Here is a 217,895-nt window from a genome sequence, read left to right on the forward strand (position 1 = left end):
TCAATCCGCCCACCGCCGCCACCACCGTCACCCGCTGCCCACGGCGCACCAGCACCGGCGGCGCCAGGCTCGCCGGGCCGATCACCTGGCCCGCGCGCAGGCTGCGCCGGGCGCTCTGGCCGACCACCTCTGCCGGGGTCTGGTAGAAGCCCCGGCGCAGGCGCTCCAGCGGCATGACCTTTCGCTCCAGCTGGCGCGCCTCCAGCGTCGCGTTGCGCTCGATGGCGACGCGGCTGACCAGCACCGGCAGGCGCACGCTGGCCTGGCTCACCACCACCCGCTGCCAGCCTTCCGGGCATTTCACCCGGTAGCGCTGGCGTGCCAAGGGGTTCGGCAGCGCGGCCTCGGCCGTCACTGACAGGGGCCCGCTGCAGGGCTTCAGCGACGCGGTTTCTCCCAGCACCTGGCTTTCCAGTGTGTGCTCCAGGTCTTGCCAGCCCTTGCTGAGTGCGAGCGCGTCGAGGCGCGCGTCCTGCTGCTGGGCGACCGCTTCCAGCACCTGGCTGGCGACCTTGGTGTCGGCCTGGGTACAGGGCGCAACCACGCCCGCGAGCACGAGGAAGAGGGCGGAAGCGAGCCTTCCCGCGTGGGCACGGGTGGCGTTCGAAAGCGGAAGCCCGGGACGATTCTGGTTGGCTGATGAATTCATTCAACTGACTGAAAAACAAGAGGATTTTAGGGTGTGCCCGAACCCGGCACGCTTCCTGCGATAGGGCATCCGTCCCCATCCGTGAGGAGGCCGAGGGCCCATGAGTATACGAATCGAAGACAGCCTGAGGGTTCACGCCCAGGCGCTGGAATTGCGCATGCAGCGCAGCGAAATCCTCTCGTCGAACCTGGCGAACGAGTCCACCCCCGGCTTCCGGGCCCGGGATTTCGACTTCGCCGAGCAGATGCGCCAGGGCGCCGAGTACCGCCTGCCGGGCCTGGAGGACCAGGCGCCGAGGTTGAAGTACCGCGTGCCGTTCAACCCCTCCCTGGATGGCAACAGCGTGGAGCAGGGCGTGGAGCAGGCGGAATTTTCCCGCAACGCCATGGATTTCCAGACGAGCCTGACCTTTCTCACCATGAAGTTCCGAGGCCTGAAGCAGGCCATCGAGGGCCGTTGACCATGTCCTTCGACGCCATCTACCGCATCGCCGGCTCGGCCATGAACGCCCAGACCGTGCGCCTCAACACCATCGCCAGCAACCTGGCCAACGTCGAATCCGCCGCCGGCAGCCGCGAGGCCGTGTACCGGCCGCGCAAGCCGCTGTTCGCCGCCATCTACGAGAACGGCGAGCTGTCCCGCCCGGCGGGCCTGGGCGGCGCCCGGGTGCAGGTGCTGGACGTGATCGCCAGCCAGGCCGAGCCGCGCCGGCGCTACGAGCCGGGCAGCCCGCTGGCCGACCGCGACGGCTACGTGTTCTACCCGGACGTGAACCCCATCGAGGAGATGACCGACATGCTCTCCGCCTCGCGCGGCTTCGAGACCAACGTCGAGGTCCTCAACCGCGTCAAGAGCATGCAGCAAGGCCTGTTGCGCCTGGGAGAAGCCTGATGAACCGCATCGACAACGAAACCGCCAGCCGCACCCCGGGCGGTCGCGAGGTGCAGGCCAACCCGGCCTTCGACCTGCGCGACGTGGCCCAGATGGAGAACACCTTCATCACCCTCATGAGCGCGCAGATCCAGAACCAGGACCCGACCAACCCCGCCGACAGCAGCCAGTACATCAACCAGTACGCCAACCTCGCCCAGGTGCGCAGCATGGCCAACCTGACCCGGGTCGCCCAGGGCAGCCTGGTGCTGGTGGACAACCTGCAGACCCTCACCGCCGCCGGGCTGGTGGGCCAGCAGGTCAAGGTCGCCAGCGACAGCGTGACCCTCGCCGGCCGCGTGATCGAAGGCGAGATACGCCTCACATCCCCCTCGGGCAGCACCCAGCTGGAACTGGTCAGCGAGAGCGGCCGGCGCACCACGCTGCAGCTCGGCCCCCAGCAGCCCGGCCGCGTGCCCGTGCGCATCGACCCCGCCGCCCTCGGCCTGCCCGAGGGCCGCTACCGCCTGGAGGTGCGCACCGACAGCGGCGAGATGCCGCCGGTTGAGCTGGCCGGCCGCGTGGTGCAGGTCCGCACCAGCGCCACCGGCCCAGTGCTGGAGGTGGCCGGCCTTGGCCAAGTGCCCTTCTACAACGTCGTCGAATTCGGCGGCGCCTGATTGTCCCTGTGAGGTAGACCATGAGCTTCAACATCGCCCTGACCGGGCTGAATGCGGTGAACCAGCACCTGAACGCTGTCAGCCACAACATCGCCAACTCCGCCACCACCGGCTTCAAGTCCTCCCGCGCCGAGTTCGCCAGCCTGTATTCCTCCGGCCAGCCCATGGGCGTGGAGGTGCAGGCAGTGACCCAGAGCATCAGCCTGCGCGGCTCCATCAACGCCAGCGGTCGTGACCTGGACCTGGCCATCGGCGGGGGCGGCTTCTTCATCACCCGCAGCGCCGGTGGCGAGACCCGCTACACCCGCGCCGGCATGTTCGGTACCGACGAGCAGGGCTACCTGACGGCGGGCGGTGGCCGGCTGCAGGGCTACCCGGTGGATGCGGCCGGCGTGCTGCAGGCGGGTGTGCTCGGTGACCTGCAGCAGAAGACCGGCAACCTGCCGGCCCAGGCCAGCAACCGGGTGGACTTCGCCGCCAACCTCGACGCCAACGCCACACCGCCCAAGGTCACCCCCTTCGACCCGAGCAACCCGGATACCTACACCTGCACCCAGACCACGCCGGTGTATGACTCCCAGGGGAAAAAGCACAGCTTCACGCAGTACTTCATCAACACCGGCAGCAACCAGTGGGACGTGCGCTACTTCGTCGACGGTGCCGGTGTCGGTCCCTCCCAGCCCCTGAGCTTCAGCACCAGCGGCACCCTGGCCGCCCCCGTGGGGCCGGTGACCATCACCCACCCGCTGCCCGGCGTCGAGCCGCTGAACCTGGCTCTCAGCTACGCCGGTTCCACCCAGTACGGCTCGCCCTTCGTCATCGGCACCAACCGCGCCAACGGCTATGCCACCGGCGAGCGCACCGGCATGGCGGTGGAGAAGGACGGACGCCTCTACGCCACCTTCAGCAACGGCCAGCGCCTGCTGGAGGGCCAGCTGGTGCTGGCGGGCTTCACCAACCCCGGCGGGCTGGCCAACCAGAACGGCACCAGCTGGAGCGAGACCAGCGCCTCCGGCACGCCGCTGCTGGGCACGCCCAACAGTGGCCAGTTCGGCCCCATCAGCAGCAAGGCCCTGGAGGGCTCCAACGTCGACCTCACCCGCGAGCTGGTGGGGCTGATGGAAGGGCAGCGCAACTACCAGGCCAACACCAAGGTGGTGAGCACCAACAAGGACCTCATCCAGGCGCTGTTCGCCGCCGTCTGAGGAACACGCCATGGACCGACTGGGCTACACCGCCATGACCGCCGCGTACCGCACCCAGGCCGCCCTGGACGTACGCGCCAACAACCTCGCCAACGTCAGCACCCCGGGGTTCCGCGCCGACCTGGAGCGGGCCGAGGCCGTGGAGGTGCCGGGCACCGGCTACGCCAGCCGCCACCTCGCCCGGCTGCAGCCGAGCGGCCTCGACCTCAACCCCGGCCCGCTGATGGCCACCGGGCGCGAGCTGGACCTGGCCATCCGCGGCCCCGGCCTGATCGCCGTGCAACTGGAGGACGGCCGCGAGGCCTACACCCGCCAGGGCAGCCTGGCCGTGGACGCTGAAGGCCGCCTGAGCCTCGGCGGCCGGCCGGTGCTGGGGGACGGTGGCCCGCTGCAGCTGCCCCCCTACGACCGGCTGTCCATCGGCAGCGACGGCACCGTCTCGATCCAGCCGCGCGGCGACTACCTGATGGCCGAGGTCGGCCGCATCAAGCGCGTCGACATCCCCGCCGCCGGCCTGCGCAAGGACGCCACCGGCCTGCTGGTGACCGTCGACGGCACCCCGGCCGCCGACAGTGAGACGGTGCAACTGGCCGCCGGCTACCTGGAGGGCAGCAACGTCTCGGCCATCGAGCAGCTCACCGGCACCCTCGGCCTCAGCCGCCTGTTCGAGACCCAGGTGAAGCTGCTCAAGGCCGCCGACGACCTCGCCGCCAACGGCAACCGCATGATCCGCGGCGCCTGAGCGCGCCGCCCCCACACCAAGGAGAACCCCCATGAGTTCCGCCCTCTGGGTCAGCAAGACCGGGCTCGCCGCCCAGGACACCGCCCTGGCGGCGGTGGCCAACAACCTGGCCAACGTCAACACCGTCGGCTTCAAGAGCGACCGCGTCGTTTTCGAGGACCTGTTCTACGCCATCGAACTGCCCCCCGGCGCCCAGGCCGACCAGGTCAACACCGTGCCCTCGGGCATCCAGCTCGGCAGCGGGGTGCGCGTGGCCGGCACGCAGAAGGTGTTCACCGAAGGCAACATGCAGCCCACCGGCCAGCCGATGGACCTGGCCATCGTCGGGCCCGGCTTCTTCCAGGTGGAGTCGCCCAACGGCGAGACCTGGTACACCGAGAACGGCCAACTGCAGCTCAATGGCGAGGGCATGCTGGTGACCGCCCAGGGCCTGCCGCTGCTGCCGGCCATCCAGGTGCCCGCCGGGGCCACCCAGTTCACCGTCAGCCGCGACGGCCTGGTCACCGCTGTGCTCCCCGGGGCCGCCCAGCCCAGCGAGCTGGGGCAGATCATGCTCGCCAACTTCACCAACCCCGGCGGCCTGGAGGCCCTGGGCGGCAACCTCTACAAGCAGACGGTGGCCAGCGGCGAGGCGGTGGAGGGCGTGGCCGGCCAGGAAGGCCTCGGCGACATCAAGCAGAAGGTGCTCGAAGGCTCCAACGTGCAGGTGGTGGAGGCCATGGTCAGCATGATCGCCATCCAGCGTGCCTACGAGGCCAACGCCAAGGTGCTGGATGCCGCCTCCGGCATGCAGCAGTTCCTGAACCAGACCGTATGAGCACCGTGATGCGCGTCCTGCTGTTGCTGCTGCTGCTCATCGCGACGCTGGTCTCGGGTGGCTGCCAGAGCGCCCGCGAGCTGCTGCCCGACGAGGACTCCTCCGCCTTCCAGCCGCCGGAGCTGGACTACGCCCGGCAGCCGGCCACCTCCGGCGGGCTGTTCCGGTCCGGCTACGGCGGCTCGCTGCTGCGCGACAAGCGCGCCATCGGCGTCGGCGACATCGTCACCGTGGTGCTGGACGAGTCCACCCAGTCCAGCAAGAGCGCGGGCACCAGCTTCGACAAGAGTTCCTCGCTGAACATCCCCCTGCCGACCCTGCGCAACCGGCCCTACAACCGGCTGAACAACCAGGCCAGTGCCGAGCGCGACTTCTCCGGCTCGGCCAAGAGTTCCCAGCAGAACACCTTGCGCGGCGCCATCGCCGTGACCGTGCACCGGGTGCTGCCGGGCGGGGTGCTGCTGGTCAAGGGCGAGAAAGCCCTGCGGCTCAACCAGGGTGACGAGTACATCCGCCTCACCGGCCTGGTGCGCATCGACGACATCGACCGCGACAACCGCGTGTCCTCCCAGCAGGTGGCCAACGCGCGGATCTCCTACGCCGGGCGTGGCGTGCTCAACGACAGCAACAGCGCCGGCTGGCTGACCCGCTTCTTCACCTCCCCCCTGTTCCCCCTCTAACGGAGTGCCCCCATGCGCATCCCTGCCACCCTGTTGCTCGGCCTGCTCGGGCTCGCCTGGCAACCCGCCAGCCTCGGCGTCCCGCTGATGGACCTGGTGGATGTCGAAGGCGTCCGCGACAACCAGCTGCTCGGCTACGGCCTGGTAGTGGGGCTCGACGGCACCGGCGACAAGAACCAGGTGAAGTTCACCAACCAGTCGGTGGCCAACATGGTCAAGCAGTTCGGCATCAACCTGCCGCCGGGCACCGACCCCAAGCTGAAGAACGCCGCCGCGGTGATGGTCACCGCCAGCGTGCCGCCCGGCTACGGGCCGGGGCAGACCCTGGACGTGACCGTGTCGTCCCTCGGGGATGCCAAGAGCCTGCGCGGCGGGCTGTTGCTGATGACACCGCTGCAGGGCATCGACGGCGAGGTCTACGCCGTGGCCCAGGGCAACCTGCTGGTGGGGGGCGTCAAGGCCGAAGGCCAGAGCGGCTCCAGCGTTACCCTCAACAGCCCCACCTCCGGGCTGATCCCCAATGGCGCCAGCCTGGAGCGCAGCATCCCCAGCGACTTCGCCGAGCGCCCCGAGGTGCTGCTGAGCCTGCGCGAGCCCGGCTTCCAGAGCGTCAACCGGGTGGTGGAGTCGCTCAACCAGACGTTCGGCGACAACACCGCCAGTGCCCTGTCCTCAGCACGCGTGGCCGTGCGCGCGCCGGTATCCGCCAGCGCCCGGATGGCCTTCATGGCACAGCTCGAAGAACTGGAAGTGGACCCCGGTCGGACCCGGCCCAAGGTGGTCTTCAACAGCCGCACCGGCACCGTGGTGGTGGGGCAGGGGGTGCGGGTCAAGGCCGCCGCCGTGGCCCACGGCACCCTCAGCGTGACCATCAGCGAGAACCCCCAGGTCAGCCAGCCGGCGCCGCTCTCCGGCGGGCAGACCACGGTCACCCCCAACTCCGAGGTGGACGTGGAGCAGCAGACCAACCCGATGTTCAAGTGGCCCGAAGGCACCACCCTGGAAAGCATCATCGACACCGTCAACCGCCTGGGCGCCACCCCCGACGACATCATGACCATCCTCCAGGCGCTGCAGCGCGCGGGGGCCCTGAACGCCGAACTGGTGGTGATCTGAGGAGGCCCCATGGCATCGACCCTTCCCCCTTCGCTGACGCTGCGGGCCGGCCGGGACCTGAACCCGGCCCGTGCACCGCGCAGCCAGCTGCAGGCCGCCTCGGAGGACTTCGAGGCGCTGTTCCTCCAGCAACTGCTCAAGGAGATGCGCAAGGCCGGCGATGTGCTGTCCGAAGGCAACCCCCTGCGCAGCCGCCAGCTCGACACCCTGCGCGACCTGCATGACGAGGCCCTGGCCCGGCACCTGGCCGGCAGCGGCCAGGCCGGCATCGCCGGGCTGCTGGTCAGCCAGCTCGGCGGCGAGCCGCCCGAGCCCGGCGCAGTGCCTGCTGCACCGGCCGGCCACCTGCCGCCCCCCATGCCGACCCCGGCGCAACCTGCCCGCAGCCGGGCCATGGGCACCTGGCTGGCGGGGGCCGCCGGGCTCGCCGCCAGCGCTGCCACGCCGCTGTCGACCCTGGCCCGGGGCAGCGCAGGGCTCCGCGCACTGGTGGGCAGCGTGGTCCGTCACGAGTCCGCCGGCGACGCGCGAGCGGTCTCGGCCAAGGGCGCCCTGGGCCTGATGCAGCTGATGCCGGACACCGCCCGGGACATGGCCCAGGCCCTGGGGCTGCCGTTCGACCCGCAGCGCCTGCTGGACGACCCCGGCTACAACCTGCGCCTGGGGCGCGCCTACCTGGAACAGTTGCTGGCGCGCTACGACCAGCAGCCGGCCCTGGCCCTGGCCGCCTACAACGCCGGGCCCGGCCGGGTGGACGAGTGGCTGCAGCGCTTCGGCGACCCGCGCCTGGGCGAGGTGTCCACCGAGGCCTGGGTGGAGTCCATCCCCTTCGCCGAGACCCGCGCCTACACCCGCAGCATCCTCCGCGACCTTAACGGCCCGAGCCGGCCGGTCGCCCCTTCTCCCGCAAGAGGCAATCCGCCGGCCCATTCGGCGGCCTTCGCCCCCAGCATCCGAACCGGGCACGAGGAGAACGACGCGTGAGCCTGATCAGCCAGATCGCCCTGACCGGCCTGCAGGCGAGCCAGATCGCCCTGGCCGCCACGGCGCAGAACACCGCCAACCGCAACACCGCCGGCTACAGCCGCCTGGACCCGGTGCTGCAGTCGCGGGTCGGGCAGGGCACTTCGCCGGGCGCCGGCGTCGACGTGGCCGCCATCCGCCGCATCGCCGATGCCTTCCAGAACCGCCAGCTGTGGCGCGCCGGTGCCGAGCAGCAGCTGCAGGCGGGCGCACGGCCCTACTTTCAGGCCGTGGAAAGCCTCCTGGCGGGCGAGGGCTCCAACATCAGCAAGGGTCTCGACCAGTTCTTCGCCGCCGTCAGCGAGGCCAGCGCCACCCCGTCGTCCCAGGCCCTTCGCCAGCAGTTGCTGACCGAGGCGGGCAACCTGGCGCAACGCTTCAACAGCCTTTCCAACGGGCTCCAGGCCCAGCTCGACGGCCTGGCTGCCCAGCGCGAGGCGGTGGTGGTGGACATCAACGCGCTCACCGCCAACCTGGCCCTGATGAATCGCCGCATCACCGAGGCGAAGGCCGTGGGCGGCGACATCGCCACCCTGCAGGACCACCGCGACGAGATGGTCAAGGCGCTCGGCCAGCATGTGCGCCTGCAGGTCCGGGAGAGCGCCGAGGGTGCCTACGACATCGCCCTGGACAGCGGCCAGCCGCTGGTGATCGGCGGCACCCCCAGCCGGTTGGAGGTGGTGCGCGACGGTGATGGCCGCCAGCGCATCGAACTGCAGTTCGCCACCACCCGTGCCGGCCTCTCTCCCAATGGCCTGGGCGGCACACTGGGGGCGCTGCAGACCAGCGAAACGCAGTTGCTGCGGCCCAAGCAGGCGTTGCTGCGGGAAATGGCCGGAGCCTTCGCCAGCCGCGTCAACGACGTGCTCACCACCGGCTATGACCGCAACGGCGACCCGGGCCAGCCCCTGTTCCGTCACCAGCCGGGCAGCATCAGCCAGCTGCTGGTGCTGACCGGGATCACCCCTGACCAGTTGGCGTTCTCCGACACCCCCGGCGAGGCCGGCAACAACCGCACCCTGCTGGCGCTGTTCGAAGTGCGCCGCCAGCCGGTGCTGCTGGGTGGCTCGTCCACCACCTTCAACGAGGCCTACGCCGGCCTGCTCGGCCAGGTGGCCAGCGCCAGCCGGCAGAACCAGGGCGACCTCGCCGCCGCCACCCAGGTGACCCGCCAGGCCCAGGCACTGCGCGACGGCACCAGCGCCGTCAACGACGACGAAGAGGCCGCCAACCTGATCGCCTACCAGCAGGCCTACCAGGCCAACATGAAGGTGATCGCCACTGCCAACACCCTGTTCGACGCCATGCTGGCGAGCTTCTGAGGAGATCCCCATGCGTGTCACCAATGCCCAGACCCGCGCACTGATGGGCGAAGCGCTCAACCGCAACGGCCTGGAAGTGGGGCGGCTGATGCAGCAGGTCTCCAGCAACCGGCGCATCCTGCAGCCCTCCGACGACCCCATCGCCAGCGTCCGTCTGCTGCGCAACGCACGGGAGGAGGCAGGCCTGGCCCAGTACCGACTCAACATCGGCAGCGTCTCCTCCAGCCTCGGCGCCCAGGAGACCCAGTTGCGCTCGACCTCGAATGCCTTGCTCAGCATCCGCGACATGCTGCTGTGGGCTCGCAACGGCACCCACTCCGAGCAGGACCTGGGCGCCATCGCCGCGGAGATGAAGACACTGGAAGGCCTGCTGGCCGGCCTGCTCAACAGCCGCGACGAGTCCGGGCGCTACCTGTTCTCCGGCACCCGCATCGACCAGCCGGCCCTGCTGCAGGACCCGGCCACCGGGCGCTACAGCCCCGGCGGCAATGCCGGCGTACGCCAGGCCGTGGTGGACAGCGGCGTGCTGCTGGACGAGAACGTCACGCTGCTGGCCATGCTCGGCCCCGACCTGCCGGTGCTCAATGGCCTGCACGCGTTGCAGCAGGCCTTCCTCGCCCCCGGCATGCAGAGCGGCGACCCGGCCCTGGTGAAGCAGACCGGTGAGCTGCTGGATGTGCTCGACCGCAGCCTCGACGGCGTGCTCGCCGCCATCACCGAACTGGGAGGGCGGCAGGGCACCCTGAACCTGCTCACCCAGGCCAACGAGGACCGCTCGCTGGTCAACCAGCGGCTCGAGTACGACCTTTCCCACCTGGACTACCCCAGCGCCCAGCTCGACCTGGAGAACTACAAACTGTCGATCAAGGCCAGCCAGAAGACCTACCTGGCGATCCAGGACCTGTCCCTGTTCAACCTGCTCTGACCGAGGCCGAACCATGAAGGTCGACCCCACCGCACTCTCACCCACCACATTGCCGCCCCCCCGTGAGCGGCAGCAGACGCCGGCAGCCCAGCCCACCAGCGCCCCGTCGCGCACGGTGGCGCCCGACCGTCCGACGCCGCGCAGCCCGGCCCAGCGCTCGCCCGGCAAACCGTCCAGCTTCAACCTGCAGCTCAACCAGCAACTGAGCCAGATGCAGGCCACCGACCAGTACCTGGGCGAACTGGCCGGACGCCTCGACCACCTCAAGCTCAACCTCGGCCGCGAACTGGCCGCCTCGCGCCCCGCCGACCGCGAAACCCTGCGCCAGGCCACCCGCGAGGTGAATGCCCTGCTGCAGCAACGCGGTGCGCGCACCGCGCAGTCCCTGGACGCCGACCTGCGGCTGCGCCTTGGCGAGCCCGTGCGCAGCCGCTTCCGCCTGGAGGGGCTGGACTCCCTGGAGGCCATCCGCGCCGCGGGCCGCGAAACCCTGGTGTTCAGCTTCACCCGTCAGCCGGGCGAAGCCCTGGCCGTGGCCCTGGATGAAGGGCTGGCCCCGGAACAGGTGCTGCGCCGCTTCAATCAGGGCCTCGGCGCCGCCGGCCTGCGCGCCGAGCTGGACAGCGACGGCGCCCTGCGCTTCAGCGCCCCCGAAGCCCAGTGGCGCACCCTGCAGGACCAGTTGCAGGTGCAAGGGGAGGGCGGCCTGTTCCCCCGCGAGCGGCGTGGCCTGGCCAGCCGTGAAGAGGGCCTGCAGGCCCTGTCTGAACCCCTCGGGCAAAGCCCCCGGGAGCTGCGCAGCCTGCTCGACTCCGTGCTCGGCGTGCTGGAGCGCATCGACACCCTGCGCGACCAACTGGCCCAGCGGCAGGAGGACATCCGCGAATTCCTCGCCCAGGCCGACGCCCGGGACGAACGCCAATGGGCCCAGGCCTTCGCCCGCTCCCTGTACGACCTGATGGGCCAGGGCCCGAACGCCTACGGCGCACTCGCCCAGGCCGTGATCGCCCAGGCCCAGCTCTCGCGCTTCACCGTGGTCAGCCTGCTGGCCTGAGGTTGCTCCTTGCCCGCCCCGGTGTTTGAGCCGCGCCGGGTGCGGGCTTTTTTATGCCCCCGCCAGACTCGTCAGCCTGCCCGTTTCCCTCGCCCTCGTACCCTCTGCATCTGCTGCTTCTGATCGCGCCCATTTGCCAGGGGCGTCTCCGCACGTGCGTCTTTGCTGCCGACCTGCTCTCTGGGAGAACCCGTCAGCACGTCCGCCAGTGGTTGGCGGATAGACGCCGAAACAGGAAGCAAGCGGAAACCTGCATTCCTCAGGGGACGTGCGCCCGCCTTGCCGAGCTTCCTCCGCAAAAGGCTGGAAGCCCCGTGATCCGAGGCTTTCAGCAGTTGGCATCGGCCTTGCTCCGGCGCTGGTCACCATTGCCAGTTCCAAGGAGCCATCCCGATGAACATCGATACCGAATACGCCCGCCAGCAGGCCACCCAGTTGGCCACCTTCGAGGTGCAGGCAGCCCGGGCGCGGGCCAATCGCAGTCAGCAGGCCTACCGTGCCCAGGGCGATGCGCTGGCGAACCTCGACAAGGCGCTGCGCACCTTCAGCACGTCGATCCGCGAGTTCAAGAGCGAGACTCGGCCGATCCTGGCCAACGAGGCCGTGTTCAGTCAGGAGGGCCGGGCGACGGCCCAGGTCGGGGCGACTGCCAGCACGGGGCGCTACAGCTTCTTCGTCGAGCGCCTGGCCAGTGCCCACCAGGTGGCCCTGGAAGGGCTGACGGCGGACGGCATCGGCACCCAGGGGGTGCTGACCCTTCAGCAGGCCGGCAAGTCCTACAGCCTGGACCTGGCCAGCGTCGACCGCGACGGTGATGGCCGCAACAGCCCCGAGGAGCTGCAGCAGGCGCTGTCCACGACCCTGGCCGGCAGTGGCATCAGCACGACGCTGGTACGGGCGGACGGCAAGCTGTCCCTGGTGCTCAGTGCGCGGGAAAGCGGTGCTGCGCAGGCGATCAGCCTGTCCCTCCAGGGGGGCTCCGGCCCGCTGGCGGCCGCTGTTGCCAACCCGCGGACCCTGGCCGAGGCACGGGACGCCCAGGTCCGCCTGGGGGGCGAGGACGGTCTGTTGCTGACCCAGCCGACCAACCGATTCGACGGTGTGGTGGAGGGGGTTTCGCTGACCTTCACCCAGGCCCACCGCCCGGGGGAAAGCCCGCTGCAGGTCACCGTGCGCCGGGACGAGAAGGGTACCCGCGAGCGCGTGCAAGGCTTCATCGATGCCTTCAATACCTTGCTGGGCAGCTTCGACAGCCTCACCGCGAGCGGCGGAAGTGACGGCAGCGGTCGCGGGCCGCTGGCCGGTGACGCCACCGTGCGCAGCATCGAAAACCGGCTCAATGCCGTGCTGCGCAGCGGCTTCGGGGGTCGCAGCCTGGTGGAGTACGGCGTCAGCGCCGACCGCAACGGCAAGCTCACGCTGGACACCAAGCGCCTTGAGAAGGCCCTGGCCGAGCAACCCGGGGAGCTGGACAAGCTGTTCCGCGAACCCGGACGCCTGGTGGAAAGCCTGGAGCGCAGCCTCACGCCCTACATCGGCAGCACGGGTCAGCTGAAGAGCCGCCGCGATGCCATCGCCAGCAACATCCGTCGCATGGATGGCGTGTTCGAGAGCCTGCAGCGGCAGTACGACACCTCCTACCAGCGCTACCTGCGCCAGTACACGGCGATGACCCAGGCCCTGGCCTCGATGCAGCAGACCGGAGGGCTGTTCGCATGAACGGGTTCAACCTGGACGACAGCTACGGCGGCTACCGCGCCGTGGACCTGGAGGCCCGCACCGCCGCCGCGGCCCCCTACGAGTTGGTGCTGGTGCTGTTCGACGGCCTGCTGGACGAGCTGGCCCGCGCCCGTGGCCACATCGAGGCGCGCCAGTACCAGCAGAAGGGCCAGTCGCTGGAGAAGTGCCTGAACATCCTCAACGGCCTGTCCAGCGCCCTCGACTACGAGGCCGGCGGCGAGCTGGTGCAGGGCCTGGCGAGACTCTACGACTACTGCATCTATCGCCTGTCCGAGGTCAGCGTGTCCCTTTCCCTGGAGGGGCTGGACGAAGTGGTGCGCCTGCTGGGCGTGCTGCGCGAAGGCTGGGAGGGGGTCAATGCCACTCGCCGCTGAACACCGCCGCCTTGCGGCGCTGGCCGATCGCCTGGTGCAAGTGCTCACAGGCCACGAATGGGAGGCCCTAGCACCCCTGGATGCCCAGATCGCCACCTGCCTCCGTGCGCTGCGCCAGCAGGGGCACGTCGGCGTCGCCGACTGCCTGGTGTGCCGCCGCATGCGCCGCCTGCACCAGCAGGCTCAGCGGGATTGCCGCGCGGAGCTGCGCCGCCTGGAGCGCCAGCTCAGCCATGACCTGGACGCCGCCGAGGGCCGCCAGGCCTACCTGACCACGGATTGCCAAACCGGAGCCTGACCCATGGACATCAACACCCTGGCGCCGCCCCCCAGCGGGGCGGAGCAAGCCCCTGCCTTGCCGAGCGCCGCCCGTGCTGCCGACGAGCGCCCCGAGGCCGTGGAGGCCTGGGACCCGATCCTGGCGCTGCTCGCCCAGGAGGCGCCACCCCCGATGGCACCCGCCGTGGACGAGGCAGCGGGTAGCGCCCAACCCACCGAATTTATCGACCCGACCTCGCTGCTGGCCCTTGCCCAGGGCCAGCGTGACCTGCAGGTAACCCTGCGGGACCCGGTACGCCATGACATGCCGGAGGGGCTGAACGAGCGCCTGGCCTTGCCGCGACAGCGCCCGGCCTGGGCAGGGGAGGCCATGCCTGCCCAGACGCTGCTGCCCGAGGGTGAGCCCGTACCCGTCCAGATGGAACCGAGCACCCGCGAGCGGCAGGACTCGGCCCCCGGGCGCCTGCCCGTCGAGGCCAGCCTGCGCGAACCGCTGCTGGAGCTGCCACGGTTTGCCCCCTCGCCAGGGCGGCCGACCCAGGTGGCCGAGACCACGGCGGAACGACCGCTGGAGCGCACGGTGCACCTGCCTGGCCCCCAGGCGCGCTGGGGCGAGCAGATGCTGCAGGCCCTGCGTGACAGCGTGGAGCTGCAGCTGGGCCAGCGCAGCCAGAGTGCCCGGCTGCGCCTGGACCCGGCCGAGCTGGGCAGCCTGGAGATCGTCCTGCGCCAGGAAGGCGGCCAGCTCAGCGTGCAGATCGCCGCGTCCCAGGGCGACGTCGCACGCCTGCTGCAGCAGGGCAGCGAGCGCCTGCGCCAGGACCTGGCCGGGCAGCAGGGCCTGCCGGTCAGCGTCTCGGTTTCCACCGAGGGCGGCTCCGGGCAACCGGGCCGCGAGCGGCAGGGGCGCGATGACGGCCCCGCCGTGCTGGCGATCCACGCCAACCCCCTCGACACCCAACGCCAGAGCGCCCGCCACGATGGCCGGGACGACGTGCTGGCAACCGTCTGATTCACCGAGTGAGGTCCCATGTCCACCAACCGCCTGATCCTGCTGATCTTCGTGCTCAACGCCGTGGCCGTCGCCGCCGGCGTTGCGGTCAACCACCTGCTGGTGCAGTCGGCCCTGGCCGCGTTGCCCCTGGGTGGCGAGCCCCGCGAGGAGGCCGAGAAGAAGTCCGAGCCCTCCGTCGAATTCGTCTTCCTGCCGGTGGAGAAAATCATCCTCAGCCTGCCGGGGCGCGAGCGCGAGCACTACTTCGTGCTCGACGTGGTGCTCCAGGGCCCGGCCGGCACCGACAAGAAGAAGCTCGAGCAGGTGGTGCCGATGGTGCGCAGCTCGGTCGCCGCCAACCTCTCCACCCTCCAGGCCGACGAGTTGCGCGCCCTGGGCTTCGAGGCCCTGCGCCAGCGCCTCGAAGAGGGACTCAACGCCGACTTCGCCGCGCGCAATGCCGCCAAGCCCTTCGACAACCTGCTGGTCAGCAAGCTGATCGCCCAATGAGGTCGCCCCCATGCACGCCATTCTTCCGCTCGATACCGACCAACCCGATTTCACTGCCGGCCCGCGCCGGCACTCCGCCGAGGCGGAGCAGCGCTGGCTGCTGCAGTACCTGCCGCTGGTCAAACGCATCGTCCGTCAGCTCTCGCTCCAGGCCAGCCAGGTGATGGACCGCGAGGACATGGAGCAGATCGGCCTTATGGGCCTGCTGGAGGGGCTGCGCCGCTACGGCGAGCCGGATGCGCAGTTCCCGCGCTTCGCCTCCCTGCGCATCCGTGGCGCCATCCTCGACGAACTGCGCCGCCTGGACTGGCGGCCGCGCCAGCTGCGCCAGCAGACCCACCGGGTGCGCGATGCCATCCGCGCCCTGGCCCGGCAACTGGGGCGGGTGCCCCGCGAGGCGGAGATCCTCGCCGCCACCGGGCTGGATTGCGCGGCCTACCAGGAGCACCTGCGCGCCGAGTGCGGCGAGGCCATCGAGAGCCTCGACGTGCTGCTGCAGGAGCAGCACCTGCAGTTTGCCGGCGAGACCCCCGGCCCGGAGGCCCGCGTGTTGCAGGAGCGTCTGCTGAGCCAGGCCCTGGCCCAGCTCAGCGAGCGCGAGCGCCTGGTGCTGACGCTGTACTACCAGCAGGACCTGAGCCTGAAGGAGATCGCCCTGGTGCTCGAAGTCACCGATGCGCGGGTCTGCCAGCTGGTCAAGCAGGCGCTTGGCCGCGCCTGCCAGTTCCTCACCGAAGCCGCCTAGGTCCCGACCATGCAGAAGATCATTGGAAGCCTGATCATCGTGGCCTGCGTCCTCGGTGGCTACGCCATGGCCCACGGCGACATGCGGGTGCTCTGGCAGCCGTCGGAGATGGTGATCATCCTCGGCGCCGCGCTCGGTGCGCTGATCGTCGCCAACCCCAAGGACGTGCTGGTGGAGATGTTTGCCCAGCTGAAGACGGTGTTCACCCAGGGACCTCGCGGCGAGGAGTTCCAGCGCCAGTTGCTGATGCTGCTGTACGAGCTGCTGGAGATGGTCGACGCCGGTGGCCTGAAGGTGCTCGACGAGCACATCGAGGCCCCGGAGCAGAGCGAGCTGTTCGCCCGCTACCCGCTGATCCTGCGGGAGGAGCACCTGATGTTCTTCATCGCCGACAACTTCCGCCTGATGGCCATGGGCAAGATCAGCGCCCACGAGCTGGAGGGTTTTCTCGAACAGGAGCTGGAGGCGATGGAGCACGCGCTGTTGCAGCCCTCCAAGTCGCTGCACAAGGTCGGTGAGGCGATGCCGGGCTTCGGCATCCTCGCCGCGATCATGGGGATCATCATCACCATGGGCAGCATCGGCGGTTCGGTGGCCGACATCGGCAACCACGTCGCCGCTGCCCTGGTGGGCACCTTCCTCGGCATCTTCTTCTGCTACTGCCTGATGGACCCGCTCAGCAACGCCATGGGCCAGCGGGTGAAGACCGAGCTGTCGGCCCTGGAGTGCGTGCGCACCACCCTGGTCGCCCACGTCGCCGGCAAGCCCACGCTGCTGGCGGTGGACGCCGGGCGCAAGCTCATCGAGCAGGACGTCAAGCCGCCCTTCAAGCAGCTGGAAACCTGGGTCAACCAGTACGAAGAGGAGCGCAGCAAAGCATGAGCCGCAGCGGCGACAAGGCCCACGGCCATGAAGTGATCATCAAGCGCAAGGGCAAGAAGGGGCACCACGACGAGCATGGCGGGGCCTGGAAGGTGGCCTTCGCCGACTTCACTCTGGCGATGATGGCGCTGTTCATGGTGCTCTGGATCGTCCAGCCCCAGGCGCGCTCCCAGAGCCCGAGCGCCGGGGAGCTGATGCTCAACCCGATGGTGGATGGCGGTGCCGGCGTGTTCGACGGCACCAGCCGGCTGCCGCTGGACCTGGAAGGCCGTCCGGCTTCCCTTGCCCCACGCCGCGAGCCACCGAAGAAGCCCGAGGACTCCCCAACACCCCGGGCCGAGGCTGCTCCTGCCGAACGCAAGGTGGCCGAAAGCCGCCCTGAAACCACGGCGGCGAAGGACAAGGAGGCATCCAGGTCGCCCCAGCTGTTCCGCACGGTGGAGGACCTGGAGCGCCTGGCGCAGATGATCCGCGACATGGCCGGCGAGGTGGATGCCCTGGCCAACCTGGAGGTGGACGTGGTGCCCCAGGGCCTGCGCATCCTCATCCACGACGACCAGCGCCGGGCCATGTTCGCCCGTGGCAGCGCGCGGCTGGAGCCGCACTTCACCGGCCTGCTGCAGGCCCTGGCGAAGGTGTTGGCGGGGGTGGAAAACCGCCTGATCCTCAGCGGTCACACCGATGCGGTGCCCTATCGGCAGTCCGGCTACGACAACTGGAACCTCTCGGGGGACCGGGCCCTGCAGGCGCGCAATGCGCTGCTGAGCGGCGGGCTGCCAGCGCAGCGGCTGCTGCAGGTCGCTGCCCAGGCCGACGTCATGCCGGTGCGGCCCGAGGCACCGGAGGATGGCGCCAACCGCCGCATCGAGATCCTGCTGCTGACCGAACACGCGGAGCGGCTCTATCGGGAGCTGTTCGGCGACAGCTATGCCCAGGCGCGTGTCGGCGCCGGAGGCGTGCGCTATCAGGGGCCTGCCAGCCCCTCCACCGAAGTCATGGGGGGCGGGGTGGGCAAGTCCACCCGGTAGGGGCAGATGACCCGATGGGTCTCGATGCCATAGAAACAACCGGCCACGGGCAGCACATGGACACGTGCCCCGGGCTGGGTGTGACGCAGCAGCGTGTAGGCCAGCTGGCCGTCCACCCCGTGTGTATCCCCGGCCACGCCACCGTGCTCGACCTTCACTTCGATCGCCCCCAGCCAGTCCACCTCTACTCGCCCGGCCACCACCAGCACGCCGGTGCGGTCCTGCTTGATCGTCGAGTAGAAGCGCCCGTCGTGCAGCATCGAGGTGTGGGTGATCGGCATGACACGGCCATCGGCCAGCACCGCCTCGCCCTGGACCTTGAAGCAGCCGGTGGCGGGCAGGTTGGGCTGGCGCTGCCAGGCGACTAGCCCGGTGCCGACGAGCAGGGCCAGTGCCACCAGCGGCACGCCCCGTAACAGGGTGCGGTCGAGACGCCGGATCATTGCAGGCACCTCCGCCACTGCTGGTCGGAGACCCGTCCCACCTGATCCTGGTGGACCATCAGCCAGTTGGCGCGGCCGTCCGGCTGCAGGCAGATCACCTCATAGAAGTCGGCACTGCTGTACATCAGCAGGTCCGCCGGGCGGCGTGCCACGCGTGCGAGCTGGTCGCGAAAGATCAGGGCATTGCGCTTGAGCTCCGCCAACTGCTGGGCGTTGTCCTCCACCAGGAGGATGTCCAGCTGGCCCAGGCGCAGCGTCTCCGTGGCCATCGCCCGCAACTCCGGCGGCTGGTACACCTGCACAGCACCGATCAGTGACAACCCCAGTACACCGGCGCCCAGTGCCACGGGCAGGCGTTGCCGCCAAAGGCGGAGCGCCGAGCGTGCATGCGCGAAGCGGGGCGGGCGGGGTGGCAACGAGGGGGCCGGGTCTTCCCGTGTCGGCAGGGGGGCAGGGACGGACGCGAGGGGCGCGACCACAGCCACGGTCGGCTCCTCGGCGGGGGCAGGCACAGGTTCGGTTTCGTGGGTGATCTGCAGCAGGTAGCCGGGGTTGAACATGTAGCCCCGGCGCGGCAGCGTCTGGATGATCTCCCGCTGGCGCTCGTCGTGCAGGAGCTGGCGCAGTGTGTAGATCTGCTGGTTGAGGCTGCCCTGGCTCACCACGCGGTCGTGCCAGGCGTATTGCAGCAGCTCGTCCCGGGAGACCACCTCGCCAGGGGACTGCAGCAGGCGCTCCAGCACCTTGCTGCCGGAGAACCCCAGTTCGATCCGCTCCTCCTGGTCGGCCTGGATCAACGAAAGCTGAAAACGCAGCGGATGGAAGCGGACCTGGCAGTCCGTACGACCGGTTCGCAAGTAGATGCAAGACATGTGGCCTCCACTCATTTTCTTGTTCTTTCCATGGGTAAGCAAAATCCGACATCTCGGTCAGAATTTCGGGGAAGGGCCGGGATGCGGGTGCGATTATTGAGGGTGGAGTCAGGTTTTTGGGGGGTGGTGGCGAGTATTGTCTTTGGCGAAATTTCCTATTGTCAGGTCAGCCTTTAAGGCTGCTTCCTCGGAATGCGAGAAGTAGCGGGTATGTGCGGCGAAGTTCGCCAACTGGAAAGGTTTCGTGAAGGCTTCGTTGTGGCGGCTGGAGCGTCTTTGCAATGAGGTGCGTCAGGGCGTAATCGCTCTGAATAAGCCCTTTTGACGGGGGAGGGGCGCAGGGAGGAGGACGTTGCATTCAGGGCGGAGGGGGGGGAAGCCGGGTAAGACGTGGCTTCTACAGATTTTGCGATTTTTGTTGTCGGTGTTTTCGCTGTTTTTGCGGTTATGCCGGAACCATTCCGTGCCAAGGGTTTGCGTAACCGGGTTCGGCGCGGATGAGGGGATAACCCGTCCAGCAGGCTCATCCGCCGCCAAAGCAAAAAAGACGCCCCGGTTTCCCGAGGCGTAAAGCCAGGCTCTGCTGGACAGCGCAGGCTGGAGGGGGAGGAACCGGTCAGCCGAGCAGCGACATCACCAGGGAGGGCATCTGGCCGGCCTGCTTGAGCATGGAGATGCCGGACTGCATGAGCATGGTGTTCTTGGTCATGTTGGCGCTTTCGGTGGCGATGTCGGCATCGAGGATGCGGCCGCGCGCCAGGTCAGTGTTGTCCTTCATGTTGGCCAGGTTGTTGGCGGTGTGGTTCAGGCGGTTGATGTTGGCGCCGAAGGAGGCACGCATGCTGCCGATGGCGTCCAGGGTGCTGTCCAGGGCAGTGATGCTGGCGGTGGACTTGGCGTTGTCCTCGAGTGTCAGCTTCGACAGCTCTTCGGTCAGGGTTTTCTTCAGGGTGGCCATGTTGGCGCTGACGTCCAGGGTCAGGGTCTCGGCGGCGGTGGCGCCGATCTGGAAGTTGACCGCCTTGGAGAATTTGCCGGTGTCGGAGAACAGGTTGTCGCCGGCGTAGGTGGTGTTGCCGAAGATGTTTTCCACTTCCTTGGCCAGTTGGTCGAACTCGGCCTGGATGGAGGTGCGGTCCTTGGCACTGTTGGTGTCGTTGGCCGACTGGGTGGCCAGGTCCTTCATGCGCTGGACGATGCTGGTGATTTCGTTGAAGGCGCCCTCGGCGGTCTGCAGCAGGGAGATGGCATCGCCGGTGTTGCGGTTGGCGACGCCCATGCCGCGGGTCTGGGCATTGAGGCGGGTGGCGATCTGCAGGCCGGCGGCGTCGTCGGAGGCCGAGTTGATGCGCAGGCCAGTGCCCAGGCGTTGCTGGTTGAGGGCCAGGGTGCTGTTGGTGCGGTTCAGGCTGCTCTGGGTGACCAGCGCGGAATAGTTGGTGTGAATCGACAAAGCCATGGGTACTTCCTCTGCAAGTTGCCTGTGTGGCTGGCTGAACTGCCTGCCTGTGTCTGGAAAGCGACCGGCCCGGGAAGCGCCTTAAACATCGATTTCCAGACGCCTTGCTCAACCCAGGGTGCCCACCACCTTGAGCCCCACGCGCTCGGGAATCTCGTTCTGCGAGAGCACGTGCAGCCCGGGGCTGAACACCCGTGCGTAGCGCGCCAGCAGCGGGCGCAGCTGTGGCATCACGGTGAGGATCGGCGGGTGGCCCTCGCGGCGCAGGCGTTCCTTCACCGCTGGCATGGCGCCTTGCAGCTGGTTGAGCAGGGCCGGCTCCACGGGGATCGCGTCCAGGCTCACCGGCCCGGTCTGCTGCGCCAGGCTCAAGGCCCCGAGCAGGGTGTTCTCCAGGGCTGGGTCCAGCAGGAACACCCCCAGCTCGCCGCGCTCCCCGGCGATCTGCGCAACGATGGTGCGGCGCAGCGCGTAGCGCGCATCCGCCGCCAGCAGCAGCGGGTCCTTGGTGCTCTCGCTGCCCTCCAGCAGGGCGGTGGCCAGGGTCACCACGTCGCGCAGCGGCACCTCGTCCTGCAGCAGGTGGCGGCAGGCGCGGTGAATGGGGCCGAGGCCCAGCTGGGCGCGCAGGGCCTCGGCCAGCTTGGGCGCCTCCAGGGCCAGGCGTTGCAGTAGCAGTTCCACGTCGTCCAGGCGCAGCAGGTCCGGCAGGTTCTGGCGGATCACCTTGTTCAGGTGGGTGGCGATCACGCTGGCGCAGTCGATCACCTGGTAGCCCAGGTTCAGGGCGCGGGCCTTCTCGGTGGGCTCGATCCACACCACCTGCATGCGGTACGCCGGGTCGGTGGCGAGGATGCCGTCGATCTCGCCGTACAGCTCGGGGGAGGGGATGGCCATCAGCCGGTCGGCGTGGATCTCGGCGGACTCGATGGTCTGGCCGTTGATCTGGATGCTGTATTGCGAAGCCTTCAGCCGCAGGTTGTCGCGGATGCGCACCTCCGGCAGGAGGAAGCCCAGGTGTTCGGACAGCGACTGGCGCACCCCGCGCACCCGCTGCGGCAGCGGCGCGCCGCCGGCCTCGTTGACCAGCCCCACCAGCTTGTAGCCCAGGGATAGCCCCAGGCGCTCGACGCCGGGCAGGTCCTCCCAGCCCAGCGGTGCGTTGTGCGGGCTGTCCATGGCCTGGGCCAGGGCCTCGGTGCGCTCCAGGGTGTGTGCCTCTTTCGGGGGAGCGCTGCGTGCCACCCGCCAGGCGACGAAGCCCACCAGCGCGGCGAAGGCCAGGAAGGCCAGGTGCGGCATGCCCGGCACCAGCGCCAGCACCACCAGGATGCCGGCCACCGTGGCCAGCAGCGAAGGCGAGGCCAGCAGCTGGCGTTGCACCAGGGCAGTGATGTCGGCGGACTCGTTGACCCGGGTGACGATGATCGCCGCCGCCGTGGACAGCAGCAGCGCCGGGATCTGCGCCACCAGGCCGTCGCCGATGGTCAGCAGGGCGTACTGGCGGAAGGCGTCGCCGCCGCTCATGCCGTGCACCAGCATGCCGATGGCGGTGCCGCCGAAGAGGTTGATCAGCAGCACCAGGATGCCGGCGATGGCATCGCCCCGGACGAACTTCGAGGCCCCGTCCATGGCGCCGTAGAAGTCCGCCTCCTTGGCCACCTCGCGGCGCCGGTCGCGGGCCTGTTCCTGGTTCAGCAGCCCGGCGTTGAGGTCCGCGTCGATGGCCATCTGCTTGCCCGGCAGGGCGTCCAGGGTGAAGCGCGCGGTGACCTCGGAAATGCGCTCGCCCCCTTTGGTGATGACCATGAAGTTGATGATCATCAGGATCACGAACACCACCAGGCCGACGATGAAGTTGCCGCCGATCACCACCTCGCCGAAGGCCTCGATCACCTTGCCCGCCGCGCCGCTGCCGGTGTGGCCGTCCAGCAGCACCACGCGGGTGGAGGCCACGTTCAGTGACAGGCGCAGCAGCGTGGTGACCAGGATCACCGTCGGCAGCAGGGAGAAATCCAGCGGGCGCTGGGACGAGACGCTGACCATCAGCACCAGGATCGCCAGGCCGATGTTGAAGGTGAACAGCGCGTCCAGCAGCAGCGGCGGCAGCGGCAGGATGATCATCGCCAGCACGCTGAGGATCACCAGCGGGATGCCGATCCGCCCGCTGCGCAGGCTGGCTAGGAAGTGGGACAGGGTGGGCATGGGTCAGCCTCGTTTCAACAGGTCGTCGGGAATCGGGAAATGCTGCGGCGGCACCGGCCGCGCGCGGCGGCCCTGGCGCCAGGCGCGCAGTTGCAGGATGTAGTGCAGCACCTGGGCCACCGCCCCGTAGAGCGGTGCCGGGATCTGCTGGTTGACCTGGGTGGTGAAGTACAGCGCCCGCGCCAGCGGCGGCGCCTCCAGCACCTCCAGGCCCCGGGCGGTGGCCAGCTGGCGGATGTACAGCGCCGTCTCGTCCACGCCCCGGGCGATCACGTAGGGCGCTCGCGCCCGCTGCGGGTCGTAGCGCAGCGCCACGGCGTAGTGCTTGGGGTTGACGATGACCACGTCGGCCTGGTCGATCACCCGCGTGATCTGGCGCTGGGCCATCTGCCGCTGCAGCTGGCGGATGCGCCCCTTCACTTCGGGGCGGCCTTCCTGCTGCTTGTGCTCTTCCTTGCGCTCCTGGCGGGTCATGCGCTGCTTGCGCAGGAAGAAGAAGCGCTGCAGCGGCACGTCCAGCACGGCGAACACCACGAACACCGCCACCAGCGCCAGCGCCGTGTCGCCCATCAGCCGCAGCGCCCCGGTGATGGCCCCCAGGGTGTCGCCGTGCTGCAGCGCCAGCACCTCCGGCAGGCGCAGGGCGAAGGTGAACCAGGCCACTGCGGCCAGCACTGCCATCTTCGCCAGGGACTTGAGCAGCTCCGTCCAGTTCTGCCAGGCCACCAGCCGGCCCAGGCCCTTGATCGGGTTGAGCCGCGAGCCCTGGGGCTGCACGTTGCGCCAGGCGAACATCCAGCCCCCGGCCAGCAGCGAAAGCGGCACCACCAGCAGCGGCACCACCAGCAACGGCAGCAGCACCCCTACCAGGGTGGCGATGGCGCGGCCGGCCAGCGCCTTGAGGTCGTCCGCGCCCTGGTGGCCGGGCGCCGGCAACTGGTGCACCTCGCGGAACAGCTGCTCCAGGCCGTCGAGCATGCCCGGCAGTGCCGAGCGCAGCGCCAGCACCGCCACCAGCAGGGTGGCGCCGGTGGCCAGGTCGCGGGAGCGGGCCACCTGGCCCTCCCGGCGGGACTTGCGCAGCTTGTGCTCGGTGGCCTCCTCGGTACGGTCCTGGGCGCTGGACTCAGCCATCGCGGGCCTCCAGCAGCAGGTTGCCGAGGCTGTCGAGGGTCGCCCGGGTCAGCTCCAGGTAGTTGCCCGGCAGGCTCGCCAGGGTCAGCGAGAGGCAGGCCAGGCCGATCACCACCGCAGCGGGGAAGCCCAGGGAAAACAGGTTGAGCGCCGGCGAGATGCGGTTGAGCAGGCCGAAGCCGAACTGCACCAGGCTCATGCACACCACCATCGGCAGGGCGATCAGCAGGGCGGCGGCGAACATCCAGCCGAGGCCGCCCAGCAGCGCATCCATGCCGGCGTAGTGCAGGCCGCTGCCCACCGGCCAGTAGAGGAAGCTCTTGTACAGCACGCTGACCACCAGCAGGTGCCCGTCGATGGCCAGGAACAGCAGCATCAGCAGGATGAAGTAGAGCTGGTAGATCGCCGAGCTGGAGGACACGCCGTTCAGCGGGTCGTTGTACACCGCCATGCTCAGCCCCAGCAGGGTCGAGACCAGGTCGCCCACCAGGCTGAACACCGCGAATACCAGTTGCAGGCTCAACCCCAGCAGCACGCCCACGGCGATCTGCTCCAGGGTCGCCAGCACCCCGGGGGCCGACAGTGGCTCCAGCGTCGGTGCAGGCGGCAGCACGCCGCCCAGGGCCCCGGTCAGTACCAGCGCCAGCAGCACCCGGGCGCGCACGCCCAGGGCGCGGTGGCCGAAGCCCGGTGCCGTGGCGAACAGCGCCAGGGTCCGGCACAGCGGCCACCAGTAGCGGGCCAGGCCTTCCAGGGCGGTGGTGGCCTGCAGCAGGGGATCGCCGGCCATGTTCAGCCCACCAGCCGCGCGGCCTGGCGGAAGGACTCGATGAACAGGTCGCCGAGCCGGGTGAGGATCCAGTGCCCGGCCAGCACCAGCATCCCCAGGGTGATGAGCAGGCGCGGCAGGAAGCTGAGCATCTGCTCGTTGATCTGCGTGGCGGCCTGGAAGATGGCCACCACCAGCCCGCCCAGCAGGCTGGGCACCACCAGCACGCAGACGATCAGGGCGATCACCTCCACGGCGTGGGCGATGATGGCGACGGCGGTATCGGGGGTCAGCATGGCGTGCTCCTCGTCCGTCAGTAGGGCTGCACGCTGCCGGCGAGGGTGCCCACCGTCAGCGCCCAGCCATCCACCAGCACGAACACCATCAGCTTGAACGGCAGCGAGACCATCATCGGCGAGAGCATCATCATGCCCATCGCCATCAGCACGCTGGCCACCACCAGGTCGATGACCAGGAACGGCACGAAGAGCATGAAGCCGAGCTGGAAGGCGGTCTTCAGCTCGCTGAGCACGAAGGCCGGCAGCAACAGCAGGAAGTCCACCTCCTCGCGGCGCTCCGGCAGGGTCTCCCCGGCCAGCCCGGCGATGGCCTCCAGGGAGGCCTCGTGGGTCTGCGCCAGCATGAAGCGGCCGAGGATGTCGCGGCCCTTGCCAAGGGTTTCCTGCAGGGTCAGCCGGTCCTCCTCGAAGGGCAGGTAGGCCTCGTCGTGCAAGGCCTGCCACACCGGCCGCATCACCAGCAGCGTGAGCACCAGGGCGATGCCCACCAGCACGTTGTTCGGCGGGCTCTGCTGCAGGCCCATGGCCTGGCGGAGGATGGACAGCACGATGATGAAGCGGGTGAAGCAGGTCATCAGCATCAGCATGGCCGGCAGCAGGCCGAGCAGGCTCATGAGGATCAGCACCTGCAGCTTGACGCTGAAGTCCTGCCCGCTGGGGGTGTTCTCCAGGCTGAACAGCGTCAGTTCGCCGCCGGCCGCGCCCGCCAGCCCCGGCATCATCGCCAGCACGGCGATGAGGGTGCGCAGCCAGCCGCTCATGCGGTCAGCCCCTGGAGCGGGTTGCCGGCCAGTTCGAGGATGCGCAGGCCGTAGTTGCCGTTCATCACCACCACTTCAGCCTTGGCGAACAGCGCGCCGTTGACCTTCACGTCCAGCGGCTCGCCGGCGAGCTTGTCGAGGATGATCACGCTGCTGGCGTCCACATCCAGTAGCTCGTTCAGGGCCACCTCCACCGAGGCCACCTCCAGGGTGACGTTGACCGGGATCTTGCCGAAGAAGCGCAGGTCCGGCGCGGTGGCGGCGGCGGTCACCGGAGTGACGTCGTCCAGCGGGCCCAGGGCCAGGGCATCGTTCGCCAGCAGGGCGCCGTCGTCGTTGTCGAGCGGGGTGTCGTTCATGCGGATTTCTCGCTTTCCAGGAAGGTGAGGAAGAGGGTGCCCTGGTCATCGAACAGGGCGCCGCGGAACAGCTTCTGGCGGTTGATGCAGACGTCGACCCGCTCCTCCATACGGATCAGCATCACATCGCCCACCTGCAGCCCCAGCACGTCGGCGAGGGACAGGCGCGCCCGCGCCAGCACGCAGTCCAGGCGCACCGGCAGGTGCTGGATGGCCCGGGCCGGGTCGCCCAGCTGGCGCGGTGTGGTCGGCGCCGAGACTCGGCGGATCAGCTCGTCCGTCCAGGCCGCGTCCAGATAAAGGCGCAGGTCGCCGGGGCGCTGGCTGAGGTGGCTCAGGTAGCGCAGGGTCACGACGTACTCCCAATGCACCTCGGCGTAGCTGTCGTGCTGGCGCTCCAGCGGGCCCGGTGCGTCACCGGCCAGCAGTGCCTGGCCGAGGCGCGACAGCACCTGGTCGCCGATCCGCTCGCGCATGCGCGCCTCCGAGCTGCTTTCCGGCGGCAGTTCCTGGCTGGCCGGCGGCGTGCCGCCGTAGTAGCTCTCCAGCACCTCGCCCAGCAGGCTGCGGTCGATGCCGAAGCCCAACTGGCCGATGGGGGACTGGTAGATGCATTCGGGCGGCGTCTCGACCTGCTCCTCCACCTGCACCTCCTGCAGCTCCAGGTTCAGGCGGTAGTGGCCGAGGAAGTAGTCGCTGACCAGGCGCGGGTAGCGGAAGGCGGTGTCCCGCACGTAACCCGGGATCCGGTGGTAATGCCGACCCAGCTTCTGCGGCTGCAGGGTCGTGATGCATTCGGCAGGCACGTCGTTATGGATTTTTCGGCTTGTGTTCATGGGCATCCTCTGCGGCCGTTCGGGCGCCAGGTTCTTTAGGAAACCTGGCAGAGCGTTGTCGGTCCTTTCGCAGCGGATGCCTGGATCGCAGGTCGCGGCCCGGTTTTATCCGGGCGTTGCAGTAAAGAAGGCTCCTGCATCCGCGTGCGATTCGGATACTAGGAGCCGGCGAAGAAGGCTTTAAATCAATTGATCTCAAAAACCCCGCATTGATGAATTCTTGTCGTAGCTGACAGGAAATAAGGCCATTTGTGTGTGGACTTTTCCGATGCGGTGCTAGCGTCGTTTCCAGGCCAACGAGTCGACGCCCTTGCGTCCTCCCGAGCCCTCCGATCCATCACCTACCAACAACAGGCGAACACGCCCGGCCTCGATTCGACGCCAGGGCGCGGGGACGACTGCGCCCCGAGGTTTCGCGAACAGGACGTTTCGAATGGGGGTTACCACCGTGAACATGATGAGCGCTCTCCGCTTTCCCGGGTCCGACCCGCTGCCGGGGCTGGACCGGCCCGATGCCGCCGCCTGGCGCCAGGCACTGGTGATCGGCATGCCCTGGAGTGAGCACCATGCACCGCTCTTGGAGGCCCTGTGCCTGGGCGGCTGCGAAGTGCGCACCGCCCTCGACCTGGCCCAGGCCCGCGACCAGCTGCGCGACGGCGGCCTGGCCTTCCTGCTGCTGGGGGACCTGCCCGTCGAGCAGACCTGCCAACTGGCAGGCGAGCTGCTGCAGCGCCACCCGAACCTGACCCTGGTGCCGGTGGTGGGCTACGCCGACCAGGAGCGCGCCGCGGCCCTGCTGGAGCTGGGTTGCACCGACTACCTACTGGCGCCCTTCGGCGATGGCCAGGTGGAGGCGCTGCTGTGCCGCCTGGCGCGTGCCGCGCGGGCCGACCAGGGCTTCGTCACCCGCTCGCGCACCGGCCGCCGCCTGCTGGCCCTGGCCCAGCGCATGGCGCTGTCGCGTACCCCGGTGCTGATCACCGGCGAGACCGGCACCGGCAAGGAGCTGATGGCGCGCTACGTGCACCGTTTCTCCGCCACCCCGGATGCGCCCTTCGTCGCGGTCAACTGCGCGGCGATTCCCGAGTCGATGCTCGAATCCATCCTCTTCGGTCATGAGCGTGGCGCCTTCACCGGCGCCGTCAGCGCCCAGCCCGGCAAGTTCGAACTGGCCAACGGCGGCACCCTGCTGCTGGACGAGGTGGGCGAATTGCCCCTGGCGTTGCAGGCCAAGCTGCTGCGGGTGCTGCAGGAGCAGCGCGTCGAGCGCCTGGGCGGGCGCCGCGAGATCGAGCTGGACGTGCGCATCATCGCCGCCACCAACCGTGACCTGCAGACCGAGGTGGCCGCCGGGCGCTTCCGCGCCGACCTGATGTTCCGCCTCGACGTCCTCGCTCTGCACATCCCGCCGCTGCGCGAGCGCCCCGAGGACGTGCTGCCCCTGGCCCAGGCCCTGCTGGCCAAGCACGCGCCCCAGGACGCCGGCCGCGAACTGCTCACCGCCGAAGCCAGCCGCCTGCTGCTGCAGCACGACTGGCCGGGCAACGTGCGCGAGCTGGAGAACTGCCTGCAACGCGCCCTGGTGCTGCGCAACGGGCTCTACATCCAGCCCGGTGACCTGCGCCTGCAGGGCGCCCAGCCGATGCCCCGCGATGCCCTGCGCGGGCTCGGCCTCGACGAAGGCGGACGCGCGGCCCTGCGGGCCAGCGCCAAGCTCGCCGAGTACCAGCACGTGATCGACACCATCCGCCGTTGCGGCGGCCACAAGAGCAAGGCGGCGGCCAGCCTGGGCATGACGCCCCGGGCCCTGCGCTACCGCCTCAGTGCCATGCGCCAGCAGGGCGTGGTGCTTTGAACCGGAAGGAGACCGCCATGCCCAGCATCGCCAGCGTCCAGCAGCACCTGCTGGACCTCCAGCACACCCTGGCCGAGGCCAGCCGCGGCGGGGTGTTGCCTGCCAGTCCCTTGCCCGAGGGGCTGCCCCCCGGCCCGGCGGACAGCTTCGCCGCCGCCCTGCGCGCAGTGGACGCCCAGCAGCACGCCGCCGGCCAGGCCATGGCGGCGGTGGACAGCGGGCGCAGCACCGACCTGGTGGGCGCCATGTTGCAGAGCCAGCGGGCCAGCGTGTCCTTCAGCGCGCTGCTTCAGGTGCGCAACAAGCTGGCCACCGCCTTCGACGACATCATCCGCATGCCGGTGTGATCCGGACTGGGAGTTCTAGCGTGCTCGACAACATTCGCGACAGGTTGCCCGCCGGTGGCCTGCGACTCGACCCCCGCCTGGGCATGGCCGGCCTGGCTGCCGCTGCCGCGCTGCTGGCGGCAATGGTCGTCTACTGGCTGTGGCGCGACAGCGTCGGCTACCGGGCGCTGTACGGCACCCACGAGGCGTTTCCCGCCGCCGACGTGCTGCAGGTGCTCGACGGCGAAGGGGTGGATTACCGCCTGCACCCGCAGACCGGCCAGGTGCTGGTGCGTGAGTCTGACCTGGCCGCGACCCGCCTGCTGCTCTCGGCCAAGGGCGTGCAGGTGGCGGTGCCCCCGGGCTATGAGCTGTTCGACCGCGAGGAGCCCCTGGGCAGCAGCCAGTTCGTCCAGGACGTGCGCCTGCGCCGCAGCCTCGAAGGCGAGCTGGCGCGCACCATCGCCGAGCTCAAGGGCGTCGAGCAGGTGCGTGTGCACCTGGCCCAGGAGCCCAGCCATTCCTTCGTCATCGGCCGCCGTGAGCCGGCCAAGGCCTCGGTGATGCTGCGCATGGCCGCCGGCCAGCGCCTGGCCCCGGAGCAGGTGGCGGCCATCGTCAACCTGGTGGCGGCCAGCGTGCCGCAGCTGGCCCCCGAGGCGGTCAGCGTGGTGGAGCAGAACGGCGTGCTGCTGTCGCGCCAGGGCGTGGTCAACGGCGCGCTGCAGGACAGCCAGGTGGCCGAGGGCTACCGCCAGCAGGCGCTGGCCAACCTCGATGCGGTGCTGGCCCCGGTGCTGGGGGCCGGCAACTACCGGGTCAGCGTCAGCCCCGACTTCGACTTCAGCCAGAAGGAGGAGACCATCCAGGCCTACGGCGACACCCCGCGCCTGCGCAACGAGGTGGTGCGCAGCGAAAACACCCTGGACCAGCTGGCCCTGGGTGTACCGGGCTCCCTGAGCAACCGCCCGCCACCCGCCAAGCCCGCCCCACCGGCCGGGCAGACGCCGGCCGCCGGCACCCCGCCGCCAGCGGACAACCCGGCCTCCACCAGCACCCGCAGCGAGAGCACCCGCCAGCACGAGCTGGACCAGCGCATCACCCACGTGCGCCACCCCTCGTTCCAGTTGCGCCGGCAGAGCGTGGCGGTGGTGCTCAACGCCGCCGCCGCGCCGGAGGGCGGCTGGAGCGAGGCCGCGCGCAAGGAGCTGGAAGAAACCTTGCGCGGTGCGGTGGGCTTCGACGCCGAGCGCGGCGACCAGCTGATCCTCAGCGTGATGCCCTTCGTGGCCCTCAAGACGCCCGAGGAGCCGGAGGTGGCCTGGTGGGAGAGCCCGCAGCTCTACGAATACGCCCGCTTCGGCGTGGTGGTGGTACTCGCCTTGCTGTTGCTGTTCCTGGTGCTGCGGCCGGCCCTGGCCGGGCTGCGCCGTCGCCAGGACGCACCGCCAGCGGCCCTGGCGGACGGCTTGCCGGCAGGGGAGCAGGGGTTATTGCCCGGCCGTGGACCGGGCCAGGCCCTGGGCGGGGGGGTGTTCGGCGAAGCCAACCCTTTGGCCGAGGTGCGCCTGCCGGCGCCCGGCTCGGGCCTGGAGATGCAGGTGGAGCACTTGCAGCTCCTGGCCAGGAACGACCCGGAACGGGTTTCGGAAGTCATCAAGCATTGGATAGGTCGTCATGAACGAGACAACGACTCCGCCTGAAGAAGGCGCGACCCAGGCGGTACGCAAGCGCGTGCCCCCGGGGCGCGCCATGAGTTCCCTGGAACAGGCGGCGATTCTTCTGCTGAGCATGGGCGACGACATGTCGGCCAGCGTGCTGCGGCAGTTCGGCCGGGAAGAGATCGTCGCCCTCAGCCAGGCCATGGCGCGGCTCTCCAACGTCAAGCAACCCATGGTGTCGGGGGTGATCGGGCGCTTCTTCGACGACTACCGCGAGCAGAGCAGCATCAAGGGCGCCTCCCGCCAGTACCTGTCCGGCATGCTCGGCAAGGCACTGGGCGGGGACATCACCCGCAGCCTGCTGGACAGCATCTACGGCGAGGAGATCCGCGCCAAGATGGCCCGCCTGGAGTGGCTCGACCCGCGCCAGTTCGCGGCACTGATCGCCAAGGAGCACGCGCAGATGCAGGCGGTGTTCCTCGCCTTCCTGCCGCCGTCCATGGCCACCGACGTGCTGGAGTCGATGCCGGCCGAGCGCCAGGACGACCTGCTGCTGCGCATCGCCAACCTCACCGAGATCAACGCCGACGTCATCGCCGAACTGGAGGCGCTGATCGAGCGCAGCCTGGCGGTGCTCGGCACCCAGGGGTCCCAGGTGCGCGGGGTCAAGCAGGCCGCCGACATCATGAACCGCTTCAAGGGCGATCGCGGGCAGATGTTCGAGCTGCTGCGGGCCCGCAGCGAGTCCCTGGTGAGCCGCATCGAGGACGAGATGTACGACTTCTTCATCCTCTCCCGGCAGAACCCGGCGGTGCTGCAGACGCTGATGGAGAGCATCCCGCTGGAGGATTGGGTGGTGGCGCTCAAGGGCGCCGAGGCCGAACTGGTCAAGGCGGTGCAGGGCGCGCTGCCCAAGCGCCAGGCGCAGCAGATGGAATCCATCAGCCGGCGCCAGGGCCCGGTACCGCTGAGCCGTGTGGAGCAGGTGCGCAAGCAGATCATGGGCGTGGTGCGGGAAATGGCCGCTGCCGGTGAGCTGCAGATCCAGCTGTTCCGCGAAGAAACCGTGGAGTGAGTGATCCATGAACAGCCGAGTCATCAAGGGAGACAGTGCGGGATGGCGGCCTTATCGCTTCCCGCCGCGCAGTCGTCTGGCCGGGGTCATCGGCGAACGGGAGGCCGGGCTGGGTGGTCAGGCGGGCCTGTCCAACGGCTACCAGGCGGCCGTGGAGCAGGGTTACCAGGAGGGCTGCGAGCAGGGGCGCGCGGCCGGCCATGCCGAAGGCGTGGCACAGGGCCTGGCGGAGGGGCGGCGCCAGGCCCGGGAGGAGATCCGGGTGGCGGCGCAGCAGCGCTTCGAGGAGGCCAGCGCGCCCCTGCAGCAGTTGATCGAGGCGCACCGCACGCTCAACCGCGACCTGGAGCGGCGGCGTCGCGAGGAGTTGCTGGAGCTGGTGCGCAAGGTAGCGCAGCAGGTGATCCGCTGCGAGCTGACGTTGAGCCCCATGCAGTTGCTGAGCCTGGCGGACGAGGCCCTGGCCGGGCTGCCGGGGGACCTGGGGGAGGTGGAGCTGCGCCTCAACCCCGAGGAGTGCGCGCGGCTGCGGGACCTGGCTCCCGAGCGCACCGCTGCCTGGCGCCTGGTGCCGGACGAGTGCCTGGGGCAGGGCGAGTGCCGCCTGGTCACCGCCCAGGCCGAGGCGGACATCGGTTGCCAGCAGCGCCTGGAGGCCTGCCTGGAGACGCTTTCCGACCACCTGATCAAGGAGCATTGAGGTGATGGGACTGGATGAACGATTCGACCTGGACCAGGCATTGCGCTCCCTGGACGGGGTTCAGCTGGCCACCGTCAGCGGCCGTCTGGTGCGGGTCTCCGGCATGCTGCTGGAGAGCCTCGGCTGCCGCCGCATGACCGGACAGCGCTGCCGGGTGGAGACCGCCGACGGACGCGGGCTGGAGGCCCAGGTGGTGGGCTTCGACCGCGACATCACCTACCTGATGCCGTTCAAGAAGCCCGAGGGGCTGATGGCCGGCTCGCGGGTTTTCCCGGTGCGTGACGGCCAGCGCGTGGGCATCGATGACAGCTGGCTGGGGCGGGTGGTCAACGGCCTTGGCGAGCCCATCGACGGGCGCGGGCGGCTGGCCGGGCGTGACCCGCTGCCGCTGGGCCTGCCCAGCGTCAACCCGCTGCTGCGCCGACCGGTGACCGAGCCGCTGGACGTGGGCGTGCGGGCCATCAACGGCCTGCTGACCCTGGGCAAGGGCCAGCGGGTGGGGCTGTTCGCCGGCAGCGGGGTGGGCAAGAGCGTGCTGCTGGGGATGATCACCCGCCAGACCAAGGCCGAGGTGGTGGTGGTCGGGCTGATCGGCGAGCGTGGCCGCGAGGTGCAGGAATTCATCCTCCACGCCCTGGGGCCCGAGGGCCTGCGGCGGGCGGTGGTGGTGGTGGCGCCGGCCAGCGAATCGCCGCTGATGCGCCTGAAGGCCACCGAGCTCTGCCACACGGTGGCGGGCTACTTCCGCGACCAGGGCCACGACGTGCTGCTGCTGGTGGATTCGCTGACCCGCTACGCCATGGCCCAGCGGGAGATCGCCCTGGCCCTGGGCGAGCCGCCGGCCACCAAGGGCTACCCGCCGTCGGTGTTCGCCCTGCTGCCGGAGCTGGTGGAGAGCGCCGGCAACGGCGCGCACGGGCAGGGCAGCCTGAGTGCCATCTACACCGTGCTGGCCGAGGGCGACGACCAGCAGGACCCGGTGGCGGACTGCGCCCGGGCGATCCTCGACGGGCACATCGTGCTGTCGCGGCGGCTGGCGGACATGGGCCACTACCCGGCCATCGACGTCGCCGCCTCGGTCAGCCGCTGCATGGCCCAGGTCACCAGTGCCCGCCACCAGGGCGCGGCGCGGCAGTTCAAGGAGCTGCGCGCGGTGTACGAGCGCATCCGCGAGCTGATCCCCCTGGGCGGTTACACCCCGGGGCAGGACCCGCGCACCGACCGGGCGGTGCAGCTGGCGCCCAGCCTGGAGGCCTACCTGCGCCAGGACACCCATGAAGCGGCCGAACTGGAAACCACCCTGGACAACCTGTTGCACCTACTGGGAGGCCTATGAAGCAGCGCATCGAATCCCTCGACCGTCTGGCCCTGTTGCGGGCCGGCAAGGTCCGCGACGTGCAGGCACGGCTGGCCCACCAGGCCGACCTGTGCCAGCGCTGCCGGGCCAACATCCAGGCCCTGGAGCAACTGGCGGCCGCGTCCAGCGGCGGTGCCTCGCCCCTGGAGCGCGACAACGCCCAGCGTTACAAGCTCACCCTGCACCGGGCCCTGGCCTGGCAGCGCCGTGAACTGGCCACCTTCGAACAGATGCGGGAGCGGCTGCAGGCCGAGCTGCAGCAGGCGCGCTTCGACGAGCTGCGCCTGGCCCATGTGCGGGATGACCAGCTGGCTCAGTGGCACCAGCTGCAGGCCCGCCAGGAACAACGCCAGCAGGACGCCATGGCCACGCAGAGCTGGCTGCGCGGCCGGTATTGACGGGGCCGTCTGTCTGGCGGTGCGCATACCCTGTCCCGGGCTGAAGCCCGGGCTACGCCGTGCGCGTGATTCACGGCGGCGTTTAAGCGGGGGGCGATGCGGGTCGCCCAGTGGGAGGGAACCCGTTTGCCCCACTGGAGGCCCCATGGAAATCAACCGAACCCTGCCCGCAGCCCCTGTGACACCGCTGGAGGCGACGTCCCGTCATGATCGGGAGCCGTCCTCGGTGCCGGCAGGCGTGGCGAGCCTGCGTGCCCGGGAGGCGTCGATGCCGCTGGAGGCGCTGCAGGAGGCCCTGCGGGACCTGCCGGAGATCGACCTCGACCGGGTGCTGGCGCTGCGTGAGCTGCTGCGGGAGAAGGGCCTGGACACCCGGCCCGATACCCTGGCCCGGGCCATGCTCGGCCACCACCGGGGCCAGGAGGGGTGAGCGCGGCGAAGCGCCAGCAGGTGCTGGCCACCCTGGAGGCGGACCTGCTCGCCGACCACCGCGCCATGCCGGCGCTGCTGGAGCACCTGGAGGCGCTGCATGCGGCCCTGGGACGACACAACCAGGGCCAGGTGGACGCGCTCAACGGCTACATCCAGCAGGCGGTGGATGCCATGGCCGAGCGCGCGCAACGACGTGCCCGGGTGCTGCGAGCCAACCGCCTGGCCGAAGGGCGCGGCGGCATGGCGCGCCTGCTGGCCTGCTACCCGGCGGAGCGCGCGAATGCCCTGCGGATGGTCTGGGGGGAGCTGGGGGAGATGCTGCAGCAGTGCCGCCGCCTCAACGAACGCAACGGGCGCCTGCTGGCCGCGCAATGCGAGCTGATGGACCGGTGGCTGGAGCCGTCGCTCTACACGCCGGCCTGAGGCGCGGGGCGGCGCTGCCGGCGGCAGCGCTCGGAGCAGTAGCGCACTTCGTCCCAGCAGCGCGCCCATTTGCGCCGCCAGGCGAAGGGCAGGCCGCAGGCGGCGCAGGTCTTCTGCGGCAGGTGGGCCTTCTTCACAGCGCCTCCCCGGCGTCGAGCCGGGCCAGCAGGGCTTCGCCCCGGGCCCAGAGGGCGTCCTGCTTGGCCTCGTCCATGCGCTCCAGGCTGCGGTAGATCATGCCCAGGCGGTGGTTGCCGCGCAGGCGGTCGCGGTGGCGCATGAGGAAGTGCCAGTACAGGGCGTTGAACGGGCAGGCCCGCTCGCTGGTGCTCTCGCTGACCTTGTAGTGGCAGCTGCCGCAGTAGTCGGACATGCGCTTGATGTACTGGCCGCTGGCGCAATACGGCTTGGAGCCCAGGTAGCCGCCGTCGGCGTGCATGACCATGCCCAGGGTGTTGGGCAGCTCGACCCAGTCGAAGGCGTCCATGTAGACCGCCAGGTACCAGTCGCAGATGGCCGGCGGGGCGATCCCGGCCAGCAGGGCGAAGTTGCCGGTGACCATCAGCCGCTGGATGTGGTGGGCGTAGGCATGCTCCAGGGTCTGGCCGATGGCCTGGCGCATGCAGTTCATGCGGGTGTCGGCGGTCCAGTAGAAATCGGGCAGCGGACGCCGGTTGCCGAAGGCGTTGCGCTGGGCGTAGTCGGGCATCTGCAGCCAGTAGATGCCGCGCACGTACTCGCGCCAGCCGATGAGCTGGCGGATGAAACCTTCGGCGGCGTTCAGCGGAACGTCGCCGCGCCGGTAGGCGCTTTCCACGTCGTCGCAGAGGCGGCGCAGGTCCAGCAGGCCGATGTTCAGCGCGGCGCTGATGCGCGCGTGGAAGAGGAAGGGCTCGCCTTCGGCCATGGCGTCCTGGTAGTCGCCGAAGGCGGCCAGGCCCTGGTCGAGGAAGCACTGCCAGAGGCGCTCGGCCTCGGCGTGGGTGACGGAGTAGTCGAAGCCCTCCACCTGGCCGTAGTGGTCGCTGAAGCGCTGGCGCACCAGGTCGATCACCGCCGTGGTGGTGGCGTCCGGCGGGAAGCGTGCCGGCAGCGGGGCCTTGACGCCCTTGGGCAGGGCCTTGCGGTTCTCGGCGTCGAAGTTCCAGGCTCCGCCCAGCGGGGTGTTGCCGTCGGGCTCCATGAGCAGCCCGGTGCGCTTGCGCATCAGCCGGTAGAACAGCTCCATGCGCAGTTGCTTGCGGCCTTCGGCCCAGCCGGCGAAGGTGGCGCGGCTGCAGAGGAAGCGGTCGTCCTCGTGCCACACCTGGGGCAGGTCGACGGCGCGCAGGGCCTGCTCCAGGCGCCACTCGCCGCATTCGGTGAGGTGCACTTCCCGCGCCTGCAGCTGCATGGCCCAGCGGCTGAGCTCGCCGGGCAGGCTGCCGCTGTTGGCGGGGTCGTCGAGCTGCACGTAGTGCACGGTGAAGCCGCGTTGGCGCAGGGCCTCGGCGAAGTGCCGCATGGCGCTGAGGATCAGCACGATCTTCTGCGGGTGGTGCGGCACGTAGCGGGTCTCTTCCTGCACTTCGGCCATCAGCACCGCGTCCTGCGCGGGGTCGAGGGCGCGCAGGGCGGCGAGGTCGAAGCTCAGCTGGTCGCCGAGGACCAGCGCCAGGCGGCGTACGGGCATGGCGTTACCAGGCCGATTGCAGGGAGATCGGCAGGCGCATCGGCTCCTGCGGGCCGCCGCCGAGGCCGCAGGCTTCGTCCTGCACCACCTGCTGCACGAGGTGGAAGGGCACCGGGGTGATGCCCTGGAGCACGTCGCGGGCCTGGGTCATGGAGCGCAGGTGGAGCACCTTGCCCTGTTCGTCGAGCACCGGCTCGCAGCGCTGTGGGGTGATGGCGTGGAGAACGTAGTTACCGCCTTCCAGGGCGATCAGTTCGAGGCTGTTGAGCTGCTGGGACTGGGCGAGGTTGAACAGCTGCTGCAGGTTCATGGCACGTTCCTCTCGTGGGGTGGTTCACCAGGGCAGGGGCTCGCCGGTGTAGGCGTAGAAGCCGCCGCTGGCCTCGGGGCCGGTGCGGTCGATGACCGCCAGCAGCTGCTCCGCGGCATCGGCCGGCGGGCGGCCCGTCTCCCCGCCCCGGAAGGGCTGCGAGAGGCGGGTGTTCACGGTGCCGGGATGCAGCGCCAGGACCACGCTGGCCGGCTGCCGGCGGGCGAGTTCGATGGCGGCTGTCTTCACCAGCATGTTCAGGGCGGCCTTGGAGGCGCGGTAGCTGTACCAGCCGCCGAGGCGGTTGTCGCCGATGCTGCCGACCTTGGCCGAGAGCAGCGCGAGGACGCTGCGGCGGCGGTCCAGCAGGCCGCTGAAATGGCGCAGCACCAGGGCGGGGCCGAAGGTGTTGGCCTGGAAGGTGGCTAGCAGTTGGGCGTGGTTCAGGTCGCCCAGTTTCTTCTCGGGCATGAACTGCTCGGTGTGCAGCAGCCCGGCGGCATTGATGATCACCTGGAACGGCCCGAGGGCCTCCACGGTGCGGGCGGCGGCTTCGATGCTGGCCTCGTCGGTGAGGTCCAGCCGGGGCGTGCTGGTGCGGCCCAGGCCCAGGGCGAGGCCGCAGCGCGGGTCGGCGGCCAGGGCGTCGAGCAGGGCGCCGCCGATGCCGCCGCTGGCGCCGATCACCAGGGCGCGGTAGCCGTCGGGGAAGCTGGGCAGGGTCATGGTGGGTTCAGTCCCGCTTGCGGAAGAACAGGGTGACCTGGCCCAGCTCGACGCCGAACTTGGTCATGAAGGAGCGGTTGGCCAGGGTGCGGTCGTCCAGCAGGTACATCCAGTCGTCGAAGTTGACGTGGTAGGTGGTGCCGTCCACCGGCAGCTCCAGCACGTAGCGCCAGCGCAAGGCGTTGCCGGCGACTTCGCCCTCGGCCACGCCGACCACGTCCGGGGCGGTGCCGCGCCAGCGGTTGGGGCCATCGGGGCGCAGGGTCCAGACCCGCTGCTGGCGGGTGCCGTCGCTGTAGGTGAAGCGTTCGTCGAGGATCAGCCGGCCGGCTTCCTCGCGACCCTGGATGTCGACGTGGAAACGCTTGATCACCTTGCCGGAGCGGTCCTGGAACATGCCCCAGGCGTCCACCCCGCCGACGAAGTAGCGGCGCAGGTCCAGGGTGGGGTTCTCGTCCTTGTAGTCGCCCACTTCCACCTGGCTGCAGGCGCTGAGCAGCAGGCAGAAGAGCAAGGCCAATCGCGATTTCATGGTGGGCTCCGTAAAAAGTTGTACATGGATGGAGTGAATGTACAAGAAAAGCTGTATTTGTCGAGTGTTTGTATAGGATTTTGGGCGGCACGGGACAGCCGGCTGCCCGAGGTGGGCAGCCGGTGGGGATCGGGTGAGGGAGAGGGGGCGGAGCGGTGGGTGCGGTGCGGGTCAGTCGAGGACGACGTGGGGCAGGAAGCGGCTGGTGTCCTTGGTGATCAGGCTGTCGTCCTCGCGGATGCCCATGCCCGAGGCGGTGTCGCCGATGACCCAGGAGCCGATCAGGGTGTAGCTGTCGCCGAACTTCGGCAGCGGGGCGAACTGCTGGAGGATGTAGGGCGCGTCGGTGTAGGGGCCGTCTTCGGCGATGCGTTCGTCGCCTTCGGTGCGGATCTCGATGTTGGCGCCTTCGCGGGAGAAGAACGGCTTGCGCACCCAACCCTTGGGTACCGGCGCGCGCGGGTCGGCGTCGAGGTGGCTGGGCAGCAGGTTGGGGTGGCCCTCGTTGAACTTCCACAGCAGCGGGAGGATGCCTTTGTTGCTGATGATGGATTTCCACGCGGGCTCGACGAACTGGGTGTCGCAGCGTGGCACGGCTTCGCCGAAGGGCTCGCGGAAGATGTGCTCCCAGGCGTGCAACTTGAACAGCCGGGGAATCCAATTGCCCTGCAGGTCGACGAAGCGGCCTTCGGCGGTGAGGCCGATGTCTTCGATGTCGATGTGCCGGGCGTCGATGCCCGCCAGCCCGGCCATGCGCCCGAGGAAGTCGGTGGTGCCCCGGTCTTCCACCGAGCCGGCGATGGCGGAGAAGTAGAAGGGGGTGTCCTTGGCGAAGGTGTCGAAGGCGCGGATCAGGTCTTCGGCCAGGGTGTTGAACTGGTCGGCCTCGGCGGGCAGGGCGCCGCGGCGGATCTGGTCCTCCAGCCAGAGCAGTTGCACCGAGGCGCACTCCAGCAGGGAGGTGGGGGTGTCGGCGTTGATCTCCAGCAGCTTGGCCGGGCCGCGCCCGTCGTAGCTGAAGTCCATGCGCCCGTAGAGGTGCGGGTGGCCTTCCTTCCAGGAGGTGCGGACCAGATCGAAGAACGCCGGCGGGATCGCCAGGCCGCTGAGCAGTTCCTCGCTCTCCACCACGCGCTCGACCACGTCCAGGCACATCTGGTGCAGCTCACGGGTGGGCTGCTCGATGTCCTGGGTGACCTGTTCGCGGGTGAAGCGGTAGTAGCCGCTTTCGTCCCAGTAACGCTCGCCGTCGATGGTGTGGAAGGCGAAGCCTTCGCGCTCTACGCGCTCACGCCAGTCGGGGCGTTCTTCGATGCTGATCTTGTGCATGGCCTGTCCTTAGCCGCCGAAGCCGAAACCGCCGGTCTTGCCGCCCCAGCCACCGCGTGCGTTGGCTTCGCTGCCGAAGCCGCCACGGGAGATGGTGGAGCCCACCGCCGAGCTGGTGCTGCCGGTCTTGCTGCTCAGACTCTTGCCCAGGGTCTGCTGGGTGTAGGTGGAGGAGGGGCTGCTGCGGGCCTGGGTGGAGCGGCTGAAGGTCTTGCCCTGCTCGATCTGCCGGGACAGCGTCGAGGTGGAGTAGCCACCCCGGGTGTCGCGGTACTGGTAGATCGGCTGGGAGTAGTAGTGGTTGCCGCTGTTGCCCATCATGTGGCCGATCAGCAGGCCGGTGAGCAGGCTGTTGTCGCTGTGGCCGGTGCTCTGCACCACCTGCTGCTGGGCCTGCTCGTAGGTGTCGCGGCTGACCTGGTTGGTCATGGACAGCTCGAAGCCGGCCAGGCGCGGCATGAACTTGCCGTCCGAGGTGGCCTGGCAGTAGCCGGGCACGAAGTCGGCGTCGCAGGCGTCCTTGCTGTCGTAGGTGGGGGCGATGGCGCGGTGGTCGGCCATGGCGGTCATGTAGGCATCGGAGCAGACGTCCACGGGGAACTTGTCGGCGACGCAGGCCTGCACGTTCTTGAAGGTCTTGGTGGCGGTGACCTGGACCGTGTCCTGGGGCTTGCTGCAGCCGGCGATGGCCAGCGGCAGGGCGCCGGCCAGGACCAGCTGTACGGAGTTGCGCTTTCTCATCGGGGTGTCCTCGCGTCGCCGTCTCAGGTCGAGGGGGTCATGCAGGCGGAGTTGAGGAAGCCGATGCTGATGGCCACCGAGGCGGAGTAGATGGCAGCGGCGTGCTCGCCACGGGCGATGCGCCCCGGCAGGTCCTTGAGCACCAGGCTGGCGACGAAGAAGGCCAGCAGCTGGACGATGGCGGCGATCACCACCCAGACCACGAAGTCCAGGACGCTGACGCTGTAGGCGATGATGTTGCTGGCCGGCAGGGCGAAGCCCACCAGGGAGCCACCCAGAGCGACGGCGGCAGCGCTGTTGCCTTCGCGGATCAGGGCGAATTCCTTGTGCGGGGTGATGCGCGTGTAGACGAACTGGAACAGCGCGAACAGGGCGGCCGCCACCAGGATGTACACGGCGAAGCCGAGTACGGCCGGGGCGTTGAGGGACATGCGCAGGGCGTCGAGCATGTGGGGTCTTCCTTGGTCAGAGAACGTTGATGTCGGTGATCTGCAGCGTCACGCCCACCGCGGTGGTGAGGCTGATGACGCCGTCTTCGTCTTCCTCCACCGAGAAGAGCAGGAACTCCCTCCGGTTGAGCAAGCCGATCTCGCGGGCATAGAGCATGCTGTGGTGCTCGATGCCATAGCTGGCTTCGGGGCTGACGACGAACTCGCGCAGGGGCACCAGTTCGGTCTGGCCGTCCTCGCTGCCCCACTGGCGGATGTATTCCTCACCTTCCAGCTCGTACAGCGGCATGCCGATGCGGGCGTTGGGGCCGGCCAGGCGCATCAGCTCGTCGCGGCTGTTGATGGCCGTCACCTGGTGGTAGCCGAAGAGGATGATGGACTCGATGTCGCTGTCGTCCGGGCCGTTCATCAGCACCTGGAGGAAGTAGTCCTCGTCGTCCAGGTAGAAGCGTTTGATGCGGGTGGACTGGCCCAGTTCCAGGGTGCCGACGGCCCAGACCTTTTCGTCGCCGGGGATCTCGACCCCGGTCTGGCCGTCCAGCAGGGCCTTCAGGGAGCGGTCCAGGCACAGCATGCGACCGGCGGCCAGGCCCAGGGGCTGGCTGTCGCTGACGTGGCGGGTGCCGGTGTTGCTGGGCAGGGGCGGCTCCAGGCCGAGCCAGCGCTTGAGGGTGCTCACAGGGCGTCTCCTTGCAGGCGGTCAGTGGCGATGTAGAAGATCTCGCCGCCTTCGACGTTCAGCTCGTTGGCGGGATTGATGGCGAACTGGGTGGCGCCCGGCGCGCGGTAGCCGATCAGCGTGGCGCCGTGCTCCTGGCGCAGGCGGATGTACAGCTCGCCGCAGGTGGTGCGCAGGCTGGCCGGCAGCACGTGGCGGTACTGGGTGGCGCCTTCGCCGACACACAGCAGCTCGGTGACCACGGCGCTGGAGCCCGGGTCCTGGGAGGCGCGCACCAGCATCTCGATGGCCATGTTGGAGGTGCACTCCAGATCAGGCGCATAGCGGCGGGCGAGGGCGGCGCGCTCGGAGTCGTTGAAGTGGGCGACCACGTGGCCGGAGGTGCCGATGGCCTTGAGGGTGAGGACGATGGCCAGGGTCAGGCTGTCGGAACGGGTGTGCACCAGGATGCGCTCGGCCCCTTCGACCCCGGCGCGGCGCAGCAGGGCGGGGGTGTCGAGGGAGTCGCCACGGACGAAGGAGGCGCGGCCGGGCAGCGGGTTCTCTTCGATCAGGGCGTCGCAGATCACCAGGTTGTCATCGCGGGTGGTCACGTCCTGGTAGAGCAGCTCGACGATGCGCTCGCTGGCTTCGCCTTCCCAGCCGATCAGCACGGTGTGGTCCTTGAGGGTCGAGTAATCGCCCAGTCCCTTCATGTTCTTTCTCCAGAGTTCGCCGACGGAGGTGGATGCCTTGCCGATCACGGTGGTCAGCAGGGCGATGCCGCCGAGCATGATCCACAGGGTGGTGACCAGTTTGCCGGGCGCGGTCTTCGGCGAGAGGTCGCCGTAGCCCACGGTGGTGGCGGTGGTCAGGTAGAAGTAGGTGAAGTCGATGCCCTGGGTCAGGTGCTCTTCACCGGCCAGGGTCAACAGCAGGTAGGACAGGCTGTAGTGGCCTGCCAGCAGCATGCCGATGCCGGCCCAGCCGAAGCGCTGGAAGAAGGCCGAGGTGTGGTAACGCAACAGCAGCATCAAGGACATGGCATCCACTCCAACAATCTGTCCATTCGGGGCCGGGTGATGATCCCGGCACGCCGTTTCAGTTTCCTTGCACGTCCAGCCGCTTCGAGTGCATCAGCCAGGCCACCAGCACACCGGCGACGGCACCGGCGATGTGGGACTCCACCGACACGCCCGGCACCGGGATGAACCCGTACACCAGGCCGCTGTAGCCGGCCAGGGCCGCCAGGGCCACCAGCAGGCTGGCGAAGCTGCGCTGGAACCAGGCCCGTGCCAGCAGGTAGGTCCAGAGGCCGAAGATCAGCCCGCTGGCACCGACATGCACGCTGGTTCGCCCGAACACCCACACCAGGGCGCCGCCGAGCAGGGTCACCAGCAGCGCGACGCGCAGGTAGCGGCCCAGGCCTTCGGTGCTGACCAGCCAGCTGAGGACGATGAAGGGAACCAGATTGCTCAACAGGTGACGGAAGGATCCGTGCAGGAACGGGGCGAAGATTACACCCTGCAGGCCGTAAATGCTGCGGGGAATGATGCCATGGCGTACGAGACTGTCGCCGGTGACGCTATTGACGATCTGGATGACGACCATGAGGGCCGCCAGGACGAGGATGACGCGGATGCGCTTGCCGGACTCCATGGTGGCGTCCCGAACTCCATGCGAAAGGGGGCGGGGCGGGCGGTTGCCCGCCCCGCAGGGGTGTTACTGGGCGCTGTCCGAGGACTGCTTGGCCTTCAGGCGGGCCAGCACGTCGGCGGCGCTGCCGCTCTGGGCGCCGATGCCGGCTTCCTGCAGGCGGCGCTCCAGGTCGCCACCGTTGGCGGCGGTCTGCATTTCCTCGGCGGCGGCCAGGCGGGCGTCCTGCTCGTCCTGGCGCTGGCGCAGGCGGTTCAGGCTGTCCAGGGCGGACTCCACCTTGCCGTTGGCGCCGCCGGTGGCTTCGGCGGTGGCGACGCGGGCGCGTTGCACCACTTCGCGGGCCTTGGCCATCTCGATCTGCTGCTTCAGGCTCTTCAGCTGGCCTTCGGCCTTGTTGACCTGGGCGTGCAGCATGTCGGCCTGCTTGCCGAACTGCTCGGCCTGGTTCTTCTCCTGGTCACGCTGGGCTTCCAGTTCGGCGATCTTGTTGGCGCACTCCAGGGCCAGGCCTTCTTCGCCCTTGTTCAGCGCGGCGGTGGCCTTGCCTTCCCAGTTGGCGATGTCGTTGCCCAGGCTTTCCAGGCGCTGCTGGGACAGCTTCTGCTTGGCCTTGATGTCCACCAGGCCGTTGCGGGCCTGCAGCACGGCCTTGTCGGCATCACGCATTTCCTGCTCGAGGATGCGGATGGCGTTGGCGTCGACGATGGCTTCGCCGACTTCCGAGGCACCGCCACGTACGGCGGTGATGATTTTTTTCCAGATGCTCATGGGGCTTCTCCTACGGGGGAATTCGGTCAGGCCTTGAAGTGGTCTTCGAAGGCTTCGACGGCGCGGATCACGTTCTCGGCCAGGGTGAAGACCTCCTGCACGATGACGGTCAGCGACGAGGCGGCGCTGAGGGCGCCGAACATGGAGTACACCTCCTGCCCGTCGATCACTTCGACCCCGACCGAGGACAGCGGGAACAGGTCGCGGGTACGCAGTACCAGGGCGTTGAAGTAGTGCGGATCCTTCACGTCGCTGACCGGTACCAGGGTGGCGTCGACCATGATGTGGTCGCCTTGCACCGCCAGGTAGATCGGCAGGTCGCCGTATTCGGTCATGGTCAGCTTCAGGCCGGCCTGCTCGCCCTCGGCGACGCTCAGCAGGATTTCACCCGCGGCCACCAGTTCCAGTTCGGCCAGTGCGCTGTGAAGCGAGCTGAGGGTCCAGTTGCTGTTCTCGGTCATGTAGTCCTCCAGTTTGACTCGGTCGCCCAGAAAGGGCTGCCGTAACGCTCTCTCGATGCCTTTAAGGGCGTTCACGTTTTCGGGAAGGATCCAGAATTCGCGCTTCACCAAACCCGCATCGCGAAGTCGGTTCCTCATATCGCGGACATAGTCGGCGGAGGTCTTGCCCTTGGGCGAAGTGGCCTTCCGTTCGCTGGTGTCCGTGGTCTTCTTGCGAGGCATTTCGCTCCTCCTCAAGTGCAACGGAGCGAACATTACGCCGGTCCGAGCGGTTGCGCAATTCCTTACATGAAAGATTTTATGAATCTTTCATGTAAGTATTTTTTGCGGCTTTTACGGCCCTGCGCAAACGCCCGGCACAGGGCCGGGCGCGTGGCATTGCAGAGGGGGAGGGGCTTCAGCGGGTGCGGATCTCGCCGCTGGCGAGGCTGTGGGCGTCGTTGCCCATGGCGTCCTTGAGGTCCAGGTCCGCGCCCTTGCGGCGCAGGGCTTCAAGCAGCTCGGTGCGCTGGAACAGGGCGGCGTACATGGCGGCGGTCTGCCCGGCGGCGTTGCGCTGGTCGGTGGGGCAGTCGGCCTGCATCAGGCGCCGGGCGATGCCCAGTTCGGCCTTGAAGATGGCGCCCATCAGGGCGGTGTTGCCGCGTTGGTCCTGCAGGCAGGGGTTGGCGCCGGCGGCCAGCAGGGCGTCCACGGCTTCGGCGTGGCCATGGTAGGCCGCGAGGATCAGGGCGCTGTAGCCCTTGGCGTCCTGGGTGTCGAGGTCGTAGCCGGCCTCGATGAAGGTGGCGAGCATGTCGGTGCGGCCGTTGCGCGCGGCCTCGAAGAAGTAGTCGGCCAACTGGGCCTTGATGGCGGCCTCGTCCGGTTGCGCGGCGACCGCCAGGCTGCTGGCCAGCAGCAGGGTGCAGAGTAGGGCTTTCATCGCGGGCTCCAGGGGCCGGCCCGCATGAAGCGGGCCGGCGGTTGGGTCAGTCGGAGAGTTTCGCGGCCAGGGCCTTCACCTTGGCCAGGTCGCCACCGGCCACCTGGGTGACGCGGGTGCCGTAGTCGGCATCGGCCTTGTAGAGGAAGGACAGCATGATGTGCTTGCTCTCGCTGTCGGTGCCGGCCAGGGACTGGCCGAAGCTGTTCACCAGGTCCTGCTTCTCCTTGCGGCTGTAGGAGCGGTACAGGTCACCGGCCTGCTTGAAGTTCTGCTCGCGCTGGATGCGGCGCTGCTGGGTGGTGCCTTGCAGCGGGGTTTCCACGTAGCGGGCGGCAGTCGTCTCTTCACGCGGTTCCAGGCGGCTCGGCTGGTAGTTCACGCCACTCAGGCTGTGACCGGCGTTCATCGCGCCGTCCTGGTTGCCGTTGTTGACCGGGACCTTCGGGCGGTTGACCGGCAGCGACAGGCCGTTGGCGCCGACGCGGTAGAGCTGGGTGTCGGCGTAGGCGAACACGCGGCCCTGCAGCAGGCGGTCTTCGGAGGGCTCGATGCCGGGTACCAGGTTGGACGGTGCCATGGCCACCTGCTCGGTCTCCTGGAAGAAGTTGTCGACGTTGCGGTTCAGCACCATCTGGCCGACCTTGCGCTCCGGCACGTCAGGCCAGATCTTGGTGGCGTCCAGCGGGTCGAACTCGAAGCGCGCCAGGTCCTCGGGCTTGAGCACCTGCACGTAGAGGTCCCACTTCGGGTAGTCGCCCTTGGCGATGGCGTTCACCAGGTCGTTGGTCATGTGGCTGTAGTCCTTGCCCTGGACGGCCTCCACTTCCTTCGGGTCGAGGTTGCGGATGCCCTGCAGGCTCTTCCAGTGGAACTTCACGTAGCTGACCTCGCCCTTGGCGTTGACCAGCTTGTAGGCGTGCACGCCGTTGCCGTCCATGAAGCGGTAGCCGGCCGGGGTGCCCTCGTTGGAGTAGAGCAGGGTCAGGGTGCGGATGGCCTCGGGGTGGTGGGAGAAGAAGTCGAAGCGGCGCGAGTCATCGTCCAGGTTGCTGCGCGGGTCCGGCTTGAAGGCGTGGACCATGTCCGGGAACTTGATGGCGTCGCGGATGAAGAAGGTGGGGAAGTTGTTGCCCACCAGGTCCCAGTTGCCGTCGGCGGTGTAGAACTTGGTGGCGAAGCCGCGCGGGTCACGCAGGGTTTCCGGCGAGTGGTTGCCGTGCACCACCGAGGAGAAGCGTACGAACACGGGGGTGCGCTCGCCGTTGCGGAACAGCTTGGCGACGGTCAGGTCGGCGAGGTCCGCCGTGGCGGTGAACTCACCGTGGGCGCCGGTGCCCCGGGCATGCACCACGCGCTCGGGGATGCGCTCGCGGTCGAAGCGCTGCAGCTTCTGGATCAGTTGCACGTCCTGCAGCAGCACGGAGCCGTTGGGGCCGGCGGTCTGCGAGTTCTGGTTGTCACCCACGGGGGCGCCGTTGTCGCGGGTCAGCGGGGCGGCCATCGCGGTCGAGAGGTTGAGCATGAAGGCCGATGCCAGGCCGAGGGCCAGGCCGTTGCGGCTATGAATGGACATTTTCGTCTCCTGATGTCTCTGGTTCGGGTTACTGCCGGGCAGACCTTAGGAACATCAGGGCGCTGTTAATAATGAATTTTGGGCAGTCGCCCGATTAAGAAATATGAACGGGGAAGCCCGCGCGCGCTCGCTACAGTACCCCGGCCTTCACTGACTGGAGCCATACCGCGATGCCCTGGGGCATCGTCGAGCCGGGAAGCCTATGACCTTGACCGAACTGCGTTACGCCGTGGCCTTGGCCGATACGCAACACTTCGGCCGCGCCGCCGAGCGCTGCCACGTCAGCCAGTCCACCCTCTCGGTGGGCATCAAGCGGCTGGAGGACGACCTGGGGGTCGCCCTGTTCGAGCGCGCCCGGGGCGCGGTGCAACTCACCCCCATCGGCCACAGCATCGTCGAGCGTGCCCAACGCGTGCTGGTGGAAGCCAATGGCGTGCTGGAGCTGGCCCACGTCGGCCGCAACCAGTTGGGGTCGCCGCTGCGTATCGGCGCCATCTACACCATCGGCCCGTACCTGTTCCCGCACCTGGTACCGCAGCTGCACACCGTGGCGCCGCAGATGCCGTTGTACATCGAGGAGAACTTCACCCACGTGCTGCGTGATCGCCTGCGTGCCGGCGAGCTGGATGCGCTGATCGTCGCCATGCCCTTCAGCGAGCCGGACGTGCTGACCAAGGTGCTCTACGACGAAGCCCTGTACGTGGCGATGCCGGCCGACCACCCGCTGGCCGACACGCCCCGGGTGGAGGCACGCCATCTGAGCGATGAGCCGCTGTTGCTGCTGGGGGAAGGGCACTGTTTCCGCGACCGGGTGCTGGAGACCTGCCCCTCGGCCCAGCGCGAGGCGGGAGGCCGCGCCACGCACCTGGAGGCCAGCTCCCTGGAGACCATTCGCCACATGGTGGCGTCCGGGCTGGGGGTTTCGGTGTTGCCGCATTCGGCGCTGGATGGCCATGCCACGGGCAACCTGGCGATCCGCCCCTTCGCTCCGCCGGCGCCGTTCCGCCAGGTGGCCATCGCCTGGCGCGCGAGCTTTTCTCGCCCGCGCGCCATCGATGTGCTGGCCGATTCGGTCAGGCTGTGTTCGGTGCGCCCGACCTAGGCCGGGCTCACCAGCCGCAGGCCGCCTCGAAGCTGTCGGCGCGGGCCATGGCCCACATGCGGGCGTAGAAGTCGGCTTCGAGGTCGTCCCGCAGCAGGTCGCCCGGCTTGAGGAAGAGGTGGAGCTGGGAGAACAGCCGGATCTCCCGGTCGGACACGCGCCGCACCAGGTGGCGCGGTTCGAGCTGGGAGGGGTGCTCCAGGCCGGCGGCGGCGAGCATCTCGGCCAGGGCCTTGAGGGTGTTGCGGTGGAAGTTGAAGACCCGCTCGGCCTTGTCGGGCACCACCAGGGCGCGCTGGCGCAGCGGGTCCTGGGTGGCCACGCCGGTGGGGCATTTGTTGGTGTGGCAGCTCTGGCTCTGGATGCAGCCGATGGCGAACATGAAGCCCCGTGCGGAGTTGGCCCAGTCGGCGCCGATGGCCAGCACGCTGGCGATGTCGAAGGCGCTGACGATCTTGCCGCTGGCGCCCAGGCGGATCTTGTCCCGCAGGTTCAGCCCCACCAGCACGTTGTGCACGAACAGCAGCCCTTCGCGCAGCGGCACGCCGATGTGGTCGGTGAATTCCAGGGGCGCCGCGCCGGTGCCGCCTTCGGTGCCGTCGACGACGATGAAGTCCGGCAGGATGCCGGTCTCCAGCATGGCCTTGGCGATGCCCATGAACTCCCAGGGGTGGCCGATGCACAGCTTGAAGCCCACCGGCTTGCCGCCGGAAAGCTCACGCAGGCGCTCGATGAACTGCAGCATCTCGATGGGGGTGGAGAAGGCGCTGTGGCGGGAGGGGGAGATGCAGTCCTCGCCCATGGGCACGCCGCGGGTGAGGGCGATTTCCTCGGTGACCTTGTGCTTGGGCAGGATGCCGCCGTGGCCGGGCTTGGCGCCCTGGCTGAGCTTGATCTCGATCATCCGCACCTGCGGGCTGGCAGCCTGGGCGGCGAAGCGCTCCGGGTCGAACTGGCCGGTGGCGGTGCGGCAGCCGAAGTAGCCGCTGCCCAGTTCCCACACCAGGTCGCCGCCGTGTTCGCGGTGGTAGGGGCTGATGCTGCCCTCGCCGGTGTCGTGGTAGAAGTTGCCGCGCCGGGCACCCTGATTCAGCGCGCGGATGGCGTTGGCGCTGAGGGAGCCGAAGCTCATGGCGGAGATGTTGAACACCGAGGCGGAGTAGGGGTGCTTGCACTGCGGGCCGCCGATCACCACGCGGAAGCTGGACGGGTCACTCAGCGGCGCCGGGCGCATGGAGTGGCCGATGAACTCGAAGCCGGCCTGGTACACGTCGATCAGCGTGCCGAAGGGCTTGTCGGCGCCCTCGTTCTTGGCGCGGGCGTAGACCAGCGAGCGCTGGGCGCGGGAGAAAGGCAGCTGTTCGCCATCGCCCTCCAGCAGGTACTGGCGGATCTCCGGGCGGATGCCCTCCACCAGGTAGCGGATGTTGCCCAGGATCGGGTAGTTGCGCCGTACGGCGTGGCGGTCCTGCAGCAGGTCGACGATGCCCAGCAGGCTGAGCAGGCCGGTGAGCAGGGTCAGCGGCCAGAGCCACTCGTGGTGGATGAAGGGCAGGGTGACCAGGGTGAAGAGCACGCAGAAGGCGAAGAACGCATAGCGGCTGAGAAGCGACAGGTTCATGCGGGTTCCTTGTGGGGAGAGTGCGCGGCACAGCTTAGCGGAACGCAGCGGCGCCGGGTCCGAAGCGGCTCAGGGAAGCGGACGGGATCGGGCGTCGAATTGCCGCCACAGGGCGGCCTCGCGGCCGTTTTCGCGCAGTTGCGCCAGGCCCCGGTCGAACGCGGCCCTCAGTTCGGTGGCGCCCGGTGCCGGACCGAACAGGAGGAAGTAGTCCCAGCGTTGCAGGACCGGCGTGGTGGCCAGCCGTGCGCCTTCCTCGGGCGTCAGGCGGGTGCTGATGAGCCAGCGGCCGGTGCCCTTGACCATGTCCACGGCATCGATACGTCCGGCGGCGAGCTTGCGCAGGTTCTGCAACTCGTCCCCGCTCACCTCGTAGCGCAGCAGGCCACGGCGCTCGGCGGTTTCCAGCACCGGCGTCTTCGCCGAGCCGAGCGGCAGGCCAATGGTGAGGCCGCGCAGGCGCTCGATCTGCTCGGCGGTGCCGTTCCAGGCCACCGGGTGGGCCTGGTTGTAGAACAGCACCACTTCATCGCTGTAGACCCGTTGCGAGTAGCTGCAGCAGGCGTCGCGCTCGGGGCTGTGCCCCCATACGGCGGAGGCCTGCCAGTGGCCCCGGCGGACCTCCTCGAAGGCGCGCTTCCAGGGGAAGAACCCATAGTCGACGCGGATGCCCTGGGTGGCGAAGGCCTCGCTGATGAGGGTGGGGATCACCCCGTAGCCGGGCTGGCCGGCGCTGATCAGGGGTGGCCATTCGCCGATGGCGATGCGGATCTGGCCGTCAGCCTGTACAGGGCCGGCCAGCAGGGCGCAGAAGAGGGACAGCAGGACCCGCGAACGGCGCATCGAAGCTTCCTCGGCTGGATACGCCCCGGGCGGGGCGCTCGTTCAGCCAAGCACAGGCCGTACGGGTCTGCCAGCCGGCCTAGCGGGCCAGCAGCGGGCGCTCCAGCAACTGGTGGCGCTGCTCGGCAGGCAGCCGTTCGGCGATCTCCAGCAGCATGGCCTGGGCGGCGGCCTGCAGTTCGCCCGTGGCCTGGCGCTGGCGGGCGAAGCCGTTTTCGATGGCGCTGCGGTCCAGGGGATCGGCGGCCAGTTGCTTCAGCAGCTGCCGGCGGTTGTCGCGGTTGGTGCTGGCCAGTCGGCGCAGCTCCGGCGCATGGGTGCTGATGATGGCGCTGACTTCGCTGCGCTGGGCGTCGGGCAGGGCCTCCACGCGGGCCATGAGCTGGTGCATGGGCTGGCTCTGCAGGCCGAAGGCGAGGGCCGGCGTGGCCGGGCGGGCGATCAGCCAGCCGACCAGGAAGGCGTTGGCCGCCAGGGAAAGCAGCAGGGCAGTGGCAAGGAGTCCGGTTCGTTTCATGGCTCGTCCGTCCACAGCAGTTGGTCCACGGCCTGGGCCGCGAGGGCCAGGTCATCGTCGGCCGGTGGGCTGGCCAGGTGGCCGCCGAGCAGGCCCAGCAGGCCGCACAGCACGAGGCTGGCGAGGCTCGCTTGCCAGCCGGGTTGCCAGTGCGCCAGGGCGCGACGCAGGCGCAGGTGCCAGGGCCGCCGCTGCGGCTGGGCGGTGGCGTGGGCGACGATGCGCGCGGCCAGGTCGGGCGCCGGGCGGGGCGCGGGCTGGTCGGCCAGGTGGCGCAGGTCCGGGTCTTGGTTCATGGGGATTCCTCCTCGTTGCGGCGGCTGGGCAGCCAGCGCCGGAGCTGGGCGCGGGCACGGCCGAGCAGGCCCTCCAGCGCTTTCACATGCAGGCCCATGGCGGCCGCCGCCTGGGGGTTGCTGTGCGCCTCGAAGTAGCAGAGCACCACGGCCATGCGTTGCCGGTCCGGCAGGCGCTGGACCACCCGGTGCAGTTCGGCGGCCTCGCGGGCCTGTTGCAGCTGCTGTTCGGCCGGGGTGTCGGGGTCGAGCAGTTCATCCAGCAGGGTGTCGATGTCGGTCTCCGGACGGCGCTTGCGTCGCCGCAGCTGGTCCAGGCACTGGTGCACCAGGATGCTGTGGAACCAGGTGGTGAAGCGTGCCCGTCCGGGTTGCCAATCGCAGGCGTGGGTCCACACGCGGGTGAAGGCTTCCTGGGCGGCGTCCTCGGCGTCGGCATGTTCCGGCAGTACGCGCCGGGCAATGGCATAGGCGCGCGGCAGGTGCCGCTGCACCAGCGTCGAGAAGGCCCGCTCGTCACCCTCGGCCACCTGGGCCATGAGCTGTTCGTCGTCGAGTGGCATCCGTTGCGTTCGCCTGGCCTCAGGAACAGGGGCTGCCGGGCGCTTCGGCCCGCGTGGAGCGGAAATGCAGGGGCATGCCGGGCACCTTTCAGGGATTGGGGGTGAGGGTGACGCTGCCGGTGCGGGTGTTGCCCTGCGGGCCGGTGACGCTGCGGCTCAGGGTGCCGCTGTCGCGGTCGAGACTGTAGCGGGTGGAGCGCTCTGCCGTCTCGCCGTTGGCGCCGGTGACCTGTACCTGGTGGCTGAGGCTGCCGTCGTCGGCGCGGCTGGTCTGCTGGGTGAAGGTGCCGCTGTTGCCGGCAGCGTTGCTCCAGGTCCCGCTGGTCTGGCCGTCCTGCCGGGTGGCCTCGATGCTGCGCGAACGCCCGTCGGTCCCCGTGGTGGTGCGGCTGAGCTGGCCGCTGGTGGCGTCGTAGCGGGTGGTGCTGCTGGTGCTGGCGGTGCGGCCGTTCTCGCCGGTGACGCTGCGCTGGCGGGTCAGGCCGTCGGCCAGGGTGCCGCTACGCTGGGTCTGCCAGGTGCCGCTGTGGCCTCGGCCGGTGCTGAAGCCGCCGGCGCGCTGGCGCTCGCCGGCATCGACACCACCGGCCAGGACGACGGCCAGGCAGAGCAGGGGAAGCAGGGCGGAGCGGGGAGACGGGTGCATGCTGAACCTCGTTTCAGGGTGGGGTTGCCGGTGTTACGCCGGCCCGGGCACGGCCCCTGCGTTTTTTTGCGTGGGCCCCGGAGTAAACTGCGCGCCTCTTCAAGGCCGGGGTGGTGCGGTGAACTGGGACATCTTCTGCAGCGTGGTGGACAACTACGGCGACATCGGCGTGACCTGGCGTCTGGCCCGGCAGCTGGTGGCCGAGCACGGGCTGGCGGTGCGCCTGTGGGTGGACGAGCCGGCGGCCTTCCAGCGCCTGCACCCGGCGGCTGATCCCCAGGCAGACCGGCAGGTCTGTGCCGGGGTGGAGGTGCGCCGCTGGCACCGGGAGTGGCCCGAGGTGGCCCCGGCCGATGGGGTGATCGAGGCCTTCGCCTGCGAGCTGCCGGCGGCCTACGTGGCGGCGATGCAGGCCCGTGAGCGTCCGCCGTTGTGGTTGAACCTGGAGTACCTGAGCGCCGAGGACTGGGTCGGTGGCTGCCACGGGCTGCCTTCGCTGCAGGCCAATGGGCTGAACAAGTTCTTCTTCTTCCCCGGGTTCCGTGCCGACACCGGCGGCCTGCTGCGCGAGGCCGACCTGCTGACGCGGCGCGAGGCCTGGCAGGCGGACCGGGTGGCACAAGACGCCTTCCTGGCTTCCCTGGGCGTGGTGCGCGAAGCCGGTGCGCGGCTGGTCTCGCTGTTCGCCTACGAGAACCCGGCGCTGGCGAGCTGGCTGCAGGCACTGGCCGAGGACGCCCGGCCGACCTGCCTGCTGGTGCCGGAGGGGCGCATCCTCGGTGACCTGGCTGCCTGGGCGGGGCAGGACGGGCTGGTGGCGGGGGATCGGCTGCAGCGCGGCAACCTGTCGCTGGTGGTGCTGCCCTTCGTGCCCCAGGACGACTATGACCGCCTGCTGTGGTGCTGCGACTTCAACGCCGTGCGCGGCGAGGACTCCTTCGTGCGGGCGCAGTGGGCGGGGCGTCCGCTGCTGTGGCACATCTACCAGCAGGCGGAGGACGCCCACCTGGAGAAGCTGGAAGCCTTCCTGGCGCTGTATGGCGAGGGGCTGTCGAGCGAGGCGGCGCTAGCGTTGCGTGGTGCCTGGCTGGCCTGGAACCGGGGAGGCGACATGGGCGAGGCGTGGCGTGCGCTGGTTCGCCACGAGGCTGAGCTGCAGGTCTGGGCCCAGCGCTGGTGCGGTCTGCAGGGATCGCGGCAGGACCTGGCCGCAGGGATGGTGCATTTTTATACAAATTGGATATGATACGCGGCCTGTTTTTAGTCACCCATCCAAATCGGATATTCGTATGAAAACCGCTCAAGAGTTCCGCGCCGGCCAAGTCGCCAACATCAATGGCGCTCCCTGGGTCATCCAAAAGGCCGAATTCAACAAGTCCGGCCGTAACAGCGCCGTCGTCAAGATGAAGCTGAAGAACCTGCTGACCGGCGCCGGTACCGAGACCGTGTTCAAGGCCGACGACAAGCTGGAGCCGATCATCCTTGAACGCAAGGAAGTGACCTACTCCTACTTCGCCGACCCGCTGTACGTGTTCATGGACACCGAGTTCAACCAGTACGAGATCGAGAAAGCCGACCTGGAAGGCGTCATGACCTTCATCGAAGACGGCATGACCGACGTTTGCGAAGCCGTTTTCTACAACGATCGCGTGATCTCCGTTGAACTGCCGACCACCATCGTTCGCCAGATCGCCTACACCGAGCCGTCCGTCCGTGGCGACACCTCCGGCAAGGTGATGAAGACTGCCCGCCTGCACAACGGTGCTGAGCTGCAGGTTTCCGCCTTCTGCGAAATCGGTGACTCCATCGAGATCGATACCCGCACCGGCGAGTACAAGTCCCGCGTCAAGGCGTGAGCCTGAACCGCGTGTGACAGAAAAGCCCGGCATTTGCCGGGCTTTTTCGTTTATGCCGTTTCGCTCAGAGCGCCTTCTGCAGGTTCTGGCGCAGGGCGACGAGCTCCTCCTTCAATGTGCCGAGGTCGCCCAGGGTCATTTCGCTGGCAGCGAGGATGCAGCCGGGGATGCGCTGGGCCTCCCGGTGCAGGGCGCGGCCCTTGTCGGTCAGGCGCAGTTCGACCACGCGCTCGTCGGCGCTGCTGCGGGTGCGGGTGATCAGGCCTTCGGCCTCCAGGCGCTTGAGCAGCGGGGTGAGGGAGCCGGGGTCGGTGAGCAGGCGGGCGCTGATTTCGCCGACGGTGATGCCGTCGCCCTCCCAGAGCACCAGCATGGCCAGGTACTGCGGGTAGGTGAGGCCCAGCTCCTGCAGCAGAGGCTTGTAGACCTTGGTCATCAGCAGCGAGGTGGAATACAGGGCGAAACACAGCTGGTTATCCAGCTTGAGGGCTTCGCAGGGCTCGATGGGTTCGCTCATGGCCACCTCCGGGTTGGACAAGTGCGCAATTTAGCGCACAAGCCTTTCGCGGGCAAAACAGCGTGCAGGCGGTTTGCAGCCCGGCTGGAAGCAGCCACACTTGGCGCTTTCCCACGTTCGCCAAGGAGTGCGAGATGACCGACCCGCAGAACAACCCCTACCAGGCGCCCCAGGCTCCGCTCACCCAGGAAACCGTCGGCGGCCTGCCGCTGGCGCCCCGTGGCACCCGCCTGGGCGCTGCGATCATCGACAGCCTCATCCTGATCCTCGTCTGCCTGCCCCTGGGCTTCGTCTTCGGGGTCTATGACGGCATCACCTCGGGCGTGCAGCCCGGCTTCGGGCAGCAGGCGGTGGGCGCCGTGCTGGGGATCGTCGCCTTCCTCGCGGTCAACGGGGTGTTCCTCAGCCGCTACGGCCAGACCGTGGGCAAGCGCCTGCTGAAGATCGCCATCGTCGACCAGGACGGCCACAAGCCGGAGTGGATTCCGATGTACCTCAAGCGCTACCTGCTCTGGGGGCTGGTGGCCTACATCCCGCTGCTGGGTGGGTTGGTGCTGCTGGTGAACTACCTGTTCATCTTCCGCGGCGACCGCCGCTGCCTGCATGACCTGACCGCCGGCACCCGCGTGGTCCAGTTGCCGGCCTGAGTCAGCCGCGACCGAGGCCGCCCCGCAGGGCCAGGTCCCAGGGCGGCTCCGGGCCGAAACGGTCCTTGAGGAACTCCAGCAACAGCCGGCTCCGCGAGCTGGCTTCCCCTTCCAGACGTAACGCGTAGATGCCGCTGGGCTCCGGCGGCGGCAGGCCGTCGTCGCAGAACAGCGGCACCAGTTCGCCGCGCACTAGATAGTCGCTGATCAGCCAGGTGGGCAGGTGGGCCACGCCGAGCCCGGCCACGGCGGCGAACAGCAGGGTCTCGGAATTGTTGGCGGTCATCCGCATGCGCTTGGGGCGGACGATCTGCAACCGGCCGTCCAGCTCGAAGCGCCAGGCGTAGGGCGGTGCCAGGGCGTCCCAGTCGAGGCCTTCGTGCTCTTCCAGTTCACGGACGCTGCGGGGCACGCCGCGTCGCTTCAGGTACTCCGGGCTGGCGCAGAGGATGCGCACCATGGGCGCCAGCGGGGTGGCCACCAGGCGGGTGTCGGCCAGTGGGCCGATGCGCAATATCAGGTCGACCTCGCCCAGGTGGGTGCCGTGCATGTCGACGAAGCTGTCGATCAGGCGCAGCTGCACGTCCAGCCCGGGGTAGGTGACCAGGAACTCGGCGATGGCCGGGGCCAGGTGGCGGCGGCCGAACGGGGCGGGGGCGTCGATGCGGATCAGGCCTTCCGGGGCGCTGCTCAGGGACACGGCTTCGGCCCGTGCCAGGCGCAGCTCGGCGAGGATGCGCTTTGCCCGTTCGGCAAAGGCCAGGCCGGCGGGCGTGGCGCGCACCGCGTGGGTGCTGCGGATGAACAGGGTGCTGCCAAGGGCCTTTTCCAGCCCGTCGATGCGGCGGGCTACGGCCGAGGGCGTCAGGGGGTGGCGGCGCGAGGCGGCGGAGAAGCTGCCGGCGTCGAGTACATCGAGGAACAGCGCCAGCTGTTCGGTGAGGGCGTCGGGGTACATGGGATTGCCTGTGCGAATTGCGCAAAGCCATTGTGCGCCGCTGTGCGTTTCCCCACCAGCCAGGGCTGCGTAGCATGCGCGCCAATTCGGATGGGAGGTTCCATGGATCTGTTGTCGATTGCGATGTATGTGGCGCTGGGGGCCTGCCTGGGCACGGTGGGCGGTGTGTTCGGCATCGGTGGTGGGCTGATCGCCATCCCCGCGCTGGGGGTGCTGTTCGGCCTGGATCAGCAACTGGCCCAGGGTACGGCGCTGGTGATGGTGGTGCCCAACGTGCTGCTGGCGCTGTGGCGCTACCACCAGCGCAACCGCATCGACCCGCGCCATGCACTGCTGCTGGCCGCCTCCAGCGTCGGTTTCGCCTGGCTGGCCTCGCTGGTGGCGGTGCAACTGGACGCCCAGAGCATGCGCCTGGCGTTCGTGGTGTTCCTGCTGGCCCTGGCGGCCTACAACTTCGCCCGCATGTTCATGGCCAAGGCCACGCCCAGTGCCGAGCTGCGCCATCCCTGGCCGTGGCTTGGCGTGCTGGGCGGCGTGGCGGGTGCCATGGGCGGGATGTTCGGCGTGGGCGGCGCGGTGATCGCCACGCCGGTGCTCACCAGCGTGTTCGGCACCACCCAGGTGGTGGCCCAGGGCCTGTCACTGACCCTGGCGGCGCCGAGCACCGCCGTGACCTTGCTTACCTACGGCCTCAACCACCACGTCGACTGGGCCATGGGCGTGCCCCTGGCCCTGGGCGGCCTGCTCAGCATCAGCTGGGGCGTGCGCCTGGCCCATGCCCTGCCCGAGCGGGTGCTGCGCACGGCGTTCTGCGTGTTCCTGCTGGTGTGTGCCGTGTTGCTGGCGATCAAGTGATCGGGCCTACAGGGCGTCTCTAAAAACGTAGGCGAGGCAGTCAGCGCAAGGCAAAAACAGGCGAAAAAGCGCAGTTTACGCGCGGTAAATGAGCATTTTGATCGGACTCGCGCACGAGCCTGTTTTTAACGCAGCGATGACAACGCAGGCAGTTTTTAGAGGTGCCCTACAGGCGGAACCCCTCGATGATGTGTTCGGCCAGCGTATCGGTCACCGGCGAGGTGCTGCGTGGATTGCGCATCAGCACGATGCTGCAGCTGGGCAGCAGGGGCAGGCCTTCCGCCTCGCCGAGGATGCGCATGTCGGCGGTGATCAGGCTCTGCAGCTGGGCCGTGACCGCCAGGCCGGCGCTGACCACGGCCATGATCGCCGACAGGCTGGGGCTGGTGTACGCCACGCGGTAGGCCCGGCCCAGGGTGTCCAGGGCGTTGCAGGCCCAGGCCCGGCAGAAGCAGTCGGTGTTGAACATCGCCAGCGGCATCTGCGCCTGCTCGTGGGGGCTGTGGCCGACGGCCTCGGCCCAGACGAAGCGCTCCTGGCGCAACAACTCGCCGATCTCGGTACCCGGCGCGCGGGTGAGGATGGTCAGGTCCAGGTCCTGGCGCTGCATGAGCTGCGAGGACGAGTCGCAATGCACCTCCACCTGCACCAGCGGGTAGGCCTGGGCGAAACGCGAGAGGATGCCGGGCAGGAAGCGCATCACGTAGTCATCCGGCGTGCCGATGTGCACGGCACCGACCATGTGCGGCTCGCGCAGGGTGGTCATCACCTCGCCATGCAGCTTGAGGATGCGCCGGGCATAGCTGAGCAGGATCTGCCCTTCGGCCGTCAGCCGCACATTGCGCCCCTCCCGCTCGAACACCGTGCGCTCCAGCACGTCCTCCTCCAGCCGCTTCATCTGCATGCTCACCGCCGACTGGGTGCGGTTGACGGCTTCCGCCGCGCGGGTGAAGCCGCCGTGGTCGGCAATGGCGACGAAGGTACGCAGCAGTTCCGTGTCGATGGCGGGGTAGCTCATTCATCAATTCCCAAGATGCGATGCATAAGAAACATTCGTTGGATTGATGTTAGCTGCAGCCGGAAACTGGCGCCAACCCACAAGGAGGGCCTCGCGATGAAAAGTCCAACCCTGCAAGTCGCCGTTTCGCTGCCGCACTCACCGCGCCTGTCGATGACGGGGCGTACGCTGCTGGCTCGCCTCCAGCGCTGGGCCCAGCTGTACCAGCAGCGCCGCGACCTGGCCCGGGCCAGCGATGCGATGCTCAAGGACCTGGGGCTGTCCCGCGCCGATGTCATGCGCGAATCCGAACGGCCTTTCTGGGATGATCCCCTGGCCAAGTAACCCACCGACGCACACGACCACCGAACAAGGAAGCCCCATGCACGTAGAAGTCAGGATCGTCAACGCCTTCACCGATGGCACGGTGGGCGGCAACCCGGCCGGCGTGGTGCTGGACGCCGACGCGCTCAGCACCGCCCAGAAACAGGCCATCGCGGCCCGTGTCGGTCTGTCCGAGACGGCCTTCGTCTCCGCCTCCGAGGAGGCGCCGTTCAAGCTGGAGTTCTTCACCCCCAACCGCCAGGTGGCCCATTGCGGCCACGCCACGGTGGCCACCTTCTCGCTGCTGCGGGAGCTGGGACGGGTCGCTCCCGGCGCGTCGGCGAAGGAGACCATCGACGGCCGGCGCTCGGTGTTCGTGGAGCGCGAGCAGGTCTTCATGGAACAGGCCGCGCCGCGTTACCAACTGCTGGATGACGGCCAGCAGGCGCAGCTGCTGCAGGCCCTGGGCCTCGTGCCAGCACAGCTGGCCGATGGCCTCCCTGTGGAGCGGGTGAGCACCGGGCTGGGCTTCGTGATCGTGCCGCTGCGCAGCGAAGCCGACGTGGCCGGCATCCGCATCGATACGCCTGCCCTGGAGCAGCTCAGCGAAGCGCTGGACCTGGTGGGCGTGTACGCCTTCTCGCAGCAGACCCGCCAGCCGGACCGGCACGCCGGGGCGCGGATGTTCGCGCCGCGCTACGGCATTGCCGAGGAGTCGGCTACCGGCATGGCGGCCGGGCCGCTGGCCTGCTACCTGCACGACCGCGTCGGGCTGAAGCAGCCGGTGCTGCGCATCGAGCAGGGCCACCTGATGCAGCCGCCGTCGCCGAGCCTGATCACCGTTGAATTCGACCTGGAGCGCGACGCCATCCTGCGGCTGATGGCCGGTGGCGCTGCCCAGGTCATGCAGACCCTGACCCTGACCCTGGACCTGTGAGGGCCCGCCCATGACGCATCACCTGGCACAACTGAACATCGCCCGCATGAAAGCCCCGCTGGATTCGCCGGTGATGGCGGATTTCGTCGCCAACCTGGCCCGCATCAACGGCCTCGCGGAGGCTTCTCCCGGCTACCTCTGGCGGCTGCAGGACGAGTCGGGCGATGCCACCGCGCTGCGTCCGTTCGGCGATGACGTGGTGGTGAACCTCTCGCTCTGGCGGGACCTGGATTCGCTGAAGACCTTCACCTACCAGGGCGCCCACACCGAGATGCTCAAGCGCCGGGGCGAGTGGTTCGACCGCCTCGGCGAGGCCCACCAGGTGCTCTGGTGGGTGCCGGCGGGTCACCGGCCGGACGTGCACGAAGCCGCCCGGCGCCTGGCCCGGCTGCAGGAGGAGGGCGCAGGGCCGGAGGCCTTCACCTTCCGTCACGCCTACCCGGTGCCTGCTGCCGCGAGCCCCGTGGCATGAGTGGAGCGACGCTGGCGCTGAGCGCGAGCGAGGCACGGCGCCTGGTGCTCGCGGCCCAGGGGTTCACCCGGGCGCCTCGTGGCGCGGTGCGGCCCCTGCACCTGGCGTCGCTGGCCGAGCGGCTGGGCGTGGTGCAGATCGACTCGGTGAATGCCCTGGTGCGTTCCCATTACCTGCCGTTCTTTTCCCGCCTGGGCGGCTACGAGGCCTCGGTGCTGGATGCGCTGGCCTGGAGCGGCGGGCGTCAGCGGCGCTTCTTCGAGTACTGGGGGCACGAGGCGTCACTGTTGCCGCTGTCCTTCTACCCGCTGATGCGCTGGCGCATGGCGCGCTCGGCCGCCGGGCAGGGCCTCTACGCCATGCTGGCGCGTTTCGGCCGCGAGCGGCAGGACGTGATCCAGCGGGTGCTGCAAGCCATCCGCACGGACGGCGCAAGCGGAGCCGGTGCACTCAGCACCCGCACCGAGCGGGCCGGCCCCTGGTGGGACTGGAGCGACGAGAAGAACGCGCTGGAGTGGCTGTTCGCCGCTGGCGAGGTGACGGTGGCCGGCCGGCGCGGCTTCGAGCGCCTGTACGACCTGCCGGAGCGGGTGATTCCCGCACAATGGTTGAACACCCCGGAGCCGACGCCCGATGCGGCGATGCGCGCGCTGCTGCTGCACGCCGCACGCGCCCTGGGCGTGGCGACGGAGAAGGACCTGCGTGATTACTTCCGCCTGGAAGTGGCCGATGCCCGACGGGCCCTGGCGGAGCTGGTGGAGGCCGGCGAACTGCTGCCGACCCAGGTGCGCGGCTGGACCCAGCCCGCTTACTGCGCCGGTGAGCCGGTCATCCCCCGTCGGGTTCGCGCAGCGGCGTTGCTGTCGCCCTTCGATTCACTGATCTGGGAGCGCAGCCGCACCGAGCGGCTGTTCGGCTTCCACTATCGGCTGGAGCTCTACACCCCGGCCGATCGCCGGCGCTATGGCTACTACGTGCTGCCGTTCCTGCTGGGAGATCGCCTGGTGGCGCGGGTCGACCTGCGTGCTGACCGGCAGGGCGGCAGCCTGAAGGTGCTGGCGGTGCACGAAGAGCCCGGCGGCCTGCCGGAACCGGCGCTGGCCGAACTGGGGCGCTGCCTGGTGGAGATGGCGAGCTGGCTGGGGCTGGACAGGGTGGACCTGGCCTGCGTGAGGCCGGTTTCGCAAGGGCTGGGGCGCTGGTTGCAGGCATAGCGGGGGCCACGTGGCGGCCCCCGCCAGGTCTCAGCGGACCTTGAGCACCAGCTTGCCGAAGTTGCCGCCGTCGAACAGCTTGGACAGGGTCTCGGGGAAGGTCTCCAGGCCTTCCACCACGTCTTCCTTGCTCTTCAGTTGGCCGCTGGCCATCCAGCCGCCCATTTCGCGGGCGGCATCGGCGAACTTCGCCGCGTGGTCCATCACCACGAAGCCTTCCATGCGGGCGCGGTTGACCAGCAGCGACAGGTAGTTGGCCGGGCCCTTGACCGCTTCCTTGTTGTTGTACTGGCTGATGGCGCCGCAGATGACGATGCGGGCCCTGGGGGCGAGGCGGGTCAGCACGGCGTCGAGGATGTCGCCGCCGACGTTGTCGAAGTACACGTCCACGCCCTTGGGGCACTCGCGCTTGAGCGCTTCGGCGACGTTCTCGGCCTTGTAGTCGATGGCTGCGTCGAAGCCCAGTTCGTCCACCAGGAAGCGGCACTTGTCGGCGCCACCGGCAATGCCGACCACGCGGCAGCCCTTGATGCGGGCGATCTGCCCGGCGACGCTGCCCACCGCACCGGCGGCGCCGGAGAGCACCACGGTCTCGCCGGCCTTGGGCGCGCCGACGTCCAGCAGGGCGAAGTAGGCGGTCATGCCGGTCATGCCCAGGGCGGAGAGGTACAGCGGCAGCGGCGCCTTGCTCGGGTCGACCTTGTAGAAGCCGCGCGGCTCGCCGAGGAAGTAGTCCTGCACACCCAGGGCGCCGTTGACGTGGTCGCCCACGGCGAAGTCCGGGTGGTTGGAGGCGATCACCTTGCCCACGCCGAGGGCGCGCATCACCTCGCCGATGCCCACCGGGGGGATGTAGGACTTGGCGTCGTTCATCCAGCCACGCATGGCCGGGTCGAGGGACAGGTAGAGGTTTTCCACCAGCACCTGGCCGGGTCCGGGTTCGCCAACGGCCGTCTCGACGAAGTTGAACGTGTCGCGGGTGGCGGGCCCCACGGGGCGCTTGGCGAGCAGGAACTGGCGGTTGATCAGGGACATGGCAGGGGACTCCGAATGGGTGAGACCCACCGGTTTAGTCGGGCAGGCCGGCCAGGGCAAGGTTCGTTGTCGCGAGGAATGCCACGGCATGAATCTGGATGATCCACGGGGGTGGCCTTAATCATCCGTCTGGATGCTGCCCTCTCCAGCGGCCTGATGATGCTGACGCCGTCTCGGTCCGACTGGCTAGACTCCGGGCGATTTCCACAGCATCCGAGGTTGCATCGATGAGCACGAGATTCTCCGGCCAGGTCGCCCTGGTCACCGGCGCCGGCAATGGCATCGGCCGCGCTACTGCACAGGCCTTTGCCGCTGAAGGCATCAAGGTGGTGGTGTCCGACGTGGACGTGGCCGGCGGCGAGACCACCGTGCAGCTGATCCGCGAGGCGGGTGGCGAGGCCACCTTCATCCGTTGCGACGTGACCCGGGATGCCGAGGTGAAGGCGCTGGTGGAGGGAACCGTCGCGGCCTACGGTCGCCTCGACTACGCGTTCAACAACGCCGGCATAGAGATCGAGAAGGGCAAGCTGGCCGACGGCAACGAGGACGAGTTCGACGCGATCATGGGCGTCAACGTCAAGGGCGTGTGGCTGTGCATGAAGCACCAGATCCCGCAGATGCTGGCCCAGGGCGGCGGCGCCATCGTCAACACCGCTTCGGTGGCGGGCATTGGCGCGGCACCGAAGATGAGCATCTACGCTGCCTCCAAGCACGCGGTCATCGGCCTGACCAAGTCGGCCGCCGTGGAGTACGCGAAGAAGAAGGTGCGGGTGAACGCGGTATGCCCGGCGGTGATCGACACCGACATGTTCCGCCGTGCCTACGAGGCGGACCCGAAGAAGGGCGAGTACGCCGCCGCCATGCACCCGGTGGGGCGCATCGGCAAGGTGGAGGAGATCGCCGGTGCGGTGCTCTACCTGTGCAGCGACGTGGCGGGCTTCACCACCGGGCATTCGCTGGTGGTGGACGGTGGCGCGACGGTGGTCTGAGCCGTCGAGCGGTCACACGGAAAAGGCGCCCTTGGGCGCCTTTTCCGTTTCGGGGCAGGTCAGTCCCGCCCGGTCCTGACGTTGAGGATCAGCAGAGTCAGGACGCCGGCCACCAGGCCCCAGAAGGCCGAGCCGATGGACAGCAGCGTCATGCCGGAGGCCGTGACCATGAAGGTCACCAGTGCGGCCTCGCGCTCCTTGGGCTCCTGCATGGCCACGGTGAGGCCGTTGCTGATGGAGCCGAACAGCGCCAGGGCCGCCACCGAGAGCACCAGCTCCTTGGGGAAGGCGGCGAACAGCGCGGCCAGGGTGGCGGCGAAGGTGCCGGCGATGCCGTAGAAGACCCCGCACCACATGGCGGCGGTGTAGCGCTTGCTGCGATCCTCGTGGGCGTGGGGGCCGGTGCAGATGGCGGCGCTGATGGCGGCCAGGTTGATGCCGTGGGAGCCGAAGGGCGCCAGCAGCAGCGAGGCGAAGCCGGTGGCCGAGACCAGGGGCGAGGCCGGCACCTGGTAACCGTCGGCACGCAGCACGGCGATGCCGGGGATGTTCTGCGATGCCATCGCCACGATGAACAGCGGCAGGCCGATGCTGATGATGGCGGTGAAGGAGAAGGTCGGGGTGGTCCACGCCGGTTGCGCCAGGTGGAAGTGGAAGCCGCTGAAGTCCAGCAGGCCCAGGGCACCGGCGGTGACGCAGCCCACCAGCAGCGCGGCGAGCACCGCATAGCGCGGCTGCAGGCGCTTGAACAGCAGGTAGCTGAAGAACATCGCCAGGACCAGGGCGGTGCGGTGCTGGGCGGCGATGAAGATCTCGCTGCCGATCTTGAACAGGATGCCGGCCAGCAGCGCGGCGGCGAGGGAGCCCGGCAGGCGCCGCATCAGCCGCTCGAAGCCGCCGGTGAGCCCCACCAGGGTCAGCAGGATGGCGCAGACGACGAAGGCGCCGATGGCGTCGGAATAGGGCACGCCGGGCAGGCTGGTGATCAGCAGTGCCGCGCCCGGGGTGGACCAGGCCACGGTGATCGGTGTGCGGTAGCGCAGCGAGAGGCCGATGCTGCAGATGGCCATGCCGATGGACAGGGCCCAGATCCACGAGGCGATCTGCCCGCTGGAGAGGCCGGCGGCCTGGCCGGCCTGGAACATCAGCACCAGGGAGCTGGTGTAGCCGGTGAGCATGGCGATGAAACCGGCCACCACCGCCGAAGGCGAGGAGTCGGCCAGCGGGCGCAGGCGGGGCAGGGCGGTGCCGGTGTCGGAGGCACGGGTCATCAGAGCGTTCCCTTGAAGTCGACGAGGATGGGGTAGAGCGAGGCCACCAGCAGGACGGCCATGCCGATATTGAACGCGCGGAGCACCCGTGGCGAGGACAGCCAGTGGCGCAGCAGGCTGCCGGCAACGGTCCAGAGGCCGACGCTGGGGCAGTTGATCAGCGCGAACAGGGCGGCGATCAGCAGGGCGTTGGTGACGAAGTTCTCCTGCGGGGTGTAGGTGGTGATGGCGCCGATCGCCATCACCCAGGCCTTGGGGTTGACCCACTGGAAGGCCGCCGCCTGGAGGAAGGTGAAGGGGCGCGCCTCGCCCTTGGCGTCGTCGGGGGCGCCGGAGCCGGCGATCTTCCAGGCCAGGTAGACCAGGTAGGCCGCGCCGCCATAGCGCAGCAGGCTGTACAGCAGGGGAACCTGCTCGAAGACCTGGTGCAGTCCCAGGCCTACCGCAGCGACCATCACCATGAAGCCGATGCTGATGCCGAGCATGTGCGGCAGGCTGCGGCGGATGCCGAAGTTCACTCCGGAGGCGAGCAGCATCATGTTGTTGGGGCCGGGGGTGATGGAGGTGACGAGGGCAAACAGCGCAAAGGCGAGCAACAGTTCCAGGCTCATGACAGGTCTCTCTTCTTGGAGGGAGAAAGCCTACGGCGTGGCGCTTCGCCGCGCCCCGTACAGCGATGTGCGCAAAAAGCGATACAGTCGCGTGACGTCGCCCGTGTGCACCGTTACTGTGCCGGTCAGTTGAATCAGGAGCCCCGTCATGGACGAGAACCCCTACGCACCCCCTCAGGTCGAACTGCTCCAGCCGGAGGCACCGCGCCCGTTGCCGGAATGGAGCGCTGGCCAGCTCAGGCTGTTGGGCTGGCTGTCCCTGGTCGGCTTCCTGGGCAACCTGGTGCTGTTGCTGGGTGTGGTGTCGATCGGCTGGTTCGGAATCGAGCTGCCGGTGGCCTACACCGACTGGTCGGGTCTTTCCCTGGTGCTACTGGGCAGCTATGTCTCCCTGCGCTTCAAGGTCTTCGCCGAGGCGCGTTTTGCTGCCATCGGCCTGACCTGGCCCACCTGGGTCGTGGTGGTCACCAGCGTGCTGCTGCAGGTGATGCTGATGACGGTGGGCGACCAGCTGGGGAGCCTGGGGTGGGAGATGGCTCTGTACGGCTCCGGTCTGGTGCTGTGCGGGGCGGGGTGCATCTGGCTCGGCGTGCGCCTGGTGAAGGTGCCGGACACCTATTCGTCTTTCCGGGTCGTGGCCGGTGCCATCCTGGTGACGGGTGTGATGCTGGTTTCGCTGCTGCTGGCGGCGTTCAGTTCGTTGCCGGCGCTGGTGTCGGTGGTGGCCACGGCACTGGTGTTCTTCCGGGGTGCGCGGGAGCTGGAGGGCGGGCGCTGAGGCGCCTCAGGTGCCTTCCGGCTCGTCCTGGCGGGCGCCGCCCAGGGTCTGGTTGACCTTCAGCCAGCCTTCCACCGCATCGGCCCCGGCCTCGCCGAAGGCCCGCTCCAGCAGGCGGGCCTGCTCCCGACGCAGGCTCTTCTCCAGCTTCGAGCCTTCTGCCGTCAGCCCCAGCTGGCGCTTGCGCTTGTCGTCGTCGGCGGTGCTGCTCTGCACCAGGTCCATCTCCATCAACTGGCGTAGCGGCGTGTTCAGCGCCTGCTTGCTCACGCCGAGGTAGCCGAGCATTTCCTTCACGCTCAGCCCCGGGTACTTGGCGATGAAGAACAGGATGCGGTGGTGCACCCGCGACAGCCCGCGACGGGCGAGCATTTCGTCGGGCTTGCTGGTGAAGGCCTGGTAGCCGAAGAAGAAGGCTTCCATGGCGGCGTGCTGGACGGCGGGGTTTTTCAGGTCAAGCATATTGACGTATCCATCCCGGGCATCGTAGTTTCGGTCAAGCAGTTTGACTCAATTCTCACGCCTTCGCACCCGGTGACATCCATGGCCTTCTCCGAACGCATCGCCCGCCTGAAAAGCTCCCTGATCCGTGAAATCCTCGCTGCGGCGCAGCGCCCGGAGGTGATGTCCTTCGCCGGTGGCCTGCCGGCCGAGCCGATGCTGCCGAAGGTGGAGTGGGCGGACATGCCGGCGAGCATGGGTCAGTACGGCATGAGCGAGGGCGAGCCGGCTCTGCGTGAGGCGGTGGCCGCCGAGGCGCGCGCCCTGGGTGTGCCCTGCGATGCCAGCCAGGTGCTGATCGTCAGTGGTTCCCAGCAGACCCTGGACCTGGCGTCGAAGCTGTTCATCGACCCGGGCACCGAGGTGCTGCTGGAAGCGCCGACCTACCTGGCCGCGCTGCAGGCGTTCCAGCTGTTCGGTGCCGACTGCATCGCCGTGGCCCAGGAGGCTGACGGCCCCGAGCTGGCCTCCCTGCGCCAGCGCCTGGAGCAGCACAAGCCGGCCTTCGCCTACCTGATCCCGACCTTCCAGAACCCCTCGGCGGTGCGCTACAGCGAGGCCAAGCGCGACGCCGTGGCGGCGCTGCTGGACGAGTTCGGCGTGACCCTGATCGAGGACGAGCCGTACCGCGAACTGGTGTTCGACGGCGGCAGCGCCACCCCCATCGTCAGCCGCCTGAAGAAGGCCAGCTGGATCTACACCGGCACCGTCTCCAAGACCCTGCTGCCGGGCCTGCGCGTAGGCTTCCTGATCGCCAGTCCGGACCTGTTCCCCTACCTGCTGCGCCTGAAACAGTCCGCCGACCTGCACACCAACCGCATCGGCCAGTGGCAGGCCCTGCAGTGGCTCGGCAGCGAGCAGTACCGGGGCCACCTGGCCGAGCTGCGTGACTTCTACCGCGTGCGCCGCGATGCCATGCAGGCGGCGCTGGAAGAACACTTCGGCGACCTGGCCACCTGGGAAGTGCCCCAGGGCGGGCTGTTCTTCTGGCTGGCCCTCAAGCAGCCGCTGGATACCCGCACCCTGCTGAAGCCGGCGCTGGACCAGAACGTTGCCTTCATGCCGGGCGAGCCGTTCTTCATCGATCCGGACAACCACCCCGGCTACCTGCGCCTGAACTTCAGCCACGTGGCGCCGGAGCGCCTGGGCGAGGGGCTGCGCCGTCTGGCCAGCGTGGTACGGGAAGCCCAGGCCGCCCAGGCCGTCTGATCGAGGAGCAGGCGATGTACAAGGTTTACGGTGATGTGATTTCCGGCAACTGCTACAAGGTCAAGCTGATCCTCGAGCTGCTCGGGCAGCCCTATCAGTGGGTGCCGGTGGACATCCTCAAGGGTGAGACCCAGAGCGAGGCCTTCCTGGCGCTCAACCCCAACGGCAAGATCCCGGTTCTGGAGCTGGAGGACGGCACCACCCTGTGGGAGTCCAACGCCATCCTCAACTTCCTGGCCGAGGGCAGCGACCTGCTGCCCACTGAGCCGCGCCTGCGCACCCAGGTGTTGCAGTGGCAGTTCTTCGAGCAGTACAGCCATGAGCCCTATGTGGCGGTGGCGCGCTTCATCAAGCGTTACCAGGGCATGCCGGCCGAGCGCGCCGAGGAGTACCAGGTGTGCCTGGTGCGCGGCTACAAGGCCCTGCGGGTGATGGAGCAGCAGCTCTCCCGCACGCCGTACCTGGTGGGTGATACCTATTCCATCGCGGACATCGCCCTGTACGCCTACACCCACGTGGCGGAAGAGGGCGGCTTCGACCTCTCCGGCTTCCCCGCTATCCAGGCCTGGATGGCACGGGTGGCGGCTCATCCGCGTCACGTCAGCATCGGTTGAGGCGGCACGTCGCCGCCATGGCGCGCACGGCAGCCCTGGTCTAACGTCCTCCGGGTCCATTCCGGGCCTGGAGGCGTGCAGATGAAATACCGGGGAGGCTGCCATTGCGGCCGTATCGCGTTCGAGGTCGAGGGCAGCCCCATCACCGAGGTGATGGCCTGCAACTGCTCGCTGTGCAGCAAGCGTGGCTACCTGCTGTGGTTCGTCCCGCGCGCCCAGCTGGCGCTGGAGACGCCCGAGGTCGACCTGTCCACCTATCGCTTCAATCGCATGCAGATCGCCCATCACTTCTGCGGCACCTGTGGCTGCGCGCCGTTCGGCGAGGCTTCCGATCCCCAGGGCAACGCCATGGCGGCGGTGAACGTGCGCTGCCTGGAGGGCGTCGATCCGGATGCGCTGCAGGTGCGCAAGGTGGATGGGCGCAGCTTCTAGCGGGTCGTCTTCCGGGGCGCCAAATAAAAAAACCGGCCCTGGGCCGGTTTTTTCGTGGGCGATCCCTCAGCGGATCAGGTTGAGGAACTCGCTGCGGGTCGCGGCGTTGTTGCGGAATTCGCCGAGCATCACCGAGGTGATCATCGAGGAATTCTGCTTCTCCACGCCGCGCATCATCATGCACATGTGCTGGGCCTCGATCACCACGGCCACGCCCAGGGCGCCGGTGACCTGCTCCACCGCTTCGGCGATCTGCCGGCTCAGGTTCTCCTGGATCTGCAGGCGGCGGGCGAACATGTCGACGATGCGCGCCACCTTGGACAGGCCCAGCACCTTGCCGTTGGGTAGGTAGGCCACGTGAGCCTTGCCGATGAAGGGCAGCAGGTGGTGCTCGCACAGGGAGTACAGCTCGATGTCCTTGACCAGCACCATCTCGCTGTTGTCGGAGGTGAACAGGGCGCCGTTGATCACCTCGTCCAGTGTCTGCTCGTAGCCGCGGCAGAGGTACTGCATGGCCTTGGCAGCGCGCTTGGGGGTGTCCAGCAGGCCTTCGCGGTTCACGTCCTCGCCTAATTGGCCGAGGATCGCGGTGTAGTGGCTTGCCAGTTTGTCGGGGCTAGAGTCCATGGTGCTTCCAGAATCGAGTGGATGTAGGCGGACCATTGGCATGCCCATCGGGCCCGGTCGTTGCCGGGGCAGCCCTTACGGCTGCATCGCACGCGGTGGGGGCGGGACGCTCTGGCGGCGGCTTCCGCACGGCCACCCGGCACATGGTCGCGTTTCGTTCGGCGGCGATTGTACTGCGCCTGCCCGTGCTTGCCGAACTTCTTTGGCCTCCCCGCCGTCTGATGGCAGTCGGCTATCGCGGCGATAGCAAGCTTCGATTGCCCATCGCTTCAGCCAATCCCTAGGCTGCCGATACCTGTGTCGTCTTTCTTATCCTCATGCCGTTTTCGAGGTCCTGCCCGATGTTCCAGTCATCCCTCAAGCGCGAACTGGCCGAGTGCCAAGCCCAGCTCACGCAGGCCCTGGCGCGCCGTAGCGCCGTCGATCGCTCCATGGCGGTCATCGAATTCCTGCCGGATGGCACCATCGTGTCCGCCAACGAGAATTTCCTGTCTGCGGTCGGTTACCGCCTGGAGGAGGTGCAGGGACGGCACCACCGGATGTTCTGTGATCCGGCCTATGCCAATAGTGCCGAGTACCGCCGCTTCTGGGAGCGCCTGGCGGCGGGCGAGTTCATCCGCGACCGCTTCCGTCGCCAGGACAAGCAAGGGCGCGAATTGTGGCTCGAGGCCAGCTACAACCCGGTGCGTGACACGGCTGGGCGGGTGGTCGGGGTGCTCAAGCTGGCCACCGACATCACCGCCCAGGTGGTGCGTGAACAACAGCAGGAAAGCCTGATCAGCGCCATCGACCGTTCCATGGCGGTGATCGAGTTCAACCTCAAGGGCGAGGTGCTCACCGCCAACGAGAATTTCCTCAGCCTGATGGGGTATCGCCTGGACGAGATCCGCGGGCGCCATCACCGGCAGCTGTGTACCCGCGAGGATGGCGCTTCGCCCGAGTACGCACAGTTCTGGGAGCGCCTGAACCGCGGTGAGTTCTTCTCCGGCCGCTTCAAGCGGGTCAACAAGCGCGGGGATGTGGTCTGGCTGCGTGCCACCTACAACCCGGTGTTTGACGCCAATGGCACCCTCTACAAGGTGGTGAAACTGGCCTCGGACGTGACTGAGCAGGTGCTGCACCAGCAGGCCGAGTCCGAAGCGGCGCACCTGGCCTACGAGATATCCCTGCAGACCGACGGTGGTGCGCAGCGTGGTGCTGAAGTGGTCCAGCGCACGGTGGACGTGGTGCAGGGCATCGCTGGCGAATTGAACCGGGCGGCCAGCGGCATTTCGGCCGTGAGCCAGCAGTCCGACCAGATCAGCAGCATCGTCCAGACCATCCGCGGCATTGCCGACCAGACCAACCTGCTGGCGCTGAATGCTGCCATCGAGGCGGCACGCGCCGGCGAACAGGGGCGCGGGTTCGCCGTGGTAGCCGAGGAGGTGCGCAACCTGGCGGCGCGCACGGCCCAGGCGACGGTGGAGATCGTCGACGTGGTAAGGCGCAACCATGAGCTGTCCCAGGAGGCGGTGCAGAGCATGGAAAGCAGCCGCGAGAAGGTGGAGCAGGGGGTGCAGCTGGCCAGCCAGGCGGGCCAGGCGATCCTGGAGATCCAGGAAGGTGCCCAGCGGGTGGTGGAAGCCATCCGCCAGTTCAGTTCCACGCTGGAACGTTGAATCAAGTGGCCGCCCGGTGCCGGGCGGCCCTGGTCACGGTTACTCGTCGCGGCCTTCGAGCATGGTGCGGCGCAGCATCACGTAGAGGGCGCCGGTGCCGCCGTGGCGCGGCAGGCAGGAAGTGAAGCCGAGCACCTGGGGATGCTGGCGCAGCCAGGTGTTGACGTGGCTCTTGATCAGCGGGCGCTTGCCATCCAGGCGTGCGGCCTTGCCATGGGTGATGCGCACGCAGCGGATTTCCAGCTTGGCGGCTTCGGCGAGGAAGTCCCAGAGTGTCTCGCGGGCTTTTTCCACGGTCATACCGTGCAGGTCGAGGCTGCCCTCGAAGGCGATCTGGCCCTGCTTGAGCTTGCGCATCTGGCCTTCCTGGACGCCGTCGCGGGCCCAGTTCAGTTCATCCTCGGCACCCACATCGATCACGAAGAGGTCGGACAGGCCGTCCACTTTGGTGCTGGTGCCCGCCTGGGTGGCGTTCTGCCGGCGGCTGACGACCTGCTGGCGGTCGGCACGCGGCTTGCCGACATCCGCGCGGTCGTGCTGGATGCGTTTGACGCCACGCATCTGCTGGCTGAACAGGGAAAAATCGTCGTCTTGCATGAGGGCCTCCACAGCGGCCGCTCAGTTTACCCGCGAGGCGGGGCGACGTCAGTGGCGTTTCTTCATCAACCGGGGTGACAGGTCCAGGTTGCTGCGCCGACGGAAGCGCCGCCGTGCATGGCGCCAGAGCCCAACGCCGAAGGCCAGCAGCAACAGGCCGCTGACCAGCAGGGTCAGCGCGGCGCCGGTGCTGTCGTTGAGAGGGCCCAGTGCCGGCGGACGGCCGAGCAGGGTGGCCGAGCCGGCCATCGCCAGGAGGATGCCCAGGGTGGCGATCAGCGCCGCACAGCCGGCCAGCAGCCGCCAGCCCAGGTGCCGGGGCGCATGGGGGCGAAGGCGGCGGGCGTCGAATCCATCGGGTTGTCTCATCCGGTCTTCCTCGTCTTGATCGGGCGTATGACCGGAACCAGCGGGTGGGGTTCCTGCCATTCGCCCGATAGGAGAGGGCCGGCTTTGCGGTGAGGCGTTGCCTCAGGCGAGGGCGCGTGCGTTGGGTACGACGCTGGCGAAGTTGTCGGCGAGGGCGATGACCTCGACGCGGTGCATCTCGTCGGCGCTGATCACGCCGCCGTCAGGAGTGGGTAGGTCACGGGTGGCACAGGCGGCGGCGACCAGGGTGCAGCGGTAGCCGTAGTCCTTGGCGGCGCGCACGGTGGTGCTGACGCTGGAATGGGTCATGAAGCCGCAGACGATCAGGTCCAGGTGGCCGATCTCCTGCAGGCGGTCGTGCAGGTCGGTGCCGGCGAAGGCGTTGGGCAGGCGTTTCTCGACGACCACCTCGCCAGGCAGCGGGGCGGCTTCGGGCATCTGCTGGCCACGTTCGCCCTGGGGGTCCAGCAGGCCACCCGGAACGCCCAGGTGCTTGACGTGTACGACAGGAGTGCCTGCTGCGCGAGCGGCGGCCAGCAGGGTCGCGATCTCCTCCAGTGCCGCGTCGAGGCCGGGCAGGGCCAGGACGCCGCTGCGGTACTCCTCCTGGACGTCGATGATGACCAGCGTGGCGTTGCTCAGGGTGGTCGGCGGGTAGCCCCGGCCGCTGAGTTGGAACATGGATTTGGGAGCAGACATGCGAATCTCCGGTACGACGTAGGCCGCTATTGTCCGCCGTGTGACGCGATAAGTGAACCATGTCGCGCAATCCTCTTGCGGGAACCTTCCCGCCCGGCGCACCATCGAAGCCCTTCGGATGGAGTCGAAGTCGCCGTGTGCAAGGAGTTGCCGCATGAATGGCCTGTCTGATCTTCCCCCTTCTTTCTGGTTGCTGTTCGCCTGCGCCGTGGCCATCGCCGTGTTGCGCGAATTGCGTCGTGAGCGCCGGGAGGACCCCTAGGTGCGTCGCAAGCCCTGAGCGGTCGGGTGTAGAATCCGCATCCCGTTCCAAGAGGTAGAGCGTCGTGTCCGAATCCCGCCTGCGCACCCTGCGCGACCACATCCGCTGGGCCGTTAGCCGTTTCCATGGGGAGAACCTGTTTTTCGGCCATGGCACCGACAACGCCTGGGATGAAGCCCGCCAGCTCGTCCTCGGCGCCCTGCACCTGCCCTACGAGATCGCCGACAGCTACCTGGACTGCAGCCTGGAGGACGACGAGCGCGAGCATGTCCAGGCCCTGCTGAAGCGCCGCATCCATGAGCGCGTACCGGCCGCCTACCTGCTGGGCGAGGCCTGGTTCTGCGGCCTGCCGTTCGTGGTCGACGAGCGCGTGCTGGTGCCCCGTTCGCCCATCGGCGAGCTGATCGAGCAGGGCTTCGAGCCCTGGCTGCCGAACATGCCGGCGCGCATCCTCGACCTCTGCACCGGCTCCGGCTGCATCGGCATTGCCGCCGCCCACGCCTTCCCCGAGGCAGAGGTGGTGCTGGCCGACCTGTCCTTCGACGCGCTGGAAGTGGCCAACCAGAACATCGAGCGCCATGAGCTGGAAGACCGCGTCTACACCGTCCAGGGCGACGGTTTCGACGGCCTGCCCGGCCAGCGCTTCGACCTGATCCTGTCCAACCCGCCCTATGTCGATGCGGAAGACTTCGCCGACATGCCCGAGGAGTACCACCACGAGCCGGCCATGGGCCTGGCCTGTGGCGATGATGGGCTGGACCTGGTGCGGCGCATGCTGGCCGAAGCCGCCGACCACCTGACCGAGCAGGGCACCCTGATCGTCGAGGTTGGCAACAGCCAGGTGCATGTGGAGGCGCTGTATCCGGAAGTGGACTTCACCTGGCTGGAGTTCGCCCGGGGCGGGCATGGCGTGTTCCTGCTCAGTGCCCGCCAGTGCCGCGAGCACCAGGCCCTGTTCCGCGCCCGCCTGGCGGGCTGAAGAGGGCCTCCCCGCTCAGGGCACCTCTGAAAATCGGGGCGTGCCCGTCAGTGGGTGGCGATCCAGATCAGCAGGCCGGCCTGGAACACGGCGAAGACCACCAGGCAGGTGATGGTGAAGCGCAGGCCGCTGTCGTCGCGCTTGAGCTCGGCGACGCGGTCCTCCAGCTTGCGGATCTGGATTTCCTGCTGGTGCAGGTTGTGGTCGGCCTGCTGCAGCATGTTGGCCGCGTCCAGCAGGCCGATGACCTGCACCTTCTCCTTGTTCCAGTCATCCAGCAGCTCGCTGACGCGACCGGCGCCGTAGTGGGCGTGCAGTTGCAGCGGGTCCTGGTAGGTGACTTCGAATCCCTGGGCCTTGAGTACGTGGTCGCGGCGCTGGCGAATGTCTTCCGAGACGGCCAGCGTGTTCGGCAGTGCGCCGCCTTCGACCCGGTAGTGCGCCCACTGGCGTCGCGCCCAGTGGATGCCTCGGGCCAGCAGGAAGCGCCCCAGGCCACGGTTCTGGGGCTCCAGCCGCAGGCCGTCGTCGGGGCCGAAGCGGACCTCCTTGCTGCGGTGGTCGGCCCAGACCTCCAGGCGGTTCTGTTCCTTGCGCATGAGTTGCCCCGGCAGGTGCAGGCTGAGCACCAGCAGGCTGTGGTCGGGGCTGTGTCGTTCCACCTCGCCCAGCTCGATGAAGCGCAGTGGCCGGGGCCCCGTGGCGGCGTCGGCAGGCAATGGCGCGAGCCTCAGCAGCAGGTGGTTCTCCGGCGCCAAGTCGGCCCAGGGATGCGGTGGCACCACCACGGGCGTGGGGTCCAGGGCCTCGGGGTGCTGGGTGTCGGTGTCGCTCATCGGGCTTTCCTGTTACGGGCGCGGTGTGATCCGGTTATCGGCCGCCAGGCGGCGGGCTGGAGGGCAGGGCGGCGATGAACGCCAGCAGATGCTGGCCCAGCTCGCGAGCCAGGGGCGGCTCGGCGGCATTATAGGAGCCCAGCTGCTCCTGGATACCGGCCGGCGTGATGCGCAGGATGTGGTTCATGCTGCCGATGACCGCCAGCTCGGCATCGGGCTTCGCGGCCTTCAGGGCCTCGGCATCGGCGACGCCGACCTGGATGTCGTGGCTGCCCTGCAGGATCAGTGCGGGGACTTTCACCGCCGCGAAGGCCTCGACCGGGTCGTGGGCCAGCAGCGAGATCAGGTAAGGCTGCACGCTGGGTCGGAACAGCACCATCAGCGGTGGCGGCACCTCGTCCACGGTCCGGCCGTTGCGCAGGGCCGCGAGGATCGCGGCGCTCCGTGCCAGGAGCGGAGGCGGCAGGCGCTGGCGCAGCTGTTCCACCAGCAACTGGTCGAAGGGCCGGCCGCTGCCGGCGATCACCACCAGGGCTGCGGCTTCGGTACGTGGCGCGGCCAGGCTGGCGATCAGCGCCCCTTCGCTGTGTCCGATCAGGATCAGTCTGGAAAACCGGGGGTCGGCCCTGAGCTGGCGTGCCCAGGCGACGGCGTCGTCCACGTAGCCGTCCAGGCTCAGCTGGCGTTCGTCCGGCCCGGCGTCGTGGCTGGCGGCAATGCCGCGCTTGTCGAAGCGCAGGCTGGCGATGCCGTTGCGGGCCAGCAGCTCGGCGAGCTTCTTCAGGCTGTCGTTGCGCCCGCCCATGGGGTTGTTGCCGTTGCGGTCGGTGGGGCCGGAGCCGGCCACCAGCAACGTAACGGGGGCCGGCCCCTCGCCACCGGGCAGCAGCAGGGTGCCGTGGAGCACGCCGGTGCCGGTGTCCAGGTCCATGGGGCGCTGCAGCACGGTCTGGGCGGCGAAGCCGGTGGCGGGTGGGAGCAGGCTGCAGAGCAGCGGGGCGAGCAGGGTGTACAGCAGTCGGGGCATGGGGGAATCCGTGTGGGAGTGCCAGGCTTGGATGCCGGCACCGGCGCAAGGTTCGTGGGTGAACTGGTCGGGCGCCGCAGGTATACTCCTCGGCCTTTCTTCGAGGCCCATTTCAGCGGAGCACTGTGCATGTCCGGCAACACCTACGGCAAGCTGTTCACCGTCACCACGGCTGGCGAAAGCCACGGCCCGGCGCTGGTCGCCATCGTCGACGGCTGCCCGCCCGGGCTGGAGCTTTCCCTGGAGGACCTGCAGCGTGACCTCGATCGCCGCAAGCCGGGCACCAGCCGCCACACCACCCAGCGCCAGGAGGCCGACGAGGTGGAAATCCTCTCCGGCGTCTTCGAAGGCCGCACCACCGGCTGTTCCATCGGCCTGCTGATCCGCAACACCGACCAGAAGTCCAAGGACTACTCGGCGATCAAGGACCTGTTCCGCCCGGCCCACGCCGACTACACCTACCACCACAAGTACGGCGTTCGCGACTACCGCGGCGGCGGCCGTTCCTCGGCGCGCGAGACTGCCATGCGCGTCGCCGCCGGCGCCATCGCCAAGAAGTACCTGGCCACCCTGGGCATCAGCGTGCGCGGCTACATGAGCCAGCTCGGCCCGATCGAAATCCCCTTCAAGACCTGGGATTCGGTGGAGCAGAACGCCTTCTTCAGCCCCGACCCGGACAAGGTCCCGGAGCTGGAGGCCTTCATGGACCAGTTGCGCCGTGACCAGGATTCCGTCGGCGCCAAGATCACCGTCGTCGCCGAAGGCGTGCCGCCCGGCCTGGGCGAGCCGATCTTCGACCGCCTGGACGCGGAACTCGCCCACGCGCTGATGAGCATCAATGCGGTGAAGGGCGTGGAGATCGGCGCCGGCTTCGCGTGCGTCGCCCAGCGCGGCACCGAGCACCGCGACGAGCTGACCCCGGAAGGCTTCCTCAGCAACAACGCCGGCGGCATCCTCGGCGGCCTTTCCTCGGGCCAGCCGATCGTCGCCCACCTGGCGCTCAAGCCCACCTCCAGCATCACCACCCCGGGCCGCTCCATCGACGTCGACGGCAACCCGGTGGACGTCATCACCAAGGGCCGTCACGACCCCTGCGTCGGCATCCGCGCCACGCCCATCGCCGAAGCCATGATGGCCATCGTGCTGATGGACCACCTGCTGCGCCACCGCGGGCAGAACGCCGATGTGCGCGTCACCACCCCGGTGCTCGGCCAGCTGTGACCGGCGGCGCGCTGCCGTACTGGCGGCTGTCCGGTTTCTACCTGTTCTACTTCGCCCTGCTGGGCGCCACGGCGCCCTTCCTCGGGCTCTACTTCGCCCACCTGGGCTTCTCCGCCGCGCGCATCGGCGAGCTGGTGGCCATCCCCATGCTGATGCGCTGCGTGGCGCCCAACCTCTGGGGCTGGCTGGGCGACCGCAGCGGCCGGCGCCTGGCCATCGTGCGGCTGGGCGCGCTCTGCACCCTGTGCACCTTCGCGCTGATCTTCGTCGACAAGAGCTACGCCTGGCTGGCGATGATCATGGCCCTGCACGCTTTCTTCTGGCACGCGGTGCTGCCGCAGTTCGAAGTGATCACCCTGGCCCATCTCAGGGAGCAGGCCGCGCGCTACAGCCAGATCCGCCTGTGGGGCTCCATCGGCTTCATCCTCACCGTGGTCGGCCTGGGCAAGGCGTTCGAGGTGTTCAGCCTGGACGTCTACCCGGTGGCGCTGGTGGTCATCATGGCCGGCATCGTGCTCAGCAGCTGGTGGGTGCCCAATGCCACGCCGGTGGCCCGGGAGGGAGGCGCCACCGGCGGCTTCCTCGACCAACTGCGGCAACCCGGCGTGCTGGCGTTCTACCTGTGCGTGGGGTTGATGCAGCTGTCCCACGGCCCGTACTACACCTTCCAGACCATCTACCTGGAAAGCCTCGGCTACCCGCGCGGCTTCATCGGCCAGCTGTGGGCGCTGGGCGTGGTGGCGGAGGTCTTGATGTTCCTGGTGATGGCGCGCATCCTCTCGCGCTTCCCGGTTCGCCAGGTGCTGGCCGCGAGCTTCCTGCTCGCGGCGTTGCGCTGGCTGCTGCTGGGGCATCTCGCCGACAACCTCGCGGTGCTGCTGTTCGCCCAGGTGCTCCATGCCGCGACCTTCGGCAGCTTCCATGCGGCGGCCATCCATTTCGTGCAACGCCAGTTCGGCCCGCAGCAGCAAGGCCAGGGCCAGGCGCTCTACGCGGCACTCGCCGGCACCGGCGGCGCGCTCGGGGCCCTGTACTCCGGTTACAGCTGGAACAGCCTGGGCGCCTCCTGGACCTTCGTCATCGCCAGCCTGGCCGCCATGGCCGCTGCCGTTATCATTGCCACTCAATTGAAAGAGGAGCGGGCATGAACCGCGAAACACTCACCCGTGAAATCATCGAGGCCGGCCGCTTCCTCTATGGTCGCGGCTGGTCCCCGGCCACCAGCAGCAACTACTCGGCGCGGCTGTCGGCCGACCAGGCGCTGCTGACCGTCTCCGGCAAGCACAAGGGCCAGCTCGGCGAGGACGACGTGCTGGCCACCGACCTCGACGGCATCAGCCTGGAGCCCGGCAAGAAGCCCTCCGCCGAGACCCTGCTGCACACCCAGCTGTACCGCTGGCAGCCCGGGATCGGCGCCGTGCTTCACACCCACTCGGTGAACGCCACCGTTCTCTCGCGGCTGACCCTGAGCGACTCGCTGGTGTTCGCCGACTACGAACTGCAGAAGGCCTTCAGCGGCGTGTCCACCCATGAAAGCCAGGTGGAAGTGCCGATCTTCGACAACGACCAGGACATCGCCCGCCTGGCAGCCAAGGTCCAGCCCTGGCTGGACGCGCACCCCGAGTGCGTCGGCTACCTGATCCGTGGCCACGGCCTCTACACCTGGGGCCCGCGCATGAGCGACGCCCTGCGCCAGGTCGAAGCCTTCGAATTCCTGTTCGAGTGCGAGCTGAAGGTTCGCGCCCTGCAGGCCCGCTGACGCCACCCTCCGCCGAGGGAGCCTTGACCCAGACCGCCCGTGCGACCGGCCAGCAGAGCCGGAGCCGGCGACCAGGAGTACACCGATGAGCAGCCTTTCCGTTTACCACGAGTCCAGCCCCGACCTGCCGAACAAGGTGCTGACCCATGTCGACGACATCGCCTCCACCCTTGCGGCCGTGGGCGTGCGCTTCGAGCGCTGGCAGGCCAGCGCGCCGCTGACCCCAGGGGCGAGCCAGGACGAGGTGATCGCCGCCTACCGCCCGCAGATCGACGCGTTGATGAAGGAGCGCGGCTACGTGACGGTGGACGTGGTCAGCCTCGACCGCAGCCACCCGCAGAAGGCCGAGCTGCGTGCCAAGTTCCTCGACGAGCACCGCCATGCCGAGGACGAAGTGCGCTTCTTCGTCGCCGGACGCGGCCTGTTCACCCTGCACATCGATGACTACGTCTACGCCGTGCGGTGCGAGAAGAACGACCTGATCTCGGTGCCTGCCGGCACCCGCCACTGGTTCGACATGGGCGAGGAGCCGCACTTCGTCGCCATCCGCCTGTTCAACAACCCCGAGGGCTGGGTGGCCCAGTTCACCGGGGACGACATCGCCAGGCGCTTTCCGCAGTTGGAGGATTGAGGCCGTAGGCGGGGCAGGGAGCGTGGTGGGCTGAAGCCCACCCTATGCCCACCTGGTACACCCGCCTGATACGTCTGTCTTCGCCCATCCAGCCCTGCGATTGCGCCGGGTCCTGTGAATATCGAAATACCGGAGTCCGCATGCCCATCAAGGCCATCCTCACCGACATCGAAGGCACCACCAGTGCCGTGAGCTTCGTCTTCGACGTGCTGTTCCCCTATGCCGCCCGCCACCTGCCGGGCTTCGTCAGCGAGCACGCCGCCGAGCCGGCCGTGGCGGAGCAGGTGGAAGCGGTGCGTCGCGAGAGCGGCGAGCCCGAGGCCAGCGTCGAGCGTGTGGTGGCGATCCTGCTGGATTGGATTGCCGAGGACCGCAAGGCCACCCCGCTCAAGGCGCTGCAAGGCATGGTCTGGGAGCAGGGCTACCGGACCGGGCAGCTCAAGGGCCATGTCTACCCGGATGCGGTCGAGGCGCTGCGCCGCTGGCACGCCGAGGGCTATCGGCTGTACGTCTACTCCTCGGGCTCGATCCAGGCGCAGAAGCTGATCTTCGGCTGTTCCGAAGCGGGTGACCTGAGCCCGCTGTTCTCCGGCTACTTCGACACCACCAGTGGCCCCAAGCGGGAGGCCGGGTCCTACCGCCGTATCGTCGAGGCCATCGGGCTGCCGGCGGAGGAGGTGCTGTTCCTCTCCGACGTGGTGCAGGAACTGGACGCGGCGCGCGAAGCCGGCCTGCCCACCATCGGCCTGGCCCGCGAGGGCGGCGAGCTGGCCGGGCATCCGACCGTGGCCAGCTTTGCGGTGATCGACCCGGCACACACCTGAGTCGACCCTCTCGTCAGTAGTCCAGCCACACCGCGCGGTGGTCGGAGCCTTGCCAGGGCAGGGCGCCCACCGCCTTCACCGTGCGGTCGCTGCGCAGCAGAATCAGGTCCACGCCCAGCAGCCCCGGCCACCAGGTGGGGCGCACGCGCTGGGCGGTGAGGCGCAGACCGGCATCGGCCAGGAAGTCCTGCAGGCGCGGTGAGAACGCCGTGCTGTTGAAGTCACCCATCACCACTACTTCACGACCTTCCAGGGCGATCTGCTCGGCCAGCTGGCGCAGGCTTTCGTCCCGGGCTGCCGCCAGTTCCGGCCCCAGGGGCGGCGGCGGGTGGATGCCGTAGAGCACGGTGCCGTCATCCAGTTCGGCGCGGATATAGGGGTAGGCAGCCAGGCCGCGTGGCTCCAGCACCTGGCAGCGGCGCACCGGTTGGCGGGTGAACAGCGCCAGGCCGAACGGGCCGTCCTGGTAGCGGGCGCAGGCTTCCCGGGCCTTCAGCAGGGTCAGGCGTTCGCCCCAGGCAGGGGTGGCTTCGGTGAGGAACAGGGCATCGGCCGGCAGCGCGTTGAGCCAGGCGGCCTCGGCGTCGGCGCGGGGGTTGTCCAGGCGCAGGTTGTAGGCCATCACCCGGCGCTCCTGGCCGGTGCTGCCCGGCGCGTCGTGCGGCCAGGGGGTGAGGCCCCAGCCGATCACCCCGGCACCCGCGAGAACGAACAGCAGCGACGAGGCATTGCGCGGGTTGGCAAAGGCCCCTACCAGCATCAGGCCGGCCTGCAGCGGGGCGAAATGGCTGAACAGCTCCAGCACCCAGTGGAAGTGACCGAACTGGCCGAGCACGAGGGTGACCAGGCCAAGCCAGGCAAGCTGGTTGAGGTGGAAGCGCAGGGCCTTGAGCACGGAAACATCCTGATGGCGGCGGGTGGGAGATTGTAGGGCATCCACCGATGGACGGAACCTTGCCCGCCGCCATCTGCCCAACCAGCTGTTCACCTGAGGCGGCAGGGGCGCGATGCCCCCGTCACAATCCTGTGCATGGGAGGGCGCCATGAGCGGAGCGGCAATTGCTTTCTACGGCGGGCTGGGCGCACTTTACCTGCTGCTGACGGCCTGGGCGCTGTACAACGTGGTGACCAGCAACGTACCGCGCCAGCTGCGCTGGCTGTGGGTGGCGCTGCTGGTGCTGTTCCCCGTGCTCGGGCTGTTCAACTGGGCCTGGATGGGCCCGCGCAGGCGGCGCCCGGGCGCCGCCTGATCCGTCTTTCCCCCAACAGGAGCGTTGTCATGGGTTCGCTGCTCAACAGTCTGGCCGGTCTGGTCATCCTGGCCCTGGATATCTGGGCCATCCTCAATGTCATCAAGAGCAATGCCGAGATCGGCATGAAGGTGCTGTGGATCCTGCTGATCGTGCTGCTGCCGGTGCTCGGCCTGATCATCTGGGCCATCGCCGGCCCCCGTGGCGATGTGCGCTTGTGAGCCGCGGGCTACGCGCCTGGGTGGGCGCCCTGCTGGCCCTGGGCTGCCTGGCGGCCCTGGCGGAACCCCAGGATGACGCCTGGGCAGCGCTGCGCAGCGGCCAGGCCGCCCTGTTGCTGCGCAATGCCAATGCGCCGGGCGCGGGCGATCCGGCGGGCTTCCAGCTGCAGGACTGCCGGACCCAGCGCAACCTCGATGCCCAGGGCCGGCGCGAGGCCCAGCAATGGGGCCAGCTGCTGCGCCGCCACTGGATCGAGGGGCCGCGCATCTATGCCGGGCGCTGGTGCCGCACCCAGGAGACGGCCCTGGAGCTGGGGCTTGGCGCGGTGGAGACCCTGGACGCGCTGGACTACTTCGACGGTGACCTGGCCGCTGCGAAGCGCTTGCGCCAGCGTGTCAGCCAACTGCCACGGGGCCTGCCGCTGGTGCTGGTGACCCACGGGGTGAACATCGGCGCGCTGGCCGGCATCACGCCGGTTCCGGGCGAGGCGGTGATCGTGGCGATGCCGATCGGCGAGCCGCCTCGGGTGCTGGCGCGGGTGCCCGCGCCGCACTGAGTCAGATGAGTTGCAGCTGGTCCTGGGCCGGCTGCAGCTGGGCGCCTTCGAGACGCAGCAGGATGGCCTTGCGCTCCAGTCCGCCGGCAAAGCCGGTGAGGCTGCCGTCGCGGCCGATCACCCGATGGCACGGAATGATGATGGCGATGGGGTTGGCGCCATTGGCGGCGCCCACGGCGCGCACGGCCCGGGGGCGGCCGATCTCCTGGGCGAGGGCGGCGTAGTGGGTGGTCTGGCCGTGGGGGATCGCCTGCAGGGCCCGCCACACGTCCTGCTGGAAGGGTGTGCCGCGTGGCGCCAGCTTCAGTTCGAAGCGTGTGCGCTTGCCGGCGAAGTAGGCGTCCAGCTGCCGGCAGGCGTCGTCCAGCTCGCGCGTGGCGGGCTGCCAGGTCGGGTCCAGTGTCCAGGGCGTGGCGCTGTCCATGTGCAGCATGCGCAGCCCTTCCTCGTCGCCGGCTAGCAGCAGGGTTCCGATGGGGCTGGGGTGGTGGCGGAAGTACACGTCAGGTCTCCGTTGCATAGCTGTGCCAGAGGTACACGGCAGCGTAGGCGCGCCACGGTCGCCAGCGCTCGGCGCGTTCGGCGAGCTGGCGTGGGCTGATGCCGCCGGCACCCCAGAGGGGGGATTTGAGCAGGCCCAGGTCGGCCGTGGGGAAGGCATCCGCGTCGCCGAAGGCCCGCAGGGCAATGTACTGGGCCGTCCAGGGGCCGATGCCGGGCAGGGCGCAGAGCCGCGCCTGGAAGGCTTCGACGCCGTCCGCCAGGCTCAGTTCCAGCTCGCCCGATGCCACGGCGGCGGCCAGTCGGCGCAGGGTCTCGACCCGCTTGCCGGGCATGCCGATGCCGGGGAGGGCGTCTTCGGCGATGGCCGCCGGGGTGGGGAACAGGCGCAGGCCGTCGGGGCTTTCGGGCAGGGGCGTGCCCAGCCGCTCCACCAGGCGGCCGGCGATGGTCACCGCGGCCTTCACCGTCACTTGCTGGCCGATGATGGTGCGCACCGCCTGTTCGAACGGGTCGAAGGCGACCGGCAGGCGCAGCCCGGTGTGTCGCTCCAGAAGCGGCTTCAGCACCTCGTCCTGCGCCAGGGTGGCGGCAACGGCGAGCGGGTCGCAGTCCAGGTCGAACATGCGCCGCACCCGCAGGGCGATGTCCGCCTGGGCCGCTGCGGCCTCGTGCGGCAGTTCCAGCAACAGGGCATCGGGCGTGGGCGTGACGCGGAACCAGCTGTGCAGCTCACCCAGGCGGATGCTGCGGGTGTAGCCGTGTTCATCCACCCGTTCGACGCCGGGCAGGCGACGCAGGCTGAAGTGGGCGTGGAACTGGTGCCAGTGCCAGGGCGGCTGGAACGGCAGCGCCTGGCGCAGGAGAGGGGCGGGTGTCTGCATGGCGCGACGATACCCGCTGAGGGCGTGGCCTGTCGCGGGAAAATCGGCCGTCGCCACGGTTCGACCTGACACGGTGAGCGTCGTAGAATGCGCGCCTTTCTCCGGGCGGGCCGCTGTTCCGTCCTTCTGCAGCCACTACGGGAGACCGCTCATGAGCGATTACCAGGAAACTCTCTATGACGGCTACGGCCAGCGTTTTCGCATGGACAAGCTGCTTCACGAGGTCCGCACCGAGCACCAGCACCTGGTGATCTTCGAGAACGCGCGCATGGGCCGCGTGATGGCGCTGGACGGTGTGATCCAGACCACCGAGGCAGACGAGTTCATCTACCACGAGATGCTCACCCACGTGCCGATCCTGGCCCATGGCGCTGCTCGCCGCGTGCTGATCATCGGCGGTGGCGACGGCGGCATGCTGCGCGAGGTGCGCAAGCACAAGGCGGTCGAGAGCATCACCATGGTGGAGATCGACGGCACCGTGGTGGACATGTGCAAGGAGTTCCTGCCGAACCACTCCAAGGGCGCCTATGACGATCCGCGCCTGAACCTGGTGATCGACGACGGCATGCGCTTCGTGGCGACCACGGAGGAGAAGTTCGACGTGATCATCTCCGACTCCACCGATCCCATCGGGCCGGGCGAGGTGCTGTTCTCCGAGAACTTCTACCAGGCCTGCCGCCGCTGCCTGAACGATGGCGGCATCCTGGTGACCCAGAACGGCACGCCCTTCATGCAACTGGCCGAAGTGCAGACCACTGCGTCGCGCATGAACGGCCTGTTTGCCGACTGGCACTTCTACCAGGCGGCGGTGCCCACCTACATTGGCGGGGCCATGACCTTCGCCTGGGGCGCGACCCAGGGCGATGCCCGCAAGGTCTCCCTGGAGGTGCTGCGCCAGCGCTTCGCCGGCAGCGGCATCGTGACCCGCTACTACAACCCCGAGGTTCACCTGGGCGCCTTCGCGCTGCCGCAGTACGTGCTGCAGGCCGTGGGCAAGCCCAGCAACGACTGAGGTGCCCGGCCTCCTTTCCGGGGGCTGGCTGAATGAAAAAACCGCTGCCGGAGCGATCCGGCAGCGGTTTTTTCATGGCGGTGTGCTTCAGCCGAAGCGGTAGATGTCCATGCCCAGTGCACCGAGGGTGAAGCCGCTGTGGGCCAGGCTGAATGCGCCGCCGGCTCCGCGTGCGAAGTACAGCGGCAGCAGGTGCTCGTCGCTGGGGTGGCTGCGCACTGCATTGGGCGCCTGGGTGCGGTAGTGGTGCAGGGCGTCTTCGTCATCGCGTGCCAGGCGCTCGACCATCCAGTCGCGGAAGGCCTGGGCCCAGTCGGAGCCGTGGTCGTCCTGCGCGTGCCAGTCCAGCTCCCGCAGGTTGTGGGTGATGCTGCCGGAGCCGATCAGCAGCACGCCGTGGTCGCGCAGGGCGGCCAGGGCACGGCCGACCCGGGTCTGGAAGGTCGGGCCGAGGCGGCTGGGCAGGGACAGTTGCAGCACCGGGATGTCCGCTTCCGGGTACATCAGCGACAGCGGCACCCAGGCGCCATGGTCGAGGGGGCGCTGGTCATCGATGGCGGCGTCCAGGCCGGCGGTCTTCAGCAGCCCCTGGACTTCGCGCGCCAGCTCGGGTGCGCCGGGGGTGGGGTACTGGACGGCGTAGAGCGTCGGCGGGAAGCCGTAGAAGTCGTGCCAGGTCTCGGGGTGGGCGGCGCCAGTCAGGCTCAGGCCCTGGCTCTCCCAGTGCGCGGACACCACCAGGATGGCGCGCGGGCGCGGCAGCTCGGCCGCCAGGCGGGCGAGGGCGGGGCCGCTGGCGCCGGGTTCCAGCGCGAGCATGGGGGAACCGTGGGAGATGAACAGGGTAGGTAGCATCCGGGGCGTCCTCCGTTAGGATGGGCGCCATGTTCTGCGCTGGACGTATCGACTTCCAGCATAAAATTCTGCGCGTATCTATCGAACCATCAGGAGGATCAGGTGGAAGAGTCATTCTGGCAGGCACGTTGGCACAGCAATCAGATCGGGTTCCATCTCGATGAGGTCAACCCCTGGCTGCTGCGGCATTGGCACGCCCTGGCGCTCCCTGCCGATGCGCAGGTGCTGGTGCCGCTCTGCGGCAAGAGCCTGGACCTGCTGTGGCTCGCTGACCAGGGCCATCGGGTGCTGGGCGTGGAGCTGGCAGAGAAGGCGGTGCTGGATTTCTTCGCCGAATGGGGCGTGGAGCCGGAGGTGAGCGAGGTCGGCGCGTTGCGCCGTTTCAGTTCGGGGCGGGTAGAGATCCTCCAGGGGGACTTCTTCGCCCTGACGCCCGAGGACACCCGGGATTGCGTGGCGCTGTATGACCGGGCAGCGATCATCGCCTTGCCGCCGGCCATGCGCGACGCCTATGTCGCGCACCTCGCTCGCCTGCTGGCGCCGGGTTGCCGGGGGTTGATGGTGACCCTGGAGTACGAGCAGTCGCGGCTCGATGGCCCGCCGTTCTCGGTGCCGGAGGAGGAGGTGCGCGCGCGCCTGGAGTCGGATTGGTGCGTGGAGCTGCTGGAGCGGGAAGACGTGCTGGAGAAGAACTGGAAGTTCGCCTCGCGCGGCCTGGACGCCTTGCACGAGCCGGTGTTCCGCTTGCAGCGCAAGGGCTGAGGCTCGGCGATGGCGAATGAAAAAGGGCAGCCAGTGGCTGCCCTTTTCGTTGGCTTCGGTTGGATCAACCGCGGCGGCGCAGGGCCTCGATGCGGTCTTCCAGGGGCGGGTGGCTCATCAGCAGGCCGGCCAAGCCGTTCTTCAGGCCACCGTTGATGCCGAAGGCGGTCAGGCTGTCGGGCATCTGCACCGGTACGCCTTGCTCGGCGCGCAGGCGCTGCAGGGCGCCGATCATGGCGTTGGTGCCGGCCAGCTGTGCGCCGGCTTCGTCGGCGCGGTACTCACGTTTGCGCGAGAACCACATGACGATGATGCTGGCGAGGATGCCCAGGACCAGCTCGGCGAAGATGGTGGCGATGAAGTAGCCGATGCCATGGCCCTCTTCGTTCTTCAGGATCACCTTGTCGACGAAGTTGCCGAAGATACGCGCGAAGAACATCACGAAGGTGTTCACCACGCCCTGGACCAGCGCCAGGGTCACCATGTCGCCGTTGGCCACGTGACCGATCTCGTGGGCCAGCACCGCCTTCACCTCATCGGGCGAGAAGCGTTCCAGCAGGCCCTGGCTGACGGCGACGAGGGCGTCGTTGCGGTTCCAGCCGGTGGCGAAGGCGTTGGCCTCGTAGGCAGGGAAGATACCCACCTCGGGCATCTTGATGCCGGCCTGGCGGGACAGCTCCTCGACGGTCTGCAGCAGCCACTGCTCGTGACGGGTACGGGGCTGGGTGATGATCTCGGTACCGGTGCTCATCTTCGCCATCCACTTGGAGATGAACAGCGAGACCAGGGAGCCGGCGAAGCCGAACACGGCACAGAACACCAGCAGGCTGCCGTAGTTCTGGCCGGTGAAGCGATCTACCCCCAGCAGTTTCAGCGTGATGCTGGCAATCACCAGGACTGCAAGGTTGGTGGCCAGGAACAACAGAATTCGCATCATGATTGGGGCGGTCTCCTCACGGCGGAAAGCGGTTTGATATGCGGGGGTATATAAGGTTCGGGCGAGGGCGATTCAACCGAACCCTTATTTCAAACTGTGTCGCCTGCCGCGCCGTCGGGGCCGCTGAACAGCAGGCGTGACAGCCGCGCGATGCGTTCGCTGTTGCGGCTGGCCAGTGCTTCGCGCAGCTGGTGGGCGAGGGTGCCGTGCACCCGGCGCACGCTCGGCGGCAGGGCGCCTTCGTCGCCGACCGCATGGGGAATGCTGCGTGACAGGCGCAGGAAGCCCTTCTCCGTGAGCACGGCCTGGTCCAGCGCTTCGTAGCGGATGGTGCTCTCGTAGCGGATGTAGCCTTCCTCGGCCAGCCAGATCAGGGCGCCCAGGCAGCCCTGGTGGCGTTTACTGGGCAGGCCGAACTCGTCCGGCTCCTCGTGGCCGATCAGGTCCTCCACGTACAGCGCGGATTTGCGGGGGAAGGCGAGGTAGAGCGTCAGCATGCCGGCTGCGCAATCCTTGTAGAAGTCGTCGATCTGCAGGTCCATGGTCAGAGTGCTCGCGCCAGCAGCGCGTTGGGGAGCAGCGGCAGCAGGCGGCCGATCAGCGCCCAGGGCCAGCCGGGCACGTAGGCGCGGCGGGTCTGGCGCTCGATGTGCTGGGCGATCAGCCGGGCGCCGCGCTCCACGTCGATGAGGAAGGGTCGCGGCCCTGCTCCCTGGTTGATGGGGGTGTCGATGTAGCCGGGCAGCAGCAGGGTGGTGCGCAGGGGGCTGCGGTACAGCTCCAGTTCGAGGGCTTCCATGTAGCTGATCAGCCCGGCCTTGCTCGCCGAATAGCCGGCGGTTGCCGGCAGGCCGCGCTTGCCGGCAACCGAGGCCACGGCCACCAGGTGGCCATGGCCTTGCTCGCGGAACAGCTGGGCGGCGGCGTCGAGGCAGGCGATGGTGCCGACCAGGTTGGTCTCCAGGGTCTGCTGGAAGCGCTCGAAACGGCCCGTGCCGACCTTGCCCGCCAGGCCGATGCCGGCGTTGGCGATGAGCCCGTCGAGCCCGCCCAGGGCGTTCTTCGCCAGGCCCACGGCGTCCTGGCAGGCGGCGTAGTCGGTAACGTCGAGGGGCAGCACGGCGATGTTCCGACCGTGGTGCGCGCGCAGCTCTTCGGCGAGTTGCTGGAGGGTTTCCTCCCGGCGTGCCGCCAGGGCCAGGTCATGTCCCCGTGCAGCCAGCTCGCGGGCCAGGGCCATGCCGATGCCGGAACTGGCGCCGGTGAGCAGGTAGCGGCGGGGCTGGCCCATGGCGGTGCTCCTTTTACTGGCGGTAGGTCTTGAGGAAGTTGCCGATGCGGCCGATGGCCTGCTCCAGGTCGTCGACGCGGGGCAGGGTGACCACGCGGAAGTGGTCCGGCCACGGCCAGTTGAAGGCAGTGCCCTGGACGATCAGCAGCTTCTCGGAGAGCAGCAGGTCGAGCACGAATTTCTCGTCGTTGTGGATCGGGCAGACCTTCGGATCGATGCGCGGGAAGGCATAGAGCGCGCCCATGGGCTTGACGCAGCTGACGCCGGGGATGTCGTTGAGCAGTTCCCAGGCGCGGTTGCGCTGCTCCAGCAGGCGGCCGCCGGGCAGGACCAGGTCGTTGATGCTCTGGTAGCCGCCGAGTGCGGTCTGGATGGCGTGCTGGCTCGGCACGTTGGCGCACAGGCGCATGTTGGCCAGAATGTCGAGGCCTTCTATGTAGCTCTGGGCGCGGTGCTTGGGCCCGGAGATGGCGATCCAGCCGGAGCGGAAGCCGGCCACGCGGTAGGACTTGGACAGCCCGTTGAAGGTCAGGCAGAGCACGTCCGGCGCCAGGGAGGCGGTGGAGATGTGCTGGGCTTCGTCATAGAGGATCTTGTCGTAGATCTCGTCGGAGAAGATCACCAGGTTGTGCTGGCGGGCCAGCTCGACGATCTCCAGCAGCAGCTCGCGGGAGTACACGGCGCCGGTGGGGTTGTTGGGGTTGATCAGCACCAGGGCCTTGGTGTTGGAGGTGATCTTCGCCTTCATGTCGGCAATGTCCGGGAACCAGCCGGCCTGCTCGTCGCACAGGTAGTGCACCGGCTTGCCGCCACCCAGGGCCACGGAGGCGGTCCAGAGCGGGTAGTCGGGGGCCGGGATCAGCACCTCGTCGCCATTGTTCAGCAGGGCCTGCAGGGCCATCACGATCAGCTCGGAGACGCCGTTGCCCAGGTAGATGTCCTCGATGCCGACGCCTTCCACCTGCTTCTGCTGGTAGTACTGCATGACGGCCTTGCGGGCACTGAACAGGCCCTTGGAGTCGCTGTAGCCCTGGGCGGTGGGGAGGTTGCGGATGACGTCCTGGAGGATTTCCTCCGGCGCTTCGAAGCCGAAGGGGGCCGGGTTGCCGATGTTCAGCTTGAGGATGCGGTGGCCTTCCTCTTCCAGACGCTTGGCGTGCTTGAGCACCGGCCCGCGAATGTCGTAGCAGACGTTGGCGAGCTTGTTGGATTTGCTGAACTGCATGGTTCTGAGGGTCCCGAATGTGTTGATGCGCCGGGGGCGGCCGCTGGGGCAGTGGAAGGGGCGGATACCTTGGCAGCCGGCAGCGCCGCTGCCAGACTGGCGCCCGAAGGCACGCATGATACGTGCGGCCCGATGGCCGGAAAAGGTACGGGTCGGGCTTTTTTCCGCAACGAGGTGACCCTATGGAAAAGCTGGACAAACCCCTTGAAGCCTGGCGCGAAGAGCTGACCGACGCACAGTTCCACGTCTGCCGCCTGGGGGGCACCGAACGGCCCTTCACCGGCGAATACAACGGCACCAAGACGCCCGGCATCTACCACTGCGCCTGCTGCGGTGCGGCGCTGTTCGATTCCGATGCCAAGTACGACTCCGGCAGCGGCTGGCCCAGCTACTTCCAGCCGGTGGACGACCAGGCCATCGCCGAGCTGGAGGACTTCAGCCACGGCATGCACCGCGTCGAGGTGCGCTGTGCCCGTTGCGAGGCCCACCTGGGGCATGTCTTCCCCGATGGACCCAGGCCGACCGGCCTGCGCTACTGCATCAATTCCGTGGCGCTGAAGCTCGTGCCTCGGGACTGAATGCCAAAGCCCGCCGCCGGCGGGCTTTATTTTTGTTCAATAGAATTGCGTGCAATTTAGTTGGGCGCTATTTTTGTCGCGGCTTTCCCTTCCGACTTTCATTAACTGAGGCACGCACCATGAGCGATCGGCTTCTCGACATTCCCGTCACCACCATCAAGGGCGAACAGAAGACCCTGGCGGACTTCGGCGGCAAGGCGCTGCTGGTGGTCAACACCGCCAGCAAGTGCGGCTTCACCCCCCAGTACAAGGGGCTGGAGGCGATCTGGCAGCAATACCGCGACAAGGGCCTGGTGGTACTGGGCTTCCCCTGCAACCAGTTCGGCAAGCAGGAGCCGGGTGACGAAGGGGCGATCTCGGAGTTCTGCGAGCTGAACTTCGGCGTGACCTTCCCGCTGTTCCGCAAGATCGAGGTGAACGGCGCGGGAGCCCACCCGCTCTACGTCGCGCTGAAGAAGCGGGCGCCGGGCCTGCTGGGCAGCCAGGGTATCAAGTGGAACTTCACCAAGTTCCTGATCGACGGCGAGGGTCGTGAGGTCAAGCGCTTCGCGCCCACCACCAAGCCCGAGGAACTCACCGCCGAGATCGAAGCGCTGCTGAAATGAAGCCGTTGCCGTCACCGCCCGAGGCGGACCTGCTGCTGGAGAACCAGCTCTGCTTCAAGCTCTATGCCGCCTCCCGCCTGGTGATCCGGGGCTACCGGCCGTTGCTGGAGCGCTTGAGGCTGACCTACCCGCAGTACCTGGCGATGCTGGTGCTCTGGGAGTGGCAGGCACGGCCGCCCGAGCAGCCCACGGTGAAGGCCCTGGGAGAGCGGCTGATGCTGGATTCCGGCACCCTGACGCCCTTGCTCAAGCGCCTGGAGCAGTTGGGTCATGTGCAGCGGCGCCGGGCTGCCCAGGACGAGCGCGAGGTGCACCTGGCGCTCACCCCCTCGGGGGTGGCCCTGCGTGACGAGACGGCGGCGCTGCGCGCGCAACTGATCTGCGACAGCGGGCTGGAGCTGGACGAGATGGTCGAGCTGCGCGCGCGGCTCTCCGGGCTGCTGGAACGCTTCAGCGGGTTGGCTGGGTAGCCGGCAGCCAGTTGTCCAGCAGGGTCACCAGGTCTTCCCGGCGGAACGGCTTGGCCAGGTAGTCGTCCATGCCGGCGGCGCGGCAGCGTTCGCGCTCGTCCGGCAGGGCGTTGGCCGTCAGCGCGACGATGGGCAGGCCGGGCCATTGGCCGCTCTGGCGAATGCGCCGGGTGGCTTCGTAGCCGTCCATGATCGGCATGTTGCAGTCCATCAGCACCAACTCCACCGGCTCCCTCGCCAGCACTTCCAGCGCTTCGCCGCCGTGGCTGGCCACCAGCACCTCGCAGCCGAGCTTGCTGAGCATGCCCTTGGCTACCAGCTGGTTCACCGCGTTGTCTTCCACCAGCAGCACGCGCGCGGAGTGGTGCGGGCGCGGCCGTTGCTCGCTGCTGGGTTGGGCGGTGTGCTCGTGGGGGTGCAGGCTTCGATGCAGGGCCTGGTACAGGGTGGAGCGCGAGATCGGACGGGCCAGTTGCTGCAGCGGGGCCAGCGGTGCGGCGCGCTCGGCGGGCAGGAAGCTGCCGTAGCCGGTGACCAGCAGGATCGGTGTCGGACCGGCCTCGCGCAGGCGAGGCAACTGCTCGGGGGCGTCGGTGATCACCTGGTCCCACGGGCCGTCGTCCAGGGAAGCGTCGGTGTTGCGTCGCTCATAGTGGATGCCCCAGATCGGCAGCCAGACCTTGAGCAGGTCCGACAGGCCGCTGCCGGCAGAGCACAGGGCCAGGACCCGTCCCTTGAGGGGAGGCGGCAGCATGGCGGGGGTGTCCGTGAACAGGGGCAGTTCGGCGCTGAACTGGCTGCCGAGGCCTTCTTCGGAATGCACCTGGAGTCGGCCCTCCATGGCTTCGCAGAGGCGCCGGGTGAGCGCCAGCCCGAGACCGGTGCCGCCGAATTGCCGGGCGATCCCCGCGCCGCCCTGGGCGAAGGGCTGGAACAGCTTCGGCAGGGCTTCGGCGGAGATGCCGATGCCGGTGTCCCGCACGCTGATCACCACACCCTGGTCGCCAGCCGGCGTGACCCGCAGGTCCACCCGGCCGACGCGGGTGAACTTGAGGGCGTTGGAGAGCAGGTTGCTGACGATCTGCCGCACCCGCGTCGGGTCGCCCATCACCAGGGAGGGCAAGCGCGGGTCCACCAGGCAGCTCAGTTCCACGCCGGGCGCTGCGTTCTGCGAGAGCAGGCTGGCGGTGTCCTCCACCAGCACGCCGAGGTCGAAGGGGATGGCCTCCAGCTCCAGCTGGCCGGCCTCGAACTTGGACAGGTCGAGGATGTCGTTGAGCAGCTCCACCAGTACGCTGCCGGAGTCGTGGGCGATGGTCAGCTGCTGGCGTTGCTCGGGGCTCAGGGGGCCGTCGAGGGTGAGCGAGAGCATGCCCAGCAGGCCGTTGAGCGGGGTGCGGATCTCGTGGCTCATGTTGGCCAGGAAGGCGGCGCGGGCCTGGGCGGTCTCCAGGGCACTGGCGCGGGCCATTTCCAGCTCGGCGTTGGACTGGCTGAGGCGGCGGTTGGTGGCCTTCAGCTCGGCGGTGCGAGCCGAGACGATGTTCTCCAGTTCGGCCAGGTACTGCGTGAGGCGGTCCTCCGCGTCCCGGCGCTGGCCCATTTCGGCCATCAGGCTGGCCAACTGGCGGTTGATCACATCCACCAGCACACCGATCTCGTCATGCTCGTGGCCAGGCGGGTAGGGCAGGCGGTTCTCGCCGGGGGAACGGGTATCCTGCTCGCTGAGCCCACGGATCAGCCCCACCAGGGGCTTGGTCAGCATGCTGTAGAACAGCACCAGCAGGATCAGCGACAGCAACAGGCTGCGCACGAAGCCGGACACCAGGGTCAGCATGGAGCGCCGCAGGAAGTGGTTGCCGAAGGCGAAGGTGTCCACCTCCAGGCGCAGCAGGCCCAGGGCTTCCTCGGGGGCGTGGGTGATGAACAGCGGGTCCTGGAATTCGCGGCGGGCGCCGAAGAGGAAGTCGCTGAACACCCGGTAGTCGCTGCGCGCAGCGGGGCGAGCGACGCTGGCTAGCACGGTGCCGCTGTTGTCGATGATCTCGGCGCGGATCACCGCCGGCGAGCGCAGCAGCCCGGCCACCAGCTCCTGGGCCAGTTCGGCGTCGATGTTGTAGGCGATGCGGGCAGCAGGGTTGTGGCTGATTTCCAACAGAGCGCGGATTTCCCTGTCCAGCGAGGCGTTCTCGCTGGCGTAGTCGATGCCGACCTGGATGATGCTGAGCAGTGTTCCGAGGATGAAGGCCACCAGCACGGTGAGGCTGGCCTGCTTGAACGACAGGCGTTGGGTCAGCGGGATATCCATTGGGGGTGATTCGGCCTTGTTCCGTGGGCTTGCCAAGCATAGCCTATCCCACCTTCCAGCCATCCGGCTGTGCCTTATTACAAGGAGTTGGAACGTGGATTCCCGATTGCTCGACTTCCTCGAACGCGCCGACGCGGTGCTGGCCCGCCTGGAGCCGCTGCTGCCGGCGGAGCGCCCGGTCATCGACTGGGAACGTTGCCTGGCGGCGCGCTGGCACCGCGACGGGCGCAGCGGCTTCCTGCAGCCGCTGGAGGTGAGCCTGGACCTGGATCTCGACGACCTGATCGGCGTGGACCCGCAGCGGGACACCCTGGCGCGCAACACCCGCCAGTTCGTCGACGGCCTGCCGGCCAACCATGCCCTGTTGTGGGGCGCGCGGGGCACGGGCAAGTCTTCGCTGGTTCGGGCGCTGCTCGCCGCTCATGCCGGAGAAGGGCTGCGCCTGGTGGAGATCGAACGTGACCACCTGGCCGACCTGCCCCGTGTGGTGGAGCTGCTTGCCGGGCTGCCGCAACGCTTCGTGCTGTTCTGCGACGACCTCTCGTTCGAGGCGGGCGAAGGCGACTATCGGGTGCTCAAGAGCGTGCTCGATGGCTCCCTGGAGCGGGCGCCGGACAATGTGCTGCTCTATGCCACGTCCAACCGCCGCCACCTGGTGCCGGAGAAGCAGAGCGACAACGAGAACTGGAAGATGGTGGACGGCGAACTCCACCCCAACGAAGCGGTGGAGGACAAGATCGCGCTGTCCGACCGCTTCGGCCTCTGGCTCTCCTTCTATCCCTTCACCCAGGAACACTTCCTGGCGGTGGTGCGCCACTGGATCAGCTCCCTGGCCGCGACCGCCGGGCTGGAGTGGACCTGGGATGAAAACCTGGAGAAGGAAGCCATCCGCTGGGCCCTCGGGCGCGGCAACCGTAACGGCCGTTGTGCCTATCAATTCGCCCGCCAATGGGTTGGCCGGGCGCTGCTGGAGACTGCTTGATGATCGATCTGAAAACCGCCGGTGCCGGCCTCGACGGCTACGCGCTGCTGGCGGCGCAACTGGAATCCCTGCTGGCCGACGAGCGTGATTTCATCGCCAATGCCTCGCAGTTCGCGGCGTTCCTGTTCAATGAGCTGCCCGACCTGAACTGGGCCGGCTTCTACCTCAACAAGAATGAGCAACTGGTGCTCGGGCCGTTCCAGGGCAAGGTCGCCTGCGTACGGATTCCCTTCGACAAGGGCGTTTGCGGGGCGGCTGCCCGCACTCGCGCGACCCAGCGTGTGGAAGATGTGCATGCCTTCCCCGGCCATATCGCCTGCGACAGTGCCTCCAACAGCGAGCTGGTGGTTCCGCTGGTGAAGAACGGCGTGCTGATCGGGGTGCTGGATCTGGACAGTCCGAGCGTCGGGCGTTTCAGCGAGGCAGACCAGGCGGGCATCGAGAACCTGGCGTCGATCTTCCTGCGGTTGACCGACTGCTGAGGGAATATCCCGGCACCATGGCGGTGCCGGGATCGGTGGGGCTGGGATCAGGCCTTGCCGGAGAGCTTGTCGATCATGCGTTGCTCACCCGGCAGCACGGCCTGGACCGACTCCCGGGCGCGGATGCGCTGGTAGTGGGCGGCCAGCGCCGGCCAGCGGCTGGCGTCGATGGTTTCACCGCCGTGTTCCATGTTGATCAACTGGCAGCACAGGGCCAGGTCCGCCATGGTCGGGCCTTCGCCAACGAAGTAGTCCGCGTTGCCCAGGGTTTTTTCCAGGTAGTCGAAGTGCGGCGGCAGCTTGTCCAGGAGCGCTGCCTTTATCGCTTCCTCGTCCGACGGTTTGCCCATGGTGGGCTTGAGCACCCGGTTGCGGAACACCGTGAAGGTGGTGAGCGGGGCGAGCTCGTAGTCGGCGTACTTCTCCAGCCAGCGGATGCGCGCGCTCTGCTGCGCATCGGTGCCGTAGAGCGGCATAAGCTCCGGATGTTTCTCTTCCAGGTACTGGCCGATCACGCTGGAGTCGGCGAGGGTGAAGTCGCCATCACGCAGCGCGGGAATGCGGCCCAGCGGGTTCAGTTCCCGGTACCAGGCCGGTTGGCCGAACGGGGTGATGATCTCCAGCTGGTAGTCCAGCGCCTTCTCCAGCAGGCACAGGCGAACCTTGCGCACGAAAGGGGACAGGGGTGCGCCGTACAGGGTGATGCTCATCGTTGTTGTCCTCGTCTGAGCAGGGCGGGGTGCGGATCAGTCGTAGATGTTCTTCTTCTTCCACATGTCCTCGTCGTCCAGCTGGTCGAGGCCGGCGGTGAGTTCGCTCGGCTCTTCGGGGGCAGGCTTCTTGTCGAGGGAGAGGGCATCGGCACGGGCCAGCTGCGCTTGCAGGGCCTGCAGCTGGGTCTTGTAGCGGGCCGGATCGGGCTGCTTCTGCAGGTACTGCACGCCGCGCTCGAAGGCCAGGCGGGCCTGGCGCGGCTGGCCGTCATGCAGGGCCTGGGCGCCGATATTGGTGAAGAACTCGATGTGCAGCTGAACCAGCATGCCGCGGATGTCGTTGACCCAGCGCTTGGCATCGGCCACCGGCAGGTAGCCGTCCTTCGCCGAGCGGGTGAGCTGGCCGTGCAGGGACTCCAGCTGGAAGCGTACTTCCTTGGCCTGGGCTTCGTTGAGCACCTTGATCGGCGCATTGCGGATCGGCATGCCTTCGCCCAGGTTCACCAGGCCGCGCAGCTCTTCTATCTGCACCTTCAGTTGTGCATTGCCTTTATCCAGGGGCAGGAGGCGTTCGCAGAACAGCAATTGCAGGCGGGTGAGGGTGAGCTTCAGCTCGGGCGTCATGAACTGGCCGGGCAGGGATTCGGACAGGTCGGCGCAGCGGCGCAAGCGGTCCTGGAGGTCGGCGCGCTGGCGGGCCTTCTCCAGCTTGCTGTTTTCCACCACATGGTTGGCATAGCCGATGACCAGCAGCAGAACGATGCCGGCTATTACCACCAGGGTGATCAGGAGTGGGGACATCTTCTTACAGCTCCCGTGGATTGAGCGTTTCGCCGGAGTGTAGTGGCTTGGCTTGTCCCCTCATAGCTCTGCGTCATGTTTTGGCCTGAAGTCTTTGATTTTGAAAAGTTTTTGATAGAGGGTTGACGGCTGTCGAATGGCTCCCTAGAATGCGCGCCACTTCGACGCGATGCCCGAAAGGCAAAGCGAAAGAAGCCGGAAGAAAGCGTCAAAGCTGTTGTAAGTTCCGGGCCGCGTCCCCTTCGTCTAGTGGCCTAGGACACCGCCCTTTCACGGCGGTAACAGGGGTTCGAGTCCCCTAGGGGACGCCAATTTTCGGTTGTATTGCGGGAATAGCTCAGTTGGTAGAGCACGACCTTGCCAAGGTCGGGGTCGCGAGTTCGAGTCTCGTTTCCCGCTCCAGTTTGTTCAGGCAGTGCTTGATAAAGCGTTGTTTGTCCCCTTCGTCTAGTGGCCTAGGACACCGCCCTTTCACGGCGGTAACAGGGGTTCGAGTCCCCTAGGGGACGCCAGTTTTACGGTTGCATGCGGGAATAGCTCAGTTGGTAGAGCACGACCTTGCCAAGGTCGGGGTCGCGAGTTCGAGTCTCGTTTCCCGCTCCAGTGTTCAAGCAGTGCTTGAAAAGCGTTGTTTGTCCCCTTCGTCTAGTGGCCTAGGACACCGCCCTTTCACGGCGGTAACAGGGGTTCGAGTCCCCTAGGGGACGCCAGTTTTACAGTTGCATGCGGGAATAGCTCAGTTGGTAGAGCACGACCTTGCCAAGGTCGGGGTCGCGAGTTCGAGTCTCGTTTCCCGCTCCAGATAAACAAGAACGCCGCTCATCGAGCGGCGTTTTTGTTCGTGCCGTGAAAAGTGCCTGCCTCTTCACCTGCCTTGCTGATTCCACCGACCGCCCCGAAGAGCGGCCAGTGGTCATCGCTCAGTGCTTGCTGGCGTCGTCGCCCAGGGCGAGCAGCTGTTTTTCCTGGTTCCAGTCGAACGGTTCGTCGTTCTCTTCCGCCTCGAAGCGGCGCTCGTCGAGGCGCTGGAACAGGGCGATCTCCTCATCCGGCATGAAATGCAGGCAGTCGCCGCCGAAGAACCACAGCAGGTCGCGCGGCACCAGGTGGGCGATCTGCGGGTAGCGGTGGAAGACCTGGCTGATCAGATCCTGACCCAGGTACTGGCTGCCTTCCGGGTCGCGGGGCAGTTCGGTGATCAGCTCGTCGAAGCGCTCGACGAACAGGGCATGGTTCTCTTCGGGAACCTGCTCGGCCTCGCCCAGGGCGACCAGGATGCCGCGCAGGTGGTGGAGCAGGGCGAGGTGATGGTCGAGGTAGGGGTTGGACATGGCGGTACATCCTGGAACGAATCAATGAACGGGCGCGGAGTATAAGGCCCTCCGCGCCCGCTGTCCCGCCGGGGCTCAGCGCACCTTGCCTGCCGCTGGCAGCAGCTCCTCCTTGTCGAAGTCATCCACGTCGATCACCACCCGCCGCGCGGCCTCGGCGGCGCGCAGGCGCTGGGCCGCCTCGGTGTCCAGTACGCCGGCAGCCAGGGCGGCGTCCACCGGGTGTTCGCCGGCCGTCGGCTTGACGCGTCCATCCTTCAGCGCCTTGTGCAGCTCCCGCTGCAGCGGCTGGACGTCGGCGAGCGCGTCCACGGCGCGCTGCAGGGCCGCTACTGGATCGCCCTCGGCGGAAGGCCGGAAGCAGCCGACCAGCACGCTTTCCAGCGCCGGGTCGCCCCGGTCGCGACCGAGGATTTCGGCCACTTCGGCATCCAGCGCATCCGACGGCCCCTTGTGGCGACGGCCAAGCGGGAACACCAGCACCTGCAACAGGCAGCCGAGGATACGGCTGGGGAAGTTGGCGAGCAGGCCCGCCAGGGCGTCCTCGGCCTTGCCCAGGGATTCCTCCAGGGACCAGCGCACCAGCGGTCGCAGGTGCTCCGGGTGGTCCAGGTCGTGGTAGCGCTTGAGCGCGGCAGAGGCCAGGTAAAGGTGGCTGAGCACATCACCCAGGCGGGCGGACAGGCGCTCGCGGCGTTTCAGCTCGCCCCCCAGCAACATCATGCTCAGGTCAGCCAGCACGGCGAAGGCAGCGGCGAGCCGGTCGAGGCTGCGGAAATAGCCCTGGGCCAGGGCATCTCCCGGTGCGGGGCTGAGACGCCCTGCGCCCAGGCCCAGCAGCAGGGTGCTGGCGGCGTTGCTCACGGCGAAGCCGACATGGCGCAGCAGCAGGTCGTCGAACTCCTCCAGCGCACGCTCGCGGTCCTCACGGGCGGCCAGGGCCATCTCCTTGAGCACGAACGGATGGCAGCGGATGGCGCCCTGGCCAAAGATCATCAGGTTGCGCGAGAGGATGTTGGCGCCTTCCACGGTGATGAAGATCGGCGCGCCCTGCCAGGAACGGCCCAGGTAGTTGTTCGGGCCCATGATGATGCCCTTGCCGCCGTGCACGTCCATGGCGTGGCCGATGCACTCGCGGCCACGTTCGGTCAGGTGGTACTTGAGGATGGCCGAGAGCACCGAGGGCTTCTCGCCCAGGTCCACCGCGTTGGCTGTGAGCATACGCGCGGCGTCCATCAGCCAGGCGTTGCCGCCGATGCGGGCCATGGCTTCCTGGATGCCTTCGAAGGCCGACAGCGGCACGTTGAACTGCTCGCGCACACGGGTGTACTGACCGGTCACCAGGCTGGTGTACTTGGCGGCGCCGGTGCCCACCGCCGGCAGCGAGATGGAGCGGCCGACGGAGAGGCAGTTCATCAGCATCATCCAGCCCTTGCCGAGCATGGGCTGGCCGCCGATCAGGTAGTCCAGCGGGACGAACACGTCCTTGCCGGAGTTGGGGCCGTTCATGAAGGCAGCGCCCAGGGGCAGGTGGCGGCGGCCGATGTTCACCCCGGGGGTGTCGGTGGGGATCAGGGCCAGGCTGATGCCCAGGTCTTCCTCGTCGCCCAGCAGGTGGTCCGGGTCGTAGGCCTTGAAGGCCAGGCCGAGCAGGGTGGCGACCGGGCCGAGGGTGATGTAGCGCTTCTCCCAGGTCAGGCGCAGGCCGATCACTTCCTCGCCGTTCCACTGGCCCTTGCAGATGATGCCGGTGTCGGGCATTGCCCCGGCATCGGAGCCGGCCAGCGGGCCGGTGAGGGCGAAGCAGGGGATTTCTTCGCCGGTGGCCAGGCGCGGCAGGTAGTGCTGGCGCTGTTCGTCGGTGCCGTAGTGCAGCAGCAGTTCGGCGGGGCCGAGGGAGTTGGGCACCATCACCGTGGAGGCGAGGTCGCCGCTGCGGGTGGCCAGCTTCATGGCGACCTGGGAGTGGGCATAGGCGGAGAAGCCCTTGCCGCCGTATTCCTTCGGAATGATCAGGCCGAAGAAGCCGTGGGCCTTGATGTGCGCCCAGGCTTCCGGGGGCAGGTCCATGCGCTGGCCGATGTCCCAGTCGCTGACCATGGCGCACAGCTCTTCAGTGGGGCCGTCGATGAAGGCCTGCTCCTCGGCGGTGAGCGTCGGGCGCGGGTAGTCGAGCAGCGTGTTCCAGTTCGGGCGACCGCTGAACAGCTCGCCGTCCCACCACACGGTGCCGGCCTCGATGGCGTCACGCTCGGTCTCCGACATGGGCGGCAGCACGCGCTGGAACCACGCGAACAGCGGGGCGGTGATCAGCTTGCGGCGCATGTCCGGCAGGGCCAGTGGCAGGGCCACCGCGAGCCAGAGAATCCAGAGCATCGCCAGCAGCCAGCCGGGCGAGTGGCTGAACACCCCCATGGCCAGCAGGTACAGGGCGACCGCTCCAAGGGCGGGCAGGGGAGAGGTGCGGCGGTGCGCCAGCCAGGCGACCCCCAGTACCAGAACGAGCAACCAGAGAAACACCATGCTTGATCCTCCTTGAGGACGACGCGGCCGCCGTCACGGGTCAGGGTGTCGCCAGGACGGCGACAGGGGCGTTCAGCTTGGCCGGATCGTCGTGCCGGCAGGGTGTCGCCTGCTTCTAGACTGGGGCCTGTCCCCACGGGAGCAACGCCATGCAGTCCAGCCTACGATCCGGTCGCTTCGTTGATAGTGACCACCCCCTGGTGGTTGAGTTCGCCTTGCGCAATCGCGGCGAAAGCCCGCACCCGCGTGACCAGGCGGTCAGCCTGTACCACGCCGTGCGCGACGGCATCCGCTACAACCCCTACACCTTCAGCCGTGACCCGGAGACGCTCAAGGCCAGCCATGCCTTGATGGCGGGGGCGTCCTACTGCGTGCCCAAGGCCATCCTTCTGGCGGCTTGCGCGCGGGTCTGCGGCATCCCGGCCCGCATCGGCCTGGCGGACGTGCGCAACCACCTGGCCACGCCGCGCCTGCTGCAACTGCTGCGAAGCGAGGTGTTCGCCATGCACGGCTACACCGAGCTGCACCTGGACGGCCGCTGGGTGAAGGCGACGCCGGCGTTCAACCTGGCGCTGTGCCGGGTCTTCGGCGTGGAGCCACTGGCGTTCGATGGGGTGCACGACAGCGTCTTCCACCCGTTCAACGGCCAGGGCGAGCGCTACATGGAGTACCTGGCCGACCACGGCCAGTTCGACGACCTGCCGGAGGACCTGTTCTTCGGCCATCTGCAGCAGGTCTATCCGCACCTGTTCGAGCCGGGCTCCGCCTTCATGAGCGGCGATCTCCAGGCCGAGGCCGCGACACCCGGCGTGCTGGATGCCGAGTCCTGAAGGCCGCGCCACCTCGCTCAGGTCGATAAGCGTTATCAATGCAAATGCCTGGTCACCTGCCCGGGCAATGCCTCTAGAATGTCGGCCTGCCAAACAGCTGGAGCCGCGACATGTTGAAGATCTGGGGCCGGAAGAACTCCTCCAACGTGAGAAAAGCCCTCTGGGCCGCCGAAGAGGTCGGTGTGGCCTACGAGTCCATCGACGCCGGGGGCGCGTTCGGCCTGGTCAACGAGCCGGCCTACCGGGCGATGAACCCGAACGGCCTGGTCCCGGTGATCGAAGACGGCGACCTGGTGCTCTGGGAGTCCAACGCCGTCGTCCGCTACCTGACCGCGCGCTACGCAGCCGGCACCCTCTACCCCGAAGACCCGGCCGTGCGTGCCGTGGGGGACAAGTGGATGGACTGGACAAGCACCACCCTGGCGCCGGTATTCCGCGACCTGTTCTGGGGCACGCTGCGTATTCCGCCGGCCGAGCGCGACCCCGTGCGCATCGCAGCCGCCCTGGCGCGTTGCAGCGAGCTGCTGGCCCTGCCGGAGCAGGCCCTGGCGAAACAGCCGTACCTCTCCGGCGACACCCTGGCGATGGGCGACATCCCCCTGGGCTGCTTCATCTACGCCTGGTTCGAGATGCCCATCGAGCGGCCGCCGCAGCCCGCGCTGGCGGCCTGGTACGAGCGGCTCAAGGCGCGTCCGGCCTACCGCCGTGCGGTGATGACCGCACTGACCTGATGCTAGGCTCACCCCACCGAGCGCTGCGCCGGGCCTTGCCGCCTGGCGCAGCGTCTTTGCACATTCCTGACTGAAGGCACGTTCCCTCCATGACTTCCGCACTGTCCATCCGGCAGCTGACCAAGACCTATGGCAACGGCTTCCAGGCCCTCAAGGGCATCGACCTGGAAGTGGCCGAAGGCGATTTCTTCGCCCTGCTGGGCCCCAACGGGGCCGGCAAATCCACCACCATCGGCATCCTCTCCACGCTGGTGAACAAGACCAGCGGCACGGTGAGCGTGTTCGGCAACGACCTGGACAAGAACCCCTACGCCCTCAAGCGCTGCCTGGGCGTGGTGCCCCAGGAGTTCAACTTCAACCAGTTCGAGAAGGTCTTCGACATCGTCGTGACCCAAGCCGGCTACTACGGCATCCCGGCGAAGATCGCCAAGGAGCGCGCCGAGCAGTACCTGACCCAGCTGGGCCTGTGGGAGAAGCGCAACGCCGCCTCCCGCGAACTGTCCGGCGGCATGAAGCGCCGCCTGATGATTGCCCGCGCCCTGGTGCACCAGCCGCGCCTGCTGATCCTCGACGAGCCCACCGCCGGCGTCGACATCGAGCTGCGCCGGTCCATGTGGAGCTTCCTCACCGACCTCAACGCCCAGGGCATCACCATCATCCTCACCACCCACTACCTGGAGGAGGCGGAGCAGCTCTGCCGCCACATCGGCATCATCGACCACGGCACCATCGTCGAGAACACCAGCATGAAGGCGCTGCTGAAGACGCTGCACGTCGAGACCTTCCTGCTCGACCTCAAGGACACCCTCGCCACGGCGCCGGCCCTGGTCGGCTACCCGGTGCGCCTGGTGGATGACCACACCCTGGAAGTGCAGGTGGAGAAGAGCCAGGGCATCACCGAGCTGTTCCGCCAGCTCTCCGCCGTCGGCATCGAGGTGCTGAGCCTGCGCAACAAGACCAACCGCCTGGAGGAGCTGTTCGTGTCCTTGGTCGAGAAGAACCTGTCGAAGGTGGCCATATGAGTTCGGAACTGCGCGCCAACCTGGTCGCCCTCAACACCATCGTCTACCGCGAAGTCCGCCGCTTCACCCGTATCTGGCCGCAGACCCTGCTGCCCCCGGGCATCACCATGGCGCTGTACTTCATCATCTTCGGCAACCTGATCGGCCGGCAGATCGGCGACATGGGCGGCTTCACCTACATGGAGTACATCGTGCCGGGGCTGATCATGATGTCGGTGATCACCAACTCCTACAGCAACGTGGTGTCCAGCTTCTTCGGCAGCAAGTTCCAGCGTTCCATCGAGGAGCTGCTGGTCTCGCCGGTGTCGCCCCACACCATCCTCCTCGGCTACACCATCGGCGGCGTGCTGCGCGGGCTGGCGGTGGGGGTGATCGTCACCCTGCTGTCGCTGTTCTTCACCCACCTGCAGGTGCACCACCTGGGCGTCACCGTCATCGTGGTGCTGCTGACGGCGACCATCTTCTCCCTGGGGGGCTTCATCAACGCGGTGTACGCGCGCAACTTCGACGACATCTCCATCGTCCCGACCTTCGTGCTGACGCCGCTGACCTACCTGGGCGGGGTGTTCTACTCCATCAGCCTGCTGCCGGCGTTCTGGCAGAAGGTCTCGCTGATCAACCCGATCCTGCACATGGTCAACGCCTTCCGCTACGGCATCCTCGGCGTGTCCGACATCAACATCGGCGTGGCCATCGCGCTGATGCTGCTGACCACCCTGGTGCTCTACATCGTCTGCGTGCGCCTGCTGGTGAGCGGGCGTGGGATGCGCCAGTAAGCACGGCGCACCTCGCAGGAGCGGGCTCTGCGCGCGAAGGCTGATCACCGGCACGCGGGCGGAGCTGGGCAAAACGCGGTACCGGGCGGCATCTTCGTGGGAGCGAATTCATTCGCGAAAAAGGCCCCTTGCGGGGCATCGCGGTTGAAACCGCTCCCACACCGGGTGCCCGCGCTGATGCCGAGCCACCGCGCGGCATCCAGTTTGTAGGGTGGGTCGGGCGGCGTTCCGCTTCAGCCCACCATTTCCTGGCACTCCCTCATGGCAGGGCGGCGTCCACGAGCCCCGGGACCTGGCCTGTTTCGTGGGAGCGAATTCATTCGCGAATGAAGGCCCGTCCCGGGCATCGCGGTTGAACCGCTCCCACGCCGCCTGGCCCGCCTCCGAAATGCATCCCTCCCGATACAAACCGTCACAGACTGCCTGCATCTTTACGTGCCTCTGACAAAACTCCGCCGATACTCCCGGTAGACTTTTTCATTTTCGACAAAAACGACTCGAAAAGAGGCTGTAGATGATTGTTCGTCGCCGCGCCTGGCCCCTGCTGCTGTTGGGGTTGCTCACCTGTCCAGCGTTCGCTGCCAACCCGCCACTGGTCGAAGTGGCCGAGCCCCAGCGTGCCCTGGTCCGGGACGAGCTGGTGACCTTCGGGTCCCTGCGCTCCGACGAATCGGTGACCCTGCGCCCCGAAGTGGACGGGCGCTTGGCCCGCCTGCATTTCCGCGAGGGGGAGGCGGTCAAGGCCGGGGATCTGCTGGTCAGCCTGGACGATGCCATCGCCCGCGCCGAGCTGGACCAGGCCCGGGCCAACCTCGACCTGGCGGAGAAGAGCTACCAGCGCGCCCAGATGCTCTACAAGCGCGGCGCCAGCAACGCCCAGGCCCAGGACGAGGCGCTGTCGCAACAGCAGGCCGCCCGCGCCAGCCTGGCGCTGGCCCAGGCCCGCCTCGACAAGACCCAGCTCCGTGCGCCCTACGACGGTGTGCTCGGCCTGCGCCAGGTCAGCCCCGGCGACTACCTCAGCGCCGGCCAGGACATCGTCAACCTCGAAGTGCTCGACCCGCTCAAGGTGGATTTCCGCATCCCGCAGAAGGCGGTGGCCCAGGTGCAACTGGGGCAGACCGTGGAGATCAGCGTGGACGCCTACCCGGGCGAGCGCTTCCAGGGGCGCATCGCCGCCCTCAACCCGCGCCTGGACGAGGTGGGGCGCAGCCAGGCGATCCGGGCCGAGATCGCCAATGCCGACCGGCGCCTCAAGCCGGGCCAGTTCGTGAAGGTCTCGGTGATCCTCGCCGAGCGCCCGGATGCGCTGCTGATCCCCGAGGAAGCAGTGATCCCGGTGGGGCGCCAGCTGTATGTCGCCGTTGTGGTGGACGGCAAGGTGGCGCGCCTGCCGGTGCGCATCGGCCAGCGTCAACGCGGGCGGGCCGAGGTGGTAGAAGGCCTCGCCGGTGACGAGCAGGTGATCACCGCCGGTTGGCAGAAGGCCGCGCCGGGGCAGGAGGTCCGCACCGTCGCGCGGGGCGAGTCATGACCCTCTCCGACCTGTGCATCCGCCGGCCGGTGTTCGCCACCGTGCTGTCCCTGGTGGTGGTCCTGCTGGGGCTGATGGCCTACCAGCGGCTGACCGTGCGCGAGTACCCGAACATCGACGTGCCGGTGGTCACGGTCAACGTCATCTACCCCGGCGCCAGCCCGGAAATCATGGAGTCCCAGGTGGCGCAGCCCATCGAGGACGTGCTGTCGGGCATCCAGGGGCTGGACTTCGTGTCCTCCATCAGCCGCTCGGAAAACACCCAGATCACCGCGCAGTTCCGTCTCGGCAGCAACGCCAACGAGGCGGCCAACGACGTGCGCGACCGCCTCGGGCGGGTGCGCGGCCTGTTGCCGGACGAGATCGACGAACCGGTGGTGCAGAAGGTCGAGGCCGATGCCCAGCCGGTGGTCTGGCTGGCGTTCTACAGCGACCAGTACAGCGCCATGGCGATCACCGACGTGCTGGAGCGGGTGGTGCAGGACCGCCTGCAGACCATCCCCGGCGTTTCCGAGGTACAGATCCGCGGCGCGCGCACCTACGCCATGCGCATCTGGCTCGACCCGGAGAAGCTCGCCGCCCACGACCTCACCGTGCAGGACGTGGAGGCCGCCCTGCGCCGGCAGAACGTGGAGATCCCCGCCGGGCGCATCGAGTCGGTGCAGCGCGAGTTCAGCGTGCTGGCGGAAACCGACCTGAAGACCCCCGAGCAGTTCAACCACCTGATCATCGACGACCGCCGCGGCTACCTGCTGCGCCTGTCCGACGTCGGCCATGCCGAGATCGGCGCGGCCGACGAGCGCTCCCTGGTGCGCTTCAACGGGCGCCAGGCGGTTTCCCTGGGGCTGGTCAAGCAGGCCACTGCCAATCCGCTGGACATCTCCGACGGCCTCAACGCCGCCTTGCCCGACGTGCGCAGCCTGCTGCCGGACGGCATGGAGATGGCCATCGCCAACGACAACTCGCTGTTCATCCGCGAATCCATCGCCAACGTCTACACCACCATCTGGGAGGCGGTGGTGCTGGTGGTGCTGATCATCTTCCTGTTCCTGCGCTCCCTGCGGGCAACGCTGATCCCGCTGGTGACCATCCCGGTGTCGCTGATCGGCGCCTTCGCCCTGATGGCGCTGATGGGCTTCTCCATCAACACCCTGACCCTGCTGGCCATGGTGCTGGCCATCGGCCTGGTGGTGGACGACGCCATCGTGGTGCTGGAGAACATCCACCGCCATATCGAGGCGGGCCTGTCACCGGTGCAGGCGGCGTTCAAGGGCAGCCGCGAGATCGCCTTCGCGGTGATCGCCATGACCTTGACCCTGGCGGCGGTCTACGCGCCCATCGGCTTCATGCAGGGCACCTCGGGCAAGCTCTTCACCGAGTTCTCCTGGACCCTGGCCGGCGCGGTGCTGGTCTCCGGCTTCGTCGCCCTCACGCTGTCACCGATGATGTGTGCCCAACTGCTCAGGCCGCACCGGGCGGAGCCGCGCCATGGCCGCCTGTACAACCTGATCGAAGGCTTCCTCAACGGCCTCACCTACAGCTACCGGCACCTGCTGGAGCGGGTGTTGCGCGCCTGGGTGCTGATCGCGCTGTTCCTCGTCGGCGTGCTGCTGCTGTGCCTGTGGATGTTCAGCGGCCTGCGCAGCGAACTGGCGCCCACCGAAGACACCGGCACCATCGTCAGCACCCTCAACGGCCCGGATGGCGCCACCCTGCAGTACACCGCGCGCTATGCCCGGCAACTGGAGGAGGCCTACCGCAGCGTCCCCGAGGCCAACCGCTACATGGTGGTGGTGGGCTTCCCCACCGTGGCCCAGGGGCTTTCCTTCCTCAAGCTGGAGGACTGGAGCGCGCGCAGCCGCAGCCAGTTCGAGATTCGCGATGCCTTGTTGCCCAAGCTGCAGGACATCCCCGGGGTGCGGGCCTTCCCGGTGAACCGCCCGCCGCTGGGGCAGAGCGCGCGCAACCAGCCGGTGAACTTCGTCATCCGCTCGTCCCTGGAGTACGCCGAGCTGCAGCAGTATGTGGACCAGTTGCTGCAGCGGGTGCGCGACTACCCGGGGCTGGAGAGCATCGACACCGACCTCAAGCTCAACACCCCGCAGCTCAAGGTCACGGTGAACCGCGAGCAGGCCACCGCCGTGGGCACCGACGTCGCCACCATCGGCCGCAGCCTGGAAAGCCTGTTCGGCAGCCGCCAGGTGACCCGCTTCAAGCAGAACGGCGAGCAGTACGACGTGCTGGTGCAACTGGCGGACGTCGACCGCAGCAACCCGGACGATCTCAACCGGGTCTACGTGCGCGGGCGCGACGGCAGCATGGTGCAGCTCTCCAACCTGATCGAGGTGGAGGAAACCGTCGCCCCCCGGGAGCTGAACCACTTCAACCAGCTGCGCGCGGTGACCCTCAGCGCCAACGTCGGCTCCGGCTACACCCTGGGCGAGGCGCTGGACCACCTGGAGACGGTGGCCCGCGAGGTGATGCCCGCCGAGACCCAGTTCGACTACACCGGCATTTCCCGTGACTTCAAGGCCTCCGGCGCGGGGGTGGCGCTGACCTTCGCGCTGGCGCTGGTGTTCATCTACCTGGTGCTGGCGGCGCAGTTCGAGAGCTTCGTCGATCCGCTGGTGATCCTCTTCAGCGTGCCGCTCTCCATGGCCGGCGCGCTGCTGGCGCTGGAGCTGTTCGGCGGCACCCTGAACATCTATTCCCAGGTGGGGATGGTCACCCTCATCGGGTTGATCACCAAGCACGGCATTCTCATCGTCGAGTTCGCCAACCAGCAGCTGCGCGAGGGTCGCGGCCTGGATGAGTCGGTCATGGAGGCGGCCGTGCAGCGGCTGCGGCCGATCCTGATGACCACCGGCGCCATGGTGCTGGGCTCCCTGCCGCTGGCCATCGCCACCGGCGCCGGGGCGGAGAGCCGCCGGCAGATCGGCATGGTCATCGTCGGGGGGCTGCTGGTGGGCACGTTCTTCACGCTGTTCGTGGTGCCCACGCTGTACCGCAAGCTGCGCCAGTGGCGGCCCATCCGGCCGCTGGCGGAGCGGGAGGCGGGGGAGGTGCTGGGGGCCTGATCAGGCCCGCACGCGCTCCTGCTGGGTGACCTGCTGGCAGATCTCGATGATCTGCTCGCGCATCCAGCGGTTGGCCGGGTCCTGGTCGGTGCTTTCGTGCCAGTAGAGGTGGGTCTCCAGGGCGGGCACGTCGTTCACCGGCAGGTCGACGAAGTGCAGGTCGTGGCGGCGGGCGAAGCGCTCCGGCACGGTCATCGCCATGTCGGTGCTCTGCAGCACGGTGGAAGCCATCATGTAGTGCTGCGAGCGCAGCGCGACCTTGCGCTGGATGCCCATCTTGCCCAGGGCCAGGTCCACGTAGCCCAGGCCGTTGCGGCGGCTGGAGATGTGGATGTGCGACAGCGAGAGGTACTCGTCCAGGCTGATGCGCTCCTTGGCCAGCGGGTGGCCACGGCGCATGGCGCATACGTAGCGGTCGTCCATCAGCTTCACGTGGCGGACCTGCGGGTCGGTGTTCAGCGGCGCGTCTACGGCGAAGTCCAGGCGCCCGGCGGCCAGCTCCTTGGTGGTTTCGCGGCGCTTGGCGAGGAAGCTTTCCACCTGCACCTGGGGCGCCAGGCGGCGCAGGCGCTGGAACAGCAGCGGCAGGATCACCGCCTCGCTGAGGTCGGTCATGCTGATGCGGTAGGTCTTGTTGGCCTGCAGCGGGTTGAAGGTGCGGCTCTCCTGCACCGAGACCCGCAGCAGCTGCAGGGCGTTGCGCACCGGGCCGATGATGTTCTGCGCCATCGGCGTGGGCACCATGCCCTGGGCGGTGCGGACGAACAGGGGATCGTTGAAGGTCTCGCGCAGGCGGGCGAGGGCGTTGGACACGGCAGGCTGGGTGATGCCGACGATCTGCCCGGCACGGGTCAGGTTGGCCTCGGTGTAGATGGCGTCGAAGACGATGAACAGATTCAGGTCCACCTTGTTGAGGTTCATGCCGCACGTGCTCCTTGGATTGTTCTTGTCGAGGGATGCACCATATCGCTTATGAATGTTCATGCATATCGATAATAGGCTGGGTAAATCTTAATCCCTGTTCTAGCATTCTTGCCAGACCCTTCCGGTCATTCCTCACCCTCCTCAGAAGGTACGCCGCATGGATTTCGCCTATTCGCCCAAGGTCCAGGAACTGCGTGAGCGCGTCACCGCGTTCATGGACACCTACGTCTATCCCGCCGAGCCGGTGTTCGAGAAGCAGGTCGCCGAAGGGGACCGCTGGCAGCCCACCGCGATCATGGAAGAGCTCAAGGCCAAGGCGAAGGCCGAAGGCCTGTGGAACCTGTTCCTGCCCGAGTCCGAATACGGTGCCGGCCTGACCAACATGGAATACGCGCCCCTGGCCGAGATCATGGGCCGCTCGCTGCTGGGCCCGGAGCCGTTCAACTGCTCCGCGCCGGACACCGGCAACATGGAAGTGCTGGTGCGCTACGGCAACGAAGCGCAGAAGAAGCAGTGGCTGGAGCCGCTGCTGCGTGGCGAGATCCGCTCCGCCTTCGCCATGACCGAGCCGGGCGTGGCCTCGTCCGATGCCACCAACATGGAAGCCCGCGCCGAGCGCCAGGGTGACGAGTGGGTCATCAACGGCCGCAAGTGGTGGACCTCCGGCGCCTGCGACCCGCGCTGCAAGGTGATGATCTTCATGGGCCTGAGCAACCCGGATGCGCCGCGCCACCAGCAGCACTCCATGATCCTGGTGCCCACTGATGCCCCCGGCGTGAAGATCCTCCGCCCGCTGCCGGTGTTCGGCTATGACGACGCCCCCCACGGCCACGCCGAGGTGCTGTTCGAGAACGTCCGCGTCCCCTACGAGAATGTGCTGCTGGGCGAAGGCCGTGGCTTCGAGATCGCCCAGGGTCGCCTCGGCCCAGGCCGCATCCACCACTGCATGCGCTCTATCGGCATGGCCGAACGCGCCCTGGAGCTGATGTGCAAGCGCGCCGTCAGCCGCACTGCTTTCGGCAAGCCCCTGGCCCGCCTGGGCGGCAACATCGACAAGATCGCCGACTCGCGGATGGAGATCGACATGGCCCGCCTGCTGACCCTGAAGGCGGCCTACATGATGGACACCGCCGGCAACAAGGTGGCCAAGAGCGAGATTGCCCAGATCAAGGTGGTGGCACCCAACGTCGCCCTGCGGGTGATCGACCGCGCCATCCAGATCCACGGCGGCGCCGGCGTCTCCAACGACTTCCCGCTGGCCTACATGTACGCCATGCAGCGCACCCTGCGCCTGGCCGACGGCCCGGACGAAGTGCACCGTGCCGCCATCGGCAAGTACGAGATCGGCAAGTACGTACCGCGCGAGATGATGCGCAGCGGCCACTGATCGCCACGCAGCAACAGCGAGGCCCGCACGGGAAACCGTGCGGGCCTCTTGCGTTTCAAGGGGCAGCGGGCCTCAGCGGCGCGCGGCCATCAGGTGGCCCATGGCCTGGCGCAGGTAGTCCAGCAACGCGTCGCTGGCCCAGGAGCCCTGGCGCAGTTCCGGCTCGCGCACCAGCGCCTCGCGGATCTTCTGCTGGGTCACCGGGTCGTCACCGGCATAGGAGCGGAACAGCTCCAGCCAGCGCCGGGCGAGGGCCAGGGTGGCCGGGTCGGACGCCGGGGCGCCGGATTCCATCTGCTGGTGCACCTCGGCGATCAGCGGCGGCCATTCGTGCATGCGCGTGCCGTAGTGGGCCTTGAGGAAGGCGAATTCCTCGGGCGTCAGGTAGCGCTGGTAGATCGCCAGCTTGGTCTCGCTGAAGGCCTGGACCACGTAGGCCATGGTCTCCGGCGTGATCCCGGTCTGCGCACGCAGCGCCGGCTCCGCCTCGTGCATGCCGTTGAGCTTGGCGAACAGCACCGGGTTGCCGCCGGTGTCGTCCTCCAGCATGCGCATCCAGGTTCGTGAGAGGGCCTGCGCCGCCTCGGCCTGGGGCGGCACGCCGGCCGCCATCAGCGCCTTCACCTGGCCGACCAGGTCGGCCCATTCGCGCTGGCGCTGTTCGTCGGCGTGCAGGCGCAGCCCCTGCAGTTCCTCGGGGGTGAAATAGGTGTCGTACATGTTCATCAGCTCCAGGGTCGTCAGCCATTCGGCGAGCTCCGGTTCCTCGCCGCTGCGCAGTTGCTGGCCGAGGCTGGCCAGGCGTTCGCGCAGTCGCTGCCGGTGGGCGATCTCCCGGTCGAGCTGGCGGATCTGCTGCTCGATCAGCGGAGGCAGCGCCACGGGCGGGCCGTCCAGCCAGTCGCCGATGGCCGCCAGGGACAGGCCCAGCTTGCGCAGGACCTGGATCCGGTGGAGGCGGGCGATGTCGGTACGGTCGTAGAGGCGGTAACCGGAGTCCGAGCGCGCGGAGGGCCGCAGCAGGCCGATCTGGTCGTAGTGGTGCAGGGTGCGCACGGTCAGGCCGCAGCGCCTGGCCAGTTCACCGACTTTCAAGAGCATGTCCTGGGTCTCCTCGCGTGCCGGCTGGCATCTTCGGGCCTGACGTGGCGTGAGGGTCAACGGGGTGGGTCAATCCTGGTGGGGCTGGGAGGGTTCCGAGGGGCTGCTGGCGGCCTCGCGCTGTGCGCGCAGCCACTCCAGGCGCTGGTGCAGCTGGGCGGCGAAGGTGCGGGCGGCCAGTTCTTCGTGGAAGCTCACCGCCCGCGCGCCCATGCGCACCTGCCAGATCACCCGACCCCGTTGTTCGAGTACATCGATCCGCACGTCCTTCATCGCTGCCCGCGCTCCTCCTGATGGACCGGCTGCGGCTTGCGCGTGCGGATCAGCGAGATCAGCACGCCACCGGCCAGCAGGCCACAGGTTACGCCAAGGGAAACCAGGGCGGGAATCTTGCCGATGAAGCTCTGCAGGAAAATCTTGCCGCCGATGAAGATCAGCACCAGGGCCAGGGCGTACTTGAGGTAGACGAAGCGGTGGATGAGCGCTGCCAGGGCGAAGTACAGCGAGCGCAGGCCGAGGATGGCGAAGATGTTGGAGGTGTAGACGATGAACGGGTCCTGGGTGATGGCGAAGATCGCCGGGACGCTGTCCACCGCGAACACCAGGTCGGCCAACTCGATCAGCACCAGGGTCAGGAACAGCGGCGTGGCATGCAGCAGGGTACCGCCGCTGGCGGTGGGCAGCCGCACGAAGAAGCGCTTGCCGTGCAGGCCCTCGGTCAGGCGCAGGTGCCCCCGCAGGAAGCGCAGCACCGGGTTGCGCGACAGGTCGCGTTCGCCCTGGTCGCGGCTGAGCAGCATCTTCACGCCGGTGAACAGCAGGAAGCCGCCGAACAGGTAGAGCATCCAGTCGAAGCGCTGCACCAGCGCCGCGCCGACGCCGATCATCAGCGCCCGCAGCACGATCACCCCGAGAATCCCCCAGAACAGCACGCGGTGCTGGTAGAGCCGGGGTACGGCGAAGAAGCCGAAGATCATCGCCATGACGAACACGTTGTCCATCGACAGCGACTGTTCCACCAGGAAGCCGGTGTAGAACTCCAGCGCCGGCTGCGCCCCCAGCTCCCACCAGACCCAGCCGCCGAAGGCCACCCCGGCGGTGAAGTAGCCGCTGTAGAGCAGCAGGCTTTCGCGCACACCGATCTCACGTTCGTGGCGATGCAGCACACCCAGGTCGAACGCCAGCAGCGCCACCACGACCAGCAGAAAGCTCAGCCACAGCCAGGTGGCGGTGCCGAGGAAGTCGGCGAACAGGAATGCGTGCAGGGCCTCCATCGGTACTCCTTGTCCCGGGCAATCGACGCACAGCGCGTGGTGCACTGTGCACGGATAACTATGGACCCGGGCAAGGGGCGGAGGTGCGGTAAAACAGCGCGTCAGTAGACCCAGACTTCGACGCGACGGTTGCGGATGCGGCCTTCGTCGCTGTCTGCCGCCACCGGCAGTTCGTCACCAAGGCCGACGATGTCGCGGAAGCTCACGCCGCCCTTGGCCAGCTCGCGGCGCACTGCCATGGCGCGCAGCTTGGAGAGCAGGGCTGCGCGGTTCGGGTCCGGCTTGGCATCGCCGAAGCCCACCAGTACCACCTGGTTGGCCAGCTTGCCGCTGTCCTTCAGGTAGGCCAGCACCCGTTCCACGTCACGCAGTGCCTTGTTGTCGAGGTTGGCGCTGCCCTCCTGGAAGCGGAAGTTCACCGACAGGCGCTGCGCCTCGCCGGCCAGTTGGCGATAGGCCTCGGGCATGCCGGCCTGGGGCGTCACCTTCACCGCCTGCACGGTCTGCGCGACGAACCCGGTCTGGGCGACGAGGGCCTGGCCGCGCGTGCCCTGGGCGAAGCGCACCAGCGCCTGTGCCCAGGCATTCTTCTCGCCGGGCTTCACATAGAAGAACAGCCGGCGGGAGAGGGGGTAGTCCTCGGTGGCGATCAGCGTGGTGGACGGTGCCATGGCCTGGGAGTCGCCATCGGCAATCGCCAGGGTGTGCGCCTTGCCCACCGACGCCAGCCCGACGAAGCCGATGCCCTGCGGGTCGGCAGCCACCGCCTCGGCCAGGCGGTCGTTGGATTCGAAGCGGTTGGCGCCGGCGGCCAGGGCCTTGCCATGGCTGGCCAGCACCAGTTCCTTGAAGGTGTCGAAGGTGCCGGACTTGTCGTCGCGGGCGTAGAGGTGGATCGCGCCGCCCTTGCCACCGAGCTCTTCCCAGGTCTTCACCTCGCCGGCGAAGACGCGGGCCAGCTGGGTGGTGTCCAGCTTCGCCAGCGGGTTGGACGGGTGCAGGATGATCGCCAGGCCGTCGATGGCGATGACGTTCTCGCTGTACTGGCTGCGCAGGTCGCCGAAGGTCTTCAGGTCTGCCGCTTCGGCGTCCTTGATCGGGCGGGAGGAGGCGGCCAGGTCGGCGCTGCCATCCTTGAGGGCGACGAAGCCGGTGCCCGAACCGTGGGCGGCCACGTTGATCCGCACCTCGCGCCCGCTCGGGGCGCGGCCGATCAGTTGCACTTCGTTCTCCTGGCTGCCGGCTTCCTGGCGGATGTTGCCCAGGCCTTCTTCCTCCATCAGGCCGCGCACCAGGGCCGGCCCCAGCTTGGCACCAATGGTGTTGGAGCCCTGGATGCGCAGCGCCGGGGAGCGGTCGGCCGGGATGGGCAGGGCGGCGAACACCGACCAGGGCAGGGCGTAGCAGACGAAGCCGAGCAGCAACAGGCTGAGGGTACGGCTCCAGATTTCTCGTTCGGTGACGTCGCGCGTCATGCAGCGGTGCCTTCTATTGGGCGGGAGGAGCCGCGAGATTAAGTCAGCGAGGTGACGGTGATGTGACAGAGCGGCTCTGGCGTGGGCCTCTTCGAAGGCCTAGGACGTTTCGCCCGACCCACCCGTCCGGCGCCTACCCCGGGTGCAGGTTCCCCCGGCATACGGGCCCCGGGGGCGCCGGTATGGTGCGCGTTTCGTTCGCCCAGGCCCCGCCGAGGCGAGCAAGGTCGCCCCGCGGGGGCAATGAAGCTGCAAGGAGTGAGAGACATGCCAGGCTTTTTCGAGCTGAAGAAATACGGCAGTGGCGAATACCGTTTTCGCCTGAAGACACGGGAGGCCCAGGTGATGGTGGAGAGCGGGCGCTACCCCTGCCGGGACAGCGCCGAGAAAGCCATCGCGCTGTTCCGCACCCACTGCGTCAACAGTGATCGCTTCGAGCGTCGCATGTCCTCGGGCGGCAAGAACTACTTCCGCCTCAAGGCCGCCGGTGAGGTGATCCTCGAGAGCCACCTGTACGACTCCGAACCGACCCGCGAAGAAGCCATCGAGGCCATCATGCGCGTGGGCGTCACCCCGCACCTCGAAGAAGCCTGACGCGCCGGGTGAAATGAAGAAGCCCGCGCATCCGTGAGGATGCGCGGGCTTTTTCATGCCCGGCGCTTGCCGGGGATCAGGCGTTGCGGGCGAGGAGGGCGCGGGCCACCCGCGAGCCGTTGTCCTTGCCCAGCACGGCGCAGATGCGTTGCCCGGCAGCGGCGAGCCGGTCGAGGTCGATGCCGGTCTCGATGCCCAGGCCGTTCATCAGGTAGAGCACATCCTCGGTGGCGACGTTGCCAGTGGCGCCTTTGGCGTAGGGGCAACCGCCGAGCCCGGCGACCGAGCTGTCGAACACGCTGATGCCTTCCAGCAGGCTGGCGTAGATGTTCGCCACGGCCTGGCCGTAGGTGTCGTGGAAGTGGCCGGCCAGTTGCTCCCGGGGGATGCGCGCCCCCACCACCTCGAACATCCGGCGGGTGCTGCCAGCGTTGCCGGTGCCGATGGTGTCGCCCAGGGAGACCTCGTAGCAGCCCATGGCATGCAGCTCGGCGGCCACTGCTGCCACCTGCTCGGCGGCCACTTCACCCTCGTAGGGGCAGCCCAGCACACAGGACACATAGCCGCGCACGCTGACGCCCTGGGCGCGGGCGGCCTCCACCACCGGCACGAAGCGCGCCAGGCTCTCGGCGATGGAGCAGTTGATGTTCTTCTGCGAGAAGGCCTCGGACGCGGCAGCGAACACCGCCACCTCCTTCACCCCGGCCTCCAGGGCGGCTTCGAAGCCCTTCATGTTCGGCGCCAGGGCGGCGTAGGTGACGCCCGGCTTGCGCTGGATCTGCGCGAACACCTCGGCGGAGCCGGCCATCTGCGGCACCCACTTGGGCGATACGAAGCTGCCCACCTCCACATAGCCGAGGCCGGCGGCGGTGAGGTCGTCCACCAGGCGCACCTTGTCGGCGACGCTGATGGGCTGCTTCTCGTTCTGCAGGCCGTCACGGGGGCCGACTTCGACCAGGCGGACCTTCTTGGGGATCGTCATTGCGTCATCTCTCTCATTCATCGGCGTTCGGTGCCCGATGGGTTTCGCTTCGCTCGCGGAACGCCGTCCGACCCATCCTGCGGGTTGTTTCTGCGTAGGGGGGACATCGCTTTTCATGTCCACCGGCGGTGCTGGGCCGGGCCAGGTTGGTGGATGTAAGGAGCGACATCCACCCTACGGGGCAGCGCTCTTTCAGGCCTCTTCCAGCTCCACCAGCGCGGTGCCTTCGGCGACCAGTTCGCCTTCGCTGCAGTACAGCGCCTTGACGGTGCCGGCGTGGGGCGCGCGGATGCTGTGCTCCATCTTCATCGCCTCCAGCACCACCAAGGCGGTGCCGGCTTCCACGGCCTGGCCGGCTTCCACCAGCACGCGCACGATACTGCCGTTCATTGGCGCCGTCAGCCCGCCCTGGTGGGTGTGGCTGGCCTCGGCCTCGGCGATGGGGTCGACGCGGGTGATGGTGTGCAGCGTGCCGTCCCACTCCAGGTAGAGGGTTTCGCCCCGGCGGATGGCCAGCAGCGTGCGGCGCACGCCGTCCAGCTCCAGGGTCAGCCGCTCGTCTTCCAGGCGGACCGGGCTGTCGACCCGGCCGCGCAGGCGCACCACCTGGCGTTCCTCGCCACAGGCCAGGTGCAGGTCGGTTTCGCTGGGCAGCCCGGCACGCCAGCCGCTGTTGCCGCTCCAGGGCGAATGCGGGTCGTCCTGGCGTATCCGCGCGACATCACCCTGGCGGAAGGCTTCGGCAGCCAGCTGCCAGACCTGCTCGGGCAGGGTGGCAGGAGCGGGAAGCAGCTGTGCCTGGTGGCGCTCGATGAAGCCGGTGTCCAGTTCGGCCGCGGCGAAGGCGGGGTGGCCGAGCACGCGGCGGAGGAAGGCCAGGTTGGTGCGGAAACCGCCCACGGCGGTGTCCCCCAGCATGGCCAGCAGGCGCTGGCGCGCCTCCTCGCGGTTCTCGCCCCAGGCGATCAGCTTGGCCAGCATGGGGTCGTAGAAGGGCGATACGTCGTCACCCTCGGCCACGCCGCTGTCCACCCGACGGCCCTCGCCGGGCGCGGGCTCGCGGTACAGGTCCAGGTGGCCGCTGGCGGGCAGGAAGCCGCCTTCCGGGTCTTCGGCGTACAGGCGCACTTCGATGGCATGGCCCATCAGCGGCACCTGCGCCTGGGTGATGGGCAGGGCTTCGCCCCGGGCGACGCGGATCTGCCAGGCCACCAGGTCGAGGCCGGTGATGGCCTCGGTGACCGGGTGCTCCACCTGCAGGCGGGTGTTCATCTCCATGAAGAAGAAATCACCCCGCGCATCCAGCAGGAACTCCACGGTGCCGGCACCGACGTAGCCGATGGCCTGGGCCGCGCGCACGGCGGCCTCGCCCATGGCCCGGCGCTGCTCGGCCGAGAGGCCGGGGGCGGGGGCTTCCTCCACCACCTTCTGGTGGCGGCGCTGGATGGAGCAGTCGCGTTCGTTGAGGTACAGGCAGTTGCCGTGGCGGTCGGCGAAGACCTGGATCTCCACATGGCGCGGCTTGAGCACGTACTTCTCCACCAGCATGCGGGCGTCGCCGAAGGCGGCCTGGGCCTCGCGCTGGGCGGAGGAGAGCGCCTCGGCCAGGTCGGCCTCGCGCTCCACCACCTTCATGCCCTTGCCGCCACCACCGGCGGCAGCCTTCAGCAGCACCGGGTAGCCAATGCGCTCGGCGGCGGCGCGGAAGGTCTCCAGAGCCTGGTCCTCGCCGTGGTAGCCGGGCACCAGCGGCACGCCGGCTTCCTCCATCAGCGCCTTGGCGGCGGACTTGCTGCCCATGGCGTCGATGGCGCTGGCCGGCGGGCCGAGGAACACCAGCCCGGCGGCCTCGATGGCACGGGCGAAGCCGGCGTTCTCCGAGAGGAAGCCGTAGCCGGGGTGGATGGCCTGGGCGCCGCTGGCCTGGGCGGCGGCGATCAGCGCGTCCACCCGCAGGTAGCTCTCCGCCGGCTTGGCGCCGCCGAGGTTGATGGCCATGTCCGCCTCGCGCACGTGGCGGGCATTGCGGTCGATCTCGCTGTGGACGGCCACGGTGCGAATGCCCAGCGCCTTGGCGGTGCGCATCACCCGGCAGGCGATCTCGCCACGGTTGGCGATCAGCAAGGTGGTGATCATGGTCATTGCTCCTGCCAGGAGGGTTTGCGTTTCTCCAGGAAGGCATTGAGCCCTTCCTGGCCTTCGGCGCTCACGCGGATGCGGGCGATGGCGTTCTCGGTGTAGCGGCGCAGGTTGGGGCTGAGCACCCCGCTGCCCACTTCCCGCAGCAGGTCCTTGCTGGCGCGCATGGCCTGGGGGCTGTTGAGCAGCAGGTTGGCGGTCCAGCTCTCCACCGCCTGGTCCAGGTCCTCGGCCGGGTAGCACTCGGCCAGCAGGCCCAGCTCACGGGCCCGCTCGCCGTTGAAACGCTCGGCGGTGAGGGCGTAGCGGCGCGCGGCGCGCTCGCCGATGGCCTGGACCACGAAGGGGCTGATCACCGCCGGCGCCAGGCCGATGCGCACCTCCGAGAGGGAGAACTGCGCGTCGATGGCGCCGATGGCCATGTCGCAGCAGCTGATCAGGCCCAGGGCGCCGCCGAAGGCCGCGCCCTGGACCACCGCCAGGGTCGGCACCTTGAGCTGGTAGAGGGCGTACATCAATTCGGCCAGCTCGCGGGCGTCGTCCAGGTTGGCGTTGTAGTCCAGGCGGGCGGACTCCTGCATCCAGGCCAGGTCCGCCCCGGCGGAGAAGTGCCGGCCACGGCCGCGGAGGATGAGGAAACGCACCTGGCCGTGTTCCTTGACGGCATCCAGGGCGAGGATCAGCTCGCGGATCATCCCGGCGTTGAAGGCGTTGTTCTTGTCCGGACGGTTCAGCCAGAGGGTGGCGACGCCGTTGGCGGCGATGTCCAGTTGCAGGGTGTTGAAGTCGGTCATATGGGCTCCGGGAGAGGGCTACATGCGGAACACGCCGAAGCGGGTCGCTTCGATCGGCGCGTTGAGGCTGGCCGAGAGCGCCAGGCCAAGCACCTCGCGGGTCTGCGCCGGGTCGATGACGCCGTCGTCCCAGAGCCGCGCGCTGGAGTAATAGGCGTGGGCCTGGCGCTCGTACTGTTCGAGGATGGGCTGCTTGATGCGCGCCTCTTCCTCGGCGCTCAGGCTGTGGCCGGCGCGTTCGCTCTGCTCGCGCTTGACCTGGGTGAGCACGCCGGCGGCCTGCTCGGCGCCCATCACGCCGATCCGCGCGTTGGGCCACATCCACAGGAAACGCGGGTCGTAGGCCCGGCCGCACATGCCGTAGTTACCGGCGCCGAAGCTGCCGCCGATGATCACGGTGAACTTCGGCACCCGCGCGCAGGCCACGGCGGTGACCAGCTTGGCGCCGTGCTTGGCGATGCCGCCTTCCTCGTACTTCTTGCCCACCATGAAGCCGGTGATGTTCTGCAGGAACAGCAGCGGGATGCCGCGCTGGCAGGCCAGCTCGATGAAGTGCGCGCCTTTCTGCGCAGCCTCGGCGAAGAGGATGCCGTTGTTGGCGAGGATGGCGATGGGGTAGCCGTGAAGAAAAGCGAAGCCGCACACCAGGGTGGTCCCGAACAGGGCCTTGAACTCGTCGAAGGCGGAGTCGTCCACCAGGCGGGCGATCACTTCGCGCACGTCGAAGGGTTGCTTGGCGTCCGCCGGAATCACCCCGTACAGCTCCTCGCTGGCGTAGCGCGGGGCGATGGGGGTGCGCAGGTTCAGCTCGCCGGCCTTGCGCCAGTTGAGGTTGGCGACACTGCGGCGGGCCAGGGCCAGGGCGTGCTCGTCGTTCTCGGCGTAGTGGTCGGCCACGCCGGAGGTCTTGCAGTGCACGTCGGCGCCGCCCAGCTCCTCGGCGGTCACCACCTCGCCGGTGGCGGCCTTCACCAGCGGCGGGCCGGCGAGGAAGATGGTGGCCTGGTTGCGCACCATGATGGTCTCGTCGCTCATGGCCGGCACGTAGGCACCACCGGCGGTGCAGGAGCCCATCACCACGGCGATCTGCGGGATGCCCTGGGCGCTCATGTTGGCCTGGTTGAAGAAGATGCGGCCGAAATGCTCGCGGTCCGGGAAGACCTCTTCCTGGCGCGGCAGGTTGGCGCCGCCGGAGTCCACCAGGTAGATGCAGGGCAGGCGGTTCTCCTGCGCGATGGCCTGGGCCCGCAGGTGCTTCTTCACCGTCAGCGGGTAGTAGGAGCCACCCTTCACCGTGGCGTCGTTGGCCACGATCATGCACTCCACGCCTTCGACGCGGCCGATGCCGGCCACCACGCCGGCGGCGGGGACCTCTTCGCCGTAGACCTCATGGGCCGCCAGCTGGCCGATCTCGAGGAAGGGCGAGCCCGGGTCCAGCAGGCGGTTGATGCGCTCACGCGGCAGCAGCTTGCCCCGCGAGGTGTGGCGTTCCTGGGCCTTGGCGCCGCCGCCTTCGTGGATGCGGCCGAGCAGGCGGTGCAGGTCGTCCACCTGGGCCTGCATGGCCTCGCGGTTGCGGGCGAATTCCGGGGTGCGGGTGTTGATCTGGGTATGCAGGATGGCCATCTGGGGCGCTCCGAGTCGTGCGTTTCGCGCCCCACCCGGAGGGGAGGGGCGTCGGTCGAGGATCAGCGGGTTTCGTTGAACAGCTCGCGGCCGATCAGCATGCGGCGGATCTCGCTGGTGCCGGCGCCGATCTCGTAGAGCTTGGCGTCGCGCAGCAGGCGCCCGGTGGGGAACTCATTGATGTAGCCGTTGCCGCCGAGGATTTGGATCGCCTCCAGGGCCATCTGGGTGGCGCGTTCGGCGGTGTAGAGGATCACCCCGGCAGCGTCCTTGCGGGTGGTCTCGCCACGGTCGCAGGCCTGGGCCACGGCGTACAGGTAGGCTCGGCTGGCGGCCAGCTGGGTGTACATGTCGGCCACCTTGCCCTGGATGAACTGGAACTCGCCGATGCTCTGGCCGAACTGCTTGCGGTCGTGGATGTAGGGCACCACCACGTCCAGGCAGGCCTGCATGATGCCCACCGGGCCGCCGGCCAGCACCACGCGCTCGTAGTCCAGGCCGCTCATCAGCACCTTGACGCCGCCGTTGACCGCGCCGAGGACGTTTTCCTCCGGCACTTCCACGTCATCGAAGAACAGCTCGCAGGTGTTGGAGCCGCGCATGCCGAGCTTGTCGAACTTGCTGCCACGGGAGAAACCCTTCCAGTCGCGCTCGACGATGAAGGCGGTGATGCCGTGGGGGCCCTTGTCCAGGTCGGTCTTGGCATAGATCACGTAGGTGTTGGCGTCGGGGCCGTTGGTGATCCAGGTCTTGCTGCCATTGAGGACGAAGCGGTCGCCCTTGCGGTCGGCGCGCAGCTTCATGGAGACCACGTCGGAGCCGGCGTTGGGCTCGCTCATGGCCAGGGCGCCGACGTGCTCGCCGCTGATCAGCCTGGGCAGGTACTTCTGCTTCTGTTCGTGGGTGCCGTTGCGCTTGATCTGGTTGACGCACAGGTTGGAGTGGGCGCCGTAGGAGAGGGCCACCGAGGCCGAGCCGCGGCTGATCTCCTCCATGGCGATGACGTGGGCCATGTAGCCCAGGCCGGCACCACCGTATTCCTCGCCGACGGTCACGCCCAGCAGGCCCATGTCGCCGAACTTCTTCCACAGGTCCATGGGGAAGGCGTTGTCGCGGTCGATCTCGGCGGCGCGGGGCGCCAGTTCGGCGGCGACGAAGGCTTGCACCTGTTCGCGCAGCATATCGAGGGTGTCGCCGAGGGCGAAGTTCAGGCTCGAGTAGGTCATGGTTCCACCTGTGCTTGTGATTGTCGGTGAGTCGGGTAGGGGATCAGGCCTTGGCGACCTGCTTGCGTTCGGTCTCGGCCAGGGCCGCCAGGCAGCGTTCCTCGGCCGTATCCAGTTCCAGCTGCATCTGCTGGATGTCCAGCAACTGCTGTTCGAGTTGTGCGCGGCGGGCGGCGATCTTCTCCATGAAGGTTTCCAGCTGCTTGCGGTTGCCGCTGCTGGGGTCGTAGAGGTCGATCAGCTCCTTGCACTCGGCCAGGGAAAAGCCGATGCGCTTGCCACGCAGGATGAGCTTCAGGGCCACCAGGTCCTTGGGGCTGTAGATGCGCTCCTGGCCCCGGCGCTCGGGGAAGAGCATCTCTTGCTCCTCATAGAAGCGGATGGCGCGGGTGGTCACATCCAGTTCGCGGGCCAGGTCGGAAATGCTGTAGGTCTTGGACATGGGGGAGGGGGCTCGGCTTGTTTACCTTTACGTTAACGTAAACCTGGGTAAACTCGCTGTCAACTCGGCGCCAGGCAGCGGCAAATAGCCCCTGTGGCCCGATACTTGCTGGCTTCCAGCCTGCGGAACCGGCGCTCTTTACGGCACCGGCCGGGGGGTGTAGACAGTCAGGGCGTGCAGTCCGCCACGGCCAGACCGGGCGGTTGCTGGAGCGAGAGATGGCGCAGGACATTCGAATAAAAATGGCGACCGATCCACTTCACCAGTCGTACCAGGCACGGCTGAAGCTGCTCAACGAAGGCGAACTGCCCCGCGGTGTGCTCCGCGAGGAGATCGATGCCTCATGGCGGCGCAGCCTTGGTCACGGGCTCAACTGCCTCGAAGGCGAGCAGCCCGAACTCCGTCATCACGACCTCGGCCTGTTGCTGGAAGGCAACCGCCTGCTGATCGATGCCGCCACCCCCGAGCTGGAGTACCTGGTCAGCCAGCAGGGCAAGGGTGGGTTGATCATCCTCGGCGACGCCCAGGCCAACCTGCTGGCCATCGAAGGCCAGACCGAATTCCTCAAGGGCTCCGGCCTGCGTGACCTGCGCCCCGGCAGCTGCTGGAGCGAATCGAGCCGGGGCACCAACGCCATCGGCACGGCGGTGGTGGAAGGCCGACCGACCCTGATCAACTGCGGTGAGCATTATCTCGACCGACTCAGCCCGTTCTCCTGCACCTCGGTGCCGCTGCGCGATCCCCAGGGGCAGGTGGTGGGCGTGCTGGACCTGACCCGGCAAGGCGTCATGGCCCAGCCCGAGGACAACCTCGCCACCCTGATGCTGGCCGCCGGCAACATCGAGAGCCGCCTGTTCGCCCTGACCTACGGCGATCACCTGGTGGTGGCCTTCCATAACCGTCCGCAGTACCTGGGCAGCGCCTGGCACGGGCTGCTGGCCCTGAGCCTGGAGGGCGAGGTGGTCGCCGCCAACGAGCGGGCCTGCGAACTGCTGCGGGTCGGGCGGGATGCCCTGGTGGGCCGCCGTGGCAGCGACCTCATCGGCGAGCGTGCCGCTCCGTTCATTGCCCGCCTGCTCAAGGGCGGCGTCAGCAGCGTGCAGACCGCCCAGGGCGAGTTCTTCTTCCGCGCGCTCCAGGTGCCCCGCCACAGCCCCCTCGGCCACACGGCCCCGGCGGCGGCCAAGGCGCCCGGCCCTACAACATCCCAGGCCCTGGAGGCACTGGCCGGCCACGATGGCCGCTTCGCCCGCGCCTTGCGCATGGCCCGCCAGGCCCTGGCCAGCGACTTGCCCGTGCTGCTGCTGGGGGAAACCGGCACCGGCAAGGAGGTGGTGGCCCGCGCCCTGCACCAGGCCAGCCCGCGTGCCGAGAAACCCTTCGTGGCGGTGAACTGCGCGGCCATTCCCGAGGGGCTGATCGAGTCCGAGCTGTTCGGTTACCGCGAAGGCGCCTTCACCGGCTCCCGCCGTGGCGGCATGGTCGGCCGGTTGATGCAGGCCCACGGCGGCACGCTGTTCCTCGACGAGATCGGCGACATGCCCCTCGCGCTCCAGGCCCGCTTGCTGCGGGTGCTGCAGGAGCGCCGGGTGGCCCCTCTCGGCGCCGCCGAGGAGCAGGCCATCGACGTGGCGGTGATCTGCGCCACCCACCGCGACCTGCGCCGGCTGGTGCAGGACCAGCATTTCCGCGAAGACCTCTACTACCGCATCAACGGCGTCAGCCTGCGCCTGCCGGCCCTGCGCGAGCGGGACGACCTGGCCGGGATGATCGCCAGCGTGCTGGCCCGCTTCGGTGCCAGCGACGTCAGCCTGGACAAGGACCTCGCCGAGCTGTTCAGCGGCTACGACTGGCCGGGCAACATCCGCCAGCTGGAGATGGTCCTGCGTGCGGCCCTGGCCATGCGCGAACCGGGGGAGACCGTGCTGGGGCTGGACCACCTCACCGACAGCCTGCTGGACGACCTCACCGCCACCACCCGCCAGCCCGGCAGCATCCGCGAGAACGAACTGGAGCTGATCCGCGCCGCCCTGGAGCGGCACCAGGGCAATGTCTCCGCCGCCGCCGATGCCCTGGGCATCAGCCGCGCCACCCTGTACCGCAAGCTCAAGCAGCTCAGGGGATGACGCCCTTGAAGGCGCTGTGGGAGCGAATTCATTCGCGATGCCGTGTGCCTGGGCAGACCCGGGCTGAAGCCCGGGCTACGGCTGCACCTACGACGTTCCGGTATGCCCGGGTGACGGCATGACCCGCCTCCTGCTCAAGCTCGTCGACGCCCACGACCCCGAACTCCTGCGCCGCGCCCTGGCCTGGCTCTACGGCTTCGTGCGCCCGCAGCTGCGCGCCATCGCCGTGTTGCTGGGGCTGTCCCTCGGGGCATCGCTGCTGGTGCTGGCCCAGCCCTGGCTGACCAAGACGCTGATCGACGAGGGCCTGCTGGCCAAGGACTTCGGCCTGCTGGTGCAGGTGGCGGTGGCGATGATCGCCGTCGGCCTGATCGGCACCGCGCTGTCGGGCATCAACCGCTACCTGCACACCCGGCTTTCCGGGCGCATCCTCTTCGCCCTGCGCGACGACCTCTACCGCCACCTGCAGCAGCTCTCGCCAGCCTTCTACGGACGCAAGCGCATCGGCGACATCCTGTCGCGCCTGGATGGCGACGTGGCGGAGATCCAGCGGTTCGCCGTGGATTCGCTGTTCTCTGCCGTCTCCAGCCTCATCGGGCTGATCGGCGCGGTGAGCCTGATGCTGCTGCTGTCCTGGCAGCTGTCCCTGCTGCTGGCGCTGCTGATCCCCGTGGAAGTGCTCTGGCTGCGCTGGATGCGCCGCAAGGTCGAGCGCGAGGTGCGCAGCCTGCGGGAACGTTCGGCGGATGTGTCGTCCTTCCTGGTGGAAACCCTGCCGGCGATGAAGTTCATCCAGGCCGCTGGCCAGCAGGCCCGCGAAGCGCGCCGCCTGGAGGGCCTGGGGCAGGGCTACATGCGCCAGCTGCTGCGGGTGCAGGTCACCGAGTTCTTCACCCACGCGGTGCCGGGCACGCTCACCTCGTTGTCCCGCGCCTGCGCGTTCCTTATCGGCGGCTACTGGGTCATTCAGGGCACCTGGCAACTGGGCGCGCTGATCGCCTTTTCCACCTACCTCGGCATGGCCGTGGGGCCGGTGCAGAGCCTGCTCGGCCTCTACGTCGCGCTGCAGCGCATGACGGTCAGTCTCGGGCGGGTGATGGAGCTGCAGCAGGAGCCGGTGCCGGTGCGCCCGCCCGTCACGCCCGTGCCCCTGCCGGACGGCCCCGGCACCCTGCGCCTGGCGGGCGTGCACTTCGCCCACGAGCAGCGTGCCGGCGCCGTGCTGGAATGTGTGGACGCGGAGATTCCCGCCGGGCTCAAGGTGGCCATCAGCGGCGCCTCGGGCGTCGGCAAGTCCACCCTGATCGACCTGCTGCAGCGCTTCTACGACCCTGACCAGGGGCGCATCCTGCTGGACGGCGTCGACCTGCGCGAGCTGGACCTGCTGGCCCTGCGCCGGCGCATCGCCGTTGTCAGCCAGGACATCGTCCTGTTCCGCGGCACCCTGGCGGAGAACCTCGCCTACAGCGCCCCCGACGCGAGCCGCGAGGCCCTGGAACGGGTGGTGCGCCTGGCCCGGCTGGACGGCCTGGTGGCCGCCCTGCCGCTGGGGTTGGACACCCCCCTGGGCGAGCGTGGCCAGCAGCTCTCCGGCGGGCAGAAACAGCGCATCGCCATCGCCCGCGCGCTGCTGCAGGCCCCGCTGATCCTGGTGCTGGACGAGGCCACCTCGGCAGTGGACGAAGCCACCGAGCGCGAGGTGATCGCCGCCATCGACCAGTTGTTCGCCGGGCGCACGCGCATCCTCATCAGCCACCGGCCGTCCACCCTCGCCGAGGCGGACCTGCACCTGCGTCTGGAGCAGGGGCGACTGCGTCCGCTGGCAGCCGAGGTCGCCCTCGATGGCCGCTGACGTGCGCATCGGCCTGATCGACAGCGGCTTCGCCCCGGAGCAGGCCGACGGCGTCAAAGCGTCCCGGCGCTTCTGGCTGGAGGACGGCGAACTGCACGAAGGCGACGTCCAGCCCGACAGCCTCGGCCACGGCCAGGTGGTGCTCGATACCTTCCGCCGCCAGGCCGGCCCGGTGGGTGTCTGCATGGCCCAGGTATTCGGCGAGCGGGGACAGACCAGCCCGCTGCAGATCGCCGCCGCCCTCTGCTGGCTGCTGGAGCAGGAGGTGAGCCTGGTGAGCATGAGCCTGGGCCTGCGCACGGACCGGCCGGTATTGCGTGACGCCTGCGCCCGGCTCCAGGCCGCCGGCGTGCTGCTCTGTGCCTCCAGCCCGGCCCAGGGCGAGCCGGTGTACCCGGCCAGCTACCCGGGCGTCATCCGCATCACCGGTGATGCCCGTTGCGCGCCGGGGCAGTGGTCCTGGCTCGGCACCCGCCAGGCCGATTTCGGTGCCCATGTGGCAGCCCACAACGGCGTCGCTGGTGCCAGCGTCGCCTGCGCGGCCCTGGCCGGCACCCTGGCTGCGCACCTGGCGCGCCAGCCGGGCATCAGCCGGGACGCCCTGCTGCAGGCGCTGCGCCAGGGCGCCGCCTACCACGGGCCGGAGCGGCGCGGCCATGACTGAAATCCTCATCCTCGGCGCCGGCCCGGCCGGTGCCGCCGTCGCCCTGGGCCTCACGCGCCTGGGTTACCCGGTGCGGGTGGTCAGCGAGTGGCGTCGTTTCGCGGCGGTTGAAGGCGTCTCCCAGCGGGTGCTGGAGGGGCTGCGCCAGGCCGGGTTGCACCGGGCGCTGGCTACTGCAGCGGCACCCTCGCCGCGTCGGGTGCAGTGGAACGGCGAGGGACAATCCATCAACCAGGAATGCCTGCTGGATCGCCCGGTCTTCGACGCCGCCCTGCGCGACGACCTGCAGGCTGCCGGTATCGAGGTGCTGGAAGCGCGGGTACTCAAGGTGGCGCACGGCCCCGACGGCCACGCCGTGCACCTGGAAGGCGGCGAGGTGCTGCGGGCCGGCTTCCTGGTGGAAGCGCGCGGACGCTCCGCGCCCCTGGCCGGCGGACGGCTGCGCGGGCCGGAGACCCTCAGCCTGCTCAACCAGTGGCACGACGCCCCCGGTCTGGCCGGCTCGGCGGTGGAAAGCCTGGCCGACGGCTGGGCCTGGATGGCGCGGCTGGCCGACGGCCGCTGCTATTGGCAGATCACCCTCGACGCCACCGCCAGCGACCTGCCGCCCCGGGACCGGTTGCCGGCCTGGTGCGCCGAACGTCGCCGGCAGTCCGCTCGGGTGCGCGAGCTGTTCGGCGAGGCTGCCCTGCAACCCGCCAGCCTGCATGCCCGCAGCAGCACCGCGATCCTCTTCCACGAGGCCAGCGGCCCCGACTGGCTGCGGGTCGGGGATGCGGCGATGGCGGTGGACCCGCTGTCCGGCAACGGCATCTTCCAGTCCCTGTCTTCCGCGCTGCAGGCCCCGGCGGTGATCAACACGCTGTTGCGCCACCCGGAGCGCGCCGCCTTGGCCCGAACCTTCCACCAGCGCCGGGTCGAGCACCTGTTCCAGCGCTTCGCCCGTACCGGCCGTGACTTCTATGCCCTGGAGCAGCGCTGGCCGGAGCAGCCGTTCTGGCGTGATCGCCGCACCTGGCCCGATGCCGCGCCGCTGCATGCCGAGGCGGACATCCGCCAGGTGCGGGTGGAGTCGGCACCGGTGATCCAGGGCGAGCTGATCGAGGCGCGGGAGGTGGTCATCACCGCCGACCAGCCCCTGGGTGTCTGGCACCTGGACGGCACCGAGCTGGCGCCCATCGTTCGTGCCCTGCAGGCCGGTCGGCTGGACGCGGCCCTGGCCGCGCTGGCGCCCGAGCCACGGCGCAAGGTGCAGGGTTGGCTGCTGGCGCAGGGCTACCGGCCCTGACAAGGGGCCAGCATTGTTCCGCCGGGTGCGGTGATTAGAATGTGCGGCTCGAATTGATCGCACACGAAGGAACCGCCATGCACCTCGACCTGATCCAGACCCTCAGCCTTGCCGGCAAGGCCGCCGTTCCCAACGACGACCGCGTCGGCTGTGCCGGGCGGCATGCCTGGGTCATCGACGGTGCCACCGACCTGGGCGAGCCGGGCCTGATGGGGCAGCGGGGTGGTGCGGCCTGGCTGGCTGACGCGGCCCATCGCGGCTTCATGGCCGCTTCGGGCCCCCTGGCCTCGCTGTGCGAGCAGGTGTTCCAGGCCGTCGCTGCCGACTACCGGCGTGATCGCCAGCGCGAGCCTGTCGCCGCCTGGGAACTGCCCCGTGCCTCCCTTGCCGCCATCGCCCTGGAAGGCGACCGGCTGGCCTGCGGCTTTCTCGGTGACTGCACCGTGATCCACCGCAGCGCCCAGGGCGTGGTCTTCCTCACGCCGCAGCCGGATCGCCGGCAGGAGCAGGCCGAAGCCCAGGCCCTGGGCCCCGGCATTGGAGCCGACAACGTCCGCAGTGCTCATGTCGTGGCCGACCGCCGCGCCGCCCGCGAGCGGCCCAAGGCGGTGCTGAGCGTCGACGCCGAGCAGGCGAGGGCCGCCCTGCAATACGCCCAGGCGCCCCTGGCCGCCGGCGACGACCTGTTGCTGATGAGCGACGGCTTCGCCGCATTGATCGACACCTACCACCACTACGACGCTCCGACCCTGATGGCCCGGGTGCTGGAAAGCGGCCTGCTGCCGCTGGCCGAGGAGCTGCGCCGCATCGAGCGCGAGGACGCGGCTTGCCTGCGCTATCCGCGCTTCAAGGCCAGCGACGATGCCTCGGTGATCTGGTTGCGGGTGGGCGGCTAGCCGGAGGAGCGACAGCCGACTCACCCAAGCGTGCGTCGCACCACCGGCACCCACACTTCCACGAACCCCGTCCCCTGCATCGGCTCGAAATCGGCACTGTATTGCTCGAATTCCGGGGCGTCGGCGAAGGCGTACCCGGACGCCGGCAGCCATTTGTTGAAGATGGTGAGGAATGTCTGGTGGATGGTGGAGATGTGGCCCAGGTGGCGGAACACGGCGTAGTCCTGCTGGCGCACCTTGAAGTGGCGGAAGGTGGGCGGTAGCCCGTCGATACGAGGCACTTCGACGCCGGCAATGTATTCGAAGCTGCCGTCCTCGCCCGGGTTGCAGCACAGGCCATAGGTGACGTCGCTGGACTGGCCGGGAATCCGCCCCATATAGGGGGCGAAGGCCTGCCACAGGCCGACGATGCCTTCGTTGCGGTCGAAGGTGAAGCGTTCGCCCAGGCCGGCGATGAGGAAGTCGGGGCGGGTTTCAAAGCGGGGTTCGGACAGCTCCACGAAATTCATGGCTTTCATGCGCAAGGGCTCCACCAGGTGCAGGTTGCCGTGCCCCTGTTCGCGAACCTGCCGGGGCGTGACCCCGAACAGGTCGCTGAAGGCACGGGTGAAGGCTTCATGGGAGCCATAGCCGGCATCCAGCGCCACCTGCAGGATGTCCCGCGTGCCGTCGCCCAGGGCATGGGCCGCCCGGGTCAGGCGGCGGGCACGGATGTAGCGCATCACCGACCAGCCGGTGGCGAGGGAAAACAGACGCGACAGGGCGAATGGCGACAGCCCGGCGTGGGCCGCGACGGACCCGAGGTCCAGGCTGGCATCCTGTTCGGATTCGATGAACCACAGGACCTGTTCGATGCTCGGCATAGGGCACTCCTTGAAGACGGCACCGACCTTAGCAAGAGGGCGTCGAGGCGATTTGATCGTTCTTGCGCGGCTGGCGCCGCTCGCCTTCAGCGCGCGTAATAGAACGCCTGGCTGAAACCGAACCCCAGCCCTTGCGCCTCGCACCACTCCGGGAAGGAGGCCGACGTGTCGGCTGAGCGGTAGCGGCTCCAGGCGTCCAGCAGGGCACGGCAGTGGCGTTGCTCCTCTGCCAGCCATTTCGGCGTCTGCTCGGGGGCGAGCCGGGCGATCAGTTCGCCGGCCCGGGCGAGGGCGGTTTCGGCATGGGCTTCGTCACCGATGAAGAACGACTCGCCGAGGTGGTGGGTCTGGTAGTCCACCTGGCCCAGGTAGGCGACCGCCAGCCGGTAGAGGGCGATGGCGTCGTTGGGATCCTGTTCCAGCGCCTGGTGAAAGTAGGCGGTGTCTTCCTTGATCACCGCGGCCCAGCGATAGGGCACGGGGGAGGGCGGCGCCTCCTGGCACCAGGCTTCCAGTATCTGACCGAGGTACACCCGCAGCGGCTGCGCCAGGAGCTGGTGGGCGGCAGGCGTGTGGTAGTGCAGCGCCGCCAGCTCGCAGGCGCGCTCGCGCTGCACATCCAGGGGCGTGTGGCGGCAGGCGGCGATGAAGCCGGCCAGGGCCTGCAGGGCCGGCTTCTTCAACCCGCGCTCGCGCAGTTGGCAGTACGCGGCGAAGCCTTCGTAGCCAGGCGTGTCGGCGTAGGCCTCGGCGATGGCCGTGAGGCTCTGGAAGTTGTCCTGATTCCAGTAGTGCATGGGCTGTTCTTCGGCTGAGCTTGGCGTGTCTTGTCCGTGTGTCTACACGACGCTGGCACGGGTGAGCAGGCTGCGGTGCCCGATGCCGGCGGACTGCAGGCGCTGCAGCAGGTCCTGGCGCGCGGCCTGGCCGCCGGAGCGGATGTAGTCCAGCTCGGCGGCGGTGATGAGCACCACCGGCACCAGGGTGACCGGCGACAACGGCATGTCCTCCAGGCGGGTGGCGAAGTCTGGCGCGGGGCCGCCCAGCAGGATGCCGACGCAGTCGTCTTCGGTGATGAAGGCCGGGGGCACCTGGCTGCCCACGCAGTTGGACTGGCTCACGCCGGGCAGCTCCAGGGAGAGGGCGCCGTAGCGCTCCAGCTGGGTCGTGATGCCACCTGCGTCCGCAACGGTATCGGCCACGCTCTTGAGCACCTCATAGGCCCAGCTGTTGCGCAGCGGGTCCACGTCGCCAGGGGCACCTTGTGCGTGCTCGGGAATATCCGGGGTGTCGATGAACAGTTCCAGTTCGAAGCCGTTGACCGGCTCGTCACCGTCGTCGAAGGGGTAGCAGAGGCCGTCGGTGGCCAGGATGATGCTGCCGTCACGGCGGACGACCCGGTAGGACTGGCGGGTGGAGGGCCAGTACGGCCCGCCGGTGAAGCTGGGGCTGATGAGGAAGGTCAGCACATCGCGCTCGACGGCACCGATGCCTTGCCAGTGCCGGTCCAGGCGCTCGCCACTGGCCTCCAGTGCGACTTGCCGGGCCTGCTCGGCCGGTGTCATGCCTTCCTGGTCTGAATCAGAGGGTGTATCGGGGGTACCTGCTTGCGATGAGCCGAGCAGCTTCTTGAAGAACTCCATGGGCATTCCTTGCGTGGGGCTGTTGTATCAGGCGTGCATTCTGACGGGCCCTTGAGCTTGGCGAAACCACGGAGGCGATGTTTCATGACCGGCCACTCAGGGCCGGATGCCAGAAGCAGAAGGAGCTGGAAGGCCAAGGTGCTTTTCCTGGGCGGCGGCTTCCGGTAAAACGCCGCTCTCGCGTAATGACTCGCAAGGACGTGACACATGTACAAGCTGGAGCATCAGGTCGACGGCAATTGGGCGCAGTTCTCTCATCCCGCCCGGTTCTCGCGTCCCGTCGTCGACGCCCACCCACGGCTGGTGGTCGGCGTGCCAGGCTCGGATCCGGATGTGATCCTCCGGCTCGTCCGGTGTCTCGAAGCGCCGCTGATCCTGCTCTATGTCCTGCACACGCCCCGTGGGGAGGCGGAGCCCGCTCGCTATCAGAGCCCCGAGCTTTCCTTGCCTGAGGTCGAGTCGTTCATCCACGAATTCGGCTTGTTCCTGAGCCAGGACAGCCGGTTCGACCTCTGGGTCCATTCGCCGGCCCAGCAGGCCACGCTGGTCTGGGATCGTCACGACCTGATCCATGCCTATGGGCCTCTTGCCGAGTACGTCGCAGCGCTCAATGGGCTGGGGTTCAGTGAGGGGGACGTGCAGATTCCCATCCCTCATGCCCACCACTACCACCCCGAGCACGACGAGACGGCGCGGAGTGTCATGGCGTGGTGCGATTGGTGGGCCTCGCCCTTGCGTCCGGAAGACGAGCAATAGATTTGACGGCGCCCATACCTGGGGCGGTGGTGGATTTCAAATGGATGGCAACCGATGAGCAGTCCCATGGAAGGTGCCAAGGCGGCACGCAAGGCGCTCCAACAGCTTCAAAAATGCCTGAATGCGCCGGACGTCGTACCGGAGCAGTGCTACCGGATGAACAGCGCGACCTATCCGCTGGTTTGCTACATCAACCAGTTGACCGGGCTGTTCCTGAGCGGCAATTACCCGGTCATTCCGATCTTCCTTGACCGCGCCTATCGCGCCCTGACTGACGTCCCTCACGCACGGGTAAGCGAGGCCTACCGTGTGCTCGCTCTCGATTACCTGGGCCAGATGGCGCGGTTCGTTGTGCAGTACGGTGGCCTCTCAGAGGACGAGCGATACCTGAAAGACTGCATCCCCGCCGCGCTGCTCCTGCCCGACTCCAGCCTGGCCACTGCCGCCCAGCGCTAGCCTTCCACCGCATTCAACCGCCGCGACCTGCTTCTCAGGCGCGGCGGCTGCTTTGCCTTAGGATGCCGGGCTTTGGGCCGTGTCGATCCGGCCCCCATCCCAGGACCGCCAGAGGCCGCCATGAACCCCTTGAGTGCAATCGATTACGCCCGTATCCAGGCGCTGCTGGAGACCGACTACGTGCAGGAGCACTACCTGCGCTACGAGGCCGGTGGCGACAGCTATGACTGGCTGGAGCTGGAGGACGGGGAGGGCGACAGCGTCGAGCTGTACGTCGAGTTCCTCCCGGACCGATTCCGCATCGCGGTGGCCAACGAATCGGGCCCCGGGCCGGACAACGGCTTCGATGACCACCGGCATTTCATCTTCAAGCTGGCGGATGCCGAGGCGCAGCGCCACGAGCTGCTCTTCCAGCCCATGGAGGTGGACGGCGAGGGGGCGGACTGCCTGGATACCTTCCCGCTCTCGGAACAGGCGCCGGCCATCCAGGCCAGCGCGGTGCGTTACCTGGGGATGCTGGAGGCCTACATCCGTGCGGCGGACCAGCGCCTGGCCGAGCTGAAGGCCGACCTGCCGCCGGACATCATCCTCAATGTGCTGGGCACCTTCGAGCGCTTTGATGCACTGCGCGAGACCTTCGAGTCGATGACGGCCTCCATGGGGCTGGAGACCTTCCGCCTGGACGAGGCCTTCAGCGAGCTGGAGCACGACGACCGTATGCCGCGCTCCTACCGCATCTGTGCCGACCGCACGGAGCCGTCCATGACCGAGGAAGACGAGGCGGCCATCGAGGCGCATACCGCCACCGCCTATTTCGTGATGCCGCGCATTCACCACGAGCGCACCCGCATCGTTGCGGCGATGGCGGCGGCGCGGGCCCTGGGGCGCCTGATCGAGCAGGGGCTGGTCACGGCCGCCAAGGTCGAGACGGCAGGACTGGCCCATGGCCTGGCGCGCTGGAAGGAGCTGATCGACGCGCTGGAGGCGTCGGTGGAGGCCCGCGACCAGCGGCGCATGCTGCTGACGCTGTACCGCCTGTTCGTGCGCAAGCCCATCGGCCACGAGAACCTGCTCTACACCTGCGGCATGCAGCACCTGGGCCTGCCGGACTTCGTGATCCGCTTCGCCGAGGACGAAGAGGTCGACCTGGAGGCCCAGGAGGCGGCGGTGGCGCGCTTCGAGCAGGCCTTCCTGGCCGCGTTCGGGGTCGAGCCCGCCGCCGAGCCGTCGAGCCCGTACCTGGCGCGGCCGGACTTCGGCTACGAACTGGGCGATATCCGCCACAACCCCTTCGGCTACACCTGCATCGGCCAGCCCGCCCAGGGCTGAGGCGGGCAGGGCGGTGGCCAGCTGAACGCCGGCTGACACCGCCCCTGATGGATGTTCCGACGCGGCCGGTGCTGTTTATACTGCGCGCCGACACAGCGCCACCGCCTCGCTTCGGTGGCCTGGGGCGGGCTCCGGCCCGACCGCGTCGTCCCCTTCCCCCGAAGCACGGATACCCAGCATGGAAATGGATTGGAGCAAGGCCCTGCAGGAGAGCCTGAGCTGGCTCGCTGTCGCGTCCCTGGTCACCATCGTTGCGTTCTCCGCCGCCGCTGCGCTGGCGGTTCGATTCACCCGTTGGGGCAGTCAGTTCTGGCAGGTCGCCGGCCCCTACCTCAGCCCCAAACGCAGCTGGAAGCCGCTGCTGGTCTTCACCCTGCTGCTGGTGATGGCGTTGTTCTCGGTGCGCATGAACGTGCTGTTCTCGTTCTGGTACAACGGCTTCTACAGCGCGTTGCAGGGCCTGGACCAGACAGCGTTCTGGTACTTCCTCGGCATTTTCGCGGTGCTGGCGGCCATCCACGTGCTGCGGGCGCTGTTCAATTACTACCTCACCCAGGCCTTCAACATCCGCTGGCGGGTCTGGCTCACCGAGCGCCTGACCGGTGACTGGATGAACGGTGATGCCTACTACCGCGGGCAGTTCCTCGACGAGCCGGTGGACAACCCCGACCAGCGCATCGAGCTGGACGTCAACGCCTTCGTCACCGGCTCGGTGTCCCTGGCCCTGGGTGCGGTGAGTGCCCTGGTGTCGCTGGTGGCCTTCACCGGCATCCTCTGGGGCCTGTCGGCACCGCTGACGGTGGGTGGGCTGGAGATCCCCCGGGCCATGGTCTTCGCGGTGTACATCTACGTGATCATCGCCACCTGGATCGCCTTCCGCCTCGGCCGGCCGCTGATCCGGCTGAATTTCCTCAACGAAAAGCTCACGGCGAACTTCCGTTATGCGCTGATGCGCCTGCGCGAGTACGCCGAGAACGTGGCCTTCTACCAGGGCACCGCCATCGAGCGCGGCACGCTGCTGGGGCGTTTCAGCGCGCTGATCGGCAACGTCTGGGCCATGGTCTACCGGAGCCTGAAGTTCGACGGCTTCAACCTGGTGGTGAGCCAGGTGGCGGTGGTCTTCCCGTTCATCCTCCAGGCGCCGCGCTTCTTCAGTGGGGCGATCAAGCTGGGTGACGTGATGCAGACCTCCCAGGCCTTCGGCCAGGTGCAGGATTCGCTGTCGTTCTTCCGCACCTCCTACGACACCTTCGCCCAGTACCGCGCGACCCTGGACCGTCTCACCGGCTTCCTCGATGCCAACCAGCAGGCCCGCGAGTTGCCCAAGGTGGACACCCATGAGGCCGCCGATGGCCTGCGCATCGAAAGTCTCGACGTGCTGCGCCCCGACGGGCACCGCCTGCTGGCCGACCTGGCGCTGGAGCTGGTGCCGGGCCAGGCGCTGCTGATCAAGGGGCCTTCGGGCAGCGGCAAGACCACCCTGCTGCGGGCGCTGGCGGGGCTCTGGCCCTATGCCGAAGGCACCGTGTACCGCCCCGGCGGGCACCAGGCGCTGTTCCTCTCCCAGCGCCCATACTTGCCCCTGGGCGACCTGCGCACCGCCATCGCCTACCCCAATACCGCCGTGGCCGAGGATGACGAACGCCTGAAGCAGGCGCTGCGCCAGGTCAACCTCGCGCACCTGGCCGAGCGGCTGGAACTGAGCCAGGACTGGACGCGCATCCTCTCCATCGGTGAGCAGCAGCGCCTGGCCTTCGCCCGGGTGCTGTTCAACCGGCCCCGTGTGGTATTCCTCGACGAGTCCACCTCGGCCATGGACGAAGGCCTGGAGCACGCCCTCTACTCGCTGCTGCGCGAGCACCTGGACGAGACGCTGCTGGTCAGCGTCGGCCACCGCGCCACCCTGGCGCAGTTCCATACCCACCGCCTGGACGTGGACGGGCAGGGCGGTTGGGCCCTGCGCGAGCAGGCCGGCGACCTCGCCTGACCCCTCGCGCCCCGGGAGTCAGACGGCTTCCGGGGCGTCCTAAGGCCGCCGCGCAGCGGCTTACACGCAAAAAATCCAGTCACTCCATCCGGGCCGTCTATGCTGCTGGCATTGGGCCTTGTCCAGGATGAGTGCTATGGACTTCTTCGCCGATTCTCCCTCCTCAACCCATTCACCGCCGCCCGCTCCCCGGCCGATCCCGCCGTGGTGCGTGCTGGTGGTGGACGATGATGCCGAGGTACACGCCGTCACCCGGCTCGCCTTGAGCAGCTTCGAGTTCCAGGGGCGACCCCTGGAGCTGGTTCCCGCCTATTCCGCCGCCCAGGCCCGTGACATTTTCAAGTCACGGGACGACATCGCCCTGGCGCTGATCGACGTGGTGATGGAAACCGAGCACGCCGGGCTGGACCTGGTGCGCTACCTGCGGGAAACCTGCAACAACCGCATGACGCGCCTGGTGCTGCGCACCGGGCAGGCCGGCCAGGCGCCGGAGGACCGGGTCATCCGCGAGTACGAGGTGGACGACTACAAGGAAAAGACCGAGCTCACCACCCAGAAGCTGCGCACGCTGCTGTATTCGATGCTGCGCTCGTACCGCGACCTGGGGGTGATCGAGGCCCAGCGCCGGGGCCTGAGCCATGTGCTGGAGGCCTGCGCCAAGGTGCAGAACGCCGCGACCCTCAAGGTGTTCTCCTCCACGGTGCTGGAGCAACTGACCACCCTGCTGCACCTGGGGCAGTCGGCGCTGTACTGCATGGTCTGCCCCGGGGAAGGGCACGAACAGACCCGCACCCTGGCCGCCACCGGCGAGTTCCACAGCTACCAGGCCGACGACTCGCTGCAAACCCTGCCTGGTGATGTCGCCGAGCGCTTCCGCCAGGTGCTGGAGGCCAAGGCCTCGTGCCACTACGACGACGCCTACGTGCTCTACCACAGCAACGAGCGCGGCGGCGCCAGCCTGCTCTACGTCACCCACCTGGAGCCGCTGAGCGAGCTGGACCGGCAGTTGCTGGAAATCTACATGCGCAACGTGGCCATCACCTTCGAGAACATCAACCTGCTGGAAGACCTGCAGGAAACCTCCAAGGAGCTGGTCTACACCCTGGCCAACGCCGTGGAGGTGCGCAGCAAGGAGACCGGCGCCCACGTGCAGCGCGTTTCGCTGTTCAGCGAAATGCTGGCGCGGCTCTACGGCCTGCCGGAGCGCGAGGTGTACCTGATCCAGCACGCCTCGCCGCTGCATGACATCGGCAAGGTGGCGATTCCCGACGCCATCCTGCACAAGCCCGGCAAGCTCGACCCCGACGAGTGGGTGGTGATGAAGAAGCACGTCGACTACGGCGTGGCCATCCTCCAGCGCTCCCGCCGGTTGCTGATGCAGGTGGGCGCGCAGATCGCCGGCAACCACCACGAGCGCTGGGACGGCAACGGCTACCCCCAGGGCCTGGCCGGGGAGGCCATTCCCCTGTCGGGGCGGATCATCGCCCTGGCGGACGTCTTCGACGCCCTCTGTTCGCGGCGCGCCTACAAGGAGCCCTGGCCCCGGGAAGAGGTACTGGAGTTGATCCGCTCCGAGCGCGGCCGGCATTTCGAGCCGCAACTGGTGGATCTGCTGCTGGAGCACCAGGACGCCTTCTTCGCCATCCGTGACCAGTACCCCGACGACCCGGACGAGCACCACTCATGACCGCCGCGCCACCTGTCGGCCCCGAGCAAGGCCAGGTCGTGGTCGGGCGCAGCCTTTCCGCCAGCCTGCTGCGCCTGACCCTGGTCTGTGCGGTGGCGCTGGGCCTGGTGGTCAGCCTGGTGCAGATCGCGCTGGACTACGAGCGCAGCCGTGACCTGCCGGACGCGGACGTGCAGGCCCTGTTCGGCCTGGTGCGCGACCCGGCCACCACCGTGGTGTTCAGCCTCGACCAGAGCACCGCCGACGACCTGCTCAAGGGCATGCTCGAGCAGCGCGGCGTGGTCGGCGCACGGATCATGCTGCCGGAAGGCAAGCTGTTCGCCGACCGTTCCCGCAGCCTGACGCAGACCGAAGGCCGCGCCCTCAACGACATGCTGTTCGGCATGACGCGCCACTACCAACTGCGCCTGTCCACCGAGAAGCTCGGCATCGGCGCGGCCGGCTGGCTGGGCGATCTGCTGGTGGAAGTGGACACCTTCCCCTACGGCGGCGAGTTCCTCCACCGCGCCGTGGTGACCCTGGTCAGCGGCCTGGTCTATGCCCTGGCCATCTCGCTGATCCTGCTGCTGATCTTCTATATCTGGGTCACCCGTCCGTTGCGCCAGCTGATCTTCTCCATTGCCCGGGTGGACATCGCCGCCCCGGAGAACGCCCGCCTCAGCGAGCCCGCCGGACACGCCGAGAACGAGATCGGCGTGCTGGTGCGCGCCACCAACCAGCACCTGCAGGCCCTGGGTGACAACCTGCGGCAGGTGCGCGAAGGGGAGGAGAAGCTCAAGGCCTACTCCGACCAGCTGGAGTCCACCGTCGCCGAGCGGACCCGCGAGCTGACTGAAAGTGTGTGCCAGCTGCGCGAAGCCCAGGGGCAGCTGATCCAGTCCGAGAAGCTGGCGGCACTGGGCGGCCTGGTGGCAGGGGTGGCCCATGAGGTGAACACCCCGCTGGGCATCGCCGTCACCGCCTCCTCGGTGCTGGGAGAGGTGCTGGGCGAGTTGCAGAGCCAGTTCCAGGCCCAGACCCTGACCAGCGACGCCTTCCGCAGCCTGCTGCAGCGCGCCCAGGACAGCAGCACCATGCTCGACCACAACATCGGCCGCGCCGCGCGGCTGATCGCCAACTTCAAGCAGACTGCCGTGGACCAGGTGTCCGAGGCCCGCTGCCAGTTCCAGGTGCGCCAGGTGCTGGAGGCCCTGATAACCAGCCTGCACCCCGAGACCCGCAAGGTGCCGGTGGAACCGGTGCTGGACTGCGGCGCCGAGCTGACCATGCAGAGCCTGCCCGGCGTGCTCACCCAGGTGGTGGCCAACCTCATCATGAACAGCGTGCGCCACGCCTTCTCCGAGACCCAGGCCGCGCGAATCGTCCTGTCCCTGAAGGCTGAGGGCGACGAGGTGCTGCTGGACTACCGTGACAACGGCAGCGGCGTACCGGCGGAGCTGCACGAGCGCATCTTCGAACCTTTCTTCACCACCAAGCGCGGCGAGGGTGGGACCGGCCTGGGCCTGAACATCGTCTTCAACCTGATCACCCGCAAGCTCAACGGCCGGTTGAAGTTCGAGTCCGCTCCCGGTGCCGGCGTGCACTTCCAGATCTGGATGCCCCGCGAGCTGCCGAGCCAACTGGTGGAGGCCAATGGCGGGCCCGCCGGCCCGCGCCAATAGAGGAGGGGCGTGATGAAAGCATGGCTCCTGGCAGTCGTGCTGGCTGCCTGTGTTGGGCCGGTGGCGGCCGAAACGGTGGTGATTGCCGCCGAGGACGACTGGGCACCTTATTCTTCCAAGCGTTTCGACAGCAAAGAACCTGAAGGCTTTGCACCGGAGCTGGTGCGCGAGGCGTTCGCCACCCAGGGTGTGGAGGTGCAGTTCCTCACCGTGCCGTTTTCCCGCTGCCTGCTGCTGGCAGAGGAGGGCAAGCAGGCCGTGGCCTGCTTCGACGTCACCATCACCGACGCCAACCGCGACCAATACGTTTGGCACCCGACCCCGCTGTTCAAGGAAGGCCTGGCCATCTTCGGTCGCGCCGACGAACCCCGGCAGGACCTGAAGACCGCCGACCTCGATGGCCACAGCGTCGGCATCACCAATGGCTACACCTACCCGACGGCCTTCATGGAGAACCCGGCCATCGAGCGCTTCACCGCCAACTCCGATGCGCAGCTACTGCAGATGCTGGCGGCGGGGCGCGTCGACTACATCCTGATGAACACCATGCCCGGGCTGATGCGCATCCAGCAGAGCGGTGAGTTTCGGGGCAGGGTGAAACAGGTGGGGTTGATGCAGGAGGACGGCTTCTGGCTGGCCTTCTCCAAGGTCAACCCGGATGGGGCGCGGCTCGCGGCTGTGTTCGAGAAGGGCCTGCAGGCCCTGCGCAGCACGGGGCGCTACCAGAAGATGCTCGCCGACTTCCAGCAGCGCTACCGGGAGTGAACGTCGGCCTCGCGCTGCCCAGGGAGGCTCGCTAGACTGGCGCCTCGCGCCTGCCCTGGAGCCCCACCCGATGGCCTTGCATACCTGGCTGATCTACCTGCTGGCCGTCCTCGGCCTGTCCCTCACACCCGGCCCCAACGCCTTGCTGGCACTGTCCCATGGCGCCCTCCATGGGCATCGCCGGGCGCTGTTCACCATCAGCGGCGGCGCGCTCGGCTTCGCCCTGCTGATGGCGCTGTCCATGTTCGGCATCGGCGCGCTGCTCAAGGCCTCCGCCCAGGCGCTGACCTTGCTCAAGGTGGCCGGCGGCCTGTACCTGATCTGGCTCGGCATCCAGCTCTGGCGCTCGCCCGGCATCCAGCTGGACGCCGGCACCGAGGTCGGCCGGCGCAGCAACCTCAGCCTGTTCCGCCAGGGCATGTTCTCGGCACTGTCCAACCCCAAGGTGATCCTGTTCTTCGGCGCCTTCGTCTCCCAGTTCCTCGACCCCGCACGCCCCCTGTGGCTGCAGTGCGTGGTCATGACCCTGACCTTCGTGATCATCGAATGCGTGGTGGAGTACCTGCTCGCCCGCCTGGCCCACCGCGTCCGCCCCTGGCTGGCGCGCAGCGGCCGGCGCTTCAACCAGGTGTGCGGCGGGCTGTTCGGGATGGCGGGGCTGGCGTTGCCGCTGACGCGCTGAGGCGAGGATAAGAAAAGGCGGCGGTAGACCCGCCGCCTGAAGGCCCCGGGCCGGCGAGGGGCCGCCGGTGGGGCATCGAGGGTAAAGCGTCAGCCGCGGTAGTAGCGCTGCGGCACGAAGGGGGTGCGGGCGACCTTCATGGGCACGCGCTTGCCGCGCACCATGGCCCAGACGTCGGTGTCCAGCGTGGCCTTGTCGGCGGGCAGGTAGCCCATGGCCACGGGGCCGCCCAGGCTGGGGCCGAAGCCGCCGCTGGTGACGCGGCCGATCACCGCGCCGTCGGCATCGACGATTTCCGCGCCTTCACGCACCGGTACGCGCTCCTGGGGCAGCAGCCCGACGCGCTTCTGCGCCACGCCATCGCGTTGCTGGGCATAGATGCGCTCGGCGCCCGGGAAGCCGCCGGCACGGGCGCCATCGGCACGGCGCACCTTGGAGAGGGCCCAGCCGAGGCTGGCTTCGATGGGGGTGGTGGCGCTGCTCATGTCGTGGCCGTACAGGCACAGGCCGGCTTCCAGGCGCAGCGAGTCGCGGGCGCCGAGGCCGATGGGCTGGACTTCGGGCTGGGCCAGCAGGGTACGGGCAAGGGCCTCGGCCTTGTCGGCGGGCACGGAGATCTCGTAGCCATCCTCGCCGGTGTAGCCGGAGCGGCTGACGTAGCACTCCACGCCTTCCAGGCGCACGCTGCCGAACTGCATGAAGGTCATCTTCTTCACTTCCGGGGCCAGGCGGCCCAGCACGTCGGCGGCAGCAGGGCCCTGGAGGGCCAGCAGGGCGCGGGCCTCGAACAGCGGTTCGATCTCGCACTGGCCACCGATATGCTGGCGCAGGTGGGCCAGGTCCTGGTCCTTGCAGGCGGCGTTGACCACCAGCATCAGCTCATCCGGGGCCAGGCGCGCCACCATCAGGTCGTCGAGGATGCCGCCGTTGGCATCGGTGAACACCGCGTAGCGCTGCAGGCCCACCGGCAGGTCGATGATGTCCACCGGCACCAGGGTTTCCAGGGCCTGGCCGGCGTGGTTGCCGCGCAGGCGGATCTGACCCATGTGGGAGACGTCGAACAGCCCGGCCTGGTCGCGGGTGTGCAGGTGCTCCTTGAGCACGCCCAGGGGGTACTGCACCGGCATGTCGTAGCCGGCGAAGGGCACCATCTTCGCGCCGAGTTCGAGGTGCAGTGCGTGCAGCGGGGTCTTGGCGAGGGTTTCAGTGGTCATTCCGTCTTCCTGTAGGTGCGCCGCGCGCACCGATTGAGGGTCCGTGGGCGCTGGGCGCCCGACGGACCGGCACTCAGCATTCGATGATGTTCACGGCGAGGCCGCCGCGAGCGGTTTCCTTGTACTTGCTCTTCATGTCGGCCCCGGTCTGGCGCATGGTGCGGATCACCTTGTCGAGGGAGATGAAGTGCTGGCCGTCACCGCGCAGGGCCATGCGTGCCGCGTTGATGGCCTTCACCGAGCCCATGGCGTTGCGTTCGATGCAGGGCACCTGGACCAGGCCGCCGACCGGGTCGCAGGTCAGCCCCAGGTTGTGTTCCATGCCGATCTCGGCGGCGTTCTCCACCTGTTGCACGCTGCCGCCCATGACTTCGCAGAGCGCGCCGGCGGCCATGGAGCAGGCCACGCCCACCTCGCCCTGGCAGCCCACTTCGGCGCCGGAGATGGAGGCGTTCTCCTTGTAGAGGATGCCGATGGCGGCGGCGGTGAGCAGGAAGCGCTCCACACCCTCGTCATTGGCGCCCGGGACGAAGCGCGTGTAGTAGTGCAGCACCGCCGGGACGATGCCCGCCGCGCCATTGGTGGGCGCGGTGACCACGCGCCCGCCGGTGGCGTTCTCCTCGTTCACCGCCAGGGCGTAGAGGTTGACCCAGTCCAGCACCGTCAGGCTGTCGCGCAGGGCGGCCTCAGGGCGCTCGCTGAGCTGGCGGAACAGCGCGGCGGCGCGGCGCTTGACCTTGAGCCCGCCGGGCATGATGCCCTCCTTGCGGCAGCCGGCCTTCACGCAGTCCTGCATCACCTGCCAGATGCGCTGCAGCCCGGCGCTGGTCTCCTCGGGGCTGCGCCAGGCCTTCTCGTTCTCGCGCATCAGTGCGCTGATGGAGAGGCCGCTGGCAGCGCAGTGGGCGAGCAGTTCCTTGCCGGTCTTGAAGGGGTAGGCGAGGGGCGTCTGGTCCTCGACGATGCGGTCGCGCCCGGCGGCCTCGTCGTCCACCACGAAACCGCCGCCCACCGAGTAGTACTCGCGGGCACGCAACTGCAGGCCGGCCGCGTCGAAGGCGCGGAAGATCATGCCGTTGGGGTGGAAGTCGAGGGGTTTGCGGATCAGCGCCAGGTGCTCTTTCTCCACGAAGCGGATGGGCTTCTCGCCACCCAGGCGCAGCTCGCCGCTGTCGCGGATGGCCTTCAGGCGGGCCTCCACGGCTTCGGTGTCGACGGTGTCCGGTTGCTCGCCCTCCAGGCCGAGCAGGACCGCCTTGTCGCTGCCGTGGCCCTTGCCCGTGGCGCCCAGGGAGCCGTACAGCTCCACCTTGAGGCTGGTGGTGCTGGCCAGCAGGTGCTCCCGCCGCAGGCCCTCGACGAAGCGGGCAGCCGCCCGCATCGGGCCGACGGTGTGGGAGCTGGAAGGGCCTATGCCGATCTTGAACAGGTCGAAGACGCTGAGGGACATGGTGTCGCTCCTGAGCCTGGTTCGTGCTCGTTGTTATTGGGTCAGCGTAGACACTCGGGGTGGCCGGGCCGTGCGGCCCGACCGTTGAAGCGCAAGGCGGTGCGTGGGAGCGAATTCATTCGCGAATGAACTCGCTCCCACCTTCACGGGCCGGTCAGGCGTCCTGGTAGGCCTCGATGGACGGGCAGGCACAGACCAGGTTGCGGTCGCCATAGACGTTGTCGACCCGGCCCACCGGCGGCCAGTACTTGCCTTCCACCAGGCTGGCGGTCGGGTACACGGCCTGCTCGCGGCTGTAGGGGTGGGCCCACTCACCGACCAGCTCCGCCGCGGTGTGCGGGGCGTTCTTCAGCGGATTGTCCTCGGCGTCGAGCGCGCCGGTCTCCACCGCGCGGATCTCGTTGCGGATGCGGATCATGGCGTCGCAGAAGCGGTCCAGCTCTTCCTTGGACTCGCTCTCGGTGGGCTCGATCATCAGCGTGCCGGCCACCGGGAAGGACATGGTGGGGGCGTGGAAGCCGAAGTCGATCAGGCGCTTGGCCACGTCATCGACGCTGATGCCGCTGCTGTCCTTGAGCGGGCGCAGGTCGAGGATGCATTCGTGGGCCACCAGGCCGTTGGTGCCGGTGTAGAGCACCGGGTAGTGCTCTTCCAGGCGACGGGCGATGTAGTTGGCGTTGAGGATCGCCAGCTGCGAGGCGCGACGCAGGCCGGCGCCGCCCATCATGCGGATGTACATCCAGGTGATGGGCAGGATGCTGGCGCTGCCGAAGGGCGCGGCGCTGACCGCGCCTTCCTTGCGCACCAGATGGCCGTGGCCGGGCAGGAAGGGAGCCAGGTGGGCCTTGACGCCGATCGGGCCGACGCCCGGGCCGCCACCGCCGTGGGGGATGCAGAAGGTCTTGTGCAGGTTCAGGTGGGACACGTCGCCGCCGAACTGGCCCGGGGCGCAGAGGCCGACCATGGCGTTCATGTTGGCGCCGTCGATGTACACCTGGCCGCCGTTGGCGTGGATGATCTCGCAGATCTCGCGGATGCCTTCCTCGAACACGCCGTGGGTGGAGGGGTAGGTGATCATGATCGCGGCGAGGCGCTCGCGGTGCTCTTCGGCCTTGGCCTTGAGGTCGGCGATGTCGACGTTGCCACGGGCGTCGCAGGCGGTGACCACCACGCGCATGCCAGCCATGTTGGCGGTGGCCGGGTTGGTGCCGTGGGCCGATTGCGGGATCAGGCAGATGTCGCGCTGGTCGTCACCACGGCTCAGGTGGTAGGCGCGGATGGCCAGCAGGCCGGCGTACTCGCCCTGGGAGCCGGCGTTGGGCTGCAGCGACACGGCGTCATAGCCGGTGGCGGCGCAGAGCATGGCTTCCAGCTCCTGGGTCAGCTGCTGGTAGCCCTGGGACTGCTCGGCCGGGGCGAAGGGGTGCAGGTTGCCGAACTCGGCCCAGGTGATCGGGATCATCTCGCTGGCGGCGTTCAGCTTCATGGTGCAGGAGCCCAGCGGGATCATGCTGCGGTCCAGGGCCAGGTCCTTGTCGGCCAGCTTGCGCATGTAGCGCATCAGCTCGGTTTCCGAGTGGTAACGGTTGAACACCGGGTGGCTGAGGATCGGCGACTGGCGCAGCAGGGCGGCGGGCAGGCGGCTGGCGGCGGTGCCGGCCAGGGCGTCGAACGCCGGCATGGCCTGGCTGTCGCTGAACAGCGCCCAGAGCTCTTCCACATGGGCCTGGGTGGTGGTCTCGTCCAGGGACAGGCCCAGGCGCTGGTCATCGATCTCGCGCAGGTTGATGCCCCGGGCGCGGGCCTTGGCGTGCAGCTCGGCGGTACGGGCGCCGGTGGCCAGGGTCAGGGTGTCGAAGAAGTGCTGCTGCTCGACGCTGTGGCCCAGCTGTGCCAGGCCCTCGGCGAGGATGGCGGTGAGCTGGTGCACGCGCTTGGCGATGCGGGTCAGGCCCTGGGGCCCGTGGTAGACGGCGTACATGCTGGCGATGTTGGCCAGCAGCACCTGGGCGGTGCAGATGTTGCTGGTGGCCTTCTCGCGGCGGATGTGCTGCTCGCGGGTCTGCATGGCCAGGCGCAGGGCGGGCTTGCCGTGGCGGTCGATGGACACGCCCACCAGGCGGCCGGGCATGTCGCGCTTGAACGCATCGCGGGTGGCGAAGTAGGCCGCGTGGGGGCCGCCGAAGCCCAGCGGCACGCCGAAGCGCTGGGCGCTGCCCAGGGCCACGTCGGCACCGAACTCACCGGGCGGGGTCAGCAGGGTCAGGGCCAGCAGGTCGGCCGCGACCGCCACCAGGGCATTGGCGCCGTGCAGGCGCTCCACCAGGTCGCGGTGGTCATGGATGTCGCCGTCGGTGGCGGGGTACTGCAGCAGCGCGCCGAAGTAGGCGGAAACGTCGCTGATCTCGCGCTCATCGCCCACCACCACTTCGATGCCCAGGGGCGCGGCACGGGTGCGCAGCACGTCCAGGGTCTGCGGGTGGCAATGACGGGAGGCGAAGAAGGCGTTGCTGGCCTTGTTCTTCGACAGGCGCTTGCAGAAGGTCATGGCCTCGGCGGCGGCGGTGCCTTCGTCCAGCAGGGAGGCGTTGGCGATGGGCAGGCCGGTGAGGTCGCTGATCAGCGTCTGGAAGTTCAGCAGGGATTCCAGGCGGCCCTGGGAGATCTCCGGCTGGTAGGGGGTGTAGGCGGTGTACCAGGCCGGGTTTTCCAGCAGGTTGCGCAGGATCGGGCTCGGCGTGTGGCAGGGGTAGTAGCCCTGGCCGATGTGGTTGCGCAGCAGCTGGTTCCTGGCGGCGATGGCCTTGATGGCCGCGAGGGCTTCGGCTTCGCCCTGGCCGGGCAGGGCCAGGTCGAGCACGCTGCTGTCCTTGATGGACTCGGGGATGACGCTGGCGGTCAAGGCTTCCAGGTCGCTGTGGCCGAGCAGGTCCAGCATGGCCTGGATGTCGGCCTCACGCGGGCCGATGTGGCGGGCGATGAACTCGTTGGCGGTGTCGAGGGAACGGGTCTGGATGGGCATGGCGGGTGTTCCTCAGGCGTTCTTCACCAAAGCATCGTAGCCGGCCTGGTCGAGCAGGCCATCCAGTGCACCGGCATCGTCCAGGCGCATGCGGAAGAACCAGGCCTTGCCTTGCGGGTCCTCGTTGACCTGCTCGGGGGTGTCGGGCAGCTCGCCGTTGACTTCCACCACCTCGCCGTCCAGCGGCATGACGATGTTGCTGGCGGCCTTGACCGACTCCAGCACGGCGACTTCCTCGCCCTTGGCGTAGCGTTGCAGCTCGGGGAGTTGAACGAAGACCACGTCGCCGAGTGCGTCCTGGGCGAAGTCGGTGATGCCGACGGTGACCAGGCCGTCTGCGTCCAGGCGCAGCCATTCGTGATCAGCGGTAAAGCGCAATTGGCTCATTGGTAACTCCTCGATGCGGTGGCCCGGTTCTTTGCCGGGCGCTGATAGGGACCCCCGGCACGGAGCGTCGCCCCGTGCTGTCTGGGCGCCTCATAGCAAGGCGGATGCCATCGAATAAAAATTCAATAAAAACAAATAGATAAGATGTTTTATTGATGTGAAATCTTTTGGTGCGTGTAGCGAAATCGCTACGGCTCTCGCGGTGACCGGCCGGCCATGTGCGCGCAATCCAGGCGTGATGGGGCTTCCAAAGGATTTGTTGCGATTTCGCTACGCTGTAGCGAAATCGATACGATTGCGTAATAAATTAAATAAAATTCAACAAAAAACAATTAGATAGAATGATTATCTAGTGTGAATTGTTTGGTTTGAGCGCTGCGAGCCCCCCGAGGCTGCCAGGCGCGTGCTCGCAGCCCCAGGCAGGCGGCCGCCAGCGGCGGCGAAGGTCGCTCTTGAATGGTGGTTTTATTATTTGAAAATCAATCGCTTACGAGCGATTCGCAAGGTCGCTCATGCGTTCTTGCCCGGGATGCCGTACTTGCGCAGACGATGGGCAATGGCGGTGTGGGAGGTCTTGAGCCGGGCGGCCAACTGGCGGGTGGAGGGGTAGCTGGCGAAGAGCTTCTCCAGCAGGCCGCGCTCGAAGTTCTCCACGGCCTCTTCCAGGCTGTTCACTTCGCCGTCGCTTTGCCGGGCCACGGCGGTGCCGGCGATGTCCAGGTCGCCGATTTCCACGATGTTGCTCTCGCAGATGGCGGCCGCACGGAAGATCACGTTCTGCAGCTGGCGCACGTTGCCCGGCCAGCGGTTGCCCAGCAGCGCCGGGTAGGTGCCGGGTGCCAGCCGGCACGGCGGCCGCTGGATCTGGGTGCAGGCCTGCTGCATGAAGAAGCGCGCCAGCAGGAGGATGTCCTGCTCCCGCTCGCGCAGCGGCGGCACGTCCAGGCTGAGCACGTTGAGGCGGTAGAACAGGTCCTCGCGGAAGCTGCCCTCGGCCACCATCTTCTCCAGGTTGCGGTGGGTGGCGCTGAGGATGCGCACGTCCACCTTCACCTCGCGGTCGCCGCCCACCCGGCGGAAGCAGCCATCGCTGAGGAAGCGCAGCAGCTTGGCCTGCAGGTAGGGTGACATCTCGCCGATCTCGTCGAGGAACACCGTGCCCTGGTTGGCCAGCTCCAGCAGGCCCGGCTTGCCGCCGCGCTGGGCACCGGTGAAGGCGCCCGGGGCATAGCCGAACAGCTCGCTCTCGGCGAGGTTCTCCGGCAGGGCCGCGCAGTTCAGCGCCAGGAACGGCTGGTTGCGCCGGGCGCTGACGGCGTGGCAGGCCCGGGCCACCAGCTCCTTGCCGGTACCGGTCTCGCCGGTGATCAGCAGGGGCGCATCCAGGGCCGCCACCCGCAGGGCACGGGCCTTGAGGGTGCGGATGGGCTGGGAGTCGCCCAGCAGCGAGTCGAAGCCCTCGGCGTGGTCGTGGTGCAGGGCCGAGAGCCGCTCGCCGATGCGGTTGGGCAGGTAGAGGGTCAGCAGCGCCCCGGTGAGGCGCTCGCCCTCGTTGATCGGCACCGCGTCCAGCAACAGCGCCTGGCCCTTGAGCTGGATTTCCCGCAGCGGCAGGCGGAAGCCCTGCTCGCGCAGCACCTCGTGCAGGCTCTCGTCGCCGAACAGCTGGGCCAGGGTGATGCCGGCCGGTTCCTCACCGTACAGCGCCACCAGCGCCGGGTTGGCCAGCAGCACGCGGCCATTGCCGTCCACTGCCAGCACCGGGTCGGTCATCGCCGCCAGCAGCGCATCCAGCTGCAGACGGTGGCGCTGGCCGGGGAGGATGTCCACCACCGTCACGTCCTGCACGCCGTGCACCTTGTGCAGGGCCTCGCGCAGCTCGTCCAGCACCTCGGGGCTCAGGGTCGGCGCGTCGATGTAGACGTTCGGCGGCACCATCTCCACCGCATCCAGGTTGAGGTTGCGTCCGCCGAGCAGGGCGAGCACTTCCTGGGTGATGCCGACGCGATCGATGAAGGTGACGTGAATGCGCATGGAAACCGGGCCGTACGAAGGAGCGGGGATTATGCCGCTCCCGCCGGGCCGGAGCCATGCCCGGGTGGTGCCGGGGTGGCGCAATCAGTTCGAACTTTGCCGACGGCCCGGGCTCGGAACTAGCAGATTCCCGCCAACCGGCGCGGCCGTGGGTCGGCCCGCTGCGCGCCGGCCACAAGGAGCCCGTCCATGTTTCCCATGCACCCTGCCGAATCCGTGGCGCGCCTGACCGGCGCGCTGTCCCTGGAAGAAGCCCTGGCCTGCCCGCGCATCGCCATCGAGGCGGTGGAGCCGGTGGTGGATGGCGGCCGTTTCGCTGCCAAGGCCATCGCCGGCGAGCCGCGCACGGTGAGCGCGGTGATCTTCGCCGATGGCCACGACAAGCTGGCGGCCCAGCTGCTGTGGCGCGAGTCCCGCGAGGCCCAATGGCAGCGGGTGCCCATGCAGCCGCTGGGCAACGACCACTGGCAGGCCCGCTTCGTGCCGCCCCGGGTCGGCCGCGTGGTGTTCGCCGTGGAGGCCTGGTGGGACCTGTACGCCAGCTATTGCGACGAACTGGCGAAGAAACACGCCGCCGGCGTCTCCATCGCGCTGGAACTGCGCGAAGGAGTGGCCCACCTGGAGCGGGTCGCGGCCCAGGCCCCGCCGGAGCAGGTGGAGGCGCTGCGCACGTTGATCGAGGCGGTGGAGGCCACCCAGTCGGTGGAGGAGCGCGTGGCGCTGCTGCTGGCACCGGAAACCCGCGCGGCCGTGGACCGGGTCCAGGCCCACCCGCACCGGGTGTGCAGCCCGCTGTTCCCCCTGGAGGTGGAGCGCAAGCGGGCGGAGTTCGCCAGCTGGTACGAACTGTTCCCGCGCTCCGCTGCAAACGACGGTCAGCGCCACGGCACCTTCCGCGACGTCATCGAGCGGCTGCCGGCGATCCAGGCCATGGGCTTCGACGTGCTCTACTTCCCGCCCATCCACCCCATCGGGCGCACCCACCGCAAAGGGCCGAACAACGCCCTGGAGGCCGGCCCGGACGACCCCGGCAGCCCCTACGCCATCGGCAGCGCCGAGGGCGGGCACGAGGCCATCCACCCCCAGCTCGGCAGCCGCGACGACTTCCTCGCGCTGGTGCAGGCGGCCCGTGAACACGGCCTGGAGATCGCCCTCGACTTCGCCATCCAGTGCTCCCCCGACCATCCCTGGCTGGCGCAGCACCCCGGCTGGTTCAGCTGGCGCCCCGACGGCACCATCCGCCACGCCGAGAACCCGCCGAAGAAGTACGAGGACATCGTCAACGTCGACTTCTATGCCCGCGAGGCCCAGCCCGACCTCTGGCTGGCCCTGCGCGACGTGGTGCTGGGCTGGGTAGAGGCGGGCGTCACGCTGTTCCGCGTCGACAACCCCCACACCAAGCCGCTGCCGTTCTGGGAATGGCTGATCGCCGAGGTGCGCGGTCGCCACCCGGAGGTGATCTTCCTCGCCGAGGCCTTCACCCGCCCGGCGATGATGGCGCGCCTGGGCAAGCTGGGCTTCTCCCAGAGCTACACCTACTTCACCTGGCGCACCGCCAAGGCCGAGCTGGCCGAGTACCTGCTCGAACTCAACCAGCCGCCGCTGCGGGACTGCTACCGGCCCAACTTCTTCGTCAACACCCCGGACATCAACCCCTTCCACCTGCAGGGCCAGGGGCGTGCGGCGTTCCTCATCCGTGCCGCGCTGGCGGCCATGGGCTCGGGGTTGTGGGGGCTGTATTCCGGCTTCGAGGTCTGCGAGTCCGCCCCCGTGCCCGGCAAGGAGGAGTACCTCGACTCGGAGAAGTACCAGCTGCGCGCCCGGGACTACCAGGCGCCCGGCAACATCGTCGCCGAGATCGCCCAGCTCAACCGCATCCGCCGGGAGAACCCGGCCCTGCAGAGCCACCTCGGCCTGCAGGTCTACAACGCCTGGAACGACCAGATCCTCTACTTCGGCAAGCGCAGCGCCGACGGCGAGAACTTCGTCCTGGTGGCCATCAGCCTCGACCCGCACCAGGCCCAGGAGGCGCACTTCGAGCTGCCGCTGTGGGAGATGGGCCTGCCCGACGACGCCATGACCCAGGGCGAAGACCTGATGAGCGGCCACACCTGGACCTGGCACGGCAAGGTCCAGTGGATGCGCATCGAACCCTGGCGCCTGCCATTCGGCATCTGGCGCATCCGCCCCCAGGACTGAGGACACCGCCATGCCCAGGCCCGAACCGGCTCCCGCGACCCCGCCCGACCTGCCCACCCTGACCCTGGACGGCAGCCTGGCCGATCTCCCACCGGCTGCCCTGGAGGCGGCCTTGCAAGGCTGGCTGCCGAGCCGCCGCTGGTACCCCGGTACCCGTGCCGATGCCGCCCGGCTGCTGTACCTGGTGCCCTGTGGCGAGGCAGAGCTGCCGGCCGTGCTGGTGGAAGTGGAGGTGCCCGGCGACCCCGCCAGCTACCCCGTGCCCCTGGTCTTCGTGCCCTTGGAGCAGGCCGCCGGCGCCTCCGATGCCCTGCGCGGCGCCGTGGCCCGCCTGCGCCTGGACGGGCGCGACGGTGTGCTGATGGAGGGCTTCGGCGTGCCGGCGTTCATCACCCGCTGGCTCGATGACCTGGCCCGCGAGCCCGTGCGCGCCGTGGCCGGCGGCGAGCTGCACTGGCTGCCGGTGGCCGCTGCCGGCGCCTTGCCCGGCTGGCAGGGGGCGCCGGTCAAGGTGCTCTCGGCGGAACAGTCCAACAGCTCGGCGGTGATCGACAGGCGCTACATGTTCAAGCTGCTGCGCCGGGTGCTGCCCGGCCTGCACCCGGAGGCGGAGATGGGCGCCTACCTCACCGCCCAGGGCTTCGCCCACGTCCCGGCGCTGCTGGGCCAGGTGCGCCGGGTGGACGCCGACGGCGCTGCCCGGACCCTGGCCGTGCTGCAGGCCTTCCGGCCGAACCAGGGCGACGCCTGGCAATGGACCCTGGAGCATCTCGACCGCGCCCTGCGCAACGCCCTGGCGGCGGATGCCGGGGGTGAGCAGGCCGCCGAAACCGAACTGCGCACCTTGCAGTCCTTCGCCGGGGTGCTCGGCCGGCGCCTGGGCGAGCTTCACAGTGTGCTGGCACGCCCCTCCGACGAGGCCGACTTCGGCCCGCTGGAAAGCGATGCCGCCACCACCGAGGCCTGGCCCCGCAGCGTGGTGGCCCAGCTGGACGCCGCACTGGCGGCGCTGGAGGACCACCGCGCCGCCCTCGATCCCGAGACGGCGGCCCTGGCCGCAGAGCTGTTGCAGCGTCGCGATGCCCTGCGCCAGCAGGTGGAGACCCTCGCCCGGCGCAGCGCCGGCGGGCTGCTGATCCGCGTCCATGGCGACCTGCACCTGGGCCAGGTGCTGGTGGAGGACGGCGACGCCTGCTTCATCGACTTCGAAGGCGAACCCACCCGCAGCCTGGCCGAACGCCGGGCCCGCCACAGCCCCTTCAAGGACGTCGCCGGCCTGCTGCGCTCATTCGACTACGCCGCCGCCATGCTGGTGCGGGGTGACGGGGTGGCGGACCACCCGCCCCAGGCCGCAGCCCTGCGTCGTCAACTGGCCGAGCGCTACCGGCAGCAAGCCGGCCGCGCCTGCCTGGAGGCCTACCGCATCGCCGCCGCCGGGCTGCCCCACGCCTGGTTCGAACGGGACGGCGAGCAGGCCGCCCTCGCGCTGTTCGGCATCGAGAAGGCCGCCTACGAAATCCTCTACGAAGCCCATTACCGCCCGCACTGGCTCGCCGTGCCGCTGCGCGGCCTGGTGGCGCTGACCCAAGACCCCGGAGTGACCCATGAGTGAGACCCTTGTCGGCGCGGATGCCGAACGCAACGCCATCCAGGCCCTGGTGCGGGCCGAGCAGGGCGACCCCTTCGCCTGGCTCGGCCCGCACCCCGTGGCCGATGGCTGGCGGGTGCGGGCCTACCTGCCCGGCGCCCTGCAGGTGGAGCTGCTGGACGAGCAGGGCGCCGTGCCCATGCAGCCGGCCGCCACCCCCGGCCTGTTCAGCGCCCCCTGGAGCGGCCAGGGCCGCTACCGCCTGCGCATCCACTGGGCCGGCGGTGTGCAGGAGACCGAGGACCCCTACAGCTTCGGCCCCTGCCTGGGCGAGATGGACCTCTACCTGTTCGCCGAAGGCAACCACCGTGAACTCGGCCAGGTCTTCGGCGCCCAGCGGGTGGAGCACGAAGGCGTCGAGGGCGTGCGTTTCGCCGTGTGGGCGCCCAATGCCCGGCGCGTCTCGGTGGTGGGCGGGTTCAACGGCTGGGATGGCCGTCGCCACCCCATGCGCCTGCGTCACCCCACGGGCGTGTGGGAGCTGTTCGTGCCGCGCCTGCAACCGGGGGAGGTCTACAAGTACGAGATCCTCGGCAGCCATGGCGTGCTGCCGCTGAAGGCCGACCCGCTGGCCCTGGCCACCGAGCACCCGCCCGCCACCGGCTCGGTGGTGGCCGAGCCCCTGGCCTTCCACTGGCACGACGAGGCCTGGATGGCCGAGCGCAGCCGCGCACAGGCCCATGACCGGCCGCTGTCGATCTACGAGGTCCACGTCGGCTCCTGGCGCCGCGAGGGTGGGCCGGAAGGGCCGGTGCTGCACTGGCAGGCCCTGGCCGAGCAGCTGATCCCCTATGCCCTGGAGATGGGCTTCACCCACCTCGAACTGCTGCCGATCATGGAGCACCCCTTCGGCGGTTCCTGGGGCTACCAGCCGCTGTCGCTGTTCGCGCCCACCGCCCGCCACGGCAGCCCGGCGGACTTCGCCGCCTTCGTCGACGCCTGCCACCAGGCCGGCCTGGGGGTGATCCTCGACTGGGTGCCGGCGCATTTCCCCACCGACGAGCACGGCCTGGCGCGCTTCGACGGCACCGCGCTCTACGAGTACGCGCACCCCTTCGAGGGCTTCCACCAGGACTGGGACACCTACATCTACAACCTCGGTCGCCACGAGGTGCACGGCTTCATGATCGCCTCCGCGCTGCACTGGCTGCGCGTCTACCACATCGACGGCCTGCGGGTGGATGCGGTGGCCTCCATGCTCTACCGCGACTACTCGCGCAAGCAGGGCGAATGGATCCCCAACCGCCACGGCGGGCGGGAGAACCTGGAGGCCATCGACTTCCTCCGCCACCTCAATGACGTGGTCGCCACCGAGGCGCCCGGTGCGCTGGTCATCGCCGAGGAGTCCACCGCCTGGCCGGGCGTGAGCCGCCCGGTGCGCGAAGGCGGCCTGGGGTTCGCCTACAAGTGGAACATGGGCTGGATGCACGACAGCCTGCGCTACATCGCCGAAGACCCGCTGCACCGCAGCCACCATCACCACCAGCTCACCTTCGGCCTGCTCTACGCCTTCTCCGAGCAGTTCATCCTGCCCATCTCCCACGACGAGGTGGTCCATGGCAAACGCTCGCTGCTGGACAAGATGCCCGGCGACCGCTGGCAGAAGTTCGCCAACCTGCGGCTGTACCTCAGCTTCATGTGGACCCACCCGGGCAAGAAGCTGCTGTTCATGGGCTGCGAGTTCGGCCAGTGGCGGGAATGGAGCCACGACGGCGAGCTGGACTGGTACCTGCTGCGCTATGCCGAGCACAAGGGCGTGCGCGACCTGGTGGCCGCCCTCAACCGCCTGCACCGCGAGGAACCGGCCCTGCACCAGCTGGATGGCCAGGCCGAAGGCTTCCAGTGGCTGATCGGCGACGACTCGGTCAACAGCGTGTACGCCTGGCTGCGCCGCGACCGCGAGGGCGGCTCGCTGCTGGTGGTGCACAACTTCACCCCGGTGCCGCGCCCGGGCTACCGGATCGGCGTGCCCGTGGGCGGGCGCTGGCGGGTGCTGCTCAACAGCGATGCGGATGCCTTCGCCGGCTCCCATGCCGGCACCCTGGCCGAAGCCGCCACCGTGGAGGGCGGCAGCCACGGCCAGGCCCATGCCCTGGTGCTGGACCTGCCACCCCTGGGCAGCCTGGTGCTCAAGCCGGCCTGAGCCTGCCGGCACGTCGCCCGGGCGGCGTGCCGGCGGGGGCAGGGCGGGTCAGTCCGCCAGCAGGTTGAAGCGCTCGTCCCGGGCCCCGGCGCCGATCAGCGCCTGGGCCTGGTCTTCGGTGAGCAGGGCGGTGCCCGCCGTGCAGTGGATCACCGAGGCGCGCAGCCCTTCGTCGGTGGTGACCACCACGTCGCGGATCGGCAGTTCGCAATGGTTGCCGTTGAGTTCGATGGAACAGGTACCGGCGTCGACGTCGTAACTGATGCTCATGGGAGCCTCCTTCAGCAGGCCTGGGAGCCGCACCGGCTGTGGGCGGCTCTGGAACGGGGTACGGATGCCCTGGCGCGGGTCCAGCACGGGGTGGTCACCCGCTGGCCGGGCCGGCCGGGTTGGCGGGGTGGCCGCCCGATAGAGCGCAGCGGCGCCCAGCATGGCCTGCAGCAGCCCCAGCGGGCCGCCACGCAGGGCGCCGCGCACCAGCAGCCAGCCACCGACGCCGCACAGCGCCAGGCGGCCAGCCGGTGATGGGCGGCGCGGCTCAGGCCGCATGGCGGATCGCCTGGATCAGCTCGGCCTTGCGCATGCGCGAGCGCCCGGCGATGCCCAGGTCCCGGGCGCGCATCATCAGGTCCGCGCGGGTGCTGTCTTCCAGGGACTGGCCCGGACGCGGTGCGCCCTGGCGGGTGGCGGCCGCCTGGCGGGCCGAGGACTGCCGCGCAGCGCGCTTGGCCGTGGCCGGTTTGCGGGTGCCGGAGCCGGACTTCTCGCCGCCGCCGGACTGCTTGTTCACCGTGGCCCAGGCGCGGGCCTCAGCTTCCTTGGGCGCCACGCCCTTGTCCTCGTAGCTCTGCTCGATGTGCTCGGCCTTGCGCTTCTGCTTGTCGGTGTAGGCGTCTTTGCTGCCGCGTGGCATGGCGGTCTCCTCCTGTTTCCGGGCCTCCGGGGCGAGGCCCGCTACAGGGTGGGAGCGGTGGCGCTGCGGGCGAGTTCCGGTGATCTGCGGCGCCGCTCGACCGATGGTCCCGCCGCCCTGAAAGCAGGTTGAACCTTCCAGCGCTGCGGGGGGACTCACCCAAGGGAGCCGCGAAACCCCGTGATTCGGCAGAAGGAACTTCACCATGAAACGAGACTGGGACCTCATCCGCAGCCTGCTGATGGCCGTCGAGGCGCTGGAGGGCGGGCGACACTTCGCGCCGCGCGCCTGGGACGGGCACTCGGCCGCGCAGGTGGGCCATCACCTGCACCTGCTGGCCCAGGGCGGGCTGGTGGAATGCGCCACGCACCACCCCTGGAATGGCGAGCCGGTGATGATCGCCACCGGCCTGACCCTGGCCGGGCACGACCTGCTCGACCGCCTGGGTGACGACGCCACCTGGGCGGCGCGCAAGGCCGACCTGCTGGCCCGCGAAGGCGCCATCACCCTCGACGGCCTGCTGGCCCAGGGCTTGCCGCCCCGTATCCCCGAGGCCCGCCGCCTGCGCGTGGCCCACGCCGACGCCCGCATCGACTGACCCGGGAGAGCCCCCATGAGTGCAGAACAGGACGCCCCGGCCACCCGCCCGGAGGTGGACGCCTTTCGCCAGCGCATCCTCGACAAGCTGCGCTACGCCGTGGGCAAGGACCCCGGCAGCGCCTACCGCCACGACTGGTTCGAGGCCCTGGCCCTGGCCGCCCGCGACCACCTGGTGGACAACTGGGAGGAAGCCGGCACCGGGCAGGCGCGCCGGGATCACAAGCGCGTCTACTACCTCTCCCTGGAGTTCCTCATCGGCCGCCTGCTGGTGGACTGCCTGAGCAACCTCGGCCTGCTGCAGACCGCCCGCGAAGCCCTCGACGGGCTCGGCGTGTCCTTCGACGAAGTGCGCCAGGTGGAGCCCGACGCCGCGCTGGGCAACGGCGGCCTCGGTCGGCTGGCCGCGTGCTTCATGGAGAGCATGGCCACCCTCGGCCTGGCCGCCCACGGCTACGGCATCCGCTACGAGCACGGGCTGTTCCGCCAGGTCATCACCGACGGCTGGCAGCAGGAGCAGACCGAGACCTGGCTGGACTTCGGCAACCCCTGGGAGTTCGAACGGCCCGAGGTGAGCTACGGCATCGGCTTCGGCGGCAGCGTGACGACCCTCGAAGAGGAGGGCGGCACCACCCGCCAGGTCTGGCAGCCCGCCGAGACCCTGCGTGCCATCGCCTACGACACCCCCGTGGTGGGCTGGCGCGGCGCCAGCGTCAACACCCTGCGCCTGTGGCGGGCCCGGGCCATGGAGGACCTGCAGCTGGAACGCTTCAATGCCGGCGACCACTTCGGCGCCGTAGCCGACGTGGTGCGCGCCGAGAGCATCTCGCGGGTGCTGTACCCGGCCGACAGCACCGAGGCCGGCCAGGAGCTGCGCCTGCGCCAGGAGTTCTTCTTCGTCTCCGCCTCCCTGCAGGACCTGCTGCACCGCCACATGCAGGCTCATGGCGAGATCCGCAGCCTGCCGCAGAAGGCCGCGATCCAGCTCAACGACACCCACCCGGCCATCGCCGTGGCCGAGCTGATGCGCCAACTGGTGGACGAGCACCGCCTGCCCTGGAACGAGGCCTGGGGCATGACGGTGGCAACGCTGTCCTACACCAACCACACCCTGTTGCCCGAAGCGCTGGAGACCTGGCCCGTGTCGCTGATGGAGCGGCTGCTGCCGCGCCACATGCAGATCATCTACCTGGTCAACGCCTTCCACATCGACGCCCTGCGCGCCGCCGGCGAGCATGACTTCGCGCTGCTGCGCGCGGTCTCGCTGATCGACGAGGAGCACGGCCGGCGGGTGCGCATGGGCAACCTGGCGTTCCTTGGCTCCCACAGCGTCAACGGCGTTTCGGCGCTGCACACCGACCTCATGCGCGAGACGGTGTTCCGCGACCTGCACCGGCTCTACCCCGAGCGCATCAGCAACAAGACCAACGGCATCACCTTCCGCCGCTGGCTCTACCAGGTGAACCCCGGGCTCACCGCGCTGCTGGTGGAAACCCTCGGCGAATCCCTGCTGGACCAGCCCGAGCACCAGCTGCGCAACCTCGAGCCCTGGGCCGCCAAGCCGGGCCTGCGCAAGCGCTTCGCCGCCCAGCGGCAGCAGAACAAGGCCGCGCTGGCGGCCCTGGTGCAGGAGCGCCTGGGCATCACCCTGGACACCACCGCGCTGTTCGACGTGCAGGTCAAGCGCATCCACGAGTACAAGCGCCAGCTGCTCAACCTGCTGCACACCGTGGCCCTGTACCAGGCCATCCGCAACGAGCCGGCCACCGACTGGGTGCCCCGGGTCAAGGTGTTCGCCGGCAAGGCCGCCGCCAGCTACCAGCAGGCCAAGCTGATCATCAAGCTGGCCAACGACATCGCCCGCACGGTCAACGCCGACCCCACGGTGCGTGGCCTGCTGAAGGTGGTGTTCCTGCCCAACTACAACGTCAGCCTGGCGGAGACCATCATCCCCGCCGCCGACCTGTCGGAGCAGATCTCCACTGCCGGGCTGGAAGCCTCCGGCACCAGCAACATGAAGTTCGCCCTCAACGGTGCGCTCACCATCGGCACCCTGGACGGCGCCAACGTGGAGATGAGCCAGCTGATCGGTGCCGAGCACATGTTCATCTTCGGCCTCACCGCCAGCCAGGTGGAGCAGCGGGTGCGCGCGGGCGACCTGGACATGCAGGCCGTGGTCGCCGCCGACGACCGCCTCGCCGCCGCCCTGGAGGCGATCCGCAGCGGGGTCTTCTCACCGGACGACCCGAGCCGCTACCAGGGCCTGGTGGACGGCCTGGTGCACCACGACCGCTTCATGCTCTGTGCGGACTTCAGCGCCTACTGGCACGCCCAGCGCCGGGTCGACGCTGCCTGGCAGGACCCGGACCGCTGGTGGCGCTCGGCGGTGCTGAACACCGCGCGGGCCGGGTGGTTCTCCTCCGACCGCACCATCGGCGAGTACGCAGCGGACATCTGGCAGGTGCCGACCCGGCGGGATTGATCCGGCGGGTGCTACCAGAAACCCGCCTGGCGCCGCTCGGCCGTGTAGTCCAGGGACAGCCCGAAGGCCTCGCGGAAGAAGGCCGCCAGGCGGGTATCCAGCACCGTCTCGTTGACCGAGGCCGGCGCCGCTTCCAGGCGCCGGGTTTCCCCCGTGTTGGCGAAGAAGCATTCATGGCGCACCCGTGCGGCCGCCGTGTCGCCCAGCAGTCGGTAGCGGCTGGGCCGCTCGCCGGGGCGTGCCACCTCCAGGCACAGGGTGGGCCCCACGCTGTTGGCTTCGTCGCGCACCACCGCTTCCAGCCCCGCCTGGAGGGCGTGACGTGCGGCGTCTTCGAACAGCGGGCGGGCGATCTGTTGCAGGAGGGCATGCAGGTCGTGCGGGGGCTGATCCATGGGGCGGCTCCTCTCGGCGTGGCGGGTCCGAACGGTAGAGCTGCCTGGCCGGCGCGGGGTTTCAGCCGGCCGCCGGGTGGTCGCCTAGCCGCGCTGCCCCGACGACTTGCGGTACGCCCCCGGCTGCACCCCGGTGACCTTGTGAAAGGCGCGCGTGAAGGCCGCCACCGACTGGTAGCCGACGGCATCCGCCACCTCGGCCACCATCCGACCGCTGTCCAGCAGGCGGCACGCCTGGCGCATGCGCAATGCCAGCAGCACGTGCCCCGGTGATTCCCCCGCCAGCTCCTGGAAGCGCTTGAAGAACGCCGAGCGCGACAGCCCGGTGCAGGCTGCCATCTCCTCCAGGCTCCAGGCCCGGCCGGGCTGGGCGATCAGCTGTTCCAGCAGCCCGGCGAAGGCCGGCTGGCGCGCCAGCGCGGCGAGCCCGCCGAGGCGGGTGTTGTCCGTCACCTGCTGGCGCAGCACGTAGAGGAACAGCAGGTGGCTGAGGCGCTCCAGCAGGGCCGGCGAGGGCGCCGGAAGGCGCGCGCACTCCTGCAGGATCAGCTCGAACAGGCTGCGCGCAGCGGCCAGGGAGGGGTCGCCCCTGCGCAGCACGATCCACGGCGGCAGCGACTCGACGATCAGCGCCGACAAGCCCTGGCGGAAGTGGAAGAACCCGCACACCAGCCCCACGCCATCCCCGGCGGCCGGCTCCAGGGCCTGCATGGTGCCCTTCGGCTGGGCGCGGGCGGCCTCCGCCGTCGCCTCGCCGGAAAGCCGGTAGGCCAGGTCGCGCAGCAGGAACACCGCGTCGCCGCTCTCCAGGCGCAGCGCCTCGCTGCCGTCGTCCAGGTGCAGCCAGCAATGCCCCTGCACCACCAGGTGGAAGCTGGCGCGGGCCAGGCCCTGGGTGCTGGCGTGCCAGCCGCCGCAGTAACGGCCGACGTGGAAGAGGCTGGTGTCGAGTTCGAGGTTCTCTAATAACCAATCGACCAGGGGGCTGGATGAATTCATCTAAGGGAAAGACTCAGGAGCAAGTGATAGCGACTTTAGAATATTGAACGGGTTTCTTATTACCAACAGACTTTTCGGCACCCGAACCGACCCAGGAGAAGACTCCATGTCCCGTGTGCCCGTACAGACCCTCGACAGCGCCCCCGAAGCGGCGCGCCCGTTCCTCGAAAACGCCCTGAAGAACTCCGGCTTCATCCCCAACCTGCTGGGGGTGCTGGCCAATGCGCCGGCGGCCCTGGAAACCTACGTCAACGTCTCGGCGCTGAACGGCAAGGCTGAGCTGAACCTGGCCGAAAGGGAAGTGGTGCAACTGGTTGCGGCAACTCGCCACGGCTGCGATTTCTGCGTAGCCGGGCACACTGCCGTCGCCACCAACAAGGCCAAACTGCCGGCCGAGGTGGTCAGTGCCCTGCGGGAAATGGCGCCCCTGCCCGAGGCGCGCCTGGAGGCCCTGGCGGCCTTCACCCAGGCCGTGATCGCCACCCGGGGCGATGTCAGCGACGCTGACTTCGCCGCCTTCCGCGCAGCCGGCTTCACCGACGGCAACGCCCTGGAGGTGATCCTCGGCGTGAGCCTGGCTACGCTTTGCAACTTCGCCAACGTCTTCGCCCGTACGCCGCTCAATGACGAGCTGGCCAGGTACCGCTGGCAACGTCCGGGGGCCTGAGCCCCGGACGCCGATGATCAGGAGATCGACATGCTGGACCCCAACCTGAGCCACTGGCTCGACAGCCAGGCCGAGGCGCTCGACACCGGCGCCTGCGACCCCGACACCCTGCTGCAAGCGCTCAGCCAGGCCGGCCTGCCCAAGGTCGGCGTGGACCGCGCCCTGGGCGGCGATGGCGGCACGCTGCACGACGCCATCGAGACGGTCGCCGCCGTGGCTGGCCACTCGCTCACCGCCGCCTTCGTGCTGTGGGGGCAGCGCGCCTTCATCGAATACGTGCTGCACACCCCCAACGAGGCGCTGCGCGAGCGCCTGCTGGGCGACCTGCTGGCCGGCCGCGTGGCCGGTGCCACGGGCCTGTCCAATGCCATGAAGTTCCTCAGCGGCGTCGAGGCGCTGCAGGTGCGCAGCCAGGCCACCGAGAACGGCTGGCGCCTGGACGGGCGCCTGCCCTGGGTGACCAACCTGCGCCGCCAGGGCTTCCTGGTGGCCGCCGCCGTGGAAGCCGGGGAGGGCCAGCCGCCGCTGGTGCTGGCGATCCCCGACGGGCTGGCGGGCCTGGCGCGCTCCGCCGACCTCGACCTGCTCGGCCTGCAGGGCAGCAACACCGCCGCCCTTGACCTGGCCGGGGTGGAGCTCGACCGCGCCTGGCTGCTGCACGAAGACGCCCGGCGTTTCCTCCCGGGGGTACGCCCGGCCTTCCTCGGCCTGCAGTGCGGCATGGCCCTCGGCCTGGCGAGGCGCTGCCTGGACGAGGTGCAGGCGCACCTCGGCGACGGCGGTGGCCGGGCCCTGCTGGAGGCCGAGCTGGGCGCGCAGCGCACCCGCCTGGAGGCCCTGGCCGGCGAACTGCACCAGGGGCTGGACGAAGGCCGCTTCCTCGCCCAGCCGGCTGCACAGTTCCGCCTGCGCATCGGCCTGGCGGAGAGCGTCGCCGACGCCATCCAGCTGGAGCTGCAGGCCAGCGGCGGCAAGGCCTACCTGAGCGAGCACGGTGCGGGCTTCGCGCGGCGCTGGCGGGAGTCGGCCTTCGTGCCCATCGTCACCCCCAGCCTGGTGCAGCTGCGTACCGAACTGAACCGCCAGGCCCGCGAGGTGGTGGCGTGAGCGACGGGTTGCTGACGGCCGAGGGCATCCGCCTCGGCTACCTGCGCGGCAACCAGCGCCAGGAGGTGCTGGCGCGCTTCGACCTGCAGCTGGCGCCGGGGGAGGTGGTGTCCATCCTCGGCCCCAGCGGCGTCGGCAAATCCAGCCTGCTGCGGGTGCTGGCGGGCCTGCAGCAGCCCTGCGGCGGGCAGGTGCGGCTCCACGGCGAGCCGCTGGACGGCCCCCACCCGCGCGTGGCGGTGGCCTTCCAGGACCCGAGCCTGCTGCCCTGGCTGAACCTGGAGAAGAACGTGGCCTTCGGCCTGGATTTCGCCCGCCAGCCCAAGCTGGCTGCCGCCGAACGCAAGGCGCGGGTGGAGCAGGCCATTGCCGCCGTGGGCCTGGCCCACGCCCGTGGCCACTTCCCCGCGCAGCTCTCCGGCGGCATGGCCCAGCGCACCGCGCTGGCCCGCTGCCTGGCACGGCGCCCCGAGGTGCTGCTGCTGGACGAACCCTTCGGCGCGCTGGACGAGGTGACCCGCGCCGACATGCAGCAACTGCTGCTGCGACTGATCCACGAGCAGCGCACCGCCGCCGTGCTGATCACCCATGACATCGACGAGGCCCTGCTGCTCTCCGACCGCATCCTGCTACTGGGCGACACCCCGGCGCGGATCCTCGGCGAGTGGACCCCGGACCTGCCCCAGCCACGGGCGGAGCGGGTGGAGGAACTGGGGGCCTTGCGCGTCGACATCCTCAAGACCCTACGGCGGGCCAGCCGCGGAAACGGAACCCCAACCCCTGATACGGAGGCCCACGATGTGCCTGGACGATCCTTCTCATTCCCGACGTGACATCCTCAAGCTCGGCGCGCTGCTGACCGCCGCCGGCGCGCTGCCACTGCTCACCAGCCTGCAGGCCCGCGCGGCCGCCGAGCCGGACGCGCCGGTGCGCATCGGCTACCTGCCGATCACCGACGCCACGCCGCTGCTGGTGGCCCACGCCAACGGCCTGTTCGAGGCCGAGGGCATCAAGGCCGAGCGCCCGGTGCTGCTGCGCAGCTGGGCGCAGGTGATCGAGGCCTTCATCTCCGGCCAGGTGAACGTCATCCACCTGCTGTCGCCGATGACCGTCTGGGCCCGCTACGGCAGCAAGGTGCCGGCCAAGGTGGTGGCCTGGAACCACGTCGGCGGCTCCGGCCTCACCGTGGCGCCGGGCATCGAGCAGGTGGCCCAGCTGGGCGGGCGCACCGTGGCGATTCCCTTCTGGTACTCCATCCACAACGTGGTGGTGCAGCAGCTGCTGCGCGACAGCGGCCTGGTGCCGGTGAGCAAGCCGGTGGGCGCGGCCCTGGCCGCCAACGAGGTCAACCTGGTGGTGCTGCCGCCCTCGGACATGCCGCCGGCCCTGGCCAGCAAGCGCATCGACGGCTACATCGTCGCCGAGCCGTTCAACGCCCTGGCGGAGAACCTCAAGGTCGGCCGGGTGCAGCGCTTCACCGGGGACGTCTGGCGCAACCACGCCTGCTGCGTGGTGTTCATGCACGAGCACGACCTGAACAACCGCCCCGAGTGGTCGCAGAAGGTGGTCAACGCCATCGTCAAGGCGCAGCTCTGGACCCGCGAGAACCGTGCCGAGGCAGCGAAGCTGCTGTCCAAGGACGGCGCCAACCGCTACACCCCCCACGCCCCCGAGGTGCTGGGCAAGGTGCTGGCCCCGGCGGCCGGCGAGCGCGACGGCTACGTGAAGAGCGGTGCCATCCGCCATGCCGCGTGGGACGAGCAGCGCATCGACTTCCAGCCCTATCCCTTCCCCAGCTACACCGAGGAGCTGGTCAGCCGCCTGAAGGACACCCTGATCCAGGGCGACAAGTCCTTCCTCGCCGGGCTCGACCCCAAGGCCACCGCCGCCGACCTGGTGGACGACCGCTTCGTGCGGGCGGCCCTGGCCGGCGTCGGCGGGCTGGAGGCGTTCGGCCTGGGCGGCGGCTTCGAGCGCACCGAGGAGATCGCCGTTTGAACCTGAACCGCCTGTTCCTCGGCCTCGGCGGCCTGGCCGCCCTGGGCCTGCTGTGGTGGCTCGGCGTGGCGGCCGGGGGCGGGGACGACGGCCTGGCCGCGCGCTTCTCGCCCCAGCAGACCCTGGCCAGCCTGCAGGAGCTGCTGCACCGCGGCGAGCTGTACGAGCACGTGTGGGTGAGCCTCAAGCGCATCCTCGTCGGGCTGTCCCTGGCGCTGCTGGTGGGCGTGCCCCTGGGGCTGTTGGTGGGCAGCTCGCGCAACCTGGAGGCCGCCACCACGCCGGCCTTCCAGTTCCTGCGGATGATCTCGCCGCTGTCCTGGATGCCCATCGCGGTGATGCTGATGGGGGTGGGCGACCAGCCCATCTACTTCCTGCTGGCCTTCGCCGCCGTCTGGCCGATCCTGCTCAACACCGCGGCCGGGGTGCGCCAGCTGGACCCGCGCTGGCTGCAGCTGGCCCGCAGCCTGAGCGCCACCCGCCGGGAGATGCTGCTGAAGGTGATCGTGCCTGGCGTGCTCGGCCACGTGCTGACCGGCGTGCGCCTGGCCATCGGCATCCTCTGGATCGTGCTGGTGCCCTGCGAAATGCTCGGGGTCAGTGCCGGGCTCGGCTACTACATCCTCGACACCCGCGACCGCCTGGCCTATTCGGAGCTGATGGCCATGGTGCTGCTGATCGGCGTGCTGGGCTTTGCCCTGGATGCCGCCGCGCGGGGGCTCTACCAGCGCTGGTCGCACACCTGAGGCGCCGGGCGCTTCAGGCGTGGGAGGCGAGGCGGGCCTGGTTGCGACCGGCCTGCTTGGCCTGGTAGAGCAGCTGGTCGCAGCGCGCCAGCAGGTCCTGGGGATGGGCCAGCCCTGGTGCGCTGGAGAGGCCGCCGCCGAGGCTGATGGTGAGGTGGTCCAGGCCATCCGGGCGGTGGCCATGGTCGATCCCCAGGTCCGCCACCTCGCGGCGCAGGCGCTCGGCGATGGCCAGCAGCTCCTGCGCGTCGCTGACCTGCAGCAGCACCACGAACTCCTCGCCGCCGTAGCGGAAGATCTCCGCCTGCCCACTGCGCAGCGCACTGCCCATGGCCTCCGCCACCTGGCGCAGGCACTGGTCCCCGGCCGGGTGGCCGTAGTGGTCGTTGTAGGGCTTGAAGTAGTCGATGTCGGCCATCAGCAGGGCGAAGGGGCGGCCGTTGCGGCCCATCTGCTGCCAGTGCTCGTCCAGGTGCTGGTCGAAGGCGCGGCGGTTGCCGACCCGGGTGAGGGCGTCGGTGCTGGCCATCTCCTGCAGGCGCTGGTTGAGCAGCGCCAGCTCCTCGCGCTGGCGGCGCTCCTCCTGCTCGGACAGGAAGGCCTGGCGCACCCCGGCGATGTTGGTCCAGCTGATGGCCAGGCTGAAGATCAGCACCGGCACGAACACCAGGGCGAAGATCATCACCGCCTTGGGGTTCCCCGGGTGGAGCAGCCACACGTTCCAGAAGATCACCCCGGTGATGATCATCGAGCAGGCGAGGATGCCCCGGAACGAATAGCGCACCCCCAGGTTGCCGAGGACGATGAACACCACCGAGGCGTAGAGGAAGGTGGGCACGTCCGGCGAGCTGCTGGCCTTGAGCAGCTCGAACCAGGCGACGGTGGAGACGATGTCGTGGAGCGGCATCAGCATGTCCCGCACCAGCACGCTCCGGCAGTAGCGGAACACCAGGAAGATGTTGAGCAGCCCGACCAGGCTCAGGCCGCCGCGCAGCAACAGCGAATTCCAGGCCATGTCCGGGATCAGCAGCGCGTCGGCCAGGACGTAGGAGTCATAGGCGATCATCGCGATGAAGTTGATCGCCAGCAGGAAGCGCCCGTGGCGTTCGAGCACGTAGCGGCGGAAGGCCGGCATCTGGCCGGGCGGGATGTGGCGCGTACGCGGCCGGGCAGGGGATTCGAAGGGTTCGAGTCGGGTCATGGGCCGCGCGGGGAGTGATGGCGAGCGGCCAGTTTAGGGGGCGCCCGCGATGCCGTCCATCGCCTCGCGAGCGCCTTTTCACGGGGCTACAGCCAGCGTCGGACCTGCTCGCGGTAGGCCAGGTAGTCGGCGCCGAAGAGCTGTTCGAGCATGCGTTCCTCCGGCGGGATCTGGTAGCGCTCGATGTACAGCATGAACAGCACCACGCCCGCCAGGGCGAAGGGCGCGGCGAGCCACAGGCCCCAGCCCAGCAGCATCAGGGCGAAGCCCAGGTACATGGGGTTGCGGGTGCGGTGGTAGATGCCGCGGATGACCAGGGCCGAGGTGCGCTCGGGGTGGATCGGGTTGACCGTGGTGCGGGCCTGGCGGAAGGCCAGGGCACCGGCCAGGCAGACCGCCACGCCGGCGGCCAGCACCAGCAGCGCGAGCAGCAGCCGCAGCGCCGGGGGCAGGGCGAAGGGCAGGCCCGGCGTGACCTGGGCCAGGCCGTACATCAGCGCGGCGCAGGCCAGCCCCACCAGCGGCGGCGGGATGCGTCGCTCCAGCCAGCGGGCACGGGGGAGCGCGGTGGGTGTCTGGGTCATGGGGCTGTCCTTGCGAGGTGGGGGAGGCGTCATCATCAAGCCTGGAGTGGCTACAGAGTCAAGCACGCCTCCTGCGCCTCACTGGTCCCGTTCGAAGCGCACGCCGGGCTTGGCGCGTTCGTCCACCCGCAGCTCGAAGACGTCGGGGCGGGCGTAGTGGCCGACCACGTCGAAGTCGTAGCGGGCGCGGGTCAGCTGGTCGGTGTCCACTTCGGCGCAGAGCAGGCCGGTGGCGTTGCGCAGCGGGCCGGCGAGCACCTCGCCCAGCGGGTCGACGATCACACTGCCGCCCTGGATCAGCGGGCGGTCGTCATCCCAGCCCGGCACCTCGATGCCCAGCTCGCGGGGCGAGGGCTGCACCTGGCAGGCGCTGATCACGAAGCAGCGGCCCTCATGGGCGATGTGGCGCATGGAGCATTGCCACACCTCGCGCTCGTCCACCGTCGGTGCGCACCACAGTTCCACGCCCTTGGCGTACATGGCGGTGCGCAGCAGCGGCATGTGGTTCTCCCAGCAGATGGCGGCGCCCAGGCGGCCGGCGGCGCTGTCCACCACCGGCAGGGTGGAGCCGTCGCCCTTGGCCCAGATCAGCCGCTCGGTGCCCGTGGGCATCAGCTTGCGGTGCCGTGCCACCAGGCCTTCGCCGGGCTCGAAGAACAGCGCCGTGCAGTACAGCGAGCTGCCCGCGCGCTCGATCACCCCCAGCACCAGGCTGGCGCCGGTGCGGGCGGAGAGGCCGGCCAGGGCCTCGGTCTCGGCGCCCGGCACGTCGATGGCGTTGGCGTGGTAGCGGGCGAAGGCCTCGCGCCCCTCCGGCAGGCGATAGCCCAGGCGGGTGCCGAAGATCTCGCCCTTGGGGTAGCCGCCCAGCAGCGCCTCGGGCATCACCACCAGGGCGGCGCCGGCGTCGCGGATGGCCTGTTCGTAGGAGAGGATGAGGTCCAGGGTGGCCTGCTTGCCTTCCGGCAGGGAGCCGATCTGCAGGGCGGCGACGGTGCGGCGGGGCATGGCGTGGGTCCTTGCTTGGTGAGGGATGACGGGGATGCTATAAGCCCCGCTTCCCGCAATGAATGGCGATTCGCTGCTAATCGATATGAAGCGCATGAATATCGAACAGGCCGACCTGAACCTGCTCAAGGTCTTCGAGGCCCTCCACGAAGAAGGCAGCGCCAGCCGCGCCTCGGTGCGCCTGGGGCTGACCCAGTCGGCGGTCAGCGCGGCCCTCGGGCGCCTGCGCCTGCTCTACGGCGATGCGCTGTTCCAGCGCACCGGGCGCGGCTTGGCGCCGACCCTGCTGGCGGACCAGCTCAAGCCGGTGATCAGCGAGGCCTTGGACCGGGTGCGCCAGAGCCTCGACCTGGTGGCCCCGGAGGGCGGCGACTTCAGCGGACGCTCGGTGACGGTGGGGCTCTCCGACGACTTCGAGATCGCCCTCGCGCCCCGGCTGCTGGCCCAGGTGGCGCGGCGGGCGCCGCAGCTGCGGCTGATCTTCCGCCAGACCCACAGCCAGATCGTCAACGCCGCGCTGATGGAGCGCCAGGTGGACCTGGCGATCACCTCCGGCGGCATCACCAGCCAGGGCCTGAGCCGCGCCTTGCTGGGGGAGGGTGGCTACGCCTGCGTGGTCGACCCCGAGGGGTTCGGCGATGCCGGGGCGCTGGACCTGGAACGCTTCGTCGCCAGCCCGCACCTGCTGATTTCCTCCGGCGGCTTCATCGGCATCGTCGACGAGGCCCTGGCCGCCCTCGGGCGCAGCCGCCGGGTGCTGGCCTCCACCACCCACTTCGCCGCCTTGCCCTATCTGCTCAAGGGCACGCCGGCCCTGGCCACGGTGCCGGCCCATGCCGCCAAAGCGGTGGCCCGCGTCAGCGGCCTGCGGGTGCTGGCCTGCCCGCTGGCGCTGCGGCGCTACCCCATCGAGCTGGGCTGGCGACCCCGCGCCCTGGAGGACCGCGCCGTGGCGCTGGTCCGCGAGGCCATCGAAGCCTGCTTCCCCCTGACCCCGTCCCAAGGAGCCTGAGATGGACAAGTTGCTGGCCCTCAAGCTGTTCGTCGCCACCGTCGATTGCCGGGGCTTTTCCGCCGCCGCCCGCCAGCTGGGGCTGGCCACCTCCTCGGTGACCCGCGCGGTGGACGGGCTGGAGCGCGAGCTGGGCGCGGTGCTGCTGAACCGTTCGCCGCGCCAGGTCACGGTGACCGAGGCGGGCACCAGCTATTACCTCAGCGCGCGGCAGATCCTCGAACAGCTGGCCGAGGCCGACGCCGCCGTGAGCGATGGCGGGGACGAGCCCAGCGGGCCGCTGCGGGTCTCCGCGCCGGTGTCCTTCGGCCGCCACCGGCTGTCGCCGCGCTTGGGCGCCTGGCTGCAGCAGTACCCGCGCCTGGAGCTGGACCTGACCCTGACCGACGAGATCGTCGACCTGCTGGGGGAGCGTGTCGACGTGTCCATCCGCCTCGGCGTGCCGGCGCCCATGGACGGCGTGGTGGCGCGGCCCCTCGGGCAGTTCCGTCGCCGCGTGGTGGCCAGCCCCGGCTACCTGGCCCAGCGCGGCACGCCGGAGCACCCCCGGGAGCTGGCCGGGCATGACTGCCTGCGCTTCGACTTCGGCCGCGCCCGGCAGTGCTGGACCTTCCACGACGCCGCCGGGACGCGCCTGCAGGTGCCGGTACACGGCCGTCTGCGCAGCAACAACATCGACGTGTTGCGTGACGCGGCCCTGGCCGGCGCCGGCCTGGCGCTGCTGCCCGACTGGCTCGCCGAGGCGGAGCTGGCGGACGGGCGCCTGTGCGAACTGCTGCCCGGCTGGTCGGTCAACCCGGACGACTCGCAGCCCCAGGTGACCGCCCTGTACCTGCCCAATCACCGGGGTTCGCGGCGCATCGCCGCGTTCATGGCGTTCGTGGCGGAGCAGTTGTGAAGCTACGTTGCGCCGCACGCAACGCCATGTTGCGGTGGGGGCGGATTCAGTCGGTGGGGCGGGGCGCATAACCTTGGCGCCAGGTTCCCTGCCAACCCGAGGATTGCGATGAACACCCAGACCCTTGCCCACTCACCCGTTGCCCATGCCCTGGGGCGCGGGTTGGTGATGCTCTTCGCGCTGTGCTGCGGCGCCATCGTGGCGAACATCTACTACGCCCAGCCGATCATCGAACTGATCGCCCCGGATGTGGGGCTGTCCAGCCACGGCGCCAGCCTGATCGTCTCCCTCACCCAGGTCGGCTATGCCCTGGGGCTGTTCTTCCTGGTGCCCCTGGCGGACCTGCTGGAGAACCGCCGGCTGGTGCTGGCGACCCTGGCGGTGACCTTCTTCAGCCTGCTGGCGGTGGGCTTCACCGAGCGGCCGGGCGGGCTGCTGCTGGCCTCGGCGCTGATCGGCTTCAGCTCGGTGTCGGTGCAGATGCTGATCCCCCTGGCGGCGCACCTGGCACCCGAGGCCAGTCGCGGCCGGGTGGTGGGCGGCATCATGGGCGGCCTGCTGCTGGGCATCCTGCTGGCGCGGCCGCTGTCCAGCCTGGTGGCGGACCACTTCGGCTGGCGCACGGTGTTCTTCGCGGCGGCGGGCCTGATGCTGCTGATCGCCGGGGTGGTGCGCGTGGCGCTGCCCGACCATCGCCCGGCCCACAAGGCCAGCTACGGCCAGTTGCTGGCCTCCCTCTGGCACCTGCTCCAGCGCGAGCCGGTGCTGCGCCGCCGGGCGTTGTACCAGGCGTTGCTGTTCGCCGCGTTCAGCCTGTTCTGGACCACGGCGCCCGTTGAGCTGGCGCGGGTCCACGGCCTGTCGCAGTCGCAGATCGCCCTGTTCGCCCTGGTAGGGGCCATCGGCGCCATCGCGGCCCCCATCGCCGGGCGCCTGGCGGACGCCGGGCACACCCAGCGCCTGTCGTTCCTGGCGATGGGGCTGGCGGTGCTGAGCTTCATCCCCGGCTTGCCGGGCCTGCCCCTGGGCGTGGTGGGGCTGGCCCTGACCGGGGTACTGCTGGACTTCGCCGTGCAGATGAACATGGTGCTCGGCCAGCGCGAGGTCTACGCCCTGGACGCCAGCAGCCGCGGGCGCCTCAACGCGCTGTACATGACCAGCATCTTCATCGGCGGCGCCCTCGGCTCGGCGGTGGCCAGCCTGGCCTACGAACAGGGCGGCTGGTTGCTGGTCGCCGGGCTTGGCGCGGGGCTGCCGGCGCTGGCGCTGCTGGCCTTCGTCCTGGTGGGCCGGCCCCGGGTGACCCCCGTCTGACTGGCGGACCAGTGCCAGCGGATTTCCTTGAACCAGCCGACAACATTCCGCTGCCGGCTGGCCTAGGCTCCTGTATCCCGACCCGCCGGGTCGGCTCTTGAAACGATCGCAGGGAGCGAACCGATGAAACTGGCCAAGGACGACATAGCCCGCTTGTTCACCCTCCATTTGCCGGACTACCGCTGCGAGGTCTCCCGCCACGGCGTGGCGGAGCTGGCCCTGCAATTCACCCACCGCGCCCTGGGTGATGTGTTCACTCTCTGCGTACCGGCCCGCGAACTGGATGGCGCCCCGGCGGTGCGGGCCCTCAGCCGGGCCCTGGCGGAGGAGTTCGAAGGCGCCGTGGGCGCGCGCCTGTGCTTCGGCACCCTGCGTCGCCGGGCCTGAGCGCAATAACGTACAAGACCGGCCCGCTGGCGGGCGGCACCTTCGGCGGGTCCTTCCTGCCCGAGCGTTGCCATGGCCTTGCACATCGAAACCCCGTTGATCCACTCCCACCCGCTCTCCGCAGCCGCCGGGCGGCGCGTCCGGCTCAAGCTGGAGGCGCTGCAGCCGCCCGGTTCGTTCAAGATCCGCGGCGTCGGTGCCGCCTGCGAGGTGCACGCGCGGGCGGGCAAGCGGCGTTTCATCTGCTCCTCCGGCGGTAATGCCGGGCTGGCGATGACCTTTGCCGGGCGCCAGCTGGGCGTCCCGGTGACGGTGGTGGTGCCGGAGAACACGCCGGAGCGCGCCCGCGAAGCCCTGCGCCGCGAAGGCGCGGACCTGCGGGTGCACGGCGCCGCCTGGCACGAGGCCAACGAACTGGCGCTGTCCCTGGTGGGCCCGGAGGACGCCTTCATCCACCCCTTCGATGACCCGCTGCTCTGGAGCGGCCACGCCAGCCTGGTGGACGAGGCCGTGCGCCAGGGCCCCCGGCCCGGCGCCATGGTGCTCTCGGTGGGCGGTGGCGGCCTGTTCAGCGGCGTGGTGGAGGGCCTGCGCCGCAACGGCTGGGACGATGTGCCGGTGGTGACGGTGGAAACCCGGGGCGCCGCGTCCTTCGCCGCTGCGCGGGAGGCCGGCACGGCGGTGACCCTGGACACGCTGGCCACCTGCGCCGGCTCCCTGGCGGCGCGCCGCGTGTGCGACCGTGCCGTCGAGCTGGCGCGGCTGCACCCCGTGCGCAGCCATCGGGTCAGCGACCGCGAGGCACTGCAGGCCTGCGAGCGCTTCCTCGACGATCACCGCCTGCTGGTGGAGCCGGCCTGCGGCGCAGCGCTGGCCGCGCTCTACGGGGAATGCCCGGCGCTGGAAGATCTCGACGACGTGCTGGTGGTGGTCTGCGGCGGGGTGACCGCCAGCCTGGAACAGATCCGCGCCTGGCACGCCCAGGCCGCCGACTGAGCTGCACGAATCTTCCAGACAGCGCCGCTGGGCGGCCGATAATGGCGGGCCGCACCCCCTGCGGTGCAGGATGGCCCCCTGGCTGAGCGGAGCGCGCCCATGGCGGATGGCAACTGGATCGATCTCAAGCAGGATGCCGGCACCGGCATCGAGACGCTGCGCGCGCACTTTCGCGGGCACGCCTATGACCCGCATTGGCACGACAGCTACCTGGTGGGTGTCACCGAGCAGGGCGTGCAGCAGTTCCATTGCCGGCGTGCACGGCACACCAGCACCCCGGGCCAGGTGTTCCTGCTGGAGCCGGGGGAGGTCCATGACGGGCATGCGCCCACCGAGGATGGCTTCACCTATTCCATGCTCTACCTGGAGCCGGACTGGCTGGAACGCGAGCTGCGCAGCCTGTTCGAGGACGCCCCGGCCCATTGCCAGCCCAGCTTCGCGGGCACCCTCGCCAGCGACCCGCAGCTGGCGCTGGCGACGCTGACCGCCTTTCGCGCCCTGCACCAGCAGGAGCTGCGCATGCTGCGCCAGGCCGCGGTGGACCAGTTGCTGGTGCGCATGACCGATCACCTGCACTGGCGCAGCCGGCAGCGCCAGGACCCGCGCCTGCCGCTGGTGGCGCTACGGGCGCGGGACTACCTGCAGGCCCACCTGGGTGAAGACATCGGCCTGGACGACCTGGCGCTGGCCGTGGGGGTGGACCGCTTCCGCCTCAGCCGCGCCTTCAAGGCCGCCTTCGGCCTGGCACCCCACGCCTACCTGATCCAGCTGCGCCTGAGCCGGGCGCGGCAACTGCTGGCCCGGGGGCAGACGCCCGCCGAGGTGGCCAGCGCGCTCGGCTTTGCCGACCAGAGCCACCTGGGGCGCTGGTTCCGCCGGGCCTACCGGCTGACCCCGGCGGACTACCGTCGGCGCTGCACACGCCTTCCAGACTGAGCGGCCGGCGGGCCGGAAGATGGGGGCTCCCCACTCCGGAGCCCCCCATGGACACGCTGTCACCCTTCGCACTCTTCGCCTTCGTCGCCTCCATCACCCCCGGCCCCACCAACCTGCTGGTGCTGGGCAACGCCGCGCGTTTCGGACTGCGCCGGGTGTGGCCCATCGTGCTCGGTGCCTGCTCGGCGGCCACCGCTGTCCTGGCCCTGGTCGGCCTCGGCCTGGGGGAGGTGCTGCTGCGGCTGCCGGCCCTGCAGCTGGCGATGAAGGTCGCCGGCTTCGCCTGGCTCTGCTGGCTCGCCTGGGGCCTGTACCGCAGCGCCGGCCGCGACCTCGGCCCGGACGCCGGCCGGCCCCTGGGCGTGGCCGGCGCGATGGGGCTGCAACTGGTGAACCCCAAGGTGTGGATGACTGCGCTGGTGGTGATGGGCGTGTACCTGCCCGGTGCCGGGGACCTGGCTATCCGGGTGCTGCAGCTGGCGCTGGTGTTCCTGCTGGTGTCGCTGCCCTGCATGGGGGCCTGGGCGCTGCTGGGGGCGGGCAGCGCACGGCTGCTGCCGGGGCACCGGGCGCAGCGGCGGTTCAACCGGGCCATGGCGGTGCTGCTGTTCCTGTCGGCCTGCCTGGCGCTGGGAGGCTGACCGCTTGGCCATAACCAATTGGTTGGCCTGAGACCCATCTGACGCTAGGCTTGCGCGCATTGCCCTGCCTGGACCTGCCCGTGAACATCGACACCCGCATCAAGTTCCGTCACCTGGTGTGCTTCCTCGAAGTGGCACGCCAGGGCACCCTGGCGCGCGCGGCGGACAAGCTGGCGGTCAGCCAGCCGGCCATCTCCAAGACCCTGCGCGAGCTGGAGGACCTGCTGGGCGCCAGCCTGTTCGTGCGTGGCCATGGCGGGGTCACCCTGAGCGAGGCGGGGGTGGCCTTCATGCGTTATGCCGGGCCCTGCGTGCAGGCCCTGCGGGACGGGGTGAACAGCCTGCGCAGCGGCGAGCATGAGTCGGCCACGCTGCGCCTGGGGGTGCTGTCCACCGTGGAGAGCCTGCTGGTGCCCGAAGCGGTGCGCCGCCTGCATGCGCGCCACCCGTCGCTGGTGGCCAGCGTGATCACCGGCCCCAGCGCCTGGCTGCTGTCGCAGCTGCACCTGGGCGAGCTGGACCTGGTGGTGGGGCGCATGACCGACAGCCCGCAGATCCAGGGGCTGGTGTTCGAGCACCTGTACAGCGAGTCGATGACCCTGGTGGTGCGCCCCGGCCACCCGCTGCTGGCGGCACCCGTGTTGCGCGAGGCCCTGCAGGGCTTCCCGCTGGTGCTGCCGCTGGCCGGGACCACCATCCGCAAGTACGCCGATGCCTTCTTCGTGCAGTGCGGCGTGGCGCAGCCGCGCCAGCGCCTGGAGACCCTGTCGGTGGCCCTGAGCCGGCGCTACGTGCAGACCGGCGAGGCGATCTGGATCGCCCCCTACGACGCGGTGCAGCTGGACCTGCGGCGCGGCGAGCTGGTGGAGCTGGACCTGGGCATCCGCGAGCCCGGCGGCTCGGTGGGCATCTGCAGCAACGCCGCGCTGCCGCTGCCCCTGGCCGCCCACTGGTGCGTGGAGGTGCTGCGGGAACTGGGGCAGGACTACCGGGACGGCCACTACCCGGAGTCGGGCAGTGCCTGATTCACCCATAACCCAGTGGTTATGCCTGGCGGTGTTCTTTTCAGTTCACGGGCCGTGCCCCAGCGGCGAGACTGCCAACCGCCCGCTGCCTGGCAGCCTCCACAACTCGAACAACAGGAGACCGACATGGCCGATCTTCCCTCGGAAAGCCGCTTTGTCATCCGCGACCGTAATTGGCACCCCAAGGCCCTGACCCCCGACTACAAGACTTCCGTGCCGCGCTCTCCGCGCCAGGCGCTGGTGAGCATCCCGCAATCGCTGTCGGAAACCACCGGCCCGGACTTCTCCCACCTGAAGATGGGCGAGCACGACAACGACCTGCTGCTGAACTTCAACCACGGCGGCCTGCCCATCGGTGAGCGCATCGTCGTCTCCGGCCGGGTCATGGACCAGTACGGCAAGCCGATCCCCCACATCCTGGTGGAGATGTGGCAGGCCAACGCCGGCGGCCGCTACCGCCACAAGAACGACCGCTACCTGGCGCCCCTGGACCCCAACTTCGGCGGTGTCGGCCGTGCCCTGACCGACAGCGAGGGCCGCTACATCTTCCGCACCGTCAAGCCGGGCCCGTACCCCTGGCGCAACGGCCCGAACGACTGGCGCCCCGCGCACATCCATTTCTCCATCAGCGGCCCGTCCATCTCCACCCGGCTGATCACCCAGCTGTACTTCGAAGGCGACCCGCTCATCCCGCTGTGCCCCATCGTCAAGAGCATCGCCAACCCCGATGCCGTGCAGACGCTGATCGCCAAGCTGGACATGGGCAACGCCAACCCCATGGACTGCCTGGCCTACCGCTTCGACATCGTGCTGCGCGGCCAGCGCAAGACCCACTTCGAGAACCGCTGAGGAGACACCCGCATGCCCATCGAACTGCTGCCGGAAACCCCTTCCCAGACCGCCGGCCCCTACGTGCACATCGGCCTGGCCCTCGAAGCCGCCGGCAACCCGACCCGCGACCAGGAGATCTGGAACCGCATGGCCAAGCCCGGCGCGCCGGGTGAACACATCGTGCTGATCGGCCACGTCTACGACGGCAACGGCCACCTGGTGCGCGACTCCTTCCTGGAGTTCTGGCAGGCCAACCACGAGGGGGTGTACGACACCGCCTTCGACCTGGAGAAGCCGTTCAACAGCTTCGGCCGCACCGCCACCACCTTCGACGCCGGCGAGTGGACCCTGCACACCATCAAGCCCGGTGTGGTGAAGAACGCCGCCGGGGTGCCCATGGCGCCGCACATCAACGTGTCGCTGTTCGCCCGGGGCATCAACATCCACCTGCAGACCCGCCTGTACTTCGAGGACGAGGCCCAGGCCAACGCGGCGGACCCGGTGCTCAACCTGATCGAGCAGCCGCAACGCCGCGAGACGCTGGTGGCGCGCCGCTGCGAAGTGGAGGGGCGCCTGGCCTACCGCTTCGACATCCGCATCCAGGGGGAAGGGGAAACGGTGTTCTTTGACTTCTAGGGAACCGGCCCCCGTGCCCGATGCGCTGACCGAACCCATCGGCCAGCGCATCCAGCGGCACTTCGAGTCGGCGCTGGAGGCCCGGGGTTACCGGGCCGACCCCGCGCAACGCACCGCCATTGCCCGTCTCGGCCAATGGCTGGAGGCGTTTGTGGCGGGGCGCAGCGGCTGGCTGCGGCGGCTGCCGGCCGGCCTCTACCTGTGGGGCGGCGTGGGGCGCGGCAAGAGCTTCGTGATGGACGCCTTCTTCGACGCGGCCCCGGTGCCGGGCAAGCGGCGGGTGCATTTCCACGCCTTCCTGCAGGAGTTGCAGGGGCGCATCGCCGCCTTCGCCGGCCAGCCGGACCCGCTGGCCCTGGCGGCCCGTGCGCTGGCCGGGGAGGCGCCGCTGCTGTGCTTCGACGAGTTCCACGTCCATGACATCGGCGATGCGGTGCTGCTCGGGCGCCTGCTCAAGGTGCTGGTGGAGGAGGGCGTCGGCCTGGTGTGCACCTCCAACTACCACCCGGACGGCCTGTGCCCGAACCCGCTGTACCGGGAGCGCTTCAAACCCGCCATCGCCCTGATCGAGAAACGCTTCGAGGTGATCCACCTGGACGGCAGCGAGGACTACCGCCAGCGTGGCAGCGAGCGGGAGGCCTGGGGCGAGTACGCCTGGCCGCAGTCGGCCTTTGGCGAGGGCTGGATCGCCGCCCGCCTGGGGCTGGAGGCGGCGGATGGCCAGGTGCTGACGGTCAACCACCGGCCGCTGCCGGTCCGGGCTGCAAGCGCTGACCGGGCCTGGATCGCCTTCGACAGGCTCTGCCGGGACCCGCGCTCCAGTGCCGACTTCCTCTGGCTGTGCCGGCAGTTCCGCCACCTCGCCATCAGCGAGGTGCCGTGCCTGGGCGAGGAGGCCATCGACGTCCAGCAGCGCTTCGTCAACCTGGTGGACATCGCCTACGACGCCGGCACGCGCCTGCTGCTGACCAGCGAGGCGGACCTCGACGCCCTGTGCCGGGGCAAGCCGCACATGGACTTCTCACGAACCCGCAGCCGGCTCGGGCAGCTGCGCCCGCTGCACCCCGACTTTCCGGATTGAACATGCTGCAGATACTCGCCATCACCGCGCCGATCTTCATCCTCATCGGCCTGGGCTTTCTCTCCGCACGCTTCGGCCTGGTGACCCAGGTCCAGGCCCAGGGCATGGGCCGCTTCGTCATCACCTTCGCGCTGCCGGCGCTGGTGGTCCACGCGCTGCTGCAGCGGCCCCTGGGCGAGGTCCTCGACCTGGGCTACCTGCTGGCCTATGGGCTGGGCTCGCAACTGGTGTTCTGGGGCGGCCTGCTGTTCACCCGGCTGGTGCGGGGCGAACCGCTGAGCGCATCGGCCATCACCGCGCTGGGGATGTCGGTGTCCAACAGCGGTTTCATCGGCTACCCCATCGTCGCCCTGGTGGTCGGCCCTACGGCGGGGGTGGCCCTGGCGCTGAACATGCTGGTGGAGAACCTGCTGATGATCCCCCTGGCCCTGGGCCTGGCCGAGATGGGCCAGCAGGGCGGCAGCCGCCTGCGCGATGCGCTGCGCGACACCTTCCTGCGGCTGTTGCGCAACCCGGTGATCATCGGCATCAGCGTCGGCCTGCTGCTGGCGCTGCTGGAGGTGCGGCTGCCCGCGGTGCCGGCGCGGGTGGTGGACATGCTGGCCTCGGCCTCCGCCCCGGTGGCGCTGTTCGTCATCGGTGCCAGCCTGCTCGGCCTGCGTGCCGGCGGCCTGCTGGCGGACGTGGCGCAACTGAGCCTCGGCAAGCTGGTGCTGCACCCGCTGGTGGTGTTGCTGTGCTTCCAGCTGCTGCCGCCGACGGACCCGATGCTGAAGGTGGCCGGGGTGCTCTTCGCCAGCGCGCCGATGATGAGCATCTACCCCATCCTCGGCCAGCGTTTCGGCCAGGAAGGGCGCTGCGCGGCGGCGCTGGTGGCTTGCACCGTGCTGGCCTTCGGCAGCATCAGCCTGTTCATCGGCCTGATGCACTGAGCGCTGCTCAGTGCCAGCCCCGGGCGCGCGGGTGGCGCGCCGGGGTGGTGGCGTCTGCGGGGGGAGGTGGGCACTGCCTTGTGGGCAGGGCCCTGCCCGGAAGGGCGCGGCACCTGACCGAACCGCGCGCTCCCCGGCGGCGCAGAACGTACGGACGGCCGCGCCGGGGGTCAATTGCGATTATCGAACTTCGGTTCGATAATCGACCGCCTGCTGCGACCGCGACTCCACACAGGACAACAACAATGACCGAAGAAACGCGTGCACCCCTGACCCCCCTGGCGCCGCCCATCGTCGCCTCGCCGGCCAAGCGCATCGAGGCCTTCACCGGGGACCCCAACTTCATGACCTCCCTGGCGCGTGGCCTGGCGGTGATCCACGCCTTCCAGGAGCGCAAGCGCCACCTGACCATCGCCCAGATCAGCCATCGCACCGAGATTCCCCGCGCCGCCGTGCGCCGGTGCCTGCACACGCTGATGAAGCTGGGCTACGTCACCACCGACGGGCGCACCTATTCGCTGCTGCCCAAGGTGCTGACCCTGGGCCACGCCTACCTGTCCTCGACGCCCTTGGCGGTGACGGCCCAGCCGATCCTCGACCGACTCAGCGAGCAGCTGCACGAGGCCTGCTCCATGGCCACCCTGGAGGGCGACGAGATCCTCTACATCGCCCGTTCGGCCACGCCCCAGCGGCTCATCTCGGTGGACCTCAGCGTCGGCAGCCGCCTGCCGGCCTACTGCACCTCCATGGGCCGCATCCTGCTGGCCGCCCTGGACGACGCGGCCCTGGATGACTACCTGGAGCACGCCGACCTGCAGGTAAAGACCAGCCGCACCGTCTGCACCCCCGAGGGCCTGCGCGCCAGCGTCGAGGAGATCCGCCGCCAGGGCTGGGTGATCATCGACCAGGAGCTGGAAATGGGCCTGCGCTCCGTCGCGGTGCCGCTGAAGGACTCCGCCGGCCAGGTGCTGGCCGCGCTGAACGTGGGCACCCACGCCGGCCGGGTGTCCCGCCAGGAACTGGAGAACCGCTTCCTGCCGGTGCTGCTGGAAGCCAGCAAGGAACTCAGTACCCGCCTGTTCCACTGAGGTGACGCTGCGCGGCCGGGGAGGCCGCGCCCACCCGGCTGAACCTGTTCGACTATCGAACGCTTTGCCGATTATCGAATTGAACCCCCGGGGCGCTCTCCGTAACGTCTGCACAGCCCGCTGCCTGGCGGTCGGGCCCATAAGAACAATGAGAGACCGTTCCTGCCGCCACCGAGCGGCCGTGCACGCCCTCATTCCTGTCCAGTCCGAGCCGGTCCCGGTCGTCACCTTGCAAGAGGTCGCGGGTGCCAGGCCCCAGCAGGAATCCTTGCATGACCAGCCAAGCCCACGTGCCCGTTGCGGGCACCCTCGATGTCCAGCGCTTCATCAATGCCCAGCCGTTGTCCGCCTACCAGTGGCGCGTCGTCCTGCTGTGCTTCCTCATCGTCTTCCTCGACGGCCTCGACACCGCCGCCATGGGCTTCATCGCCCCGGCCCTGACCCAGGAGTGGGGCATCGACCGTGCCAGCCTCGGCCCGGTGATGAGCGCCGCGCTGATCGGCATGGTCTTCGGCGCCCTCGGTTCCGGCCCGCTGGCCGACCGCTTCGGGCGCAAGCTGGTGCTGGTGGGGGCGGTGTTCCTGTTCGGGCTGTTCAGCCTGTTCTCGGCCTTCAGCGCCAACGTCGACCAGCTGCTGGTGCTGCGCTTCCTCACCGGCCTGGGGCTGGGGGCGGCGATGCCCAACGCCACCACGCTGCTCTCCGAGTACACCCCCGAGCGCCTCAAGTCGCTGCTGGTGACCAGCATGTTCTGCGGCTTCAACCTGGGCATGGCCGGTGGTGGCTTCGTCTCCGCCAAGCTGATCCCGGCGTTCGGCTGGCACAGCCTGCTGCTGATCGGCGGCCTGCTGCCGCTGCTGCTGACCCTGGTGCTGCTGCTGTGGCTGCCCGAGTCGGCGCGCTACCTGGTGGTGCGCAACAAGGGCGATGAACGCGTTCGCCGCGTGCTGGCGCCCATCGCCCCGAGCGAAGTGGCCGTGGCCAGCGGCTTCAGCGTGCCGGAGCAGCAGACGGTGCAGAGCCGCAACGTGTTCCGGGTGATCTTCTCCGGCACCTACAGCGCCGGCACCCTGCTGCTGTGGCTGACCTATTTCATGGGGCTGGTGATCGTCTACCTGCTCACCAGCTGGCTGCCGACCCTGCTGCGCGACAGCGGCGCCAGCCTGGAGCAGGCCGCTTCCATCGGTGCGCTGTTCCAGCTGGGCGGGGTGCTCAGTGCGGTGGGCGTGGGCTGGGCGATGGACCGTTTCGACCCGCACCGGGTGATCGGCGTGTTCTACCTGCTGGCCGGGGTCTTCGCCTGGCTCGTCGGCCAGAGCCTGGGCCAGATGACCCTGCTGGCCACCCTGGTGCTGGTGGCGGGCATGTGCATCAACGGCGCGCAGTCGGCCATGCCGTCCCTCGCGGCACGCTTCTACCCGACCCAGGGCCGCGCCACCGGCGTGTCCTGGATGCTCGGCATCGGCCGCTTCGGCGCCATCCTCGGTGCCTGGATCGGCGCCACCCTGCTGGGCCTGGGCTGGAACTTCGAGCAGGTGCTCACCGCCCTGGTACTGCCGGCCGCCCTGGCCACCGCCGCCGTGCTGGTGAAGGGCCTGGTCAGCCACGCCGACGCCACCTGATCCCGCCTCAGCCCTCGGGCGGCTGCCAGCCGCCGCCGAGGGCCTTGTAGAGGCTGACGCTGGCCTGCAGTTGCGCGAGGCGCACCTGCACGGCGGCGTCTTCGGCCTGGAACAGGCTGCGCTGGGTCTCCAGCACCGTCAGCCAGGTCTCCGCTCCTGCCCGGTAGCGGCGTTCGGCCAGTTCGAACGCCTGCCGGGCGCGGTCGCGCTCTTCGGCTTGCCAGCGTTGCTGGTGGGCGCTGCCCTCCAGGGCCAGCAGGGCGCGTTCGACGTCGGCGAAGGCGTTGACGATGGCGCCCTGGTAGGTGGCCAGCAGCTCCGCCTGGCGCGCCTGGCGTTGCTGGTGCACGGCGTCCAGGCGACCGGCGTTGAAGATCGGCGCGCTGAGGGCCACGCCCAGGTTGGTGTAGGGGTTGCGCAGCAGGTCGGGGAACTGGTCGGCGCCGCTGCCCAGGGCGGCGGTGAGGCTGAGGCTCGGCAGCAGGGCGGCGCGGGCCACGGCGATATCGGCCTCGGCGGCGGCCAGGCGGGCTTCGGCGGCGGCGATGTCGGGGCGCCGGGCCAGCAGCGCGCTGGGCAGGCCGGGGTCGAGGGTTGGGTTGGCGAGGCGTTCGAAGCCCTGGTCGCTGACCTGCAGCTGCTGCACGGGCTGGCCGAGCAGGGCGGCGAGGGCGACCCGGGCCTCCTGCTGCTGTTGCCGGAGGCGTGCGTGCTCGCGTTCGCGGGCGGCCAGCAGGCCCTGCTGTTGGGCCAGCTCCACGGTGCCGGCAGCACCGGCGGCATGCCGGGTCTGCACCAGCGCCAGGACCTGGCGGGCGTTGTCGCTGTTCTGCCGGGCGATCCGCTGCTGCTCCGCCAGGGCCTGGAGCGTGAGGTAGGCGCTGGCCACGGCGCTTTCCAGGGTCAGCTCCAGGGCGGCCTGGTCGAAGCGGCTGGCGGCGTAGCCCTGTTCGGCGCTGGCCAGGGCGGCGGCCTTGCCGCCCCACAGGTCGAGTTCGTAGCTGGTGTTCAGCAGGCCGCCGAAGCTGTGGTAGCGCGGCTGCTCGCGGCTGGCATCCAACTGGCTGTAACCCGGGCCGCGCAGCAGGCGTTGCTGGTTGGCGCTGAGGTCCGCCTTGAGTTCAGGCAACAGCGGTGCGCGGGCCTGGGTGACGGCGGCCCGGGCCTGGCGCAGGCGGGCGCGGCCGGCGGCCAGGTCGTGGCTGTCGGCGCGCGCCGTCTGGACCAGGCGCTCCAGGGCCGGGTCGTTGAAGTGACGCCACCAGTCGCGGGCGCTGACGGCCGCATCCGGGACGGCTGCCTGCCACCGGGGCGGCGGAGTGAGGGCGGCGGGTTCGACCGGCGCCTGGCGGGTGCAGGCGGCCAGGGTCAGGCACAGCAGGGCGAGGAGGGGCTTGGCGTCGGTCATGGTTGGGTGAGTGCGGTTACCGGGTCGAGGCGCGCGGCCTTGCGGGCCGGCATGTAGCCGAACAGGACGCCGGTGGCCAGGGCGCAGCCGAAGGCGCCGAGGGCGGCGAGCAGGGAGAAGCCCAGGGCCACGTCGGTGAGCAGCAGCAGGCCGCCCACCAGGCCGGCCAGCAGCAGGCCGAGCCCGCCGCCGGTGATGGAGAGCAGCGAGGCCTCGGTGAGGAACTGGCGGAGGATGTCGCGCTGGCGGGCGCCGGTGGCGATGCGGATGCCGATCTCGCGGGTGCGTTCGCGCACGGTCATGAGCATCACGTTCATCACGCCGATGCCACCCACCAGCAGGGAGATGGCGGCGATGGCGGCGAGCATCAGCGAGAGGCTGTTGCGGGTGCTGGCCTCGGCCTGGATCAGGGCGGCGTTGTTGGTCAGCTCGAAGTCCCGTACGCCCCGGTGCAGGCGCAGCAGCAAGCGGTCCAGCGCCGCTTCGGTGGCCTGCACCCGGCTGGCGTCGGCAGCGGCGACCACGACGAACGCCGGGTCGGGCTTGCCGAACAGGCGGATGCTGGCGGCGGAGTAGGGCACCACCACCTGGTTGTCGGCGTCTTCGTCGCCGGAGCTGGCGCCCTTGGCCACCAGGGTGCCGATGACGCGGAACGGCACCTGGCCGATGAGCAGGTCACGGCCCACCGGGTCGAGGCCGGGGAACAGGGTGTCGCGCACCTTCTGCCCGATCACCGCCACCGGCGCCGCTTCGGCTTCCTCCCGGGCGTCGAAGTAGCGCCCGCTGGCCACCGGCCAGTTGAGGATCTCGGGGAAGTCCACGCCGTTGCCGCGCACGTAGGGGGTGATGTCGCGGTTGCCGTAGCGCACCAGCAGTTCGCCGCCGATCACCGGCATGATCCGCCGCACCTGGGGCAGAGTGGACAGCGCGGCGATGTCGTCGAGGGTGATGATCCCCTCCGGCAGCCGAGGCGCTGGGGGGTAGCCGGAGAGGTAGATGATGTTGGAACCGAAGGCGCCCATCTGCGCCATGACCTGGCGCTTGCTGCCCTCGCCGATGGCCAGCATGACCACCACCGAGGCGACGCCGATGACGATGCCGAGCAGGGTCAGTACGGTGCGGAAGCGGTTGACGCCCATCATCCGCCAGGCGGCGCGCAGGGCATCGAGCAATTCGCCGGCCCAGGCGCCGGCCGGGGCGAGACTGGGTTGCTCCAGGCGTTCGCGCAGCTGGCTGGCGGGCCGTGCCCGGGGGCTGATGGCGGGGTCGGTGCCGCTGTCGCTGAGGATCTGCCCGTCGCGCACTTCGATCACCCGGCGGGCCCGTGCCGCCACCTGGCGGTCATGGGTGATGAGCAGCAGGGTGTGGCCTTCGGCGGACAGGGCGTCGAGCAGGTGCATGACGTCTTCGCCGCTCTGGCTGTCCAGTGCGCCGGTGGGTTCGTCGGCGAGGATCACGTGGCCGCCGTTCATCAGCGCACGGGCGATCGAGACCCGCTGCTGCTGGCCCCCGGAGAGCTGGTGCGGGCGGTTGTCGCTGCGGCTGCCCAGGCCCAGGCGCTGCAGCAGGTCGCGGGCGCGGGCGGCGCGTTGCGGGGCGGGGGTGCCGGCGTAGAGGGCGGGCACTTCGACGTTCTCGCGGGCGGAGGCGGCGGGGATCAGGTGGTAGCCCTGGAAGACGAAGCCGAAGGCTTCGCGGCGCAGCCAGGCCAGGGCGTCGGCGTCGAGCTGCGCCACGTCGCGCCCGGCGAAGCGGTAGTGCCCGTCACTGGGGCGGTCCAGGCAGCCGAGGATGTTCATCAGGGTGGATTTGCCGGAGCCGGAGGCGCCGACGATGGCGACGTATTCGCCGGCCTGGATGCGCAGGGAGACGCCGCGCAGCACCTCCACCTCGGGGGCGCCGTTGCCGCCGTAGCGCTTGCGGACGTCCTGCAGTTCCAGCAGGGGCGGTTCGCCGTTCATCCTTCGTGGGCCTCGTCGCCTACCAGCAGCCGCTCGCCTTCGGCCAGGCCGGTGAGCACCTGGACGCGCATGCGGTCCCGCAGGCCGATGCGCAGCTGGCGTTCCTCGACGGCGCCGCGCTCGTTCACCACCCGCACCCGGTCGCCGTCGCGCAGGGCCGCCAGGGGGATGGTCAGGGCTTTGCGGGCGTGGCCTTCGACGAACTGCACCTGGGCGGTCATGTCGGTCATCAGGGCGCCGTCGGGGTTGTCCACGTCCAGCAGCACGGTGTAGAGCACCACGCGGCCGCCACCGGCGGTGGGGCTGCCGCCGCCCTGGCTGAGCTGCTCCAGGGGCCGTGGCGGCAGCGGCAGGATCTGCCGCACCTTCGCGTCCCAGCGCCGTCCGCCGCCGCCCAGGGTGCTGAACCAGGCGGGCATGCCGGCCTGGATGCGGCCGATGTCGGCTTCGGACACCTGGGCCCAGAGGGTCATGGGCGAAAGCTGGGCGATGCGCAGGATGAGCGGGGTCTGCTGCTGGGCGTTGAGGGTCTGGCCGACCCGCGCGTCCAGGGCCACCACGGTGCCGGAGAGGGGCGCGTAGATGCGCGTGTAGCCCAGCTCGGCCTCGTCGCTGCGCAGGGTGGCGCGGGCCTGGTCGATCTGGGCACGGATCATGTCGATGCGGGCGCGGGTGGCGCGGACCTGGGCCTGGGCCACCTGCAGGTCTTCTTCACGGCCGGCGCCGCCGGCGAGCAGGGTGCGCTGGCGGGCGTGCTGCTGGTTGGCCAGGTCGTGCTGGGCGCGCTGTTCGGCGAGCTGGGCTTCGAGGGTCTGGATGGAATAGCGCCCGGCATCCACCTTGGCCTGCTGGGTGGACGGGTCGATCTCCACCAGCAGGTCGCCCTGGCGCACGCTGTCGCCGGGCTCCACGTGGAGCTTGAGGATCTGCCCGGAGGCCTGGGCGCCGACATCGACGTAGTGCCGGGGCTGCAGGGTGCCGAGGGCGCTAACGCTGCTCTCCAGGTCCGCCAGGGTGACGGCGACGCTGTCCGGGTGGGCCGACCGTGGGGCTTGGGTCCAGGCCACCAGGGCCAGCAGGGGGAGGGCGAGCAGGGGCGCGGCGAGCAGCTGTCGAGGTGTGGGCATGCGGGGCTTCCGGGCTGGCTGACGACCCGCGACCGCCGGTGCGACGACCACGGAGGGCTGCCTGGGAAACGGATGGAGGCCCGGGGGATTTAGTCCGGAGGGATGGCCAGGGGTGCTGGCTCAGCGGGCGTGGATCACCACGCGGCCGTCGTCCTGGGTGGCCAGGCGGATCGGCAGCACCTTGGGCAGGGCCTTGACCAGGTTGCCGATGTCCTGGGTGCTGTAGATGCCGCCGATGCGCTGCTCGCCGACGCTGGCATCGCCGAGCACCAGGGGGTGGTCGAGGTAGCGGTTGATCAGCGGCAGGGCGTCGGCCAGGGGCAGGTCGTCCAGCACCAGCTTGCCGTCGCGCCAGGCCAGGGCCTTGCCGGGGTCTGCCGCGCCGACGCGGGGCTGCAGGTCGCCAGGGCGGAAGGCGGCCTGCATGCCGGGGGAGAGGTTGCTGTCGTTGCCGTGGCGGGCGCTGCGCACCTTGACCGAGCCTTCGGTGACGGTGACCACGACGTTGTCCTGGTAGGTCCAGACGTTGAAGCGGGTGCCGGTGACGGTGATCGAGCCGGCCCCGGCATTCACCACGAAGGGGTGCTGCGGGTCGCGGCTGACGTGGAAGTAGGCTTCGCCACGGGACAGGTCCACCCGGCGCTGGTCGATGAAGCTGGCGTAGCTCAGGCGGCTGCCGAGGTTCAGCTCCACTTCGCTGCCGTCGCCCAGGGTGAAGCGCTGGATGCTCGCATCGGCGCTGTAGCGGTGGTAGCTGTCCGGCACCCAGCCGGCCAGCCAGCCGCTGTAGGCCGCCAGGGGCAGGCCGACCACCGCCAATGCCAGGGCGCGGGCGTGGCGGGCGAGGAAGCCGCGCCGCCGCACGGGTGTGGCCGGGCGCTGCTGCGGGGCCGGGGCGGGCCGGGGTGGCGTCGGGCGTGCAGCCTTGCCGAGAGGTGCGGTGCTGGGCGGCAGGTGGGCGCTGAGCTCCCAGATCTCCAGCATTTCCGCGTATTCCAGGGCGTTGGCCGGGTCGCTGTCGATCCAGGCCTGGAACTCGGCGCGCTCCTCGGCGGTGCAATCCTCGGCGTGCAGTCGCATGCACCAGTGGGCGGCGACTTCGACCAGGGGATCGCTGGGGGCGGGGGAGGTGGCTTTGTTCATCGGGCTTACCGGTTTGACCTGGGTTCCATGGTGATCTGAAGGCGATCCGTCGTTGAGGCTTAAATCTTGATGAGAATTATTATAAATTTAGTTCATTTCAGACTGCCAGCATCGTAGGACGATGGGCGTTGATCTCGCTCAACTGGTGTGGCCGCGTGGAACGCGGCCGGGGGACGCCTTGGAAAACTACTATCGGGAGCTGCTGCGTTTCCTCCAGTCCAGGCTCGGAGACCGCCAGGCAGCAGCGGATGTCGCCCATGACGCGTATTTGCGGGTGATGGAGCGTGCGAGTCAAGAGCGCATCGAGTCGCCACGGGCCTTTCTCTACCGCACGGCACTCAACCTGGTGGTGGACGAACACCGGCGCAGCGTCATCCGCCGCAACGAGCCGCTGGAGGTGCTGGACGAGGAGGAGCGCTTCCACGCGCCGTCGCCGCAGCGCCTGCTGGCCCGCGACCAGCGCCTGTCGATGCTCGGGCGGGCCCTGGACGAACTGCCCCAGGCCTGCCGCGATGCCTTCCTGCTGCGCAAGCTGGAAGGCCTGTCCCACGGGGAGATCGCCGAGCGCCTGGCGATTTCCCGCAGCCTGGTGGAGAAGCACATCGTCAATGCGATGAAGCACTGCCGGCTGCGCATGCGCGAGTGGGAGGCCGGTTGAGCCGCCGGTAAATTTCCCTGCCCAGTCCTCGTTCCTTGTCAGCAGGCGGCCACCGGGCCGTCCCCCATGACAGCCGCGGTCCGCGACGGCCCGCCAGCAGAGGACACAGGACATGACCCAGCCCCTCAACACCGCCATCCACGACCTGATCGGCATCGGCTTCGGCCCTTCCAACCTGGCCCTGGCCATCGCCCTGCAGGAGCGTGCCGCCAGCGGGCAGGGCGCCCTGGACGCGCTGTACCTCGACAAGCAGGCCGACTACCGCTGGCACGGCAACACCCTGGTGAACCAGAGCGAGCTGCAGATTTCCTTCCTCAAGGACCTGGTGACCCTGCGCAACCCCACCAGCCCGTACTCCTTCGTCAACTACCTGCGCCAGCACGACCGCCTGGTGGACTTCATCAACCTCGGCACCTTCTACCCCTGCCGCATGGAGTACAACGACTACCTGCGCTGGGTCGCCGGCCAGTTCGCCGACCAGTGCCGCTATGGCGAGGAGGTCCAGGCGGTGGAGCCGCTGCTGGAGGGCAACCAGGTGCAGGCGCTGCGGGTGGTCTCCCGCGATGCCAACGGCCAGTCCCAGGTACGCACCACCCGCGCGGTGGTGCTCAGCGCCGGCGGCACCCCGCGCGTGCCCCAGGCCTTTCGCCACCTCAAGGGCGATGCGCGGGTGTTCCACCACGCCCAGTACCTGGAGCGTATCCAGCAGCAGCCCTGTGCCAGCGGCCAGCCGATGCGCATCGCCATCGTCGGCGGCGGACAGAGCGCTGCGGAGGCCTTCATCGACCTCAACGACAGCTACCCGAACGTGCAGGTGGACGTGATCCTGCGGGGCTCCGCCCTCAAGCCGGCGGATGACAGCCCCTTCGTCAACGAGGTGTTCTCCCCCGAGTTCACCGACCTGATCTTCAGCCAGCCCACCGCCGAGCGTGAGCGGCTGATCCGTGAGTACCACAACACCAACTACTCGGTGGTGGACCTGGACCTGATCGAGCGTATCTACGGCATCTTCTATCGGCAGAAGGTCTCCGGCTCGCGCCGCCATGCCTTCCGCAACCTCAGCGCCGTGGAGCGGACCACCGCCACCACCGATGGCATCGAACTGGTGCTGCGCCACATCGCCACTGGCGAGCAGAGCAGCCACCGCTACGACGCGGTGGTGCTGGCCACCGGGTACGAGCGCCAGGCCCACCGCGAGCTGCTGGAACCCCTGGCGCCCTGGCTGGGCGATTTCGAGGTGGCCCGCGACTACCGCCTGCGCACCGACGACACCTTCCGCCCCGCGCTGTACATGCAGGGCTTCTGCCAGGCCAGCCACGGCCTCAGCGATACCCTGCTGTCGGTGCTGCCGATCCGTGCCGACGAGATCGCCGCCTCCCTGCACCAGCATCTGGAGCCCGCCGGTGCTGCCGGGCGTACCGCGCCGAGCTACGCCATCGCCGGCTGACCACCCCCGCGCCGGCTTCGTCCGGCGCGTTCCCTTTCTCCGCGAGAACCCCCGATGCCCATGCGCACCCTTGTCGCCGGGGCCGCAGCCTTGCTGCTGGCGCCGTGCCTGTCCCATGCCGCCGATGCCGGTGGCGACACCCTGATCCGCTGGACCGCCCACGGCGTGCCGCATATCCGCGCGACTGACGAGCGTGGCCTTGGGCGTGGCATCGGCTATGCCTACGCCCGCGACAATGCCTGCCTGCTGGCCGAAGAGATCATCACCGCGCGAGGCGAGCGGGCCCGCTGGTTCGGCGCGGACGGGCAGTCCTCCGCCGGCCTGGCCAACGTCCCGTCCGACCTGTTCTTCACCTGGCTGAACGCCCCCGAGCGGGTCGCCAGCTTCCGCCGTGCCCAGACCGACGAGGTGACCGAGCTGCTGGTCGGCTATGCCGAGGGCTTCAACCGCTACCTGGGCGAAGCCGACGCCGGTCGCACCCACTGCCTCGGGCAGGCCTGGCTGCGTTCCATCGAAGCGGATGACCTGGTCCGCCTGACCCGGCGCCTGCTGGTGGAGGGCGGTGTCGGCCAGTTCGCCGAAGCCGTGGTGGGCGCCGCACCGCCCGGGCGGCAACAGGCTGCTCGGGACAGCGGCCACACCCTCGCGCGGGTCGAAGGCTTTCGCCTGGACCGGGGCAGCAACGCCGTGGCCGTGGGCCGCCAGCGCAGTGCCGACGGCCCGGCCATGCTGCTGGCCAACCCGCACTTCCCGTGGAGCGGGGCGCTGCGTTTCTGGCAGCTGCACCTGACCATCCCCGGCAAGCTCGACGTGATGGGCGCCGCGCTGCCCGGCCTGCCGGTGGTCAACATCGGCTTTGGCCAGCACCTGGCCTGGACCCACACCGTGGACACCTCCGCGCACTTCACGCTGTACCGCCTGGAGCTGGACCCGAAGAACCCGACCCGTTACCGCGTCGACGGCCGCTACGAGCCCATGACCCGCACGCGCCTGCAGATCCGGGTGCGGCAGCCGTCCGGTGAGCTGGTCACCCAGTCCCACGACCTCTACGAATCCCGTTTCGGCCCGCTGCTGAACTGGCCCGGCAAGCTGGACTGGTCGGCCGGCGAAGCCTGGGCCCTGCGTGACGCCAACCTCGGCAACACCCGCGTGCTGCAGCAGTGGTACGCGATGAACCAGGCGCGCGACGTGAATGCCCTGCGCGCCAGTGTCGAGCGCCTGCAGGGCATTCCCTGGGTCAACACCCTGGCGGTGGATGACCGGGGCCGCGCGCTCTACATGAACCAATCCGTGGTGCCGCACCTGCAGCCCCAGCAGCTCGCCGAGTGCGTCATCCCGCAACTGGCGGAGCAGGGCCTGCCTGCCCTGCAGGGCAATCGCAGCGCCTGCGAATGGCAGCGGGAAGCCGGGGCCGCCCAGGCCGGCATCACCCCGGCCGCGCAGTTGCCCGTGCTGCTGCGCGAGGACTTCGTGCAGAACTCCAACGACAGCGCCTGGCTGACCAACCCGGCGAGCCCCCTGGCGGGCTACTCCCCCCTGGTGAGCCGGGAAACGCCGATCTCCCCCCGTGCCCGCTTCGCCCTGGGGCGCCTGCTAGGCCAGCAGCCGCTAGGGGCGGACGACCTGGCGGCAATGGTCACCGACAACCAGGTGAGCCTGGCCGGCGAACTGCTGCCGGAACTGCTGGCGCTGTGCAAGGCCCACGCCGGCGAAGTGGACCTGAGCCGCGCCTGCGCTGCCCTGGCCGACTGGGATGGCAAGGCGCGGGTAGACAGCGGCCTCGGCATGCTGGTGTTCCAGCAGGCGGCCCAGGCCTTCCTTGAACTGGACGACGGCTGGCTGCACCCCTTCGACCCCACGCGCCCGCTGGACACCCCCACCGGCATCGCACCGGCCGCCCGCGAACCGCTGCGCCAGGCCCTGATGGCCGCCAGCGAGGCCCTGGCCGCCTCGGGCGCCCCTGCCGATGCCCGCTGGGGTGATCTGCACCAGGTCACCCGCGGCGCCCGAACCTTCCCCATGCCCGGTGCCGACGGCCACCTGGGGGTCTACAACGCCATGCAGAGCGAACACCAGGGCGACCGCCTGGAAGTGGTCAGCGGCACCAGCTACCTGCAACTGGTCACCTTCGACGCCAACGGCCCCCGCGCCCGAGGCCTGCTGGCCTTCTCCCAGTCCAGCGACCCCGGCTCCCCCCACTACGCCGACCAGACCGCCCTGTTCGCCGATAACCCCTGGCAGCCGCTGCCCTTCAGTGACAGCGAAATCGATGCTGACCCGGCACTGGAGCGCAAAGTGCTGCAGCGCGAGTGATGCTTGGCGGCACGTTCTGGTAAAACCTCGACTCAGCCAGCGCTATGCGCTGGCTGAGTTTTTTGTGGGTGCGGTATCGAATGTCAACTTGGGGGAGTGTGTCGCGTTTTTAATTGGTCGCCGAAGTCTGCGGATATGCAAGATCTTTTATTGGTTAGATGGTCGGCCATTATTAGGCTTGAAAGAGGGATGCAGGTGTATGAGTGGGAAAGAGCTGGATTGTTATAGTGATGAGCTCTTGGGCTTTGCCATTGCTTGTATTTTTTCGGGGGCTGTCAGTAAAGAGGAGTTTAGGCTCTGGTGCGTTGATATGTTTTCACAGGGCGATATTCCGGATTTTTTTATTGAGCTTGCTCAGTTCGATGGTGAGATTTTTCAAATATATAAAACAATTGGTCACGTTCCGTGCTGGGAGCACACAGAGAGCGAAGAGTATGCAATCTATGGAATTGCTGTTAAGCGTGGTAGTGCTCCGAGTGATATGCCAGTTACGCCTGAAGCTGCTTTGCAGGCACTTGAGGAGTGTTCCAGCGTTGCGTGGTTATTTAGGCGGGTGTTTGGTGGGCTTTGAACTAGGGTGGTGAAGGGTTATGGCTTTCAGTGTGGTATAGGGTTTTTAAATATTGGGTGCTAGGTTGTTGGGGTTGTACTTGGTTTGATTTTTCTTTTATTGAAAGTATTGATTTTGGGGTGGGGCTTTATAGTTGTGGAGGAGAACGCATGAATGATGGGCGTATTTTCTTTTCGGAGTCGGGTGGCTGTAGTGAGGAAGTTGCTGAATCTGTACTGCAGAGTGCCTTTGGTCTTTCCATGAGAGCTATATGGCAGCACATGACGGTTGAGATCTCTGATTGTCATGTCGATTATCCGTATAAGGTTAAATTATTCTTTTCACTAATGAGTTGGCTCATGTTGGGTGGGCATTTAAAGCTGGCAAGTGAGAGTTTTTTTCTCGATGGCTCCGTTCAAGATCAGTTGCACATTCTGCGGGAGGCTTGGCCTGACACTCCAGGAGAAGACGATCTTGATGGTTTTGGGATTTGGTTTCTTACAGATGCGCCAGCAGGCGTGGTTTGGATTGGACAAGATGGAAGCGAGTTTTGGGCGTAGCCTACGTCATTGCCAAGGCAAAGAGTTGTACGAATAAAATATGCTGAAGGGCAGAGGCTTATGCTTGTTAAAACGTAGAAGGCGAGTTTCTCAAGGTCGGCACGGTAGGGGCGGAAATGGTTGGGTTAAGACTAGGTTTGCGAGCCTAGTTGTGAAAAAGATGTTCTCGGTCCTCAGGCAGTGGATTTAGTGAGATGTTTTTTGACTGATGGTGGTGATCAGTCATATGAAGGCACTGTTACTTGGCTGAAAGAGGTGCTTTCAAAAGTTAGAGCTGTAAAGCAGGGTGAATTGGAATCCCATAACTGGGATCGTGAAGATCGGGGTGTGGAAATAAGCAGGGAAAATTCCCGGATTTACTCGCTTCATGATGACGATTTTTTCTGCTTTCTAATGACTGATGAATTCGAAGCGGCTCTTTCTTCCTGGATAGCGTTTCTGCTGGAGGGGTAAGCGTTTCCTCTCAGCCTCTCACCCCCGACCCGCTAAGATAGCCACCCTTCAAAAGCCTGGGGATTGCCATGGATATCGACCTGGCACGCACCTTTCTCGAAATCGCCCGCAGCGGCAGCTTTGTCTCGGCGGCGGAGCGTTTGCACGTGACCCAGACCGCCATCACCGCGCGGGTGCAGAACCTGGAGGGGCAGCTTGGCTGCCGGCTGTTCGTGCGCAACCGGGCCGGGGCGCGGTTGACGCCGGAGGGGGAGGTGTTCGTCGGGCACGCCACGCAACTGGTGAAGACCTGGGAGGCCGCCCGGCGTGATCTGCCGCTGCCCAAGGGCTACCGCGACCTGCTGGCCATCGGCGGTGAGGTGAGCCTGAGCAACCCGCTGTTGCTGGGCTGGATGACCCGCCTGCGTGAACGGATTCCGTCCCACGCGGTACGGGTGGAGGTGGCCGCCGGCCAGCACCTGCAGCAGCAGATCGAACTGGGGCTGCTGGATGCGGCGCTGGTCTACCAGCCCGAGTACTGGCCGGGCATGCAGGTGGAGTTGCTGCTGGAGGAGAAGCTGGTGCAGATCCGCTCCAGCCGTGCGCCCGAACCCTACGTGCAGGTGGACTGGGGGCCGCGCTTCCGCCAGCAGCACGATGCGGCGCTCCCTGACCTGGCGCGGGCTGCGGTTTCGGTGAACCTCGGGCCGCTGGCCCTGCAGTTCATCCTGCAGAACGGCGGCTCCGGCTATTTCCGCACGCGGGTGGTGCAGAGCTACCTGGACAGCGGCGTGCTGGAGCGGGTGGAGCGGGCGCCGGAGTTCACCTACCCGACCTACCTCGTTTACTCCCGTGACCGTGATTCGGCGCTGTTGCAGCAGGCCATCGGCGTGCTGCGCGAGGTGGTAGCCGACGACATCGACTGGTCCCAGCGCTGGGATGCGGTGCTCTGAGCGGCGGGTTCAGGCCCGCCGCGCGAGGGGATGGGCGTCGCTGACGTCCTCGCGGTCTTCGAGGAACTCGGTGGGTGCAGTGCCGTTGGCATTGAGCTGGAACACCCGCGTCGGCCGCCCATCGGCATCGAAGAACACCTGGCCCAACCCGGCGCCGTTCCACAGGCGTTCCCCCGCGCGGCTGTGGGCCGGTGTGTGGGGCACCACCTTCATGCGGCGACGCTGGGTGAACCAGTTGAGCGGCGAGCGGGGCGCGTAGAGCCAGCGGTTGAGGCGGTCGAACAGGTCCAGCAGGCGGTGGGGGAATTCGTTCTTCACGCCGCTGCTGGTGATCTGCCAGATCTGCGGGCCCTGCTGGCGATGGCGGATGAGCACGCGGTAGACGAAGGAGTAGTGCACGTCGCCGGAGAGGATGGTGTAGCTGCCCGGCGTGCGTGAGTGACGGAAGATGTTGAGGATCACCTGGGCGGCACCGCGATGGGCCATCCAGTTTTCCGCGTCCACCAGCAGCGGGTGGCCGAGCCAGGTGAAGACCCGCTGCACGGCCTCGATCAGCTTCACGCCGAACACCGGGGCCGGGGACACGACGATGGCCGAGGGGTGCCCCAGCAGCGCCTGTTGCAGCTCGCACAGGGCCTCCCAGTCCAGCAGGCCGGACGGCCGCTTGAGGTCGACTTCGCTGCGCCAGCGGCGGGTGCGGGTGTCCAGCACCCGCAGGGGTGGCTGGGTGTCCAGTTCGTACTGCCAGCCGTTGAAGGCCAGCAGGCGGCCGATCAGGCCGTCGAGCCGCGTGCTGTCCAACCGGCCATGGGAATCAGGGCTGGTGCACAGCGCGGCGAGGTCATCCTGCAGGTCATCGAAGGCGTCCGGGTCGTTGCCCCAGCCCTGGCAGAGCAGGTAGGCGAGCAGGGCGTTGCCGATGATGCGGCGGGAGAAGGGGTGGCCGTAGGCCGTCTGCTCCCACTGGGCGGAAAGGTTCCAGTCATCGGTCACGTCATGGTCGTCGAAGATCATCAGCGTCGGCAGGTGCGCCAGCACCCGCGCCACGCCCGGCAGGCCGGCGACGAAGCCTTCGAGGCGCGTGGCTTCGAGGTGGAAGCGTTCCGCTTCGGACGTGCCGAGTGCGGGCATCTGCGGTGCCACCAGCGTCCAGGGCACCGGCGACCAGACCAGCAGGTACATGGCCAGCACCTCGGCGAGGGTGACGAGGTGGTTCTCGGCGTTGCTGCTGGTGAAGATCGGCTTGCGCGCGCCGCCGAAGAAGCGCTCGCGCAGGGTTTCGTTGCTCTCCAGGGCCGGCAGCAGGTCGGCACGCCGGTAGTAGCTGGCGGGGTGCTGGTAGAGCGCTTCGCTGTCGCTCACCACAGCGCCCTCCAGGTACTCCCCGTACAGGCCCAGGCGCTCGATGAGCGAGTGGATGGCGCACAGCATCGGCCCGGCCACGTCGTCGGCGTAGATCTGGTCCCCGCTGAGCATGAGCAGCGCCGGGCGTTGTTCCGGCAGGGGCCTTTCGGCCAGCAGGCGGTCAGCGCAGAGCAGTCCGTCGGGGGCGGGGTGATGGGGCTTGCGGCAGGAGCCGTGGAGCAGGTGGTCGATGCGTGAACGCAGCACGAAGTCGGGTCGGGTGGCCTCGCCGTAGAGCAGGTGCGGCGCCCACTCGGCAGTGCCCTGGCCGTCGATCAGCAGGTCGTAGGCGATGGGCGTGTCCCGGGGCAGGGGCGCCTCCAGGCGCAGGTCGATCAGGTGCACATGCGCGTGCCGGCCCACCGCAAGGATGCGGCATTGCCGGGCGTCCAGACTGTGGCGCTGGGCCTGGCCGTCGGCCTCCAGCAGCAGGACGGGTTGCAGCGGGCGCGTGGCCACCAGCCAGAACACCAGGCGCCGGGGTTCGGCGCGGCGCAGCAGGGGGCCGGCCAGGACGGTGGGCAGGGCGGTCATGGGAGCATCGGCAGGCATCGGTACCACGGTTTTGGGAAGGCGGTTGGGCATAGTACGACAGCGAAGCGGCGTGTTCATCGCCGCTTGGACCGCATCGAACCCCCCCGGGTGCCGTGCCTGCGTCGCGTGCGTGTGACGGCCTCCGCGTCAGGCATCCGCCAGGATCAGGTCGGCGCCTTTTTCCGCCACCATCATCACCGCCGCGTTGGTATTCCCCGAGGTGACGTTGGGGAACACTGAGGCATCGACGATGCGCAGGCCGGTGAGGCCGTGTACCCGCAGACGGCTGTCCACCACCGAGGTGGCCGGGTCGGTTCCCATCGCACAGGAGCCGCAGAGGTGATAGATGGAGCCGGCGTTCTCGCGGAAGTACTGCAGCATGCCGGCCTCATCGGCCACCGATGGCCCGGGCAGCACCTCTTCGACGGTGATCGCCTTGAGGGCGGGGGCATCCATGATCCGGCGGATCAGGCGGCTGCCCTGGATCACCTCGTCGATGTCCTTCTCGGTGCTGAGGTAGTTGGGGCGGATCAGCGCAGCCTGGGTCGGGTCGGCCGAGGCGATCTCGATGGTGCCCCGGCTGGTCGGGCGGCACGGGTTGAAGCACAGCAGGAAGCCCGAGTAGGGCTCCGGCTTGAGGCGCGCCTTGTTGCTCTTGGGGATCTGGTACGACAGCGGGTTGAAGTAGAGCTGCAGGTTCGGTTGCGCCTGGCTGGCGTCGCCACGGAAGAAGCCGCCGGCCTGGTTCACGCTCATGGCCAGCGGGCCCTTGCGGGTCAGGAGGTACTGGATGCCCAGCTTCACCTGGCCCAGCAGTGAGCTCAGTTCGTCGTTCAGGGTGGGAACGTTGGCCTTGTAGTAGTAGCTGACGCAGAGGTGGTCCTGCAGGTTGCGACCCACCGCCGGCAGCTCGTGCACCACCGGAATGCCGTGACGGGTCAGCAGGCCGCGTCCGGCGATGCCGGAGAGCTGCAGCAGCTTCGGGGTGTCCACCGCGCCAGCGGCGAGGATCACCTCCTTCCGCGCGCTGAACTGCCGCTCCACGCCATGCTGGCTGACCACCACGCCGGTGGCCCGCCGCGCGTCGTCGAACACCAGGCGTTGGGCCAGGGCATGGTGCTCGATATGCAGGTTCGGCCGTGCCAGTGCCGGGTGCAGGTAGGCGAAGCTGCTGGAACAGCGCTGGCCGTTGCGGGTGTTGACGTCATAGAGGCCGGCGCCCTCGAAGTCGGCGCCGTTGAAGTCCTCGCTGCGGGGGTAGCCCAGCTGCTGGCAGCCTTCGATGAAGGCATCGCAGATGGCATGGGTCTGGCCCTTCATGGGGCTGATGTGGATGGGACCGCTGGCGCCGTGGAACTCGGTTTCGCCCAGGGGGTGGGTTTCCAGCTTGCGGAAGTAGGGCAGCACGTCCTTGAAGGCCCAGCCGTCGTTGCCCGCTGCGGCCCAGTCGTCGAAGTCGTGGGGTTGGCCGCGCACGTAGATCATCGCGTTGATGGAGCCCGAACCACCCTGCACCTTGCCGCGCGGAGCGTAGATGCGGCGCCCGGCCAGCTCGGGCTCGGGCTCGCTGTAGTACATCCAGTTGTAGGTGGGGTGGTAGTACATCTTGGCGAAGCCCACCGGCACCTTGAACCAGGGGGAGCTGTCCTTGCCGCCGGCTTCCAGCAGCAGCACCGAATGCTGGCCGGAGGCGCTGAAGCGATTGGCGAGGATGCAGCCGGCGGAGCCGGCGCCAACGATGATGAAGTCGTACGTCATGTCGATTACCGCGTCGTTCAGGGTCAGGTTCAGGCCGGGCGAAGGCGCCTCGCCCCCGGCGTGCAGGCCGGTGGGCGAGGGCGGCATCGGTCAGCCCTTGGCGGGTGCGGTGTCGCGCACGTCCACGGGGTCGGGTGCCATCTGCAGGTGCAGGCGTTCGCCGGTGTAGGGCGAGTGCCGGCGCACCGCGTCCATGTCCAGTTCGACGCCGAGCCCCGGCTCGCGGGATGGGATGACGTAGCCGTCCTCCCAGTGCAGCGGCTTCTTCAGCACCTCGGCATGGAAGCCGCCCCAGGTCTCGATGCTTTCCTGGATCAGGAAGTTCGGCGTGCAGGCCGCCAGCTGGAAGCTGGCCGCGGCGCCGATGGGGCCGTTGTAGAGGTGCGGGGCGATCTGGGCGTAGTGGACCTCGGCCAGCGCAGCGATCTTCTTCGCCTCCAGCAGGCCACCGCAGCGGCCCAGGTTCATCTGCAGGATGGAGACGCCGCCATCGGTCAGCAGCCGGTGGAACTCGTACTTGGTGGTCAGGCGCTCGCCGCTGGCGATGGGGATGCTGGTCTTGGCCGCGACCTGGCCCATGGCCTGCTCCTGGCCGGGCGGTACGGGCTCTTCGAACCACAGCGGGTCGTACTTCTCCAGGCGCTGGGCCAGGCGGATGGCCGAGGACGGCACCATCTGCCCATGGGTGCCGAACAGCAGGTCGCAGCGGTTGCCCACGGCATCGCGGATCTTGCGGCAGAAGGTTTCGCAGCGGTCCATCACCTCCAGCGACAGCTGGTGCCCGGAGAACGCGGTGTAGGGCCCGGCCGGGTCGAACTTCAGGGCGGTGAAGCCCTGGTCCCTGTAGGCCACCGCGCATTCGGCGGCCAGGTCCGGGTCGTCGTAGTCGTACTCGCCCCTGGCGTTCTTCGGGTAGAGGTAGGTGTAGGTGCGCAGGCGCTCGTTCACCAGGCCGCCAAGCAGCTCGTGGACCGGCTTGCCGGCGGCCTTGCCGATGATGTCCCAGCAGGCCATTTCCAGGCCCGAGACGACGCCCATCATGGTCAGGTCCGGGCGCTGGGTGAAGCCGCTGGAATAGGCGCGGCGGAAGAAGCGCTCGATGTGGTGCGGGTCCTGCTCCAGCAGGTAGCGGGCGAACACATCCTCGATCACCGGGACCATGGCCTGGGGGCCGAAGGTGGCGGCGTAGACCTCGCCGACGCCTTCGATGCCGCAGTCGGTCCTGAGCGTCACGAACAGCCAGTACATGCCGCCGATGTGGGGCGGTGGAACGGCGACGACGTGGGTTTCCAGGGAGATGATCTTCATGGGCGGTTGCCTGCCTTGTGGTCGATGCGTTTTTTCAGGGTGAGGGCGGCCAGCACGCCAAGGGTTCCGATGGCGGCGATGTAGCCGAAGTAGATCTGGTAGCCGGGGAAGCCCGGGAAGGCGTCGGCGATCCAGCCGTTGATCAGCGGGATGAACACGTCGGGCGAGTAACCCACCACCGAGATGATGCCGATGGCCAGCCCGGTGATGCGCAGGGGGATCTGGCAGCTGTCGAGGATGGCCCAGTAGAGGCCACGGATGGCGTAGGTCAGCAGGCCGATGAAGATCACCAGGCCGATGAGCAGGACCAGGCTGTCCAGTGCCGGAAAGACGATGAGCCCGACCATGCCCAGGGTCGCCAACGCCAGGGCGACGATCAGCACCGTGATGTTGGAGAAGCGATCCCCCAGGTAACCGCCGCCGATCCCGCCGATCGGACGCATCCACAGCTTGATGGTGGTGATGGTGCCGGCCATCACCGCGCTGAGGCCGAAGCCACCCTCCTGCAGGTAGGCCGAGAAACTGTAGGTGGCCCAGAAGATGTGGTACCCGCAGAAGACGATGGCCGCCACCAGCCACAGCTCGGGAATGCGCGCCAGGGTGCGCAGGTCCTGCAGCAGGTTGTGGGCCTGGCGTTCTTCCTCGGCGTTGGGGTGGGCCGCCTTCGGGTCCTTGACGCCGAGCATCAGCGCGCCGAGCAGCAGGCAGGTGAAGGCGTAGAGGTGGACCACATGGGTGAAGCCCACCTGGTGGGACTGCCCCTGGGACTCGGTGGCGTAGGCGAAGAGGGCGAGGGCGACCGTGGCCAGCAGGGCCTCCACCAGCCCGCGTCCACCGTCGAGGATGCCGAAGAAACGGCCCTGCTCGCTGGCCTGGGCGATCATCTTCACCCGCTTGATCACCGAGGCCCAGAAGGTCAGCCCGGTGCTGATGCCCCAGCCGGCATAGATCACCAGCAGGCTGTCGAAGCCGGGCGCGGTGGCGTACCAGAGCGCCAGCAGGCCGGTGGCCACCAGGGAAAAGCTGATCAGCAGGCGGGGTGCGATGCGGTCGGCCAGCCAACCGCTGGGCAGGTAGCTCACCAGGAACAGTGTGCCGAGCATGGAGTACAGGTAGCCCAGCTCGGTGTTGGTGATGGCGAACACCTCCAGCATGGTGCTCTGGTACACCTGCCGCAGGTAGAGCACCGGGTAGATGGCCCCGGCGGCGAGTACCAGCAGCATGAGCTGGAGATAGCGTTGGGTCTTGCCGTTCGCTCCGCGTGCGAGCGGAGCATCGGCCTGGGCAGCGGTTCTGGACATGAGGGCATCCTTGGGCGCGCGCAGGGCGCACGCCTCGATCATTGTTCTTGTTGGTCGCCCGGCGCGGGTCGCCAGGCAGGGTGCGGTGCCTGGGCTCAGTACTTCATGACCACCAGGCGGGTCTGGGTGAACTCGAGCATCCCGTGCTTGCCGTCGTCGCCACCGAGCCCGGAGCGCTTCCAGCCCGCGTGGTAGCCCTGGTAGGGGTCGGCCGGGGTGCGGTTGACGTACAGCTCGCCGGCCTGGATGGCATTGGCCACCCGCAGGGCGCTGCGGTAGTCCTCGGTGTAGAGCACCGAGGCCAGGCCGAACTGGTGGTCGTTGGCCAGGGCGATGGCCTCGTCCAGGTCGTGGTAGCGAAGCACCGGGAGGATCGGCCCGAAGCTTTCCTCGCGCACGATCTCCATGCCCTGGCGGCAGCCGCTGAGCAGCGTGGCCGGGTAGAAGTGCCCGGCGCCTTCGGGGATGAAGCCGCCGGTTTCCAGCACCGCGCCCTCAGCCAGGGCCCGTTGCACCAGGCCGTGGATCTGCGTGCGGGCACGTTCGCTGACCAGCGGCCCCATGCGCGTCGGGTCCTGCGCGCGGTCGCCGATGCGCACGGCGGCCATGCGCGCCCTGAGCAGATCGAGGAAGCGGTCGTGCACGCTGTCGTGGACGTAGACCCGTTCGATGGCGGTGCAGAGTTGCCCGCAGTGGGTGGTCTTGGAGCGCACCAGATCGTCGGCGGCACGTTCCAGGTCGGCATCGGCGGCGATGATCGCTGGCGTCTTGCCGCCCAGCTCCAGGGACGGCTTGGCGATGTTGGCCTTGCAGTACTCCAGCACCATGCGACCGGCCTGCACGCTGCCGGTCAGGGTGATCATGCCCACCGCCGGGTGGGTGCAGAGTGCCGCTGCGGTGTCGTGGTCCATGGTCAGCAGGTTGAACACGCCCTCCGGCAAACCGGCCTGTTGCGCCGCGCGGGCGATCTCGAAGGCCGACAGCGGGGTGTTGTTGCTGGGGCGTACCACCACGGCGTTGCCGGTGATGAGGGCCGGCGCCACTTTGCGCAGCAGAGTGTAGACCGGGTAGTTGAACGGGATCAGGCAGGCCACCACGCCAATGGGTTCGCGCTGCAGCAGAAGGGTTTCATCCGGCGTGTCACTGGGGATCACCTCACCCTCGATGCGGCGTGCCCATTCGGTGTGGTAGCGGGTGATCTCGGCGGCGTAGCGGGCCTCGTTGCAGGCATCCTCCAGGCTCTTGCCCGATTCGGCCGCCAGCGCCGCGCCGATGGCGTCGGCGTTGGCCAGCAGCGCATCGGCGAAGCGCCGCAGGTGCTCGGCGCGCTGGATGCTGGGCAGGCGTGCCCAGCCGGGTTGGGCGGCTGCGGCGAGGTCCACGGCGTGGTGAACCTCCTCCACCGAGGCTGCCGGCACGCGGCCGACCAGTGCCTGGGTGGCAGGGTAGTGGATGGCGAAGTCGGCATCGCCGGTCGGGTCGACGAACTGGCCGCCGATGAAGTGCTTGCATGTACGCATGGCTGTCTTACCTGGCTTGAAACGGTTGTCAGGAACCATCGGGTCATGTGCGCTGGAGCGGCGTCGGCGCTCCAGCGCGCAGGGTCACCTTCAGAAGATGTCGAGGGGGTACTGGGTGATGATCCGCACCTGGTCCACGTCGCCGTCCGCCTGGGCCGAGTTGGCGCGGTGGATGGTCTGCTGGAGTGCGATGGAGAGGTCCTTGGCGGGGCCGCCCTGGACCACGTACTTCACCTCGATGTCCCGTTCCCAATGCCGGCCGCCATCGCCCAGGCGGGCGTAGTAGGCGTAGGCGCCCTTGGGGTCGACCCGGCTGTTGTCGATACCGCTGCCCCGCAGGTAGCGGGTCATCAGGCTCAGGCCCGGCACGCCGTAGGGCGCCAGGTCCAGGTCGTAGCGCACCTGCCAGGAGCGCTCGTTGGGCGAGTTGAAGTCGGAGTACAGCACCGAGTTGGCCAGGTAGATGGAGTCGCCATCGCCCAGGTAGTCGAAGGGCTGGTCACCGTCGATGCGCTGGTAGGCCAGCATGAAACCGTGGGCACCGAGGGTGAGGCGGGCATAGGCGCTCCAGCTGTCGGTGTCGATGCGGCCGGCGCGGGCACTGCCCTGGTCACGGGTGCGATACAGGTTGGCGCCCAGGGCGAGGCTGCGGTGCTCGGCCAGCTCGATGCGTTTGCCGAGGCTCAGGTAGGTCTGGTCCCAGACATCCTCGAAGCGTGCCCGGTACAGGCTCAACAGGGTGCCGTCGGTGAAGCGGTAGTCCCCGCCGAAGTAGCTGGCGGAGCGATAGGTTGTGGCGCCGTATTCGGTGCTCATCTCGCCGTCATGGTTGCTGCTGGCCTTGTTGCGCGCCGCGTGCAGGTGGCCGGCCATCAGGGTCAGGTCGTCGAGGCTGTGGTTCTCCACGGACACGCCGCGGAAGCTCTGGGGCAGCAGGCGGCCGTCGCCGCGCTGGAACACCGGGGTGATGGGGAACAGGTCGCCGACCTTGAGCTCGGTGTCGAACGCCCGCAGCTTCAGCGCGCCGCCCGCCGTCGAGTAGTGGTCCTCGGCGTGGTTGCGGCTGTCCAGCGGCAGGAGGTTGGTGCCGGAGGTGCCGCCGCCGCTGTCCAGCTTGAACCCCATCAGCGCGTGGGCATCCAGGCCGACGCCCAGCGTGCCTTCGGTGAACCCGGAGCTGTAGAAGGCCTGGACGCCGTGGGCCCATTCCTCCCGGTAGCTCTGGGCGCGGCCGTTGAACAGGCCGTCGTTGCGGCTGCGAAAGTCCCGGTTGAAATAGAAGTTGCGGTTGATCAGCTGCAGCGAGCTGCCCTCGACGAAGCCGGTGCGGGTCGCGTCGTCGGCCTGGCAGGCCAGGGGGAGGGTGCAGAGTAACAAGCCGGCTGCGGGCAGGGCCGCAGAGGCGCGAGCAAGGTATGACACGTTGGCGATCCTCGAATAATTGTTATGTGAGGCCGCGCCATGTTCGTCAGCCGTGGGTTGTCGGACAAACGATTAAATTCGGGGATGAACATTCGAAAAAAGCACGTTAGTGGTCATGAGATTTAGTCATGGCCGCTTGAGTTTTTGTGGTTACTGATGGCGCTCGGGCGGGTGCTACAACTCGCCGCAGCTGGTTTCGCCGGCTTGGCTCATCCAACAACTACAACGAGCACCTTCACCATGAACGTCCTTTCCTTTCTCGGGTTCGGGAAGACTCGGCTCGGTACCGTCGAGTGGTTGGAGCGACCCCCGCTGTCACGCAAGCCCAGTGCTTCGTCCTGCACCGCGCCCCTGCCCGCGTCTGCCTGATACACGGCGCGCCAGGGCACAAGCACGACTTTTCCGCATCCCCGAGGAATCCCCATGAAACAGCTCGACCTCTACATCGGCGAGGGCTTCGAAGGCCCCGGCGTCAACGCCGCCCACATCAACCTGCTGATCGGCCCGCGCAACGGGCCGGCCGGCCAGGCCTTCGCCAACAGCCTGGCGTCCCCCAGCCAGGGCCATTGCCCCTTCATGGTCATCGCCCAGCCCAACGTGCCGGTCAAACCCATGACCCTGTACGTCAACAAGGCCGAGATCAGCGGCGACCTGCATGCCAACGCCACCTGGGGCGCCTCCCAGGCGGGTATCGCCAAGGCCATCACCGAGGCCCTGCTGGACGGCACCCTGCCGCCGGAGGCCGAGGACGAATGGGCCATCGTCACCGCCAACTGGGTGAACCCCGCCTGCGACGACCTGGATGCGGTCTACCGCAACAACTACAACGCCTGCCGCACGGCGCTGAAGGCGGCGCTGGCCGGGCTGCCCTCCCGGGCCCAGCTGGCCGACGTGGTGGGCGCCATCGCCAACCCCTTCTACACCCCGAAAGCCTGAGGAGGCCGCCATGCAGTACGTCCGTCTCGGCCAGTCCGGCCTGCAGGTGTCCAAGCTCTGCCTCGGCACCATGAACATGGGCACGCCGCAGTGGAAACCCTGGATCTTCGATGAGCGCCAGAGCGAGCCGATCGTCCGCCACGCCCTGGACAGGGGGGTGAACTTCATCGACCTGGCGGACTTCTATTCCGCCGGTGTCGGCGAGGAGGTGGTGGGGCGCATCCTCAAGCGCCTGGTGCGTCGCGAGGACATCGTGGTCACCACCAAGGTGGGCTACGGCACCCGCGAGGGCGTGAACGCCAGCGGCCATTCGCGCAAGCACATCATGGACAGCATCGACGCCTCCCTGACGCGCCTGGGCATGGATCACGTCGACCTCTACATGCTGCATTTCTTCGACGTGAACACCCCCGTGGAAGAGACGATGGAAGCCCTGCACGACATCGTCAAAGCCGGCAAGGCGCGCTACATCGGCGTGTCCACCATGCTCACCGGCCAACTGGCGAAGATCCTCATGGCCTGCGAGCGCAATGGCTGGGTCAGGCCCATCAACATGCAGCTGCAGCTCAACTGCGCCTACCGCGAGGAAGAGCGGGAGATGATCCCGTTCTGCCGCGACCAGGGCCTGGGCGTCTCGGTGTTCAGCCCGCTGGCCCGTGGCCTGCTGACCGGCGATGCGCAGTCCACCCGCAACCAGACCGACTTCTTCACCCAGCAGATGTACGCCGATGAAGCCTCCTTCGAGATCGCCCGTTCGGTGCAGCGGGTGGCGCGGCGGCGTGGCGTGTCCAACGCCCAGGTCGCCCAGGCCTGGGTCCTCAACCACCCGGGGGTGGATTGCATGCTGGTAGGGGCGGACTCCACCGAGCAGTTCGACAGCGCCCTGGCGGCCCTGGAAACGCGCCTGGATGCAGACGAGCTGCACGAGCTGGAGCGCAACTACACGCCCTGCGACCTGATCAACGACTACACCGCCGGAAAGCGCATCCTGCGTGTTCCGCGCCCGGCCGGAGCGGCCTTCACCCTCAAGGAGGCCACCGCATGAGCCGGCTGCTGCGCAAGGGACACTACATCGACGGCTGCTGGTTGGAAGACGGCCCGCGCTACCCGGTACGCAACCCGGCGGACGGCACGCTGATCGCCGAGGTGGCGAAGGCCGGGGTGGTGGAAACCGACCAGGCCATCGCCGCCGCCCAACGGGCGCTGCCGGCCTGGCGCGGGCTGACCGCCAAGGCCCGCAGCCAGCCGCTGCGGCGCTGGGCCGAGCTGATGCTGGCCCACCAGCGCGAGCTGGCGGAGCTGCTCAGCCGCGAGCAGGGCAAGCCCCTGGCCGAGGCGATGGGCGAGGTGGTCTATGCGGCGAGCTTCCTTGAGTGGTTCGCCGAGGAGGCCAGGCGCGTCTATGGCGATGTCATCCCCAGCCACAAGACGGATGCCCGCATCGTCGTCACCAAGGAGCCCATCGGCGTGGTCGCCGCCATCACGCCCTGGAACTTCCCCCTGGCAATGGTCACCCGCAAGGTCGGCCCGGCCCTGGCAGCCGGCTGCACGCTGATCCTCAAGCCGTCCGAAGAGACGCCGCTGTCGGCCTTTGCGCTGGCGGTACTGGCGGAAGAGGCGGGGATTCCCGCCGGGGTGTTCAACATCGTGTCCGGCGACGCCCCGGCCATCGGCAGCGCGCTGCAGGCTTCACCGGTGGTGCGCAAGCTGTCGTTCACCGGCTCCACCGCCACCGGCAAGCTGCTGATGCGCCAGGCGGCCGACACCCTGAAGAAGGTCTCCCTGGAGCTGGGTGGCAACGCGCCTTTCATCGTCTTCGACGACGCCGACCTGGACGCGGCGGTGCGCGGGGCCATGGCCTCCAAGTTCCGCAACACCGGGCAGACCTGCGTCTGCGTCAACCGCTTCTACATCCAGGAAGGGGTCTACGAGGCCTTCACCGCCAAGCTGGCCGATGCCGTGCGCGCCCTGCGCGTGGGGGCCGCGCTGGAGGGCGAGAGCGACCAGGGCCCGCTGATCAACGAGGCGGCCCTGGCCAAGGTCGAGCAGCACCTGGGCGATGCGCTGGAGAAGGGTGCCCGGTTGCTGTGCGGCGGTCGTCGCCATGCCCTGGGCGGCACCTTCTTCGAACCGACCGTGCTGGCCGAGGCGACCCCGCAGATGCTCATCGCCCGCGAGGAAACCTTCGGCCCGGTGGCGGCCTGCTTCCGCTTCAAGGACGAGGCCGAGGTGCTGGCCCAGGCCAACGACAGCCCCTACGGCCTTTCCGCCTACTTCTACAGCCGCGACATCGGCCGGGTCTGGCGCGTGGCCGAAGGGTTGGAGGCCGGGATGGTCGGCATCAACGAGGGGATCATCTCCACCGAGGTGGCGCCCTTCGGCGGCATCAAGGCCTCCGGCCTCGGGCGGGAAGGCTCGAAGTACGGCATCGAGGATTACCTGGAGATTAAGTACCTGCTCATGGGCGGCCTCTAGCAGGCAGTTGAAAAACTAACTGCGTTGCCGCTGCGGCGTTGAAAACAGCCTAAAAATGCTCATTTACCGCACGTAAACTGCGCTTTTTCGGCCATTTGACGCACTGATGTGCGCCCTTCGGGCCAGCCTTCGGCTGTTACTCCCGTTGGTCGTTGCGCCTTGCATCGGCTGTCTCGCCTACGTCTTTCAACGGCCTGCTGGCCCAGCCCATCGGGAGGCTCCGGCCTCCCTTGCATCCCCACCACTCGCCCAGGCGAGAACAACAAGAAACGGGAGCTCACCATGTCACACACCATCAAGCTGGACGACGCGCCCCTCGGGCGCTTCCACCTCCGTATCGCCGGTCTCACCTTCGGCGCGCACTTCACCGACGGCTACATCCTCGGGCTGATCGGCATCGCCTTCACCCTGATCAGCCCGCAGATGCAGCTCGACCCGTTCTGGCAGGGGCTGATCGGCGCCTCGGCACTGATCGGCCTGTTCCTCGGCAGCCTGTTCTTCGGCTGGATCTCCGATTACGTCGGCCGGCAGAAGATCTTCGTCGTCAGTTTCGTGCTGATCACCCTGGCCTCGGTGCTGCAGTTCCATGCCGAGACGGCGTTGCAGCTGTTCCTCCTGCGGGTGCTGATCGGCATCGGCCTGGGCGGCGACTACAGCGTCGGGCATACCCTGCTGGCGGAGTTCGCGCCGAGGAAGCATCGCGGCGTGCTGCTGGGGTCGTTCAGCGTGATCTGGACCTTCGGCTATGTCGCCGCCACCTTCATCGGTACCGCCATGCTGAGCCTGGGGGATGACGCCTGGCGCTGGATGCTGGCGTCCTCGGCGATTCCGGCGGCCATCATCCTCATCGCCCGCATCGGCACCCCGGAGTCGCCTCGCTGGCTGGTGAACCGCGGCCGGGTGGAAGAGGCGCGGGCCATCGTGCGCAAGCACATCGGGGCCAACGTGGTGCTGGACGACGAGCGTCCCCAGCGCAACCGCAGCGGCTACGCGGTGCTGTTCAGCCGCGAGTACCGTACCCGCACGGCCTTCAACTGCCTGTTCTTCATCTGCATCGTGATGCCGTACTTCGCCATCTACACCTTCCTGCCGACCATCCTGGCGAAGATGGGGCTGGCCGAGGGCATGGGCACCGAGATGATGCTCAACGCCCTGCTGGTGCTGGGTGCCGTGGCGGGCATCGGCTGCACGCTGAAGTTCTCCCGGCGCGGCTTCCTCATCGGCTCGTTCTGGCTCCTGGCCCTGACGCTGCTCCTGCTGGCGGTCCTGCCCGGCAGCATGGCCTGGGCGCTGGTGCTGCTGTTCGGGCTGTTCACCCTGGTGTTGTCGGCAGTCAGCAACCTGGTGGGGGTGTTCCCGGCGGAAAGCTTCCCCACCGAGGTGCGCGCCAGCGGTGTCGGCCTGGCCACGGCGGCCAGCCGCCTGGGCTCGGCCATCAGCACTTTCCTGTTGCCGGTGAGCGTGGCGGGCATCGGTCTCAACGCCACCATGGCGCTGCTGGCCGGGGTGCTGGTGTTCGGTGCCCTGGTGTCCATGGCCTGGGCGCCGGAAACCAAGGCCCTGTCGCTGGCGGAGGCCGGTGCGCCGGACGAGGAGGGCGGCACGCTCGGGCGTGTGGCAAAGACCGCATAGCGGCCTTCAGCCGAGCCCCCGTGAAGGCCGGGCTACGGAACCGGTCCATACCGTAGCCCGGGCTTCAGCCCGGGGCGTGGGTGGCGCTCTGTGCCTCGATCCACTCGCAGAACACGCTCACCTTGGACAGCCCCTGGCTGCTCGCGGGCACGTCCAGCCAGTAGCCGTAGGGGCCTTCCACCTCCACCGGGCTGATGGGCAGCAACTGCCCAGTGGCCAGCTCGTGCTCGATCATCTGCCGGTCGATGACCGCCAGCCCGCCGCCGGCCAGCGCGGCATGGATCACCTGGTCGAGGGTGCTGAATTCCAGCCCCTGGCTGGGGTCGACAGTGTCGCAACCCGTGGCCTCCAGCCAGTTCTCCCAGACCTGCAGGTGCTTGCCCTCGTGGAGGATGTGCAGCAGCGGGTGCTCGCCCAGCGCTGGCGGCCTGCCGTGCTCGAACAGTTCCGGGGCGGCCACCGCCAGGTGACGCTCCAGCACCAGCAGGTGACTCTGCCAGCCCGCTGCCGGCGCCTGGCCGAAGCGGATGCGGCAGTCGATCTCGCTCTGGCTGTCGGGGCCCGCGTCGTTGCGTACGTTCAGGGCGATGTGCGGGTAGCGCCGGGTGAACCCCTTCAGCCGGGGCGAGAGCCAGCGGGTGGCGTAGGTGGGGGGCGCGTGGATGCGCAGGCGCTGGCGCAGGTTGGGCGCGCGCACCTCCGCCAGCGCCTTCTGCATGCGGTCGAAGGCTTCGGTCAACCCGGGCACCAGGGCTGCGCCGGCCGAGGTCAGGGTCAGGCCCTGGGGGGAGCGGGTGAACAGGCCCACGCCCAGGTAGTCCTCCAGTTGCCGGATCTGCCGGCTCACGGCGCCCTGGGTGACATTCAGGGCGTTCGCGGCGCGGCCGAAGCTGCGGTGGCGGGCGACTTCCTCGAAGACCCTCAGGGCATTCAGCGAAGGCAGTTCACGCATGCTGGGGCTCCCCCTCGCTGGCGGCCTGCGAGGGTTCCAGGTGACGGGCCGAGAGCCAGAGTTCCTGTTGCAGCCAGGTCCGGAACACCTGCAGGGCTGGGGAGTCGCTCAGCTCGGGGCGGGTCACCAGCCAGTAGGACTGATGGCCCTCGACGTGCACGTTGAGCAGTTGCGTCAATTGGCCGGAGGCCAGCTCCCGCTGGACCATGTGCCAGTCGGCGATGGTGATGCCGAGGCCATCGAGCGCGGCGCCGATGGCCAGGTCCAGCAGGTCGAATTCGTAGCCCTCGCGGGTATCCACGCCCCGGATACCGGCGGCGTCCAGCCAGTGCTGCCAGGTCTGGTAGCGCCGTTCTTCGCTGGCCAGCACATGCAGCAGGGGCATGCCGTTGAGGTCCGGGACGCCGTTCTGGTTGCCCAGCCTGGCCAGGAGGTTCGGTGCACAGACGGCGATGTGCCGCTCCTGCATCAGCAGGGTGGCTTCCAGTTGCGCCCACTCGCCATCGCCGAAGCGGATGGCGCAGTCCAGGGTGCCGGTTTCGGCCAGGCTGTCCTGCAGGCGGGTGGTGATGCTCAGCTCCAGCTCCGGGTGCTGCGCCCGCAGGCGTCCGAGGCGTGGCAGGAGCCAGCGGCGGGTGAAGGTGGGCGGCGCGTTGATGCGCAATCGGTTGAGGTGGCTCTTCTGCTGGATGGCGCGAACGGCTACCTCGATGCGGTCGAACGACTGGTTCAGGGCATCCAGCAGCTTGCGTCCGGCGCGGGTCAGCTCCAGGTGGTGGTGGCGGCGGATGAGCAGGGTCTCGCCCATCTGCTCTTCAAGCTGGCGCACCTGCCGGCTGACGGCACTCTGGGTGACGTTCAGCAGCTCGGCCGCGCGGGTGAAGCTGCCGGTGTGACCGGCGGTTTCGAATGCCTTCAGGGCATTCAGTGGAGGGAGTCTGCGCTTCATGACCAGGCCCGCCTTCAGGGAAAGGCCCCGGAGCATATGCCAGGTCGGGGCCGGTCCGCATCACACCGCGCGTTGCAGGGCGGGGGTGCCGAGCGGCGCCGGGGCCGCATCCTTCAACCAGTGCCGGTAGAGCCCGCCGATGAGGTCGCTCTGGGTCACCAGGCCCACCAGTCGGCCTTGTTCGTCCTGCACGGGCAGGCCGTGCAGGCCCTGGTCGGAGAGCAGGGAGACCAGGGCGCCGATGTCGGTGTCGGGGCGCACGCTGCGCACCTCCCGCGTCATCAGCTGGCGCACGCGTACCTGCTGCGGGCGCAGGCGGGCGAGCAGCGAGACGGATGGGTCGCGATGGCCGTGGTGCAGCAGGTCGGTGGGGGTGACCACGCCCACCAGGGTGCCGTCGGCGTCCAGCACCGGCAGCAGCTTGATGCGGTGCTGCCGGAACAGCTTCCAGGCGTCGGCGAGGCTCGCGTCGGGGGACAGGGTGCGCAGGTCGCGGGACATGATGTGTTCGGCCGTGACCCGGCCCATGCCGCGCCGCAGGGCGACCCGTTCGGTCTGGCGCAGCAGGCGTTCGAGGTCATCGCGGGTGATGTCGACGAACTCGCCGAAGTCCGCCAGGGCCTGGTCGAGGTCGGCTTCGGCGAAGCCGGCCCGCTCGCTGGGCAGCGGGTCGTCCGTGAGGTGGCTGTCGTTGCGCGGTTGCGCCGGGGCGTTGACCAGGGCGCCGCGGGTCAGGCGGTTGTAGGCCAGGGCGCTGATGATCAGCACCGCCGAGCCCATCAGCACCGGCCAGGCCACGCCGAAGCCCAGGGCTTCGAATGCCGGGCCGCCCAGGGCCACGGCCACCGCCAGGGCGGTGCCCGGCGGGTGCAGGCAGCGCAGGCTGTACATGGCCAGGACGGTGAAGGCCATGCTCAGGGTGGCGGCCAGCACCGTGTGGTCGATCCACAGGCCGCAGGCGGTGCCCACCAGGGCAGCCACCAGGTTGCCGAGCAGCACCGACCAGGGCTGGGCCAGGGGGCTGCTGGAGACGGCGAACAGCAGCAGCGAGCTGGCGCCCAGGGGCGCGGCCAGGCGCAGGGTGACGTCGAGGCTGAACAGGTGGCTGGTGACCAGGCAGCACAGGGCCAGGCCGACGCAGGCGCCAAGGGAGGCGCGCAGCCATTCGGTGGGCGGTGCGGTACGGGGGACGGGGGCGAGGCGCCTGGACCAGCGGCGCCAGCGACTTTCCGGGGGCATGACGAGTCTCGCAAAAAAAGGGGGCCGGAGCGGCCCCCAGGGAAGTCCCACTGCGTGCGCGGGATCGGTGGCCTCGTCGGAGCGCGACGAGGCGAACGGGGCGCATCCTACGGGGGCGTGATCCATCGCTGCCAATGAATGTTATTGCAGCTTGAGTGCAATTTTTTTGAATTCAAATGCCCGGCAAGGCGAGCCGTGGCGGCGTAGCATGCGATGCGAACCAGGTAGAGGAGGGGCGTGATGCGGCGGCTTGACGTGGAGGCGGGGTTGGCAGCGGAGCGTGCGCTGCTGGAGCAGGTACACCGAGGGGAACGGGACGCGGGCGTACTGCTCTGGCGGCCGTTGGGCCGTGCCCTGGTGATGCCCGTGCGCATGAGCCGCCTGCCCGGCTTCGAGGCGGCGCGGGCGCGCTGCGAGGCGCTGGACTGGGCGGTCTCGCTGCGGGATACCGGCGGCGAGCCGGTGCCGCAGTCACCTGGCGTGCTGAACATCGCCCTGGCCTATGCGGTGCCGACCGGGGAGAGCGAGCTGACCCGGATCGAGACCGCCTACCTGCGCCTGTGTCGGCCCTTGTGTGACTGGCTGGCGGGGCAGGGGCTGGAGCCGGGTATCGGCGAGGTGCCCGGGGCCTTCTGCGATGGGCGCTACAACGTGCGGCTGGGCCCGCGCAAGCTGGTGGGCACGGCCCAGCGCTGGCGCCGCCGCAGCCAGGACGGGCGCCACGTGGTGCTGGTGCACGGGGCGATGCTGGTGGAGGACGAGCGTGAAGCGATGGTGGCGGTGGTCAATGCCTTCTATGCGGGGTGTGGCCTGCCGGATCGCTGCGAGGCCGCGAGCCACGTGGGGTTGGCCGAACAGCTGGAGCGTCCCTGGGATGCCCTGTCGACCTTGTTGCCCGGTATGCGGCGGACGCTGGCGGAAGGCGGAGTTGCCCTGCCGGAAGCCTGATGTGAAAAAAGTTGCTTCAGGGCCTTCCCAGCCCCCACCGGGTAGGCACTATCATCGCCGCTCCCCAGTGCCCGCACTGCAGGCTGCCTGAAGGCGCCGCACCCGCCGCCGCTGTGCCGGACCCGCTCGGAGCATCCGCTACAACCGCCAGGACGGCGCCGCATGGGTTCCTGCCAGCCGCTGCGCGTGACGCCTTCACCCAACCCGCCGGGCCCGTTCGCATTCTCTCGATGGATGGACACCGCCCCCATGAGCTCAAGCCGTAGCCCGATCGGGCCGTATCGCCCCACGCTGCGCAGTCACCTGGCCTTCACCGTCTATTCCGGCCTGGTCTTCCTGGTTCTCTATACGCTGCTGCGCGGGGCCTTGCTGATCTACAACCGCGAACTGATCGGCAGCACCCCGGCCTCGACCTTCGTCGAGGCCTTCATCAACGGCTTCCGTTTCGACCTGCGCCTGACCATCTACGCCCTGGCGCCGCTGCTGCTGTCCATCCCCTTCGTCACGGCCATGTCGCTGCGCCGGCTGCACCTGGCCTGGCTGACGGTGTTCGCCAGCCTGACGCTGTTCTTCGGCATCCTCGAACTGGACTTCTACCGCGAGTTCCACCAGCGCCTGAACAGCCTGGTGTTCCAGTACATGAGCCAGGACCCGAAGACCGTAATGAGCATGCTCTGGTACGGTTTCCCGGTGGTGCGTTATCTGTTGGCGTGGGCCTTGGTGACCTGGCTGCTGTTCAGGCTGTTCAAGCGCCTGGATCGCGCCACCCGGCCCGCCGGTGCCGCGCTTGAGGCCTCGCCCAGTCTGGGCGGACGCAGCCGGGTAGCGCCCTGGTACGTGCGTGTCGGCGTGTTCGGCCTGTGCCTGGTGCTGGCCGTGGTCGCCGCCCGTGGCACCCTGCGCCAGGGCCCGCCGCTGCGCTGGGGGGATGCCAATACCACGGATTCGGCCTTCGCCAACCAGTTGGGCCTGAACGGCACGCTGATGCTGGTCAACGCCGCCCAGGCGCGTTTCTCCGAGACCAACGAGAACGTCTGGAAGGCCACCCTGCCGGATGAGCAGGCGCTCTCGGTGGTGCGCGAGATGCTGCTGACCCCGCAGGACCGCCTGGTGGACCCGGCTACCGCTGCCGTGCGCCGTGTGCTGACGCCCGAGGCCGAGCGCACCCTGCCGATCCGCAACGTGGTGGTGATCCTGATGGAGAGCTTCGCCGGCCACTATGTCGGCGCGCTGGGTGGCAAGGGCGACATAACCCCGAACTTCGACCGCCTGAGCAAGGAAGGGCTGCTGTTCACCCGCTTCTTCTCCAACGGCACCCACACCCACCAGGGCATGTTCGCCACCATGGCCTGCTTCCCCAACCTGCCGGGCTACGAGTACCTGATGGAGCAGCAGGAGGGGACCCACAAGTTCACCGGCCTGCCGCAGCTGCTGAGCGCCCGCCAGTACGACGACCTGTACGTCTACAACGGTGATTTCGGCTGGGACAACCAGATGGGGTTCTTCGGCAACCAGGGCATGCGCAACTTCATCGGGCGCAATGACTTCGTCAACCCGGTGGTGTTCGACCCCACCTGGGGCGCCTCCGACCAGGACATGTTCGACCGCGCCGCCCAGGAGCTGCGTGACAACTACGGCAAGAAGCCCTTCTACGCGTTGCTGCAGACCCTCTCCAACCACACGCCCTATGCGCTGCCCAACCCGCTGCCGGTACCGGCTGTGACCGGCTTCGGCTCCAATGACGAGCACCTGACGGCCATGCGTTACTCCGACTGGGCCCTGGGGCAGTTCTTCGAGAAGGCCAAGCAGTCGCCGTACTACAAGGACACCCTGTTCGTGGTGGTGGGCGACCATGGTTTCGGCGCGCCCGAGCAGCTCACCGATATCGACCTGTACCGCTTCAACGTGCCGCTGCTGCTGATCGGCCCCGGCATCCAGGAGAAATTCGGCGCGCGCACCGACGTGGTGGGCAGCCAGATCGACATCGTGCCCACCATCATGGGCCGCCTGGGGGGCGAGACCCGCCACCAGTGCTGGGGCCGCGACCTGCTCAGCCTGGCGCCGGAAGACAAGGGCTTCGGCGTGATCAAACCCTCTGGCAGCGACCAGACCGTGGCCATCGTCAGCGGTGACCGCGTGCTGATGCAGCCCCGTGGTGGCGAGCCGCAGCTGTTCCGCTATCAGCTCAACAGCGAAGGCCAGAGTACCGGCCGCATCGAGGACCCGGCAGCGATCAAGGCCCTGAGCGAGCGCCTGGAAGCCTTCCTGCAAGTGGCCACCAAGAGCCTGCAGGGCGATACCGCCGGCCTGGAGGACCCGAAGCGCTAGCCGGCCGTTGCCAAACGACCTGCCCGTGCGCTTCGTCGGTTGCCGCGCGTTCAGCGCGCGGGCGGGCCTAAGGTGAAGGTCCGGCGTCCACCCGGCGCCGGACCCACCGGGAAGGCTCCACCGGGCCTTCCGCCCCAGAGGAGGCCGCGCCATGAACGCCAGCAACCACTGCACCTACCGTGACCATGTGATCACCGCTCATCTGATCGAGCACCCCGGCATTCCCACCCCCTGGGCCGGCGGGGTGCACATCACCGCGCCGGACGGCCACCGCACCCGACGCATTCCGCTCCCCGCCGATGCCGCCTTCCTGGCCGAGGAGGACAACGCCCGCCGCGCATCCATCGCCCACGGCCGCTGGCTGGTGGACCGCAGCCTGGACCAGGGCATGCGCCTCGGCTGAGGCGCTTCGTCCCGTTGCCTGAACCGGAACGGGCTTCGGGCGGTCGTTGAGAAGGAGGGCGCCGGATTCGCCGGTGCTGCCTGTCTGGACAACCGCCCGGCATGACTTTGCCCGGGCCAGGAGGATCGACCATGGTCGCTTTCGAGCCGCAATCCCGTGATACCGCCACCCCTGATGCCGGCAACGTGCAGGGCTGGGAGCGGATGTTCTGCATCGGCACCGGCGTGGCCATGCTGGGTTCCGGCGTGCACCGGGGCGGGCCGGCAGGCTGGTTGCGCGCCGCCCTGGGCTCCGTGGTGCTGGCGCGGGGCCTGAGCGGTCACTGCCCGGTCAAGCGGGTGATCGCCGAGCGCCATTCAGAGCTGGAGGCACTGCGGGCTCGCATCGAGGAAGCCGCCGGCAAGCTGGCAGCCTGGGAGAAGGCACAAGCGAAAGGGTGATGGCGGCCTCCAGGGCCGGAAACGAAAACGGCAGCGCCAGGGCGCTGCCGTTACACCTCTGATGGGTGCTTACTTGCCGTAGTTGCGGCGGAACTGGGCGATCAGCTTCTCGGGCTTGGGCTCTTCCTTGATCAGCACGTACACCACGCGCTGGCCATCGGGGCCGCCGCCGATGTCGACGTAGCTGAAGGTGGGCTCGCCGATCTTGTACATGTCCATCATGTCGCCGTAGCGGCTGAACACGTAGATGATGCCGTCTTCGTCGCGCAGCTCGCCGTAGAAGGGCTGGGCCGGCGGCAGGCTGACATCCAGGAAACGCTGGGCGCTGGTCTTGGCTTCCTTGCCCTGGTCCTCGGCCTTGAGCACCAGGATGATCTCGCGACCGAAACCGTCCTGCTTGCCGGTGTCCTTGCGCACGGGGGCGGCACCGTTGGCGACGTAGTTGCGGTAGGTGGCGTAGTCGTCGAAGACGAACAGTTCCTTCTCGGTACGGATCTGGTACCAGTCCTCGTTGTTCAGGGCCTCCACCTTGGCCGGCGCGGCCGGCTGGGTGGCGCAGGCGCCGAGCGCCGCGGCCACCAGGGCCAGGCTGAAGCTGCGGATGAAGGTCTTGGTGTTGGGCATTGCGGTTCCTCCCCGATAATGGTGAGACGCGAATCTGCCCGAGTCCTGTGACGGCCACATGACAGCCAGGTGCACGCGCTGTGACAGCCTCGTCGATACCGGGGGCATAGGCTGCATCTGCGCGGTAGTTGCAACAATCATTTGATCCTTTCGGGTTTTATCTACCGAAGCAGAGCCAATACAGTGGCGCACCCCGGCCAGAAGGCCGTCTTTCCCGATCTCGGAGGTGCCCATGGCCACTGCCACCCTGCATTACTTTCATGACCCGTTCTGCGGCTGGTGCTACGGCGCCGCGCCCCTGGTGGCGGCTGCCCGTGCGGTGCTGCCGGTGCGCGCCCACGGCGGCGGCATGCTCGCCGGCCCGGCCCGCCAGCGCGGCGGCGAGCAATGGCGAGGCCATGTGCTGCCCCATGACCGCCGCATCGCCCAGATGACCGGCCAGGTATTCGGCGACGCCTACCTGGACGGGCTGCTGCGGGACCCGGAGGCGGTGTTCGACTCGCTGCCGGCCATCGCTGCCGTGCTGGCGGCGGACACCCTGGCCGGCAAGGGCCTGGACATGCTCGCGCTGCTGCAAGTGGCCCACTACGGCGAGGGACGACGCATTGCCGAGGCGACGGTGCTGGTGGCCCTGGCGGCTGAACTCGGCCTGGAGCCGGAAGCGTTTCGCAGCGCCCTCGATCAGGCGCTGGCCCATGACGTGGCCGGGCACATCAGCGAAGCCCGTCGCCAGATGGCGCGCCATGGGTTGAGCGGGTTCCCGTCCTTCCTGCTGGAAGTGGACGGTCGCTTCGAGCGGGTGGACGCCTCGGCCTTCCTCGGCCAGCCGGCCCAGTGGCGTGCGTGGCTGGCCCAGCGTCTCCAGGCGCAGGGTGCTGCCTCGGTCGCCGAGGCGGTGGATGGCCCGAGCTGCGGGCTCGACGGTTGCGTGTGAGGGGCGAACGATGAAGAGCAACCTGCAGATCATTGCCGACCACTACGAGGCTTCGGCACGCGGCGACCTGACCGGCATGCTGGCGGAGGTCGCGTCCAATGTGCGCTGGACCGAGATGGACGGCTTCCCCTGTGCCGGCACCTGGATCGGCCCGGAGGAGGTGGTGGCCCAGGTGTTCAGCGTGCTGGCGCGGGACTGGGAAGGTTACCGCTTCGAGCTGGATGCCCTGGTGGATGGCGGTGCCAGCATCGTCGGCATCGGCACCTACCGGGGCGTGCACCGCACCACCGGCAAGGCCATGGCGGCGCGTGTAGCCCACCACTGGCAACTCGAAGGCGGCCGCATCACGGCTTTCGAGCAGTTCACCGACACCCTGCGGGTGGCCCAGGCCATGGCCTGACGCCTCGGGGTGGCGCATTCGTCGAAGCCGGCCACACTTGGATTCACGAGCAAGGGGTTTGACCGTCCGACGATTGACGCCATCAAAATGACATCGCTGGACTACGCTCACTCACAGGGACCTCTCTCCACTGGAGGCACGTGTATGAAAGTCCTGATAGCCGATGATTCCAGCCTCTCCCGCAAGCTGGTGCTCAAAGCCCTCCCCGAGCTGCTCACGGAGGAGGTGAGCCAGGCCGCCAACGGCCAGGAAGTGCTCGCCGCCTACGAGGCCGGCCAGGCGGAGATCATCTTCCTCGACCTGACCATGCCGGTGATGGACGGTTTCGAAACCCTGGAGCACCTGCGCAAGTCCGAGGCGGAGGCCATCATCATCGTGGTCAGCGCCGACATCCAGCCCCTGGCCCGGCAGCGGGTGATGGAGCTCGGCGCGGCGGCCTTCATCAAGAAGCCGATCACCAGCGAAGCGATGCAGGCTGTTCTCCATGAAATCGGAGTCGTGTAATGGACATGCTCACCGAGGACCAGCGCGACGCGCTGCAGGAGCTGATGAACGTGGCCATGGGACAGGCCGCCGACCAATTGGCACGCTTGACCGACACCTTCGTGGTGCTCTCGGTGCCGCGCATCCATAGCGCCTTCAGCCTCAGCGATGCCCAGGTGCCGGA

At 68.7% G+C, this 217,895-nt stretch carries 220 protein-coding genes, 6 tRNA genes and 2 pseudogenes (2 of these 228 only partly in view); 130 read left to right on the forward strand and 98 right to left on the reverse strand.

The genetic code is table 11. From position 1 onward, the window contains the following. Positions 1–544, reverse strand: partial view of a flagellar basal body P-ring formation chaperone FlgA gene (flgA, locus tag FBY21_RS02625; RefSeq protein ID WP_160158554.1) — the 5' portion only. The gene continues 128 nt to the left of window position 1, outside the view; the window shows 544 of its 672 coding nt (coding positions 1–544); its start codon is at positions 542–544; its stop codon lies beyond the left edge, outside the window. Positions 545–749: 205 nt separating this feature from the next. Here flgA and flgB point away from each other — a divergent pair, with 205 nt between their 5' ends. From flgB to FBY21_RS02725, 20 genes are all read left to right on the forward strand, one after another. Further along, complete coding sequence (gene flgB, locus FBY21_RS02630) at positions 750–1,109, forward strand: flagellar basal body rod protein FlgB (protein WP_044407025.1); 360 nt, start codon at positions 750–752, stop codon at positions 1,107–1,109. A gap of 2 nt (positions 1,110–1,111) precedes the next feature. Further along, positions 1,112–1,540: a flagellar basal body rod protein FlgC gene (gene flgC / locus FBY21_RS02635; RefSeq protein ID WP_044407022.1), complete on the forward strand. Its 429-nt coding sequence runs from the start codon at positions 1,112–1,114 to the stop codon at positions 1,538–1,540. Then, positions 1,540–2,199 (forward strand): flagellar hook capping FlgD N-terminal domain-containing protein, encoded by a 660-nt coding sequence (locus FBY21_RS02640; RefSeq protein WP_142008441.1) that lies wholly within the window; start codon positions 1,540–1,542, stop codon positions 2,197–2,199. The genes flgC and FBY21_RS02640 overlap by 1 nt, the downstream gene beginning before the upstream one ends. Positions 2,200–2,219: 20 nt before the next feature. Beyond that, complete coding sequence (gene flgE, locus FBY21_RS02645) at positions 2,220–3,404, forward strand: flagellar hook protein FlgE (protein ID WP_142008443.1); 1,185 nt, start codon at positions 2,220–2,222, stop codon at positions 3,402–3,404. A 10-nt stretch (positions 3,405–3,414) separates the two neighbouring features. Further along, a complete protein-coding gene (locus FBY21_RS02650) occupies positions 3,415–4,146 on the forward strand; it encodes a flagellar basal body rod protein FlgF (RefSeq protein ID WP_142008445.1) in 732 nt (243 codons plus the stop codon). Positions 4,147–4,177: 31 nt separating this feature from the next. Next, positions 4,178–4,963 carry a flagellar basal-body rod protein FlgG gene (gene flgG / locus FBY21_RS02655; RefSeq protein WP_142008447.1) on the forward strand — a complete coding sequence of 262 codons (786 nt, stop codon included), beginning with the start codon at positions 4,178–4,180 and terminating at the stop codon, positions 4,961–4,963. Positions 4,964–4,971: 8 nt separating this feature from the next. Next, on the forward strand, positions 4,972–5,643 hold the full coding sequence (gene flgH / locus FBY21_RS02660; RefSeq protein ID WP_044407089.1) for a flagellar basal body L-ring protein FlgH: 672 nt from the start codon (positions 4,972–4,974) through the stop codon (positions 5,641–5,643). A 12-nt stretch (positions 5,644–5,655) separates the two neighbouring features. Beyond that, positions 5,656–6,759 (forward strand): flagellar basal body P-ring protein FlgI, encoded by a 1,104-nt coding sequence (locus tag FBY21_RS02665; RefSeq protein ID WP_142008449.1) that lies wholly within the window; start codon positions 5,656–5,658, stop codon positions 6,757–6,759. Between the two features lie 9 nt (positions 6,760–6,768). Next, on the forward strand, positions 6,769–7,743 hold the full coding sequence (locus FBY21_RS02670; protein WP_142008451.1) for a transglycosylase SLT domain-containing protein: 975 nt from the start codon (positions 6,769–6,771) through the stop codon (positions 7,741–7,743). Further along, positions 7,740–9,104 carry a flagellar hook-associated protein FlgK gene (gene flgK, locus FBY21_RS02675; RefSeq protein WP_142008453.1) on the forward strand — a complete coding sequence of 455 codons (1,365 nt, stop codon included), beginning with the start codon at positions 7,740–7,742 and terminating at the stop codon, positions 9,102–9,104. The genes FBY21_RS02670 and flgK overlap by 4 nt, the downstream gene beginning before the upstream one ends. Positions 9,105–9,114: 10 nt before the next feature. Continuing rightward, positions 9,115–10,029 (forward strand): flagellar hook-associated protein FlgL, encoded by a 915-nt coding sequence (gene flgL, locus FBY21_RS02680; protein ID WP_142008455.1) that lies wholly within the window; start codon positions 9,115–9,117, stop codon positions 10,027–10,029. Between the two features lie 13 nt (positions 10,030–10,042). Continuing rightward, positions 10,043–11,083, forward strand: a complete 1,041-nt coding sequence (locus FBY21_RS02685) for a hypothetical protein (protein WP_142008457.1) — start codon at positions 10,043–10,045, stop codon at positions 11,081–11,083. A 393-nt stretch (positions 11,084–11,476) separates the two neighbouring features. Then, positions 11,477–12,802 carry a flagellar filament capping protein FliD gene (gene fliD, locus FBY21_RS02690; protein ID WP_074967956.1) on the forward strand — a complete coding sequence of 442 codons (1,326 nt, stop codon included), beginning with the start codon at positions 11,477–11,479 and terminating at the stop codon, positions 12,800–12,802. Then, positions 12,799–13,197 (forward strand): flagellar export chaperone FliS, encoded by a 399-nt coding sequence (fliS, locus tag FBY21_RS02695; protein WP_044406994.1) that lies wholly within the window; start codon positions 12,799–12,801, stop codon positions 13,195–13,197. Before fliD ends, fliS begins: the two co-directional genes overlap by 4 nt. Beyond that, positions 13,181–13,495 carry a hypothetical protein gene (locus FBY21_RS02700; protein ID WP_142008459.1) on the forward strand — a complete coding sequence of 105 codons (315 nt, stop codon included), beginning with the start codon at positions 13,181–13,183 and terminating at the stop codon, positions 13,493–13,495. The genes fliS and FBY21_RS02700 overlap by 17 nt, the downstream gene beginning before the upstream one ends. Before the next feature lie 3 nt (positions 13,496–13,498). Next, positions 13,499–14,488 (forward strand): flagellar hook-length control protein FliK, encoded by a 990-nt coding sequence (locus tag FBY21_RS02705; protein WP_142008460.1) that lies wholly within the window; start codon positions 13,499–13,501, stop codon positions 14,486–14,488. Positions 14,489–14,506: 18 nt separating this feature from the next. Continuing rightward, entirely contained in the window at positions 14,507–14,980 is a 474-nt protein-coding gene (locus tag FBY21_RS02710; RefSeq protein WP_107331272.1) for a flagellar basal body-associated FliL family protein, read from the forward strand. Between the two features lie 10 nt (positions 14,981–14,990). Then, positions 14,991–15,725 carry a FliA/WhiG family RNA polymerase sigma factor gene (locus tag FBY21_RS02715; protein ID WP_074967963.1) on the forward strand — a complete coding sequence of 245 codons (735 nt, stop codon included), beginning with the start codon at positions 14,991–14,993 and terminating at the stop codon, positions 15,723–15,725. A 9-nt stretch (positions 15,726–15,734) separates the two neighbouring features. Next, positions 15,735–16,607 (forward strand): flagellar motor stator protein MotA, encoded by an 873-nt coding sequence (motA, locus tag FBY21_RS02720; protein ID WP_044406983.1) that lies wholly within the window; start codon positions 15,735–15,737, stop codon positions 16,605–16,607. Then, the gene (locus FBY21_RS02725) at positions 16,604–17,635 is read left to right on the forward strand and encodes an OmpA family protein (protein WP_142008462.1); all 1,032 of its coding nucleotides are present in this window, start codon (positions 16,604–16,606) and stop codon (positions 17,633–17,635) included. The genes motA and FBY21_RS02725 overlap by 4 nt, the downstream gene beginning before the upstream one ends. Here FBY21_RS02725 and FBY21_RS02730 read toward each other — a convergent pair. The 10 genes from FBY21_RS02730 to FBY21_RS02775 all read right to left on the reverse strand — a co-directional run bounded on the left by FBY21_RS02730 (position 17,572) and on the right by FBY21_RS02775 (position 26,772). Further along, positions 17,572–18,078 carry a hypothetical protein gene (locus tag FBY21_RS02730; RefSeq protein ID WP_142008464.1) on the reverse strand — a complete coding sequence of 169 codons (507 nt, stop codon included), beginning with the start codon at positions 18,076–18,078 and terminating at the stop codon, positions 17,572–17,574. The genes FBY21_RS02725 and FBY21_RS02730 overlap by 64 nt on opposite strands. Further along, entirely contained in the window at positions 18,075–18,950 is an 876-nt protein-coding gene (locus FBY21_RS02735) for a transcriptional regulator (protein ID WP_160158555.1), read from the reverse strand. The genes FBY21_RS02730 and FBY21_RS02735 overlap by 4 nt, the downstream gene beginning before the upstream one ends. A 616-nt stretch (positions 18,951–19,566) precedes the next feature. Then, the gene (lafA, locus tag FBY21_RS02740) at positions 19,567–20,409 is read right to left on the reverse strand and encodes a lateral flagellin LafA (RefSeq protein ID WP_074967972.1); all 843 of its coding nucleotides are present in this window, start codon (positions 20,407–20,409) and stop codon (positions 19,567–19,569) included. A 108-nt stretch (positions 20,410–20,517) separates the two neighbouring features. Continuing rightward, complete coding sequence (locus tag FBY21_RS02745; protein ID WP_142008468.1) at positions 20,518–22,614, reverse strand: flagellar biosynthesis protein FlhA; 2,097 nt, start codon at positions 22,612–22,614, stop codon at positions 20,518–20,520. Between the two features lie 3 nt (positions 22,615–22,617). After that, positions 22,618–23,748, reverse strand: coding sequence for a flagellar type III secretion system protein FlhB (gene flhB, locus FBY21_RS02750; protein ID WP_142008470.1), 1,131 nt, complete (start codon positions 23,746–23,748; stop codon positions 22,618–22,620). After that, positions 23,741–24,538 (reverse strand): flagellar biosynthetic protein FliR, encoded by a 798-nt coding sequence (fliR, locus tag FBY21_RS02755; protein WP_044399934.1) that lies wholly within the window; start codon positions 24,536–24,538, stop codon positions 23,741–23,743. Before fliR ends, flhB begins: the two co-directional genes overlap by 8 nt. A gap of 2 nt (positions 24,539–24,540) precedes the next feature. Next, the gene (locus FBY21_RS02760) at positions 24,541–24,813 is read right to left on the reverse strand and encodes a flagellar biosynthetic protein FliQ (RefSeq protein ID WP_044399931.1); all 273 of its coding nucleotides are present in this window, start codon (positions 24,811–24,813) and stop codon (positions 24,541–24,543) included. A 17-nt stretch (positions 24,814–24,830) separates the two neighbouring features. Then, the gene (fliP, locus tag FBY21_RS02765; protein WP_044399928.1) at positions 24,831–25,577 is read right to left on the reverse strand and encodes a flagellar type III secretion system pore protein FliP; all 747 of its coding nucleotides are present in this window, start codon (positions 25,575–25,577) and stop codon (positions 24,831–24,833) included. Continuing rightward, positions 25,574–25,936: a FliM/FliN family flagellar motor switch protein gene (locus tag FBY21_RS02770; RefSeq protein ID WP_044399925.1), complete on the reverse strand. Its 363-nt coding sequence runs from the start codon at positions 25,934–25,936 to the stop codon at positions 25,574–25,576. Before FBY21_RS02770 ends, fliP begins: the two co-directional genes overlap by 4 nt. Continuing rightward, entirely contained in the window at positions 25,933–26,772 is an 840-nt protein-coding gene (locus FBY21_RS02775) for a FliM/FliN family flagellar motor switch protein (RefSeq protein ID WP_142008472.1), read from the reverse strand. The genes FBY21_RS02770 and FBY21_RS02775 overlap by 4 nt, the downstream gene beginning before the upstream one ends. Positions 26,773–27,205: 433 nt before the next feature. Here FBY21_RS02775 and FBY21_RS02780 point away from each other — a divergent pair, with 433 nt between their 5' ends. The 9 genes from FBY21_RS02780 to flgN all read left to right on the forward strand — a co-directional run bounded on the left by FBY21_RS02780 (position 27,206) and on the right by flgN (position 34,999). Then, positions 27,206–28,627 carry a sigma-54-dependent transcriptional regulator gene (locus FBY21_RS02780; RefSeq protein ID WP_253543624.1) on the forward strand — a complete coding sequence of 474 codons (1,422 nt, stop codon included), beginning with the start codon at positions 27,206–27,208 and terminating at the stop codon, positions 28,625–28,627. 17 nt (positions 28,628–28,644) lie between these two features. Continuing rightward, positions 28,645–28,974, forward strand: coding sequence for a flagellar hook-basal body complex protein FliE (locus tag FBY21_RS02785; protein WP_044399918.1), 330 nt, complete (start codon positions 28,645–28,647; stop codon positions 28,972–28,974). A gap of 20 nt (positions 28,975–28,994) precedes the next feature. Next, positions 28,995–30,656, forward strand: a complete 1,662-nt coding sequence (fliF, locus tag FBY21_RS02790) for a flagellar basal-body MS-ring/collar protein FliF (protein WP_142008474.1) — start codon at positions 28,995–28,997, stop codon at positions 30,654–30,656. Further along, the gene (locus FBY21_RS02795) at positions 30,631–31,689 is read left to right on the forward strand and encodes a FliG C-terminal domain-containing protein (protein WP_142008476.1); all 1,059 of its coding nucleotides are present in this window, start codon (positions 30,631–30,633) and stop codon (positions 31,687–31,689) included. Before fliF ends, FBY21_RS02795 begins: the two co-directional genes overlap by 26 nt. A 7-nt stretch (positions 31,690–31,696) precedes the next feature. Further along, positions 31,697–32,389 carry a flagellar assembly protein FliH gene (gene fliH, locus FBY21_RS02800; RefSeq protein ID WP_142008478.1) on the forward strand — a complete coding sequence of 231 codons (693 nt, stop codon included), beginning with the start codon at positions 31,697–31,699 and terminating at the stop codon, positions 32,387–32,389. Between the two features lie 4 nt (positions 32,390–32,393). Next, positions 32,394–33,725 (forward strand): flagellar protein export ATPase FliI, encoded by a 1,332-nt coding sequence (gene fliI / locus FBY21_RS02805; protein ID WP_044400008.1) that lies wholly within the window; start codon positions 32,394–32,396, stop codon positions 33,723–33,725. Continuing rightward, entirely contained in the window at positions 33,722–34,144 is a 423-nt protein-coding gene (locus FBY21_RS02810) for a flagellar FliJ family protein (protein ID WP_074967993.1), read from the forward strand. Before fliI ends, FBY21_RS02810 begins: the two co-directional genes overlap by 4 nt. A gap of 145 nt (positions 34,145–34,289) precedes the next feature. Beyond that, positions 34,290–34,574, forward strand: a complete 285-nt coding sequence (locus FBY21_RS02815) for a flagellar biosynthesis anti-sigma factor FlgM (protein WP_142008480.1) — start codon at positions 34,290–34,292, stop codon at positions 34,572–34,574. Further along, a complete protein-coding gene (gene flgN, locus FBY21_RS02820; RefSeq protein ID WP_142008482.1) occupies positions 34,571–34,999 on the forward strand; it encodes a flagellar export chaperone FlgN in 429 nt (142 codons plus the stop codon). The genes FBY21_RS02815 and flgN overlap by 4 nt, the downstream gene beginning before the upstream one ends. On the opposite strand, the gene FBY21_RS02825 is transcribed toward flgN, so the two are convergent. From FBY21_RS02825 to katB, 15 genes are all read right to left on the reverse strand, one after another. After that, positions 34,984–35,136, reverse strand: coding sequence for a DUF2256 domain-containing protein (locus FBY21_RS02825; protein WP_142008484.1), 153 nt, complete (start codon positions 35,134–35,136; stop codon positions 34,984–34,986). The two genes, flgN and FBY21_RS02825, sit on opposite strands and share 16 nt — an antisense overlap. Next, positions 35,133–36,671 (reverse strand): cryptochrome/photolyase family protein, encoded by a 1,539-nt coding sequence (locus FBY21_RS02830; RefSeq protein WP_142008486.1) that lies wholly within the window; start codon positions 36,669–36,671, stop codon positions 35,133–35,135. The genes FBY21_RS02825 and FBY21_RS02830 overlap by 4 nt, the downstream gene beginning before the upstream one ends. 4 nt (positions 36,672–36,675) lie before the next feature. Further along, the gene (locus FBY21_RS02835; RefSeq protein WP_044399893.1) at positions 36,676–36,981 is read right to left on the reverse strand and encodes a DUF6482 family protein; all 306 of its coding nucleotides are present in this window, start codon (positions 36,979–36,981) and stop codon (positions 36,676–36,678) included. Positions 36,982–37,005: 24 nt separating this feature from the next. Then, positions 37,006–37,707 (reverse strand): SDR family NAD(P)-dependent oxidoreductase, encoded by a 702-nt coding sequence (locus tag FBY21_RS02840; RefSeq protein WP_142008488.1) that lies wholly within the window; start codon positions 37,705–37,707, stop codon positions 37,006–37,008. Between the two features lie 7 nt (positions 37,708–37,714). Next, positions 37,715–38,239: a DUF3833 domain-containing protein gene (locus tag FBY21_RS02845; protein WP_044399887.1), complete on the reverse strand. Its 525-nt coding sequence runs from the start codon at positions 38,237–38,239 to the stop codon at positions 37,715–37,717. A 171-nt stretch (positions 38,240–38,410) separates the two neighbouring features. Next, complete coding sequence (locus FBY21_RS02850; RefSeq protein ID WP_044399883.1) at positions 38,411–39,568, reverse strand: glutathionylspermidine synthase family protein; 1,158 nt, start codon at positions 39,566–39,568, stop codon at positions 38,411–38,413. 9 nt (positions 39,569–39,577) lie between these two features. Next, a complete protein-coding gene (locus tag FBY21_RS02855) occupies positions 39,578–40,309 on the reverse strand; it encodes a DUF1190 domain-containing protein (protein ID WP_044399880.1) in 732 nt (243 codons plus the stop codon). A 23-nt stretch (positions 40,310–40,332) separates the two neighbouring features. Further along, positions 40,333–40,758 (reverse strand): DUF350 domain-containing protein, encoded by a 426-nt coding sequence (locus FBY21_RS02860; RefSeq protein ID WP_044399877.1) that lies wholly within the window; start codon positions 40,756–40,758, stop codon positions 40,333–40,335. A 16-nt stretch (positions 40,759–40,774) separates the two neighbouring features. Beyond that, positions 40,775–41,437, reverse strand: a complete 663-nt coding sequence (locus tag FBY21_RS02865) for a DUF2491 family protein (RefSeq protein WP_142008490.1) — start codon at positions 41,435–41,437, stop codon at positions 40,775–40,777. Continuing rightward, positions 41,434–42,459: an ion channel gene (locus FBY21_RS02870; protein ID WP_142008492.1), complete on the reverse strand. Its 1,026-nt coding sequence runs from the start codon at positions 42,457–42,459 to the stop codon at positions 41,434–41,436. Before FBY21_RS02870 ends, FBY21_RS02865 begins: the two co-directional genes overlap by 4 nt. A 58-nt stretch (positions 42,460–42,517) precedes the next feature. Further along, positions 42,518–43,075 (reverse strand): rhomboid family intramembrane serine protease, encoded by a 558-nt coding sequence (locus tag FBY21_RS02875; protein WP_142008494.1) that lies wholly within the window; start codon positions 43,073–43,075, stop codon positions 42,518–42,520. A gap of 63 nt (positions 43,076–43,138) precedes the next feature. Next, on the reverse strand, positions 43,139–43,843 hold the full coding sequence (locus tag FBY21_RS02880) for a PspA/IM30 family protein (RefSeq protein ID WP_142008496.1): 705 nt from the start codon (positions 43,841–43,843) through the stop codon (positions 43,139–43,141). A gap of 26 nt (positions 43,844–43,869) precedes the next feature. Continuing rightward, on the reverse strand, positions 43,870–44,526 hold the full coding sequence (locus tag FBY21_RS02885) for a YjfI family protein (protein ID WP_074968008.1): 657 nt from the start codon (positions 44,524–44,526) through the stop codon (positions 43,870–43,872). 175 nt (positions 44,527–44,701) lie between these two features. After that, positions 44,702–45,229 carry an ankyrin repeat domain-containing protein gene (locus FBY21_RS02890; RefSeq protein WP_044399859.1) on the reverse strand — a complete coding sequence of 176 codons (528 nt, stop codon included), beginning with the start codon at positions 45,227–45,229 and terminating at the stop codon, positions 44,702–44,704. Positions 45,230–45,275: 46 nt separating this feature from the next. Further along, the gene (katB, locus tag FBY21_RS02895; protein ID WP_409563808.1) at positions 45,276–46,754 is read right to left on the reverse strand and encodes a catalase KatB; all 1,479 of its coding nucleotides are present in this window, start codon (positions 46,752–46,754) and stop codon (positions 45,276–45,278) included. Between the two features lie 253 nt (positions 46,755–47,007). Here katB and FBY21_RS02900 point away from each other — a divergent pair, with 253 nt between their 5' ends. Continuing rightward, the gene (locus FBY21_RS02900) at positions 47,008–47,907 is read left to right on the forward strand and encodes a hydrogen peroxide-inducible genes activator (RefSeq protein ID WP_142008500.1); all 900 of its coding nucleotides are present in this window, start codon (positions 47,008–47,010) and stop codon (positions 47,905–47,907) included. A gap of 7 nt (positions 47,908–47,914) precedes the next feature. On the opposite strand, the gene FBY21_RS02905 is transcribed toward FBY21_RS02900, so the two are convergent. The 6 genes from FBY21_RS02905 to FBY21_RS02930 all read right to left on the reverse strand — a co-directional run bounded on the left by FBY21_RS02905 (position 47,915) and on the right by FBY21_RS02930 (position 52,393). Further along, entirely contained in the window at positions 47,915–49,528 is a 1,614-nt protein-coding gene (locus tag FBY21_RS02905; RefSeq protein WP_142008502.1) for an FMN-binding glutamate synthase family protein, read from the reverse strand. A gap of 69 nt (positions 49,529–49,597) precedes the next feature. Next, positions 49,598–50,371 (reverse strand): substrate-binding periplasmic protein, encoded by a 774-nt coding sequence (locus FBY21_RS02910; protein WP_083422324.1) that lies wholly within the window; start codon positions 50,369–50,371, stop codon positions 49,598–49,600. 79 nt (positions 50,372–50,450) lie between these two features. Then, a complete protein-coding gene (locus FBY21_RS02915) occupies positions 50,451–50,888 on the reverse strand; it encodes a periplasmic heavy metal sensor (RefSeq protein ID WP_142008504.1) in 438 nt (145 codons plus the stop codon). Beyond that, positions 50,885–51,184: a hypothetical protein gene (locus FBY21_RS02920; protein WP_142008506.1), complete on the reverse strand. Its 300-nt coding sequence runs from the start codon at positions 51,182–51,184 to the stop codon at positions 50,885–50,887. The genes FBY21_RS02915 and FBY21_RS02920 overlap by 4 nt, the downstream gene beginning before the upstream one ends. Next, positions 51,181–51,747: a sigma-70 family RNA polymerase sigma factor gene (locus FBY21_RS02925; RefSeq protein ID WP_142008508.1), complete on the reverse strand. Its 567-nt coding sequence runs from the start codon at positions 51,745–51,747 to the stop codon at positions 51,181–51,183. Before FBY21_RS02925 ends, FBY21_RS02920 begins: the two co-directional genes overlap by 4 nt. A gap of 88 nt (positions 51,748–51,835) precedes the next feature. Then, positions 51,836–52,393 carry a hypothetical protein gene (locus FBY21_RS02930; protein ID WP_142008510.1) on the reverse strand — a complete coding sequence of 186 codons (558 nt, stop codon included), beginning with the start codon at positions 52,391–52,393 and terminating at the stop codon, positions 51,836–51,838. A 118-nt stretch (positions 52,394–52,511) separates the two neighbouring features. On the opposite strand from FBY21_RS02930, the gene earP reads away from it, so the two are divergent. After that, on the forward strand, positions 52,512–53,639 hold the full coding sequence (gene earP, locus FBY21_RS02935; protein ID WP_253543626.1) for an elongation factor P maturation arginine rhamnosyltransferase EarP: 1,128 nt from the start codon (positions 52,512–52,514) through the stop codon (positions 53,637–53,639). 43 nt (positions 53,640–53,682) lie between these two features. Continuing rightward, a complete protein-coding gene (efp, locus tag FBY21_RS02940) occupies positions 53,683–54,249 on the forward strand; it encodes an elongation factor P (RefSeq protein ID WP_044399835.1) in 567 nt (188 codons plus the stop codon). Positions 54,250–54,313: 64 nt separating this feature from the next. Here the strand turns inward: efp and FBY21_RS02945 are convergent, their stop codons facing one another. Beyond that, positions 54,314–54,766 carry a MarR family winged helix-turn-helix transcriptional regulator gene (locus FBY21_RS02945; protein WP_044399831.1) on the reverse strand — a complete coding sequence of 151 codons (453 nt, stop codon included), beginning with the start codon at positions 54,764–54,766 and terminating at the stop codon, positions 54,314–54,316. A 134-nt stretch (positions 54,767–54,900) separates the two neighbouring features. Between FBY21_RS02945 and FBY21_RS02950 the strand changes: the two genes are divergently transcribed. Next, complete coding sequence (locus FBY21_RS02950) at positions 54,901–55,413, forward strand: RDD family protein (RefSeq protein ID WP_142008514.1); 513 nt, start codon at positions 54,901–54,903, stop codon at positions 55,411–55,413. 1 nt (position 55,414) lies between these two features. Here the strand turns inward: FBY21_RS02950 and FBY21_RS02955 are convergent, their stop codons facing one another. Next, on the reverse strand, positions 55,415–56,371 hold the full coding sequence (locus FBY21_RS02955) for a LysR family transcriptional regulator (protein ID WP_142008516.1): 957 nt from the start codon (positions 56,369–56,371) through the stop codon (positions 55,415–55,417). 102 nt (positions 56,372–56,473) lie between these two features. Between FBY21_RS02955 and FBY21_RS02960 the strand changes: the two genes are divergently transcribed. After that, positions 56,474–57,226 (forward strand): sulfite exporter TauE/SafE family protein, encoded by a 753-nt coding sequence (locus FBY21_RS02960; protein WP_174244713.1) that lies wholly within the window; start codon positions 56,474–56,476, stop codon positions 57,224–57,226. Positions 57,227–57,392: 166 nt separating this feature from the next. Here FBY21_RS02960 and FBY21_RS02965 read toward each other — a convergent pair whose 3' ends face one another. Next, positions 57,393–58,244 (reverse strand): LysR substrate-binding domain-containing protein, encoded by an 852-nt coding sequence (locus FBY21_RS02965; RefSeq protein WP_142008518.1) that lies wholly within the window; start codon positions 58,242–58,244, stop codon positions 57,393–57,395. Between the two features lie 153 nt (positions 58,245–58,397). Between FBY21_RS02965 and FBY21_RS29800 the strand changes: the two genes are divergently transcribed. The 4 genes from FBY21_RS29800 to FBY21_RS02985 are packed head-to-tail and all read left to right on the forward strand — an operon-like array spanning position 58,398 to position 61,170. Then, on the forward strand, positions 58,398–58,568 hold the full coding sequence (locus tag FBY21_RS29800; RefSeq protein ID WP_074973976.1) for a DUF1127 domain-containing protein: 171 nt from the start codon (positions 58,398–58,400) through the stop codon (positions 58,566–58,568). A gap of 37 nt (positions 58,569–58,605) precedes the next feature. Further along, positions 58,606–59,484, forward strand: a complete 879-nt coding sequence (locus FBY21_RS02975; RefSeq protein ID WP_142008520.1) for a PhzF family phenazine biosynthesis protein — start codon at positions 58,606–58,608, stop codon at positions 59,482–59,484. A gap of 10 nt (positions 59,485–59,494) precedes the next feature. Then, positions 59,495–59,956 (forward strand): DUF3291 domain-containing protein, encoded by a 462-nt coding sequence (locus FBY21_RS02980; RefSeq protein WP_142008522.1) that lies wholly within the window; start codon positions 59,495–59,497, stop codon positions 59,954–59,956. Next, entirely contained in the window at positions 59,953–61,170 is a 1,218-nt protein-coding gene (locus FBY21_RS02985; RefSeq protein WP_142008524.1) for a winged helix-turn-helix domain-containing protein, read from the forward strand. The genes FBY21_RS02980 and FBY21_RS02985 overlap by 4 nt, the downstream gene beginning before the upstream one ends. Before the next feature lie 30 nt (positions 61,171–61,200). On the opposite strand, the gene FBY21_RS02990 is transcribed toward FBY21_RS02985, so the two are convergent. Further along, positions 61,201–62,205 (reverse strand): NADP-dependent oxidoreductase, encoded by a 1,005-nt coding sequence (locus tag FBY21_RS02990; protein ID WP_074973961.1) that lies wholly within the window; start codon positions 62,203–62,205, stop codon positions 61,201–61,203. 227 nt (positions 62,206–62,432) lie between these two features. Here FBY21_RS02990 and FBY21_RS02995 point away from each other — a divergent pair, with 227 nt between their 5' ends. Further along, entirely contained in the window at positions 62,433–63,194 is a 762-nt protein-coding gene (locus FBY21_RS02995; RefSeq protein ID WP_107330275.1) for an SDR family oxidoreductase, read from the forward strand. Positions 63,195–63,253: 59 nt separating this feature from the next. Here FBY21_RS02995 and FBY21_RS03000 read toward each other — a convergent pair whose 3' ends face one another. Together FBY21_RS03000 and FBY21_RS03005 are read right to left on the reverse strand one after the other, a co-directional pair. Further along, on the reverse strand, positions 63,254–64,465 hold the full coding sequence (locus tag FBY21_RS03000) for a benzoate/H(+) symporter BenE family transporter (protein WP_142008526.1): 1,212 nt from the start codon (positions 64,463–64,465) through the stop codon (positions 63,254–63,256). After that, the gene (locus FBY21_RS03005) at positions 64,465–65,076 is read right to left on the reverse strand and encodes a LysE family translocator (protein WP_074973955.1); all 612 of its coding nucleotides are present in this window, start codon (positions 65,074–65,076) and stop codon (positions 64,465–64,467) included. Before FBY21_RS03005 ends, FBY21_RS03000 begins: the two co-directional genes overlap by 1 nt. Positions 65,077–65,224: 148 nt before the next feature. Between FBY21_RS03005 and FBY21_RS03010 the strand changes: the two genes are divergently transcribed. After that, the gene (locus tag FBY21_RS03010; RefSeq protein ID WP_142008528.1) at positions 65,225–65,854 is read left to right on the forward strand and encodes a hypothetical protein; all 630 of its coding nucleotides are present in this window, start codon (positions 65,225–65,227) and stop codon (positions 65,852–65,854) included. Positions 65,855–65,860: 6 nt separating this feature from the next. On the opposite strand, the gene FBY21_RS03015 is transcribed toward FBY21_RS03010, so the two are convergent. Then, entirely contained in the window at positions 65,861–66,316 is a 456-nt protein-coding gene (locus FBY21_RS03015) for a MarR family winged helix-turn-helix transcriptional regulator (RefSeq protein ID WP_044399797.1), read from the reverse strand. Between the two features lie 81 nt (positions 66,317–66,397). Between FBY21_RS03015 and FBY21_RS03020 the strand changes: the two genes are divergently transcribed. The 3 genes from FBY21_RS03020 to FBY21_RS03030 all read left to right on the forward strand — a co-directional run bounded on the left by FBY21_RS03020 (position 66,398) and on the right by FBY21_RS03030 (position 68,610). Continuing rightward, complete coding sequence (locus FBY21_RS03020) at positions 66,398–67,564, forward strand: PLP-dependent aminotransferase family protein (RefSeq protein ID WP_044399794.1); 1,167 nt, start codon at positions 66,398–66,400, stop codon at positions 67,562–67,564. A gap of 14 nt (positions 67,565–67,578) precedes the next feature. Further along, positions 67,579–68,178: a glutathione S-transferase family protein gene (locus FBY21_RS03025; protein ID WP_044399791.1), complete on the forward strand. Its 600-nt coding sequence runs from the start codon at positions 67,579–67,581 to the stop codon at positions 68,176–68,178. 81 nt (positions 68,179–68,259) lie between these two features. After that, on the forward strand, positions 68,260–68,610 hold the full coding sequence (locus FBY21_RS03030) for a GFA family protein (protein ID WP_142008530.1): 351 nt from the start codon (positions 68,260–68,262) through the stop codon (positions 68,608–68,610). Between the two features lie 66 nt (positions 68,611–68,676). Here FBY21_RS03030 and folE read toward each other — a convergent pair whose 3' ends face one another. Then, positions 68,677–69,237, reverse strand: coding sequence for a GTP cyclohydrolase I FolE (folE, locus tag FBY21_RS03035; protein WP_044399785.1), 561 nt, complete (start codon positions 69,235–69,237; stop codon positions 68,677–68,679). 341 nt (positions 69,238–69,578) lie between these two features. On the opposite strand from folE, the pseudogene FBY21_RS30145 reads away from it, so the two are divergent. Beyond that, a pseudogene (locus FBY21_RS30145) lies at positions 69,579–70,352 on the forward strand (PAS domain-containing protein); the annotation flags it as partial. Between the two features lie 126 nt (positions 70,353–70,478). After that, a pseudogene (locus FBY21_RS30150) lies at positions 70,479–70,895 on the forward strand (methyl-accepting chemotaxis protein); the annotation flags it as partial. Between the two features lie 39 nt (positions 70,896–70,934). Here FBY21_RS30150 and FBY21_RS03045 read toward each other — a convergent pair. The 3 genes from FBY21_RS03045 to FBY21_RS03055 form a co-directional block, all read right to left on the reverse strand. Next, positions 70,935–71,492 carry a Smr/MutS family protein gene (locus tag FBY21_RS03045; protein WP_074973945.1) on the reverse strand — a complete coding sequence of 186 codons (558 nt, stop codon included), beginning with the start codon at positions 71,490–71,492 and terminating at the stop codon, positions 70,935–70,937. Positions 71,493–71,540: 48 nt separating this feature from the next. Beyond that, complete coding sequence (locus tag FBY21_RS03050) at positions 71,541–71,861, reverse strand: hypothetical protein (RefSeq protein ID WP_044399776.1); 321 nt, start codon at positions 71,859–71,861, stop codon at positions 71,541–71,543. 102 nt (positions 71,862–71,963) lie between these two features. Next, complete coding sequence (locus tag FBY21_RS03055) at positions 71,964–72,560, reverse strand: cysteine hydrolase family protein (RefSeq protein ID WP_044399773.1); 597 nt, start codon at positions 72,558–72,560, stop codon at positions 71,964–71,966. 326 nt (positions 72,561–72,886) lie between these two features. On the opposite strand from FBY21_RS03055, the gene prmB reads away from it, so the two are divergent. After that, positions 72,887–73,801 carry a 50S ribosomal protein L3 N(5)-glutamine methyltransferase gene (gene prmB / locus FBY21_RS03060; RefSeq protein ID WP_107330266.1) on the forward strand — a complete coding sequence of 305 codons (915 nt, stop codon included), beginning with the start codon at positions 72,887–72,889 and terminating at the stop codon, positions 73,799–73,801. A 47-nt stretch (positions 73,802–73,848) separates the two neighbouring features. Here the strand turns inward: prmB and FBY21_RS03065 are convergent, their stop codons facing one another. Both FBY21_RS03065 and FBY21_RS03070 read right to left on the reverse strand, forming a co-directional pair. Beyond that, entirely contained in the window at positions 73,849–74,637 is a 789-nt protein-coding gene (locus FBY21_RS03065; RefSeq protein WP_142008532.1) for a hypothetical protein, read from the reverse strand. Positions 74,638–74,671: 34 nt separating this feature from the next. Beyond that, the gene (locus FBY21_RS03070) at positions 74,672–75,664 is read right to left on the reverse strand and encodes an alpha/beta hydrolase (protein ID WP_142008534.1); all 993 of its coding nucleotides are present in this window, start codon (positions 75,662–75,664) and stop codon (positions 74,672–74,674) included. Positions 75,665–75,793: 129 nt separating this feature from the next. Here FBY21_RS03070 and aroC point away from each other — a divergent pair, with 129 nt between their 5' ends. From aroC to mtnC, 5 genes are all read left to right on the forward strand, one after another. Then, positions 75,794–76,885 (forward strand): chorismate synthase, encoded by a 1,092-nt coding sequence (gene aroC / locus FBY21_RS03075; RefSeq protein ID WP_142008536.1) that lies wholly within the window; start codon positions 75,794–75,796, stop codon positions 76,883–76,885. Continuing rightward, entirely contained in the window at positions 76,882–78,033 is a 1,152-nt protein-coding gene (locus FBY21_RS03080) for an MFS transporter (protein WP_142008538.1), read from the forward strand. Before aroC ends, FBY21_RS03080 begins: the two co-directional genes overlap by 4 nt. After that, entirely contained in the window at positions 78,030–78,644 is a 615-nt protein-coding gene (locus FBY21_RS03085) for a methylthioribulose 1-phosphate dehydratase (RefSeq protein WP_142008540.1), read from the forward strand. Before FBY21_RS03080 ends, FBY21_RS03085 begins: the two co-directional genes overlap by 4 nt. An 85-nt stretch (positions 78,645–78,729) precedes the next feature. Next, positions 78,730–79,275 (forward strand): 1,2-dihydroxy-3-keto-5-methylthiopentene dioxygenase, encoded by a 546-nt coding sequence (locus tag FBY21_RS03090; protein WP_044399754.1) that lies wholly within the window; start codon positions 78,730–78,732, stop codon positions 79,273–79,275. Positions 79,276–79,415: 140 nt separating this feature from the next. Further along, positions 79,416–80,099, forward strand: coding sequence for an acireductone synthase (gene mtnC / locus FBY21_RS03095; RefSeq protein ID WP_142008542.1), 684 nt, complete (start codon positions 79,416–79,418; stop codon positions 80,097–80,099). A 13-nt stretch (positions 80,100–80,112) separates the two neighbouring features. On the opposite strand, the gene FBY21_RS03100 is transcribed toward mtnC, so the two are convergent. Then, positions 80,113–80,994 (reverse strand): endonuclease/exonuclease/phosphatase family protein, encoded by an 882-nt coding sequence (locus FBY21_RS03100; protein WP_160158556.1) that lies wholly within the window; start codon positions 80,992–80,994, stop codon positions 80,113–80,115. A 148-nt stretch (positions 80,995–81,142) separates the two neighbouring features. Between FBY21_RS03100 and FBY21_RS03105 the strand changes: the two genes are divergently transcribed. The 3 genes from FBY21_RS03105 to FBY21_RS03115 are packed head-to-tail and all read left to right on the forward strand — an operon-like array spanning position 81,143 to position 82,127. After that, complete coding sequence (locus FBY21_RS03105) at positions 81,143–81,349, forward strand: PLDc N-terminal domain-containing protein (RefSeq protein ID WP_044399745.1); 207 nt, start codon at positions 81,143–81,145, stop codon at positions 81,347–81,349. Positions 81,350–81,378: 29 nt separating this feature from the next. Beyond that, entirely contained in the window at positions 81,379–81,570 is a 192-nt protein-coding gene (locus tag FBY21_RS03110; RefSeq protein ID WP_044399742.1) for a PLDc N-terminal domain-containing protein, read from the forward strand. Next, complete coding sequence (locus FBY21_RS03115) at positions 81,567–82,127, forward strand: histidine phosphatase family protein (protein ID WP_232060719.1); 561 nt, start codon at positions 81,567–81,569, stop codon at positions 82,125–82,127. The genes FBY21_RS03110 and FBY21_RS03115 overlap by 4 nt, the downstream gene beginning before the upstream one ends. Position 82,128: 1 nt before the next feature. On the opposite strand, the gene FBY21_RS03120 is transcribed toward FBY21_RS03115, so the two are convergent. Together FBY21_RS03120 and FBY21_RS03125 are read right to left on the reverse strand one after the other, a co-directional pair. Next, on the reverse strand, positions 82,129–82,629 hold the full coding sequence (locus FBY21_RS03120) for a methylated-DNA--[protein]-cysteine S-methyltransferase (RefSeq protein WP_074973926.1): 501 nt from the start codon (positions 82,627–82,629) through the stop codon (positions 82,129–82,131). A gap of 1 nt (position 82,630) precedes the next feature. Beyond that, on the reverse strand, positions 82,631–83,512 hold the full coding sequence (locus FBY21_RS03125; protein ID WP_142008546.1) for a DNA-3-methyladenine glycosylase family protein: 882 nt from the start codon (positions 83,510–83,512) through the stop codon (positions 82,631–82,633). A 151-nt stretch (positions 83,513–83,663) separates the two neighbouring features. Here FBY21_RS03125 and speE point away from each other — a divergent pair, with 151 nt between their 5' ends. Further along, a complete protein-coding gene (gene speE / locus FBY21_RS03130) occupies positions 83,664–84,524 on the forward strand; it encodes a polyamine aminopropyltransferase (RefSeq protein WP_142008548.1) in 861 nt (286 codons plus the stop codon). Between the two features lie 87 nt (positions 84,525–84,611). On the opposite strand, the gene FBY21_RS03135 is transcribed toward speE, so the two are convergent. Then, complete coding sequence (locus tag FBY21_RS03135; RefSeq protein WP_142008550.1) at positions 84,612–85,379, reverse strand: DODA-type extradiol aromatic ring-opening family dioxygenase; 768 nt, start codon at positions 85,377–85,379, stop codon at positions 84,612–84,614. 102 nt (positions 85,380–85,481) lie between these two features. On the opposite strand from FBY21_RS03135, the gene FBY21_RS03140 reads away from it, so the two are divergent. Further along, entirely contained in the window at positions 85,482–86,141 is a 660-nt protein-coding gene (locus FBY21_RS03140) for a thiopurine S-methyltransferase (protein WP_142008552.1), read from the forward strand. A 64-nt stretch (positions 86,142–86,205) separates the two neighbouring features. On the opposite strand, the gene htpX is transcribed toward FBY21_RS03140, so the two are convergent. The 4 genes from htpX to FBY21_RS03160 all read right to left on the reverse strand — a co-directional run bounded on the left by htpX (position 86,206) and on the right by FBY21_RS03160 (position 89,594). Then, on the reverse strand, positions 86,206–87,078 hold the full coding sequence (gene htpX / locus FBY21_RS03145) for a protease HtpX (protein ID WP_142008554.1): 873 nt from the start codon (positions 87,076–87,078) through the stop codon (positions 86,206–86,208). A gap of 89 nt (positions 87,079–87,167) precedes the next feature. Then, entirely contained in the window at positions 87,168–87,620 is a 453-nt protein-coding gene (locus FBY21_RS03150; RefSeq protein WP_044399724.1) for a hypothetical protein, read from the reverse strand. Between the two features lie 2 nt (positions 87,621–87,622). Continuing rightward, complete coding sequence (locus FBY21_RS03155; protein WP_142008556.1) at positions 87,623–88,369, reverse strand: SDR family NAD(P)-dependent oxidoreductase; 747 nt, start codon at positions 88,367–88,369, stop codon at positions 87,623–87,625. 13 nt (positions 88,370–88,382) lie between these two features. Then, positions 88,383–89,594 (reverse strand): pyridoxal phosphate-dependent aminotransferase, encoded by a 1,212-nt coding sequence (locus FBY21_RS03160; protein ID WP_044399719.1) that lies wholly within the window; start codon positions 89,592–89,594, stop codon positions 88,383–88,385. Positions 89,595–89,776: 182 nt separating this feature from the next. On the opposite strand from FBY21_RS03160, the gene msrB reads away from it, so the two are divergent. The 3 genes from msrB (at position 89,777) to FBY21_RS03175 (ending at position 91,247) form a co-directional block, all read left to right on the forward strand. Next, entirely contained in the window at positions 89,777–90,172 is a 396-nt protein-coding gene (gene msrB / locus FBY21_RS03165) for a peptide-methionine (R)-S-oxide reductase MsrB (protein WP_069560472.1), read from the forward strand. 119 nt (positions 90,173–90,291) lie between these two features. Continuing rightward, a complete protein-coding gene (locus tag FBY21_RS03170) occupies positions 90,292–90,777 on the forward strand; it encodes a glutathione peroxidase (RefSeq protein ID WP_044399714.1) in 486 nt (161 codons plus the stop codon). Beyond that, positions 90,774–91,247, forward strand: coding sequence for a MarR family winged helix-turn-helix transcriptional regulator (locus FBY21_RS03175; RefSeq protein ID WP_142008558.1), 474 nt, complete (start codon positions 90,774–90,776; stop codon positions 91,245–91,247). The genes FBY21_RS03170 and FBY21_RS03175 overlap by 4 nt, the downstream gene beginning before the upstream one ends. On the opposite strand, the gene FBY21_RS03180 is transcribed toward FBY21_RS03175, so the two are convergent. After that, positions 91,228–93,555, reverse strand: a complete 2,328-nt coding sequence (locus FBY21_RS03180; RefSeq protein WP_142008560.1) for an ATP-binding protein — start codon at positions 93,553–93,555, stop codon at positions 91,228–91,230. The two genes, FBY21_RS03175 and FBY21_RS03180, sit on opposite strands and share 20 nt — an antisense overlap. Before the next feature lie 94 nt (positions 93,556–93,649). Between FBY21_RS03180 and FBY21_RS03185 the strand changes: the two genes are divergently transcribed. Beyond that, positions 93,650–94,537: an ATP-binding protein gene (locus FBY21_RS03185; protein WP_044399705.1), complete on the forward strand. Its 888-nt coding sequence runs from the start codon at positions 93,650–93,652 to the stop codon at positions 94,535–94,537. Next, positions 94,537–95,019, forward strand: a complete 483-nt coding sequence (locus tag FBY21_RS03190) for a GAF domain-containing protein (RefSeq protein ID WP_074973904.1) — start codon at positions 94,537–94,539, stop codon at positions 95,017–95,019. Before FBY21_RS03185 ends, FBY21_RS03190 begins: the two co-directional genes overlap by 1 nt. A 47-nt stretch (positions 95,020–95,066) precedes the next feature. Here FBY21_RS03190 and FBY21_RS03195 read toward each other — a convergent pair whose 3' ends face one another. Continuing rightward, complete coding sequence (locus FBY21_RS03195) at positions 95,067–95,729, reverse strand: glutathione S-transferase family protein (protein ID WP_074973902.1); 663 nt, start codon at positions 95,727–95,729, stop codon at positions 95,067–95,069. A gap of 36 nt (positions 95,730–95,765) precedes the next feature. Further along, on the reverse strand, positions 95,766–96,533 hold the full coding sequence (locus FBY21_RS03200; RefSeq protein WP_044399696.1) for a hypothetical protein: 768 nt from the start codon (positions 96,531–96,533) through the stop codon (positions 95,766–95,768). A 235-nt stretch (positions 96,534–96,768) separates the two neighbouring features. Here FBY21_RS03200 and FBY21_RS03205 point away from each other — a divergent pair. From FBY21_RS03205 to FBY21_RS03230, 6 genes are all read left to right on the forward strand, one after another. After that, positions 96,769–96,844: transfer RNA gene (locus FBY21_RS03205), tRNA-Glu, on the forward strand. Positions 96,845–96,859: 15 nt separating this feature from the next. After that, a tRNA-Gly gene (locus tag FBY21_RS03210) sits at positions 96,860–96,935 on the forward strand. Positions 96,936–96,969: 34 nt separating this feature from the next. Continuing rightward, a tRNA-Glu gene (locus FBY21_RS03215) sits at positions 96,970–97,045 on the forward strand. A gap of 15 nt (positions 97,046–97,060) precedes the next feature. Next, a tRNA-Gly gene (locus FBY21_RS03220) sits at positions 97,061–97,136 on the forward strand. Positions 97,137–97,167: 31 nt separating this feature from the next. Then, a tRNA-Glu gene (locus FBY21_RS03225) sits at positions 97,168–97,243 on the forward strand. A 15-nt stretch (positions 97,244–97,258) separates the two neighbouring features. Then, positions 97,259–97,334, forward strand: a tRNA-Gly gene (locus FBY21_RS03230). 119 nt (positions 97,335–97,453) lie between these two features. Here the strand turns inward: FBY21_RS03230 and FBY21_RS03235 are convergent. Together FBY21_RS03235 and FBY21_RS03240 are read right to left on the reverse strand one after the other, a co-directional pair. Further along, the gene (locus FBY21_RS03235; RefSeq protein WP_044399693.1) at positions 97,454–97,864 is read right to left on the reverse strand and encodes a PA2817 family protein; all 411 of its coding nucleotides are present in this window, start codon (positions 97,862–97,864) and stop codon (positions 97,454–97,456) included. Positions 97,865–97,939: 75 nt separating this feature from the next. After that, positions 97,940–100,387 (reverse strand): acyl-CoA dehydrogenase, encoded by a 2,448-nt coding sequence (locus FBY21_RS03240; RefSeq protein WP_142008562.1) that lies wholly within the window; start codon positions 100,385–100,387, stop codon positions 97,940–97,942. Positions 100,388–100,536: 149 nt separating this feature from the next. On the opposite strand from FBY21_RS03240, the gene FBY21_RS03245 reads away from it, so the two are divergent. From FBY21_RS03245 to FBY21_RS03270, 6 genes are all read left to right on the forward strand, one after another. Continuing rightward, the gene (locus FBY21_RS03245; protein ID WP_142008563.1) at positions 100,537–101,217 is read left to right on the forward strand and encodes a transglutaminase-like domain-containing protein; all 681 of its coding nucleotides are present in this window, start codon (positions 100,537–100,539) and stop codon (positions 101,215–101,217) included. A 110-nt stretch (positions 101,218–101,327) separates the two neighbouring features. Further along, positions 101,328–101,948 (forward strand): glutathione S-transferase family protein, encoded by a 621-nt coding sequence (locus tag FBY21_RS03250; protein ID WP_142008565.1) that lies wholly within the window; start codon positions 101,328–101,330, stop codon positions 101,946–101,948. 89 nt (positions 101,949–102,037) lie between these two features. Further along, positions 102,038–102,970: an ABC transporter ATP-binding protein gene (locus FBY21_RS03255; RefSeq protein ID WP_044399683.1), complete on the forward strand. Its 933-nt coding sequence runs from the start codon at positions 102,038–102,040 to the stop codon at positions 102,968–102,970. Beyond that, on the forward strand, positions 102,967–103,746 hold the full coding sequence (locus FBY21_RS03260) for an ABC transporter permease (RefSeq protein WP_044399681.1): 780 nt from the start codon (positions 102,967–102,969) through the stop codon (positions 103,744–103,746). The genes FBY21_RS03255 and FBY21_RS03260 overlap by 4 nt, the downstream gene beginning before the upstream one ends. Positions 103,747–104,260: 514 nt before the next feature. Further along, the gene (locus FBY21_RS03265; RefSeq protein WP_142008567.1) at positions 104,261–105,280 is read left to right on the forward strand and encodes an efflux RND transporter periplasmic adaptor subunit; all 1,020 of its coding nucleotides are present in this window, start codon (positions 104,261–104,263) and stop codon (positions 105,278–105,280) included. Next, a complete protein-coding gene (locus FBY21_RS03270; protein ID WP_142008569.1) occupies positions 105,277–108,357 on the forward strand; it encodes an efflux RND transporter permease subunit in 3,081 nt (1,026 codons plus the stop codon). Before FBY21_RS03265 ends, FBY21_RS03270 begins: the two co-directional genes overlap by 4 nt. Here the strand turns inward: FBY21_RS03270 and FBY21_RS03275 are convergent, their stop codons facing one another. Beyond that, complete coding sequence (locus tag FBY21_RS03275) at positions 108,358–109,278, reverse strand: LysR family transcriptional regulator (RefSeq protein ID WP_044399673.1); 921 nt, start codon at positions 109,276–109,278, stop codon at positions 108,358–108,360. Positions 109,279–109,438: 160 nt separating this feature from the next. Between FBY21_RS03275 and FBY21_RS03280 the strand changes: the two genes are divergently transcribed. Further along, entirely contained in the window at positions 109,439–110,668 is a 1,230-nt protein-coding gene (locus FBY21_RS03280; RefSeq protein ID WP_044399671.1) for an acyl-CoA dehydrogenase, read from the forward strand. A 72-nt stretch (positions 110,669–110,740) separates the two neighbouring features. Here the strand turns inward: FBY21_RS03280 and FBY21_RS03285 are convergent, their stop codons facing one another. The 4 genes from FBY21_RS03285 to FBY21_RS03300 all read right to left on the reverse strand — a co-directional run bounded on the left by FBY21_RS03285 (position 110,741) and on the right by FBY21_RS03300 (position 114,518). After that, a complete protein-coding gene (locus FBY21_RS03285; RefSeq protein WP_142008571.1) occupies positions 110,741–111,769 on the reverse strand; it encodes a MerR family transcriptional regulator in 1,029 nt (342 codons plus the stop codon). A 69-nt stretch (positions 111,770–111,838) separates the two neighbouring features. After that, positions 111,839–112,042 carry a hypothetical protein gene (locus FBY21_RS03290; RefSeq protein ID WP_044399668.1) on the reverse strand — a complete coding sequence of 68 codons (204 nt, stop codon included), beginning with the start codon at positions 112,040–112,042 and terminating at the stop codon, positions 111,839–111,841. Further along, on the reverse strand, positions 112,039–113,043 hold the full coding sequence (locus FBY21_RS03295; RefSeq protein ID WP_142008573.1) for a TerC family protein: 1,005 nt from the start codon (positions 113,041–113,043) through the stop codon (positions 112,039–112,041). The genes FBY21_RS03290 and FBY21_RS03295 overlap by 4 nt, the downstream gene beginning before the upstream one ends. Positions 113,044–113,144: 101 nt before the next feature. Then, positions 113,145–114,518, reverse strand: a complete 1,374-nt coding sequence (locus FBY21_RS03300) for a substrate-binding domain-containing protein (RefSeq protein WP_142008575.1) — start codon at positions 114,516–114,518, stop codon at positions 113,145–113,147. 267 nt (positions 114,519–114,785) lie between these two features. On the opposite strand from FBY21_RS03300, the gene FBY21_RS03305 reads away from it, so the two are divergent. Then, positions 114,786–115,112 (forward strand): YegP family protein, encoded by a 327-nt coding sequence (locus FBY21_RS03305; protein ID WP_044399664.1) that lies wholly within the window; start codon positions 114,786–114,788, stop codon positions 115,110–115,112. A 76-nt stretch (positions 115,113–115,188) separates the two neighbouring features. Here FBY21_RS03305 and FBY21_RS03310 read toward each other — a convergent pair whose 3' ends face one another. The 6 genes from FBY21_RS03310 to FBY21_RS03335 all read right to left on the reverse strand — a co-directional run bounded on the left by FBY21_RS03310 (position 115,189) and on the right by FBY21_RS03335 (position 122,321). After that, the gene (locus tag FBY21_RS03310) at positions 115,189–116,094 is read right to left on the reverse strand and encodes a hydroxymethylglutaryl-CoA lyase (RefSeq protein WP_142008577.1); all 906 of its coding nucleotides are present in this window, start codon (positions 116,092–116,094) and stop codon (positions 115,189–115,191) included. 192 nt (positions 116,095–116,286) lie between these two features. Then, positions 116,287–118,236, reverse strand: a complete 1,950-nt coding sequence (locus tag FBY21_RS03315) for an acetyl/propionyl/methylcrotonyl-CoA carboxylase subunit alpha (protein ID WP_142008579.1) — start codon at positions 118,234–118,236, stop codon at positions 116,287–116,289. Continuing rightward, positions 118,233–119,027, reverse strand: coding sequence for a gamma-carboxygeranoyl-CoA hydratase (locus FBY21_RS03320; RefSeq protein ID WP_074972009.1), 795 nt, complete (start codon positions 119,025–119,027; stop codon positions 118,233–118,235). Before FBY21_RS03320 ends, FBY21_RS03315 begins: the two co-directional genes overlap by 4 nt. Before the next feature lie 18 nt (positions 119,028–119,045). Further along, entirely contained in the window at positions 119,046–120,653 is a 1,608-nt protein-coding gene (locus tag FBY21_RS03325) for a carboxyl transferase domain-containing protein (protein ID WP_142008581.1), read from the reverse strand. Positions 120,654–120,715: 62 nt separating this feature from the next. After that, complete coding sequence (locus FBY21_RS03330) at positions 120,716–121,879, reverse strand: isovaleryl-CoA dehydrogenase (RefSeq protein WP_044399656.1); 1,164 nt, start codon at positions 121,877–121,879, stop codon at positions 120,716–120,718. Positions 121,880–121,922: 43 nt separating this feature from the next. Next, positions 121,923–122,321 carry a MerR family transcriptional regulator gene (locus FBY21_RS03335; protein WP_142008583.1) on the reverse strand — a complete coding sequence of 133 codons (399 nt, stop codon included), beginning with the start codon at positions 122,319–122,321 and terminating at the stop codon, positions 121,923–121,925. A gap of 218 nt (positions 122,322–122,539) precedes the next feature. Here FBY21_RS03335 and FBY21_RS03340 point away from each other — a divergent pair, with 218 nt between their 5' ends. The 5 genes from FBY21_RS03340 to FBY21_RS03360 all read left to right on the forward strand — a co-directional run bounded on the left by FBY21_RS03340 (position 122,540) and on the right by FBY21_RS03360 (position 129,147). After that, positions 122,540–124,447, forward strand: coding sequence for a sigma-54-dependent Fis family transcriptional regulator (locus FBY21_RS03340; RefSeq protein ID WP_142008585.1), 1,908 nt, complete (start codon positions 122,540–122,542; stop codon positions 124,445–124,447). 118 nt (positions 124,448–124,565) lie between these two features. Further along, positions 124,566–126,299: an ABC transporter ATP-binding protein gene (locus tag FBY21_RS03345; RefSeq protein WP_142008587.1), complete on the forward strand. Its 1,734-nt coding sequence runs from the start codon at positions 124,566–124,568 to the stop codon at positions 126,297–126,299. Then, complete coding sequence (locus tag FBY21_RS03350; protein ID WP_142008589.1) at positions 126,289–126,963, forward strand: peptidase S8 and S53 subtilisin kexin sedolisin; 675 nt, start codon at positions 126,289–126,291, stop codon at positions 126,961–126,963. Before FBY21_RS03345 ends, FBY21_RS03350 begins: the two co-directional genes overlap by 11 nt. Then, complete coding sequence (locus tag FBY21_RS03355) at positions 126,956–128,251, forward strand: NAD(P)/FAD-dependent oxidoreductase (RefSeq protein WP_142008594.1); 1,296 nt, start codon at positions 126,956–126,958, stop codon at positions 128,249–128,251. The genes FBY21_RS03350 and FBY21_RS03355 overlap by 8 nt, the downstream gene beginning before the upstream one ends. 77 nt (positions 128,252–128,328) lie before the next feature. Continuing rightward, a complete protein-coding gene (locus tag FBY21_RS03360) occupies positions 128,329–129,147 on the forward strand; it encodes a protein phosphatase 2C domain-containing protein (protein WP_142008596.1) in 819 nt (272 codons plus the stop codon). A gap of 20 nt (positions 129,148–129,167) precedes the next feature. On the opposite strand, the gene FBY21_RS03365 is transcribed toward FBY21_RS03360, so the two are convergent. From FBY21_RS03365 to FBY21_RS03375, 3 genes are all read right to left on the reverse strand, one after another. Next, positions 129,168–130,010: an AraC family transcriptional regulator gene (locus FBY21_RS03365; protein ID WP_142008598.1), complete on the reverse strand. Its 843-nt coding sequence runs from the start codon at positions 130,008–130,010 to the stop codon at positions 129,168–129,170. 86 nt (positions 130,011–130,096) lie between these two features. Then, the gene (locus tag FBY21_RS03370) at positions 130,097–130,807 is read right to left on the reverse strand and encodes a hypothetical protein (protein WP_142008600.1); all 711 of its coding nucleotides are present in this window, start codon (positions 130,805–130,807) and stop codon (positions 130,097–130,099) included. Between the two features lie 42 nt (positions 130,808–130,849). Continuing rightward, positions 130,850–131,653, reverse strand: coding sequence for a suppressor of fused domain protein (locus FBY21_RS03375; RefSeq protein ID WP_142008602.1), 804 nt, complete (start codon positions 131,651–131,653; stop codon positions 130,850–130,852). Positions 131,654–131,860: 207 nt separating this feature from the next. Between FBY21_RS03375 and FBY21_RS03380 the strand changes: the two genes are divergently transcribed. The 8 genes from FBY21_RS03380 (at position 131,861) to FBY21_RS03415 (ending at position 140,976) form a co-directional block, all read left to right on the forward strand. Further along, complete coding sequence (locus FBY21_RS03380; RefSeq protein ID WP_142008604.1) at positions 131,861–132,409, forward strand: hypothetical protein; 549 nt, start codon at positions 131,861–131,863, stop codon at positions 132,407–132,409. Between the two features lie 66 nt (positions 132,410–132,475). Beyond that, positions 132,476–132,865 carry a hypothetical protein gene (locus tag FBY21_RS03385; RefSeq protein ID WP_142008606.1) on the forward strand — a complete coding sequence of 130 codons (390 nt, stop codon included), beginning with the start codon at positions 132,476–132,478 and terminating at the stop codon, positions 132,863–132,865. Positions 132,866–132,985: 120 nt separating this feature from the next. Beyond that, positions 132,986–134,194 carry a hypothetical protein gene (locus FBY21_RS03390; RefSeq protein ID WP_142008608.1) on the forward strand — a complete coding sequence of 403 codons (1,209 nt, stop codon included), beginning with the start codon at positions 132,986–132,988 and terminating at the stop codon, positions 134,192–134,194. 178 nt (positions 134,195–134,372) lie between these two features. Continuing rightward, positions 134,373–136,181, forward strand: a complete 1,809-nt coding sequence (locus FBY21_RS03395) for an ABC transporter ATP-binding protein/permease (RefSeq protein WP_142008610.1) — start codon at positions 134,373–134,375, stop codon at positions 136,179–136,181. 136 nt (positions 136,182–136,317) lie between these two features. Next, the gene (locus tag FBY21_RS03400) at positions 136,318–137,868 is read left to right on the forward strand and encodes a DUF3369 domain-containing protein (RefSeq protein ID WP_142008613.1); all 1,551 of its coding nucleotides are present in this window, start codon (positions 136,318–136,320) and stop codon (positions 137,866–137,868) included. Then, positions 137,865–139,529 carry an ATP-binding protein gene (locus FBY21_RS03405; protein ID WP_142008615.1) on the forward strand — a complete coding sequence of 555 codons (1,665 nt, stop codon included), beginning with the start codon at positions 137,865–137,867 and terminating at the stop codon, positions 139,527–139,529. The genes FBY21_RS03400 and FBY21_RS03405 overlap by 4 nt, the downstream gene beginning before the upstream one ends. A 12-nt stretch (positions 139,530–139,541) precedes the next feature. Continuing rightward, on the forward strand, positions 139,542–140,294 hold the full coding sequence (locus FBY21_RS03410) for a substrate-binding periplasmic protein (protein WP_142008618.1): 753 nt from the start codon (positions 139,542–139,544) through the stop codon (positions 140,292–140,294). Between the two features lie 70 nt (positions 140,295–140,364). Then, positions 140,365–140,976, forward strand: coding sequence for a LysE family translocator (locus FBY21_RS03415; RefSeq protein WP_044399629.1), 612 nt, complete (start codon positions 140,365–140,367; stop codon positions 140,974–140,976). An 89-nt stretch (positions 140,977–141,065) separates the two neighbouring features. Here the strand turns inward: FBY21_RS03415 and gcvT are convergent, their stop codons facing one another. From gcvT to FBY21_RS03440, 5 genes are all read right to left on the reverse strand, one after another. After that, positions 141,066–142,190, reverse strand: a complete 1,125-nt coding sequence (gene gcvT, locus FBY21_RS03420; protein ID WP_142008621.1) for a glycine cleavage system aminomethyltransferase GcvT — start codon at positions 142,188–142,190, stop codon at positions 141,066–141,068. Between the two features lie 73 nt (positions 142,191–142,263). Next, positions 142,264–143,640: an L-serine ammonia-lyase gene (locus tag FBY21_RS03425; RefSeq protein WP_142008623.1), complete on the reverse strand. Its 1,377-nt coding sequence runs from the start codon at positions 143,638–143,640 to the stop codon at positions 142,264–142,266. A gap of 154 nt (positions 143,641–143,794) precedes the next feature. Then, positions 143,795–146,662, reverse strand: a complete 2,868-nt coding sequence (gene gcvP / locus FBY21_RS03430) for an aminomethyl-transferring glycine dehydrogenase (protein WP_142008627.1) — start codon at positions 146,660–146,662, stop codon at positions 143,795–143,797. Between the two features lie 12 nt (positions 146,663–146,674). Further along, positions 146,675–147,049 (reverse strand): glycine cleavage system protein GcvH, encoded by a 375-nt coding sequence (gcvH, locus tag FBY21_RS03435; RefSeq protein ID WP_044399613.1) that lies wholly within the window; start codon positions 147,047–147,049, stop codon positions 146,675–146,677. A gap of 510 nt (positions 147,050–147,559) precedes the next feature. Continuing rightward, complete coding sequence (locus FBY21_RS03440; protein WP_044399610.1) at positions 147,560–149,083, reverse strand: sigma-54-dependent transcriptional regulator; 1,524 nt, start codon at positions 149,081–149,083, stop codon at positions 147,560–147,562. Between the two features lie 198 nt (positions 149,084–149,281). Between FBY21_RS03440 and FBY21_RS03445 the strand changes: the two genes are divergently transcribed. From FBY21_RS03445 to glgB, 3 genes are read left to right on the forward strand one after another with little or no spacing between them, the layout of a single operon-like run. Next, positions 149,282–151,282, forward strand: a complete 2,001-nt coding sequence (locus tag FBY21_RS03445; RefSeq protein WP_142016229.1) for an alpha-1,4-glucan--maltose-1-phosphate maltosyltransferase — start codon at positions 149,282–149,284, stop codon at positions 151,280–151,282. A gap of 10 nt (positions 151,283–151,292) precedes the next feature. After that, complete coding sequence (locus tag FBY21_RS03450) at positions 151,293–152,894, forward strand: putative maltokinase (protein ID WP_142008629.1); 1,602 nt, start codon at positions 151,293–151,295, stop codon at positions 152,892–152,894. After that, on the forward strand, positions 152,887–155,073 hold the full coding sequence (gene glgB / locus FBY21_RS03455) for a 1,4-alpha-glucan branching protein GlgB (protein ID WP_142008631.1): 2,187 nt from the start codon (positions 152,887–152,889) through the stop codon (positions 155,071–155,073). The genes FBY21_RS03450 and glgB overlap by 8 nt, the downstream gene beginning before the upstream one ends. A 48-nt stretch (positions 155,074–155,121) precedes the next feature. Here the strand turns inward: glgB and FBY21_RS03460 are convergent, their stop codons facing one another. Together FBY21_RS03460 and FBY21_RS03465 are read right to left on the reverse strand one after the other, a co-directional pair. Beyond that, the gene (locus FBY21_RS03460) at positions 155,122–155,622 is read right to left on the reverse strand and encodes a DUF3203 family protein (RefSeq protein WP_142008633.1); all 501 of its coding nucleotides are present in this window, start codon (positions 155,620–155,622) and stop codon (positions 155,122–155,124) included. After that, complete coding sequence (locus FBY21_RS03465; protein WP_142008636.1) at positions 155,612–155,986, reverse strand: Rho termination factor N-terminal domain-containing protein; 375 nt, start codon at positions 155,984–155,986, stop codon at positions 155,612–155,614. The genes FBY21_RS03460 and FBY21_RS03465 overlap by 11 nt, the downstream gene beginning before the upstream one ends. A gap of 205 nt (positions 155,987–156,191) precedes the next feature. Between FBY21_RS03465 and FBY21_RS03470 the strand changes: the two genes are divergently transcribed. Together FBY21_RS03470 and FBY21_RS03475 are read left to right on the forward strand one after the other, a co-directional pair. Then, positions 156,192–156,584: a DUF2513 domain-containing protein gene (locus FBY21_RS03470; protein ID WP_142008639.1), complete on the forward strand. Its 393-nt coding sequence runs from the start codon at positions 156,192–156,194 to the stop codon at positions 156,582–156,584. A 15-nt stretch (positions 156,585–156,599) separates the two neighbouring features. Then, positions 156,600–159,065 (forward strand): glycogen/starch/alpha-glucan phosphorylase, encoded by a 2,466-nt coding sequence (locus FBY21_RS03475; RefSeq protein ID WP_142008641.1) that lies wholly within the window; start codon positions 156,600–156,602, stop codon positions 159,063–159,065. A gap of 11 nt (positions 159,066–159,076) precedes the next feature. Here the strand turns inward: FBY21_RS03475 and FBY21_RS03480 are convergent, their stop codons facing one another. Together FBY21_RS03480 and FBY21_RS03485 are read right to left on the reverse strand one after the other, a co-directional pair. Next, a complete protein-coding gene (locus tag FBY21_RS03480) occupies positions 159,077–159,460 on the reverse strand; it encodes a hypothetical protein (RefSeq protein ID WP_142008643.1) in 384 nt (127 codons plus the stop codon). Positions 159,461–159,544: 84 nt separating this feature from the next. Continuing rightward, on the reverse strand, positions 159,545–160,459 hold the full coding sequence (locus tag FBY21_RS03485) for an AraC family transcriptional regulator (protein ID WP_044399595.1): 915 nt from the start codon (positions 160,457–160,459) through the stop codon (positions 159,545–159,547). A gap of 106 nt (positions 160,460–160,565) precedes the next feature. Here FBY21_RS03485 and FBY21_RS03490 point away from each other — a divergent pair, with 106 nt between their 5' ends. From FBY21_RS03490 to FBY21_RS03510, 5 genes are read left to right on the forward strand one after another with little or no spacing between them, the layout of a single operon-like run. Further along, complete coding sequence (locus FBY21_RS03490; protein WP_142008645.1) at positions 160,566–161,126, forward strand: carboxymuconolactone decarboxylase family protein; 561 nt, start codon at positions 160,566–160,568, stop codon at positions 161,124–161,126. Between the two features lie 30 nt (positions 161,127–161,156). Beyond that, entirely contained in the window at positions 161,157–162,233 is a 1,077-nt protein-coding gene (locus FBY21_RS03495; RefSeq protein WP_142008648.1) for an acyl-CoA dehydrogenase family protein, read from the forward strand. Beyond that, positions 162,230–163,066, forward strand: a complete 837-nt coding sequence (locus tag FBY21_RS03500; protein ID WP_142008650.1) for an ABC transporter ATP-binding protein — start codon at positions 162,230–162,232, stop codon at positions 163,064–163,066. Before FBY21_RS03495 ends, FBY21_RS03500 begins: the two co-directional genes overlap by 4 nt. After that, positions 163,032–164,231 (forward strand): ABC transporter substrate-binding protein, encoded by a 1,200-nt coding sequence (locus tag FBY21_RS03505; protein ID WP_044399583.1) that lies wholly within the window; start codon positions 163,032–163,034, stop codon positions 164,229–164,231. Before FBY21_RS03500 ends, FBY21_RS03505 begins: the two co-directional genes overlap by 35 nt. Beyond that, entirely contained in the window at positions 164,228–164,977 is a 750-nt protein-coding gene (locus FBY21_RS03510; protein ID WP_044399579.1) for an ABC transporter permease, read from the forward strand. Before FBY21_RS03505 ends, FBY21_RS03510 begins: the two co-directional genes overlap by 4 nt. Before the next feature lie 13 nt (positions 164,978–164,990). On the opposite strand, the gene FBY21_RS03515 is transcribed toward FBY21_RS03510, so the two are convergent. The 3 genes from FBY21_RS03515 to FBY21_RS03525 all read right to left on the reverse strand — a co-directional run bounded on the left by FBY21_RS03515 (position 164,991) and on the right by FBY21_RS03525 (position 167,770). Continuing rightward, a complete protein-coding gene (locus FBY21_RS03515; RefSeq protein WP_142008653.1) occupies positions 164,991–166,178 on the reverse strand; it encodes a GGDEF domain-containing protein in 1,188 nt (395 codons plus the stop codon). 86 nt (positions 166,179–166,264) lie between these two features. Beyond that, entirely contained in the window at positions 166,265–166,762 is a 498-nt protein-coding gene (locus tag FBY21_RS03520; protein ID WP_142008656.1) for a methyltransferase family protein, read from the reverse strand. Positions 166,763–166,840: 78 nt separating this feature from the next. Next, a complete protein-coding gene (locus tag FBY21_RS03525) occupies positions 166,841–167,770 on the reverse strand; it encodes a carbon-nitrogen hydrolase family protein (RefSeq protein WP_044399570.1) in 930 nt (309 codons plus the stop codon). Positions 167,771–167,855: 85 nt separating this feature from the next. Between FBY21_RS03525 and FBY21_RS03530 the strand changes: the two genes are divergently transcribed. From FBY21_RS03530 to FBY21_RS03595, 14 genes are all read left to right on the forward strand, one after another. Beyond that, the gene (locus FBY21_RS03530) at positions 167,856–168,782 is read left to right on the forward strand and encodes a LysR family transcriptional regulator (protein ID WP_142008659.1); all 927 of its coding nucleotides are present in this window, start codon (positions 167,856–167,858) and stop codon (positions 168,780–168,782) included. A gap of 1 nt (position 168,783) precedes the next feature. Then, a complete protein-coding gene (locus FBY21_RS03535) occupies positions 168,784–169,680 on the forward strand; it encodes a LysR family transcriptional regulator (protein WP_142008661.1) in 897 nt (298 codons plus the stop codon). A gap of 108 nt (positions 169,681–169,788) precedes the next feature. After that, a complete protein-coding gene (locus tag FBY21_RS03540) occupies positions 169,789–170,994 on the forward strand; it encodes an MFS transporter (RefSeq protein WP_142008663.1) in 1,206 nt (401 codons plus the stop codon). Positions 170,995–171,117: 123 nt separating this feature from the next. Further along, positions 171,118–171,381 carry a hypothetical protein gene (locus tag FBY21_RS03545; RefSeq protein WP_069565791.1) on the forward strand — a complete coding sequence of 88 codons (264 nt, stop codon included), beginning with the start codon at positions 171,118–171,120 and terminating at the stop codon, positions 171,379–171,381. Positions 171,382–171,453: 72 nt separating this feature from the next. Continuing rightward, positions 171,454–172,377, forward strand: a complete 924-nt coding sequence (locus FBY21_RS03550; RefSeq protein WP_142008665.1) for a pyridoxal-phosphate dependent enzyme — start codon at positions 171,454–171,456, stop codon at positions 172,375–172,377. Positions 172,378–172,476: 99 nt separating this feature from the next. Next, positions 172,477–173,313: an AraC family transcriptional regulator gene (locus tag FBY21_RS03555; protein WP_069562738.1), complete on the forward strand. Its 837-nt coding sequence runs from the start codon at positions 172,477–172,479 to the stop codon at positions 173,311–173,313. 47 nt (positions 173,314–173,360) lie between these two features. Continuing rightward, the gene (locus tag FBY21_RS03560) at positions 173,361–173,954 is read left to right on the forward strand and encodes a LysE family translocator (protein ID WP_142008667.1); all 594 of its coding nucleotides are present in this window, start codon (positions 173,361–173,363) and stop codon (positions 173,952–173,954) included. 80 nt (positions 173,955–174,034) lie between these two features. Beyond that, positions 174,035–174,979, forward strand: a complete 945-nt coding sequence (pcaQ, locus tag FBY21_RS03565; protein ID WP_142008669.1) for a pca operon transcription factor PcaQ — start codon at positions 174,035–174,037, stop codon at positions 174,977–174,979. 126 nt (positions 174,980–175,105) lie between these two features. Further along, positions 175,106–175,828 (forward strand): protocatechuate 3,4-dioxygenase subunit beta, encoded by a 723-nt coding sequence (gene pcaH / locus FBY21_RS03570; RefSeq protein ID WP_142008671.1) that lies wholly within the window; start codon positions 175,106–175,108, stop codon positions 175,826–175,828. Positions 175,829–175,840: 12 nt separating this feature from the next. Next, a complete protein-coding gene (gene pcaG, locus FBY21_RS03575) occupies positions 175,841–176,446 on the forward strand; it encodes a protocatechuate 3,4-dioxygenase subunit alpha (RefSeq protein WP_142008673.1) in 606 nt (201 codons plus the stop codon). Positions 176,447–176,459: 13 nt separating this feature from the next. Further along, the gene (gene zapE / locus FBY21_RS03580) at positions 176,460–177,527 is read left to right on the forward strand and encodes a cell division protein ZapE (RefSeq protein ID WP_253543629.1); all 1,068 of its coding nucleotides are present in this window, start codon (positions 176,460–176,462) and stop codon (positions 177,525–177,527) included. 2 nt (positions 177,528–177,529) lie between these two features. Then, positions 177,530–178,459, forward strand: coding sequence for an AEC family transporter (locus FBY21_RS03585; protein WP_074972087.1), 930 nt, complete (start codon positions 177,530–177,532; stop codon positions 178,457–178,459). Positions 178,460–178,704: 245 nt separating this feature from the next. Next, entirely contained in the window at positions 178,705–179,547 is an 843-nt protein-coding gene (locus FBY21_RS03590) for an IclR family transcriptional regulator C-terminal domain-containing protein (RefSeq protein ID WP_142008678.1), read from the forward strand. Between the two features lie 272 nt (positions 179,548–179,819). Continuing rightward, entirely contained in the window at positions 179,820–181,169 is a 1,350-nt protein-coding gene (locus tag FBY21_RS03595) for an MFS transporter (protein ID WP_044399527.1), read from the forward strand. A 7-nt stretch (positions 181,170–181,176) separates the two neighbouring features. On the opposite strand, the gene FBY21_RS03600 is transcribed toward FBY21_RS03595, so the two are convergent. From FBY21_RS03600 to FBY21_RS03615, 4 genes are all read right to left on the reverse strand, one after another. Next, positions 181,177–182,577, reverse strand: a complete 1,401-nt coding sequence (locus FBY21_RS03600; protein ID WP_142008680.1) for an efflux transporter outer membrane subunit — start codon at positions 182,575–182,577, stop codon at positions 181,177–181,179. Beyond that, entirely contained in the window at positions 182,574–184,538 is a 1,965-nt protein-coding gene (locus FBY21_RS03605; protein WP_142008682.1) for a MacB family efflux pump subunit, read from the reverse strand. The genes FBY21_RS03600 and FBY21_RS03605 overlap by 4 nt, the downstream gene beginning before the upstream one ends. Then, positions 184,535–185,665, reverse strand: coding sequence for an efflux RND transporter periplasmic adaptor subunit (locus FBY21_RS03610; protein ID WP_142008684.1), 1,131 nt, complete (start codon positions 185,663–185,665; stop codon positions 184,535–184,537). Before FBY21_RS03610 ends, FBY21_RS03605 begins: the two co-directional genes overlap by 4 nt. Before the next feature lie 120 nt (positions 185,666–185,785). After that, entirely contained in the window at positions 185,786–186,808 is a 1,023-nt protein-coding gene (locus FBY21_RS03615; RefSeq protein WP_044399503.1) for a FecR family protein, read from the reverse strand. A 178-nt stretch (positions 186,809–186,986) separates the two neighbouring features. On the opposite strand from FBY21_RS03615, the gene FBY21_RS03620 reads away from it, so the two are divergent. From FBY21_RS03620 to FBY21_RS03645, 6 genes are all read left to right on the forward strand, one after another. Beyond that, positions 186,987–187,466: a sigma-70 family RNA polymerase sigma factor gene (locus tag FBY21_RS03620; RefSeq protein ID WP_044399498.1), complete on the forward strand. Its 480-nt coding sequence runs from the start codon at positions 186,987–186,989 to the stop codon at positions 187,464–187,466. Between the two features lie 112 nt (positions 187,467–187,578). Beyond that, entirely contained in the window at positions 187,579–188,913 is a 1,335-nt protein-coding gene (locus FBY21_RS03625; protein WP_142008687.1) for a lysine N(6)-hydroxylase/L-ornithine N(5)-oxygenase family protein, read from the forward strand. 60 nt (positions 188,914–188,973) lie between these two features. Then, positions 188,974–191,226, forward strand: a complete 2,253-nt coding sequence (locus FBY21_RS03630; protein WP_301308051.1) for an acylase — start codon at positions 188,974–188,976, stop codon at positions 191,224–191,226. Positions 191,227–191,425: 199 nt separating this feature from the next. Further along, on the forward strand, positions 191,426–191,797 hold the full coding sequence (locus FBY21_RS03635; RefSeq protein WP_142008692.1) for a hypothetical protein: 372 nt from the start codon (positions 191,426–191,428) through the stop codon (positions 191,795–191,797). Positions 191,798–191,946: 149 nt separating this feature from the next. After that, positions 191,947–192,336 (forward strand): DUF596 domain-containing protein, encoded by a 390-nt coding sequence (locus tag FBY21_RS03640; RefSeq protein WP_142008694.1) that lies wholly within the window; start codon positions 191,947–191,949, stop codon positions 192,334–192,336. 521 nt (positions 192,337–192,857) lie between these two features. Then, a complete protein-coding gene (locus FBY21_RS03645; protein ID WP_044399492.1) occupies positions 192,858–193,721 on the forward strand; it encodes a LysR family transcriptional regulator in 864 nt (287 codons plus the stop codon). A 9-nt stretch (positions 193,722–193,730) separates the two neighbouring features. Here the strand turns inward: FBY21_RS03645 and FBY21_RS03650 are convergent, their stop codons facing one another. From FBY21_RS03650 to FBY21_RS03675, 6 genes are all read right to left on the reverse strand, one after another. Continuing rightward, entirely contained in the window at positions 193,731–195,659 is a 1,929-nt protein-coding gene (locus FBY21_RS03650) for an alkaline phosphatase family protein (RefSeq protein ID WP_253543631.1), read from the reverse strand. Between the two features lie 147 nt (positions 195,660–195,806). Further along, positions 195,807–197,417 (reverse strand): GMC family oxidoreductase, encoded by a 1,611-nt coding sequence (locus tag FBY21_RS03655; RefSeq protein WP_142016232.1) that lies wholly within the window; start codon positions 197,415–197,417, stop codon positions 195,807–195,809. A 90-nt stretch (positions 197,418–197,507) separates the two neighbouring features. After that, the gene (locus FBY21_RS03660; RefSeq protein WP_142008698.1) at positions 197,508–198,725 is read right to left on the reverse strand and encodes a mandelate racemase/muconate lactonizing enzyme family protein; all 1,218 of its coding nucleotides are present in this window, start codon (positions 198,723–198,725) and stop codon (positions 197,508–197,510) included. Beyond that, positions 198,722–200,026 (reverse strand): MFS transporter, encoded by a 1,305-nt coding sequence (locus FBY21_RS03665; RefSeq protein ID WP_409563785.1) that lies wholly within the window; start codon positions 200,024–200,026, stop codon positions 198,722–198,724. The genes FBY21_RS03660 and FBY21_RS03665 overlap by 4 nt, the downstream gene beginning before the upstream one ends. Before the next feature lie 95 nt (positions 200,027–200,121). After that, a complete protein-coding gene (gene aldA, locus FBY21_RS03670; RefSeq protein ID WP_142008700.1) occupies positions 200,122–201,546 on the reverse strand; it encodes an aldehyde dehydrogenase in 1,425 nt (474 codons plus the stop codon). A gap of 90 nt (positions 201,547–201,636) precedes the next feature. Then, complete coding sequence (locus FBY21_RS03675) at positions 201,637–202,968, reverse strand: OprD family porin (RefSeq protein ID WP_160158557.1); 1,332 nt, start codon at positions 202,966–202,968, stop codon at positions 201,637–201,639. 423 nt (positions 202,969–203,391) lie between these two features. Between FBY21_RS03675 and fae the strand changes: the two genes are divergently transcribed. The 4 genes from fae (at position 203,392) to FBY21_RS03695 (ending at position 208,011) form a co-directional block, all read left to right on the forward strand. Beyond that, complete coding sequence (fae, locus tag FBY21_RS03680; protein ID WP_111264109.1) at positions 203,392–203,904, forward strand: formaldehyde-activating enzyme; 513 nt, start codon at positions 203,392–203,394, stop codon at positions 203,902–203,904. 10 nt (positions 203,905–203,914) lie between these two features. Continuing rightward, on the forward strand, positions 203,915–204,949 hold the full coding sequence (locus FBY21_RS03685; RefSeq protein WP_142008704.1) for an aldo/keto reductase: 1,035 nt from the start codon (positions 203,915–203,917) through the stop codon (positions 204,947–204,949). Continuing rightward, complete coding sequence (locus tag FBY21_RS03690; protein WP_142008706.1) at positions 204,946–206,379, forward strand: NAD-dependent succinate-semialdehyde dehydrogenase; 1,434 nt, start codon at positions 204,946–204,948, stop codon at positions 206,377–206,379. Before FBY21_RS03685 ends, FBY21_RS03690 begins: the two co-directional genes overlap by 4 nt. A gap of 282 nt (positions 206,380–206,661) precedes the next feature. Beyond that, the gene (locus FBY21_RS03695) at positions 206,662–208,011 is read left to right on the forward strand and encodes an MFS transporter (protein WP_069565620.1); all 1,350 of its coding nucleotides are present in this window, start codon (positions 206,662–206,664) and stop codon (positions 208,009–208,011) included. Positions 208,012–208,075: 64 nt separating this feature from the next. Here the strand turns inward: FBY21_RS03695 and FBY21_RS03700 are convergent, their stop codons facing one another. The 3 genes from FBY21_RS03700 to FBY21_RS03710 are packed head-to-tail and all read right to left on the reverse strand — an operon-like array spanning position 208,076 to position 211,151. Further along, the gene (locus FBY21_RS03700) at positions 208,076–208,963 is read right to left on the reverse strand and encodes a LysR substrate-binding domain-containing protein (protein WP_142008708.1); all 888 of its coding nucleotides are present in this window, start codon (positions 208,961–208,963) and stop codon (positions 208,076–208,078) included. Continuing rightward, positions 208,956–209,912, reverse strand: coding sequence for a LysR substrate-binding domain-containing protein (locus FBY21_RS03705; protein WP_142008710.1), 957 nt, complete (start codon positions 209,910–209,912; stop codon positions 208,956–208,958). The genes FBY21_RS03700 and FBY21_RS03705 overlap by 8 nt, the downstream gene beginning before the upstream one ends. Positions 209,913–209,972: 60 nt before the next feature. Next, positions 209,973–211,151, reverse strand: a complete 1,179-nt coding sequence (locus FBY21_RS03710; protein WP_142008712.1) for a CBS domain-containing protein — start codon at positions 211,149–211,151, stop codon at positions 209,973–209,975. A 240-nt stretch (positions 211,152–211,391) separates the two neighbouring features. Between FBY21_RS03710 and FBY21_RS03715 the strand changes: the two genes are divergently transcribed. The 4 genes from FBY21_RS03715 to FBY21_RS03730 all read left to right on the forward strand — a co-directional run bounded on the left by FBY21_RS03715 (position 211,392) and on the right by FBY21_RS03730 (position 215,270). After that, positions 211,392–212,099: a biotin/lipoate A/B protein ligase family protein gene (locus FBY21_RS03715; protein WP_142008714.1), complete on the forward strand. Its 708-nt coding sequence runs from the start codon at positions 211,392–211,394 to the stop codon at positions 212,097–212,099. A 249-nt stretch (positions 212,100–212,348) separates the two neighbouring features. Beyond that, on the forward strand, positions 212,349–214,427 hold the full coding sequence (locus FBY21_RS03720) for an LTA synthase family protein (RefSeq protein WP_409563786.1): 2,079 nt from the start codon (positions 212,349–212,351) through the stop codon (positions 214,425–214,427). Between the two features lie 151 nt (positions 214,428–214,578). Continuing rightward, positions 214,579–214,830: a hypothetical protein gene (locus tag FBY21_RS03725; protein WP_044399471.1), complete on the forward strand. Its 252-nt coding sequence runs from the start codon at positions 214,579–214,581 to the stop codon at positions 214,828–214,830. A 131-nt stretch (positions 214,831–214,961) separates the two neighbouring features. Beyond that, positions 214,962–215,270 (forward strand): DUF2892 domain-containing protein, encoded by a 309-nt coding sequence (locus FBY21_RS03730; RefSeq protein WP_044399468.1) that lies wholly within the window; start codon positions 214,962–214,964, stop codon positions 215,268–215,270. A gap of 69 nt (positions 215,271–215,339) precedes the next feature. Here the strand turns inward: FBY21_RS03730 and FBY21_RS03735 are convergent, their stop codons facing one another. Continuing rightward, positions 215,340–215,894, reverse strand: a complete 555-nt coding sequence (locus FBY21_RS03735; RefSeq protein ID WP_044399465.1) for a hypothetical protein — start codon at positions 215,892–215,894, stop codon at positions 215,340–215,342. A gap of 232 nt (positions 215,895–216,126) precedes the next feature. On the opposite strand from FBY21_RS03735, the gene FBY21_RS03740 reads away from it, so the two are divergent. The 4 genes from FBY21_RS03740 to FBY21_RS03755 form a co-directional block, all read left to right on the forward strand. Then, complete coding sequence (locus FBY21_RS03740; RefSeq protein WP_142008718.1) at positions 216,127–216,828, forward strand: DsbA family protein; 702 nt, start codon at positions 216,127–216,129, stop codon at positions 216,826–216,828. Between the two features lie 10 nt (positions 216,829–216,838). Then, positions 216,839–217,228, forward strand: a complete 390-nt coding sequence (locus FBY21_RS03745) for a nuclear transport factor 2 family protein (protein ID WP_142008720.1) — start codon at positions 216,839–216,841, stop codon at positions 217,226–217,228. 144 nt (positions 217,229–217,372) lie between these two features. Beyond that, complete coding sequence (locus tag FBY21_RS03750) at positions 217,373–217,732, forward strand: response regulator (protein WP_074972160.1); 360 nt, start codon at positions 217,373–217,375, stop codon at positions 217,730–217,732. Next, positions 217,732–217,895 carry the start of a chemotaxis protein CheC gene (locus FBY21_RS03755; RefSeq protein ID WP_139233677.1) on the forward strand. Its footprint extends 439 nt past the window's final position, so only the first 164 of its 603 coding nucleotides appear in the window; its start codon is at positions 217,732–217,734; the stop codon falls past the right edge of the window. Before FBY21_RS03750 ends, FBY21_RS03755 begins: the two co-directional genes overlap by 1 nt.

It is taken from the genome of Pseudomonas sp. SLBN-26, assembly GCF_006715895.1.
Classification (GTDB): domain Bacteria; phylum Pseudomonadota; class Gammaproteobacteria; order Pseudomonadales; family Pseudomonadaceae; genus Metapseudomonas; species Metapseudomonas otitidis.

Excerpts from the sequence above, each read along its gene's own strand:
- flgB (WP_044407025.1), top strand. The coding sequence starts at position 750 with ATGAGTATACGAATCGAAGACAGCCTGAGGGTTCACGCCCAGGCGCTG.
- flgC (WP_044407022.1), top strand. The coding sequence starts at position 1,112 with ATGTCCTTCGACGCCATCTACCGCATCGCCGGCTCGGCCATGAACGCC.
- FBY21_RS02640 (WP_142008441.1), top strand. The coding sequence starts at position 1,540 with ATGAACCGCATCGACAACGAAACCGCCAGCCGCACCCCGGGCGGTCGC.
- flgE (WP_142008443.1), top strand. The coding sequence starts at position 2,220 with ATGAGCTTCAACATCGCCCTGACCGGGCTGAATGCGGTGAACCAGCAC.
- FBY21_RS02650 (WP_142008445.1), top strand. The coding sequence starts at position 3,415 with ATGGACCGACTGGGCTACACCGCCATGACCGCCGCGTACCGCACCCAG.
- flgG (WP_142008447.1), top strand. The coding sequence starts at position 4,178 with ATGAGTTCCGCCCTCTGGGTCAGCAAGACCGGGCTCGCCGCCCAGGAC.
- flgH (WP_044407089.1), top strand. The coding sequence starts at position 4,972 with ATGCGCGTCCTGCTGTTGCTGCTGCTGCTCATCGCGACGCTGGTCTCG.
- FBY21_RS02665 (WP_142008449.1), top strand. The coding sequence starts at position 5,656 with ATGCGCATCCCTGCCACCCTGTTGCTCGGCCTGCTCGGGCTCGCCTGG.
- FBY21_RS02670 (WP_142008451.1), top strand. The coding sequence starts at position 6,769 with ATGGCATCGACCCTTCCCCCTTCGCTGACGCTGCGGGCCGGCCGGGAC.
- flgL (WP_142008455.1), top strand. The coding sequence starts at position 9,115 with ATGCGTGTCACCAATGCCCAGACCCGCGCACTGATGGGCGAAGCGCTC.
- FBY21_RS02685 (WP_142008457.1), top strand. The coding sequence starts at position 10,043 with ATGAAGGTCGACCCCACCGCACTCTCACCCACCACATTGCCGCCCCCC.
- fliD (WP_074967956.1), top strand. The coding sequence starts at position 11,477 with ATGAACATCGATACCGAATACGCCCGCCAGCAGGCCACCCAGTTGGCC.
- fliS (WP_044406994.1), top strand. The coding sequence starts at position 12,799 with ATGAACGGGTTCAACCTGGACGACAGCTACGGCGGCTACCGCGCCGTG.
- FBY21_RS02700 (WP_142008459.1), top strand. The coding sequence starts at position 13,181 with ATGCCACTCGCCGCTGAACACCGCCGCCTTGCGGCGCTGGCCGATCGC.
- FBY21_RS02705 (WP_142008460.1), top strand. The coding sequence starts at position 13,499 with ATGGACATCAACACCCTGGCGCCGCCCCCCAGCGGGGCGGAGCAAGCC.
- FBY21_RS02710 (WP_107331272.1), top strand. The coding sequence starts at position 14,507 with ATGTCCACCAACCGCCTGATCCTGCTGATCTTCGTGCTCAACGCCGTG.
- FBY21_RS02715 (WP_074967963.1), top strand. The coding sequence starts at position 14,991 with ATGCACGCCATTCTTCCGCTCGATACCGACCAACCCGATTTCACTGCC.
- motA (WP_044406983.1), top strand. The coding sequence starts at position 15,735 with ATGCAGAAGATCATTGGAAGCCTGATCATCGTGGCCTGCGTCCTCGGT.
- FBY21_RS02725 (WP_142008462.1), top strand. The coding sequence starts at position 16,604 with ATGAGCCGCAGCGGCGACAAGGCCCACGGCCATGAAGTGATCATCAAG.
- FBY21_RS02730 (WP_142008464.1), bottom strand. The coding sequence starts at position 18,078 with ATGATCCGGCGTCTCGACCGCACCCTGTTACGGGGCGTGCCGCTGGTG.
- FBY21_RS02735 (WP_160158555.1), bottom strand. The coding sequence starts at position 18,950 with ATGTCTTGCATCTACTTGCGAACCGGTCGTACGGACTGCCAGGTCCGC.
- lafA (WP_074967972.1), bottom strand. The coding sequence starts at position 20,409 with ATGGCTTTGTCGATTCACACCAACTATTCCGCGCTGGTCACCCAGAGC.
- FBY21_RS02745 (WP_142008468.1), bottom strand. The coding sequence starts at position 22,614 with ATGCCCACCCTGTCCCACTTCCTAGCCAGCCTGCGCAGCGGGCGGATC.
- flhB (WP_142008470.1), bottom strand. The coding sequence starts at position 23,748 with ATGGCTGAGTCCAGCGCCCAGGACCGTACCGAGGAGGCCACCGAGCAC.
- fliR (WP_044399934.1), bottom strand. The coding sequence starts at position 24,538 with ATGGCCGGCGATCCCCTGCTGCAGGCCACCACCGCCCTGGAAGGCCTG.
- FBY21_RS02760 (WP_044399931.1), bottom strand. The coding sequence starts at position 24,813 with ATGCTGACCCCCGATACCGCCGTCGCCATCATCGCCCACGCCGTGGAG.
- fliP (WP_044399928.1), bottom strand. The coding sequence starts at position 25,577 with ATGAGCGGCTGGCTGCGCACCCTCATCGCCGTGCTGGCGATGATGCCG.
- FBY21_RS02770 (WP_044399925.1), bottom strand. The coding sequence starts at position 25,936 with ATGAACGACACCCCGCTCGACAACGACGACGGCGCCCTGCTGGCGAAC.
- FBY21_RS02775 (WP_142008472.1), bottom strand. The coding sequence starts at position 26,772 with ATGAACACAAGCCGAAAAATCCATAACGACGTGCCTGCCGAATGCATC.
- FBY21_RS02780 (WP_253543624.1), top strand. The coding sequence starts at position 27,206 with ATGGGGGTTACCACCGTGAACATGATGAGCGCTCTCCGCTTTCCCGGG.
- FBY21_RS02785 (WP_044399918.1), top strand. The coding sequence starts at position 28,645 with ATGCCCAGCATCGCCAGCGTCCAGCAGCACCTGCTGGACCTCCAGCAC.
- FBY21_RS02795 (WP_142008476.1), top strand. The coding sequence starts at position 30,631 with ATGAACGAGACAACGACTCCGCCTGAAGAAGGCGCGACCCAGGCGGTA.
- fliH (WP_142008478.1), top strand. The coding sequence starts at position 31,697 with ATGAACAGCCGAGTCATCAAGGGAGACAGTGCGGGATGGCGGCCTTAT.
- fliI (WP_044400008.1), top strand. The coding sequence starts at position 32,394 with ATGGGACTGGATGAACGATTCGACCTGGACCAGGCATTGCGCTCCCTG.
- FBY21_RS02810 (WP_074967993.1), top strand. The coding sequence starts at position 33,722 with ATGAAGCAGCGCATCGAATCCCTCGACCGTCTGGCCCTGTTGCGGGCC.
- FBY21_RS02815 (WP_142008480.1), top strand. The coding sequence starts at position 34,290 with ATGGAAATCAACCGAACCCTGCCCGCAGCCCCTGTGACACCGCTGGAG.
- FBY21_RS02830 (WP_142008486.1), bottom strand. The coding sequence starts at position 36,671 with ATGCCCGTACGCCGCCTGGCGCTGGTCCTCGGCGACCAGCTGAGCTTC.
- FBY21_RS02835 (WP_044399893.1), bottom strand. The coding sequence starts at position 36,981 with ATGAACCTGCAGCAGCTGTTCAACCTCGCCCAGTCCCAGCAGCTCAAC.
- FBY21_RS02840 (WP_142008488.1), bottom strand. The coding sequence starts at position 37,707 with ATGACCCTGCCCAGCTTCCCCGACGGCTACCGCGCCCTGGTGATCGGC.
- FBY21_RS02845 (WP_044399887.1), bottom strand. The coding sequence starts at position 38,239 with ATGAAATCGCGATTGGCCTTGCTCTTCTGCCTGCTGCTCAGCGCCTGC.
- FBY21_RS02850 (WP_044399883.1), bottom strand. The coding sequence starts at position 39,568 with ATGCACAAGATCAGCATCGAAGAACGCCCCGACTGGCGTGAGCGCGTA.
- FBY21_RS02855 (WP_044399880.1), bottom strand. The coding sequence starts at position 40,309 with ATGAGAAAGCGCAACTCCGTACAGCTGGTCCTGGCCGGCGCCCTGCCG.
- FBY21_RS02860 (WP_044399877.1), bottom strand. The coding sequence starts at position 40,758 with ATGCTCGACGCCCTGCGCATGTCCCTCAACGCCCCGGCCGTACTCGGC.
- FBY21_RS02870 (WP_142008492.1), bottom strand. The coding sequence starts at position 42,459 with ATGTCCTTGATGCTGCTGTTGCGTTACCACACCTCGGCCTTCTTCCAG.
- FBY21_RS02875 (WP_142008494.1), bottom strand. The coding sequence starts at position 43,075 with ATGGAGTCCGGCAAGCGCATCCGCGTCATCCTCGTCCTGGCGGCCCTC.
- FBY21_RS02880 (WP_142008496.1), bottom strand. The coding sequence starts at position 43,843 with ATGAGCATCTGGAAAAAAATCATCACCGCCGTACGTGGCGGTGCCTCG.
- FBY21_RS02885 (WP_074968008.1), bottom strand. The coding sequence starts at position 44,526 with ATGCCTCGCAAGAAGACCACGGACACCAGCGAACGGAAGGCCACTTCG.
- FBY21_RS02890 (WP_044399859.1), bottom strand. The coding sequence starts at position 45,229 with ATGAAAGCCCTACTCTGCACCCTGCTGCTGGCCAGCAGCCTGGCGGTC.
- katB (WP_409563808.1), bottom strand. The coding sequence starts at position 46,754 with ATGCTCAACCTCTCGACCGCGATGGCCGCCCCGCTGACCCGCGACAAC.
- FBY21_RS02900 (WP_142008500.1), top strand. The coding sequence starts at position 47,008 with ATGACCTTGACCGAACTGCGTTACGCCGTGGCCTTGGCCGATACGCAA.
- FBY21_RS02905 (WP_142008502.1), bottom strand. The coding sequence starts at position 49,528 with ATGAACCTGTCGCTTCTCAGCCGCTATGCGTTCTTCGCCTTCTGCGTG.
- FBY21_RS02910 (WP_083422324.1), bottom strand. The coding sequence starts at position 50,371 with ATGCGCCGTTCGCGGGTCCTGCTGTCCCTCTTCTGCGCCCTGCTGGCC.
- FBY21_RS02915 (WP_142008504.1), bottom strand. The coding sequence starts at position 50,888 with ATGAAACGAACCGGACTCCTTGCCACTGCCCTGCTGCTTTCCCTGGCG.
- FBY21_RS02920 (WP_142008506.1), bottom strand. The coding sequence starts at position 51,184 with ATGAACCAAGACCCGGACCTGCGCCACCTGGCCGACCAGCCCGCGCCC.
- FBY21_RS02925 (WP_142008508.1), bottom strand. The coding sequence starts at position 51,747 with ATGCCACTCGACGACGAACAGCTCATGGCCCAGGTGGCCGAGGGTGAC.
- FBY21_RS02930 (WP_142008510.1), bottom strand. The coding sequence starts at position 52,393 with ATGCACCCGTCTCCCCGCTCCGCCCTGCTTCCCCTGCTCTGCCTGGCC.
- efp (WP_044399835.1), top strand. The coding sequence starts at position 53,683 with ATGAAAACCGCTCAAGAGTTCCGCGCCGGCCAAGTCGCCAACATCAAT.
- FBY21_RS02945 (WP_044399831.1), bottom strand. The coding sequence starts at position 54,766 with ATGAGCGAACCCATCGAGCCCTGCGAAGCCCTCAAGCTGGATAACCAG.
- FBY21_RS02950 (WP_142008514.1), top strand. The coding sequence starts at position 54,901 with ATGACCGACCCGCAGAACAACCCCTACCAGGCGCCCCAGGCTCCGCTC.
- FBY21_RS02955 (WP_142008516.1), bottom strand. The coding sequence starts at position 56,371 with ATGTACCCCGACGCCCTCACCGAACAGCTGGCGCTGTTCCTCGATGTA.
- FBY21_RS02960 (WP_174244713.1), top strand. The coding sequence starts at position 56,474 with ATGGATCTGTTGTCGATTGCGATGTATGTGGCGCTGGGGGCCTGCCTG.
- FBY21_RS02965 (WP_142008518.1), bottom strand. The coding sequence starts at position 58,244 with ATGAGCTACCCCGCCATCGACACGGAACTGCTGCGTACCTTCGTCGCC.
- FBY21_RS29800 (WP_074973976.1), top strand. The coding sequence starts at position 58,398 with ATGACGGGGCGTACGCTGCTGGCTCGCCTCCAGCGCTGGGCCCAGCTG.
- FBY21_RS02975 (WP_142008520.1), top strand. The coding sequence starts at position 58,606 with ATGCACGTAGAAGTCAGGATCGTCAACGCCTTCACCGATGGCACGGTG.
- FBY21_RS02980 (WP_142008522.1), top strand. The coding sequence starts at position 59,495 with ATGACGCATCACCTGGCACAACTGAACATCGCCCGCATGAAAGCCCCG.
- FBY21_RS02985 (WP_142008524.1), top strand. The coding sequence starts at position 59,953 with ATGAGTGGAGCGACGCTGGCGCTGAGCGCGAGCGAGGCACGGCGCCTG.
- FBY21_RS02990 (WP_074973961.1), bottom strand. The coding sequence starts at position 62,205 with ATGTCCCTGATCAACCGCCAGTTCCTGCTCGCCAAGCGCCCCGTGGGG.
- FBY21_RS02995 (WP_107330275.1), top strand. The coding sequence starts at position 62,433 with ATGAGCACGAGATTCTCCGGCCAGGTCGCCCTGGTCACCGGCGCCGGC.
- FBY21_RS03000 (WP_142008526.1), bottom strand. The coding sequence starts at position 64,465 with ATGACCCGTGCCTCCGACACCGGCACCGCCCTGCCCCGCCTGCGCCCG.
- FBY21_RS03005 (WP_074973955.1), bottom strand. The coding sequence starts at position 65,076 with ATGAGCCTGGAACTGTTGCTCGCCTTTGCGCTGTTTGCCCTCGTCACC.
- FBY21_RS03010 (WP_142008528.1), top strand. The coding sequence starts at position 65,225 with ATGGACGAGAACCCCTACGCACCCCCTCAGGTCGAACTGCTCCAGCCG.
- FBY21_RS03015 (WP_044399797.1), bottom strand. The coding sequence starts at position 66,316 with ATGCTTGACCTGAAAAACCCCGCCGTCCAGCACGCCGCCATGGAAGCC.
- FBY21_RS03020 (WP_044399794.1), top strand. The coding sequence starts at position 66,398 with ATGGCCTTCTCCGAACGCATCGCCCGCCTGAAAAGCTCCCTGATCCGT.
- FBY21_RS03025 (WP_044399791.1), top strand. The coding sequence starts at position 67,579 with ATGTACAAGGTTTACGGTGATGTGATTTCCGGCAACTGCTACAAGGTC.
- FBY21_RS03030 (WP_142008530.1), top strand. The coding sequence starts at position 68,260 with ATGAAATACCGGGGAGGCTGCCATTGCGGCCGTATCGCGTTCGAGGTC.
- folE (WP_044399785.1), bottom strand. The coding sequence starts at position 69,237 with ATGGACTCTAGCCCCGACAAACTGGCAAGCCACTACACCGCGATCCTC.
- FBY21_RS03045 (WP_074973945.1), bottom strand. The coding sequence starts at position 71,492 with ATGCAAGACGACGATTTTTCCCTGTTCAGCCAGCAGATGCGTGGCGTC.
- FBY21_RS03050 (WP_044399776.1), bottom strand. The coding sequence starts at position 71,861 with ATGAGACAACCCGATGGATTCGACGCCCGCCGCCTTCGCCCCCATGCG.
- FBY21_RS03055 (WP_044399773.1), bottom strand. The coding sequence starts at position 72,560 with ATGTCTGCTCCCAAATCCATGTTCCAACTCAGCGGCCGGGGCTACCCG.
- FBY21_RS03065 (WP_142008532.1), bottom strand. The coding sequence starts at position 74,637 with ATGAGCGACACCGACACCCAGCACCCCGAGGCCCTGGACCCCACGCCC.
- FBY21_RS03070 (WP_142008534.1), bottom strand. The coding sequence starts at position 75,664 with ATGCCCCGACTGCTGTACACCCTGCTCGCCCCGCTGCTCTGCAGCCTG.
- aroC (WP_142008536.1), top strand. The coding sequence starts at position 75,794 with ATGTCCGGCAACACCTACGGCAAGCTGTTCACCGTCACCACGGCTGGC.
- FBY21_RS03085 (WP_142008540.1), top strand. The coding sequence starts at position 78,030 with ATGAACCGCGAAACACTCACCCGTGAAATCATCGAGGCCGGCCGCTTC.
- FBY21_RS03090 (WP_044399754.1), top strand. The coding sequence starts at position 78,730 with ATGAGCAGCCTTTCCGTTTACCACGAGTCCAGCCCCGACCTGCCGAAC.
- mtnC (WP_142008542.1), top strand. The coding sequence starts at position 79,416 with ATGCCCATCAAGGCCATCCTCACCGACATCGAAGGCACCACCAGTGCC.
- FBY21_RS03105 (WP_044399745.1), top strand. The coding sequence starts at position 81,143 with ATGAGCGGAGCGGCAATTGCTTTCTACGGCGGGCTGGGCGCACTTTAC.
- FBY21_RS03110 (WP_044399742.1), top strand. The coding sequence starts at position 81,379 with ATGGGTTCGCTGCTCAACAGTCTGGCCGGTCTGGTCATCCTGGCCCTG.
- FBY21_RS03125 (WP_142008546.1), bottom strand. The coding sequence starts at position 83,512 with ATGCAGACACCCGCCCCTCTCCTGCGCCAGGCGCTGCCGTTCCAGCCG.
- speE (WP_142008548.1), top strand. The coding sequence starts at position 83,664 with ATGAGCGATTACCAGGAAACTCTCTATGACGGCTACGGCCAGCGTTTT.
- FBY21_RS03135 (WP_142008550.1), bottom strand. The coding sequence starts at position 85,379 with ATGCTACCTACCCTGTTCATCTCCCACGGTTCCCCCATGCTCGCGCTG.
- htpX (WP_142008554.1), bottom strand. The coding sequence starts at position 87,078 with ATGATGCGAATTCTGTTGTTCCTGGCCACCAACCTTGCAGTCCTGGTG.
- FBY21_RS03150 (WP_044399724.1), bottom strand. The coding sequence starts at position 87,620 with ATGGACCTGCAGATCGACGACTTCTACAAGGATTGCGCAGCCGGCATG.
- FBY21_RS03155 (WP_142008556.1), bottom strand. The coding sequence starts at position 88,369 with ATGGGCCAGCCCCGCCGCTACCTGCTCACCGGCGCCAGTTCCGGCATC.
- FBY21_RS03160 (WP_044399719.1), bottom strand. The coding sequence starts at position 89,594 with ATGCAGTTCAGCAAATCCAACAAGCTCGCCAACGTCTGCTACGACATT.
- msrB (WP_069560472.1), top strand. The coding sequence starts at position 89,777 with ATGGAAAAGCTGGACAAACCCCTTGAAGCCTGGCGCGAAGAGCTGACC.
- FBY21_RS03170 (WP_044399714.1), top strand. The coding sequence starts at position 90,292 with ATGAGCGATCGGCTTCTCGACATTCCCGTCACCACCATCAAGGGCGAA.
- FBY21_RS03175 (WP_142008558.1), top strand. The coding sequence starts at position 90,774 with ATGAAGCCGTTGCCGTCACCGCCCGAGGCGGACCTGCTGCTGGAGAAC.
- FBY21_RS03180 (WP_142008560.1), bottom strand. The coding sequence starts at position 93,555 with ATGGATATCCCGCTGACCCAACGCCTGTCGTTCAAGCAGGCCAGCCTC.
- FBY21_RS03190 (WP_074973904.1), top strand. The coding sequence starts at position 94,537 with ATGATCGATCTGAAAACCGCCGGTGCCGGCCTCGACGGCTACGCGCTG.
- FBY21_RS03195 (WP_074973902.1), bottom strand. The coding sequence starts at position 95,729 with ATGAGCATCACCCTGTACGGCGCACCCCTGTCCCCTTTCGTGCGCAAG.
- FBY21_RS03200 (WP_044399696.1), bottom strand. The coding sequence starts at position 96,533 with ATGTCCCCACTCCTGATCACCCTGGTGGTAATAGCCGGCATCGTTCTG.
- FBY21_RS03235 (WP_044399693.1), bottom strand. The coding sequence starts at position 97,864 with ATGTCCAACCCCTACCTCGACCATCACCTCGCCCTGCTCCACCACCTG.
- FBY21_RS03240 (WP_142008562.1), bottom strand. The coding sequence starts at position 100,387 with ATGGTGTTTCTCTGGTTGCTCGTTCTGGTACTGGGGGTCGCCTGGCTG.
- FBY21_RS03245 (WP_142008563.1), top strand. The coding sequence starts at position 100,537 with ATGCAGTCCAGCCTACGATCCGGTCGCTTCGTTGATAGTGACCACCCC.
- FBY21_RS03250 (WP_142008565.1), top strand. The coding sequence starts at position 101,328 with ATGTTGAAGATCTGGGGCCGGAAGAACTCCTCCAACGTGAGAAAAGCC.
- FBY21_RS03255 (WP_044399683.1), top strand. The coding sequence starts at position 102,038 with ATGACTTCCGCACTGTCCATCCGGCAGCTGACCAAGACCTATGGCAAC.
- FBY21_RS03260 (WP_044399681.1), top strand. The coding sequence starts at position 102,967 with ATGAGTTCGGAACTGCGCGCCAACCTGGTCGCCCTCAACACCATCGTC.
- FBY21_RS03265 (WP_142008567.1), top strand. The coding sequence starts at position 104,261 with ATGATTGTTCGTCGCCGCGCCTGGCCCCTGCTGCTGTTGGGGTTGCTC.
- FBY21_RS03270 (WP_142008569.1), top strand. The coding sequence starts at position 105,277 with ATGACCCTCTCCGACCTGTGCATCCGCCGGCCGGTGTTCGCCACCGTG.
- FBY21_RS03275 (WP_044399673.1), bottom strand. The coding sequence starts at position 109,278 with ATGAACCTCAACAAGGTGGACCTGAATCTGTTCATCGTCTTCGACGCC.
- FBY21_RS03280 (WP_044399671.1), top strand. The coding sequence starts at position 109,439 with ATGGATTTCGCCTATTCGCCCAAGGTCCAGGAACTGCGTGAGCGCGTC.
- FBY21_RS03285 (WP_142008571.1), bottom strand. The coding sequence starts at position 111,769 with ATGCTCTTGAAAGTCGGTGAACTGGCCAGGCGCTGCGGCCTGACCGTG.
- FBY21_RS03290 (WP_044399668.1), bottom strand. The coding sequence starts at position 112,042 with ATGAAGGACGTGCGGATCGATGTACTCGAACAACGGGGTCGGGTGATC.
- FBY21_RS03295 (WP_142008573.1), bottom strand. The coding sequence starts at position 113,043 with ATGGAGGCCCTGCACGCATTCCTGTTCGCCGACTTCCTCGGCACCGCC.
- FBY21_RS03300 (WP_142008575.1), bottom strand. The coding sequence starts at position 114,518 with ATGACGCGCGACGTCACCGAACGAGAAATCTGGAGCCGTACCCTCAGC.
- FBY21_RS03305 (WP_044399664.1), top strand. The coding sequence starts at position 114,786 with ATGCCAGGCTTTTTCGAGCTGAAGAAATACGGCAGTGGCGAATACCGT.
- FBY21_RS03310 (WP_142008577.1), bottom strand. The coding sequence starts at position 116,094 with ATGACGATCCCCAAGAAGGTCCGCCTGGTCGAAGTCGGCCCCCGTGAC.
- FBY21_RS03315 (WP_142008579.1), bottom strand. The coding sequence starts at position 118,236 with ATGACCATGATCACCACCTTGCTGATCGCCAACCGTGGCGAGATCGCC.
- FBY21_RS03320 (WP_074972009.1), bottom strand. The coding sequence starts at position 119,027 with ATGACCGACTTCAACACCCTGCAACTGGACATCGCCGCCAACGGCGTC.
- FBY21_RS03325 (WP_142008581.1), bottom strand. The coding sequence starts at position 120,653 with ATGGCCATCCTGCATACCCAGATCAACACCCGCACCCCGGAATTCGCC.
- FBY21_RS03330 (WP_044399656.1), bottom strand. The coding sequence starts at position 121,879 with ATGACCTACTCGAGCCTGAACTTCGCCCTCGGCGACACCCTCGATATG.
- FBY21_RS03335 (WP_142008583.1), bottom strand. The coding sequence starts at position 122,321 with ATGTCCAAGACCTACAGCATTTCCGACCTGGCCCGCGAACTGGATGTG.
- FBY21_RS03340 (WP_142008585.1), top strand. The coding sequence starts at position 122,540 with ATGGCGCAGGACATTCGAATAAAAATGGCGACCGATCCACTTCACCAG.
- FBY21_RS03345 (WP_142008587.1), top strand. The coding sequence starts at position 124,566 with ATGACCCGCCTCCTGCTCAAGCTCGTCGACGCCCACGACCCCGAACTC.
- FBY21_RS03350 (WP_142008589.1), top strand. The coding sequence starts at position 126,289 with ATGGCCGCTGACGTGCGCATCGGCCTGATCGACAGCGGCTTCGCCCCG.
- FBY21_RS03355 (WP_142008594.1), top strand. The coding sequence starts at position 126,956 with ATGACTGAAATCCTCATCCTCGGCGCCGGCCCGGCCGGTGCCGCCGTC.
- FBY21_RS03360 (WP_142008596.1), top strand. The coding sequence starts at position 128,329 with ATGCACCTCGACCTGATCCAGACCCTCAGCCTTGCCGGCAAGGCCGCC.
- FBY21_RS03365 (WP_142008598.1), bottom strand. The coding sequence starts at position 130,010 with ATGCCGAGCATCGAACAGGTCCTGTGGTTCATCGAATCCGAACAGGAT.
- FBY21_RS03370 (WP_142008600.1), bottom strand. The coding sequence starts at position 130,807 with ATGCACTACTGGAATCAGGACAACTTCCAGAGCCTCACGGCCATCGCC.
- FBY21_RS03375 (WP_142008602.1), bottom strand. The coding sequence starts at position 131,653 with ATGGAGTTCTTCAAGAAGCTGCTCGGCTCATCGCAAGCAGGTACCCCC.
- FBY21_RS03380 (WP_142008604.1), top strand. The coding sequence starts at position 131,861 with ATGTACAAGCTGGAGCATCAGGTCGACGGCAATTGGGCGCAGTTCTCT.
- FBY21_RS03385 (WP_142008606.1), top strand. The coding sequence starts at position 132,476 with ATGGAAGGTGCCAAGGCGGCACGCAAGGCGCTCCAACAGCTTCAAAAA.
- FBY21_RS03390 (WP_142008608.1), top strand. The coding sequence starts at position 132,986 with ATGAACCCCTTGAGTGCAATCGATTACGCCCGTATCCAGGCGCTGCTG.
- FBY21_RS03395 (WP_142008610.1), top strand. The coding sequence starts at position 134,373 with ATGGAAATGGATTGGAGCAAGGCCCTGCAGGAGAGCCTGAGCTGGCTC.
- FBY21_RS03400 (WP_142008613.1), top strand. The coding sequence starts at position 136,318 with ATGGACTTCTTCGCCGATTCTCCCTCCTCAACCCATTCACCGCCGCCC.
- FBY21_RS03405 (WP_142008615.1), top strand. The coding sequence starts at position 137,865 with ATGACCGCCGCGCCACCTGTCGGCCCCGAGCAAGGCCAGGTCGTGGTC.
- FBY21_RS03410 (WP_142008618.1), top strand. The coding sequence starts at position 139,542 with ATGAAAGCATGGCTCCTGGCAGTCGTGCTGGCTGCCTGTGTTGGGCCG.
- FBY21_RS03415 (WP_044399629.1), top strand. The coding sequence starts at position 140,365 with ATGGCCTTGCATACCTGGCTGATCTACCTGCTGGCCGTCCTCGGCCTG.
- gcvT (WP_142008621.1), bottom strand. The coding sequence starts at position 142,190 with ATGACCACTGAAACCCTCGCCAAGACCCCGCTGCACGCACTGCACCTC.
- FBY21_RS03425 (WP_142008623.1), bottom strand. The coding sequence starts at position 143,640 with ATGTCCCTCAGCGTCTTCGACCTGTTCAAGATCGGCATAGGCCCTTCC.
- gcvP (WP_142008627.1), bottom strand. The coding sequence starts at position 146,662 with ATGCCCATCCAGACCCGTTCCCTCGACACCGCCAACGAGTTCATCGCC.
- gcvH (WP_044399613.1), bottom strand. The coding sequence starts at position 147,049 with ATGAGCCAATTGCGCTTTACCGCTGATCACGAATGGCTGCGCCTGGAC.
- FBY21_RS03440 (WP_044399610.1), bottom strand. The coding sequence starts at position 149,083 with ATGCGCATTCACGTCACCTTCATCGATCGCGTCGGCATCACCCAGGAA.
- FBY21_RS03445 (WP_142016229.1), top strand. The coding sequence starts at position 149,282 with ATGCACCCTGCCGAATCCGTGGCGCGCCTGACCGGCGCGCTGTCCCTG.
- FBY21_RS03450 (WP_142008629.1), top strand. The coding sequence starts at position 151,293 with ATGCCCAGGCCCGAACCGGCTCCCGCGACCCCGCCCGACCTGCCCACC.
- glgB (WP_142008631.1), top strand. The coding sequence starts at position 152,887 with ATGAGTGAGACCCTTGTCGGCGCGGATGCCGAACGCAACGCCATCCAG.
- FBY21_RS03460 (WP_142008633.1), bottom strand. The coding sequence starts at position 155,622 with ATGCGGCCTGAGCCGCGCCGCCCATCACCGGCTGGCCGCCTGGCGCTG.
- FBY21_RS03465 (WP_142008636.1), bottom strand. The coding sequence starts at position 155,986 with ATGCCACGCGGCAGCAAAGACGCCTACACCGACAAGCAGAAGCGCAAG.
- FBY21_RS03470 (WP_142008639.1), top strand. The coding sequence starts at position 156,192 with ATGAAACGAGACTGGGACCTCATCCGCAGCCTGCTGATGGCCGTCGAG.
- FBY21_RS03475 (WP_142008641.1), top strand. The coding sequence starts at position 156,600 with ATGAGTGCAGAACAGGACGCCCCGGCCACCCGCCCGGAGGTGGACGCC.
- FBY21_RS03480 (WP_142008643.1), bottom strand. The coding sequence starts at position 159,460 with ATGGATCAGCCCCCGCACGACCTGCATGCCCTCCTGCAACAGATCGCC.
- FBY21_RS03485 (WP_044399595.1), bottom strand. The coding sequence starts at position 160,459 with ATGAATTCATCCAGCCCCCTGGTCGATTGGTTATTAGAGAACCTCGAA.
- FBY21_RS03490 (WP_142008645.1), top strand. The coding sequence starts at position 160,566 with ATGTCCCGTGTGCCCGTACAGACCCTCGACAGCGCCCCCGAAGCGGCG.
- FBY21_RS03495 (WP_142008648.1), top strand. The coding sequence starts at position 161,157 with ATGCTGGACCCCAACCTGAGCCACTGGCTCGACAGCCAGGCCGAGGCG.
- FBY21_RS03505 (WP_044399583.1), top strand. The coding sequence starts at position 163,032 with ATGTGCCTGGACGATCCTTCTCATTCCCGACGTGACATCCTCAAGCTC.
- FBY21_RS03515 (WP_142008653.1), bottom strand. The coding sequence starts at position 166,178 with ATGACCCGACTCGAACCCTTCGAATCCCCTGCCCGGCCGCGTACGCGC.
- FBY21_RS03520 (WP_142008656.1), bottom strand. The coding sequence starts at position 166,762 with ATGACCCAGACACCCACCGCGCTCCCCCGTGCCCGCTGGCTGGAGCGA.
- FBY21_RS03525 (WP_044399570.1), bottom strand. The coding sequence starts at position 167,770 with ATGCCCCGCCGCACCGTCGCCGCCCTGCAGATCGGCTCCCTGCCGGAA.
- FBY21_RS03530 (WP_142008659.1), top strand. The coding sequence starts at position 167,856 with ATGAAGCGCATGAATATCGAACAGGCCGACCTGAACCTGCTCAAGGTC.
- FBY21_RS03535 (WP_142008661.1), top strand. The coding sequence starts at position 168,784 with ATGGACAAGTTGCTGGCCCTCAAGCTGTTCGTCGCCACCGTCGATTGC.
- FBY21_RS03540 (WP_142008663.1), top strand. The coding sequence starts at position 169,789 with ATGAACACCCAGACCCTTGCCCACTCACCCGTTGCCCATGCCCTGGGG.
- FBY21_RS03545 (WP_069565791.1), top strand. The coding sequence starts at position 171,118 with ATGAAACTGGCCAAGGACGACATAGCCCGCTTGTTCACCCTCCATTTG.
- FBY21_RS03550 (WP_142008665.1), top strand. The coding sequence starts at position 171,454 with ATGGCCTTGCACATCGAAACCCCGTTGATCCACTCCCACCCGCTCTCC.
- FBY21_RS03555 (WP_069562738.1), top strand. The coding sequence starts at position 172,477 with ATGGCGGATGGCAACTGGATCGATCTCAAGCAGGATGCCGGCACCGGC.
- FBY21_RS03560 (WP_142008667.1), top strand. The coding sequence starts at position 173,361 with ATGGACACGCTGTCACCCTTCGCACTCTTCGCCTTCGTCGCCTCCATC.
- pcaH (WP_142008671.1), top strand. The coding sequence starts at position 175,106 with ATGGCCGATCTTCCCTCGGAAAGCCGCTTTGTCATCCGCGACCGTAAT.
- pcaG (WP_142008673.1), top strand. The coding sequence starts at position 175,841 with ATGCCCATCGAACTGCTGCCGGAAACCCCTTCCCAGACCGCCGGCCCC.
- FBY21_RS03585 (WP_074972087.1), top strand. The coding sequence starts at position 177,530 with ATGCTGCAGATACTCGCCATCACCGCGCCGATCTTCATCCTCATCGGC.
- FBY21_RS03590 (WP_142008678.1), top strand. The coding sequence starts at position 178,705 with ATGACCGAAGAAACGCGTGCACCCCTGACCCCCCTGGCGCCGCCCATC.
- FBY21_RS03595 (WP_044399527.1), top strand. The coding sequence starts at position 179,820 with ATGACCAGCCAAGCCCACGTGCCCGTTGCGGGCACCCTCGATGTCCAG.
- FBY21_RS03600 (WP_142008680.1), bottom strand. The coding sequence starts at position 182,577 with ATGACCGACGCCAAGCCCCTCCTCGCCCTGCTGTGCCTGACCCTGGCC.
- FBY21_RS03605 (WP_142008682.1), bottom strand. The coding sequence starts at position 184,538 with ATGAACGGCGAACCGCCCCTGCTGGAACTGCAGGACGTCCGCAAGCGC.
- FBY21_RS03610 (WP_142008684.1), bottom strand. The coding sequence starts at position 185,665 with ATGCCCACACCTCGACAGCTGCTCGCCGCGCCCCTGCTCGCCCTCCCC.
- FBY21_RS03615 (WP_044399503.1), bottom strand. The coding sequence starts at position 186,808 with ATGAACAAAGCCACCTCCCCCGCCCCCAGCGATCCCCTGGTCGAAGTC.
- FBY21_RS03625 (WP_142008687.1), top strand. The coding sequence starts at position 187,579 with ATGACCCAGCCCCTCAACACCGCCATCCACGACCTGATCGGCATCGGC.
- FBY21_RS03630 (WP_301308051.1), top strand. The coding sequence starts at position 188,974 with ATGCGCACCCTTGTCGCCGGGGCCGCAGCCTTGCTGCTGGCGCCGTGC.
- FBY21_RS03635 (WP_142008692.1), top strand. The coding sequence starts at position 191,426 with ATGAGTGGGAAAGAGCTGGATTGTTATAGTGATGAGCTCTTGGGCTTT.
- FBY21_RS03640 (WP_142008694.1), top strand. The coding sequence starts at position 191,947 with ATGAATGATGGGCGTATTTTCTTTTCGGAGTCGGGTGGCTGTAGTGAG.
- FBY21_RS03645 (WP_044399492.1), top strand. The coding sequence starts at position 192,858 with ATGGATATCGACCTGGCACGCACCTTTCTCGAAATCGCCCGCAGCGGC.
- FBY21_RS03650 (WP_253543631.1), bottom strand. The coding sequence starts at position 195,659 with ATGACCGCCCTGCCCACCGTCCTGGCCGGCCCCCTGCTGCGCCGCGCC.
- FBY21_RS03655 (WP_142016232.1), bottom strand. The coding sequence starts at position 197,417 with ATGACGTACGACTTCATCATCGTTGGCGCCGGCTCCGCCGGCTGCATC.
- FBY21_RS03660 (WP_142008698.1), bottom strand. The coding sequence starts at position 198,725 with ATGAAGATCATCTCCCTGGAAACCCACGTCGTCGCCGTTCCACCGCCC.
- FBY21_RS03665 (WP_409563785.1), bottom strand. The coding sequence starts at position 200,026 with ATGTCCAGAACCGCTGCCCAGGCCGATGCTCCGCTCGCACGCGGAGCG.
- aldA (WP_142008700.1), bottom strand. The coding sequence starts at position 201,546 with ATGCGTACATGCAAGCACTTCATCGGCGGCCAGTTCGTCGACCCGACC.
- fae (WP_111264109.1), top strand. The coding sequence starts at position 203,392 with ATGAAACAGCTCGACCTCTACATCGGCGAGGGCTTCGAAGGCCCCGGC.
- FBY21_RS03685 (WP_142008704.1), top strand. The coding sequence starts at position 203,915 with ATGCAGTACGTCCGTCTCGGCCAGTCCGGCCTGCAGGTGTCCAAGCTC.
- FBY21_RS03690 (WP_142008706.1), top strand. The coding sequence starts at position 204,946 with ATGAGCCGGCTGCTGCGCAAGGGACACTACATCGACGGCTGCTGGTTG.
- FBY21_RS03695 (WP_069565620.1), top strand. The coding sequence starts at position 206,662 with ATGTCACACACCATCAAGCTGGACGACGCGCCCCTCGGGCGCTTCCAC.
- FBY21_RS03700 (WP_142008708.1), bottom strand. The coding sequence starts at position 208,963 with ATGCGTGAACTGCCTTCGCTGAATGCCCTGAGGGTCTTCGAGGAAGTC.
- FBY21_RS03705 (WP_142008710.1), bottom strand. The coding sequence starts at position 209,912 with ATGAAGCGCAGACTCCCTCCACTGAATGCCCTGAAGGCATTCGAAACC.
- FBY21_RS03710 (WP_142008712.1), bottom strand. The coding sequence starts at position 211,151 with ATGCCCCCGGAAAGTCGCTGGCGCCGCTGGTCCAGGCGCCTCGCCCCC.
- FBY21_RS03715 (WP_142008714.1), top strand. The coding sequence starts at position 211,392 with ATGCGGCGGCTTGACGTGGAGGCGGGGTTGGCAGCGGAGCGTGCGCTG.
- FBY21_RS03720 (WP_409563786.1), top strand. The coding sequence starts at position 212,349 with ATGAGCTCAAGCCGTAGCCCGATCGGGCCGTATCGCCCCACGCTGCGC.
- FBY21_RS03725 (WP_044399471.1), top strand. The coding sequence starts at position 214,579 with ATGAACGCCAGCAACCACTGCACCTACCGTGACCATGTGATCACCGCT.
- FBY21_RS03730 (WP_044399468.1), top strand. The coding sequence starts at position 214,962 with ATGGTCGCTTTCGAGCCGCAATCCCGTGATACCGCCACCCCTGATGCC.
- FBY21_RS03735 (WP_044399465.1), bottom strand. The coding sequence starts at position 215,894 with ATGCCCAACACCAAGACCTTCATCCGCAGCTTCAGCCTGGCCCTGGTG.
- FBY21_RS03740 (WP_142008718.1), top strand. The coding sequence starts at position 216,127 with ATGGCCACTGCCACCCTGCATTACTTTCATGACCCGTTCTGCGGCTGG.
- FBY21_RS03745 (WP_142008720.1), top strand. The coding sequence starts at position 216,839 with ATGAAGAGCAACCTGCAGATCATTGCCGACCACTACGAGGCTTCGGCA.
- FBY21_RS03750 (WP_074972160.1), top strand. The coding sequence starts at position 217,373 with ATGAAAGTCCTGATAGCCGATGATTCCAGCCTCTCCCGCAAGCTGGTG.